At 71.2% G+C, this 227,313-nt stretch carries 201 protein-coding genes, 3 tRNA genes, 1 pseudogene and 1 riboswitch (2 of these 206 running past the window's edge); of the genes and pseudogenes, 119 read left to right on the forward strand and 86 right to left on the reverse strand.

The window, feature by feature from the left end; translation table 11 throughout:
• Positions 1-2,400: the 5' portion of a nitrate reductase subunit alpha gene (locus QIT00_RS00265; protein WP_282532941.1), read on the reverse strand. 1,260 nt of this gene lie to the left of the window's left edge; only the first 2,400 of its 3,660 coding nucleotides appear in the window; it begins with the start codon at positions 2,398-2,400; its stop codon lies off the left edge, out of view.
• Positions 2,401-2,638: 238 nt separating this feature from the next.
• On the opposite strand from QIT00_RS00265, the gene QIT00_RS00270 reads away from it, so the two are divergent.
• Positions 2,639-3,388 carry a YwiC-like family protein gene (locus tag QIT00_RS00270; RefSeq protein WP_282532942.1) on the forward strand — a complete coding sequence of 250 codons (750 nt, stop codon included), beginning with the start codon at positions 2,639-2,641 and terminating at the stop codon, positions 3,386-3,388.
• Positions 3,389-3,430: 42 nt separating this feature from the next.
• On the opposite strand, the gene QIT00_RS00275 is transcribed toward QIT00_RS00270, so the two are convergent.
• On the reverse strand, positions 3,431-6,199 hold the full coding sequence (locus tag QIT00_RS00275) for a lysylphosphatidylglycerol synthase transmembrane domain-containing protein (RefSeq protein ID WP_282532943.1): 2,769 nt from the start codon (positions 6,197-6,199) through the stop codon (positions 3,431-3,433).
• A gap of 191 nt (positions 6,200-6,390) precedes the next feature.
• Between QIT00_RS00275 and QIT00_RS00280 the strand changes: the two genes are divergently transcribed.
• From QIT00_RS00280 to QIT00_RS00310, 7 genes are all read left to right on the forward strand, one after another.
• Positions 6,391-6,768, forward strand: coding sequence for an MGMT family protein (locus tag QIT00_RS00280; protein WP_282532944.1), 378 nt, complete (start codon positions 6,391-6,393; stop codon positions 6,766-6,768).
• Between the two features lie 546 nt (positions 6,769-7,314).
• The gene (locus tag QIT00_RS00285) at positions 7,315-10,851 is read left to right on the forward strand and encodes an ATP-dependent helicase (protein WP_408909681.1); all 3,537 of its coding nucleotides are present in this window, start codon (positions 7,315-7,317) and stop codon (positions 10,849-10,851) included.
• A 132-nt stretch (positions 10,852-10,983) separates the two neighbouring features.
• Complete coding sequence (locus tag QIT00_RS00290; RefSeq protein ID WP_282532946.1) at positions 10,984-11,682, forward strand: hypothetical protein; 699 nt, start codon at positions 10,984-10,986, stop codon at positions 11,680-11,682.
• A gap of 126 nt (positions 11,683-11,808) precedes the next feature.
• A complete protein-coding gene (locus QIT00_RS00295; protein WP_282532947.1) occupies positions 11,809-15,450 on the forward strand; it encodes an ATP-dependent DNA helicase in 3,642 nt (1,213 codons plus the stop codon).
• A gap of 10 nt (positions 15,451-15,460) precedes the next feature.
• Complete coding sequence (locus QIT00_RS00300; protein ID WP_282532948.1) at positions 15,461-16,897, forward strand: dipeptidase; 1,437 nt, start codon at positions 15,461-15,463, stop codon at positions 16,895-16,897.
• 103 nt (positions 16,898-17,000) lie between these two features.
• On the forward strand, positions 17,001-17,942 hold the full coding sequence (gene nudC, locus QIT00_RS00305; protein ID WP_282532949.1) for an NAD(+) diphosphatase: 942 nt from the start codon (positions 17,001-17,003) through the stop codon (positions 17,940-17,942).
• A 26-nt stretch (positions 17,943-17,968) separates the two neighbouring features.
• Positions 17,969-18,424 carry an OsmC family protein gene (locus QIT00_RS00310; protein WP_282532950.1) on the forward strand — a complete coding sequence of 152 codons (456 nt, stop codon included), beginning with the start codon at positions 17,969-17,971 and terminating at the stop codon, positions 18,422-18,424.
• Between the two features lie 159 nt (positions 18,425-18,583).
• Here the strand turns inward: QIT00_RS00310 and QIT00_RS00315 are convergent, their stop codons facing one another.
• Entirely contained in the window at positions 18,584-18,826 is a 243-nt protein-coding gene (locus QIT00_RS00315) for a mycoredoxin (RefSeq protein WP_282532951.1), read from the reverse strand.
• A 91-nt stretch (positions 18,827-18,917) separates the two neighbouring features.
• Here QIT00_RS00315 and QIT00_RS00320 point away from each other — a divergent pair, with 91 nt between their 5' ends.
• The 4 genes from QIT00_RS00320 to QIT00_RS00335 all read left to right on the forward strand — a co-directional run bounded on the left by QIT00_RS00320 (position 18,918) and on the right by QIT00_RS00335 (position 22,555).
• Positions 18,918-21,194 (forward strand): ATP-dependent DNA helicase UvrD2, encoded by a 2,277-nt coding sequence (locus QIT00_RS00320; RefSeq protein WP_282532952.1) that lies wholly within the window; start codon positions 18,918-18,920, stop codon positions 21,192-21,194.
• Positions 21,195-21,363: 169 nt separating this feature from the next.
• Positions 21,364-21,693 carry a hypothetical protein gene (locus QIT00_RS00325; RefSeq protein WP_282532953.1) on the forward strand — a complete coding sequence of 110 codons (330 nt, stop codon included), beginning with the start codon at positions 21,364-21,366 and terminating at the stop codon, positions 21,691-21,693.
• Positions 21,694-21,866: 173 nt separating this feature from the next.
• The gene (locus tag QIT00_RS00330; protein ID WP_161696083.1) at positions 21,867-22,232 is read left to right on the forward strand and encodes a WhiB family transcriptional regulator; all 366 of its coding nucleotides are present in this window, start codon (positions 21,867-21,869) and stop codon (positions 22,230-22,232) included.
• Positions 22,229-22,555 (forward strand): hypothetical protein, encoded by a 327-nt coding sequence (locus tag QIT00_RS00335; protein ID WP_282532954.1) that lies wholly within the window; start codon positions 22,229-22,231, stop codon positions 22,553-22,555. The genes QIT00_RS00330 and QIT00_RS00335 overlap by 4 nt, the downstream gene beginning before the upstream one ends.
• 492 nt (positions 22,556-23,047) lie before the next feature.
• On the opposite strand, the gene QIT00_RS00345 is transcribed toward QIT00_RS00335, so the two are convergent.
• Together QIT00_RS00345 and QIT00_RS00350 are read right to left on the reverse strand one after the other, a co-directional pair.
• Positions 23,048-24,496, reverse strand: coding sequence for an ABC1 kinase family protein (locus QIT00_RS00345; RefSeq protein WP_282532956.1), 1,449 nt, complete (start codon positions 24,494-24,496; stop codon positions 23,048-23,050).
• Between the two features lie 41 nt (positions 24,497-24,537).
• Positions 24,538-25,791 carry a ThiF family adenylyltransferase gene (locus QIT00_RS00350; RefSeq protein WP_282532957.1) on the reverse strand — a complete coding sequence of 418 codons (1,254 nt, stop codon included), beginning with the start codon at positions 25,789-25,791 and terminating at the stop codon, positions 24,538-24,540.
• 325 nt (positions 25,792-26,116) lie between these two features.
• On the opposite strand from QIT00_RS00350, the gene QIT00_RS00355 reads away from it, so the two are divergent.
• The 4 genes from QIT00_RS00355 (at position 26,117) to QIT00_RS00370 (ending at position 30,224) form a co-directional block, all read left to right on the forward strand.
• Entirely contained in the window at positions 26,117-26,734 is a 618-nt protein-coding gene (locus QIT00_RS00355; RefSeq protein WP_282532958.1) for a M48 metallopeptidase family protein, read from the forward strand.
• Positions 26,735-27,032: 298 nt separating this feature from the next.
• Positions 27,033-28,757, forward strand: coding sequence for a TerD family protein (locus QIT00_RS00360; protein ID WP_282532959.1), 1,725 nt, complete (start codon positions 27,033-27,035; stop codon positions 28,755-28,757).
• Between the two features lie 14 nt (positions 28,758-28,771).
• Entirely contained in the window at positions 28,772-29,452 is a 681-nt protein-coding gene (locus tag QIT00_RS00365) for an AIM24 family protein (RefSeq protein WP_282532960.1), read from the forward strand.
• Positions 29,453-29,468: 16 nt separating this feature from the next.
• Positions 29,469-30,224: an AIM24 family protein gene (locus QIT00_RS00370; RefSeq protein ID WP_282532961.1), complete on the forward strand. Its 756-nt coding sequence runs from the start codon at positions 29,469-29,471 to the stop codon at positions 30,222-30,224.
• 92 nt (positions 30,225-30,316) lie between these two features.
• Here the strand turns inward: QIT00_RS00370 and QIT00_RS00375 are convergent, their stop codons facing one another.
• Positions 30,317-30,847 (reverse strand): NUDIX hydrolase, encoded by a 531-nt coding sequence (locus tag QIT00_RS00375; RefSeq protein ID WP_282532962.1) that lies wholly within the window; start codon positions 30,845-30,847, stop codon positions 30,317-30,319.
• Complete coding sequence (locus QIT00_RS00380; protein WP_282532963.1) at positions 30,844-32,307, reverse strand: zinc-dependent metalloprotease; 1,464 nt, start codon at positions 32,305-32,307, stop codon at positions 30,844-30,846. Before QIT00_RS00380 ends, QIT00_RS00375 begins: the two co-directional genes overlap by 4 nt.
• 191 nt (positions 32,308-32,498) lie before the next feature.
• Here QIT00_RS00380 and QIT00_RS00385 point away from each other — a divergent pair, with 191 nt between their 5' ends.
• From QIT00_RS00385 to QIT00_RS00400, 4 genes are all read left to right on the forward strand, one after another.
• Positions 32,499-33,608 (forward strand): SDR family oxidoreductase, encoded by a 1,110-nt coding sequence (locus QIT00_RS00385; RefSeq protein WP_282532964.1) that lies wholly within the window; start codon positions 32,499-32,501, stop codon positions 33,606-33,608.
• A gap of 234 nt (positions 33,609-33,842) precedes the next feature.
• A complete protein-coding gene (locus QIT00_RS00390) occupies positions 33,843-34,319 on the forward strand; it encodes a molybdenum cofactor biosynthesis protein MoaE (protein WP_282532965.1) in 477 nt (158 codons plus the stop codon).
• A 250-nt stretch (positions 34,320-34,569) separates the two neighbouring features.
• Complete coding sequence (locus tag QIT00_RS00395; RefSeq protein ID WP_282532966.1) at positions 34,570-34,815, forward strand: hypothetical protein; 246 nt, start codon at positions 34,570-34,572, stop codon at positions 34,813-34,815.
• Positions 34,816-34,896: 81 nt separating this feature from the next.
• Positions 34,897-35,997, forward strand: coding sequence for a YlbL family protein (locus tag QIT00_RS00400; protein WP_282532967.1), 1,101 nt, complete (start codon positions 34,897-34,899; stop codon positions 35,995-35,997).
• Positions 35,998-36,152: 155 nt separating this feature from the next.
• Here the strand turns inward: QIT00_RS00400 and QIT00_RS00405 are convergent, their stop codons facing one another.
• Positions 36,153-36,710, reverse strand: coding sequence for a PPA1309 family protein (locus tag QIT00_RS00405; RefSeq protein WP_282532968.1), 558 nt, complete (start codon positions 36,708-36,710; stop codon positions 36,153-36,155).
• Positions 36,711-36,890: 180 nt separating this feature from the next.
• Here QIT00_RS00405 and QIT00_RS00410 point away from each other — a divergent pair, with 180 nt between their 5' ends.
• The 4 genes from QIT00_RS00410 (at position 36,891) to QIT00_RS00425 (ending at position 42,567) form a co-directional block, all read left to right on the forward strand.
• Complete coding sequence (locus QIT00_RS00410; protein ID WP_282533216.1) at positions 36,891-39,860, forward strand: UPF0182 family membrane protein; 2,970 nt, start codon at positions 36,891-36,893, stop codon at positions 39,858-39,860.
• A gap of 160 nt (positions 39,861-40,020) precedes the next feature.
• A tRNA-Met gene (locus QIT00_RS00415) sits at positions 40,021-40,094 on the forward strand.
• A 264-nt stretch (positions 40,095-40,358) separates the two neighbouring features.
• A complete protein-coding gene (locus QIT00_RS00420; protein WP_282532969.1) occupies positions 40,359-42,392 on the forward strand; it encodes a tetratricopeptide repeat protein in 2,034 nt (677 codons plus the stop codon).
• A gap of 101 nt (positions 42,393-42,493) precedes the next feature.
• Positions 42,494-42,567 (forward strand) — tRNA-Met (locus QIT00_RS00425).
• 58 nt (positions 42,568-42,625) lie between these two features.
• On the opposite strand, the gene QIT00_RS00430 is transcribed toward QIT00_RS00425, so the two are convergent.
• The 4 genes from QIT00_RS00430 to QIT00_RS00445 form a co-directional block, all read right to left on the reverse strand.
• Positions 42,626-43,837 (reverse strand): ABC transporter substrate-binding protein, encoded by a 1,212-nt coding sequence (locus QIT00_RS00430; protein WP_282532970.1) that lies wholly within the window; start codon positions 43,835-43,837, stop codon positions 42,626-42,628.
• 26 nt (positions 43,838-43,863) lie between these two features.
• Positions 43,864-44,727 (reverse strand): ABC transporter permease, encoded by an 864-nt coding sequence (locus tag QIT00_RS00435; RefSeq protein WP_282532971.1) that lies wholly within the window; start codon positions 44,725-44,727, stop codon positions 43,864-43,866.
• Positions 44,724-45,518, reverse strand: coding sequence for an ABC transporter ATP-binding protein (locus QIT00_RS00440; protein ID WP_282532972.1), 795 nt, complete (start codon positions 45,516-45,518; stop codon positions 44,724-44,726). The genes QIT00_RS00435 and QIT00_RS00440 overlap by 4 nt, the downstream gene beginning before the upstream one ends.
• Before the next feature lie 243 nt (positions 45,519-45,761).
• Complete coding sequence (locus QIT00_RS00445) at positions 45,762-46,178, reverse strand: Fur family transcriptional regulator (RefSeq protein ID WP_282532973.1); 417 nt, start codon at positions 46,176-46,178, stop codon at positions 45,762-45,764.
• Positions 46,179-46,305: 127 nt separating this feature from the next.
• On the opposite strand from QIT00_RS00445, the gene QIT00_RS00450 reads away from it, so the two are divergent.
• Positions 46,306-47,775: a catalase gene (locus QIT00_RS00450; RefSeq protein ID WP_282533217.1), complete on the forward strand. Its 1,470-nt coding sequence runs from the start codon at positions 46,306-46,308 to the stop codon at positions 47,773-47,775.
• Positions 47,776-47,873: 98 nt separating this feature from the next.
• Here the strand turns inward: QIT00_RS00450 and QIT00_RS00455 are convergent, their stop codons facing one another.
• On the reverse strand, positions 47,874-48,275 hold the full coding sequence (locus tag QIT00_RS00455; RefSeq protein WP_282532974.1) for a CBS domain-containing protein: 402 nt from the start codon (positions 48,273-48,275) through the stop codon (positions 47,874-47,876).
• Positions 48,276-48,579: 304 nt separating this feature from the next.
• The gene (gene hisN / locus QIT00_RS00460) at positions 48,580-49,380 is read right to left on the reverse strand and encodes a histidinol-phosphatase (protein WP_282532975.1); all 801 of its coding nucleotides are present in this window, start codon (positions 49,378-49,380) and stop codon (positions 48,580-48,582) included.
• A gap of 227 nt (positions 49,381-49,607) precedes the next feature.
• Between hisN and QIT00_RS00465 the strand changes: the two genes are divergently transcribed.
• Complete coding sequence (locus QIT00_RS00465; RefSeq protein ID WP_282532976.1) at positions 49,608-50,210, forward strand: TetR/AcrR family transcriptional regulator; 603 nt, start codon at positions 49,608-49,610, stop codon at positions 50,208-50,210.
• 79 nt (positions 50,211-50,289) lie between these two features.
• Here QIT00_RS00465 and QIT00_RS00470 read toward each other — a convergent pair whose 3' ends face one another.
• From QIT00_RS00470 to QIT00_RS00500, 7 genes are all read right to left on the reverse strand, one after another.
• Entirely contained in the window at positions 50,290-50,613 is a 324-nt protein-coding gene (locus QIT00_RS00470; RefSeq protein ID WP_282532977.1) for a DMT family transporter, read from the reverse strand.
• 158 nt (positions 50,614-50,771) lie between these two features.
• A complete protein-coding gene (gene rsgA / locus QIT00_RS00475; protein ID WP_282532978.1) occupies positions 50,772-51,782 on the reverse strand; it encodes a ribosome small subunit-dependent GTPase A in 1,011 nt (336 codons plus the stop codon).
• 9 nt (positions 51,783-51,791) lie between these two features.
• Positions 51,792-53,123, reverse strand: coding sequence for a 3-phosphoshikimate 1-carboxyvinyltransferase (aroA, locus tag QIT00_RS00480; RefSeq protein WP_282532979.1), 1,332 nt, complete (start codon positions 53,121-53,123; stop codon positions 51,792-51,794).
• Positions 53,124-53,234: 111 nt separating this feature from the next.
• Positions 53,235-53,957 carry a M50 family metallopeptidase gene (locus QIT00_RS00485; RefSeq protein WP_282532980.1) on the reverse strand — a complete coding sequence of 241 codons (723 nt, stop codon included), beginning with the start codon at positions 53,955-53,957 and terminating at the stop codon, positions 53,235-53,237.
• 123 nt (positions 53,958-54,080) lie between these two features.
• Positions 54,081-54,944 (reverse strand): DUF4436 family protein, encoded by an 864-nt coding sequence (locus QIT00_RS00490; RefSeq protein ID WP_282532981.1) that lies wholly within the window; start codon positions 54,942-54,944, stop codon positions 54,081-54,083.
• Positions 54,945-54,973: 29 nt separating this feature from the next.
• Positions 54,974-56,134 carry an agmatine deiminase family protein gene (locus QIT00_RS00495; protein ID WP_282532982.1) on the reverse strand — a complete coding sequence of 387 codons (1,161 nt, stop codon included), beginning with the start codon at positions 56,132-56,134 and terminating at the stop codon, positions 54,974-54,976.
• A gap of 200 nt (positions 56,135-56,334) precedes the next feature.
• Positions 56,335-56,952 (reverse strand): TetR/AcrR family transcriptional regulator, encoded by a 618-nt coding sequence (locus tag QIT00_RS00500; RefSeq protein ID WP_282532983.1) that lies wholly within the window; start codon positions 56,950-56,952, stop codon positions 56,335-56,337.
• Between the two features lie 217 nt (positions 56,953-57,169).
• Between QIT00_RS00500 and QIT00_RS00505 the strand changes: the two genes are divergently transcribed.
• The 17 genes from QIT00_RS00505 (at position 57,170) to def (ending at position 75,540) form a co-directional block, all read left to right on the forward strand.
• Positions 57,170-58,879 (forward strand): serine/threonine-protein kinase, encoded by a 1,710-nt coding sequence (locus QIT00_RS00505; RefSeq protein WP_282532984.1) that lies wholly within the window; start codon positions 57,170-57,172, stop codon positions 58,877-58,879.
• 292 nt (positions 58,880-59,171) lie between these two features.
• A complete protein-coding gene (locus tag QIT00_RS00510) occupies positions 59,172-59,753 on the forward strand; it encodes a TetR/AcrR family transcriptional regulator (RefSeq protein WP_282532985.1) in 582 nt (193 codons plus the stop codon).
• A 292-nt stretch (positions 59,754-60,045) separates the two neighbouring features.
• Positions 60,046-61,059, forward strand: coding sequence for an agmatine deiminase family protein (locus tag QIT00_RS00515; RefSeq protein ID WP_282532986.1), 1,014 nt, complete (start codon positions 60,046-60,048; stop codon positions 61,057-61,059).
• Between the two features lie 19 nt (positions 61,060-61,078).
• On the forward strand, positions 61,079-62,734 hold the full coding sequence (locus tag QIT00_RS00520) for an ABC transporter substrate-binding protein (RefSeq protein ID WP_282532987.1): 1,656 nt from the start codon (positions 61,079-61,081) through the stop codon (positions 62,732-62,734).
• The gene (locus QIT00_RS00525) at positions 62,731-63,690 is read left to right on the forward strand and encodes an ABC transporter permease (RefSeq protein ID WP_282532988.1); all 960 of its coding nucleotides are present in this window, start codon (positions 62,731-62,733) and stop codon (positions 63,688-63,690) included. Before QIT00_RS00520 ends, QIT00_RS00525 begins: the two co-directional genes overlap by 4 nt.
• Positions 63,687-64,529 carry an ABC transporter permease gene (locus tag QIT00_RS00530; RefSeq protein ID WP_282532989.1) on the forward strand — a complete coding sequence of 281 codons (843 nt, stop codon included), beginning with the start codon at positions 63,687-63,689 and terminating at the stop codon, positions 64,527-64,529. The genes QIT00_RS00525 and QIT00_RS00530 overlap by 4 nt, the downstream gene beginning before the upstream one ends.
• Complete coding sequence (locus QIT00_RS00535; protein ID WP_282532990.1) at positions 64,526-65,533, forward strand: ABC transporter ATP-binding protein; 1,008 nt, start codon at positions 64,526-64,528, stop codon at positions 65,531-65,533. Before QIT00_RS00530 ends, QIT00_RS00535 begins: the two co-directional genes overlap by 4 nt.
• Positions 65,526-66,323 (forward strand): ABC transporter ATP-binding protein, encoded by a 798-nt coding sequence (locus tag QIT00_RS00540; RefSeq protein ID WP_282532991.1) that lies wholly within the window; start codon positions 65,526-65,528, stop codon positions 66,321-66,323. Before QIT00_RS00535 ends, QIT00_RS00540 begins: the two co-directional genes overlap by 8 nt.
• Positions 66,324-66,474: 151 nt before the next feature.
• On the forward strand, positions 66,475-67,632 hold the full coding sequence (locus QIT00_RS00545; protein WP_282532992.1) for an agmatine deiminase family protein: 1,158 nt from the start codon (positions 66,475-66,477) through the stop codon (positions 67,630-67,632).
• 116 nt (positions 67,633-67,748) lie between these two features.
• Positions 67,749-68,564, forward strand: coding sequence for an SOS response-associated peptidase (locus QIT00_RS00550; protein ID WP_282532993.1), 816 nt, complete (start codon positions 67,749-67,751; stop codon positions 68,562-68,564).
• Positions 68,565-68,705: 141 nt separating this feature from the next.
• The gene (locus tag QIT00_RS00555) at positions 68,706-69,326 is read left to right on the forward strand and encodes an alpha/beta hydrolase family protein (RefSeq protein ID WP_282533218.1); all 621 of its coding nucleotides are present in this window, start codon (positions 68,706-68,708) and stop codon (positions 69,324-69,326) included.
• A 247-nt stretch (positions 69,327-69,573) separates the two neighbouring features.
• Positions 69,574-70,242 (forward strand): sigma-70 family RNA polymerase sigma factor, encoded by a 669-nt coding sequence (locus QIT00_RS00560; RefSeq protein WP_408909682.1) that lies wholly within the window; start codon positions 69,574-69,576, stop codon positions 70,240-70,242.
• Positions 70,239-70,595, forward strand: coding sequence for a mycothiol system anti-sigma-R factor (rsrA, locus tag QIT00_RS00565; RefSeq protein ID WP_282532995.1), 357 nt, complete (start codon positions 70,239-70,241; stop codon positions 70,593-70,595). The genes QIT00_RS00560 and rsrA overlap by 4 nt, the downstream gene beginning before the upstream one ends.
• Positions 70,596-70,832: 237 nt before the next feature.
• Complete coding sequence (locus tag QIT00_RS00570) at positions 70,833-72,221, forward strand: HD-GYP domain-containing protein (RefSeq protein WP_282532996.1); 1,389 nt, start codon at positions 70,833-70,835, stop codon at positions 72,219-72,221.
• Positions 72,218-73,504 carry an HD-GYP domain-containing protein gene (locus QIT00_RS00575; RefSeq protein WP_282532997.1) on the forward strand — a complete coding sequence of 429 codons (1,287 nt, stop codon included), beginning with the start codon at positions 72,218-72,220 and terminating at the stop codon, positions 73,502-73,504. Before QIT00_RS00570 ends, QIT00_RS00575 begins: the two co-directional genes overlap by 4 nt.
• A 319-nt stretch (positions 73,505-73,823) precedes the next feature.
• Complete coding sequence (locus QIT00_RS00580) at positions 73,824-74,804, forward strand: tetratricopeptide repeat protein (RefSeq protein WP_282532998.1); 981 nt, start codon at positions 73,824-73,826, stop codon at positions 74,802-74,804.
• A 76-nt stretch (positions 74,805-74,880) separates the two neighbouring features.
• Positions 74,881-75,540: a peptide deformylase gene (gene def, locus QIT00_RS00585; protein WP_282532999.1), complete on the forward strand. Its 660-nt coding sequence runs from the start codon at positions 74,881-74,883 to the stop codon at positions 75,538-75,540.
• A 57-nt stretch (positions 75,541-75,597) separates the two neighbouring features.
• Here the strand turns inward: def and QIT00_RS00590 are convergent, their stop codons facing one another.
• The 5 genes from QIT00_RS00590 to QIT00_RS00610 form a co-directional block, all read right to left on the reverse strand.
• Positions 75,598-76,617, reverse strand: coding sequence for a ribonucleotide-diphosphate reductase subunit beta (locus QIT00_RS00590; protein ID WP_282533000.1), 1,020 nt, complete (start codon positions 76,615-76,617; stop codon positions 75,598-75,600).
• Positions 76,617-78,989: a ribonucleoside-diphosphate reductase subunit alpha gene (locus QIT00_RS00595; protein WP_282533001.1), complete on the reverse strand. Its 2,373-nt coding sequence runs from the start codon at positions 78,987-78,989 to the stop codon at positions 76,617-76,619. The genes QIT00_RS00590 and QIT00_RS00595 overlap by 1 nt, the downstream gene beginning before the upstream one ends.
• Before the next feature lie 135 nt (positions 78,990-79,124).
• A riboswitch (cobalamin riboswitch) is annotated at positions 79,125-79,254 on the reverse strand.
• 158 nt (positions 79,255-79,412) lie between these two features.
• Positions 79,413-81,023, reverse strand: coding sequence for a monocarboxylate uptake permease MctP (gene mctP / locus QIT00_RS00600; protein ID WP_282533002.1), 1,611 nt, complete (start codon positions 81,021-81,023; stop codon positions 79,413-79,415).
• A complete protein-coding gene (locus QIT00_RS00605) occupies positions 81,020-81,277 on the reverse strand; it encodes a DUF3311 domain-containing protein (protein ID WP_282533003.1) in 258 nt (85 codons plus the stop codon). The genes mctP and QIT00_RS00605 overlap by 4 nt, the downstream gene beginning before the upstream one ends.
• A 147-nt stretch (positions 81,278-81,424) precedes the next feature.
• Complete coding sequence (locus QIT00_RS00610) at positions 81,425-82,201, reverse strand: GntR family transcriptional regulator (RefSeq protein ID WP_282533004.1); 777 nt, start codon at positions 82,199-82,201, stop codon at positions 81,425-81,427.
• Between the two features lie 349 nt (positions 82,202-82,550).
• Between QIT00_RS00610 and QIT00_RS00615 the strand changes: the two genes are divergently transcribed.
• The 4 genes from QIT00_RS00615 (at position 82,551) to QIT00_RS00630 (ending at position 87,229) form a co-directional block, all read left to right on the forward strand.
• Positions 82,551-83,819 (forward strand): extracellular solute-binding protein, encoded by a 1,269-nt coding sequence (locus QIT00_RS00615; protein WP_282533005.1) that lies wholly within the window; start codon positions 82,551-82,553, stop codon positions 83,817-83,819.
• A gap of 94 nt (positions 83,820-83,913) precedes the next feature.
• Positions 83,914-84,903, forward strand: a complete 990-nt coding sequence (locus tag QIT00_RS00620) for a carbohydrate ABC transporter permease (protein ID WP_282533006.1) — start codon at positions 83,914-83,916, stop codon at positions 84,901-84,903.
• Complete coding sequence (locus QIT00_RS00625; protein WP_282533007.1) at positions 84,900-85,736, forward strand: carbohydrate ABC transporter permease; 837 nt, start codon at positions 84,900-84,902, stop codon at positions 85,734-85,736. Before QIT00_RS00620 ends, QIT00_RS00625 begins: the two co-directional genes overlap by 4 nt.
• Before the next feature lie 8 nt (positions 85,737-85,744).
• The gene (locus QIT00_RS00630; RefSeq protein WP_282533008.1) at positions 85,745-87,229 is read left to right on the forward strand and encodes a glycoside hydrolase family 3 protein; all 1,485 of its coding nucleotides are present in this window, start codon (positions 85,745-85,747) and stop codon (positions 87,227-87,229) included.
• Positions 87,230-87,525: 296 nt separating this feature from the next.
• Here the strand turns inward: QIT00_RS00630 and nagB are convergent, their stop codons facing one another.
• Entirely contained in the window at positions 87,526-88,308 is a 783-nt protein-coding gene (gene nagB / locus QIT00_RS00635) for a glucosamine-6-phosphate deaminase (protein WP_282533009.1), read from the reverse strand.
• 253 nt (positions 88,309-88,561) lie between these two features.
• On the opposite strand from nagB, the gene QIT00_RS00640 reads away from it, so the two are divergent.
• Both QIT00_RS00640 and QIT00_RS00645 read left to right on the forward strand, forming a co-directional pair.
• On the forward strand, positions 88,562-89,218 hold the full coding sequence (locus QIT00_RS00640; protein WP_282533219.1) for a TetR/AcrR family transcriptional regulator: 657 nt from the start codon (positions 88,562-88,564) through the stop codon (positions 89,216-89,218).
• Positions 89,219-89,586: 368 nt separating this feature from the next.
• Positions 89,587-91,053 (forward strand): sensor histidine kinase, encoded by a 1,467-nt coding sequence (locus QIT00_RS00645; protein ID WP_282533220.1) that lies wholly within the window; start codon positions 89,587-89,589, stop codon positions 91,051-91,053.
• A 225-nt stretch (positions 91,054-91,278) separates the two neighbouring features.
• Here the strand turns inward: QIT00_RS00645 and QIT00_RS00650 are convergent, their stop codons facing one another.
• Together QIT00_RS00650 and QIT00_RS00655 are read right to left on the reverse strand one after the other, a co-directional pair.
• Positions 91,279-91,536: a WhiB family transcriptional regulator gene (locus QIT00_RS00650; RefSeq protein ID WP_040248489.1), complete on the reverse strand. Its 258-nt coding sequence runs from the start codon at positions 91,534-91,536 to the stop codon at positions 91,279-91,281.
• Between the two features lie 318 nt (positions 91,537-91,854).
• Entirely contained in the window at positions 91,855-92,820 is a 966-nt protein-coding gene (locus QIT00_RS00655) for a diacylglycerol/lipid kinase family protein (RefSeq protein WP_282533010.1), read from the reverse strand.
• Between the two features lie 178 nt (positions 92,821-92,998).
• On the opposite strand from QIT00_RS00655, the gene QIT00_RS00660 reads away from it, so the two are divergent.
• Positions 92,999-93,424 (forward strand): hypothetical protein, encoded by a 426-nt coding sequence (locus QIT00_RS00660; RefSeq protein ID WP_349017150.1) that lies wholly within the window; start codon positions 92,999-93,001, stop codon positions 93,422-93,424.
• A gap of 137 nt (positions 93,425-93,561) precedes the next feature.
• Here QIT00_RS00660 and QIT00_RS00665 read toward each other — a convergent pair whose 3' ends face one another.
• The 3 genes from QIT00_RS00665 to QIT00_RS00675 form a co-directional block, all read right to left on the reverse strand.
• The gene (locus QIT00_RS00665; RefSeq protein WP_282533011.1) at positions 93,562-94,593 is read right to left on the reverse strand and encodes an RNA polymerase sigma factor SigF; all 1,032 of its coding nucleotides are present in this window, start codon (positions 94,591-94,593) and stop codon (positions 93,562-93,564) included.
• Positions 94,590-95,003 (reverse strand): ATP-binding protein, encoded by a 414-nt coding sequence (locus tag QIT00_RS00670; RefSeq protein WP_282511513.1) that lies wholly within the window; start codon positions 95,001-95,003, stop codon positions 94,590-94,592. Before QIT00_RS00670 ends, QIT00_RS00665 begins: the two co-directional genes overlap by 4 nt.
• 301 nt (positions 95,004-95,304) lie before the next feature.
• Positions 95,305-95,565, reverse strand: a complete 261-nt coding sequence (locus tag QIT00_RS00675) for a UBP-type zinc finger domain-containing protein (RefSeq protein WP_282533012.1) — start codon at positions 95,563-95,565, stop codon at positions 95,305-95,307.
• A gap of 62 nt (positions 95,566-95,627) precedes the next feature.
• Here QIT00_RS00675 and QIT00_RS00680 point away from each other — a divergent pair, with 62 nt between their 5' ends.
• A complete protein-coding gene (locus QIT00_RS00680) occupies positions 95,628-97,223 on the forward strand; it encodes a Na+/H+ antiporter (RefSeq protein WP_282533013.1) in 1,596 nt (531 codons plus the stop codon).
• Here the strand turns inward: QIT00_RS00680 and QIT00_RS00685 are convergent.
• The 3 genes from QIT00_RS00685 to QIT00_RS00695 form a co-directional block, all read right to left on the reverse strand.
• Positions 97,202-98,161: a 1-aminocyclopropane-1-carboxylate deaminase/D-cysteine desulfhydrase gene (locus QIT00_RS00685; protein ID WP_282533222.1), complete on the reverse strand. Its 960-nt coding sequence runs from the start codon at positions 98,159-98,161 to the stop codon at positions 97,202-97,204. The genes QIT00_RS00680 and QIT00_RS00685 overlap by 22 nt on opposite strands.
• A gap of 196 nt (positions 98,162-98,357) precedes the next feature.
• Positions 98,358-98,948 carry an N-acetylmuramoyl-L-alanine amidase gene (locus tag QIT00_RS00690; RefSeq protein WP_282533014.1) on the reverse strand — a complete coding sequence of 197 codons (591 nt, stop codon included), beginning with the start codon at positions 98,946-98,948 and terminating at the stop codon, positions 98,358-98,360.
• A gap of 266 nt (positions 98,949-99,214) precedes the next feature.
• Positions 99,215-99,448: a hypothetical protein gene (locus QIT00_RS00695; protein WP_282533015.1), complete on the reverse strand. Its 234-nt coding sequence runs from the start codon at positions 99,446-99,448 to the stop codon at positions 99,215-99,217.
• Positions 99,449-99,763: 315 nt separating this feature from the next.
• Between QIT00_RS00695 and QIT00_RS00700 the strand changes: the two genes are divergently transcribed.
• The 7 genes from QIT00_RS00700 (at position 99,764) to QIT00_RS00730 (ending at position 106,424) form a co-directional block, all read left to right on the forward strand.
• On the forward strand, positions 99,764-101,170 hold the full coding sequence (locus tag QIT00_RS00700; protein WP_282533016.1) for a family 2B encapsulin nanocompartment shell protein: 1,407 nt from the start codon (positions 99,764-99,766) through the stop codon (positions 101,168-101,170).
• 8 nt (positions 101,171-101,178) lie between these two features.
• The gene (locus tag QIT00_RS00705) at positions 101,179-102,309 is read left to right on the forward strand and encodes a family 2 encapsulin nanocompartment cargo protein polyprenyl transferase (RefSeq protein ID WP_408909694.1); all 1,131 of its coding nucleotides are present in this window, start codon (positions 101,179-101,181) and stop codon (positions 102,307-102,309) included.
• Positions 102,310-102,719: 410 nt separating this feature from the next.
• Positions 102,720-103,319 (forward strand): GNAT family N-acetyltransferase, encoded by a 600-nt coding sequence (locus tag QIT00_RS00710; protein ID WP_282533018.1) that lies wholly within the window; start codon positions 102,720-102,722, stop codon positions 103,317-103,319.
• Between the two features lie 139 nt (positions 103,320-103,458).
• On the forward strand, positions 103,459-104,040 hold the full coding sequence (locus QIT00_RS00715) for a dihydrofolate reductase family protein (RefSeq protein WP_282533019.1): 582 nt from the start codon (positions 103,459-103,461) through the stop codon (positions 104,038-104,040).
• Positions 104,041-104,102: 62 nt separating this feature from the next.
• Positions 104,103-104,360: a hypothetical protein gene (locus tag QIT00_RS00720; RefSeq protein WP_282533020.1), complete on the forward strand. Its 258-nt coding sequence runs from the start codon at positions 104,103-104,105 to the stop codon at positions 104,358-104,360.
• Between the two features lie 265 nt (positions 104,361-104,625).
• Entirely contained in the window at positions 104,626-105,033 is a 408-nt protein-coding gene (locus QIT00_RS00725) for a YciI family protein (protein ID WP_282533021.1), read from the forward strand.
• 137 nt (positions 105,034-105,170) lie between these two features.
• Positions 105,171-106,424 (forward strand): RNA polymerase sigma factor, encoded by a 1,254-nt coding sequence (locus QIT00_RS00730; RefSeq protein WP_282533022.1) that lies wholly within the window; start codon positions 105,171-105,173, stop codon positions 106,422-106,424.
• Here the strand turns inward: QIT00_RS00730 and QIT00_RS00735 are convergent, their stop codons facing one another.
• Both QIT00_RS00735 and QIT00_RS00740 read right to left on the reverse strand, forming a co-directional pair.
• A complete protein-coding gene (locus tag QIT00_RS00735) occupies positions 106,425-107,294 on the reverse strand; it encodes an ATP-grasp domain-containing protein (protein WP_282533023.1) in 870 nt (289 codons plus the stop codon).
• 85 nt (positions 107,295-107,379) lie between these two features.
• Complete coding sequence (locus QIT00_RS00740; protein WP_408909683.1) at positions 107,380-107,901, reverse strand: MarR family winged helix-turn-helix transcriptional regulator; 522 nt, start codon at positions 107,899-107,901, stop codon at positions 107,380-107,382.
• 23 nt (positions 107,902-107,924) lie between these two features.
• On the opposite strand from QIT00_RS00740, the gene QIT00_RS00745 reads away from it, so the two are divergent.
• Entirely contained in the window at positions 107,925-108,449 is a 525-nt protein-coding gene (locus tag QIT00_RS00745) for a carboxymuconolactone decarboxylase family protein (RefSeq protein ID WP_282533024.1), read from the forward strand.
• A 350-nt stretch (positions 108,450-108,799) separates the two neighbouring features.
• Here the strand turns inward: QIT00_RS00745 and QIT00_RS00750 are convergent, their stop codons facing one another.
• From QIT00_RS00750 to QIT00_RS00780, 7 genes and pseudogenes are all read right to left on the reverse strand, one after another.
• Entirely contained in the window at positions 108,800-108,964 is a 165-nt protein-coding gene (locus QIT00_RS00750) for a hypothetical protein (RefSeq protein WP_282533025.1), read from the reverse strand.
• 1,289 nt (positions 108,965-110,253) lie between these two features.
• Positions 110,254-111,357 (reverse strand): ComEC/Rec2 family competence protein, encoded by a 1,104-nt coding sequence (locus QIT00_RS00755; protein WP_282533026.1) that lies wholly within the window; start codon positions 111,355-111,357, stop codon positions 110,254-110,256.
• Positions 111,354-112,070, reverse strand: coding sequence for a DNA-binding transcriptional response regulator (locus QIT00_RS00760; RefSeq protein WP_282533027.1), 717 nt, complete (start codon positions 112,068-112,070; stop codon positions 111,354-111,356). The genes QIT00_RS00755 and QIT00_RS00760 overlap by 4 nt, the downstream gene beginning before the upstream one ends.
• Positions 112,067-114,244 (reverse strand): sensor histidine kinase, encoded by a 2,178-nt coding sequence (locus tag QIT00_RS00765; RefSeq protein WP_282533028.1) that lies wholly within the window; start codon positions 114,242-114,244, stop codon positions 112,067-112,069. The genes QIT00_RS00760 and QIT00_RS00765 overlap by 4 nt, the downstream gene beginning before the upstream one ends.
• 183 nt (positions 114,245-114,427) lie before the next feature.
• Entirely contained in the window at positions 114,428-114,784 is a 357-nt protein-coding gene (locus tag QIT00_RS00770) for an ASCH domain-containing protein (protein ID WP_282533029.1), read from the reverse strand.
• A complete protein-coding gene (locus QIT00_RS00775; RefSeq protein WP_282533030.1) occupies positions 114,781-115,899 on the reverse strand; it encodes a hypothetical protein in 1,119 nt (372 codons plus the stop codon). The genes QIT00_RS00770 and QIT00_RS00775 overlap by 4 nt, the downstream gene beginning before the upstream one ends.
• Before the next feature lie 28 nt (positions 115,900-115,927).
• Positions 115,928-116,299 (reverse strand): annotated as a pseudogene (locus tag QIT00_RS00780) (ATP-binding protein); the annotation flags it as partial.
• Between the two features lie 181 nt (positions 116,300-116,480).
• Here QIT00_RS00780 and QIT00_RS00785 point away from each other — a divergent pair.
• Entirely contained in the window at positions 116,481-117,074 is a 594-nt protein-coding gene (locus tag QIT00_RS00785; RefSeq protein ID WP_282533031.1) for a hypothetical protein, read from the forward strand.
• The gene (locus QIT00_RS00790) at positions 117,071-117,892 is read left to right on the forward strand and encodes a class I SAM-dependent methyltransferase (RefSeq protein WP_282533032.1); all 822 of its coding nucleotides are present in this window, start codon (positions 117,071-117,073) and stop codon (positions 117,890-117,892) included. Before QIT00_RS00785 ends, QIT00_RS00790 begins: the two co-directional genes overlap by 4 nt.
• A gap of 425 nt (positions 117,893-118,317) precedes the next feature.
• Here QIT00_RS00790 and sodN read toward each other — a convergent pair whose 3' ends face one another.
• Complete coding sequence (gene sodN / locus QIT00_RS00795) at positions 118,318-118,713, reverse strand: superoxide dismutase, Ni (RefSeq protein ID WP_190081992.1); 396 nt, start codon at positions 118,711-118,713, stop codon at positions 118,318-118,320.
• Between the two features lie 243 nt (positions 118,714-118,956).
• On the opposite strand from sodN, the gene sodX reads away from it, so the two are divergent.
• On the forward strand, positions 118,957-119,394 hold the full coding sequence (gene sodX, locus QIT00_RS00800) for a nickel-type superoxide dismutase maturation protease (protein ID WP_282533033.1): 438 nt from the start codon (positions 118,957-118,959) through the stop codon (positions 119,392-119,394).
• On the opposite strand, the gene QIT00_RS00805 is transcribed toward sodX, so the two are convergent.
• Positions 119,298-119,927 (reverse strand): CGNR zinc finger domain-containing protein, encoded by a 630-nt coding sequence (locus QIT00_RS00805; RefSeq protein WP_282533034.1) that lies wholly within the window; start codon positions 119,925-119,927, stop codon positions 119,298-119,300. The two genes, sodX and QIT00_RS00805, sit on opposite strands and share 97 nt — an antisense overlap.
• A gap of 103 nt (positions 119,928-120,030) precedes the next feature.
• Here QIT00_RS00805 and QIT00_RS00810 point away from each other — a divergent pair, with 103 nt between their 5' ends.
• Positions 120,031-120,807: a class I SAM-dependent methyltransferase gene (locus tag QIT00_RS00810; RefSeq protein WP_282533035.1), complete on the forward strand. Its 777-nt coding sequence runs from the start codon at positions 120,031-120,033 to the stop codon at positions 120,805-120,807.
• Between the two features lie 70 nt (positions 120,808-120,877).
• On the opposite strand, the gene QIT00_RS00815 is transcribed toward QIT00_RS00810, so the two are convergent.
• From QIT00_RS00815 to QIT00_RS00825, 3 genes are read right to left on the reverse strand one after another with little or no spacing between them, the layout of a single operon-like run.
• Positions 120,878-121,639: an amino acid ABC transporter ATP-binding protein gene (locus QIT00_RS00815; protein ID WP_282533036.1), complete on the reverse strand. Its 762-nt coding sequence runs from the start codon at positions 121,637-121,639 to the stop codon at positions 120,878-120,880.
• Positions 121,636-122,568: an amino acid ABC transporter permease gene (locus tag QIT00_RS00820; protein WP_282533037.1), complete on the reverse strand. Its 933-nt coding sequence runs from the start codon at positions 122,566-122,568 to the stop codon at positions 121,636-121,638. Before QIT00_RS00820 ends, QIT00_RS00815 begins: the two co-directional genes overlap by 4 nt.
• 42 nt (positions 122,569-122,610) lie before the next feature.
• On the reverse strand, positions 122,611-123,561 hold the full coding sequence (locus QIT00_RS00825) for an ABC transporter substrate-binding protein (protein WP_282533038.1): 951 nt from the start codon (positions 123,559-123,561) through the stop codon (positions 122,611-122,613).
• A gap of 698 nt (positions 123,562-124,259) precedes the next feature.
• Between QIT00_RS00825 and QIT00_RS00830 the strand changes: the two genes are divergently transcribed.
• From QIT00_RS00830 to QIT00_RS00855, 6 genes are all read left to right on the forward strand, one after another.
• Positions 124,260-125,468: an NAD(P)-dependent malic enzyme gene (locus QIT00_RS00830; RefSeq protein WP_282533039.1), complete on the forward strand. Its 1,209-nt coding sequence runs from the start codon at positions 124,260-124,262 to the stop codon at positions 125,466-125,468.
• Between the two features lie 204 nt (positions 125,469-125,672).
• Positions 125,673-126,251: a phosphoesterase gene (locus QIT00_RS00835; RefSeq protein ID WP_282533040.1), complete on the forward strand. Its 579-nt coding sequence runs from the start codon at positions 125,673-125,675 to the stop codon at positions 126,249-126,251.
• Positions 126,248-127,816 (forward strand): alkaline phosphatase D family protein, encoded by a 1,569-nt coding sequence (locus QIT00_RS00840; RefSeq protein ID WP_282533041.1) that lies wholly within the window; start codon positions 126,248-126,250, stop codon positions 127,814-127,816. Before QIT00_RS00835 ends, QIT00_RS00840 begins: the two co-directional genes overlap by 4 nt.
• 72 nt (positions 127,817-127,888) lie before the next feature.
• The gene (locus QIT00_RS00845) at positions 127,889-128,851 is read left to right on the forward strand and encodes a zinc-binding dehydrogenase (RefSeq protein WP_282533042.1); all 963 of its coding nucleotides are present in this window, start codon (positions 127,889-127,891) and stop codon (positions 128,849-128,851) included.
• 114 nt (positions 128,852-128,965) lie between these two features.
• On the forward strand, positions 128,966-129,175 hold the full coding sequence (locus tag QIT00_RS00850; RefSeq protein ID WP_282533043.1) for a helix-turn-helix domain-containing protein: 210 nt from the start codon (positions 128,966-128,968) through the stop codon (positions 129,173-129,175).
• Positions 129,175-129,720 (forward strand): Clp protease N-terminal domain-containing protein, encoded by a 546-nt coding sequence (locus QIT00_RS00855; protein ID WP_282533044.1) that lies wholly within the window; start codon positions 129,175-129,177, stop codon positions 129,718-129,720. The genes QIT00_RS00850 and QIT00_RS00855 overlap by 1 nt, the downstream gene beginning before the upstream one ends.
• A 226-nt stretch (positions 129,721-129,946) precedes the next feature.
• Here QIT00_RS00855 and QIT00_RS00860 read toward each other — a convergent pair whose 3' ends face one another.
• A complete protein-coding gene (locus QIT00_RS00860; RefSeq protein ID WP_282533045.1) occupies positions 129,947-130,918 on the reverse strand; it encodes a PadR family transcriptional regulator in 972 nt (323 codons plus the stop codon).
• Between the two features lies 1 nt (position 130,919).
• On the reverse strand, positions 130,920-131,867 hold the full coding sequence (locus QIT00_RS00865) for a DUF4097 family beta strand repeat-containing protein (protein WP_282533046.1): 948 nt from the start codon (positions 131,865-131,867) through the stop codon (positions 130,920-130,922).
• A gap of 153 nt (positions 131,868-132,020) precedes the next feature.
• On the opposite strand from QIT00_RS00865, the gene QIT00_RS00870 reads away from it, so the two are divergent.
• Complete coding sequence (locus QIT00_RS00870; protein WP_282533047.1) at positions 132,021-132,845, forward strand: hypothetical protein; 825 nt, start codon at positions 132,021-132,023, stop codon at positions 132,843-132,845.
• A 126-nt stretch (positions 132,846-132,971) separates the two neighbouring features.
• Here QIT00_RS00870 and QIT00_RS00875 read toward each other — a convergent pair whose 3' ends face one another.
• The gene (locus tag QIT00_RS00875) at positions 132,972-133,151 is read right to left on the reverse strand and encodes a DUF6104 family protein (RefSeq protein ID WP_128557595.1); all 180 of its coding nucleotides are present in this window, start codon (positions 133,149-133,151) and stop codon (positions 132,972-132,974) included.
• Positions 133,152-133,387: 236 nt separating this feature from the next.
• Between QIT00_RS00875 and QIT00_RS00880 the strand changes: the two genes are divergently transcribed.
• From QIT00_RS00880 to fxsT, 7 genes are all read left to right on the forward strand, one after another.
• Complete coding sequence (locus QIT00_RS00880) at positions 133,388-133,864, forward strand: CU044_2847 family protein (protein ID WP_282533048.1); 477 nt, start codon at positions 133,388-133,390, stop codon at positions 133,862-133,864.
• Positions 133,857-135,932: a VMAP-C domain-containing protein gene (locus QIT00_RS00885; protein ID WP_282533049.1), complete on the forward strand. Its 2,076-nt coding sequence runs from the start codon at positions 133,857-133,859 to the stop codon at positions 135,930-135,932. The genes QIT00_RS00880 and QIT00_RS00885 overlap by 8 nt, the downstream gene beginning before the upstream one ends.
• A 172-nt stretch (positions 135,933-136,104) precedes the next feature.
• Positions 136,105-137,199, forward strand: a complete 1,095-nt coding sequence (locus tag QIT00_RS00890) for an AAA family ATPase (protein WP_282533050.1) — start codon at positions 136,105-136,107, stop codon at positions 137,197-137,199.
• Between the two features lie 5 nt (positions 137,200-137,204).
• On the forward strand, positions 137,205-140,753 hold the full coding sequence (locus QIT00_RS00895; RefSeq protein WP_282533051.1) for an SAV_2336 N-terminal domain-related protein: 3,549 nt from the start codon (positions 137,205-137,207) through the stop codon (positions 140,751-140,753).
• A complete protein-coding gene (locus QIT00_RS00900) occupies positions 140,750-140,932 on the forward strand; it encodes a hypothetical protein (RefSeq protein ID WP_282533052.1) in 183 nt (60 codons plus the stop codon). Before QIT00_RS00895 ends, QIT00_RS00900 begins: the two co-directional genes overlap by 4 nt.
• Complete coding sequence (locus QIT00_RS00905) at positions 140,929-142,218, forward strand: FxsB family cyclophane-forming radical SAM/SPASM peptide maturase (RefSeq protein WP_282533053.1); 1,290 nt, start codon at positions 140,929-140,931, stop codon at positions 142,216-142,218. Before QIT00_RS00900 ends, QIT00_RS00905 begins: the two co-directional genes overlap by 4 nt.
• A gap of 70 nt (positions 142,219-142,288) precedes the next feature.
• Complete coding sequence (gene fxsT / locus QIT00_RS00910; RefSeq protein WP_282533054.1) at positions 142,289-145,258, forward strand: FxSxx-COOH system tetratricopeptide repeat protein; 2,970 nt, start codon at positions 142,289-142,291, stop codon at positions 145,256-145,258.
• Positions 145,259-145,341: 83 nt separating this feature from the next.
• Here fxsT and QIT00_RS00915 read toward each other — a convergent pair whose 3' ends face one another.
• The 5 genes from QIT00_RS00915 to QIT00_RS00935 form a co-directional block, all read right to left on the reverse strand.
• Positions 145,342-149,154, reverse strand: a complete 3,813-nt coding sequence (locus QIT00_RS00915) for a multifunctional oxoglutarate decarboxylase/oxoglutarate dehydrogenase thiamine pyrophosphate-binding subunit/dihydrolipoyllysine-residue succinyltransferase subunit (protein WP_282533055.1) — start codon at positions 149,152-149,154, stop codon at positions 145,342-145,344.
• Between the two features lie 324 nt (positions 149,155-149,478).
• On the reverse strand, positions 149,479-150,534 hold the full coding sequence (locus QIT00_RS00920; protein ID WP_408909695.1) for a HAMP domain-containing sensor histidine kinase: 1,056 nt from the start codon (positions 150,532-150,534) through the stop codon (positions 149,479-149,481).
• Between the two features lie 229 nt (positions 150,535-150,763).
• Positions 150,764-151,501 carry a response regulator transcription factor gene (locus QIT00_RS00925; RefSeq protein WP_282533056.1) on the reverse strand — a complete coding sequence of 246 codons (738 nt, stop codon included), beginning with the start codon at positions 151,499-151,501 and terminating at the stop codon, positions 150,764-150,766.
• Positions 151,502-151,602: 101 nt separating this feature from the next.
• A complete protein-coding gene (locus tag QIT00_RS00930; protein ID WP_282533057.1) occupies positions 151,603-152,310 on the reverse strand; it encodes a spermidine synthase family protein in 708 nt (235 codons plus the stop codon).
• A 63-nt stretch (positions 152,311-152,373) separates the two neighbouring features.
• The gene (locus QIT00_RS00935) at positions 152,374-153,156 is read right to left on the reverse strand and encodes an SAM-dependent methyltransferase (RefSeq protein ID WP_282533058.1); all 783 of its coding nucleotides are present in this window, start codon (positions 153,154-153,156) and stop codon (positions 152,374-152,376) included.
• Positions 153,157-153,485: 329 nt separating this feature from the next.
• Between QIT00_RS00935 and lon the strand changes: the two genes are divergently transcribed.
• On the forward strand, positions 153,486-155,888 hold the full coding sequence (lon, locus tag QIT00_RS00940) for an endopeptidase La (protein WP_282533059.1): 2,403 nt from the start codon (positions 153,486-153,488) through the stop codon (positions 155,886-155,888).
• A gap of 103 nt (positions 155,889-155,991) precedes the next feature.
• Here lon and QIT00_RS00945 read toward each other — a convergent pair whose 3' ends face one another.
• A complete protein-coding gene (locus QIT00_RS00945; protein WP_282533060.1) occupies positions 155,992-156,852 on the reverse strand; it encodes a lysozyme in 861 nt (286 codons plus the stop codon).
• Positions 156,853-157,074: 222 nt separating this feature from the next.
• Between QIT00_RS00945 and QIT00_RS00950 the strand changes: the two genes are divergently transcribed.
• Entirely contained in the window at positions 157,075-157,569 is a 495-nt protein-coding gene (locus tag QIT00_RS00950) for a MarR family winged helix-turn-helix transcriptional regulator (protein ID WP_282533061.1), read from the forward strand.
• A gap of 42 nt (positions 157,570-157,611) precedes the next feature.
• On the opposite strand, the gene QIT00_RS00955 is transcribed toward QIT00_RS00950, so the two are convergent.
• Positions 157,612-158,457, reverse strand: a complete 846-nt coding sequence (locus QIT00_RS00955) for a hypothetical protein (protein WP_282533062.1) — start codon at positions 158,455-158,457, stop codon at positions 157,612-157,614.
• Positions 158,458-158,794: 337 nt separating this feature from the next.
• On the opposite strand from QIT00_RS00955, the gene QIT00_RS38710 reads away from it, so the two are divergent.
• The 5 genes from QIT00_RS38710 to QIT00_RS00980 are packed head-to-tail and all read left to right on the forward strand — an operon-like array spanning position 158,795 to position 165,751.
• Positions 158,795-162,922 (forward strand): nitrate- and nitrite sensing domain-containing protein, encoded by a 4,128-nt coding sequence (locus QIT00_RS38710; protein ID WP_349017151.1) that lies wholly within the window; start codon positions 158,795-158,797, stop codon positions 162,920-162,922.
• Positions 162,919-163,410, forward strand: coding sequence for a roadblock/LC7 domain-containing protein (locus tag QIT00_RS00965; RefSeq protein ID WP_282533063.1), 492 nt, complete (start codon positions 162,919-162,921; stop codon positions 163,408-163,410). Before QIT00_RS38710 ends, QIT00_RS00965 begins: the two co-directional genes overlap by 4 nt.
• A complete protein-coding gene (locus QIT00_RS00970; RefSeq protein ID WP_282533064.1) occupies positions 163,407-163,814 on the forward strand; it encodes a DUF742 domain-containing protein in 408 nt (135 codons plus the stop codon). The genes QIT00_RS00965 and QIT00_RS00970 overlap by 4 nt, the downstream gene beginning before the upstream one ends.
• Positions 163,795-164,439, forward strand: coding sequence for a GTP-binding protein (locus QIT00_RS00975; RefSeq protein WP_408909684.1), 645 nt, complete (start codon positions 163,795-163,797; stop codon positions 164,437-164,439). The genes QIT00_RS00970 and QIT00_RS00975 overlap by 20 nt, the downstream gene beginning before the upstream one ends.
• Before the next feature lie 55 nt (positions 164,440-164,494).
• Positions 164,495-165,751 carry a styrene monooxygenase/indole monooxygenase family protein gene (locus tag QIT00_RS00980; RefSeq protein WP_282533065.1) on the forward strand — a complete coding sequence of 419 codons (1,257 nt, stop codon included), beginning with the start codon at positions 164,495-164,497 and terminating at the stop codon, positions 165,749-165,751.
• A 26-nt stretch (positions 165,752-165,777) separates the two neighbouring features.
• On the opposite strand, the gene QIT00_RS00985 is transcribed toward QIT00_RS00980, so the two are convergent.
• The 4 genes from QIT00_RS00985 to QIT00_RS01000 form a co-directional block, all read right to left on the reverse strand.
• The gene (locus QIT00_RS00985; protein ID WP_282533066.1) at positions 165,778-166,938 is read right to left on the reverse strand and encodes a C40 family peptidase; all 1,161 of its coding nucleotides are present in this window, start codon (positions 166,936-166,938) and stop codon (positions 165,778-165,780) included.
• Positions 166,939-167,141: 203 nt separating this feature from the next.
• Entirely contained in the window at positions 167,142-167,408 is a 267-nt protein-coding gene (locus tag QIT00_RS00990; RefSeq protein WP_282533067.1) for a hypothetical protein, read from the reverse strand.
• Positions 167,409-167,418: 10 nt separating this feature from the next.
• Entirely contained in the window at positions 167,419-168,156 is a 738-nt protein-coding gene (locus QIT00_RS00995; protein WP_282533068.1) for a TetR/AcrR family transcriptional regulator, read from the reverse strand.
• A 137-nt stretch (positions 168,157-168,293) separates the two neighbouring features.
• Entirely contained in the window at positions 168,294-169,244 is a 951-nt protein-coding gene (locus QIT00_RS01000) for an AurF N-oxygenase family protein (RefSeq protein ID WP_282533069.1), read from the reverse strand.
• Between the two features lie 160 nt (positions 169,245-169,404).
• On the opposite strand from QIT00_RS01000, the gene QIT00_RS01005 reads away from it, so the two are divergent.
• The gene (locus QIT00_RS01005) at positions 169,405-170,526 is read left to right on the forward strand and encodes a ferritin-like domain-containing protein (RefSeq protein WP_282533070.1); all 1,122 of its coding nucleotides are present in this window, start codon (positions 169,405-169,407) and stop codon (positions 170,524-170,526) included.
• A 38-nt stretch (positions 170,527-170,564) separates the two neighbouring features.
• The gene (locus tag QIT00_RS01010) at positions 170,565-171,416 is read left to right on the forward strand and encodes a hypothetical protein (RefSeq protein ID WP_282533071.1); all 852 of its coding nucleotides are present in this window, start codon (positions 170,565-170,567) and stop codon (positions 171,414-171,416) included.
• Here QIT00_RS01010 and QIT00_RS01015 read toward each other — a convergent pair.
• The 7 genes from QIT00_RS01015 to QIT00_RS01045 form a co-directional block, all read right to left on the reverse strand.
• Positions 171,409-171,912, reverse strand: coding sequence for a DUF3291 domain-containing protein (locus QIT00_RS01015; protein WP_282533072.1), 504 nt, complete (start codon positions 171,910-171,912; stop codon positions 171,409-171,411). The two genes, QIT00_RS01010 and QIT00_RS01015, sit on opposite strands and share 8 nt — an antisense overlap.
• 43 nt (positions 171,913-171,955) lie before the next feature.
• Positions 171,956-173,413 (reverse strand): peptidoglycan D,D-transpeptidase FtsI family protein, encoded by a 1,458-nt coding sequence (locus tag QIT00_RS01020; protein ID WP_282533073.1) that lies wholly within the window; start codon positions 173,411-173,413, stop codon positions 171,956-171,958.
• A 45-nt stretch (positions 173,414-173,458) separates the two neighbouring features.
• On the reverse strand, positions 173,459-174,838 hold the full coding sequence (locus QIT00_RS01025) for an FtsW/RodA/SpoVE family cell cycle protein (RefSeq protein ID WP_282533074.1): 1,380 nt from the start codon (positions 174,836-174,838) through the stop codon (positions 173,459-173,461).
• 63 nt (positions 174,839-174,901) lie between these two features.
• Positions 174,902-176,173: a sensor histidine kinase gene (locus tag QIT00_RS01030; protein WP_282533075.1), complete on the reverse strand. Its 1,272-nt coding sequence runs from the start codon at positions 176,171-176,173 to the stop codon at positions 174,902-174,904.
• Positions 176,170-176,922 carry a hypothetical protein gene (locus QIT00_RS01035; protein WP_282533076.1) on the reverse strand — a complete coding sequence of 251 codons (753 nt, stop codon included), beginning with the start codon at positions 176,920-176,922 and terminating at the stop codon, positions 176,170-176,172. Before QIT00_RS01035 ends, QIT00_RS01030 begins: the two co-directional genes overlap by 4 nt.
• Positions 176,923-176,951: 29 nt before the next feature.
• On the reverse strand, positions 176,952-177,575 hold the full coding sequence (locus tag QIT00_RS01040) for a sortase domain-containing protein (RefSeq protein WP_282533077.1): 624 nt from the start codon (positions 177,573-177,575) through the stop codon (positions 176,952-176,954).
• 44 nt (positions 177,576-177,619) lie between these two features.
• Positions 177,620-177,940: a hypothetical protein gene (locus tag QIT00_RS01045; protein WP_282533078.1), complete on the reverse strand. Its 321-nt coding sequence runs from the start codon at positions 177,938-177,940 to the stop codon at positions 177,620-177,622.
• A gap of 318 nt (positions 177,941-178,258) precedes the next feature.
• Between QIT00_RS01045 and QIT00_RS01050 the strand changes: the two genes are divergently transcribed.
• Entirely contained in the window at positions 178,259-179,062 is an 804-nt protein-coding gene (locus QIT00_RS01050) for a nuclease-related domain-containing protein (RefSeq protein WP_282533079.1), read from the forward strand.
• A 32-nt stretch (positions 179,063-179,094) separates the two neighbouring features.
• On the opposite strand, the gene QIT00_RS01055 is transcribed toward QIT00_RS01050, so the two are convergent.
• From QIT00_RS01055 to ligD, 3 genes are all read right to left on the reverse strand, one after another.
• Entirely contained in the window at positions 179,095-179,523 is a 429-nt protein-coding gene (locus tag QIT00_RS01055; RefSeq protein WP_282533080.1) for a DUF4440 domain-containing protein, read from the reverse strand.
• Between the two features lie 212 nt (positions 179,524-179,735).
• Entirely contained in the window at positions 179,736-180,653 is a 918-nt protein-coding gene (locus tag QIT00_RS01060) for an ATP-dependent DNA ligase (RefSeq protein WP_282533081.1), read from the reverse strand.
• Complete coding sequence (gene ligD, locus QIT00_RS01065; protein WP_282533082.1) at positions 180,650-181,549, reverse strand: non-homologous end-joining DNA ligase; 900 nt, start codon at positions 181,547-181,549, stop codon at positions 180,650-180,652. The genes QIT00_RS01060 and ligD overlap by 4 nt, the downstream gene beginning before the upstream one ends.
• Positions 181,550-181,658: 109 nt before the next feature.
• Between ligD and ku the strand changes: the two genes are divergently transcribed.
• A complete protein-coding gene (gene ku / locus QIT00_RS01070; protein WP_282533083.1) occupies positions 181,659-182,735 on the forward strand; it encodes a non-homologous end joining protein Ku in 1,077 nt (358 codons plus the stop codon).
• An 11-nt stretch (positions 182,736-182,746) separates the two neighbouring features.
• On the opposite strand, the gene QIT00_RS01075 is transcribed toward ku, so the two are convergent.
• The 4 genes from QIT00_RS01075 to QIT00_RS01090 all read right to left on the reverse strand — a co-directional run bounded on the left by QIT00_RS01075 (position 182,747) and on the right by QIT00_RS01090 (position 185,159).
• Complete coding sequence (locus QIT00_RS01075; RefSeq protein ID WP_408909685.1) at positions 182,747-183,568, reverse strand: putative protein N(5)-glutamine methyltransferase; 822 nt, start codon at positions 183,566-183,568, stop codon at positions 182,747-182,749.
• 161 nt (positions 183,569-183,729) lie between these two features.
• Positions 183,730-184,107 carry a hypothetical protein gene (locus QIT00_RS01080; protein ID WP_282533085.1) on the reverse strand — a complete coding sequence of 126 codons (378 nt, stop codon included), beginning with the start codon at positions 184,105-184,107 and terminating at the stop codon, positions 183,730-183,732.
• Between the two features lie 57 nt (positions 184,108-184,164).
• Positions 184,165-184,797: a YceI family protein gene (locus QIT00_RS01085; RefSeq protein ID WP_282533086.1), complete on the reverse strand. Its 633-nt coding sequence runs from the start codon at positions 184,795-184,797 to the stop codon at positions 184,165-184,167.
• Positions 184,798-185,087: 290 nt separating this feature from the next.
• Positions 185,088-185,159 (reverse strand) — tRNA-Arg (locus QIT00_RS01090).
• Between the two features lie 210 nt (positions 185,160-185,369).
• On the opposite strand from QIT00_RS01090, the gene QIT00_RS01095 reads away from it, so the two are divergent.
• The 25 genes from QIT00_RS01095 (at position 185,370) to QIT00_RS01215 (ending at position 211,496) form a co-directional block, all read left to right on the forward strand.
• Positions 185,370-185,774, forward strand: a complete 405-nt coding sequence (locus QIT00_RS01095) for a response regulator (RefSeq protein WP_408909686.1) — start codon at positions 185,370-185,372, stop codon at positions 185,772-185,774.
• A 98-nt stretch (positions 185,775-185,872) separates the two neighbouring features.
• Positions 185,873-186,874, forward strand: a complete 1,002-nt coding sequence (gene nrtL, locus QIT00_RS01100) for an ArgS-related anticodon-binding protein NrtL (RefSeq protein ID WP_282533088.1) — start codon at positions 185,873-185,875, stop codon at positions 186,872-186,874.
• Between the two features lie 13 nt (positions 186,875-186,887).
• Entirely contained in the window at positions 186,888-188,279 is a 1,392-nt protein-coding gene (gene lysA / locus QIT00_RS01105) for a diaminopimelate decarboxylase (RefSeq protein ID WP_282533089.1), read from the forward strand.
• Positions 188,280-188,407: 128 nt separating this feature from the next.
• Positions 188,408-189,700: a homoserine dehydrogenase gene (locus tag QIT00_RS01110; protein ID WP_282533090.1), complete on the forward strand. Its 1,293-nt coding sequence runs from the start codon at positions 188,408-188,410 to the stop codon at positions 189,698-189,700.
• 13 nt (positions 189,701-189,713) lie between these two features.
• Positions 189,714-190,793 (forward strand): threonine synthase, encoded by a 1,080-nt coding sequence (gene thrC / locus QIT00_RS01115; RefSeq protein ID WP_282533091.1) that lies wholly within the window; start codon positions 189,714-189,716, stop codon positions 190,791-190,793.
• Positions 190,794-191,079: 286 nt separating this feature from the next.
• The gene (gene thrB, locus QIT00_RS01120) at positions 191,080-191,997 is read left to right on the forward strand and encodes a homoserine kinase (protein ID WP_282533092.1); all 918 of its coding nucleotides are present in this window, start codon (positions 191,080-191,082) and stop codon (positions 191,995-191,997) included.
• A gap of 385 nt (positions 191,998-192,382) precedes the next feature.
• Positions 192,383-194,395: a transcription termination factor Rho gene (rho, locus tag QIT00_RS01125; protein WP_282533093.1), complete on the forward strand. Its 2,013-nt coding sequence runs from the start codon at positions 192,383-192,385 to the stop codon at positions 194,393-194,395.
• A gap of 372 nt (positions 194,396-194,767) precedes the next feature.
• Complete coding sequence (locus tag QIT00_RS01130; RefSeq protein WP_282533094.1) at positions 194,768-195,886, forward strand: LCP family protein; 1,119 nt, start codon at positions 194,768-194,770, stop codon at positions 195,884-195,886.
• Between the two features lie 208 nt (positions 195,887-196,094).
• Positions 196,095-196,319: a 50S ribosomal protein L31 gene (gene rpmE / locus QIT00_RS01135; protein ID WP_282533095.1), complete on the forward strand. Its 225-nt coding sequence runs from the start codon at positions 196,095-196,097 to the stop codon at positions 196,317-196,319.
• Between the two features lie 97 nt (positions 196,320-196,416).
• On the forward strand, positions 196,417-197,493 hold the full coding sequence (prfA, locus tag QIT00_RS01140) for a peptide chain release factor 1 (protein ID WP_282533096.1): 1,077 nt from the start codon (positions 196,417-196,419) through the stop codon (positions 197,491-197,493).
• A 61-nt stretch (positions 197,494-197,554) separates the two neighbouring features.
• A complete protein-coding gene (gene prmC / locus QIT00_RS01145) occupies positions 197,555-198,436 on the forward strand; it encodes a peptide chain release factor N(5)-glutamine methyltransferase (protein WP_282533097.1) in 882 nt (293 codons plus the stop codon).
• Between the two features lie 53 nt (positions 198,437-198,489).
• Positions 198,490-199,137: an L-threonylcarbamoyladenylate synthase gene (locus tag QIT00_RS01150; protein ID WP_282533098.1), complete on the forward strand. Its 648-nt coding sequence runs from the start codon at positions 198,490-198,492 to the stop codon at positions 199,135-199,137.
• Positions 199,134-199,817, forward strand: coding sequence for an arsenate reductase/protein-tyrosine-phosphatase family protein (locus tag QIT00_RS01155; RefSeq protein ID WP_408909687.1), 684 nt, complete (start codon positions 199,134-199,136; stop codon positions 199,815-199,817). Before QIT00_RS01150 ends, QIT00_RS01155 begins: the two co-directional genes overlap by 4 nt.
• A gap of 197 nt (positions 199,818-200,014) precedes the next feature.
• A complete protein-coding gene (locus QIT00_RS01160; protein ID WP_282533227.1) occupies positions 200,015-201,292 on the forward strand; it encodes a serine hydroxymethyltransferase in 1,278 nt (425 codons plus the stop codon).
• Between the two features lie 199 nt (positions 201,293-201,491).
• Positions 201,492-202,841 (forward strand): MraY family glycosyltransferase, encoded by a 1,350-nt coding sequence (locus QIT00_RS01165; protein WP_282533099.1) that lies wholly within the window; start codon positions 201,492-201,494, stop codon positions 202,839-202,841.
• Positions 202,842-203,103: 262 nt separating this feature from the next.
• A complete protein-coding gene (locus QIT00_RS01170) occupies positions 203,104-203,541 on the forward strand; it encodes a hypothetical protein (RefSeq protein ID WP_282533100.1) in 438 nt (145 codons plus the stop codon).
• Between the two features lie 273 nt (positions 203,542-203,814).
• Positions 203,815-204,585, forward strand: a complete 771-nt coding sequence (gene atpB / locus QIT00_RS01175; RefSeq protein WP_282533228.1) for a F0F1 ATP synthase subunit A — start codon at positions 203,815-203,817, stop codon at positions 204,583-204,585.
• Between the two features lie 78 nt (positions 204,586-204,663).
• Complete coding sequence (atpE, locus tag QIT00_RS01180) at positions 204,664-204,900, forward strand: ATP synthase F0 subunit C (RefSeq protein WP_282533101.1); 237 nt, start codon at positions 204,664-204,666, stop codon at positions 204,898-204,900.
• Between the two features lie 53 nt (positions 204,901-204,953).
• Positions 204,954-205,490 carry a F0F1 ATP synthase subunit B gene (locus QIT00_RS01185; protein ID WP_408909696.1) on the forward strand — a complete coding sequence of 179 codons (537 nt, stop codon included), beginning with the start codon at positions 204,954-204,956 and terminating at the stop codon, positions 205,488-205,490.
• Positions 205,487-206,302, forward strand: coding sequence for a F0F1 ATP synthase subunit delta (locus QIT00_RS01190; RefSeq protein WP_282533103.1), 816 nt, complete (start codon positions 205,487-205,489; stop codon positions 206,300-206,302). The genes QIT00_RS01185 and QIT00_RS01190 overlap by 4 nt, the downstream gene beginning before the upstream one ends.
• Before the next feature lie 151 nt (positions 206,303-206,453).
• Entirely contained in the window at positions 206,454-208,052 is a 1,599-nt protein-coding gene (gene atpA / locus QIT00_RS01195) for a F0F1 ATP synthase subunit alpha (RefSeq protein ID WP_282533104.1), read from the forward strand.
• Between the two features lie 20 nt (positions 208,053-208,072).
• Positions 208,073-208,990: a F0F1 ATP synthase subunit gamma gene (locus tag QIT00_RS01200; RefSeq protein ID WP_282533105.1), complete on the forward strand. Its 918-nt coding sequence runs from the start codon at positions 208,073-208,075 to the stop codon at positions 208,988-208,990.
• Positions 208,990-210,432 (forward strand): F0F1 ATP synthase subunit beta, encoded by a 1,443-nt coding sequence (atpD, locus tag QIT00_RS01205; RefSeq protein ID WP_282533106.1) that lies wholly within the window; start codon positions 208,990-208,992, stop codon positions 210,430-210,432. The genes QIT00_RS01200 and atpD overlap by 1 nt, the downstream gene beginning before the upstream one ends.
• Positions 210,433-210,543: 111 nt before the next feature.
• A complete protein-coding gene (locus tag QIT00_RS01210) occupies positions 210,544-210,921 on the forward strand; it encodes a F0F1 ATP synthase subunit epsilon (RefSeq protein WP_282533107.1) in 378 nt (125 codons plus the stop codon).
• A 128-nt stretch (positions 210,922-211,049) separates the two neighbouring features.
• The gene (locus QIT00_RS01215) at positions 211,050-211,496 is read left to right on the forward strand and encodes a DUF2550 domain-containing protein (protein WP_282511660.1); all 447 of its coding nucleotides are present in this window, start codon (positions 211,050-211,052) and stop codon (positions 211,494-211,496) included.
• Between the two features lie 224 nt (positions 211,497-211,720).
• Here the strand turns inward: QIT00_RS01215 and QIT00_RS01220 are convergent, their stop codons facing one another.
• The 3 genes from QIT00_RS01220 to QIT00_RS01230 form a co-directional block, all read right to left on the reverse strand.
• Positions 211,721-213,586 carry a glycoside hydrolase family 18 chitinase gene (locus QIT00_RS01220; protein ID WP_282533108.1) on the reverse strand — a complete coding sequence of 622 codons (1,866 nt, stop codon included), beginning with the start codon at positions 213,584-213,586 and terminating at the stop codon, positions 211,721-211,723.
• Between the two features lie 240 nt (positions 213,587-213,826).
• Complete coding sequence (locus QIT00_RS01225) at positions 213,827-214,480, reverse strand: response regulator (RefSeq protein ID WP_282533109.1); 654 nt, start codon at positions 214,478-214,480, stop codon at positions 213,827-213,829.
• Entirely contained in the window at positions 214,477-215,745 is a 1,269-nt protein-coding gene (locus QIT00_RS01230; protein WP_408909688.1) for a sensor histidine kinase, read from the reverse strand. The genes QIT00_RS01225 and QIT00_RS01230 overlap by 4 nt, the downstream gene beginning before the upstream one ends.
• 153 nt (positions 215,746-215,898) lie before the next feature.
• On the opposite strand from QIT00_RS01230, the gene QIT00_RS01235 reads away from it, so the two are divergent.
• Positions 215,899-216,474, forward strand: coding sequence for a hypothetical protein (locus tag QIT00_RS01235; RefSeq protein ID WP_282533110.1), 576 nt, complete (start codon positions 215,899-215,901; stop codon positions 216,472-216,474).
• A 3-nt stretch (positions 216,475-216,477) separates the two neighbouring features.
• Here the strand turns inward: QIT00_RS01235 and QIT00_RS01240 are convergent, their stop codons facing one another.
• Complete coding sequence (locus tag QIT00_RS01240) at positions 216,478-217,050, reverse strand: cob(I)yrinic acid a,c-diamide adenosyltransferase (protein ID WP_282533111.1); 573 nt, start codon at positions 217,048-217,050, stop codon at positions 216,478-216,480.
• A 231-nt stretch (positions 217,051-217,281) separates the two neighbouring features.
• Between QIT00_RS01240 and QIT00_RS01245 the strand changes: the two genes are divergently transcribed.
• From QIT00_RS01245 to QIT00_RS01255, 3 genes are all read left to right on the forward strand, one after another.
• Complete coding sequence (locus QIT00_RS01245; RefSeq protein WP_282533112.1) at positions 217,282-218,130, forward strand: 3-hydroxyacyl-CoA dehydrogenase family protein; 849 nt, start codon at positions 217,282-217,284, stop codon at positions 218,128-218,130.
• A gap of 195 nt (positions 218,131-218,325) precedes the next feature.
• Positions 218,326-218,640 (forward strand): STAS domain-containing protein, encoded by a 315-nt coding sequence (locus tag QIT00_RS01250; RefSeq protein WP_282533113.1) that lies wholly within the window; start codon positions 218,326-218,328, stop codon positions 218,638-218,640.
• A gap of 229 nt (positions 218,641-218,869) precedes the next feature.
• Entirely contained in the window at positions 218,870-221,281 is a 2,412-nt protein-coding gene (locus QIT00_RS01255; protein ID WP_282533114.1) for a P-loop NTPase family protein, read from the forward strand.
• Between the two features lie 326 nt (positions 221,282-221,607).
• Here the strand turns inward: QIT00_RS01255 and nucS are convergent, their stop codons facing one another.
• A complete protein-coding gene (gene nucS / locus QIT00_RS01260) occupies positions 221,608-222,279 on the reverse strand; it encodes an endonuclease NucS (RefSeq protein WP_282533115.1) in 672 nt (223 codons plus the stop codon).
• Positions 222,280-222,545: 266 nt separating this feature from the next.
• Here nucS and QIT00_RS01265 point away from each other — a divergent pair, with 266 nt between their 5' ends.
• A complete protein-coding gene (locus QIT00_RS01265) occupies positions 222,546-222,938 on the forward strand; it encodes an SCO5389 family protein (RefSeq protein WP_282533116.1) in 393 nt (130 codons plus the stop codon).
• A gap of 71 nt (positions 222,939-223,009) precedes the next feature.
• Here QIT00_RS01265 and QIT00_RS01270 read toward each other — a convergent pair whose 3' ends face one another.
• The gene (locus QIT00_RS01270; protein ID WP_282533117.1) at positions 223,010-224,038 is read right to left on the reverse strand and encodes an LLM class flavin-dependent oxidoreductase; all 1,029 of its coding nucleotides are present in this window, start codon (positions 224,036-224,038) and stop codon (positions 223,010-223,012) included.
• 211 nt (positions 224,039-224,249) lie between these two features.
• Here QIT00_RS01270 and QIT00_RS01275 point away from each other — a divergent pair, with 211 nt between their 5' ends.
• Positions 224,250-224,582 (forward strand): ATP/GTP-binding protein, encoded by a 333-nt coding sequence (locus QIT00_RS01275; RefSeq protein ID WP_282533118.1) that lies wholly within the window; start codon positions 224,250-224,252, stop codon positions 224,580-224,582.
• Positions 224,583-224,599: 17 nt separating this feature from the next.
• Here QIT00_RS01275 and QIT00_RS01280 read toward each other — a convergent pair whose 3' ends face one another.
• The 3 genes from QIT00_RS01280 to QIT00_RS01290 form a co-directional block, all read right to left on the reverse strand.
• A complete protein-coding gene (locus QIT00_RS01280) occupies positions 224,600-225,523 on the reverse strand; it encodes an ABC transporter permease subunit (RefSeq protein WP_408909697.1) in 924 nt (307 codons plus the stop codon).
• A gap of 170 nt (positions 225,524-225,693) precedes the next feature.
• Positions 225,694-227,007, reverse strand: coding sequence for an ABC transporter ATP-binding protein (locus QIT00_RS01285; RefSeq protein ID WP_282533119.1), 1,314 nt, complete (start codon positions 227,005-227,007; stop codon positions 225,694-225,696).
• Positions 227,008-227,027: 20 nt separating this feature from the next.
• Positions 227,028-227,313: the final stretch of a hypothetical protein gene (locus QIT00_RS01290; protein ID WP_282533120.1), read on the reverse strand. The gene runs 533 nt beyond the window's last position; 286 of the gene's 819 nt are visible here — the last part of the coding sequence; the start codon falls outside the window, past its right edge; it ends in the stop codon at positions 227,028-227,030.

A 227,313-nucleotide genomic window follows, 5' to 3' on the forward strand; every position in this document is an offset into this window, starting at 1 on the left:
GGGCGGGTCGACGGCCGGTGTGAAGGCGTGCAGGAACGGGTGCATGTCGGTGGACGACAGGTCGTGCTTCTCGTACCAGGTCGCCGCGGGCAGCACGACATCGCTGAGCAGCGTCGTCGAGGTCATCCGGAAGTCCAGGGCGAGCAGCAGGTCGAGCTTGCCCTCCACGTCCTCGGCGCGCCATGTCACATCGCGCGGCGTGCAGCGCGGCCCGTCCTCGGGCAGGTTGGAGTGCGTGCCGAGCAGGTGCTTCAGGAAGTACTCGTTGCCCTTGGAGCTGGATCCGAGGAGGTTGGCCCGCCAGACGTTGAGCACGCGCGGCCAGTTCTCCGGCGCGTCCGGGTCCTCGCCCGCGAAGCCGAGTTCGCCGTCCTTGAGCATCTGGACGGTGTGCGCGACCGGGTCCTCGTGCGCGCCGAGCTCCAGCGGATTGCGGTCGAACGTCGGGTACGAGGGCATCCACCCCATGCGCGCGGCCGCGGCCAGGCAGTCGGCGCCGGTCATGCCGGTGAAGCGGCCCTCGGCGAGCGGGGAGGCGAGCGCGTCGGCGGGCAGCGTGTCGTAGCGCCACTGGCCGGTGTGCAGGTAGAACCAGCCCGCGCCGATCATGTGCCGGGGCGGGCGCGACCAGTCGCTCGCGCTCGCCAGGGTGGCCCAGCCGGTCACCGGGCGGCACTTCTCCTGGCCGACGTAGTGGCCCCAGCCGCCGCCGTTGCGGCCCTGGCAGCCGGTGAGGGTGAGCAGGGCGAGGAACGCGCGGTAGGTGGTCTCGGAGTGGAACCAGTGGTTGGTCCCGGCGCCCATCAGGATCATGCAGCGGCCCTGTGACTCCTCGGCGGTCCGGGCGAACTCCTGTGCCACACGGGTCACTTGGGCCGTGGGAACGGAGGTGAGGGCCTCCTGCCAGGCCGGGGTGCCGGGCGTCGAGGCGTCCTCGTACGAGGACGGCCAGTCGCCGGGCAGGCCGTCGCGGGCCACGCCGTACTGGGCGAGCAGCAGGTCGAAGACCGTGGTGACGAGCCGGTCGCCGACCCGGCGGACGGGCACTCCCCGGCGTACGACGCCCTCCTCGTCGAAGCGGGGCAGAGCGACCGTCACCGTGTCGTCGGCGTGGTCGAGGAGGCTGAGCCGGGGCACGGTGCCGCCGAGGTCGAGGTTCCACTCGGGGGTCTCGTTCTTGCCCCAGCGGTGGCCGAGGGTGCCGTTCGGGACGGTGAGTTCACCGCTCTCGTCGTCCACGAGCACGGTCTTCCACGCGGCGTTCTCGGTCTGCTGCCCGAGGTCCTCGGCGGTGAGGAACTTGCCGGGCACGAGGCCCTGTTCGCTTTCGGCGAGGCCGACCAGGAAAGGCAGATCCGTGTACTGCCGTACGTAATTCTCGAAGAACTCCGTCTTCTTCTCGACGAAGAACTCCTTGAGGATCACGTGCCCCATCGAGAGGGCGAGCGCGCCGTCCGTGCCGGGGTGCGGATGCATCCACTCGTCGGCGAACTTCGTGTTGTCCGCGAAGTCCGGTGAAACGGTGACGACTTTCTGGCCGCGATACCGTGCCTCCGTCATCCAGTGCGCGTCCGGCGTGCGCGTGACGGGCACGTTGGAGCCCCACATCATCAGATACGCGGCGTCCCACCAGTCCCCGGACTCCGGTACGTCGGTCTGGTCGCCGAAGACCTGCGGCGAGGCCACGGGGAGGTCCGCGTACCAGTCGTAGAACGACAGCATCGGCGCGCCGATCAGCGAGTGGAAGCGGGCGCCCGCCGCGTGCGAGGCCATCGACATCGCGGGGATCGGCGAGAACCCGGCGACGCGGTCCGGGCCGTGCTCCTTGATGGTGTGCACATGCGCCGCGGCGGCGATCTCCACGGCCTCGTCCCAGCTCGCCCTGACCAACCCGCCCTTGCCGCGCGCCCGTTGGTAGCGGCGCCGCCGCTCGGGGTCCCGCTGGATGTCCGCCCAGGCGAGCACCGGGTCCTTCAGGCGGCGCTTCGCCTCCCGGTACATCTCCAGGAGCACGCCGCGCACGTGCGGATGGCGCACACGCGTCGGCGAGTACGTGTACCAGGAGAACGCGGCGCCGCGCGGGCAGCCGCGCGGCTCGTACTCGGGACGGTCAGGACCCACCGACGGATAGTCCGTGGCCTGCGTCTCCCAGGTGATGACGCCGTCCTTGACGTACACCTTCCAACGGCAGGAACCCGTGCAGTTCACGCCGTGCGTGGAGTGCACGACCTTGTCGTGGCTCCACCGGTCCCGGTAGAAGGCCTCGCCCGCGCGCCCGCCGGTGTGGTGCACCGTGCGCAGGTCCCCGGAGACCTCGGCCCGCCGGAAGAAGCTGCCCGCCCTGACCAGCCGTTCCGCAGCGCCCTGCTCCTGCTCCGGCGGCGACTTCTGCTGCTGCAACGCGACCTCCCGGCCGTACGGAATTCGTCCTGTTCCCGACCCTAGGGGCGCCCACAGGACGAATCCGACGACAATGGTCCCGGTCGTACGGGACCTCGTTCCCGAATTTCGGGGGCTCGCTGATGCGATGCTTGAAGGCGGGTCAAGTGGCGGTAAAGGGAAGGGAATTCCGGGAGTGGCAGAAAGGGGGAGTGCCGCCGGGAGGAGTGACCGAAAGGGCAGCGGGAAGGGCGGCGGAATGGGCCGCGGGAAGGGCAGGCGGAAGAGTGTCTGGCTGCCTGATCAGCACGGCGCCTGGGCGATGCTCGCCGTCCCCTTCCTCGCGGGCACCTTCCTGGGCACTCCGCGCCCGGCCCACCTGCCGCTGTTCGCGGCCTGGCTGCTCGGCTACGCCGCGGTGCACCACGCCCAGCAGTGGCTGCGTCTGCGCCGCGCGTCCCGCAACCCGCGGGCGCCGCGCCGCCACGTCCGCCCCGCCCTCGTCTTCGGTACGGCCTGCGCCGTGCTCGGTGTGCCGCTGGCCCTCGCCTACCCGTGGCTGCTGCTCGCGGCGGCCTGCGCGGCCCCGATCGTCGCCGTCAACACCCTCTACGCCCGGCGTAACCGGGAACGCGCCCTCCTCAACGGCCTGGCCGCCGTGGTCCCGGCCTGCGGCATGCTCCTCGTCGCCCACCGCCTTGGGGAGGGCGGTTGGGGTGCCGCCGGGCCGGCGCTCGCGTGCCTGCTCTACTTCGCCGGGACCGTGCCGTACGTGAAGACGATGATCAGGGAGCGCAACTCGCGGGCGTACTACCGGGGTTCGGTCGCGTACCACGCCGTGGCGGTGGGCGCCGCGGCGCTGCTGAGCCCCTGGCTCGCCGTCCCCTTCGCGGGCTACCTCGCGCGGGCCGTGCTGCTGCCGGGACGCGGGCTGAAGCCGGCGGTCGTGGGGGCCGTGGAGGTGGTGGGGTCGCTGATGCTCCTCACCGCGCTGCTGCTGGTGTACTGAACCGCACTGCCGCTGGTGTACTGAGCGGCCACTGAGACGGCCTCAGAGCGCGCCCTTGCGCGTCAGATGGTTGAAGCACAACCAGCCCGGCAGAACCGGCAGCCACAGAGTGAGCAGCCGGTACAGCAGCACCGCGGGCGCCGCGACCTCCTTCGGCAGGCCGATCGCCACCAGACCGAACGTCAGCGTCGCCTCGACCGCACCCACACCGCCGGGCGTCGGTGCCGCCGAGCCGAGCGCGTTGCCCGCGAGGAAGACCACGGCGACACCGGCCAAGCTCAGCGAGACGGTCTCGTCGGTGGAGAAGGCCCGTACCGACGCGTCCAGGCAGAGCACGAACATCGCGGTGAGCAGCAGCATGCCGCCGATGCCGGTGATCAGCTTCTGCGGCCGCTGCAGCACGTCCAGCATGCGCGGCACGACCCCCGCGAACAGCGACCGCAGCCGCGTCGCCACGAACTGCCGCAGGAACGGGATCGCCGTCACCACGAGCACGAGCACCGCGACGGTCAGCAGGCCCGCGATGACCGTACGGGACGGGGTCAGCTCCGGAGTCTTCTCCGTACCCGTCAGATAACCCATCGTCAGCAGCAGCAGGATGTGCGAGCCGAGGCCGAAGAGCTGGGACGCGCCCACCGACGCCACCGCGAGCCCCGAGCGGACCCCGGCCCGCTGCAGGAACCGGGTGTTGAGCGCCACTCCGCCGACCGCCGCGGGCGCCACGATCTTCACGAACGACCCGGCGACCTGCGCCGCCACCGTCCGTACGAACGGCACCCGCTCCGGCACGAAGCCGAGCAGCGCCATCGCCGCCGCCACGTAGCTGAGCGCGGAGAACCCCACCGCGGCGAGCACCCAGCCCCACTTGGCCTCTTCGAAGAGCTTCACGAAGTCGACGCCGGTGAGCTGCGAGAGCAGGAAGTACGCGCCGATCGCCCCGGCGAGGAAGCTGATCAGGGTGCGCGGCTTGATCCGCTCCAGCTGCGCGGGCTCGACCGGCGCCTGCGGCCTGATCTTCAGCACCTCGTGCCGGATCTGGGTGAGCAGATCCTCCTCGCGGGCCACGTCGAGCGCCTCGTCAAGGGCCCGCTTCTCGGCCTGCTTGTGGCCCTTCGCCGCCTTGCGTTCCGATGCGGCGGACTCGGTTCCGCTCTCCTCGCGCGCCTGCTTGGACTTACGGGACGCCTCCAGGACCGCCTCGCGCTCGCGCTGGGACCGCTCCCGGCCGAGCTTGCGCAGCGTCGACCGGGTCGACCGGGTCAGCGCGATCGGCTGCAGCAGCGGCAGACAGTCCGCGACCGCGTCGGGACCGAGCACGCCGACCGCCGCGTCCACCGCGCGCTCGGCACCGGTGCGCAGGCCGAACGTGGTGAGCAGCTGCGCGATGTCCATCCGCAGGACCAGGTCACCGGCGGCGATCTCGCCGCCCCGCAGATCCGTGATGATCACCTTGCCGGAACGATCCACCAGAATCGAGTCGCCCGCGAGGCGCCGGTGCGCGATCCGCCGCGACTGCAGCGCCTGCACCTGCAGCCAGGTGTCCCGCATCAGGCCGTCGGTGATCTCCTCGTCGGACAGCGCGTCCAGGGAGCGCCCGCCCAGGTGCTCGTAGACGAGCATCACCGCGTCGGGCCCGAGCTCGGACGTGGCGATCAGCTTCGGCGCGTTGGCCCCGGCCGCGATCGCCGCGTACGAGAGGAGCGCCTCCTGCTCCAGGGCCTGGCGCAGCGACTGCAGGCTGCGGCGGGTGGTGATGCCGCGCAGCGTGAGCCGGCGCCACACGCGGTAAAAGAAGCCCTGCGCCTGCTGCTCCCGGTCGACGACCGTGACGTCCAGCGGCGGGCCGTCCTCCAGGGTGACGAAGTAGCGGCGGCCGCGGTCGCCCGCTTCGGTGGACTCCGCCGCGTCCTCCGCGCGCGCGGCGCTGACCGGCCGGAACCCGACGTGCCGCAGCCCGGCGAGCAGCGTCTGCCCGGTGGGCCGGACGTTGGGGGAGCCGACCGCGTAGAGCGTTCCGTACGCGACGGTCCAGCCGATCAGGACCGTCAGGATGATCGAGAACGGGGTGGTGAACCCGGCGACGAGCATCGAGAGCGCGTCGAGCAGCAGCACCGTCCACAGCACCACGCGCCAGCGCGGTCTTCGGGACATCCCGACGGCCGTCATGTACGCGATGACCGGCGCGAGGTAGCCGTGCACCGGGTCGGTCAGCGCGCCCGGGTCCTCCACGAGCGGCCGGGTCAGCGCGTCCTGGATCGAGTCGGGCGCGGCCTTCGCCACCCACAGGTCGGTGGCGAGCGTCACACCGTGGGCGAGCACGGCGGCGAGCACGCCGTCGGCGATGCGCAGCCCGTCGCGCTTGATGAGCCGCTCGATCGCGAAGGCCACCGGTACGAGCAGCACCGCGATGGAGGCGCTCAGTCCGGCGAACTTGATCAGCAGGTCGGGCGCCTGGTCGGTGCCCTTGTTGATGTCCTGTTCGAGGCCGGACGTGGTGCCGTGCGCGAACGCCGCGATCGACAGCACGAGCACGACGGCCAGGATCCCGACCAGCATGCGCATGAGGTCGGACGGCCGGTGCACCCGCGCGGGCAGGAGCGGTTCGTCCCCCTCGACCTCGTCGCCGGCGCCGGCGCCGGTGGCCGTGGAGGCGGTGGCGCCGTGCGGTACGGGGGCTTCGGGGTGCGCGGCCGGGCTCCGCCCGCGTGCTGCGTCGTCCGTCTCGCGTGCTGCGTCGTCCGTCTCGCGCGGGCCGTCGGTGTCCGGGCGCGACGGCGTGTCAGGGGTGCGCTCGTCCTTGGGGGGCTGCACTCCCTGATCCTTCTCCGTCCCGTTTTCCTCGCGTATCACCAGTCACCGTCCGGATGATGGTGGCACGACCCGCTGACAACAGGGGGCATCAGGGTGCATTCAGCCGTCGGACTGTGTCCCTGATACGCACACCCGGGGTTCACAGAACCATGCTCCCTCGCCCGCCCGGATTGTCGGTGGGGTGCGGCAATATGGGCCGGATGAGCGAGGAGAGCCTGCCGGAACTTCCGGACTACGCGGAGCGGGTGCTCCAGGTCGCGGAGCGCATCCCGCCCGGCCGCGTGCTGACGTACGGGGACATCGCGGAGTGGCTGGGCGAGGGCGGCCCGCGCCAGGTCGGCCGCGTGATGGCGCTGTACGGCGGGGCGGTGCCCTGGTGGCGCGTGGTCCGGGCCGACGGCCTCCTGCTGCCGGGGCACGAGCGGCGCGCCCTGGAGCGCTACCGCGTCGAGGCCACCCCGCTGCGCAGCACGGGCGCCGGTGAACAGCGCCTCGACATGAGGCGGGCGCGCTGGGACGGCGGGGATGGAGGGGATGGAGGTGATGGAGGGGGCGGAGGGGGCGGCTGAGACGGCGGGGACGGCTGAGCGGGGCGTCACAAGGGACAGCTTCCGGTATGCGGCGCCACCGCGGGTGCCTGCTGGACCGTACGGGCGACACGCCTCCGGCCTGTGGCGACGCGCCTCCGGCCTGTGGCGACGCGCCTCCGGCCTGTGGCGACGCGCCTCCGGCCTGTGGCGACGCGCCTCCGGCCTGTGGCGACGCGCCTCCGGCCTGTGGCGACGCGCCTCCGGCCGGAGGCGAGAGGCTCCCGGCTTGCGGCGAGAGGCTTCCGGCCTGTGGCGACGGGCTTCCGGTCGGGGGTGAGAGGCTTCCGGCCTGTGGCGACGGGCTTCCGGTCGGGGGCGAGAGGCTTCCGGCCTGCGGCGGGGCGGACGAAGCCGGGGAAGCGGCGCGTTCCGGTCGGCGACTGGCGTAGCGTCGAGCGCGGCAGTCACCGGACCGCCGCCGCGAACCGCCGCCACCGCTCGCGCGGCACGCGGCGGCCGTCCGACGACCACCGGGGCCCACGGCCCCTTCTCCACCCAGCACACCCACCAGGACCGGCGATCCACGTGAGCTCCTCTACTTCCGAACGGCGCGCTCCCGACGCATCCGTGCGTCAGGGGGGCACCCGTGCGTACCGACTGGTGCGTACTCCGCCGGTCAGAGTGGATCCCCCTCGTCTTGACGCACCACAGCGCGCGGTGGTTGACCATGCGGGCGGACCGCTGCTCGTGCTCGCCGGTCCGGGCACCGGAAAATCCACCACTCTTGTGGAGGCGGTCGCCGCCCGGATCGCCAAGGGCACCGATCCCGAGCGGATCCTGGTGCTCACGTTCAGCCGCAAGGCGGCGGTGGAGCTGCGCGATCGTATGGCGATGCGCATCGGCGGCGTCTCCGCCCCGCGGGCCACCACGTTCCACTCGTTCTGCTACGCCCTGGTCCGCGCCCACCAGGACGCCGAACTGTTCGTCGAACCGCTGCGGCTGCTGTCGGGACCCGAGCAGGACGTCGTCGTACGCGAGCTCCTCGAAGGCGAGATCGACCTCGAGAACAGCGGCCACGCGCGCGTGCGGTGGCCTGACGAGCTGCGCGCCTGCCTGACGACGCGCGGCTTCGCCGACGAGGTGCGCGCGGTCCTCGCCCGCAGCCGTGAGCTCGGCCTCGGCCCCTCCGCCCTCGGGGACTTCGCGCGCCGCACCGGCCGCCCCGACTGGGGTGCGGCGGCCGCGTTCCTCGCCGAGTACCTGGACGTCCTGGACGCGCAGGGGGTCCTCGACTACGCCGAACTCGTGCACCGCGCGGTGCTGCTCGCCCGCCAGGACGACGTCGCCGACCAGCTGGCCGCGCGCTACGACGCGGTCTTCGTCGACGAGTACCAGGACACGGACCCCGCGCAGGTACGGCTCCTCCAGGCGCTGTCCGGCGGGAGGCATACCTTGGTCGCGTTCGGTGACCCGGACCAGTCGATCTACGCGTTCCGCGGCGCCGACGTGAACGGCATCCTCGACTTCCCCGACACCTTCCGCCGGGCCGACGGCCGCCCGGCCCCGGTCGAGGTGCTCACGACGTCGCGCCGCTCCGGCTCCGCCCTCCTGGAGGCCACCCGCCGGATCACCCAGCGGATGCCGCTGCCGCGCCTGCCCGCCGAGCAGGTACGGCGCCACCGCGCGCTGCGTGCGGTCGACGAGGGCGGCCGACTCGACGTGTTCACGTACCCGACGCCGGGTGCGGAGCTGGAGAACGTCGCGGACATCCTGCGCCGCGCCCACCTGGAGGACGGCGTCGCCTGGTCCGACATGGCCGTGCTCGTCCGCGCGGGCGTCCGCATCCCGGCGGTCCGCCGGGCCCTGACGTCGGCGGGCGTCCCGGTGGAGGTCGACGGCAACGACGTGGCCCTGCGCGAGGAGCCCGCGGTGGCCCCGCTCCTGGAGGCCCTGCGCGCGGCGGCGGAGGCGGTCACGGCGACGGCTTCCGAAACCGGCACTACAGGGTCGCCCGACACAGAGAGGGAGTCCGGGGCCGGCACTACAGAGGAAGCGCCGGAAACCGGCACTACAGAGGGGGAGCCCGAAACCGGTACCACAAGGGGAGCGCCGGAGACCGGCACCACAGAGAAGCAGCCCGGAGGTTCCTCCGCCGACCCGGCCGCCGACCCGGACGGCGACCCGGCCGCCGACCCGGCCGCCGCCCCGGCCGCCGCCCCGGACGGCGGCACAACCGTCCCCTGGCTCAGCACCGAGCGCGCCCTCGCCCTGCTCTCCTCACCGCTCGGCGGCACCGACGCCGCCGATCTGCGGCGCCTCGGGCGGGCCCTGCGGGACGAGGAGCGCGCCGGGGGCAACCGCGTGCCGCCCCCGTCGGACGTCCTGCTCGCGCGCGCCCTGGCCGAGCCGGAGAGGCTCGTCGCGCACGATCCGTCGTACGCGGGCGGCGCCCGGCGCCTCGCGGAACTGCTGCGCCGTACGCGGCTGTTGCTCGCCGGCGGCGGCACCGCCGAGGAGGCCCTGTGGGAGTTGTGGAGCGGCACGCCCTGGCCGACCCGCCTCGAGCGCACCGCGCGGCGCGGCGGCGCCTCGGGCCGCAACGCCGACCGTGATCTGGACGCCGTCTGCGCCCTGTTCGCGACCGCGGCCCGTGCGGAGGAGCGCAGCGGCGGACGCGGCGCCCTGAACTTCCTCGGCGAGGTCGAGGCCCAGGACATCGCCGCCGACACCCTCACCAGGAGGGCGGTGCGCCCCGACGCCGTACGCCTGATGACCGCGCACCGCTCCAAGGGGCTGCAGTGGCGCCTCGTGGTCGTCGCGGGCGTGCAGGAGGGGCTGTGGCCCGATCTGCGCCGCCGCGGCTCCCTCCTGGAGGCGGACCGCATCGGCCGCGACGGCCTCGCCGAACCCCTCACGCCGGGCGCCCTGTTGGCGGAGGAGCGCCGCCTGTACTACGTCGCCGCCACGCGCGCGTGCGAGCGGCTCGTCGTCACGGCGGTGAAGGCAGCGGCGGACGACGGCGACCAGCCCTCCCGCTTCCTGACGGAACTCGGCGTCGAACCGCAGAACGTCACCGGTCGCCCGCGTCGCCCGCTGTCCGTCGCCGCGCTCGTCGCCGAGCTGCGCGCCACGACCGTCGACCCGCGCGTCTCGGACACCCTGCGCGAGGCGGCGGCCGAGCGCCTGGCCCGGCTCGCCGCGCTGCGCGACGAGGACGGCAGGCCGCTCGTGCCGACCGCGCACCCGTCCCGCTGGTGGGGCATGTACGAGCCCACGCACAGCGCGGTGCCCCTGCGGGAGCGCGACCAGCCGGTCGTCCTCTCCGGAAGCGCCCTCGACCAGCTCGCCAACACCTGCTCCCTGCAGTGGTTCCTGGGCCGCGAGGTGAAGGCCGACGCTCCCGCGACCGCCGCACAGGGCTTCGGCAACGTCGTGCACGTCCTGGCCGACGAGGTCGCCTCCGGGCGTACCCCGGCCGACCTCTCGGTGCTGATGGAGCGGCTCGACTCGGTGTGGGACGCGCTCGCGTTCGACGCCCCCTGGAAGTCGGCCCAGGAGAAGGAGCACGCGCGCGTGGCGCTCGAACGCTTCCTGCGCTGGCACGTCGACACCAACGGCACCCGTCCCGGGCGTACGCCGGTCGCCACTGAGCACGATTTCGACGTCACGCTGGAAGCGGGCTCCTATGAGGTGCGGATCCGCGGCTCGATGGACCGGGTGGAGGCGGACGCCGAAGGGCGCGCCTATGTGGTCGATTTCAAGACGGGCAAACAGGCGCCCACGGCGGCCGAGGTGGACCGCCATCCCCAACTCGCCGTCTATCAGCTGGCGGTGCGCGAAGGCGCCGTCGACGACGTCTTCGACGGGCAGAGACCCGAGCCGGGCGGCGCGGAACTGGTGCAGCTGCGTCAGCCCGCCGCCAAGAGGGACGGCGGCGAGGCGCTCCCCAAGGTGCAGACCCAGGACGGTCTGACCGGGCAGTGGGTGGGCGACCTGCTGGCCACCGCGGCCGGCAAGGTGCTCGACGAACGGTTCTCGCCGAGCACCGGCCAGCACTGCACGCACTGTTCGTTCCGGGCCTCGTGCAGCGCGCGGGCCGAGGGGCGGCACGTAGTGGAGTGAGCTTTCTCGCGGACCCGGGATGTTGCCGGGCGTGATCCATCCCACGCCCGGAGTGACCGGTTCCGCCTCATCGCCGACGTAAAGTCCACGTAAAGCACACCGCGACATCGGTACCCAGGAGGGGACATACACATGGCAGCCAATCGGAAGGTCCTGGCGACGGCAGTGGCCTGCGCGGCCGCACTCGTCAGCGTCACCGGCTGCTTCGGCGACAAGGACCCCTTCGAGGGCATGAGCGCCGACAAGATCGCCGACAAGGCGTCCAAGGCGACCAGCGGCGTCGACTCCGTGAAGCTCTCGGCCGAGGGCAAGCAGAGCGGCAAGGCCACCTCGATCGAATTCCAGATCGCCAAGGGCGGTGCCTGCAACGGCGAGATGAAGTCCGCCGACATGGGCAAGGTCGACATCCGCGTGATCGACAAGAACAGCTACATGAAGGGCGACACCGCCTACTGGAAGGGCACCCTCGGCGACGAGGCCACCGCCAAGAAGGTCGGCGACCGCTGGGTGAAGGTGCCCTCCGGCCAGAACGACGACATGTGCGACCTGAAGTCCCTCTTCAAGGAGGGCGACCTCAAGGGCGTCAAGCGCGGCGAGGACTCCGAGGTCGACGGCCAGAAGGCGGCCACCCTCACCAAGAAGAAGTCCGGCGGCGAGACCGTCACCTTCTACGTCGCGGCCGAGGGTGAGCCCTACTTCCTGCGCGCCGTCACCAAGGGCGGCGACGACCCCAACACCATGAACTTCACCGACTTCAACGACAAGGTCGAGGTCGAGGCCCCGCCGGCCTCCGAGATCGCCGACATGAAGGACCTCATGGCGGGTTCCTGACCCCGTGCTCGCGGGTTCCTGACCCCTGTGCTCACGGGTTCCTGACCCCCCGTGCGCTGAGCGATGCGGCGGCCGCCGGCTCCCGGGATGCCCGGGTTGTCAGTGGCCGCCGTTAGCCTCTCTGGAGTGTCCTCGCGTATCACTGATCCCGAGCAGCTCAAGGAGCTCCTCGGCATCCCGTTCACACCGGAGCAGACGGCCTGCATCGTGGCGCCGCCCGCCCCGCAGGTGATCGTGGCCGGAGCCGGCTCCGGCAAGACGACGGTGATGGCGGCCCGGGTGGTCTGGCTGGTCGGCACCGGCCAGGTCGCCCCCGAGCAGGTCCTCGGCCTCACGTTCACGAACAAAGCGGCGGGCGAACTCGCCGAGCGCGTGCGCACCGCGCTCATCAAGGCCGGAGTGATGGATCCGGACACGATCGATCCGGACGCCCCACCGGGCGAGCCGGTGATCTCCACGTACCACGCGTTCGCCGGGCGGCTGCTCACCGACCACGGCCTGCGCATCGGCCTCGAACCCAGCGTGCGGCTGCTCGTCGACGCCACCCGCTTCCAGCTCGCCGCGCGCGTGCTGCGCGAAGCCCCCGGCCCCTATCCGGCGCTCACCCGCTCCTTCCCCGACCTCGTCAGCGACCTCCTCGCCCTGGACGCCGAGCTCGCCGAGCACCTCGTACGACCGTCCCGGCTCCGCACGTACGACACCGAGCTGCTGCGCGTGCTCGACGGTGTGAAGCTCTCCAACGCGGAGCTGCGGAAGGTCCCCGAGACGGCCGCCGCGCGCCAGGAGCTCACCGAGCTCGTCGAGCGGTACCGCGCGGCCAAGCGCTCCGCCGACCTCCTCGACTTCGGGGACCAGATCGCCCTCTCCGCCACCCTCGCGGACACCCGCCCCGAGGTCGGCCGCATCCTGCGCGACGAGTTCCGCGTCGTCCTGCTCGACGAGTACCAGGACACCTCCGTCGCCCAACGCATCCTGCTCTCCGGCCTGTTCGGCTCCGGCACGGGGCACGCGGTGACCGCCGTCGGCGACCCCTGCCAGGCGATCTACGGCTGGCGCGGTGCCTCCGTCGCCAACCTCGACGACTTCCCCGAGCACTTCGCGCACGCCGACGGCAGCCCCGCCACGCGGTACGCGCTCAGCGAGAACCGCCGCAGCGGCGGCCGCCTCCTCGACCTCGCCAACGGCATGGCGGCCCCGCTGCGCGCCCTGCACGCGGGCGTGGAGGCGCTCCGGCCCGCGCCCGACGCGGTCGGCGCGGGCACGGTGCGGTGCGCGCTGCTCCCCACCCACGCCGAGGAGATCGAGTGGCTCGCCGACTCCATCGCGCACCTCGTCGCCATCGACAAGGAGCCCGGCGACATCGCGGTCCTGTGCCGTACGGCGAACGACTTCGCGCAGATCCAGGGCGCGCTCGTGGCCCGTGACATCCCCGTCGAGGTCGTCGGCCTCTCCGGGCTTCTGCACCTCCCCGAGGTGGCCGATCTCGTCGCCGTCTGCGAGGTGCTGCAGGACCCGGGGGCCAACGCCGCGCTCGTGCGCCTGCTCACCGGGCCGCGCTGGCGCATCGGCCCCCGCGACCTGGCGCTGCTCGGCCGCAGGGCCCGCCTCCTCGTGCAGCACACGCGCGTGGAGGACGATTCCGCCGACGCCGACCGGCGCCTCGCCGAGGCCGTCGAGGGCGTCGACCCGGCGGAGGTGATCTCCCTCGCGGACGCGCTCGACACGTTCCTCGAGGCGGACGGGCCGCAGGACCGGCTGCCGTTCTCCGCCGACGCGCGCGTGCGCTTCGCCCGCCTCGCCGCCGAGCTGCGCGACCTGCGCCGCTCCCTCGCCGACCCGCTCATGGACGTACTGCACCGCGTCCTCGCCACCACCGGACTCGACGTCGAGCTGTCGGCGTCCCCGCACGCGCTCGCGGCCCGCCGCCGCGAGACCCTCGCCAACTTCCTCGACGTCGCCGCCTCCTTCGCGGCGAACGACCCGTCCGCGTCCCTCCTCGCCTTCCTCGGCTTCCTGCGCACGGCCGAGCAGTACGAGAAGGGCCTGGACAACGCGCTGCCCGGCGGCGAGAACACCGTCAAGGTGCTCACCGCGCACAAGTCGAAGGGCCTGGAGTGGGACGTCGTCGCGGTGCCGGGACTCGTCACCGGAACGTTCCCCTCCACCCAGGGCCGCGAGAAGTGGACCGCCCGCTCCAAGGTGCTGCCGCACGAGCTGCGCGGTGACGCGGCGACGCTGCCCGACGTCGAGGCCTGGGACAGCAAGGGCATGAAGGCCTTCCACGAGGAGATGAAGGACCACCAGCGTACGGAGGAACTCCGCCTCGGATACGTCACGTTCACCCGCCCCCGCTCCCTCCTGCTCGGCTCAGGACACTGGTGGGGCCCGGCCCAGAAGCGCCCCCGCGGCCCCTCCGACTTCCTGCTCGCCCTGCACGACCACTGCGCCGCGGGCCACGGCGAGATCGAGGCGTGGGCGGACGCGCCTGAGCCGGACGAGGAGAACCCCGCCCTGCGCGAGGAGACCGCTGACGTCGCCTGGCCCCTGCCCCTGGACACCGCCGCGGCGGCCCGCCGCCACGCCGCCGCCGAGACCGTCCTGGCCCACCTGGACGCCCTGACGGCACACGACCCGTCCACGGCCGCCCCCGGCCCCCTCCCCGAGGACGACGCCTACGACCCGGAGTGGCCCCCGCCCCCGGACGAGGAGGACCCGTACTCCGAGGACCCGTACTCCGAGGACCTCCACTCGGAGGTCCCGTACGAAGAACTCCCCCCGGAAGAGCCCGATTTCGGCCCTGCGGAGGAGGACGATCCGGCTGCCTGGGACACCTGGACGCACACCCGCCCGGAGATCCCCCACCAGCACGGCGAAACCACCCCGCACGCGCGCGCTGTGCCGCAGCGGCGGGCGCCCGCGTCGCCGTCCGGCCTCACGCCGGAGGAGGAGCGCGCCGTCGCCTCCTGGGACAAGGACCTGGCGTCCCTGACGGCCGAGCTGCAACGCGCGCGTGCGGGCGTGCGGGACGTGCCCGTTCCGCTTTCGCTCACTGCCTCCGAGGTGATGCGGATGGCCGCCGACCCGGACGCCTTCGCGCAGGAGCTGGCGCGCCCGATGCCCCGCCCGCCGCAGCCCGCGGCCCGCAGGGGCACCCGGTTCCACGCCTGGATCGAGTCCCGCTTCGAGGCCCTCGAACTGCCGATGCTCGACCCGGACGAGCTCCCCGGCGCGGACGCCGAGATCGCCGACGAGCGCGACCTGGAGACCCTCAAGGAGGCCTTCGAGCACACCCCGTACGCGTACCGCACCCCGTACCGCGTGGAGGCGCCCTTCCAACTGGCCATCGCCGGGCGGGTGATCAGGGGCCGCATCGACGCGGTGTACCGCGCGGACGGCTCCGGTCCCGGCGACGGCGCCGCCACCTCGTACGAGATCGTCGACTGGAAGACGGGCCACGGCGGTGCCGCCGACCCGTTGCAGCTGGCCATCTACCGCCTGGCCTGGGCCGAGCAGCACGGCCTGCCGGTGGAGGCGGTGAGGGCCGCGTTCGTCTTCGTCCGCACCGGAAAGACCACCTACCCGGAGCGGCTGCCAGGCCGCGCGGAGCTGGAGCGCCTGCTCGCCGGACCGGACGCCGCGGAGGCCGACGACCGGGCCACCGCGCAGCACGGCGAAAACCGGCACCACGCGCGCGAGGCGGGCGGCCGCGGCCGGCCGGGCCGAGGCCCGAGGGGGGACGCCGACCGGACGAGCTCGGCGTCCGGCTAGGCTCAAGAGCATGAGCTGCACCCCGGACAGCGCCGTCCGCGCGTACATCGAAGAGCACCGCGCCGCCTTCCTCGACGACCTCGCGGAGTGGCTGCGCATCCCGTCCGTCTCGGCCCAGCCCGAGCACGCCGACGACGTACGCCGCAGCGCGCACTGGCTGGCCGACAAGCTCAAGCACACCGGCTTCCCGACCACCGAGGTCTGGGAGACGGCAGGCGCCCCCGCCGTCTTCGCCGAGTGGCCCGCCGCCGAACCGGACGCCCCGACCGTCCTGGTCTACGGCCACCACGACGTCCAGCCCGCCGCCCGCGAGGACGGCTGGCATACCGACCCCTTCGAGCCGGTGATCGACGGAAACCGGCTGCACGCGCGCGGTGCCGCCGACGACAAGGGCCAGGTCTTCTTCCACACCCTGGGCGTCCGCGCCCACCTCGCCGCCACCGGGCGCAGCACCCCGGCCGTGCACCTGAAGCTGCTGATCGAGGGCGAGGAGGAGTCCGGTTCGCCGCACTTCCGCGCGCTGGTCGAGGAGCGGGCCGAACGCCTCGCGGCCGACGCTGTGATCGTCTCCGACACCGGCATGTGGTCCGAGACCACCCCCACGGTGTGCACGGGCATGCGGGGCCTCGTCGAGTGCGAGGTCGCCCTCACGGGCCCCGACCAGGACATCCACTCCGGCTCGTTCGGCGGCGCGGTGCCCAACCCGGCGACAGCCGCCGCGCGCCTGGCCGCCGCCCTTCACGACGAGCACGCGCGCGTGGCGATCCCCGGCTTCTACGACGGGATCGTGCCGCTCACCGACCGCGAGCGCGAACTCTTCGCCGAGCTGCCCTTCGACGAGCAGGAGTGGCTGCGTACGGCCAAGTCGCACGCGGCGCACGGCGAGGACGGCTACTCGACGCTCGAGCGGATCTGGGCCCGCCCCACCGCCGAGGTCAACGGCATGGGCGGCGGCTACCAGGGCGCGGGCGGCAAGACGATCGTGCCCGCCTCGGCCTTCCTGAAGCTCTCATTCCGGCTGGTGGCCGGGCAGCGCCCCGACCAGGTCGAGCAAGCCGTACGCGCGTGGGTGGCCGGTCAGGTCCCCGCCGGGATCGGGCACGGCATCACGTTCTCCGGCGCCACGCGCCCGTGCCTGACGCCGCTCGACCACCCCGCTCTGCAGTCCGTGTCCCGCGCCATGGGGCGCGCTTTCGAGCAGCCGATCCGCTTCACGCGCGAGGGCGGATCCGGCCCCGCGGCCGACCTCCAGGACGTCCTGGAGGCGCCGGTGCTGTTCCTCGGCATCTCCGTGCCGTCCGACGGCTGGCATGCCCCCAACGAGAAGGTCGAGCTCGACCTGCTCCTGAAGGGCGTCGAAACCACCGCCTATCTGTGGGGCGATCTCGCCGCGACCTGGCCCGCGCAGTCGGTGCCCACGACCCCCGAGGGGCCCGCCCCGGACTGATCCCGCCGCCCGTGACGCGCGGGCCCATGCCCCACGCCCGCCGTCACCGCCGTACCCGTACTGTGCCGAACAGCCCGTTCCACCGGGGGAGTTGGAAACACCTGTGACCACCTGGACCGACCGCACCGCTGACCGGCCCCTGTCGCTGGCAGCGCCCAGCGGCATCGACCGCGCCGCCCACCACCGCCTCGACGAGGCGTGGCTGGCCGCCGCCTGGAGCCACCCGACGACCCGCGTCTTCGTCGTCTCGGGCGGACAGGTGCTGATCGACGACACCCCCGACGGCCGCACCGAGCTCGTCACGACGCCCGCCTTCGAGGCGCCCGTCACCGAGACCCACCGCTACTTCCTGGGCACCGACGACGAGGGCGTGAGCTACTTCGCGCTCCAGAAGGACTCCCTGCCCGGCCGCATGGACCAGTCGGCGCGGCCCGCGGGCCTGCGGGAGGCCGGGCTGCTCCTGTCGCCGCGGGACGCGGGCCTCATGGTGCACGCCGTGGCCCTGGAGAACTGGCAGCGCCTGCACCGCTTCTGCTCGCGCTGCGGCGAGCGCACCGTCATCGCCGCCGCGGGCCATATCCGCCGCTGCCCCGCCTGTGGCGCCGAGCACTACCCGCGCACCGACCCGGCCGTCATCATGGCCGTCACCGACAAGGACGACCGCATCCTGCTCGGCCGCCAGGTGCACTGGCCCGAGGGGCGCTTCTCGACGCTCGCGGGCTTCGTGGAGCCGGGGGAGTCCATCGAGCAGTCGGTCCGCCGCGAGGTCTTCGAGGAGGCCGGCGTCACCGTCGGGGACGTCGAGTACGTGGCGAGCCAGCCCTGGCCGTTCCCGTCCAGCCTGATGCTGGGCTTCGTCGCGCGTGCCACCTCCTCGGAGATCGACGTGGACGGCGAGGAGATCGAGGAGGCCCGCTGGTTCTCCCGGGACGACCTCGCCGCCGCCTTCGAGTCCGGCGAAGTCCTGCCGCCGTACGGCATCTCGATCGCCGCCCGCCTCATCGAGCTCTGGTACGGCAGGCCGCTGCCCCGGCCCGTACCCTGATCAAGGTCGCAGAGAAGGGCGCCGCCATGGCCGACTACCGCATCGAGACCGTCCGCACCGGCTACCGCCAGTGGACCGCGCGCAACGACCGCGGCGCCGAGGTGCGCATGGCGGTCGCCGACGACGAGGCGGGCCAGCCGTCGTTCACACCGGTGGAGCTGCTGCTCGCCGCGCTCGGCGGCTGCGGCGGCCTGGTCACGGACCGCACCGCGCGCGCGGTGGACCACGAAGACCTGCGCATCGTCGTGGAATCCGTCTCCACCCCTGAGGACGACGGCCGCATCGGCAAGGTCCGCGTCAGCTACGAACTGGACATCCCCGCCGAAGCCAACGGCGGCCGCGCCGCCGAGGTCTTCGCCCGCGGCGTCCGACTCACCCACGAGAAGCACTGCACGGTCAGCCGCACCGTCGAGCACGGCGCGCGCGTGGAGGCGATCATGCCGGACGGCTCGGTGGGCTTCGCCGCGGGCGGCGAGGACTGACCTCAGGACACCTCGGGACACCTCGGGACGCCTCGGGGCATCCGGGTGGCCTCAGGGCCCAGGCCCGGGGCGTACAGGAAGACCCCCGCTCCCCGAAGGGAAGGCGGGGGTCTCCGAGAAGCCGGAGCGCCGGGTCGGGCCTGCCAGGCGGCACGGACCTCAGACGCCGACCTTCTGCTTGACCTGGGCCAGCGACGGGTTGGTCAGCGTCGAGCCGTCCTCGAACAGCACGGTCGGAACCGTCTGGTTTCCGCCGTTGGCCTTCTCGACGAACGCCGCGGAATCCGGGTCGTGCTCGATGTTGATCTCCTTGTAGGCGATGCCCTCGCGGTCCATCTGGCCCTTGAGCCGACGGCAGTAGCCGCACCAGGTGGTGCTGTACATCGTCACAGTGCCCGGCATGTCTCCAGCGCTCCTCATTACTCGTCCGATGCGTGGTCGCACCAGACCGAACGTACGCGAAGCAGCCACCATTCCCGTATTAGTACGACCAATGCTTCACGCCTGTGGACAACCGGCTCGCCCGCCTCCGCGAACCTGGCAGCATGGCGGGGTGACAGCAGCAACGCACTCCACTCTCTTCTCGCAGGCACCGGGCGCCGGCCAGTACGCCCCGGTGCCGCCGGACGCGGACGCCGTGCTCGAAGGGCTCGACCCCGAGCAGCGCGCGGTCGCGACCGCCCTGCACGGCCCGGTGTGCGTGCTGGCCGGAGCCGGTACGGGCAAGACGCGTGCGATCACCCACCGGATCGCGTACGGAGTGCGGGCCGGCATCCTGCGGCCCGACAGCGTCCTGGCGGTCACGTTCACCAACCGCGCCGCGGGCGAGATGCGCGGCCGCCTCCGCCAGCTCGGAGTGAGCGGCGTTCAGGCGCGTACGTTCCACTCCGCCGCCCTGCGACAGCTCCAGTACTTCTGGCCGAAAGCCGTCGGTGGCGAGCTGCCCCGCCTCCTGGAGCGGAAGGTGCAGCTGGTCGCCGACGCTGCCGCCCGCTGCCGCATCCGCCTCGACCGCAACGAACTGCGGGACGTCACCGGCGAGATCGAGTGGTCCAAGGTCACCCAGACCGTCCCCGGCGACTACGCGGCCGCCGCGGTCAAGTCCGGCCGCGAGGTCCCCCGCGACCCCGCCGAGATCTCCCAGGTCTACGCGACGTACGAAGAGCTGAAGCGCGACCGCGGCGTCATCGACTTCGAGGACGTGTTGCTCCTCACCGTCGGCGTCCTCCAGGACCGGTACGACATCGCGGAACAGGTCCGCGCCCAGTACCAGCACTTCGTGGTGGACGAGTACCAGGACGTCAGCCCGCTCCAGCAGCGCCTCCTGGAGCTGTGGCTCGGCGAGCGGGACAGCCTGTGCGTGGTCGGCGACGCCAGCCAGACGATCTACTCCTTCACCGGCGCCACCCCCGACCACCTCCTGGACTTCCGCAACCGCCACCCCCAGGCCACGCTGGTCAAGCTGATCCGCGACTACCGCTCGACGCCCCAGGTCGTCCACCTCGCCAACAGCGTCCTCGCCCAGGCCCACGGCCGTGCCGCCGAGCACCGCCTGGAGCTGGTCTCCCAGCGCGAAGCGGGCCCGGACCCGAGCTACACGGAGTACGGCGACGAGCCCTCGGAGGCCGAAGGCACCGCCCGCCGCATCCGCAAGCTCCTCGACTCCGGCGTCCCCGCCAGCGAGATCGCGGTCCTCTTCCGTACGAACGGCCAGTCCGAGCTCTACGAACAGGCGCTGGCTGACGCGGGCATCCCGTACCAACTCCGAGGCGCCGAGCGGTTCTTCGAGCGCACCGAGGTGCGGGAGGCGGGCGCGGCCCTGCGCGGCGCGGCCCGCTTCGGCGGCAACGACGCCCTGCTCGACGACGCGGTGGACGTGCCGTCCCAGGTCCGCGCCGTGCTGTCCACGAAGGGCTGGACGAACCAGCCCCCGGCGGGGTCCGGTGCCGTGCGGGACCGCTGGGAGTCCCTGGCCGCCCTCGTGCGCCTCGCGGAGGACTTCGCCCGCGCCCGGCCGCAGGCGACGCTCGCGGACCTCGTCGCCGAGCTGGACGAGCGGGCGGGTGCCCAGCACGCCCCGACCGTCGAAGGCGTCACCCTGGCCTCGCTGCACGCCGCGAAGGGCCTCGAATGGGATGCCGTCTTCCTCGTCGGCCTGACCGAGGGCATGCTCCCCATCGCCTACGCCAAGACCGACGAGCAGATCGAGGAGGAGCGCCGCCTGCTCTACGTCGGCATCACCCGTGCCCGCGCGCACCTCTGCCTGTCGTGGGCGCTGGCCCGCTCGCCGGGCGGCCGTGCCTCCCGGCGCCCGAGCCGCTTCCTCAACGGCCTGCGCACGGGCTCGGCCGCCGCGGCAGCTCCGCGCACGTCCTCGGTGGCCGGCGGTGTCGAGCGCGCTCCGGCCCGCAACCGCAAGCCCCGCGGCCCGGTCCTGTGCCGCGTCTGCGGCCGCACGCTCAGCACCGCGGGCGAGATGAAGCTGATGCGCTGCGAGGACTGCCCCTCGGACATGGACGAGGGGGTGTACGACCGCCTGCACACCTGGCGCGCCCACGAGGCGGCCGAGCTCGGCCAGCCCGCGTTCTGCGTCTTCACGGACAAGACCTTGATCGCCATCGCCGAGCAGGTTCCCGAGTCCGAGGCCGAGCTGTCCCGCATCCCCGGCGTCGGAGCCCGCAAGCTGAGCCGCTTCGGAGCCGATGTTCTGGCCATCTGCGCAGGTGAGGAGCGTCCGCTCGAACTTGGAGGAGCAGACGACGCTGACTGATGCAAACTCGTCGAAAAAATAGTTTGCGTACGCCGCAGCAATCCCCATAGGTTCTTAACCACGGAAACAGCGGCTTCTCCGAAGCCCTGGTTCCGTGCTGTACTTAAACCTTGTACGCCAGCGGACCGGTTCGCGCCGGTTCCCGAGACGCCGAGAGGAGGCGATTCCAGTGATCAGCATCAACACCAGCTTCAACAGCACCGTCGTCAAAATGACCGATCGCTCGGTCGTCGCCACCTGCCCGCTCGGTATCTCGCACCAGGGCACCGGTCTGCCCGTCGGCCTCTCCGCCGCGCGTCCGGTCTCCCTGTCCCACGCGTTCCTTTCCCTGAGCGAGCGCAATGAGCGACCGACCAAGGCACCGGAAGCAGCAGTAGCAGCGGCACAGGCGCAGGCCTATGCCTTTGCGGCAGCCGGTGCCGGACTCCGGAAGCAGACGACGACGCATCAGCACATGTGGGCCTTCCGCGGGCTCGAACCCTGGAGTGATCCAGCCTGATCGACGATCAGGCCGGCGCCTTCAGGGCCGCGGAACCCCACCCGGGATCCGCGGCCCTTCTGTTTTCCCCGAACGGGGAGAGCGGGACGAAGGGGCCGACGGACAGCAGCACCTGGTACCAAGCCGCCACCCGGCCGACCGGCCGGAACGACCAGACGAGGAAGACACCGACCGTGCAGACCGAAACGCACGCCCCGTCCGTACCGCCTTCAGAGACGCTCCCCCCGCCCGGCCTTCAGGAGAACACCTTGACTCCGCTCACTGCGCTCACCGCGCTCGACGACGCCATCGAGAACCTCGGCGTACCCGTCCCCTGCCGTAGCTACGACCCGGAGGTCTTCTTCGCCGAGTCGCCGGCCGACGTCGAGTACGCCAAGTCGCTCTGCCGCACCTGCCCGCTGATGGAGGCCTGCCTCGCCGGCGCCAAGGAGCGGCGTGAGCCGTGGGGTGTCTGGGGCGGCGAGCTCTTCGTCCAGGGCGTGGTCGTTGCCCGCAAGCGGCCGCGTGGTCGCCCGCGCAAGAACCCGGTCGCCGCATGAACGCCTCCGGAACCATCGACCGCCCCCTGACGCACGACCCCATGAAGCAGGCCCCGATGAAGCCCTTCGCCAGCGAGCCCGCCGGCTCCGCGATCCCAGAGACCACCACAGAATCCGGCGCGATCTCCTCGCGTCAGAACAGGACCCGTGAGATGCAACTCCAACCCGAAGCCCTGGCACGCGCGCATATGCATGAGCGCATGCGCGAGGCGGACGCCGACCGCCAGGCGGTGCGGCTGATCAGTGCCCGTCGGATGCAGCGTCGCGCCGAGCGCGCCTCGCTGCGCGCGCGCCGCGCGCTGGCCATGGCCGTCATGAACTGACGAGCGACGACGACACGTGTCGTGAGGCGTCACGTGAGACGTCACGTGAGACGTGCGTGACGTCAGGCGTGATGTGAGGTGAAGCAGGCGGGCGCCGGGCAGCCCGGCCCGGCCTGCGATGCCGACTCCCCGCGGGGACCGTTCCGAACGGAGCGGTCCCCGCGGTGCGTTGTGCTCACGGACCTCCGGACGCGCAGGTACCGTCGCGCCATGGACCGTCGAACTCATCGAACTCATCACTCAGCTGAGCTGCAGCCGGGTGCCGAGAGCGTGGTGTGTTCCCGCTGCGGCGCTCGCGCGGAGGGCGAGCAGGTCACGACCTGGGCGTGCTCCGTGGAGGACGGAACGCGCCGCTACTTCTGCGACGACTGCGCCCGGACCCACCTCAGGGCCATCGAGGGCCGCCTGGACTCTTCCTGGTGGTGAGTACGGCCCCTACGAGTACGGCCCTACCAGTACGGCCCCTATGAGTACGGTCGGCACGGCTCCGCCTCAGGCCTGAGCGGCCGTACCGTCCGCGACCGGCTCGCACTCCTCGGGTGCCTCGGTCGTCCCGTCCGCAGTCCCCTCCGCAGTCCCCTCCGCAGTCCCCTCCGCCGTCTCGCTCTCGGCCAGGAACCCCGGCAGCCAGGACTCGAGTTCGTCGCGCAGCCGGACCGTGGCCCCCAGCTGGCACAGGACGCCGATCGTGCTGAGCGTCACGCGGTGTATCAGCAGATACGAGGGCGGCAGGTTCAGCTGCTTGCCCAACTGGTGTGCCGGAGAACGCGGATCCGCTATCCGCGCGGCCTGACTGCGGATCCAGTCCCGAGTGAACGTGAACGCGTCGACCTCGGCCGGCTCGATGATCGGCAGCAGGTACTCGAGGACCGCGTCGGGGTCGAGCTCGATGTCCTCCTTGACGAAGCCTTCGCCGCACAACAGCCCGTAGATCGCCTCGGCCTCGCCCTCCAGGGTCATCCGCAGGGAGCGGCCGATGGTCGGGGGCAGCCCGCCGGGCAGGCGGTCGACCGTGCCGAAGTCGAGGACGCCGAGCTTCCACTCGCCGCCTTCGTCACCCTCGTCGGCGGGCAGCAGCCGGAAGTTTCCCGGGTGCGGGTCGGCGTGCAGGAGTCCGGTGCGGGCCGGGCCGGAGAAGAGGAAACGGGCGAGGAGTTGGCCTGCCCGGTCCCGCTGTTCCTCGGTGCCGTCGGCTATCACCTCGGAGAGCGGGATGCCGTCGATCCACTCGGTCACCAGCACCTTCTCGCTCTGGTGCAGCACCTCGGGGACGAACACATCGGGATCGTCCGCGAACTCCCGGGCGTGCTCCTGCTGAGCCTGGGACTCCAACTCGTAGTCCAGCTCCTCCGCGACGCGGTCGCGCAGCTCCGTGATCAAGGGCTTGATGTCCATGCCCGGGATGAGCGGTCCAAGAAGCTTGGCGAACCTGCTCAGTTGGGTCAGGTCCGAGAGCAGAGCCTCGCCCGCTCCGGGGTACTGCACCTTGACCGCGACCTCCCGGCCGTCGTGCCACACCGCCCGGTGCACCTGGCCGATCGACGCGGCCGCGGCCGGTTTGTCCTCGAACTCCAGGAAATACTCGCGCCAGTCGTCCCCGAGCCGCTCCTCGAGCACCGAGTGCACCGTGGCCGTCGGCATCGGCGGCGCAGCCTCCTGCAACTTCGTGAGCGCCGCCCGATACGGCCCGGCGACCTCCTCGGGCAGCGCCGACTCGAAGACGGACAGCGCCTGCCCGAACTTCATGGCGCCGCCCTTCAGCTCGCCGAGCACCTTGAACAGCTGCTCGGCGGTGCGCTGTTGCAGCTCGCGCCCCACGATCTCGGCGGACTTCCCGCCGATCCGCTTGCCGAGGCCCCAGGTGGCCCGACCCGCGATGCCGAGGGGCAGCGCGGCCAGCTTGGCGGTACGGGTAACCGCCTTCCGGGGAAGATCAGACATGCGCCCCTCCAAAACCCAGACTGCCACGCCGCATTCGACGCTCACCCGGCCATTGTCTCGTGCGCTGCGCCTTCTATGGAGGTGTCATCCCTCTCATCCATCACACGCTCCCACTCGCCCAGCGGGTTCCTCCGCCGGGCGGCGCCGCAGGGGCATTCGCGATGCGGGCCCACCGGCTGCGGCCGCCAGTCCAGCTCCGGGAGCGGGAGCTCCCAGCGCGTGCCCGCACTGGCGGGCAGGCCGCCGTCGAGGAACGCCAGCGCGTGGGTGGCGGCAAGCCCCGCGACCGTGGTCGCCAGCCCCAGGTCGCAGGCCTGCACCGGACGGGACCGCCCCGACCGCCACTGCGCCAGCATCCGAGGCCACGCCAGGTCCCGCTCCGCGCGGCCGAGGTCGAGGCAGCCCGCGCAGGCCGACGCCCCCGGCAGCACCAGCGGGCCCACCACGCCAGTGCCCTCGATGACTCCCGCGTAGAGATGCGGCGTGCCCGACTCCATGAAGGGGGTGGAGAGCCGAGGGTCGGGAGCGTAGGCGGCGAGGCCGTCCCGCGGGGCGACGACGACCAGCGAGAGCCCGGGATCCGCGTACGGTTCTCCACCGCCCGCCGTATCGGCGGCCGCACCTGCCCCCTGGGCCGTCGACGGCAGCTCCGCGAAAGGCGAGCGGGTCGTGCGGAAAGGTCGGGCCCGGCGTGGTGCGCGCTGGGGTGCGCATCGACGTACGAGACGTCGCGCGGACTCGTCCCTGCGCTCCCCGATCGCCTCGGCGGGAAAACCTCCGGGTGCGACGTCGGACGCCTCGACGCGGCCGCCGTCCAGGACGTCGACCCGGCCGACGCCCGCGCCCGACAGCACGGCGGCGATCGTCGCGCCCACCCGGCCCGCTCCGCGCACCTGTACGCGCATCCCGCGCCTCGCCGTCAACCTGCTTATGCCGCCTGTCGGTTCGCGGTCGGTCAGGCTGAGCGAGGCGAGGTCGGGGCGCAGCCGGTCGAGGACTTCCGTGCGTCGGCGCAGGGCGTCGGCCGGCTCGCCGCCGCCGGTCGCATCGTCCAGGAGGCCCGCTTCGGTGAGGCGGGAGAGGAGCTGGTCGACGTGGCTGTGCGGCAGGCCCAGGCGCTCTCCCTCCTCTCGGAGCATGTCAGGCCCTCGGGTGCCGTCGATCAGGTCGAGGAGGCCGGCCGTCGCCGGATCCATCGGGCCGAGGACCACGGCGTGGGCGCGGGCCACGCCGAACTGCACCGTCGTCAAGTCCCGCCAGCCGCGCCGTAGTGCGGGCTTCACCCTCGGATGCATGACCGTCCCCCGTTCTGGTCCGTGTGACCCAAGCGATAAACCTGAAATGCCGTGAATGTCTGGACTGTTCGGTCGCGTCGGCTGCTCTCCCGTGACAGCCGACGCGACCGGGCGGCCCGATGGCGCAGCCGAGCGCGACCGATGCGAGATCGGCCGCGCTCGTCCCCCGAGCCGCTGCCAGCATGCCCGTCCCGCCGACACGGTGCCGCGAGTTGTCCACAGGCACGGGGGATTAGTCGTACAAATCTCGGCCGGGGTGTCCGGATCGGCCGGGAACCCTGCCGGAGTCGGGACTTCCCCTGGCGCCAGCGGGTAACGTCGGGGCGTGCCCGCCGACGTACCGCAGCGCGCCGAGAGCTCTGAGCGCAGCACGCAAAGCCAGCCGCCACGCGGCTCGGCGGTGAGCGCGGTCGAGGTGAGACGCAGCGCGAGGAGGCGCCGAACGGTCTCGGCGTACCGCGAGGGCGACCGCACCATCGTGCTCATCCCCGCGCGGATGTCCGAGGCGGAGGAGCAGCGCTGGGTCGGCGTGATGCTCGACAAGCTCGCCGCGCAGGAGAGCAAGCGCCTCCTCGGCGACGCGGAGCTGGCCGAGCGCGCCGGGCTGCTGTCCGAGCAGTTCTTCCAGGGGAGGGCCCGCCCGAGCTCGGTCCGCTGGGTCACCAACCAGAACACGCGCTGGGGTTCGTGCACTCCCGCCGAGGGCAGCATCCGCCTCTCGCACCGGCTGCAGGGGATGCCCGAATACGTCATCGACTACGTCCTGTTGCACGAGCTGGCGCATCTGCTGGTGCCCGGTCACGGGCCGAGCTTCTGGCGACTCCTCGAGGCGTATCCGCGTACCGAACGGGCCCGTGGCTACCTGGAAGGGGTCGTCGCGGCCGAACGGCTTCCGCATCTTCCGGCGGCGCGCGGCGAACAGCCGGGCACGCGCGAGGTGTGACGCCTGCGCAGGGCAGCGCGTCCATCCGGTCTCGGCTTCTCGCGGATGCCGAGCGGATGCCGAGCGGATGCAGAGGAGATACAGAGGGAGACGCAGAGGAGACGCAGAGCAGACCCAGAGGGATGCCGAGCGTCGGGAAAACGCCCTGCACGCGCGCGTTGTGTAACACCTGTGAGCGGGCTGTGACGCCGCAGGCAGCGATTGTGTACCGGGTCCGTCCCGGCTTGGCTCGATGTCAGCGTTAGCGGTTAGCCTGGCGCGACGCATTCACATTCGGGATGGGGGACGGTCGTTACGCATGGCCAGGGAATTCCAACGCGGCCACAAGGCCAAGATCAGTGACCTGACCTCGGGCACCGATCTGTACGTAGGCGTGCAGATCAACGCCCCGGGGCTGACGTTCGACATCAGCTGCTTCGGCCTCGACGCCAGCGAACAGCTCTCGGACGACCGTTATTTCGTGTTCTTCAACCAGCCGAAGTCGCCGGAGGAGTCCATTCAGCTCCTCGGCGCCCAGGCCGGGGACACGGAGTCCTTCCGCGTCACCCTCGACCGGATTCCGCCGCAGATCCAGAAGCTGTCCTTCACCGCGACGATCGACGGCGCCGGCCAGATGTCGCAGGTCGCGCCCGGATATGTCCGCATTGTCGCGGGCGGCGAAGAGGTCGCGCGGTACGCCTTCGACGGCTCGGAGTTCAGCACCGAACGCGCGGTGATGCTGGGCGACTTCTACCTCAAGGACGTGTGGCGGTTCGCCGCCGTGGGCCAGGGGTTCGACGGCGGGCTCGACGCCCTGCTGAAGAACTTCGGCGGCGAGGTCGCCGAGGAGGAGCCGGCCGCCGCGCCCCAGCCGCAGGGCGGCGCCGCACCCGGCTTCGCCCCGCCGCCCGGCGGAGCGGCACCCGCCCCGTCGTTCGGCGCCCCGGCCGAGCCCGCGCCCGCCCCGTCCTTCGGCGCGCCCCAGGGCGCGCCCGTCCCGGCCCCGGCCCCCGAGCCCGCCCCGCAGGCGCCCCAAGCACCGCAGCCCGCCCAGGGGTTCACGCCGCCCCCCGCGCCCGCTCAGCCGGATGTGCACGCGCAGCCGACCATCGCCGCGCCCCTCGCACCCGCGCCGGGTCAGACCCCGCCCATGCCCCCCGGGTACGGGCAGCCGGGCCAGCCCGCCCCCGCGCCGCAGGCGCCCCAGCAGCCGCAGTACGGCCAGGTCCCGGGCCAGATGCCGCCCGGCCAGGCCCCGCCGCCGCCCGGCTACGGCCAGCAGCCCCCCGCCGGATTCCCCGGCCAGCAGCCCCCCGGCGCCCCCTCCCCGTACGGCCAGCCCCAAGGCGCCCCCCAGGGCGTCCCGCAGGGCGGCGGTCCCGGCGGCGTGGCCGTCGCGCTGCAGAAGTACCGCGAGGTGCCCACCGGGCAGCGCTGGACGCAGCAGAACGAGCAGCTGGTCCGCGTCGACCTCGGTGCCGACGGCCAGCCGGTCCTCGCGCGCCAGGGCAGTATGGTGCTGTACCAGGGCAAGGTCGACTTCAGTTACAAGGGCGCCGGTTTCGCCGGCCGCATCGTCGGCAACGCCACCGGCCAGGAGATGCAGCTGATGCGCTGCACCGGCCGCGGCCAGGTCTTCCTCGCGGAGAACGAGGCGCACCTCCACCCGATCGAGCTCCAGGGCGACGCGATCTGCGTCTCCGCGGAGAACGTTCTGGCGTACGACGAGGCGCTGCAGCACGAGGTCCGCAGGATCGAGGGACACGGCATCCCCGGCGGCGCGCTGTTCACGATGCAGTTCCAGGGCACCGGCACGGTGATCGTGAAGACCAAGGGCACCCCCGTGGTGCTGCCGGTCACGCCGACCACGTTCGTGGACGCCAACTCCGTCGTGGCCTGGTCCGCCACCGCGCAGGTGATCATCTCCAGCCAGGTACGGCTGCGCCGCCAGGCCTTCCCGGGCCACAGCGGGGAGACCGTGAACCTCCAGTTCCGCGGTGCGCCCGGCAGTAACTTCGTCGTCGTCCAGCCCTACGAGATCTAAGGGGAGCGAAGTCAATGAACCAGCAGCTCGCGGGCTTCGCCCCGACCCCCGTCGCGGCCCGGATGGAGAACCACGGCCGCAGCATGGTGAAGATCGCCATGCAGAGCGGACAGGACCTCTTCGCGCGTACCGGCTCGATGGTCGCGTACGAGGGCTTCGTCCAGTACGAGCCGAACCCGCCGGCCGTGCGGCAGATCGCCGGGCAATGGATCACCGGTGAGGGCACGCCGCTGATGAAGGCCAGCGGCGACGGCATGCTCTACCTCGCCGACTACGGCGCGGACGTCGTCGTCATCAACCTCAACGGCGAAGCGCTCTCCGTGAACGGCACCAACCTGCTGGCCTTCGACGCGAGCCTCCAGTGGGGCGTCGAACGCGTCAAGGGCCTCGCCAAGTTCGCCGGACAGGGCCTGTGGAACGTCAAGCTCGGCGGCCAGGGCTGGGTCGCGCTGACCTCGCGCGGCGCCCCGATCGTCGTCGACTGCGGCAGCGGCGAGGACGAGACGTACGTCGACCCGGACGCGCTGGTCGCCTGGTCCCCGAACCTCAAGGTGAAGGGCAAGCGCAGCTTCAAGGCCTCCTCGATGATCGGCCGGGGCAGCGGCGAGGCGTACCAGATGGCCTTCTCGGGCCAGGGCATCGTCGTCGTACAGCCCAGTGAGGACAGCAGCGACCGTCTCCGGATCCGGGGCTAGGGGGAGCGAACACATCATGCAGAGCCCGCTTTTCGCTCACTCTGAGCAGCAGACCCAGGAGCGCTACGCGATCCAGAACCCGCAGATGCTGCGGGTCGCCCTCGAAGGCCACGACGACATCCTCGCCCGCAAGGGCGCCATGGTGGCCTACCAGGGCCTCATGGAGTTCGACGGCGAGTACCAGTCGCAGGGGCAGCGGCGCGCCCGCGCCAACACCGGTGAGGGCCTCGACCTGATGCGCTGCTCCGGGCAGGGCACGGTCTACCTCGCCAACCTCGCGCAGTACATCCACATCGTCGACATCGACCAGCAGGGCCTGACCGTGGACAGCAGCTATGTCCTCGCGCTCGACTCCCAGCTGCACACCGAAGTCATCGCCGTGGACAGCCAGTTCGGCATCTCCGGCTCCGGCAAGTACCAGCTGAACATCACGGGCAGCGGCAAGGTCGCCCTGATGACCTCGGGCCAGCCGCTGATGCTGCAGGTCACGCCGGAGAAGTACGTCAACGCCGACGCGGACGCGATCGTCGCCTGGTCCAACTCCCTGCGGGTGCAGATGCAGGCGCAGACGCACTCCTCGGGTGTGCGCCGCCGCCGCGGCAACACCGGCGAGGGCTGGGAGCTCAGCTTCATGGGCAACGGCTTCGCGCTCGTCCAGCCCAGCGAGCTGCTCCCGCCGCAGAACGCCGTGATCGGCGGCGGCGTGGCCGCGCAGTACGGCATGGGCCAGCAGGGCGCCCGCGGACAGAACCGCGGCAACGCCTGGGAGTGACCCTCCCGCAGCGCATGGGTAAGGGGCGGTCACCATGGCGACCGCCCCTTACCCGTTCATCGCGTCACAGCGCCGTGCGCGCCTTCATCGCGTCACAGCGCCGCGCGCGTCGCCTCAAGCAGGCGCACGACCGACGCGTCGGCCACGCCCGCCACCTCGTCGTACGCGAACCAGCGCACGTCGAGCGACTCGTCGCTGATCGCCTCCACCGCGCCGGGCGGGGCCAGCGCGGCGTACTGCACGTCGAGATGCCAGTTGCAGGGCGCCGGGATCGGGTGCCGGTCCAGGGTGACGGGTCCGCCCGGGAGGAGCGTCAGGCCCTCGATACCGGACTCCTCCGTCGCCTCGCGCAGGGCGGCCGCGGCGAGCGTGGCGTCGCCCGGCTCGCAGTGCCCGCCCATCTGCAGCCACATCCGCAGCTTCTTGTGCAGCGTCAGCAGCACCCGGCCGCGCGACGGGTCCACGACGAGCGCGCTCGCCGTGATGTGCCCCGCCTCGCAGGCCTTCCACATGCCGTCCGGATGCGCCGCCAGGTGATCGAGGTAGGCGGTGCGCAACTCGCCCTGCTCGCCGTCCCGTTCGTACGCCTTGAGTACGAGGATCGCGTCGTCGTGGAGGCTCACTTGCTGCTGTCGTCCCCGTCGTTCTCGTCGGCCCGGTCGTCGCTCTCGGTGTCCTTCTTGAGGTCGGGCTTGGCGCCGGAGGAGCCGCCCGCGGCCTCGCCGAGCATCTTGTCCAGCTCGGAGAAGTCCAGCTGCTCGCGGTGCACGAAGCCGTCCGGGTCGTCCAGGTCCTCCGCCGTCGGCAGCATGTCCGGGTGCTCCCACAGGCCGTCGCGGCCGTCCACCCCGCGCGCGTCGGTGAGCGACGCCCACAGGCGTGAGGCGTCCCGCAGCCGGCGCGGACGCAGCTCCAGGCCGATCAGCGTGGCGAAGGTCTGCTCGGCGGGGCCGCCCGAGGCACGGCGACGGCGCAGCGTCTCGCGCAGCGCGGCGGCCGACGACAGGCGGTCCTTGGCGGCCTCGTGGACCACGGCGTCGACCCAGCCCTCGACGAGCGCGAGCGCCGTCTCCAGACGGGCGAGGGCGGCCTTCTGCTCCGGGGTGTCCTCGGGCTGGAACATGCCCTGCTGGAGCGCCTGCTGGATCTCCTCGGGGTTCTGCGGGTCGAACTGGCCGACCACGTCCTCCAGCTTCGAGGTGTCGACCTTGATGCCGCGCGCATACCCCTCGACGGCGCCGAACAGATGCGAGCGCAGCCACGGCACGTGCGCGAAGAGGCGCTGGTGGGCGGCCTCGCGCAGGGCGAGGTAGAGCCGCACCTCGTTCAGGTCGACGCTCAGGTCCTTGCCGAACACCTCGACGTTCACCGGAAGCAGCGCGGCCTTGCCGGCCGGGCCGAGCGGAAGGCCGACGTCGCTGGAGCCGACGACCTCGCCCGCGAGCGCGCCGACGGCCTGCCCGATCTGCTGCCCGAACATGGCGCCGCCCATGGAGCGCATCATGCCGATCAGCGGGCCCGCCATGGCCTGCATCTCCTCGGGCAGGACGTCACCCATGGCCGAGCCGACCCGCTCGGCGACCGGGTCGACCAGCTCCTGCCACACCGGAAGGGTCGCCTCGACCCACTCCGCGCGGGACCACGCGACGGCGGATCCGGCGCCGGACGGCAGCGACGTCACGCCGTCCAGCCACAGGTCGGCCAGGCGCACGGCCTCCTCGACGGCGCTGCGGTCGGCGGGGCCGACGCTCGCGTCCTTCGTGCCGTCCGCGGTGCCCTGGGACACCACCTGGCGGGCGATCTGCTTGGCCATGTCCCAGTTCACCGGGCCGCCCTCGTACGACAGCATCTGGCCGAGCTGCTGGAAGGCCGCACCCAGGTCGTTCGGGTTCATGTTCCCGAACATGGCGGCGAAGGGGTTGTCGCCGCCGCCGGGGGCGCCGGCGCCGGGGAAGCCGCCGAAGCCGAACGGGTTCGCCGGGCCGTCCTGGCCACCACCGCCCTGCTGGTCCTTCTTCTTGCCCTCGTCGCCGTTCTCCGGCTCCTCCGGCGGAAGGCCGAATCCGAATGGGGTGTCACTCACGGGAATCCTCGGCTCGTTGGGCCGCCGGCTTCGTGCCGACGGCGTCTGCCCGACTTTGTCATCCAGCGTAGACACCGACACCGCTTCCGGGCTCGGTGCTCCGCCGGCTTCCGGGCTGCGGCAGGATGGATGCCACCTGGTACGCACGCGTCGACCGCGCACGTACTGAAGACAACCGCTGGAGACGCCTGGTGAGTTCCCCAGATCCGCAGGTTCGCGCAGCGCGAAACCGCTCAACCCCGCCCGCCGCCCGCGGCCCCGTCGTCGCCGTGACCGGCGCCGCGTCGGGCATCGGCGCGCTGCTCGCCGAGCGCCTCGCGGCCTCGGCCGAGGTCAAGCAGGTCGTGGCCATAGACGAGCGGCGCGGCGACTGCGCGGAGGCGCAGTGGCACATCCTCGACGTACGGGACCCGTCCATCGCGGAGAAGCTGCGCGGCGCGGACGTCGTCGTGCACCTGGCGCTCGACCTCGACCTGGAGACGGACGCCGCGGCCCGTACCGCGTACAACGTGCGCGGTACGCAGACGGTGCTCACCGCGGCTGCCGCGGCCGGCGTGCACCGGGTCGTGCTGTGCACGTCGGCGATGGTCTACGGCGCCCTCGAGGACAACGAGCTGCCGCTGTCGGAGGACGCCGAGCTGCGTGCCACCGCCGAGGCGACGGGGGTCGGCGACCTCCTGGAGATCGAGCGCCTCGCGCGCCGTGCGCCGCGCGCCCACCCCGGCCTCAATGTGACGGTTCTGCGCCCGGCCGTCCTGGTGGGCGGTACGGACACGGCCCTGACGCGCTACTTCGAATCGCCCCGTCTCCTTGTAGTGGCGGGTTCGCGTCCTGTCTGGCAGTTCTGTCACGTCGAGGATCTGTGCAGTGCGCTGGAGTACGCCGTACTGGAAAAGGTCGACGGCGAGCTTGCCGTCGGCTGTGACGGGTGGCTGGAGCAGGAGGAGGTCGAGGAGCTGAGCGGGATCCGCCGCATGGAACTGCCCTCCACGGTCGCCCTCGGCGCGGCCGCGCGGCTGCACCGCATCGGCCTGACGCCGTCCCCCGCGGGCGACCTCGCGTACACGATGTACCCGTGGGTGGTCAGCGGCACCGGCCTGCACGAGGCGGGCTGGCGCCCGCAGTGGACGAACGAGGAGGTGCTCGCCGAGCTCCTGGAGGAGGTCTCCGGGCGGCACACCGTGGCGGGCCGCCGCCTCGGCCGCAAGGACGCGACGGCCGCGGGTGCGGCGGGCGCGACGGTGGCCCTGCTCGGCGCGGCAGCGGTGGTCCGCAGGGCTCGGCGGAGGCGCGGGATCTGAGGAGGGCGGCTCCGGCGGGGCGAGGCACTTGTTCTGGGGCACTTGTTCGGAGGCATTTGTTCGGAGGCACTTCTTCTGTAGTGCCTGATGGTGCGGCCGAAGCGGTGCTCGACTGTGTGCTGCTTGCGGGGCTCCCGTCGGGCCTCCTCCCTGTATCTCTCTCCTAGAGCGGCCTCGTACGACCGGTCGAAACCGCTATTCCGCCTGTCGGTGGCGTACGGCACCATGGACGGTATGGCAGCACGGAACGATCAGACGCCCGATCTCGACGCCTCGGCGGAGCAGCACGCGGACCCGATCCGTCTGCTCGCGGTCCGGGACACCCCGCTCTCGCTCGACGAGGTCTTCGCGGCCGTGGGCGACCCCACCGCGGGCGGCACGGCCCTGTTCGTGGGCACCGTGCGCAATCACGACGGCGGGGCGGACGTGGACGCGCTCGGGTACTCCTGCCACCCCACGGCCGAGGCCGAGATGCACCGCGTGGCCGACAAGGTCCTCGCCGACTTCCCGGTGCGCGCGCTGGCCGCGGTGCACCGCGTGGGCGACCTGGCGGTGGGCGACCTCGCCGTGGTCGTCGCCGTCTCCTGCCCGCACCGCGCGGAGGCGTTCGCGGCCTGCCGCAAGCTGATCGACGACCTCAAGCACGAGGTCCCGATCTGGAAGCACCAGCGCTTCTCGGACGGTACGGAGGAGTGGGTCGGCGCCTGCTGATCCGCCCCCGCGCACCCCCGCGTCGCCCGAACGGCCCTCTTTCCGCTCGCCCGGATCGGTGAGTTGTCCGTGGTCCACGGCGCGGAACCTTGCGCACGCAGGTCCGGAGTGTGTGGCTCCGGTTGCGTAACCGCACCCCTGAGGCGAGCGTTGACCGTGCAGATGGTTAATCTGCTGATCAGTCGGTTGAGGTCGCTCATGAGGTCGGGAGGTCGGCATGGCGGCGCTTGCGTGGTTGCTGATTCCGCTTATGGCTGCGATCTGTGCGGGAATGTGGGGCAGTTGGGCTGCCCGCAACCGCAGAACCGGCGATGTCTCGGAGCTCGCCGGGTACGCGAAGTTCCGCGCGGCCATGGAGAAGGCGGAGGACAGCGAAGCCGCCGAGCCCGACGAGGACAGGACCGCGGGCCGGACCGCTCTGTCGGAAGCGGCCGCCTCGGAGTCGTCCCGGGTGCAGCGGACAGGTTCCGGTTCCGACCCCGCCCGAGCCTCCTGAGCTGCGCCGTCACCCGGGGCCCCGGCTCGTACGGACCGGCCCCGGCGGTGCACTGACAGACCTGTCCCGTACTGTCGTTCCATGCCACGCCGCACCGCGACGATGCTCGCCTCCACCCTGATGCTGATCGCGCTTCTGTGTGCGGGAGTCCTCATCAAGGTCCCGTACTCGGAGATGACTCCGGGACCGACGGTGAACACGCTCGGGGAGCACGGCGGCGAACCGGTTCTGCAGGTCAGCGGCCACAAGACGTACCCGACGACCGGTCACCTGAACATGACGACGGTCCGCGTCACCAGCGCGGACTACAACATGAACCTGTTCCAGGCGGTCTACGGATGGCTGGCCCACGACAACATCGTCGTACCGCACGACACGCTCTACCCGGACGGCAAGACCGAGGAGCAGTCCAGCCAGGAGAACGCCGAGGAGTTCAGCCAGTCCCAGGAGAGCGCCAAGGTCGCCGCCCTGAAGCAGCTGGACATCCCGGTGCAGACCCGCGTCGTCGTCTCCACCGTCGTGAAGGCCAAGCCCGCTCAGGGCAAGCTGCACGCGGGCGATGTGATCAAGGCGGTCGACGGCACCTCGGTGAAGCAGCCGTCCGACGTCGCGAAGCTCGTCACGAAGCACCAGGCGGGCGAGAAGGTCGTCTTCACTGTCGTCCCCGCCAAGGAGGCGGCCGCCGCCGAGAAGGCCGGCAAGGAGCCGACGGGCACCGAGCAGGTGGCCGTCACCACCGAGGAGGCCGACCCGAAGAAGGGCGACAAGCACGCCATCGTCGGCATCCAGGCGGGCACCGACCACACGTTCCCGTTCAACATCGACATCAAGCTGGCCGACGTCGGCGGCCCCAGCGCGGGCCTGATGTTCGCGCTCGGCCTGGTGGACAAGCTGACCCCGGACGACCTCGCTGGCGGCAAGTTCGTCGCGGGTACGGGCACGATCACCGAGGACGGGAAGGTCGGGCCCATCGGCGGGATCGAGATGAAGACGGTCGGGGCGCGCGACCGGGGCGCCGAGTACTTCCTGACGCCCGCCGAGAACTGCGCCTCCGCCGCGAAGGACATCCCCGACGGCCTCACGCTCGTGAAGGTCAAGACGATCGACGACGCGGTGAAGTCCCTGAAGGACCTCCGCGCCGGCAAGACCGGCAGCCTGCCGAGCTGCACGGCCGCGAAGTAGCCGAAGCGAAGCAGTCGGAGCGAAGAGGCCGAAGCGAATAGGCCGAAGCGAAGTGGGGGCGCCCCGACGAAGAGGGCGCCCCCACTGACGTAAAACCGACAGCCGCAGCCGCAGCCGCAGCCGCAGCCGCAGCCGCAGCTACAGCTGAGCTGCGCCTAGTCCGCGAACGTCGCCGACAGCGCGTCCGCGAGACCCGGCACGAGGTCCGAGCCCGTGCGGACCTCGGTCGGCGAGTCCTTCGCACGCAGCCGCAGCGCCGATTCACGCGCACCGTCCCGCAGCACGGCCACCGTCATCCGGACCTCCTGACGGTCCGGGTGCTCGGCCACCCACTTGGTCAACTCGGCCTCGCTCAGGCCCTTCGGGACCGCGGTCTCCGCCGACGGCGGCAGCATCAGCCGCTCCACGGACAGCGCGCAGCCGACCACCGCGTCGGGCCAGGCGATGGTGCCGAGGAACTCGTCGAGCGGGCTGCCCGCGGGCAGTTCCTCCTGCTCGATGGGGGTGAGGGTGCCGGCGGGCTGCTCGTCGCCGAGGCCGAGGCGGTCGGCGAGGCCGGGTTCCTGACTGCGCAGCTGAGCGGTGTCGACAAGGGCGAAGAGACGGGCGGGCTGGTCCCAGCCGATGCCTGCGACGTAGTCGTCGATCTCGAGCACGGCGCGGGTCAGCGGGCTCGCAGCCATCGGGGGGCCGGAGGGGGTCTGGTTGGGCATGAGCAATATCCTGCCTGGTTCATGCCCGAGATCGGGAACTGAGTAAAGCTTCAGTAAGTTGCATCAGTGGGGCTCTACGATCGCTGAGCCCGAACGACAGCAGTTCAACAGCAGTTTCAACAGCAGTTTCAACAGCAGCGACCAACAGCGAACTTCGAGGTGCGCACCTTGGCTTTCCAGATGCCGGACCGCGGCGGAGGCCCATCGGGGCCACGGATGAGAGTGGGCCGACCCTCCCGGCGTGTCCGCACCCTGCTTCTGACGCTGGGCGTCCTGGCCGTGCTGGCCATGCTCTTCGTCATGTTCGCGGGGTTCTGGACGGACTGGCTCTGGTATCGGTCGGTCAAGTACTCCTCCGTCTTCACCACCACCCTGTGGAGCAAGATCGGACTGTTTGCGGTCTTCGGTCTGCTCATGGCGGTGGCGGTCGGCGTGAACATCTGGCTGGCGCACCGTCTGCGCCCGCCGCTCAGCGCCATGTCGATGGAGCAGCAGAACCTCGACCGGTACCGCATGGGGATCGCTCCGTACAAGAAGTGGATCCTCCTCGGCATCACGGCCCTGGTCGGCCTCATCGCCGGCGCCTCGGCCGCGGGCCAGTGGCGCACGTGGCTGATGTGGGTGAACGGCGTCCCGTTCGGTCAGAAGGACCCGCAGTTCAACCTGGACGTGGCGTTCTACGCCTTCGATCTGCCCTGGTACCGCTTCCTGTTGGGCTTCGGCTTCGCGGCCGCGGTCCTCGGCCTGATCGCCGCCGCCCTCACGCACTACTTGTACGGCGGCCTCCGCGTCACCAGCCCCGGCGCGCGTGCCACGGCCGCGGCGACCGGCCATCTGTCGGTGCTGCTCGGCATCTTCGTCGCGCTCAAGGCCGTGGCGTACTGGCTCGACCGGTACGGACTCGCGGTCAAGTCCAGCGAGTTCAAGGCCGCGGGCAACTGGACGGGCCTCAGATACGTCGACGCGAACGCGTACCTGCCGGCCAAGACCATCCTCTTCTGCATCGCCGCGATCTGCGCCGTGCTGTTCTTCGCGACGCTCTGGCGGCGCACCTGGCAACTGCCCGTCATCGGCTTCGGCCTGATGGTGCTCTCGGCGATCCTGATCGGCGGCCTCTACCCGGCCATCGTCCAGAAGTTCCAGGTCGAGCCGAACGAGCAGAAGAAGGAGTCGCCGTACATCAAGGAGAACATCGAGGCGACCCGCAAGGCGTACGGCATCCAGGACGCCAAGGTCACCGACTACTCCGGCAAGGGCAAGACCGGTGAGCAGGTGCCCAAGGAGCAGCTGCGCAAGGACGCGGACGCGCAGGCGAGTTACCGCGTGATCGACCCGAACGTCGTCGGGCCGACCTTCGATCAGCTGCAGCGCCAGCGGAAGTACTACCAGTTCCCGACCACGCTCGACGTCGACCGCTACAAGGACGCGAACGGCAAGGAGCAGGACACCGTCATCGGTCTGCGCGAGCTCGACCTCGACGGCATCCCGAAGCGGAACTGGATCAACGACCACTTCACCTACACCCACGGCTACGGCGCGATCACGGCCAAGGGCACCGGCACCGACCCGAAGGCCGACCCGGCCGGCTCCCCGGACTTCACCGAGTCCGGACTGCCGACCAAGGGCATGCTCGGTGAGTACCAGCAGCGGATCTACTACGGCGAGAAGACCCAGCAGTACTCGATCGTGGGCGGCCCGCAGAAGGAGCTGGACTACGAGGCCGACGGCGAGAAGACCACCAGCTACGAGGGCAACAGCGGGGTCAACCTCGCCAACCCGGTGAACAGGGCGGCGTACGCGGTCGCGTTCAGCGAGCCGCAGATCCTGTACTCGGGCGCGATCGGCGAGGGTTCGCGGATCCTCTACAACCGCACGCCCAAGGAGCGCGTCGAGGCGGTGGCCCCCTGGCTCACCATCGACGGCGACGCCTACCCGGCGGTGGTCGACGGCAAGATCCAGTGGATCGTCGACGCGTACACGACGAGCAACGGCTATCCGTACGCCTCGCGAACCACGCTCGGCGACACCACGGCCGACTCTCTGACCGCCGCCAACAACCAGCGCGCGGTGGTGGCCCAGGAGAACCAGGTCAACTACATCCGCAACTCGGTCAAGGCGACGGTCGACGCGTACGACGGCTCGGTCAAGCTCTACCAGTGGGACGAGAAGGACCCGGTCCTGAAGACGTGGATGAACGCCTTCCCGGACACGGTCAAGAAGAAGAGCGAGATCTCACCGGAGCTGCGTGAGCACATGCGCTACCCGCAGGACCTGTTCAAGGTCCAGCGCGAGCTCATGACGCGCTACCACGTGCAGAGCCCCTCGCAGTTCTACAGTGGCTCCGACGTCTGGCAGGTCCCCAACGACCCGACCAACAACGAGAAGAACGCGGTTCCGCCGTACTACCTGAGCCTGAAGATGCCCGGGGACAAGGAACAGAAGTTCTCGCTGACGACGACGTTCACGCCCAACGGACGCCCCAACCTGGGCGCGTTCATGGCGGTGGACGCCGACGCCAACAGCGACACCTACGGCTCGATAAGCGTGCTGAACGTGAAGTCGGAGGTCCCCGGCCCACAGCAGGTGCAGAGTGAGCTCAACGGTGACCCGGAAGTCGCCGAGTTCGTCCGGAACCTGAGAGGCACGGACTCGGACATCGTGTACGGCAACCTGCTCACGGTGCCGATGAACGACGGCTTCCTCTATATCGAGCCGGTGTACGTGAAGGGTGGCAGCGCGAACTATCCGCTGCTGAAGAAGGTCGGCGTTCAGTACAACCGCAACACCGTCTTCAAGAACACCCTCGGCGAGGCCTTCGACGAGATCTTCGGCGCGCAGGGTGACAGTCCGGATCAGCCACCCACTGACCCGGACCAGCCGCCGTCCACCGACCCAACGGTCCAGCAGGCGCTGGAGGACGCGCAGAACGCCCTCGAACGCGGCGAGGAAGCCCTCAAGAAGCAGGACTGGCAGGCGTACGGCGAGGCGCAGCAGGATCTCGAAGAGGCCCTGAAGCGCGCGACGGACGCCGAGGCCAAGGCCCGCGAGGAGGAAACCGGCAACAAGAGCGGAGCCAAGGCCGGAGACAAGGCCGGAGAGAAGGCCGAAGACAAGAGCGGAGACAAGGCCGGCGACAAGAACGGCGGCTAGGGCCGGCGTCGCCGGGAGCGGGCCTCCGCTCCCGGCGACCGGCTCCGACCGGCTCCGACCGGCTCCGACCGGCTCCGACCGATCCTGACCGGGCTCTGGCCAGCTCCGACCGCCTGGTCCAGCACCCCTCCCGCACCGTGGTACGGTTGCCACACAACGACGCGGGGTGGAGCAGCTCGGTAGCTCGCTGGGCTCATAACCCAGAGGTCGCAGGTTCAAATCCTGTCCCCGCTACTGAATGACGAAGGCCCGGATCCTGAATCAGGATCCGGGCCTTCGTCGTGCGTGCCCACAACCCCGCGTCATGCGTGCCCACACCCCTTTTGGCGTAGGGGTGCACCCCGCTGACCGGGGGTGTTGAAGTCATCCGTGCGGCGGGCGGGGCGAGTTGAGAGATCTGTGTTTGACTTATCTCTCTGTGGGCATGTCGACAAAACGTTGTAGTGACCTCACTGGCATGGGTATACCAGGTGTACCCGGGTTGCGGGTGGTGCGACGATGGGCGTTATGGGGGACAAGGCAACTCTGTTGGAAACAGGGCGACTTATGCAGTCGGCCGATGACCGGGACGATCCCGGTGCGGTCGCGGAGGAGGCACGTCATCGGCTCGCCGCCGAGGCCGGTGACGTCGCCTCGATGAGCGTGCTCGGTGCCCTGTTGCTTCGCCGGGGCGACTTCGACGGCGCCGAGCCCTATCTGCGCGGCGCGACCGCCGAGGGCGACCGCGCAGCGGCCAACAACCTCGGAGTCCTGCTGCACCAGCGCGGGTACGCCGACGAGGCCGCCGGCTGGTGGCGGATCGCCGCAGTCGCCGGATCCGCCCCCGCCGCCCACGCCCTCGGCCGGCACCACCGCGAGCGCGGCGACGAGCCGGCCGCCGAGTACTGGCTGCGCCAGTCCGCCGAGCAGGGCCATGTCCTCGGGGCGTACGCACTCGCCGACCTCCTGGAGCACCGCAGCGACGTCGGCGCCGAGCGCTGGATGCGTGCCGCCGCCGAGCGCGGCCACCGCGAAGCGGCGTACCGCCTCGCCCGTGCCCTGGAGCGCCGCGCCGCCGAGGAACTCCCGCCCGGAAGCGGCCCCTCCACGGGCACCCGGCACCGCGTCCTCGCCGGCGGCCCGCACACCGGACGGCACACCGTGCGCGCGGCCGAGCGCGCGGCCGAGGGCGGCGAGGGGCGGCCGGTCGTGTTCGGCGCCGGACTGCTGCGCTCCGCGTCCGTGGTGATCGGCATCGACGAGCCCGCGCTCGACGGACCGGCGGCCGCCGACGAGACCGGACAGCCGGCCGAGGACCTCGCCACCGGGGCTCAGCTGACGCTCGCCGAGGAGATCGAGCAGTGGTACCGGCAGGCGGCCGCGCGCGGGCACCGCAGGGCCGCGCTCCAGCTCGGCGCGATCCTGGAGCAGCGCGGCGAGCTGAAGGAGGCGGGCCGCTGGTACCTCATGTCCGCGAAGGACGGCGAGCCGCGCGCCGCCTGCGCGCTCGGCTTCCTGCTGCGCGACGCGGGCGACGAGGAGAACGCCTCGGTGTGGTGGCTCAAGGCCGCCCAGGACGGCGACGGCAACGCCGCCAACGCGCTCGGTGCCCTGCACGCGGAGCGCGGCGAGACGCAGACCGCCGAGCGCTGGTACCGCGCGGCGATGGACGCGGGGGACGTGAACGGCGCGTACAACCTGGGACTGCTCTGCGCCGAGCAGGAGCGTACGACGCAGGCCGAGCAGTGGTACCGCCGCGCCGCGTACGCCGGCCACCGCGAGGCCGCCAACGCGCTCGCCGTGCTGCTGCTGCAGGTCGGCGACACCGCGGGCGCGGAGCCGTGGTTCTCCAAGGCCGCCGAGGCGGGCAGTGTGGACGCCGCGTTCAACCTCGGCATCCTGCACGCCGGTCGGGACGACGAGGAGGCCGCGCTGCGCTGGTACGAGCGCGCCGCCAAGGCCGGGCACACCGAGGCGGCGCTCCAGGTCGGCATCGCCAAGATCCGCGAGGGCGACCCGCGGGCGGCCGAGCGCCATCTGCGGTGCGCGGCGGGCGGCGGCAGCGCGGAGGGCGCGTACCGCCTGGGGACGCTGCTCGACCGGAGCGAGACGCGGGCGCCCGCCGGCACCGTGCTCGGCGAGGCGGTCAGCGAGAAGAGCGAGTGCGAGGAGTGGTACGAGCGGGCGGCCGAGCAGGGCCACCGGCGCGCCCAGGTGCGCGTCGGCACGCTCGCGGCGGCCCGGGGCGACGTGGTCGAGGCCGCGCGCTGGTACCGCGAGGCGGCGGAAGCGGGCAGCCTCGGCGGCGCGTTCAACCTCGGCCTGCTGCTCGCGCGGGAGGGCAGCGAGCCGGAGGCGCTGCTGTGGTGGACGCGTGCCGCCGACGCCGGTCATGGCCGGGCGGCGCTGCGGCTCGCCCTGCTCTACGCGCGTCGGGGCGATCTTGCCGAGGGGCAGAAGTGGTGCGCCCAGGCGGTGCGGCTCGGTCCGGCGGAGGTCGCCGAGCGGGCGGGCCGGCTGCGGGACGCGCTCCAGCAGGAGCTGACCGCGTAGCCCGTCCGGGTCGCTCCGACCGGCGCCGCACAGGCCCCCTGAGGCCTCGTACCAAGGAATTTGCGCTGGTCGAAAGCCTCGCGTACTGTTGTGTTCACCGACGCGGGGTGGAGCAGCTCGGTAGCTCGCTGGGCTCATAACCCAGAGGTCGCAGGTTCAAATCCTGTCCCCGCTACTGAAACCGAAGGCCCGGATCCGATGGAGGATCCGGGCCTTCGGCATGTGCTGCCCGGTCAGGGCCGATGGCCCACGGCCTCCGCGTACAGCTTCCGGTCCACCGCCTCGTTCTCCGGGACGGCCTTCCCCTCGGCGACGCCCGCCTCGCGGTAGGCGGCCTGCAGCCGGTCCGTGGTGCCCGAGCGGATCTCCCAGTCCATCCGGAGCGAGGGCGTCGACCTGAGGACCGCCTCCTCGATCTTCAGCAGCTTGGCCAGCTCGGCGACGAAACCGGGGTCCTTCTTGTAGTCGCCCGCGAAGTACGTGTTCACGGTCCTGATGTACGCGCGCAGGAAGGCGACGCCCGCGTCCGGGTCCTTGTGCAGCAGGTTCGGGCCGAACAGCACTCCGCCCAGGGGTTCGCCGAGCGGCTGGCCGCCGAGGAACGCGTACTCCTTGTCACCGTCGACCTTGCGCCAGACCGGGTCGAGCAGCCAGGCGGAGTCGACGCCTCCGTTCTGCAGGGCGGTCAGGACGTCGGCGGAGCCGAGCCGGCGGAAGTCGACCTTGTCGAGACCGCCGCCGTGCTTCTTCAGGGCCTTGCTCATCGGGTACGCGATGACCGAGCCCTTGCCGATCATCGTGCCGAGGGTGCGGCCGGCCATCGGCACGTGCCGAGCGGACTGGCCGCTCCCCAGGCGGACCCACAGGCCGCTGCGGGACTTCGGGTCGGGGGAGTAGTTCGCGGCGACCCACTTGATGGTGAAGCCGCCGTTGATGCCGTTCATCACGGCGGCCTCCGGGGCGGCCCACTGGGCGTCGATGTCGCCCTTGGCGAGCAGCGGCAGGGCGTCCGGCGTGGGCAGCACCTTGACGTCCACGTCCAGGCCCTCCTTCGCGAACTCGCCCTTCTCGACGGCCATTTGGAGCGGAGCGACGTATTCGGCGCTGACGGTTCCGGTGGCGACGGTGAGCTTGCGCTTCTTCTTCAGCTTCTGCGGGGCGGGCGCGCCCTTGTCGCAGCGGGCGGGTGCGCGGTCGGGGTCGAGGTCCTCCGGGTCGGTCCAGCCGCGGGCGGTGCAGCCCTCGACCGCCTCGATCGTGCGGGGCTTCGCGGCGCCGCCGGCCGGCTCGGGGTCGTCCTCCTTCGCGCACCCCGCCGAGGCCGTGGCGAGCAGGGCCGCGGCGAGGAGTGCGGCGGGCCAGGTCCTTTTCGTACGGATGGGAGTACGGATGCGAGTACGGATGCCAGTACGGGTACGGGTGCGGGTGCGGGTACGCGTGCGCATGTGGGCCTCCGTCGGGCGTTGAGGGTTCAGGACTGGCCGCGGCCGTGGTCGCGCGGGGCCCAGGGGGTGAGCAACCGGCCGACGAGGCGCACCAGTTCGGAGAAGAGGACTCCGAGGACGGCGACGCAGACGATGCCGACGAACATGATGTCGTTCTGGAACAGCGCCCTGGAGTCGAAGATCAGGTGCCCCAGGCCCTCGTCGGCGGCGATGGACTCCGAGGCGACGATCACCAGGACGGCGACGCCCGCCGCGATCCGCGCGCCCACCAGGACCGCGGGCAGCGAGGCGGGCAGGAGCACATGCCGGAACATCTGCCAGGGGGTGGCGCCGAAGACCTGGCCGGCGTCGCGGTGGCCGGCCGGGACGGCGAGCACGGCCGCCATGGTGGAGATCCACACGAAGAAGAAGACGGTCGCCGCGACCAGGGCGATCTGCGGGCCCTCGCCGAGGCCGAACATGTTGAGGAAGATCGGCAGGAGAGCGAGTTTCGGTACGACGTAGAGGGCGTCGAGCAGCGGTTCGAGGGCTGCTCGGACCAGGGAGAGCGAGCCCATGAGCAGGCCGAGGGCATAGCCGCTGACGGTACCCACGGCGTACCCGGCGAGCACGCGCTTCAGGGTCGCCCGGACGTCAGGCCACAGCTCGCCGTCGGCCGCGCGCTCGATGCCGTCCTCCAGGATGGTCTGCGGCGCCGGATAGATACGGTCGTCGATCCAGCCCTGAACGGCGGCGAGTTGCCACAGCAGGAGGAGGGCCACGGGCACGGCGACCGCGAGGGACAGTTCGAGGGTGCGCCGACGGCGGTGGGTGCGGACGGGGTCGAGCTCCTGCGGGCCCGGCTCTCGGACAAGCAGGTCGGGCCGGGGCGTCTTGGCCGTCGTACTCATACGGGCACCGCCTCCGGACGTACTTCGCCGCGCAGGAGTTCCCACAACTCGCCCTTGAGCGCGGTGAATTCGGGGGAGTCGCGGATGCCGCCGGTGCGCGGGCGGGCGAACGGCGGGCGGCGTTCGGCGATGATGCGGCCGGGGCGCGAGGACATCACCAGGACCCGGTCGCCGAGGACGATCGCCTCTTCGAGGCTGTGGGTGATGAACAGGGTGGTGGTGCGGGTGGCTTGGGTGAGTTCGAGCAGTTCGTCCTGGAGGATCGTGCGGAGCTGCGCGTCGAGGGCGGCGAACGGCTCGTCCATCAGCAGGATCTCGGGTTCCACGGCGAGCGCGCGGGCGAGGGCGACGCGCTGCCGCATGCCGCCGGAGAGCGCGCTCGGGTAGGCCTGCGCGAAGTCGGCGAGGCCGATGCGGGCGAGCAGGGCGTGCGCGCGGGCGTCGGCCTCCTTGCGGGGGACGCGCTGCACGTCGAGGCCGAAGCGGACGTTGGCGAGGACCGTCTTCCAGTCGTAGATGCCGTAGTCCTGGAAGATCATCGCGGCCGGGCGGGCGGAGTCCGTACGGATCTGGAGCCTGCCGGAGCTGGGCCGGAGCAGGCCTGCGGCGATCCGCAGGAGCGTGGACTTCCCGCAGCCGGACGGGCCGACGATGCAGGTGAACTCGCCTGGCGCGACATCGAGTTCGACCGGGCCGAGCGCGTCGACCCGCCCGCTGCCGCGGCCGAAGGTGCGGGTGAGGGCGGTGGCGTGGAGTTTGGGGGGTGGGGTCGGGTGCGGATCGTCTCCCACGGGTGCTCCCTGCGGTGCGTACGGGGTAGTGGCGCCGCAGACGATATGACGGGCCGTCAGATACGGGAAGAGGGGCGGTAGGAACTGGCCCGCCTGTCGTCTGCCGCCTGCCGCCTGTCGTCTGCCGCCTGCCGCCCACCCGCCCGTCATCTGCCGCCTGCCGACGCCCGGCCGACCGTCACCCGCAGCGCGAAGGCCCCCGGCGCCAGTCAGGTGCCGGGGGCCTTCGCGGAGTCGTGGGGGTCAGGCCGCCGCGCAGTGGGGGCAGACGCCGCGGTAGGTGACCTCGACGCCCGAGACCGTGAAGCCGAAGCGCTCGGAGTCGGGGAGGTCGGAGAGCGGGTCGCCCGCCGGGTGCACGTCCCGGATCGCGCCGCACTGGGCGCAGACCAGGTGGTGGTGGGGGCGGTGGGCGTTCGGGTCGTACCGCTTCGCCCTGCGGTCGGTGGAGACCTCAAGCACCTCGCCGAGGCTGACCAGCTCACCCAGCGTGTTGTAGACCGTCGCCCGGGAGATCTCGGGGAGCTTCGTCACGGCGCGGGCGTGCACCTCGTCGGCCGTCAGGTGTACGTGGTCCCCGTCGAGGACCTCGGCCACGACGCGCCGCTGGGCGGTCAGGCGCCAGCCGCGTCCGCGAAGTCTTTCCAACAGGTCACTCATGGGGGCCAGCCTAACAGTCAAGAGACCTAAGTCCCGATCTGGTGTGAGTCTGGATGCTTGCTTGACTTAGACAATGTCTATCGTAGGATCGAGTACGGCAATAGCCAAGGGACAGGACTGGTACGGAATGACGCAGGAGGCGCACGTGACGCAGGGACCGCTGACCACGGAAGCCGGTGCTCCGGTGGCCGACAATCAGAACAGCGAGACGGCCGGCGTCGGCGGGCCCGTGCTCGTCCAGGACCAGCTGCTCCTGGAGAAGCTGGCGCACTTCAACCGCGAGCGCATCCCGGAGCGCGTCGTGCACGCCCGCGGCGCGGGTGCGTACGGCACGTTCACGGTGACCGCCGACGTGACGAAGTACACGCGGGCCAAGTTCCTCTCCGAGGTCGGCAAGCGGACTGAGACGTTCCTGCGGTTCTCGACCGTGGCGGGCAACCTTGGTGCGGCCGACGCGGTGCGCGACCCGCGCGGCTGGGCGCTGAAGTTCTACACCGAGGAGGGCAACTACGACCTCGTCGGCAACAACACCCCGGTGTTCTTCATCAAGGACGCCATCAAGTTCCCGGACTTCATCCACACCCAGAAGCGCGACCCGTACAGCGGCTCGCAGGAGGCGGACAACGTCTGGGACTTCTGGGGCCTCTCGCCCGAGTCCACGCACCAGGTGACCTGGCTCTTCGGTGACCGCGGCATCCCCGCCTCGTACCGCCACATGAACGGGTACGGCTCGCACACCTTCCAGTGGAACAACGAGGCCGGCGAGGTCTTCTGGGTCAAGTACCACTTCAAGACCGACCAGGGGATCAAGAACCTGACCTCCGAGGAGGCGGAGCTCCTCGCGGGCAAGGACCCCGACTCGCACCAGCGGGACCTGCGTGAGTCCATCGAGCGCGGCGAGTTCCCGACCTGGACCGTGCAGGTGCAGATCATGCCCGCGGCGGACGCGGCGAACTACCGCTTCAACCCCTTCGACCTCACCAAGGTGTGGCCGCACGAGGACTACCCGCCGATCGAGATCGGCAAGCTGGAGCTCAACCGCAACCCGGAGAACATCTTCGCCGAGGTCGAGCAGTCGATCTTCAGCCCCGCCCACTTCGTGCCGGGCATCGGTCCGTCCCCGGACAAGATGCTGCAGGGCCGCCTCTTCGCGTACGGCGACGCCCACCGGTACCGCGTCGGCATCAACGCCGACCACCTGCCGGTGAACCGCCCGCATGCCACCGAGGCGCGTACGAACTCGCGTGACGGCTTCCTGTACGACGGCCGCCACAAGGGCGCCAAGAACTACGAGCCGAACTCCTTCGGCGGGCCGCACCAGACCGACCGCCCGCTGTGGGCGCCGAGCGCGGTGGCCGGCGGCACCGGCAACCACGCGGCCGCCACGCACGCCGAGGACGACGACTTCGTGCAGGCGGGCAACCTCTACCGGCTGATGTCCGAGGACGAGAAGGGCCGCCTGGTCGACAACCTGGCGGGCTTCATCGCCCAGGTCTCGCGGGACGAGATCGCCGAGCGCGCGATCGGGAACTTCCGTCGCGCGGACGGAGACTTCGGCAAGCGTCTGGACACCGCGGTCCAGGCCCTGCGCGGCTGACCGGGCCGTTTGCCGTAGGCCGGAGGGCCGGACTCCCGTGGGGGGAGTCCGGCCCTCTGTGCGTTCGTATGCGTTCGTACGCCGAGGGGGTGGCTCCGTCAGGCCTGCAGCGCCCCCGCGTGGCGGTGCCGCGGGGCCCAGCAGCGGATGATGTCGCGCACCGAGACGATGCCCGCCGGCTCGTGGCCGTCGAGCACGATCAGATGCCGGAAGCCGCCGTGCGTCATGGCGTCGGCCGCCTCCTCCAGGGTCCACGACGGCGCGGCGAAGACGACGTCGGTCGTGGTGTGGGTGCCCGCGGTCTCCTTGTCCGGGTCCTGGTTCGCGGCGAGCGAGTTGAGGATGTCGCGCTCGGTGAGGATGCCGAGGCCGTTCGCGTCGGTGTCGAGGACGACCGCTGCACCGACCCGGCGGGCGGACATCAGCCGGGCGGCCTGGCGGAGAGTGTGGTCGGGTCCGATCGTGAGGACCAACGTGCTCATGGCGTCGCGGACGAGCATGGGCTGAAGCCACCTCCTGAGGGATGCGAAAGTGATTCGCCGTTCAAAGAGAAGCGATTCACAAGTTCACAAGTGGGGGGACTTTCAGGGTGGCAGGTCAAGGGAGGGGCAACAAGAGGGAGCGCGAGAGCTGTCGGATCGGTACCGCTGATCGAGGTACCCGGGGCGCTACCGCTGATCGAGGTACCCGGGGCGCTACCGCTGATCGAGGTACCTGGGGCGCTACCGCTGATCGAGGTACCTGGGGCGCTACCGCTGATCGAGGTACCTGGGGCGCTACCGCTGATCGAGGTACCCGAGCGGGTCAGTACCGCTGGTTGAGGTACCCGAGCAGCTCGTCGTGCAGGTGCCCGTTGGACGCCGCCGCGTTGCCGCTGTGCGGGCCGGGCGTGCCGTCGAGCCCGGTGAAGCCGCCGCCCGCCTCGGTCACCACGATCGCGGTGGCCGCCATGTCCCACAGCGACAGCTCCGGCTCCGCGCAGATGTCGACCGAACCCTCGGCGACCATCATGTACGGCCAGAAGTCGCCGTACCCGCGCGTGCGCCAGCAGGCCCGCGTCAGGTCCAGGAAGCCGTCGAGGCGGCCCTGCTCCTCCCAGCCGCTCAGCGAGGAGTACGCGAAGGAGGCGTCGGAGACGCGGGACACGTTCGAGACCCGCAGCTTCGTGGCGGAGGTCAGGCTGCGACCGGTGTACGCGCCCGAGCCCTTCGCCGCCCACCAGCGCCGGCCGAGCGCGGGGGCGGAGACGACGCCGACCACCGGCTGGTAGCCGCCCTCGCCCGCCTCCATCAGGGAGATCAGGGTGGCCCACACGGGCACCCCGCGTACGTAGTTCTTCGTGCCGTCGATCGGGTCGATCACCCAGCGGCGCGGGCCCGTGCCCTCGATGCCGTACTCCTCGCCGAGGATCGCGTCGCGCGGGCGGGCGCGCTGGAGCTGGCTGCGGATGAGCTCCTCGGCCGCCTTGTCCGCCTCGCTGACCGGCGTCATGTCCGGCTTGGTCTCGACCTTCAGGTCGAGGGCCTTGAACCGGTCCATGGTCGCGCGGTCCGCCGCGTCGGCGAGGACATGGGCGAGACGCAGATCATCGAGATAGTCGGGCATGAGCGAACAGTATCGATCGCGCCCGAGCTGGACCACATGGCCCTCGCTCCCTCCCGGCGAGCGGGACGCGCCACCTCGTACCCGCCGTGCGTGAACTGTCGGTGCGCCGCGCTCCGTGCCCTCCCTCCGGACCTGCCCGCGAACCCTTGACAGCGCGTGAGGCCGCGTCAACTCTGCAGAGGAAGCCGCAACCTACGCCGGGGCGCCGCCCCGCCGGGGAGGCAACGATGCCGGCAGCGCGGGAGTCCCTGCTCGACGCGGCCCGCACGTCCCTTGCGCGACGTCCGTGGTCGACGGTGCGCATGGTCGACGTCGCCGCGCTCGCCGGGGTGTCCCGGCAGACCCTCTACAACGAGTTCGGCGGCAAGGACGGACTGGCCCGGTCGCTGGTGCGCCGCGAGACCGACCGGTATCTGGCCGGTGCCGAACGGGCCCTCGCCGAGGGCGGGTTGCCCGCCGCCGCCGACTGGACCGTGACCAGGGCACGCGAGAACGCGCTGCTCAGAGCCGTGCTCACCGGATGCTGGACGGAAGGACTGCCCGCTCCTGCGCCCACCGCGGCCCCCTCCACCTCACCGGTCCCGGCCCAGCGCCGTGCCGACGGGCCGCTGCCCACACCCGCCGAGGTCATCGCCCTCGTACGGGACCGCGCGGTCGCCGTGCTCGCCCCCGCGACGTCCACCGCCGGAGCCCGCGCCACGCTGGCCAGGGACTGCGAGGTCGCCCTCCGCCTGGCCCTGTCGTGCCTGCTCGCGCCCGCGGGGGACGGCGGCACGGCAGGACTCGTACGGGAAGCGGTCGCGCCGATTCCGTACGGGGCGGGGCGGTGAGGGTCGGTGGGACGGCGTGCGGTGAGACGGGTTGCGGCGAGACGGGTCGCGGTGAGAGGCGGGGCGGTGAGCCGCTCGCTCAGTGGGCTCCGCCGGAGAGCTGGAGCCCGATGACGCCCACGATGACCAGGGTGATCGAGACCAGCTTCAGCGTGGAGACCACATCCCCGAGGAAGACCATGCCGTAGATCGCCGTGCCCGCCGCGCCGATGCCGGTCCACACCGCGTATGCCGGGCCCACGTCGAGCCGCTTGAGCGCGAGCGTCAGCAGGCCGAAGCTGCTCAGCGCGAACGCGGCGAAGGAGACGGTGGGCCAGAGCCGGGTGAACCCGTGCGAGAGCTTGAGGCAGACGGCGAAGCCGGTCTCCAGGATTCCGGCGACGATGACCAGCAGCCACGCCATGGTTGAGAGCCTCCTGCGCCTTGGTGTCCCGGTGAACCGGTGAACCGTGTTCCGCGAACCATGGCCCGGTGTCCGGTTGGTCCGGTCACGGGCCGGGGTGTCCGGCTCGGTGTGATTATGCCTGCACCGTTCGGCCCACGGGGCGCACCACGGCGAGGTCAGTCGCCCTCGCGCCGCTCCCGGGTGGCGAGCAGCCGGCGCAGCGAGTACAGCCTGGCCGGGTCGGCGTGCCCCTCCGCCACCCAGGCATCGAGCGCGCAGTCCTGCTCGTCGTGGCTGCAGGCGCGCGGGCACTCGGCCGTGCCCGGCTCCAGGTCGGGGAAGGCGTGGATGACACGGGACGGGTCGACGTGGTGCAGCCCGAAGGAGCGCACGCCCGGGGTGTCGATCACCCAGCCCTCGGCGTCCGTCAGGGGCAGCGCGAGCGCCGATGTCGTCGTGTGCCGGCCGCGTCCCGTGACGGCGTTGACATGGCCCGTCGTACGCCGACGGTCCTTCGGCACCAGGGCGTTGACGAGCGTCGTCTTGCCCACGCCCGAGTGACCGACGAACGCCGTGACGTGCCCGTCGAGCAACTCCCGCACCCGGTCGGCCGCTTCGCCGTCGGCCAGCTCCTCACGGCTGGTCACGACGTACGGGAAGTCCAGGGCGCCGTAGGCCTCCAGGAGTTCGTCGGCCGGGGCGAGGTCGGACTTGGTGAGGACGAGGAGGGGTTCGAGCCCCGCGTCGTACGCCGCGACCAGGCAGCGGTCGATCAGGCGGGGGCGCGGCTCGGGGTCGGCGAGGGCGGTGACGATGGCGAGCTGGTCGGCGTTGGCGACGACGACGCGTTCGTACGGGTCGTCGTCGTCCGCCGTGCGGCGCAGGACCGAGCTGCGCTTCTCGATGCGCACGACGCGGGCCAGTGTGTCCTTCCTGCCGGACAGGTCCCCGACGACCGCGACCCGGTCACCCACGACCGCCGCTTTGCGGCCCAGCTCGCGGGCCTTCATGGCCATCACGATCCGGTCCTCGACGAGGCAGGTCAGGCGCCCCCGGTCCACGGTGAGGACCATGCCCTCGGCGGCGTCCTCGTGCTTGGGCCTGATGTGGGTGCGGGGGCGGTTCCCCTTGCGGTTGGGGCGGACCCGGATGTCGTCCTCGTCGGGGTTCTTGCCGTAGCGGCGCATCGCGGTGCCTTATCCCTGCTGGTTCCCGAGCTTCTCCAACATGCCCGTCCACATGTCGGGGAAGTCCGGCAGGGTCTTCGCCGTCGTCGCGACGTTCTCGATCTGCACGCCCTCGACCGCGAGCCCGATCACCGAGCCCGCCGTCGCCATGCGGTGGTCGTCGTACGTGTGGAAGGTGCCGCCGTGCAGTGCGCGGGGGCGGATGTGCAGGCCGTCGGCGGTCTCCGTGACGTCACCGCCCAGGCCGTTGATCTCCTGGGTGAGGGCGGCAAGGCGGTCCGTCTCGTGCAGCCGCAGGTGGGCCACGCCGCGCAGCGTCGACGGGCCGTCGGCCAGGGCGGCGACGGCGGCGATCACCGGGGTGAGCTCGCCGACCTCGCTCAGGTCCACGTCGATACCGTGGATCTTGCCGGAGCCGGTGAACTCCAGGCCCCTCTCGGTCAGTTCGCAGCTGCCGCCCATCTCCGTGAAGATCTCGCGCAGCTGGTCGCCGGGCTGGGTGGTGCGCTCCGGCCAGTCGGGGATCGTGACGCGGCCGCCGGTGACCAGGGCCGCCGCGAGGAACGGCTGGGCGTTGGACAGGTCCGGCTCGATCGTCAGATCGCGGCCGCGCAGCGGGCCCGGGGCGACCTTCCACACGTCCTTCTCGCCGCCCGACTCCGGCTCCTCCACCTGGGCGCCGACCTCACGCAGCATGTCGACCGTCATCCGGATGTGCGCCATGGACGGCAGGCTGCTGCCGACGTGGCGCACCTCCACGCCGTCCTCGAAGCGCGGCGCCGACAGCAGCAGCGCGCTGACGAACTGGGAGGACGAGGACGCGTCGATCTCGACCCGGCCGCCCTTCAGGGCACCGGTGCCGTGCACGGTCAGGGGGAGGGCGCCGCGCCCTTCGTCGTCGATCTCCGCGCCGAGTGCGCGCAGGGCGTCGATCACGCCGTGCAGCGGGCGCTCGTACGACCTCGGGTCGCCGTCGAAGCGCACCGGGCCGTCGGCGAGCGCCGCGACCGGGGGCATGAAGCGCATGACCGTGCCCGCGTTGCCGACGTCCACCGTGGCCGGGGCGCGCAGGGCGGCGGGCAGCACGCGCCAGGCCTCGGCGCCGTCCGGACCCGTCTTTTCCTCGATGCCGACGCCGAGGGCGCGCAGCGCGGCGGCCATCAGGAGGGTGTCGCGGGAGCGCAGCGGGCGGCGCAGGACGCCCTGCTCGGCGGCGAGGGCGGCCAGCACGAGGGCGCGGTTGGTGACCGATTTGGAACCGGGCACGTGGACCGTCGCGTCGACGGCTCCGCTCGCGGTCGGGGCGGGCCAGAGGGCGGTGTGCGCGGGATTCTCGGTCATGCCCACACTTTAATCGCTGCGCCCGCGCCCGGATTTTGCCTGTGGATAACTGTGGATGACTCTCGCTCGCTCGCCGTGGGCCGTAACGCCCTTGGGGCGTCGGGGCGGGTCTCACAGCCCGAGCAGCCACCGTCCGCCGCCGAGCAGCGAGCACACCGAGACCGCGTGGAACAGGAACAGCCACAGTCCGGCCGGTACATGCGTGAGCCGCGAGAGCTGATCGGCGTCCGAGTCCGGCGCCCCGCCGTGGCGCCGCTTGCCCTGCAGCTCGAAGGCCGGGCGTACGCCGCCGAGCAGCAGGAACCAGACCACCACGTACGCGAACAGCGCCTGCACATCGGGCGCGGCCAGCCAGGAGATCAGCACGAACGCGCCACCGGTGAGGATCACCGTGAGGGCCCCGTAGGCGTTGCGGATCATCACGAGGAGGGCGAGGAGCAGGGCCGTCGCCAGCCAGAGCAGCAGCGTGATGTGGTTCGCGGCGAGCAGCCAGGCGCCGCCGAGCCCGAGCAGCGGCGGGGCGGTGTAGCCCGCGGCCGCGGTCAGGATCATGCCGATGCCGGTGGGCTTGCCGCGGCTGACGGTCAGGCCCGAGGTGTCGCTGTGCAGCCGGATGCCGTCGAGTTTGCGGCCGGTGAGCAGCGCGACCAGACCGTGCCCGCCCTCGTGCGCGATGGTGATGGCGTTCCGGCTGAGCCGCCAGAGGCCGTGCGGGACGACCGCGGCGAGTGCGACCACCGCGGTGGCGATCACCAGCCACAGGTCCGGGTCCGGCTGGCTGCCGAAGACGCGGTCCCACAGGTCCGCCACGGCAGTGGCTGAGGTGATGTGCATGCGCGGAACAGGCTCCCGTCTCCGTACGACGATCTGGCAGTGTGGCACGTATGTGCGGACGCTGTCTGAGACGCCTGCGGAGCAGCTGCCGTTCCTGACAGCGGGCATCCAGGTCGACGTGGTTCAGGGCGCCGGCGGCTCCGAGGCGACGGCCTCTGCCCGCATACCCATCACGACCACGGTGACGACACAGAACGCGATGAGCGTCTCCGCCCAGAGGAAGGCGATGTAGTCGAGCAGGGAGCCGATGGGCGGAGTGCCGGGAGCCGTGTTGCGGAAGGCGGCCAACGCGAAGAGCGTGGCGGCCATCCAGCCGAGGGCGGGCCAGGTCAGGCCCTTGCCGCGGCTGACGAGGAACCAGGTGCCGATGAGCACGGCGAGGGCGAGTGCCCACATCGCGGCCATCATGAACACGGCGAAGACGAGAACGCTGCTGGAGCGGGCCAGGTCGACGGAGAACACCGCGACGTCGTCCGCCTCGGACGCCTCGACCAGGGCCGAGAACAGCGCGTCGTTGTTGGACAGCGTCATGTGGACGGGGACGGCCTCGCCGCCCTGTACGGCACCGAACTCGAGGACCGCCGCGTAGGCGTCGAACGGGTAGTCCGTGATCGATCCGCCGGTCAGCGTGACGGGTACGTCCACGGTCGCGATCCGGCTGTGCGCGGGGAAGGTGAGATCGGTGCGGATCGAGGGCGAGGTCTGCAGCGTGAGGGTCCGTGCGGGCGAGATGCCGCCCGCCTCCCCCAGGCTTCCGCGCGGGGTGACCATGACCCGCAGGACCAGCTCCCTGCCCGCGGCGTCGACGCGCTGGACCGATGCGTCGACGTCCACCCGGTCGGGAGCCGAACTGCCCGCGCGGTACCGGGTGTCCAGGTCCTGCCGCTCACCGAACTGCAGCCAGACCCCGACGGTCGCCGCCGCCGCCACGGCCAGCAGGACCAGCCCCGCGAGCAGCAGGCCGCGGGGCCGGTGGAGGAGTCGCATCGCGACCACGGTCCTTCGCCGGGAGCGGGTCAGTCGACCGGCTTGCCGGGCTGATCGTGGGTGGCGCAGTGGATGCCGCCACCGCCGGAGGCGATCGTGTCGATCTGGATCTGCACGATGTCGCGGTCGGGGAAGTGCTCCTGAAGGATGCTGCGGGCGCGCTTGTCGCCCTTCCGGTCACCGAACTTGGGCAGGAACACGGAGTCGTTGGCGACGTAGAAGTTGGCGTACGTCGAGACGAAGTCGTCGCCCTCGCCGGTGATCTCGTACAGGTCGGGCTGCGGCAGGTCGATCACCTCGAAGGGGCGTCCCTTGGCGTCGGTCGCCTTGCCCAGTACGGCGTTCGCCTGGTCCGCCGAGCGTGACCAGGAGTCGGCGGGCGTGTCGGGGTGCGCCCTGTCCAGGAGGACCACGCCGGGTGCGACGAAACGTACGAGGCTGTCCACGTGGGCGTCGGTGATGTCCTGACCGCGCACGCCCGCCAGCCAGATGACCTTCTGCATGCCCAGGGTCTTCTTGAGCTCGGCCTCGATCTGGTCCCGGCTCTTTCCGCGGTTGCGGTTGTCGTTGACGATCGAGCTCTCGGTGATGAGCAGGGTGCCTTCGCCGTCGGTCTCGAAGGAGCCGCCCTCGGAGACCAGGGGCGCCTTGCGGCGCGGGATGCCGTACTCGGCCAGGAGGGTGCGGCCCACCCGGGCGTCGTTGGTGTGCTCCTGCTTGTTGCCCCAGCCGTTGAAGTTGAAGTCGACGCCGACGATCTCGCCGCCGTCCTCCACGAACACCGGCACGGTGTCGCGGGCCCACAGGTCGTCGACGGCCAGCGGGATCACCTCGACGTCGCGCCCGCACGCCTTCTGGGCGGCCTTCTGCTGGTCGGGCCTGGCCATCATCACGACGTATTCGTACTCCGCGATGGCGCGGGCGATCCGCGCGATGTCCTCGCGTACGTACGGGAGGTCCTCCGCCCACACCGAGTCCAGGGCGGGCCACGACATGAAGGTGCGTGCGTGGCTCTCCCACTCGGCTCCCATGCGCAGTCCCTCGGCCGACGTGTTCTCTTCGCCGGTCGCGGCGCCCGCGAGATCGTCGCCGGGTCCGCAGGCCGAGGCGCCCAGGATCACCGCGCCGATGCCTGCGATGGCCCGAAGCGCCGAGCGGCGGGAGGGGAGGTAGGGGTGGGGGAGGGACACGAGTGAACTCCGATCATCGTGATGGGGATCAAGCTATCCGTCGGCATGGCCGGACGCCCGGTGAGAGCGGGGGCGCGGACGGGCGTGACACGTGAAGGGCGAGACGCGGGCAGAGCCGCTCGCTGCGTCGACTGTGACACGAACTGAAAATTCAGTCAAAGAGTGGTGCGTCTTAGGCGGTGCGTCTCAGGCTGCGTGTCTCAGGTTGCGTGTCTCAGGTGCGCCAGTTCCACCGCGACGGCCTCGCGCAGGAGCTCGCGGGCGTGCGGCAGGGGCAGGATCCCGCCGAGCCACCGGGTGCTGAGGCCCTCCAGGGTCGCGGTGAGGCGCTCCGCGGCTGCCGTCAGGGCGGTCGGCGGTGCGTTTCCGTGGCTGCGGCCGAGCGTCTCGACGAGTGCGTCGATCCAGCACAGCCGCGCGTCCGACAGCGCGGTGCGCAGCTCCGGGTCGAAGACCGCGGTGGCGCACAACTCGCCCCAGGCCGTGCTGTTCTCGCGCACTTCGGCGCGGTCCTGGAGCTCAAGGAGGAGCGCGCGCTCCAGCTCTCGCCGGGGGCTGCGGGGTGGCCTGGCGGCCCGTACGCGACCGGTGGCGACCTCCGTCCGGGCCTGGTCGGCGGTGTAGCGCTGGGCTCGGTCGCTGATGAGCTCCAGGGTCCGGCGCAGGATGTCCGCACGGCCCTTGAAGTGGTAGTAGACGAGCGCCGTGGACACGCCCGCGTCGGCGGCGATGTCCGCCACGCGAAGCCCGCGGACCCCGCGCCGGGCGATGACGCCGGCCGCCGCTTCCAGGATGGCCGCCCTTCGGTCGGTCCCCATGTTGTTTCCCGTTCCCCCGCTCCGGAATGGCCGTGCGCCCGGCTCCGTCTCCGGTGACGGTACGGCACGGCATTGACTGAATTTTCAGTTAGCGTACTATCGCTGCGGGGGCCCGCAGCCCTCGCGTGCGGGTGCGGGTGCGGGTGCGGAACCCGACCTCCCCGTGACCGGCCCCTCGCACCGAAACCCGGCACCCTCTCGCCGAAAGAGCCCTCGCATGTCCACTCAGCCTTCCGGGGCGCAGCCCGCCCACGCCCTTCTGTCGGCCGACGATCCACGCGAGATCGGTGGCTACCCGCTGCACGCCCGCCTTGGCGCGGGCGGCATGGGGATCGTCTACCTGGCCCATACGCCGGGCGGGCGGCCGATCGCACTCAAGGTGGTCCGGGACGCGTTCGCCGCCGACCCCGAGTTCCGTCGGCGCTTCGCCGACGAAGTGGCCAGCGCTCGAAGCATCCACGGCCTGTTCACCGCTCAGGTGGTGGACTCCGGCGCGGACGCACCCACACCGTGGCTGGCCACCGCCTACGTCCCCGGCCCCTCCCTGCAGCAAGTGGTGGAGCGCCACGGCCCGTTGCCGGTGCGCACGGCGCTCCTGCTCGTGGCGGGCATCGCCGAAGCGCTGCAGGCCATCCATGGGGCAGGGGTGGTGCACCGCGACCTCAAGCCGGCGAACGTGCTGCTCGCCGGGGACGGGCCCCGCGTCATCGACTTCGGCATCGCCCGCGCGGCCGACCCCACCGGCCTGACCGGTACGGAGCTGAGAATCGGCACCGCCGCCTATATGGCGCCCGAGCAGGCGGTGGGCTGGACCGTGACCCCGGCGACCGATGTCTTCGCACTCGGCGCGCTCGCCGCCTACGTGGCCGGGGGAGTGCTCCCGTTCGGGGGCGGGCCGGAGTCCGCCGTGCTCTACCGGGTGGCCCACGAGGAGCCCGACCTGTCCCGGGTTCCGGCGGAGCTGTACGACCTGGTGCGGCGCTGCCTGGCCAAGCGTCCCGAGGACCGTCCCGCGCCGGGCGAGCTGGTCGAAGCCGTACGCGCCCACCCCGTCGTCGCCGGGCGGCCGGAGTTCACCGACGGCTGGCTGCCGCGTGGCGTCAGCAACGAGATCGCGGACCACGGCGCGGCACCGGCACCGCACGACGGCCCGGCACCGCACGACGGCCCGGCACCGCACGACGGCCCGGCGGCCCACCTGAACGCGCAGCCTCCCGGGCCGCAGCACGTCCACGCCCAGCCCACGCTCACCGACCTTGCCCCCGCCACGCTCGCCCAGGCCGCCCCCGACGGCGGCGGACCGGAAGGGCCCGCTCCACGCAGGGCCCGCAGGCGTCGTCGGCGCCGGGTCGTCGCCGCTCTGGTGGCCGCGTTCCTGCTGGCCGCCGGAGGTGCCGCGTACTACGGGCTGGAGTACCGAAAAGGCGCGGAACGCGACTCGGCGGACTCGGCGGACTCGGCGGACCCGGGCGGCTCGGAAGGCCGGTCGCCCACGCCGCCGTCCGGGCCGCCCACGCCATCGCCGCGCCCGTCCTCCTCCGCGCCCGATCCGGTGTACGTGCCGGAGTACGCGGACGCCGAACTCACCTCCCCCGACCCCGACTACGAGTTCGATCTCTCGGCGGGGAAGGTCGTGCCCGTCGAGTCCGCTCAGTGGTATCTGGAGCGGGCTGAGGGCGAGTTCGTCCTTCCCGAGGGCAGTGACGCCTTCGTGGCCGCCGGATACGTCCTGAGTCCCGACGACTGCGTACGGGGCATCGAGCGGGAACCGGTGACCACGCTCGCGTACGACGAGTTGGCCGACGAGCGCCCCTTCTGCGTCCGGAGCCCGGACGGGAAGAGCATCGTCGTCGTGCGGCTGATCGAGGCCGTTCCGGGGGAGGGGCCCGTCACGGTGGTCCTGAGCGGGTACCGGGAGGACGGCTGACGGGCGCCTCGGCCCGGATCGGGCTCCCTTCGGTTCGGATCGGGCTCCCTTCGTCGGATCGGACGCGCTCCGGCCCGGATTGGGCGCCCTGAGTCCTCGATGGGACGCGCTCCGGCCCGGATCGGGCGCCCTGAGTCCTCGATGGGACGCGCTTCGGCCGGATCGGGCTTCCTTCCGCCTCGATGGGACGCGCTTCGGCCGGATCGGGCTCCCTTCGGCCGGGTGCCGCCCCGTCCGGCCACCGGTCGGCCGAGATCACCGGGCCGCTGAGGGCCCGGTAAGGTTCGGATCCATGGCGACTCGCACGACACAGATCCTTGAAGCGGCCGCACGGCTCATCGCCCGCCGTGGCGTCCGCGGTCTGCGCGTCGAAGAACTCGCCACCGAGGCAGGCGTCTCGACCGGCCTGATCTACTACCACTTCAAGGACCGCACCGGAATCCTGCGCCACACGCTGGAGTTCATCAACGATCGCGCCGAGCGCTACACGACGGGCCGCGCGGCGGACGCCGAACCGCTCGCACCGCGTGCGGAGCTGGAGGAGATCCTCCTCCTCGAACTGCAGGACACCCCCGAGGTCCGAGAGAACAGCGCGGCCTGGGGCGAACTGCGGGCGAGCGCCGTGTTCGACCAGGTGCTTCGCGAGGACCTCGCGAGGGCGACGCTGGTGTGGGGGCAGGAGGTGGCCGCCCTCCTCGGGCACGTACAGCCGATGGCCCCGGCGCCCGCTCTGGCGGCGGCCGGTGAGCGGCTTACCGCCCTCCTCGAAGGCCTCAGCATGCGCTGGCTCAGCGGCGGCCTCGACCTCGGCCACGCGCGCGATCTGACGCGGGGCGCGATCGACGCCGAACTGGCCCGGTTGCAGGGGAAGTAGCAGCGCCGGTACTGCCGCGCAGCACCGTTCCGCATTCCCCAGCCCAGCCCATCCCATCCCAGCCCCATCCCAGCCCGGCTTGTCGCTTGCCCGAGCTCTTGACTGAAAATTCAGTCAGTGCCACAGTGAGGCCATCGGCAGCCTCCGAGCATCGAGGCCCCCGGAACTACCTGCGCTCCGAGCCTGCGCAGGAAGTCTCGCTGAGTCCGAACCGGCGATGCAGTGACTCCCGTCAGCTGACTGAATGTTCAGTCACCGCCGTATTCCGTTCTTCGCACGAAGAGAGATCCTCATGACCGCGTTCCGTATGCCCGCCGAGTGGTCCGAGCACGAGGGCTGCCTGATGGCCTGGCCCACCCGGGTCGACCTGTGGGACAGCGTGCTCGACCAGGTGCAGGACGAGTACGCCCAAGTCGCCCGCGCCATAGCGGAGTTCGAGCCGGTCACCATGGTCGCGCCGCCCGGCCACGGGGCCGCCGCACGGACACGCTGCGGCGACGGCGTCCAGGTGATCGAACTGCCCCTTGACGACTCGTGGTTCCGCGACAGCGCCCCGCTCTTCGTGCTCGACGGGGACGGCCGCCGCGCCGGGGTCGACTTCCGCTTCAACGCCTGGGGCGGCAAGCACCACCCGTACGACGCCGACGACCGGATCAGCGGCCTGCTGCTCGAACACCTCGGCATCGAGCGCGTCCCCTCCGCCATGATCCTGGAGGGCGGGTCCGTCACCGTCGACGGCGAGGGCACGCTGATCACCACTGAGCAGTGCCTCCTCCACCCCAACCGCAACCCGGGGATGAGCCGGGGCCGGATCGAGGAGGAGCTGAAGGAACGGCTCGGCGTCACCAAGGTCATCTGGCTGCCGTACGGCGGCCTGCTCGACACCGAGACGGACGGGCACGTCGACGGGGTGTGCGCCTTCGCCGCCCCCGGCAAGGTCGTCGTCTCCCTGCCCGACGACCCGGCCCACCCCGACTACGCCCGGATGCGCGCCAACCGGGCCGTACTGGAGGTCAGCACCGACGCCCGGGGCAGCAGCCTGGAGATCGTCGACGTACCGCAGACCGTCTTCACCGAGGTGGCCGGGTGCGAGGTCGAGGTGTCGTACCTCAACCACTACGTCGCCAACGGCGGTGTCGTCGTCCCGGTGGCCGGGCAGCCGCAGGACGAGGACGCCCTCGCCGTGATCGCCGCGGCGTACCCCGGCCGCAAGGTCGTCGGCGTGCGGGCCGCGGCCATCGCGTACGGCGGTGGGGGAGTCCACTGCATCACCCAGCAGATTCCCCGCGTACGCCGCACCGCGTGACGTGCGGGTGAGCTCGCCCATGACCATGACCATGACCACGTCACCCCGGTACCGCGCCGCGCGAGCCGGCGGGCTGCGCCGGCTCGCCGCGACGGCCGCCGCCCTGGCCTCGCTCGCGGCCTGCGCGGGCCCGCCGAGGAACGCCTCCGGCATCGACTTCGAACTGTCGGCGAGGACGCCCCGGGCCGCGGGCGGCCTCGACTCCTTCACCTGGGCCCTCTACGCCGAACCGCCCACGCTGGACTACACCGTGGCGTTCGACTACCCGCAGAACATGGTCCTCTCCAACGTGTGCGAGAGCCTGATGCGCTGGACGCCGAACCTCACCACCGAGCCGGGCCTGGCCCGCCGGGCCTCGCATCCGAACCCCACCACCTGGGTCTACGACCTGCGCGAAGGCGTGCGCTTCCACAACGGCGGGACGATGACCGCCGACGACGTGGTCCACAGCCTCGACCGGCAGCGCGACCCGGACAACGCCGCCGCCTGGGCGCAGGTGTTCCAGAACGTCACCGACGTGCGGAAGACCGGAGCGCTCCAGGTCACCGTCAAGCTCAAGAAGCCCGACTCGCAGTTCCCGCAGTACATGGCGAGCGCCGCCGGAGTGGTGGCCTCCAAGGCCGGTCTGCAGGCGGCGGGCAAGGACTACGGCACCTCCGGCGGGCTCGCCTGCACCGGCCCGTACTCCCTGGGGGCCTGGCACAAGGGGCAGTCCCTCGAACTCGACCGGTTCGACGGCTACTGGGGCCGGCGGGCCAAGTCCGCCAAGGTGGTCTTCCGGTTCCTGCCCGACGCCTCGGCCAGGACCAACGCCCTGCTCAGCGGGGAGGCCGACGGCAGCTATCTCATCCCGACCGAGAGCTACGCCCGGCTGCGCGGCAGCGACGTGGGCACGCTGTACTTCGGTGAGGGCCTGAGCACGGTCAACGTCGGCATCACGAACATGCGGGGCGCGCTCGGTGACCTCCGCGTCAGGCGGGCGCTGTCCCTGGCACTCGACCGCTCCGGTTTCGTGCAGGTCGGCCTCGGCGGCGCAGGCACCCCCACCGGCGCCCCCACCACCCGCGCCGCCTGGGCGGCCGCGTCGGAGCGGACCAGGAAGCGGGCGTTCGAAGGGCTGCGGCCCGGCGCCCCCGACATCGCGCGCGCCAAAGCACTGGTCAAGGAGGCGGGCGCCACCGGGAAGACCCTGACCGTCGCCACCAGTTCCATCGGCCAGGACGTGTCGCTCCTCGCCACCGCCGTGCAGGACGCGGGCACCCGGATCGGTCTCGACATCCGGCTCAGGTCCATCGCGCCCAACGCGTTCACCGCACTGTTCACCGACCCCGGGGCACGCAAGGGCATCGACATGTTCCCGCTCACGTACTACAACTCGATCACCGATCCGCTGGACCTGCTGACGAACTTCAAGACCGGCGCCTATCTGAACTTCGCCGGGCACAGCGACAAGAAGTACGACGCGCTGGTCGACCGGGCCACCGCGCTCGACGACCCGCGCCGGCGACTGGCGACCGCGGCCGAAGCTCAGCAGCGCGCCGCACGGCAGCTGCCGTGGATCCCCGTCGCGGAGTGGCCCACCGCCGTGTTCCTCAACCGGAGGATCACCGGAGCCCCCACCACCATCTCGTACATGTACTACCCCTGGGCCGCCGACGTGGGGGCCGCGAGATGACCTTCGTCAGATTCGCGGTGCGGCGCGCGGCCGAGATGGCCGTCACCCTGCTCGCCGCCTCGTTCGTGGTGTTCGGCGCGATGTACCTGGCGCCGGGCAGCCCGGCCAGCTTCCTGCTCACCGGCCGCTCGGCCTCACCGGAAGCACTCGCGGCGATCAACTCCCAGTACCACCTGGACGATCCGTTCGCCGTCCGCTATTTCGCCTGGCTCGGCAACGTCCTCCAGGGCGACTTCGGGCGGTCCATCACCTACCGCACCGACGTGTCCCGCCTCCTCGCCGACCGGCTCCCCACCACCCTGCTGCTGATCACGATGGCGCTGTTCGTCGTCGTCCTCGTCGGCCTGCTCCTGGGCCGGGTGGCCGCCGTGCGCGGCGGGCGCACCGACTCCGCGGTCCTGCTCGCCACGACCTTCGCCGTCGGTACGCCCGCCTTCGTCGCGGCCGTACTCCTTCAAGGGCTCTTCGCCGTACGACTCGGCTGGTTCCCCAGCGGCGGGGCGGGCGACGGCCTCGTCGACATGGTCTGGCATCTGACGCTGCCCGCGGTCGCGCTCGCCCTCTACCTGATCGGCATGCTCGCCCGTGTCACCCGCTCGGCGATGCTCGACGCGCTCGGCAGCGAACACGTCACGGTGGCCCGCAGCCGAGGGGTGCCCGAACGGCAGGTCATCCGGCGCCATGTGTTCCGCAACTCCCTGGGCACCGTCCTGACCACCGGCGGCCTCGTCGTCTCCACGCTCCTGGTCTGCACGATCCTCGTGGAGACCGCCTTCAGCGTCGGCGGCATCGGCCAGCTCCTCGAACTGTCCACGTCCACCAAGGACTTCCCGACCGTGCAGGCCATCTCGCTGATCGTCGTCGCCCTGTTCATGGCCGTGAACCTGGTCGTCGACCTGCTGCTTCCGCTGGTCGACCCGCGGCTCACGCTCGGATCGAGGGGGTCCGCCGGATGACCGCCGTCTTCACCCGCCGCCCCGGCCTGCGCGGAATCCGCGCCGGTGGATCGCCGCTGCACCTGGTCTGCCTCGGCCTCGTCGCCCTGATCGTCACCGCGGCCCTGCTCGCACCCTGGCTGGTGCCCCACGACCCCAACGCCGTCGACCTCGGCGGCGCGCTGGCCGGGCCCTCCCCGGACCATCCGCTCGGCGTGGACGCGGCCGGCCGCGACACCCTCTCCCGCCTGCTCCTCGGCGCCCGCACCTCGCTGCTCGGTCCCCTCGGAGTGGTCGTCTTCTCCACCCTCGCCGGGGTGGCCGTCGGCACGGCCGCGGCCTGGCGGGGCGGCTGGCTCGACTCCGTGCTCTCCCGCAGCACGGAACTGGTCTTCGCCTTCCCCGGCCTGCTCCTCGCGATCCTCATCATCGCGGTGTACGGCGAGGGGCTGCTCGCCCCGGTCGTCGCCCTCGCGGTCGCCTACCTGCCCTACGTCAGCCGCCTCACCCGCTCACTGGTCCTCGCCGAACGCGCACGCCCCTACGTCAGCGCCTACCAGGTCCAGGGCCACTCGGGGCTCCAGATCTGCCTGCGCCACGTCCTGCCCAACATCGCCCCGGTCGTCCTCGCCCAGGCCACCGTCAACTTCGGCTACGCGCTCATGGATCTCGCCGGCCTCTCGTTCCTCGGGCTCGGCGTACCCGCGCTCACCCCCGACTGGGGCCGCATGGTCTTCGACGGCCAGACCGCCATCCAGCACGGCTATCCGCTGTCCGCGGTCCTGCCGTGCGTCCTCATCGTCGCGTTCAACGTGGTCGGCGAGCGGTGGGCCGACCGTGTCGCCAGGAGGACCCCGTGAGCACGACGCCCCCAACTGACAGCGAGAAGTACGCACTTCAGGTCCAGGGGCTGCGGATCACCCTCCCCGGCACCGCGAGGAACGTGCTCGACGGTGTCGACCTGACCGTCGCCGCGGGCGAGACCGTGGCCCTCGTCGGCGAGTCCGGCTCCGGCAAGACCCTCACCTCACGCAGCGCCCTCGGCCTGCTCCCGCCCGGCGCACTCACCGAGGGCCGCGTCGACGTCGTGGGCGAGGACGTCCTGGACATTAGCGCCGAACGGCTGCGCGCCCTGCGTACCGGGACCGTCGCCATGATCTTCCAGGACCCGCGAGCGGCCATCAATCCGCTGCGCCGCATCGGCGACTTCCTCGTCGAGGGCGTCACGCTGACCGGCTCGGTGAACCAGGCCGACGCGACCGCCCGCGCGGGCGAACTCCTCCAGGACGTCGGGGTCGACCCGTCCGTACTGCGGAAGTACCCGAGCCAGGTGTCCGGCGGAATGCTCCAGCGCGTCATGATCGCGGCCGCGCTGATGGGCGACCCGTCGCTGCTGCTCGCCGACGAGCCGACCACGGCCCTCGACGTCACCACGCAGGCCGAGGTCGTCGCCCTGCTGATCCGGCTCCAACAGTGCTTCGCCACCGGCCTGTTGTTCGTCACCCACGACCTCGACCTGGCCGCGACGATCAGCGACCGGGTGTACGTCATGTACGCCGGACGGATCGCCGAGAGCGGCCCCGCGGACGAGCTGTTCGCCCGTCCACGCCACCCCTACACGGCCGCGCTGCTCGCCTCCACTCCCCGCCCGGACGCGCCCGCGGGCCGGCTCGCCGCCATCGACGGCCGGCCCCCCGACCTGCGTACGACCCTGACCGGCTGCGCGTTCGCGGCGCGCTGCCCGCTGGCCACGGAGGTGTGCGAGCAGCGGCAGCCCGACCTTCGACCGGCCCCGGACCGGCCGGGGCACCGTGCCGCCTGCCACCACACCGAACAGCTGACGAGGAGCTCCGCCGATGCCTGAGTACGCCCTCCAGGCCGTCGGCCTGACCCGGTCCTACGGAGCCGTACGCGCCGTGGACGGCGTGTCCTTCGCCCTGCCGAAGGGAGGATCACTCGGCATCGTGGGCGAGTCCGGCTCGGGCAAGACCACCACCGCCCGCATCGTCGTGGGGCTCGAACAGGCCGACGCCGGCGAGGTGTTGGTGGGCGGAGCGCGCAGGGCCTCGGCGGTGCGCGGGCGGGCGCGCCGCCTTGCCCGCGCCCGCGAGGTGCAGATGGTCTTCCAGGACCCGCTGCAGTCGCTCGACCCGCGGACGAGCGTCGAGTCGGTCCTGCGCGAGACCCTGGGCCTGCACTTTCCCGGCCGGGACCACACGCCCCGGGTGCGCGAGCTCCTCGACCAGGTGGGGCTCGGCCCGCGGGCCGCCGACGCGCGGCCGGGCGGGCTGTCGGGCGGGCAGCGCCAGCGGGTCGCCATCGCGCGCGCCCTCGCCGTGGAGCCTGCCGTGCTGGTCCTGGACGAGGCGGTGGCCGCCCTGGATGTGTCCGTCCAGGCGCAGATCCTCAACCTGCTCGCCGACATCCGCGAGCAGACCGCGGTCGGCTACCTCTTCATCACCCACGACCTCGGTGCGGTCCGCTGTGTCACCGACGACGTCATCGTCATGCGGCAGGGCCGGGTCGTCGAGGCGGGCTCCACCTCCGAAGTGCTCGGCAGTCCCCGCCACCCCTACACACGACTCCTCATGGACTCCGTGCCGCGGCCCGGCTGGGACCCGGCACGGATCGCGGAGGCGCGACGGACCCTGTGACGCCTCGTCACCGGACTCCACCGCCGCACCCGCACCCCTGCATCGCGCACCCCTGCGCCCTGCACCCCGCACCCCGCACCCCGCACCTGGAGAAGACCACCACAGCCGCCGTCCGAGGAGCTTCCACGGACGGCAGAACAGGAGGCACCAAGTGAACGCGAACACCGTCGGCTCGCACGCGGCACCGGGCCCGAACAGGCGCACGTTCCTGGCGGCGGCGGGGCTGACCGCCGCCGGAGCGGCCCTGGCCGTGGCCCAAGGGAGGGCCGGTGCCGAGCCGCACGCCGACCATCGCCGCGCCGCCTTCCGCGTCCCGGCCGAGGACGTGCGGCACACCCGCACCTGGATGGCCTGGCCCGACTCCGCCGAGATCTGGGGCAGCGGGCGCCTGGACGGAATCCAGGCCGACATCGCCCTGATCGCCCGTACCGTCGCCGCGTACGAACCGGTCGTCCTGTGCGCCAACCCGGAGAGTGCCCGGAAGGCCAGGTCGATGTGCGGTTCCTCGGTCACCGTCATCGACTCGGTCCCCGTCGACGACTGCTGGGCGCGGGACACCGGCCCGGTCTTCCGCACCGACGGCGCGGGCGGCCTGGACGCGGTCGGCCTCAACTTCAACGGCTGGGGCGGCAAGCAGACGCACGGCAAGGACGCGCTCGTCGCCGAACGGATCGCCGCGTACGTCGGAGTGCCCTTCACCCGGGCCGAGTTCGTGGGCGAGGGCGGCGCCGTCGAGCAGGACGGAGCGGGCACCCTGATGGCGACCCGCAGCAGCCTGCTCAACTCCAACCGCAACCCCGGTATGCCGGAGAGCGGATTGCAGACCGCGATGTGCGACGCGTACGGCGCGTCCAAGGTCATCTGGTTCGACGGCGTGTACGGCCAGGACATCACCGACGACCACGTCGACGCCACCTCACGCTTCCCGGCCCCCGGCGAGGCACTGGTCCAGATGCCCCTGGCCTCGGACGACGACGCCTACGCCGAGGACGCCCGCCGGCAGTACCGCATCCTGACCGAGTCGACGACCGCCGACGGAGGACCGATGGAGGTGCGCCGACTGCAAGGTCCGGACTACGGCAAGATCCGCTCCACCGACCCCGGCTTCCTGGCCTCCTACGCCAACTACTACCTCTGCAACGACGCGGTCATCTGCGCCCACTTCGGCGACACCGCCGCCGACGAGGCCGCGAAGGACGCCCTGGCCCGCCGCTACCCCGACCGCACCGTCGAGCAGCTGGACATCGACCGCCTCGGCACCGGAGGCGGCGGCATCCACTGTGTGACGCAGCAGCAGCCCGTTCCGTAGGCGACCGGGCACGGACCACCTGGCGCCCTCCTCCAGCACCTCTGGACGGAGGCGGCCGGGTGGTCCGTTACGGTGGTCGCCGCAGGCTTGCAACACTGGTACCGGGGTGGTCATCGATGTGCGGACGGTATTCATCCAGTCGTGGGCCCGAGGACCTCGCAGGCGTCTTCGAGGTCGAGAAGTGGGAGCCGAAGGAGGCGCTCGCCGCCGACTACAACGTGGCCCCGACCAAAGACGTGTACGCGGTCCTCGACCGCCCCCTCAAGGACGCGTCGGACCGCACTCCCGTCCGCCAGCTGCGCACCCTGAAGTGGGGCCTCGTGCCGTCCTGGGCGAAGTCGCCGGAGGGCGCGGCCCGGATGATCAACGCGCGCGCGGAGACGGTGCACGAGAAGCCCGCGTACCGCCGCGCCTTCGCCGCCCGCCGCTGCATCCTGCCCGCCGACGGCTATTTCGAGTGGGTGACCGGCTCCGCCGAGCGAGACCTGGAGGTCGAGGGCAAGAAGAAGCGCCCGCGCAAGCAGCCCTACTTCGTCACCCCGGCGGACGGTTCGGTCTTCGCGATGGCCGGGCTCTACGAGTTCTGGCGCGACCGCACGCTCCCCGACGACCACCCGCAGGCCTGGTGGGTGACGTGCTCGGTGATCACCACGGAGGCGGAGACGGGCCCCCTCGGCGTCGCCCCGGCCGAGGGCCCGCAGTCGCTCGCCGACATCCACCCGCGGATGCCGCTGATGCTGACCTCGGACCGCTGGGACGCCTGGCTCGACCCGCGCCACACCGACGTGGAGGACCTGCGCTCCCTGCTCGCCCCGCCGCCGGAGGGCCTGATGCGGGCCTACCCGGTGTCGACGGCGGTCAGCAACGTCCGCAACAACGGGCCCGAGCTGCTCAAGGAGCTGGAGGGCCCGGAGGAGGGCACGCTGTTCTGACCGCGCGGTGCGCCGACCGGCCGCACGCGCGGGGGGCACGATGGGCACGTGACCAAGACGCAGCCAGACAAGACGCAGCCAAGCAAGACGCAGCCAAGCAAGACGCAGCCAAGCAAGACGCAGTCGAGCAGCACGCAGACCGTGGACACCCCGGCAGGCCCGGCCAGGATCACCTGGCACCCCGGCAGGAAGGCACGCCTTGTCCTCGCCGTCAGCCACGGCGCGGGCGGCGGCATCGAGGCCCGCGACCTGCGGGCGCTCGCTGCCACACTGCCCGCGCGGGGCGTGACCGTGGCCCTCGTCGAGCAGCCCTGGCGGGTCGCCGGGAAGAAGGTCGCGCCCGCCCCGAAGACCCTGGACACCGGCTGGCGCGCGCTCTGGCCCGCGCTGCTTGAGCCGGGGCTGCCGGTGATCGCCGGGGGCCGCAGCGCCGGGGCGCGCGTGGCCTGCCGTACGGCGAAGGAACTCGGCGCGCACGCCGTGCTCGCGCTGAGCTTCCCGCTGCACCCGCCGGGCAGGCCGGAGAAGTCACGGGCCGACGAGCTGCTCGGCAGCGGGGTGCCGACGCTGGTCGTCCAGGGCGGCAACGACCCCTTCGGCAAGCCCGCCGAGTTCCCGTCCGGCGGCGCGTACGAGCTCGTGGAGGTGCCGTACGGCGATCACGGGTTCGCCGTGCCGAAGCGGGCGGAGATCGGGCAGGAGGAAGCTGTGGCGATGATCACAGGCGCGGTCTCCACCTGGATGGAGGGACTTCTGGAATGAGGGGACCTCGGGAATGTTGAGGCCCTGACCGCTGTTGTGGCGGACGTCAGTCGAGAACGCACAGAGTGAGGGAGTCCGCCGCATGGGTTCGATCGCCTGCCCGAGCCGCGCCAGCGCCGCCGACCTGGGAAGGTCGATGCTGGCTGCGGCCAAGACCGCCCCTATTCGGGCGGCGGGCGGACCGGATCGTCGTCTATCCTCCGATTCGAGCGGGGTCGGCCTTGATCCCGCCCCGTCGCTGGAGGAGGTGGGTCAGGTCACTGGGACCGACGAGGGCCGTGCGCAGGATGCGGCGGAGGAGACCTCTGCCGAGCGCAACGCCCGCTTCGAGCGCGACGCGCTCGAGTTCCTCGACCAGATGTACTCGGCCGCGCTGCGGATGACGCGCAACCCCGCCGACGCCGAGGACCTGGTGCAGGAGACGTACGCGAAGGCGTACGCGTCCTTCCACCAGTTCCGTGAGGGCACCAACCTAAAGGCGTGGCTCTACCGCATCCTCACCAACACGTTCATCAACTCGTACCGCAAGAAGCAGCGTGAACCCCAGCGCAGCGCCGCCGAGGAGATCGAGGACTGGCAGCTGGCACGCGCCGAGTCGCACATGTCGACCGGCCTGCGCTCCGCCGAGTCGCAGGCGCTCGACCGGCTGCCCGACTCGGATGTGAAGGACGCCCTGCAGGCGATCCCCGAGGAGTTCCGCATCGCCGTCTATCTGGCGGATGTCGAGGGCTTTGCCTACAAGGAGATCGCGGACATCATGGGAACGCCCATCGGTACGGTGATGTCCCGGCTGCACCGCGGCCGGCGGCAGCTGCGCGGCATGCTCGAGGACTACGCGAAGGACCGCGGCCTCGTTCCCGCGGGCGCCGCGACCGGTGCCACGGAGTCGAACGGAACGAAAGGCTCGGGCTCATGAGCTGCGGAGAGCACCACGAGACGGAGTGCTCTGAGGTCCTGGACCATCTCTATGAGTTCCTGGACCACGAGATGCCCGACAGTGACTGCACCAAGTTCGAGACGCACTTCGAGGAGTGCTCCCCGTGCCTGGAGAAGTACGGCCTCGAACAGGCCGTGAAGAAGCTGGTCAAGCGCTGCTGCGGACACGATGACGTGCCGACGGACCTGCGCGCCAAGGTGATGGGCCGGATCGACCTGATCCGCGCCGGTGAGGCCGTGCCCGACCACGACCTGACCGAGCCTCCGCCCGAGCCGCAGCAGCCCGCCGCGCCGCGCCGCTCCGCGCCTTCCCCCTCGCCCCAGGAATCCTGACGCCCACCAGCGGCGTGCCTTCGGGCTACCGTCCAGGAATCCTGAACTCCGTTTCTGTGACGGAGAGTTGAGGCTCTGCGGGGCGCATCGCGATCCCGTGTGCGGCCCCGTCACCCGATGGTGCGAATCCGCAGTCGCATAAGCCGCGGAATCACCCGATCCTCTCTCGCCGCCCACGCAGCCGTCCTATTCTCCGGAATCTGAACGGCACGGCGGTCGCAGGGGGAGGAGAGCGGGATGCGGTCTGTTCCCCTCTGGGCCGTCGTCTACATCGGCCTGACCGCGGTCGGCGCCGCCCTCTGCGCGGCGCCCGCCCTCGACCCTTCCGCCCGCACCCCGTGGAGCGCGGTCGCCCTGCTCGCCGTGCTGTACGCCGGGTGCGAGCAGATCACCCGCCTCCGGCGCGTCGGGCAACGGGCGCCACGCGGCATGGCCGGCTTCTTCCCCGTGCTGCTCGCCGGGGTGTTCCTGGTGCCGCCCGCCGCGGCCGCCCTCGTCGCCGTGCCCGGCGCCGCCCTCGCCCGGGTCGAGCTCCGCCCCGCGCCGCTCCGCCGGATCTGGCGCCCCGCGCGGTACGCCCTCGCCTGCTGGGCCGCCGCCACCGTCCATGTCGCCCTCGGCGGGCGGGAGTTGCTCGCCGCGGGCAGGCCCGCCGCGCCCGACTTCCCCCTCGCGCTCGCGCCCGCCGCTGCCGCCGCGCTCGTCTTCGCCCTCGTCGTGGCGGCGCTCGACGGCGGCATCCTGGCGACGGCCGAGCGGGTCCCGGTGCGCTCCGCCTGGCGCGGGCTCTTCCCGCGCTCCCTCGCGCCCGTCCTCGTGCACGGCTTCGCGGGCCTGATGATGGCGGTGCTCTGGCGCAGCCCGTACGGACCTCCGGCGGCGCTGCTCGTGCTGCTGCCGATGTACATCTCCTGGTGGGTGCTCGCGCAGTACCACCGCGAGCGGTCCGCCCATCAGGCCACGATCCGGGCCCTGGTGCAGGCCGTCGACATCAAGGACGAGTACACCCGCGGGCACAGCGAGCGCGTCGGTGAGGCCTCCGTCCTGATCGCGCGCGAACTCGGCATGGAGGACGAGCGCGTCGAGGTCCTGCGGTTCGCCGGAATCCTGCACGACGTCGGCAAGCTCGGCGTTCCCACCCGGCTGCTGCGCAAGGACGGCCCGCTCACCCCGGAGGAGCGGCGCGTCATCGAACTGCACCCCGAGTACGGGCACGAGATGGTGCGCGGCATCGGCTTCCTCGGCGAGGCCCGCTCGGCGATCCTGCACCATCACGAACGGCTCGACGGCAGCGGCTACCCGTACGGCCTGACGGGACGTCAAATCCCGGAGTTTGCCCGGGTGGTGGCCGTCGCCGACGCCTTCGACGCCATGACCTCGACCCGGTCCTACCGGCGCGGGCGGCCCGTCGCCGACGCGCTCACCGAACTGAAGCGGTGCGCGGGGCGGCAGTTCGACCCGCAGATGGTCCGCGCCCTCGTGCGCGCCCTCGACCGGCACGGCTGGCGCCCCGCCGTCACCTCCGACGAACCCGAGCCGCAGCGGACGGCGGCCGCGGTTGGCGCCGCGCACGTGCCGGGGCCGCGCGGCAGCCGTGCTCCCCTCGCCGGGGACCGCCCGCGATGACCCGCAAGGCGGCCGTACGACAGATCCGTGTCCCCCTCATGGTGCGGGCCGCGCACGCCGCGGCCGGGCTGCTCGCGGTGACCGCGCTCGCCCACGTCCTGTGGTCGGGGCTCGAGCAGCGCGGGGTCGCCCTCGCCTTCGGGGCGCTGGTCGTCGTCGGCGAGCTGGCCCGCAAGGGGGGTACCGCGCGGGAGGGCGCCGCCGAGGAGCGCGAGCCCGCACCGCTCGGCGCCGCCGGGGCGCTCGCGTACGCCCTGCTCGGCGAGAACGCCGGGCACCCCACGCACCACGGCGTGCTGCAGGTGGTCGCCGTGACCGTCGCCGCGCTCCTCGTCGGGTCCGTGCCGCACCTCGCGCGCGGCCGGGCGCCCACGCCCGACCACCTGGCGCGCCGCGTCCTGACCGTCGCCTTCGCCGCCGTCCTCTTCCAACCCCTCTACAACTCCGGCCAGTTGGCCGAGCTGATCGGACACGGCCCGGTCTACGCGCTGTGGCTGGTCGCGCTCGTCGCGCTCACCGGGCTGTGCGACGCCGTGCTCGCCGCCGCGCTCGTCCGCGCCCGCACCCGCTGGCCGTACGGGCCGCTGCTCCGCGACGAGCTGCGGGCCAAGCGCGGCATCGGCTCGGCGGTGGGGGCGAGCGGCGCGGTGATGGCGCTCGCGGTGGCCGTCGCCGGGCTGTGGGCGCTGCCGCTGTTCAGCCTGCCGCTGCTGCTCACCCAGCTCTCCTTCAGCCGGTACGCGGCCGTGCGTACGACCTATCGGCAGACCATCACGTCCCTGGCGCGGGCCACCGAGATCGCCGGGTACACCCCGCAGGGCCACGCCCGCCGCGTCGCCGCCCTGAGCCGCGCCGTCGGCCGTGACCTCGGTCTCTCCGGGTTCGACCTGGTCGTACTCGAGTACGCGGCCCTGATGCACGACATCGGGCAGCTCTCCCTGGTCGACCCGGTGCGGGACGGCGCCACGGCCGCGCTGCCCGCCGTGGAGCAGCGCCGGATCGCTCTGCTCGGCGGGGCCGTGGTGCGCCAGACCGGGGTGCCCTCCGACGTCGCGGTGGTGGTCGAGCGGCAGGCCGATCCGTACCGTGACCAACCCCTCACGGCGCGGATCGTGCGGGCCGCGAACGCATACGACGAGATGGCGCGGGGAGAAGGCCCGGGAGGGCCGCTCGCCGCCCTGGAGCGACTGCGCCTCGCCACCGGCCGCGACTACCAGCCGGAGGTCGTCGAGTCCCTGGCCAGAGTGCTCTCCCGGGGCGGTCTGGCCCCGGCCGGCGGATGAGCGCCACGGGCCGCGCGAAGGGCGGGGCGGGGGCCCGGATGGCGGGCGGGACGAAGGGCCGGGCGAAGGGCGGGGCGAGGGGCCGGGCGAAGGGCGGGGCGAGGGGCCGGGCGAAGGGCGGGGCGAGGGGCCGGACGAAGGCGTCCGGAACGCGTCGTGGATCGGCGGTCCCGGGCAGGGATTCCCCGGTCCTGCCTGGGTAACCCATGGGTAATGAGCGGGCGTCCGACCGGGCATGGTTGGATGCGAAGTGCAGGGTGTCCGGGGGCAAAGGCCCGATGCTGCACTGAGAGTGGAACGACCTGGGCAGGCGGGAATCGTGAGGATCTTCGGCAAGGGACGGCACCGGCCCTCCGCCTCCTGGCGGCAGGCCACCGACCGGGCGTTCACGCTCATCGGAGACGGCCGGTACGAGGACGCGGGGGCGCTCCTGACCCGCGCGGCCGACCTCGAACCGTGGCTGTCCGAGTCCTGGTTCAACCTCGCCCTGCTGCACAAGTTCCGGCACGACTGGGAGCAGGCGCGCGCCGCGGGCCTGCGGGCCGTCGCCCTGCTCGACCGCGAAGCGGGCGCCCCGGACTGGTGGAACGTCGGCATCGCCGCGACCGCCCTCCAGGACTGGCCGCTGGCCCGCCGCGCCTGGCAGGCGTACGGACTCAAGGTCCCCGGCGGAGCCGTCGGCGGTGAGCCGCCGCTGGGCATGGAGCTCGGCAGCGCGGCCGTGCGGCTCTCCCCGGAGGGCGAGGCCGAGGTGGTCTGGGGTCGGCGGCTCGACCCGGCCCGGATCGAGGTGCTGTCCATCCCGCTGCCGTCGTCCGGCCGCCGCTGGGGCGAGGTCGTGCTGCACGACGGCGTCCCGCACGGCGAGCGGACCACGGGCGCGGGCCCCTCGTACCCGGTCTTCGACGAGATCGAGCTGTGGGCCCCGTCACCCGTGCCGACCTGGGTGGTGCTGCTCGAAGCGGCGGGCGAGGCCGACCGGGACGCCCTGGAGCGGCTCGCGGCGGACGCCGGTTTCGCCGCCGAGGACTGGTCGTCCTCGGTGCGGCTGCTCTGCCGGATGTGCTCGGAGTCCCGGATGCCCAGCGACGAGGGCGACGGCGAGCACCTCGACCCGCACGACCACAGCGAGCCCGGCCACCCCGGACCGCTCGGACACCGCAGCCCCGGCGCCCTGTGGGTCCCGGAGCGGGAGTGCGGCATCGCGGCGCCCGCGGGCCTGGTGCGCGGGCTGCTCGACGGCTGGGTGGCGGACAGCCCGGACACCCGTGACTGGCGGGACCTGGAAGAAGTCTGCTGACCCGAGGCAGGGCCCTGACCCGTCCCCGTAGGCTGTACTTCCACACTTGGCATGTTGAGGAAGGCGTACGTCGGACATGGCGCAGCAGGACACCGATCAGCAGACGGCGGCGAAGGCGGGCGTGCTCCCCGTCGACGACGAGGGCTTCGTCATCGACACGGAGAACGCCGAGGAGCGCGAGGCCGCCTACCGCGAGCGCGGTACGTCCCGGCCGGTCACCGTCGTGGGCAACCCGGTCCTGCACAAGGAGTGCAAGGACGTCACGGAGTTCGGTGACGAGCTCGCGCGGCTCGTGGACGACATGTTCGCCAGCCAGCGCACCGCCGAGGGCGTCGGCCTCGCCGCGAACCAGATCGGCGTCGACAAGAAGGTCTTCGTCTACGACTGCCCCGACGACGACGGCAAGCGGCACGTCGGCGTGGTCTGCAACCCCGTACTGCAGGACCTGCCCGCCGAGCAGCGCCGCCTCGACGACGGCAACGAGGGCTGCCTCTCGGTGCCGACCGCGTACGCCGAGCTCGCCCGGCCCGACTACGCGGTGGTGACCGGCCAGGACGAGAAGGGCAACCCGATCACCGTGCGCGGCACCGGCTTCTTCGCCCGCTGCCTGCAGCACGAGACGGACCACCTGTACGGCTACCTCTACATCGACCGCCTCTCCAAGCGCGACCGCAAGGACGCCCTGCGGCAGATGGCGGAGGGCACGCCGCGCTACGAGGTCGTGCCCAACGACTGAGCGCCGCAAGCGAGTTCAGGGGTCGGTCCGTCGAGTGGGCCGACCCCTGAAACGTACTCAGAACTCGTCGTCGAAGGAGACCGAGCCCTCCACCGCGACCTGATACGCGGACGGCCTGCGCTCGAAGAAGTTGGTCAGCTCCTGGACGCCCTGCAGCTCCATGAAGGAGAACGGGTTCTCGGAGCCGTAGACCGGGGCGAAGCCGAGGCGGGTCAGGCGCTGGTCGGCGACGCACTCCAGGTACTGCCGCATCGACTCGGTGTTCATGCCCGGCAGACCCTCGCCGCACAGGTCACGCCCGAACTGCAGCTCGGCCTCGACGGCCTCGCGCAGCATGTCGGTGAACTGCTCCCGCAGCTTGTCGTCGAAGAGCTCGGGCTCCTCCTTGCGGACCGTGTCGACGACCTCGAAGGCGAAGTTCATGTGCATCGTCTCGTCCCGGAACACCCAGTTGGTGCCGGTGGCCAGGCCGTGCAGCAGGCCGCGGGAGCGGAACCAGTACACGTACGCGAAAGCGCCGTAGAAGAACAGGCCCTCGATGCAGGCGGCGAAGCAGATCAGGTTGAGCAGGAAGCGGCGGCGGTCGGTCTGCGTCTCCAGGCGGTCGATCTGCTCGACCGAGTCCATCCACTTGAAGCAGAACTCGGCCTTCTCGCGGATCGACGGGATGTTCTCCACCGCGGCGAAGGCGGCGGCGCGGTCCTCCGGGTCGGGCAGATAGGTGTCGAGCAGCGTCAGATAGAACTGGACGTGCACGGCCTCCTCGAAGAGCTGACGGCTCAAGTAGAGCCGCGCCTCGGGGGAGTTGATGTGCTTGTAGAGGGTGAGGACGAGGTTGTTCGCGACGATCGAGTCACCCGTCGCGAAGAACGCGACCAGACGGCCGATCATGTGCTGCTCGCCGGGCGAGAGCTTGGCGAGGTCGGTGACGTCCGAGTGGAGGTCGACCTCCTCGACGGTCCAGGTGTTCTTGATGGCGTCCCGGTAGCGCTCGTAGAAGTCCGGGTAGCGCATGGGGCGGAGAGTCAGCTCGAAGCCTGGGTCGAGCAGGTTCTTTTCTGCAGCAGGAGTGTTCATTACTGGCAGGCCTCGCAGGACTCGGGGTTTTCCAGGGAGCAGGCGACGGCGTCTTCCGGGGCCGCCTGCACGGGGACGGTGGGTGCGCTCGAACCGGCCGCGCGGGCGATCCGGGTCGCGGGACGGGACCGCAGGTAGTACGTGGTCTTCAGACCCGACTTCCAGGCGTACGCGTACATCGACGAGAGCTTGCCGATGGTCGGCGTCTCCAGGAACAGGTTCAGGGACTGCGCCTGGTCCAGGAACGGGGTGCGGGCGGCGGCCATGTCGATGAGGCCGCGCTGCGGGATCTCCCAGGCCGTGCGGTACAGCGCCCGCACCTCCTCGGGCACCCAGCCGAAGCCCTGCACCGAGCCGTTGGACTCGCGCAGCGCCTCCCGGGTCTGCGCGTCCCAGACGCCGAGCCGCTTGAGCTCCTCCACCAGGTAGGCGTTGACCTGGAGGAACTCACCGCTGAGCGTCTCGCGCTTGAACAGGTTGGAGACCTGCGGCTCGATGCACTCGTACACACCGGCGATGGACGCGATGGTCGCGGTCGGCGCGATGGCGAGGAGCAGCGAGTTGCGCATGCCGGTGGTGGCGATCCGCGCGCGCAGGGCGTCCCAGCGCTCCGGCCAGTTCAGCTCGACGCCGTAGTGATCCGGGTGCAGCACACCGCGCGCGGTACGGGTCTTCTCCCAGGCGGGCAACGGGCCGTTGCGCTCGGCGAGTTCGGCGGAGGCCTCGTACGCGGCGAGCATGACGCGCTCGGCGATCTTCGTGGACAGGGCCCGGGCCTCGGCCGAGTCGAAGGGCAGCCGCAGCTTGAAGAACACGTCCTGCAGACCCATCGCGCCCAGGCCCACCGGGCGCCACTTGGCGTTGGAGCGGCCGGCCTGCTCAGTCGGGTAGAAGTTGATGTCGACGACGCGGTCGAGGAAGGTGACGGCGGTACGAACCGTCTCGTCCAGCCGGTCCCAGTCGATGGAACCCTCGCTCACGAACGCGCCGAGGTTCACGGACCCCAGGTTGCAGACGGCCGTCTCCCCGTCGTCCGTGACCTCCAGGATCTCCGTGCACAGATTCGAGGAGTGCACGGTGTGGCCGGGCTCTGCGGTCTGGTTGGCGGTGCGGTTGGCGGCGTCCTTGAACGTCATCCAGCCGTTGCCGGTCTGGGCGAGGGTGCGCATCATCCGGCCGTACAACTCCCGCGCGGGGAGCGTCTTACGGGCCTTCCGCTCGGCCTCGGCCTTCCGGTACGCGGCGTCGAACTCCTCGCCCCACAGGTCGACCAGCTCGGGCACGTCGGCGGGGGAGAACAGAGACCAGTCGGCGTCGGCCGCGACCCGGCGCATGAACTCGTCCGGGATCCAGTGCGCGAGGTTGAGGTTGTGCGTGCGGCGGGCGTCCTCGCCGGTGTTGTCCCGCAGCTCAAGGAACTCCTCGATGTCGGAGTGCCAGGTCTCCAGGTACACCGCGGCCGCGCCCTTGCGCCGGCCGCCCTGGTTGACGGCGGCCACGGAGGCGTCGAGCGTCTTGAGGAACGGCACGATCCCGTTGGAGTGCCCGTTGGTCCCGCGGATCAGCGAACCCCGGCTGCGGATACGGGAGTACGAGAGGCCGATGCCGCCGGCGTGCTTGGAGAGGCGGGCGACCTGGTGGTAGCGGTCGTAGATGGAGTCCAGCTCGTCCAGCGGGGAGTCGAGCAGGTAGCAGGACGACATCTGCGGGTGCCGCGTACCGGAGTTGAAGAGCGTCGGCGAGGACGGCAGGTAGTCGAGGCGGCTCATCAGGCCGTAGAGCGCGGCGACTTCGCCGAGGGCGCGCTCGCTCTCGTCCTCGGCCAGGCCGGCGGCGACGCGGAGCAGGAAGTGCTGCGGGGTCTCGACGGCCTTGCGGGTGATCGGGTGGCGAAGGAGGTAGCGGCTGTGCAGGGTGCGCAGGCCGAAGTAGCCGAAGCGGTCGTCGGCGGCGGTGTCGATCAGGGCGTCGAGCCGGGCGGCGTGGCGGCGGACGAACGCGGCGGTGCGGTCCGCGATCAGGCCCTCGCGGTGGCCGACGGCGACGGACCCGGTGAAGCACGTGACACCCTGCGAGGCGGCCTCGTCGGCGATGGCGCGGGTGAGCAGCCGGGCGGCGAGCCGGGAGTAGGCCGGGTCCTCGGAGATGAGGCCCGCGGCGGCGTCCGTGGCGAGGTCGCGCAGCTCCGCCGCGTCCGAACCCGCGTGCCGGCCGCGCAGCGCGGCGGCGGCGACGCGGCCCGGGTCGGTGTCGGGCAGGTCGGCGGTCAGCTCGGTCAACGTACGCAGGAGCGCTGTTCCGGGGGCGTCTTCGACTGCCATGGCCTGTTCGGCCTGGACTGCTGAGACGGGATCGGCTGGCGCGATGGTCACGTGGGGGCACTCCCTCGCTCGGCTCGGGGCCTGCTGCGGGCGGGAGTGGGCGCACGGCACCGCGGGACGGCACACCGTGACGCGTCCACCGGCCCATTCCGCGAGGCCCGGACGACATGGGCACCCGGGCCGGGCGGCACGGGTGCGCCGTCGGCAGGTCCTCGGACTTGACGGGTACGCAAAAGCGCACCCATACACCGTTGCGGGACAGTTCCGGATTCGCACCGGATTCCCCTGCGGCGACAGCGAGGACGAGCATACATGTGGTGGGCGGCGCTCGCCGCTGCCCCCATATGTTGTGTCGTACGGGGGGACAGTGCGGGGCCGTACGGATACGACGACGGGCCGCCGGAGCGATCCGGCGGCCCGTCGTCGTACGGGAGTTAAGTGACTTCAGGCGGGACTTCAGGCGGGACCTCAGGCTCAGTGCGAGGAGCCCGCCGTGGCCGGCGGCAGGTCCGCCTTGACGCCCGGGTCGCCCGCGTCCGCCGTGTAGTCGCCCGGCTGGGTCTGGTCGACGCCGTCGGGCGCCTTGACGGCCCGCAGGACGAAGGTCAGGACCACGGTGACCGCGACGTTCAGGACGAACGCGGTGAGGCCGATGTAGCCGATCTCGCCGATGCCGGGGATCTCGGCGGAGGACCCACCGAAGTGCTTCTGCGTCGGCGAGGCGACCCCGTACGCGGCGGCCGTGCCGTAGACCATGCCGACCGCCCAGCCGCCGAGCAGCGCCCAGCGGTGGAACCAGCGGGTGAACAGGCCGCCGACGAGGGCCGGGAAGGTCTGCAGGATCCAGATGCCGCCGAGCAGCTGGAAGTTGATCGCGACCGTCTTGTCCATGCCGAGGACGAAGACCAGCGCGCCCACCTTCACCAGGAGCGACACCAGCTTGGAGACCTTGGTCTCCTGCGCCGGGGTGGCGTCCGGCCTGATGAAGTCCTTGTAGATGTTGCGGGTGAAGAGGTTCGCGGCGGCGATCGACATGATGGCGGCCGGGACCAGGGCGCCGATGCCGATCGCCGCGAAGGCGATGCCGGCGAACCAGTCCGGGAACATGTTCTCGAACAGCTGCGGGATGGCCAGCTGCCCGTTCTTCACCGTGACCCCGGCCGCGATCGCCATGAAGCCGAGGAGGGCGAGGAAGCCCAGCATCAGCGAGTACAGCGGCAGGATCGTGGTGTTGCGGCGGATCACGTCACGGCTGCGCGAGGACAGCGTCGCGGTGATCGAGTGCGGGTACATGAACAGCGCGAGCGCCGAGCCCACGGCCAGCGTGGCGTAACCCCAGTGCCCGGCGTCGTCCGGCACCAGACCGCCCTTGCCCTGCTCCGCGAACTTGTCGCTCGCCGAGGCGAAGATGTCGGCGAACCCGCCCAGCTTGATCGGGATGTAGATGATGGCCACGGCGATCACGATGTAGATCAGCGTGTCCTTGACGAACGCGATCAGCGCGGGGGCGCGCAGCCCCGACGAGTACGTGTACGCGGCGAGCACGCCGAACGCGATCAGCAGCGGCAGGTCCTTGATGAACCAGTTGGTGTCCTCGCCGCCGCCGACGCCCATCACGTCGAGCACGGCCTGGATGCCCACCAGCTGGAGCGCGATGTACGGCATCGTGGCGAGGATGCCCGTCACGGCGACCGCCAGCGACAGCCCCTTCGAGCCGAACCGCCCGCGCACGAAGTCCGAGGTCGTCACGTACCCGTGCTTGTGCGAGACCGACCAGAGGCGGGGCAGGAACGTGAAGATCAGCGGGTAGACCAGGATCGTGTACGGCACCGCGAAGAAGCCCGCCGCGCCCGCCGCGTAGATCGCCGCCGGGACGGCCACGAAGGTGTACGCGGTGTACAGGTCGCCGCCGAGCAGGAACCAGGTGACCCAGGTGCCGAACGAGCGGCCGCCGAGGCCCCATTCGTCGAGGCTGTTCTCGTTCTCGGCCTTGCGCCAGCGGGCCGCCATGAAGCCCATGGCGGTGACCAGGACGAAGAAGAAGATGAAGACGGCGAGTGCGACGCCGTTCACGCCGTCGTTCACTTGGCTCCGCCTTCCCGGCGGGCGCGCTGGTCACGCTGCCACAGCTGGTACGCGATCACCGTGAGCACGGTGGAGATGAGCACCCACGCCATCTGGTACCAGTAGAAGAACGGGATGCCGATGAAGGACGGATCGGTCTTCGCGTACGAACCGACCCACAGCATGGCGATGAACGGTGCGACGAGACAGAGGCCGATGATGATGCGCACCGGTGTCACTACCGGTGGTCTGTTCTCTTCTGAAGCTTGTGACATGCGGTGGCTCCGTCCCCCTCGCTGGTGACCTCGTGCGGTGCGCACGAAATCTAGGTGACGGTGTCAAGACAGCGGAAGACCTTGTCCGCATATCGGTCCCCAACCGCAATCTCACGGCCTGATGTGCGCGGATTCGCGCCCCGGTCGCTACTCCTGCGGGCGCTGCAGACGGGCCACGAACTTGTACCGGTCCCCGCGGTACACCGAGCGCACCCACTCCACCGGCTTGCCCGAGGCGTCGAGCGAGTGCCGCGACAGCATCAGCATCGGCAGGCCCACGTCGGTGCCGAGCAGCGCGGCCTCGGTCGGGGTGGCGAGCGAGGTCTCGATGGTCTCCTCGGCCTCGGCGAGGTGGACGCCGTAGACCTCGCCGAGCGCGGTGTAGAGCGAGGTGTACTTGACCAGCGAACGGCGCAGCGCGGGAAAGCGCTTGGCGGACAGATGCGTGGTCTCGATGGCCATCGGCTCGCCGTTCGCGAGGCGAAGGCGCTGGATGCGCAGGACGCGTCCGCCGGCCGTGATGTCGAGCAGCTCGGCGAGCCGGTCGTCCGCCGTGACGTACCCGATGTCAAGGAGCTGCGAGGCCGGTTCGAGACCCTGCGCCCTCATGTCCTCGGTGTACGAGGTGAGTTGGAGCGACTGGGAGACCTTCGGCTTCGCGACGAACGTGCCCTTGCCCTGGATCCGCTCCAGGCGCCCCTCGACGACGAGCTCCTGCAGCGCCTGGCGCACGGTGGTCCGCGACGTGTCGAACTCGGCGGCGAGCGTGCGCTCGGGCGGTACGGGCGTGCCGGGCGGCAGTGTCTCCGTCATGTCGAGCAAGTGCTTCTTGAGGCGGTAGTACTTGGGCACGCGCGCGGTGCGGGCCGGCCCCTGCGGCTCGGTCCCCGTCGCGCTCTGCGTGCTGCCCGCCTCGGTCGCCATCCCTCGCCCACCCGTCTCCCGGCCGCCACTTCTCCGAGACGCCTTCCGCGCGGCGCCCTGCTGCGGCTCCTGTGCTGCTGCCGTCACCGGCTCCTCCGTCTGTCGCGGCTCACATCGTGGCACGCCCCGGCCGCGACCGGTCGCTCTCCCTTGGCGACAGGGCGCAGGTGTCGGTCAGGTAACGGGATGTGGGACCCCTCTTATACACCCTTGACACCCCTAAAGGTCTAGGCCAAGCTCCCCGTACTGGTCTACACCATTAAAGACCAGGTCCCAGCCCCACGAACAGTGCACTGCCATATGTCACCGAAGTGGGTGGGGGGTTGCTGGCATCCCTGAGGAGGGTGACGTGAAGCGCAAGCTCATAGCCGCGATCGGTGCAGCGGGCATGTTGGTGTCTGTCGCTGCCTGCGGTTCGGACGACGGCAAGGGCTCGGGGGCGGACGGCTTCAAGGGCCAGACCCTGACCGTGTGGGCCATGGACGGCTCGACTCCGGACACCTGGACCAAGGATGTGACGGCGGCCTTCGAGAAGAAGACCGGCGCCAAGGTCGAGTTCGAGGTCCAGCAGTGGAACGGCATTCAGCAGCGGCTGACCACCGCACTCTCCGAGGAGAACCCGCCGGACGTCTTCGAGATCGGCAACACCCAGACCCCGGCGTACGCGCAGACCGGCGGCCTCGCCGAGCTGGAGGACCTGAAGAAGTCCATCGGCGCCGACTGGACCGAGACGCTCAACGAGGCGTCCGTCTTCGACGGCAAGCAGTACGCCGCCCCCTGGTTCGCCGCCAACCGCGTCGTCGTCTACAACAAGAAGGTCTTCAAGGAGGCCGGCGTCACCGGGATTCCGAAAACCCGCGCCGAACTCTTCGAGGCCTTCGACAAGATCAAGGCCAAGGGCAAGGCCGAGCCGGTCTACATGCCCGGCCAGAACTGGTACTTCTTCGACGGCCTCACCATCGGCACCGGCGCCGACCTCGTGAAGAAGGACGGCGACAAGTGGGTCTCCAACCTCGCGGACCCCAAGGTCGGCGAGGCCATGGAGATCTACAAGAAGTACGCCTCGTACTCCACCGCCCCCAAGGACAAGGACGAGGCCACGCCGCAGCAGGCCGAGGTCTTCGCCAAGGGCAAGACCGGCGCCTTCATCGGCATGGGCTGGGAGGCCGCCACCGCGATCAAGGCCAACCCGAAGATCGAGAAGGACATCGGCTACTTCACGATCCCCGGTGAGACCGCGGACAAGCCCGAGGGCGTCTTCCTCGGCGGCTCCAACCTCGCGATCGCCGCGGGCAGCGAGAAGCAGGAACTCGCCAAGGAATTCCTGAAGATCGCCCTCTCCGACAAGTTCGAGGGCCAGCTCTCCAAGGAACTCGGCGTCATCCCCAACAAGGAGTCGCTGCAGGAGAACCTGAAGGGCCAGCCCGCCGGCGAGGCCGCCGCGCCCGCCGTCGCCTCCGGCGGCACCACCCCGCTGATCCCCGAGTGGGCCGCCGTGGAGAACCCGCCGAACCCGATCAAGACGTACATGACCGCCGTCCTGAACGGTAAGTCGCACGCGGCCGCCGCCCAGCAGGTCGAGGGCGAGTTCAACAAGCGCCTGGCGCAGAAGCAGTGACCCGCGTGCCGGGGGCGGGAACCGGCCTCCCCGCCCCCGCCCCCGGCACGTAACTGCCGCACAGAGACGCATCCGTACGAAGGACATGGTGAGCATGACCGTGCAGACCGAACGCCAGGACTCCCGCCCGGCGGAGGTCCGGGGGGTGGACGGTGGGGGAGGGCGACCGCAGCGCCGAGCGGCCTCGCGGGCCCGCACCACCGCACTCGCGCCCTATCTGCTGCTGCTTCCCGCCCTCGCGGCGACCCTGCTGCTGCTCGGCTGGCCCCTGGTCAAGAACGGGCTCCTGTCGTTCCAGAACCTCAACATGAGGCAGCTGATCCAGCGGCTCACCGAGTGGAACGGCCTCGACAACTACGCCGAGGTGCTGAGCAGTTCGGACTTCTGGCGGGTCACCGTCAGATCCGTCCTGTTCACCGGCGCCAACGTCGTACTGATCATGATCCTCGGCACCCTCGTCGGCCTGCTGCTCGCGCGGCTCGGCAAGCGGATGCGGCTCACCCTGCTTATCGGGCTCGTCCTGGCCTGGGCGATGCCGCCGATCGCGGCCGTCACCGTCTACAAGTGGCTGTTCGCCCAGCGCTTCGGCGTCGTCAACTGGGTGCTCGACCAGCTCGGCTTCCACTCCATGGCCGACCACAACTGGCTCGCCACGCAGTTCTCCACCTTCGCCGTGGTCACCCTGCTCATCGTCTGGCAGTCCATCCCGTTCGTGGCGATCAACCTGTACGCGGCGACGACCACCATCCCCAAGGAGCTCTACGAGGCCGCCTCGCTCGACGGCGCCGGTGCCTGGAAGAGCTTCACCTCGGTCACCATGCCGTTCCTGCGGCCCTTCCTCTACGCGACCACGTTCCTGGAGATCATCTGGGTCTTCAAGGCCTTCACCCAGGTCTTCGCGATCAACGAGGGCGGCCCGAACCGGCTCACCGAGATCCTGCCCGTGTACGCGTACATCGAGGGCTTCGGCAACCAGCACTTCGGCATGGGCTCCGCGATCGCGCTGCTCACCATCGTGATCCTGCTCGCCCTGACCGCGTACTACCTTCGCATCGTGCTCAAGCAAGAGGAGGACGAGCTGTGAGCCGCCCCCGATCGACCCTCGGCCGTGTGTGGCCCAACGCCCTGGCCCTCGTCCTCCTCGTCGGGTTCGTCTTCCCCGTCTACTGGATGTTCGCCACGGCCTTCAAACCGACCGGCGACATCATCAGCGAGAACCCCGTCTGGTTCCCCGTCGACTTCACCTTCGAGCACTTCACCACCGCCGTCACCGCGGACAACTTCTGGACGCTGGTACGGAATTCGGTGACCGTCACGGTCCTCGCGGTGCTCTTCTCCCTGGTGATCGCTCTGCTCGCCTCGTTCGCGCTGGCCCGGATGCGGTTCAGGGGGCGCCGCGGCTTCATCGTCGGGTTCATGCTCGCGCAGATGGCGCCCTGGGAAGTCATGGTCATCGCGATCTACCTGATCGTGCGCGACGCCGACATGCTCAACAGCCTGATCCCGCTCACCGTCTTCTACATGATGATGGTGCTGCCCTTCACGCTGCTCACGCTGCGCGGCTTCGTCGGGGCGATACCCAAGGACCTGGAGGAGTCGGCCATGGTCGACGGCTGCAGCCGTCCGCAGGCCTTCGTCAAGGTGATCCTGCCGCTGCTCGCGCCCGGCCTGATGTCGACCTCCCTGTTCGGCTTCATCACCGCCTGGAACGAGTTCCCGATGGTGCTGATCCTCAACAAGCAGGCCGAGGCACAGACCCTGCCGCTGTGGATCTCCAAGTTCCAGACCGTCTTCGGCGACGACTGGGGCGCCACCATGGCCGCCTCCTCGCTCTTCGCCATCCCGATCCTGCTCCTCTTCCTCTTCCTGCAGCGCAAGGCCGTCAGCGGCCTCACCGCAGGCGCCGTGAAGGGATAACCCGCCGTATGACGACTTACGCCCGCCCCGCGGACACTCTGACCAGGGACGCCCTGGCCGTGCTCCAGCCCGGCTTCGCCGGCACCAGCGCACCGGACTGGCTGCTCCGCCGCATCGGCGAGGGCCTGCACTCGGTCGGACTGTTCGGCCGCAACATCGCCTCCCCCGAGCAACTCGCCGCGCTCACCGCCCAGTTGCGGGCCGAGCGGGACGACGTGCTGGTCGCCATCGACGAGGAAGGCGGCGACGTCACCCGCCTGGAGGTCCGCACCGGCTCCTCCTTCCCCGGCAACCACGCCCTCGGCGCCGTGGACGACCCGCGCCTGACCCGCGACGTCGCCGCCGAACTCGCCCGCCGCCTCGCCGCCTGCGGGGTCAACCTCAACTGGGCCCCGTCGGCCGACGTCAACTCCAACCCCGACAACCCGGTCATCGGCGTACGGTCCTTCGGCGCCGACCCGGCCCTCGTCGCCCGGCACACCGCCGCGTACGTCGAGGGCGTGCAGTCCGCCGCAGTCGCCGCCTGCACCAAGCACTTCCCCGGCCACGGCGACACGGCCGTCGACTCGCACCACTCCATGCCGCGCATCGACGCGTCCCTGGAGATGCTGCGCGCACGGGAGTTGGTCCCCTTCCGCGCCGCGATCGCCGCCGGCACCAAGGCCGTCATGAGCGCCCACATCCTGCTCCCGGCCCTCGACCCGGACCGCCCGGCGACGCTCTCCCGCCGCATCCTCACCGGACTGCTCCGCGAGGAACTCGACTTCGACGGCCTGATCGTCACCGACGGCATGGAGATGCAGGCCATCTCCGCCACGTACGGCATCGAACGCGGCAGCGTCCTCGCCGTCGCCGCGGGCGCCGACGCGATCTGCGTGGGCGGCGGCCTCGCCGACGAGGAGACCGTCCTGCGCCTGCGCGACGCCCTCGTCACGGCCGTACGCGACGGCGAACTCCCCGAGGACCGCCTCGCCGACGCCGCCGCCCGGGTGCGCGCCCTGGGGGAGTGGTCCGCGTCGGCCGTACGTGTGGAGAGCGGCGTCGGCCGCGACATCGGCCGGACCGCGGCCCGCCGCGCCCTCACGGTCACGGTCGACGGCGAGCACCCGCGGCTCACTTCACCCGCGTACGTGGCCGCGCTGACGCCGATGGCCAACATCGCCGTCGGCGACGAGACGCCCTGGGGTGTGGCCGCCGAACTCGCCCGCCTGCTCCCCGGCACGGAGACCGGCAGCTTCACGGCCGGGTCCGACCCGGCGGAGATCCTCGCCGCGTCCGGCGACCGCCGCATCGTGGCAGTGGTCCGCGACGCCCACCGCCACGCCTGGATGTCGGACACGGTGGACGCCCTCCTGACGGCCCGCCCCGACACGGTGGTCGTGGAGATGGGCGTCCCCCAGTCCCCACCCCGAGGCTCGATCCACATCGCGACCTACGGCGCGGCGAGGGTGTGCGGGGTGGCGGCGGCGGAGGCGCTGGTCAACGGGATCTGACTGCTCGCACGCATGAATCAGCCCCTCCGGAATCAGCCCCTCCGGCGCTTGAGATGGGGGTCCCCCCTGCTCGAGCGCAGCCGAGAGCTTGGGGGAGGGGGTCCGGGGGCGGAGCCCCCCGAAGCCGACGGCACCGCAATCAGCCCCTCCGGCGCTTGAGGAGCGGGGTCCGGGGGCGGAGCCCCCGAAGCCGACGGCAGTCTTTCGGGAAGGGGCGGGGAGGGGAAACAAAGGCGCCGGGCCCAAACGGACCCGGCGCCAAAAGTAGAGAAGGGGGGAACCCTGGAAGGGCCCCCTCAAATCCCCTGCCAGGACGGCTTGTTGTCGAACGCGTGCCGAAAGTAATCCGCAAGCTTCAACTTGGACGCAGCAGCCTCATCCACCACAACCGTCGCATGCGGATGCAACTGCAACGCAGACGCGGGCACCAGCGAGGCCACCGGCCCCTCCACGGTCTGCGCCACGGCCTCAGCCTTCCCCTCACCCGTCGCCAGCAGCACCAGATGACGAGCGTCCAGAATCGTCCCGATGCCCTGCGTGATGACGTGGTGCGGCACCTGCTCGATGTCGTTGTCGAAGAACCGCGCGTTGTCGATCCGGGTCTGCTCGATCAGCGTCTTGATCCGCGTACGCGAGGCGAGCGAGGAGCACGGCTCGTTGAACCCGATGTGCCCGTCCGTGCCGATCCCGAGGATCTGCAGGTCCACCCCACCGGCCTCGGCCAGCGCCTTGTCGTACGCCTCGCACGCGCCCTGCACGTCCTCGGCGCTGCCGTCCGGCCCCATGAACTGCTCGGCGGGCAGCCCGAGCGGCTCGACCACCTGGCGCAGCACCGTCGCACGGTACGACTCCGGGTGCCCGGCCGGCAGGCCCACGTACTCGTCGAGCTGGCAGATCCGCGCCCTGGAGGCGTCCAGGCCGCCGCGCACCTTGGCGATCAGCGCGTCGTAGATGGGCAGCGGGGTCGAGCCGGTGGCCACGCCGAGCAGCGCGTCGGGCTTGCGGGCCAGCAGGTCCGCGATGGCCCCCGCGATGAGCTCTCCGCCCGCCTTGGCGTCCTTGACGATGACAACTTCCACGCTGGGCCTGCCGATCTGAGGTAGTGGATGTGCACGCGCTTGCTCGTGTGAATAGTGGTATAGACCAATCTAACAGAGCTACGCGGCCCGCGTCCCGTGAACCGCACACTCTCTCCGTCCCGTGAACCGCACACTCTCCACCACTCCACACCCCATGCACCGCACCGGCGACTCGGGCGATCCGGAGTCCACGCCCGGAGAAATCCACAGCCCGGCATCCCGTTTCTCTAGTGTCCGCTATATAATTCTCTCCATGGTGGCGAACCCGGCAGCGCAGAGACGTGAAGGCCGCCCGTCGGAGCAGCCGGCGGGCGCCGCGAGGCAGCGCGGCCGCCCCCGCTCCTTCGACCGCGAGGAGGCCCTGCGCCAGGCGATCTGGACGTTCTGGGAGCGGGGTTACGAAGCCACGTCCGTCTCCGACCTCACCCGGGCCATGGGCATCAGCCCCCCGAGCCTGTACGCCGCCTTCGGCGACAAGCGCACGCTCTTCGAAGAGGTCCTCACGGAGTACGTGGAGAGATACGGCGCCTTCGGAACGCGCGCCCTCGACGAGGAGCCGACGGCCCGCGCCGGTTTCGGCCGGTTGCTGCGCGAGGCCGCCGCCGAGTTCGCCGCCCCCGGCCGCCCGCACGGCTGCCTCGTCATCCACGCGGCCACCAACTGCACGACACCGGAGGTCGAGGAGGCCCTGCGCGAGCGCCGCAACGCCAACATCGCCGACTTCGCCTCCCGCATCCGCGCGGACATCGCCTCCCGCAACCTCCCCGAGGATTGCGACGCCGCCGCCCTCGCGCGGTACACCGCCGCCGTCTTCCAGGGCATGTCGCAGCAGGCCAGGGACGGCGCGAGCCAGGAAGAGCTGGAGCGCGTGGCCGACCTGGCGATGGCCGCATGGCCCCCGGCGCCATGAAACCGGTCCATGAGACCGTTGACCCGGACGTCCTCGGAGAAAGAAACAAGAACAAACCTCTGCCGACGCATGGACATCGGATAATGGTCTAGTCCACAATGCACAGGTAAAGCTTCAAAGCTGCAAAGCTTCCGCTCTTCCCGCACAGAAGAGCGGATTGAGGCGCCCGACGCTCTCTGCCCTGACCGCGTCGGAGCCTCCCCGGTCGCACGGGACCGCACACCCGACGGCCGGATCAGCTCCGGGCTGCGGTGCCGGCGAGGGTTGAGGGTCCCTCTCGGGCGCCGCGGCCCGCGGGTGTTTCCGGGGGCCGTACGACCACGTACGCGCTGTCCGAGCCGAAAGGTACGCTCGCACACGTGCCCTCCATGAACGAACTCGTACGCCAGCACACGGCCCTCGGCGACACTGACCTCGAGTGGCTGCACCTGCTGGTCTCGGAGTGGCAGCTGCTCTCCGACCTCTCCTTCGCCGACCTGGTCCTGTGGGTCCCCACGCGCGACGGCACCCGCTACGTCTCCGTCGCCCAGATGCGCCCCAACACCGGCCCGACGTCGTACCAGGACGACATGGTCGGCCACCTCGTCCCCCGAGGCCGCCGCCCCCTGCTCGACGCCGCGCTCGACGAGGGCCGGATCGTGCGCGAGGGCGACCCGGAGTGGCGCGAGGAGGTCCCGGTCCGCGTCGAGTCCATCCCGGTGCGCCGTGAGGGCCGCGTCCTCGGCGTCATCGCCCGCAACACCAACCTCCTCACGGTCCGGACGCCGAGCCGCCTGGAGCTCACGTACCTCCAGAGCGCCTCCGACCTCGCCCAGATGATCGCCGCCGGCTCCTTCCCGTTCCCTGGCCAGCAGGTCGACATGGACGCGTCCCCGCGCGTGGGCGACGGCCTGATCCGCCTCGACGCCGACGGCATCGTGCAGTACGCCTCACCGAACGCCCTCTCCGCGTACCACCGCCTGGGCCTCGCCGCCGACCTCGTCGGCCACCACCTCGGCCGGACCACCGCCGAACTCGCCCCGTCCCGAGGCCCCGTGGACGAAGCCCTGGTCAAGCTGGCCAGTGGCTGGGCCCCGCGCGAGACGGAGGTCGAGGGGGACGACGGGGTGATCCAGCTCCGCGCCATCCCCCTCAAGCCCAAGGGCACCCGCATCGGCTCCCTCGTCCTGCTGCGTGACGTCACCGAACTCCGCCGTCGCGAGCGCGAGTTGATCACCAAGGACGCCACCATCCGGGAGATCCACCACCGGGTGAAGAACAACCTGCAGACCGTCGCGGCCCTGCTGCGCCTGCAGGCCCGCCGCATCGAGTCCGACCGCGGCCGCGAGGCACTCGAAGAGGCCGTGCGCCGGGTGGGCTCGATCGCGATCGTGCACGAGACGCTCTCGCAGAACCTCGACGAACGCGTCGAGTTCGACGAGATCGCCGACCGCGTCCTCGCGATGGTCGCCGAGATCTCCCCGGGCAAGGTGACCGGCCGCCGCAGCGGACGCTTCGGCATCCTGGACGCCGAGGTCGCCACCCCGCTCTCGATGGTCCTCACCGAGGTCCTGCAGAACGCCCTGGAGCACGGCTTCCGCGAGGGCGACACCGGCACGGTCGAGGTCTCCGCGGTCCGCGGCGGCACGCGCAAGGACGCCCGCCTGCTCATCACCGTCCAGGACGACGGCGTGGGCCTGCCCGCCGACTTCGACCCGACCCGCGCCGGCAACCTCGGCCTGCAGATCGTACGGACGCTGGTGGAGGGCGAGTTGGGCGGAACGTTCGACATGGTCCCGGCACCCGAGAAGGGCACGCGGGTGATCCTCGACATCCCGGTGCACGGCGAGAAGTAACACGGATCACACCGGCTCGGCGGGGGAGACCGACCTCAACTCGGCGCTCCCGTAAGGCGGTTGTGCGATACCCGAACAGCAGTAAGCCCCGGACTCTGGTGGGTCCGGGGCTTACTGCTCACGTTGCTGAGCGCATCGGGGGGTACTGCGCGCTGCGGCTCGGGGGCGGGAGATGCGTACTCGCCGTACGCGCCGCCGGGCTCAGGCTCGTTCGGGGCGGGGGTGTCAGGCGCTGGCCTGGCGGGCCCGGTTGCGGGCGGCGCGGCGCTTCATTGCGCGACGCTCGTCCTCGCTGAGGCCACCCCAGACGCCGGAGTCCTGGCCGGACTCGAGCGCCCACTGCAGGCACTGCTCCACGACGGGGCAGCGGCGGCAAACGGCCTTGGCTTCCTCGATCTGCAGCAGCGCAGGACCGGTGTTGCCGATGGGGAAGAACAGCTCGGGGTCTTCCTCGCGGCAAACGGCGTTGTGACGCCAGTCCATGGCTGCTACCTCTCCTTGGTATTACGTGCAGGGTTGCTTGTGAATGTGAACGCTTTCACGAATCCCCTCGCAAGTGAAGGGCCAACCACCAGTTGCCTGGTGCAGGTCCTGTGTGAGAGAGGGGGTTCGGGCTCTCTGTGGGGCCGGTGTTGCGGGCCGTCCTGAGCGCCAAGAAGAGATTCGCAAACCTCGGCGGCGGATACAACCCCTTCCGGAAAGTTTTTTTTGATTCCTCGGTGTCGGCTAGGTCACAGCCGTCATTCTATGGGGTGGATCCTGGTCTAAACGTTCGAGTGCAAGGACTTTAGCGTCTTCCGCTCACACAATCACACGCAGTGCACGGCGTACGCCTGTGAACGTCACGCTCGTGCGCAGTCCCAGGTGGTCACCGTCCATCTGCAAGGGCAGCGGGGCCTTTGATTGCAAGGTGAAGTCCGTCAGGTCGTGCAGTGTCGCGGCGTGCTTGCCGTGCGGTCCGCGCTCCGGGCTTGAAGTGAGCAGCTGGGTCGCGTAACGGGCCATCGCGGGGGTCGACAGCTTGCTCAGCCCGAGCACGTCGAGCCCGGTGTCGAAGCTCGCCTGCGGGGACGCGTACACCGGGCGATTGCCCAGGTAGGTCCAGGGCGAGGTGTTGCAGACTATGGCGAGCACAAGATCGCTGACCGGGTCCTCGCCGGTCTGCTCCAGGGTGATCGTGCCGTTCCTGCGGTTCTGCTCGTCGAGGAACTGGCGCACCATCTGTCGTACGTAGAGCGCATGCGTCGAACGTCTGCCGCGCTCCCGCTCCTTTTCGACCCGGCCGATCACGCCGGCGTCGAATCCGAGGCCGGCGCAGAACGTGAACCAGCGCTCCGGCACGCCCTCGTCCTCGGTGCCCGGGGTTCCCGCCGCCAGGCCGAGCCCGACCGTGCGCTCGCTGCCGGTGCGCAAGGCGTCGAGCAGGGCGCCGGTGGCCTCGACCGGGTCGTTGGGCAGGCCGAGGGCGCGGGCGAAGACGTTGGTGGAGCCGCCGGGGACGACCGCGAGGCCGGGCAGGGAGGGGCGCGGGCCGTTGTGCAGCAGGCCGTTCACGACCTCGTTGACCGTGCCGTCGCCGCCGAGGGCCACAACCAGCTCGATGTCCTTGCTCTCCGCCGCCTGCCGGCCCAGGTCGCGGGCGTGCCCGCGGTACTCCGTGGTGACCGCCTCCAGCTTCATCTCGCTGGCGAGCGCGTGGATCAGTACGTCCCTCGTGCGGGCACTGGTGGTGGTTGCCGCCGGGTTGACCACGAGAAGTGCACGCATGCGCAGCAGCGTACCCATCGCTCTTTACGTGGCCCAGACCGAGGTCCGCCCGCGGCCCGCACCCGACCCGCACACCACCCGCACTCGGCTCCGCACACCACCCGCACCCGCCCCGCGCACCGTCCGCGCCCGGCCCCTGGCCCCGGGGGCGGCCGTGGGGCGGGGCTACCCTGCAGGGGTGAGCAGTGCTGAGCAGAACCCGAAGTCCGAAGGCCCGCGCCCGCCGCGCCTGACCGCCGCCGCGGCGCTGGCCGCGCTCGAAGGCCTGGTGCTCGTCGCCGTGGGCGGCTATCTCGTGGTGCAGGGGCTGAGCGGTGCGGGGGACGAGCGGACCGCCGTGACCGGGGGGCTGACGATGATCGGGCTCGCGCTGCTGCCGCTGATCGCCGCGCGCGGGCTGTTCCGGCTGCGCAGCTGGAGCCGCGGTCCGGCGATCATCACGCAGATCATGGCGCTGCCGGTGGCCTGGCAGCTGCTGCAGACGAACAGCGTCGCGATCCCCGCAGGGATCGCGCTCGCCGTGGTGGCGGTGACCTCGCTGGTGCTGCTGGTCAACCCGGAGACGACGCAGGCACTGGGCATCGGCCGACGCGACGCCGCCTAGCCGCCGCTCGTCGTAGGAGGCCGACGGCCGGGCGGTCACGGTCCTGATCGCCGCCCCCCGTGATCGGCGTGCGCGGGTGATGGCGCGGGTCCGGGTGGGCCCGAGGGGTGGTGGGTGGCCCGCGCGGTGGTGGGTGGTTACTCCTCGACCAGCAGGCGCTCGCGCAGCTGCGCGAGCGTGCGGGCGAGGAGCCGGGAGACGTGCATCTGCGAGATGCCGACCTCCTGGGCGATCTGCGACTGCGTCATGTTCCCGAAGAACCGCAGCAGCAGGATGCGCTTCTCGCGCGGCGGCAGGTCCTCCAGGAGCGGCTTCAGGGACTCGCGGTACTCGACGCCCTCCAGGGCCTCGTCCTCCGCGCCCAGAGTGTCCGCCACGGCCGGTGATTCGTCGTCCGTGTCCGGGACGTCCAGGGACAGCGTGGAGTAGGCGTTCGCCGACTCCAGGCCCTCCAGGACCTCCTCCTCGGAGATGCTCAGCCGCTCGGCCAGCTCGTGCACCGTGGGGGAGCGGCCGTGCTGCTGGGAGAGCTCGGCGGTCGCGGTGGTGAGGGACAGGCGCAGCTCCTGCAGCCGACGCGGTACGCGCACCGCCCAGCCCTTGTCGCGGAAGTGGCGCTTGATCTCGCCGACGACGGTGGGCGTCGCGTACGTCGAGAACTCGACGCCGCGCTCCGGGTCGAAGCGGTCCACCGACTTGATCAGGCCGATCGTCGCGACCTGCGTCAGGTCGTCGAGCGGCTCGCCGCGGTTGCGGAAGCGGCGGGCCAGGTGCTCGACCAGGGGCAGATGCATGCGGACCAGCTGGTTCCGCAGCTGCGCGTACTCCGGGCTGCCGTCGGGCAGCTTGCGCAGTTCGATGAACATCGCCCGCGCGCCGCTGCGGTCCTGCGGATCGTGGTGGTGCCCGTGCTCTGTCATGTGTCCCGCCCTCCCCCAGCTTCCGCCGGGAGGCGCTCCAAGACCGCCGCCGACCTGGTGCTCGCTCCTGCCATCGCGCTGTGCCCGCTCCGTCGTGCCCGGTTCCTCCGGGTGCGGCCTGGCCTGTTGCTCGGGGATGTCCGGGGCGCGCCGCGCCCTGGGCACTCCGTCGCTGCCGTCGGTGTTCTCGGCGGGCAGACTCCTTGCGCTGCGCTCTTCGTCACGCACCGGCCCGTCCCCGTTCGTCACGCCGGCCCGGGTCCCGCGCCGCGCTGTTTGTACAGGCTGATCGAGACGGTCTTGTCGTCGGCGACATGGGAGTCGACCTTGCCAGCGAGGGCCGACAGGACAGTCCAAGCGAAGGTGTCGCGCTCGGGGGCGCGGCCGTCGGTCGTGGGCGCCGAGACCGTGACCTCGAGTGAGTCGTCGACGAGTCGGAAGACGCAGCTGAGCACGGAGCCCGGCACGGCCTGCTGGAGCAGGATCGCGCAGGCCTCGTCGACCGCGATGCGCAGGTCCTCGATCTCGTCCAGGGTGAAGTCAAGACGCGCCGCGAGGCCGGCCGTGGCCGTCCGCAGCACCGACAGGTAGGCACCCGCAGCCGGCAGCCGGACTTCCACGAAGTCCTGAGTCCCGGGCTCGCCTGCGATCTGGGACACCCTCACCTCCAAGGTGGTACAAGCACGTTCGGGGTTCGGCCCGCCGCTCGCGGCGGTCCGGCACAGCGTCGCACGGGTGATGCGCTGTGTGTTCAGCAGGTGACGCTATCGCGCTCCCCCGCTCCCTGTCCCGGCGGACCCCGGACCCGCCTGTTCACTCATAGTAAGCCTACGGGTACGGACAGTGGCTAGGGGTTTCGCGGTCCCAATTGGAAAGAGCGCGCGCCGGGTTGACGTACCCAGGTGGCGGGCGGTCGAACCGTCCGGCGTCGTCTCGCGGGGCCGTCACTGTCCGTCGCCGTCAGACGATCGCGTCGTCCGCGAAGCACCAGCGCCAGCTCTGGCCAGGCTCGAAGCTGCGCATCACCGGGTGGCCGGTGTCTTTGAAGTGGGCCGTGGCATGCCGGAACGGGGAGGAGTCGCAGCAGCCCACATGCCCGCACGTCAGACAGAGGCGCAGCTGCACCGGGTGGCTGCCGGTCGCCTCGCACTCGGGGCAGGTGGCGGTCCGCGGCGCGGGCTCGGGGTGCGGCAGCAGAGGGACGTGCGAGCACTCGTTCATGATGGCCAGGTTACGACGCACCTGTGACAAGAGGACTTGCCGAAGGGGACGGGCCCGGAGCCATGCATGTCTTGCCGTTGCTGTTGTTGGTCGCCGGCAGCGCCGCGGTCGCCGGAGCGGCCCGGCGCACGCCGGTTCCCGCGCCCCTGCTGCTTGTCGCCGTCGGCCTCGCGGTCTCGTCCGTCCCCGGGGTGCCGCCGTACGAACTCGACCCGCACGTGGTCCTGCCGCTGCTGTTGCCGCCCCTGCTCTACACCGCGGGGGTGGAGAGCTCGTACCTCGATCTGCGGGCCAACTGGCGTCCGGTGGCGCTGCTTTCGGTGGGTTATGTGCTGTTCGCGACGCTCGTGGTGGGTTATGCGGTGCATCTGCTCGTGCCTGATCTGCCGCTGACCGCCGCGCTCGTGCTCGGTGCGGTGATCGCGCCACCGGACGCGGTCGCGGCGACGGCCATCGCGCGCCGGGTCGGCCTGCCCTCGCGGATCACGACGATCCTCCAGGGCGAGTCCCTGGTGAACGACGCCACCGCGATCACCGCCTACAAGGTGGCGCTCGCCGCGGCCGTCGGCGAGGGCGCGAGCTGGGCGGGCGGCATCGCGGAGTTCGCGGTCGCGGCGCTCGGCGGCGTGGGGGTCGGCCTGGTCCTGATGGTGCCGCTGCACTGGCTGCGTACGCACCTCAAAGAGGCGCTGCTGCAGAACACGTTGTCGCTGCTCATCCCGTTCGTCGCCTACGCGGCCGCCGAAGAGGTGCACGCCTCCGGGGTGCTCGCGGTCGTGGTCGTCGCGCTCTATCTGGGGCACCGGTCCTGGCAGGTCGACTTCGCGACCAGACTCCAGGAAGCGGCGGTCTGGAAGATGGTGGCGTTCATCCTGGAATCCACCGTCTTCGCCCTCATCGGCCTTCAACTGCCCGTCGTGCTCAGGGATCTCGGCGAGTACGAGGGCTCGCAGGCGCTCTGGTACGCGATGGCCGTGTTCCTCGTGGTCGTCGCGGCGCGGTTCGTGTGGGTCTATCCGGCCACGTTCCTGCCGCGGCTCTCGCGGCGGATCAGGGAGCGGGAGACCAACCCGACCTGGACCGGGCCGCTCATCGTGGGCTGGGCCGGCATGCGCGGTGTGGTGTCCCTCGCGATCGCGTTCTCCATCCCGCTCACGCTGGACGACGGGGAGCCGTTCCCCGGCCGCAATCTGGTGCTGTTTCTGACCTTCACCACGGTCATCGGGACGCTGGTCGTGCAGGGCCTGACGCTGCCCGGGCTTATCCGGGTCCTGCGGGTGCCGGGCCGGGACGAGCAGGCCGCGACGCTCGCCGAGGCGCAGGCGCAGAGCGAGGCCTCGCGGGCGGCCGAGGAACGCCTGGAGGAACTGCTCGCCGACGAGCGCAACGCCCTGCCGCAGCCGCTCGCCGACCGCCTGCGCACGGTCCTGGAGCGCCGCCGCAACGCTGTGTGGGAGCGCCTCGGCACCACCAACCCGGTCACCGGAGAGTCCGCAGACGACACGTACCGCAGGCTCTCCCGCGAGACCCTCGCCGCCGAGCGCGCCGTCTTCGTACAGCTACGGGACCAGCGGCGGATCGACGACGAGATGCTGCGGACGCTGCTGCGCCGGCTCGACCTCGAAGAAGCGGCGGCCTATCGGGAAGAGGCGGGCTGAGCCGCTTCCCAGGGGCGCCCGGTGATCACCGCGACCAGCCGGGTGCCGGGCGGAAAGGTGCCCTCTTCTGTGAGGGTGACCAGGGCGTAAAGCAACTTGGCGACATAGTGACGTTCGAGCGGCAGGCCGTGGCGCCGCTCGAAGTCCTCGGCGAAGGCGTCGAGTTCGGGGGTCGTACGCGCGTATCCACCGCAGTGGAAGCGGTCCTCCAGGTGCCACTCGCCGGTGCGCTCGCCGAACGCCTCGCGCTGCAGCCGCTCCACCTCGGCGGTGAGGAAGCCGCCCTTCAGTACGGGTACGCCGATCGCCCGCTGAGCAGGGGCGAGTCCGGCCGCGAGCCCGGCGAGGGTGCCGCCGGTGCCGCAGGCGACGGCCACCACGTCGGCCACCTCGCGCAGCTCGGCGCCGAGCTCGGTGCAGCCTTGTACGGCAAGGGAGTTGGAGCCGCCCTCGGGGACGACGTGGACCTGCCGCGGGTCCACGCCGGCCGTGGTCAGGAGGGGGGCGAGGACGTGCGGCTCGCTCTTGTGGCGATACGTCGACCTGTCGATGAAGTGCAGCCGCATCCCGTCGGCCACGCACCGCGCGAGGGACGGATTGAGGGGGCGGTGGGCCAGTTCGTCGCCGCGAACCACGCCGATGGTGTCGAAGCCGAGGAGGCGGCCCGCGGCGGCGGTGGCCCGCAGATGGTTGGAGTAGGCGCCGCCGAAGGTCAGGACGGGGCGTCCGGCGGCGGCCCGCAGGTTCGGGGCGAGCTTGCGCCACTTGTTGCCGGGCAGGTCGGGGTGGATCAGGTCGTCGCGCTTGAGGAGCAGGCGGACGCCGTGGCGGGTGAAGCGCTCGTCGTCGAGCCCGTGCAGCGGCGAGGGGAGCCTGGGCCGCAGTCGGGTCAGGTTGGGCTGGTCGGGCTGGTCGGGCTGGTCGGGCCGAGCGGTCAGGTCGGCCCGGTCGGACTGGTCGGCCCGGTCGGGCTGGTCGTCGGGGCGGTCGGGAGCGTTCACGCCGTCATTGTCGCCGCGTAGGCCGCACGCGCGCGTGCGGGGCGGTGGGCGGCGCGTGCCGCCCGGGCGGGTCGTACGTACGCGAGCGTGCCGGGGGAGGAGCCGTGTGGCGGGTCGTACGCGCGCGTGCCGGTTACTTGAGGCGTTCGGCGATGCGCTGCCGCATGGTGTCCATGGCGAAGCCGCACGGATCGATCTTGCCCGGCTGCCACTCCAGGTGCCCGATCACGGACCGCTCGTTCCAGCCGTAGTGACGGCAGATCGCCGCGGTCGCCTTCTCGATGGCCTCCAGCTGGGCCGCGGGCCAGGGGTCCTCGCCGTCGCCGCGGTTCTCGCACTCGAAGCCGTAGAAGTAGCGGTTGCCGTCGGTGTTCGCCTCGTTGTCGTGCGGCAGGCGGCGTTCGGCGATGACGGCGCGCAGCACGTCGTCGTCACCGAGGCCGGCGTGGTTGGCGCGGCCGTTGCCCACCAGGTGGACTCTGCCGTCCTTGGTGATCACGCCGTGGCAGAGCGGACCGGGGAGCGAGGCGTGGCCGTCGTAGCAGAGGCGGACGGTCTCGGCGCTGCCGGTGGTCGCCGTGTGATGGATCATCACGCCGTGGACCGGGCCCCACGGCCCCTTGTGGTTGCGGTTGTGCGTGCGCCACTCGCGCACTTCGACGACCGTGAGCCCTTCGTCCTTGAGGGCGTCGAGAAAGCTTCCCGCGGACATGGGGTCGGACATGACTCCTCCGTCATGGACCGCGGCGGCGGCCGAATGCGCACCGCCTCTTGTCCTGCTTGTACCGGAACGTCGGTACGGGGGCCAGTAGTTCGGGCGCTTTCGACGCGGTGTGCGACTCGATCCGGACACGGACGTGGCTGGTCGCGTCTCCGGTCGCGTCGCCAGTCACGTGGCTGGTCGGAACGGAGTGGGTCGGAACCGGGCAGGTCGGAACGGAGCGGCGCGGGTCGCCGAGGGAGTTCAGTCGCAGCCGTCGGCCGCGGAGTTCAGCCGCGGAGGATGCCGTCGCCGTGTGCCGCGATGTGGGCCTCCACCGCTTGGAGCGCCTGCAGCGTCGCCCGCGGGTCGCCGCTGCCGTTCCGCTCCGCGTAGTACGCGGCGCCCAGCTTCTTCAGGAGGTCTGCGCCCGCGCGCTGTGCCTGGGCCTCGTCGAGCTTCTGCTTGCCCTGCGTGATGCCGCGCTGCGCCTGCTCCTTGGCGCGGTCCAGGAAGCCTGCCATGGCTCGTCTCCTGTCGTGGTGCCGATGGTGCGGTGGGTTCTGTGGAGTTGAACGGACGGCTCGATCTTCGAGTTCCTGCTGTCGGTGGTTCGAGGGTCGCGGGCCGAGAGTCGAGGGCCGAGGGCCAAGGGCCAAGGGCTCGAGCGCCGGGCGCCGAAGCGGAACTGGGGATTTCGTGCACGTGCCCCGTCAATGAGTGATCCATTCCCGCTCGTTTGTGTGATGGCGTGACAACTCTGCGTGCTGGAAGGCTGGTTGAGTGCACCGGACGACATCTGCCCGGCGCAGGTCAAGACTGATGGAGAGGGCACATACATGTCGGTAGGCGAAGAGATCCGCACGGAGCAGGCCCAGGCTCAGCAGAGCCTGGCGACCGGCGCTGCGCGGAATCTGGCCACCACCACGAAGTCCACGCCCCAGATGCAGGAGATCAGCTCGCGCTGGCTCCTCAGGCGCTTGCCCTGGGTGCAGGTACAGGGCGGTACGTACCGCGTGAACCGACGGTTGAGCTACTCGGTCGGCGACGGCCGTGTCACCTTCGTCAAGACCGGGGGCCAGGTGCAGGTGATCCCCGCCGAGCTGGGCGAGCTGCCCGCCCTGCGTGCGTACGAGGACCTGGAGGTTCTCGGCGAGCTCGCCCGGCGGTGCGAGCAGCTGGAGTTCGCGCCGGGCGAGACCCTCGCCTCGTTCGGCAGCCAGGTGGACGGCGTCTTCCTGCTCGCCCACGGCCGCGCGGAGAAGGTCGGCACGGGTCCCTACGGCGACGACTCGGTGCTCGGCGTCCTGGCCGACGGTTCGTATTTCGGGGACGCCTGCGTCATCGACCCGGAGGCCATCTGGGAGTACACGACACGGGCCGTGACGCGCTGCACCGTGCTCGTCCTGCCCCGGCGGGAGGTCGAACTGGTCGCGGAGCGGGCGGAGTCGCTGCGCACCCACCTCGCGCAGGTGCAGGCCATCCCGCAGCAGCGCACCAACAAGTACGGCGAGAAGGAAATCGACCTCTCGGCCGGCCACGTCGGCGAACCGGCCATCCCGACCACGTTCGTGGACTACGAACCGGCCCCGCGCGAGTACGAACTGAGCGTCACCCAGACCGTGTTGCGCATCCACACGCGTGTGGCGGACCTCTACAACCAGCCGATGAACCAGACCGAGCAGCAGCTGCGGCTCACCGTGGAGGCGCTCAAGGAGCGCCAGGAGCACGAGCTGGTCAACAACAGGGAGTTCGGCCTCCTCAACAACTGCGAGTACGACCAGCGCCTGCAGCCCCACGACGGGGCGCCGAGCCCCGACGACATGGACGAGCTGCTCAGCCGCCGCCGAGGGTCCAAGCTGTTCCTCGCCCACCCGCGTGCCATCGCCGCCTTCGGCCGTGAGTGCAACAAGCGCGGCCTGTACCCGGAGAGCGTCGAGGTGGACGGTCGGCGGGTGCCGTCCTGGCGGGGCGTGCCGATCTTCCCGTGCGACAAGATCCCGATCAGCGAGGCCCGTACGACGTCGATCATCTGTATGCGTACGGGCGAGGAGGACGCGGGCGTCATCGGGCTGCGGCAGTCCGGCATCCCGGACGAGATCGAGCCGAGCCTGTCGGTGCGCTTCATGGGTATCAACGAGCAGGCGATCATGTCCTATCTCGTGACGGCCTACTACTCGGCGGCCGTCCTGGTGCCCGACGCGCTGGGCATCCTGGAGAACGTCGAGATCGGGCGCCGGCCGTGAGCGAGCGGATGCTGGCGGTGGGCGAGGCGCCCCGCACCGCCGGCGAGGTACGAGGCGTTGTTCCCCCGGCGCGAGCGGGTGTCCACGACGAGCGGGCCGGGGGCGCCGCCGGGGACTCGGGCGCCGACGGGCAGGAAGCTGCGGTACTCCTCGACCGCACCCGGGAGGCCGTCGAGCCCGAGCTGCGCAGGGCGGTCGACTCGCTGCCCGGGACGATGCGGCGGGTCGTGACGTACCACTTCGGGTGGGAGCACGCGGACGGCAGGCCCGCGGCGGGGCGGAGCGGCAAGGCGATCCGTCCGGGGCTCGTGCTGGCTGCGGCGCGTGCCCTCGGCGGCTCGCCGACGGCGGTCGTGAAGGCGGCCGCGGCAGTGGAGTTGGTCCACAACTTCACGCTGCTGCACGACGACGTCATCGACCGCGACAGCACCCGCAGACACCGCCCCACCGCGTGGACGGTGTTCGGTGACGCCGACGCGATCCTCGCCGGTGACGCCCTGCAGGCGCTCGCCCTGCGGGTGCTCGCCGACGACCAGCACCCCGCAGCGGGGGCGGCGGCCGCACGCCTTGCCGCGTGCGTCGTCGAGCTCTGCGAGGGCCAGCACGTCGACACGGCCCTGGAGGAGCGGCCCTGCGACCAGGTCACGCTGGACGAGTGCCTGGGCGTGGCGGAGGCGAAGACGGGTGCGCTGCTGGGGTGCGCCTGTGCGGTCGGGGCGCTGTACGCGGGTGCGGGCCAGGATGAGGTGGAGGCGATGGACGCCTTCGGCAGGCAGGCGGGCCTCGCCTTCCAGTTGATCGACGACGTCATCGGCATCTGGGGCGACCCGGCCCGCACCGGCAAGCCCGTGGGCGCGGATCTGCTGGCCGGGAAGAAGTCGCTGCCGGTGGTGGCGGCTCTGACCTCGGACACGGCGGCCGGGGCGGAACTGGCGGAGCTGTACCCGGGGTTGGGCCCGGCCGACGTCGGCCGCGCGGCGGATGCGATCGACCGCGCCGGCGGCCGCGACTGGGCCCAGGCCCAGGCCGCCGAGCGGATGTCCCAGGCGGTCGGCCAGCTCTCCCGAGCGGTCCCGGACCCGGATTTGGCGGGAGGTCTGCTGGCACTCGCGGAGTTCGTGACCCGCCGGTCGTCGTGAGCCGCGTCGCCGGACCACAGAGAGACCACAGAGAGCCCACAGAGAGGCCAGTGAGAAACCGGTGAGAGGAGGGATGCCAGGAACTTGAGGGAGGTCAGGCTCGCCCCGGCCGGGAGGGAGGCCCGGCGGGGGCGGGGCCGTGGCGGACGGCGGCAAGGTGGCGGACGGTGGCAAAGCGGCGGACGGCGCCAGAGCGGAGGAGGTGAGGCCCACGGGACTGTCGTGGACCCGCGGTTAAGGGCCAGGGGACGGGCGTGGGCCCGGTCGAGGTGTACGGAGCAGAACCGGGACTGGCGGCGGCCCGGGGTGGCCGGTTCGCGTCAGAGTGGTCGCCGCTCCCCCCACCGCCAGGGAGACGCATCTACGCTGCAACTGCTCGACAGACACCGGCGGTTGGGGGAGTAGACCAGATGGGCGTGGAGATCCGCAGGGCGGGCGAGGACGACAGGGAGCGCCTGGTGCGGTTGCTCGACGAAGCGTTCCAGTACGACCCGGTGAGCAGTTGGGTCTTCCCCGACGAGACGCACCGCGGCAAAGTGCACGGCACGTTCATGGGGGTCTTCCTCGACGTGGCCCTGAGCGAGGGCTGGGTCGACGTCACGGAGGACGGAGCCGCGGCCGCGCTCTGGCTCCCTGTGCCGGCCGGGGAGCCGGAGGAAGAGGACGACACCCCCGCCCGTATGCGGGAGATCGCCGACCCGGAGAACGAACGGGCCGAGCTGGTCGGGCGGTTGACCGGTGCCGTGCATCCGCACGACCGGGCGCACGACTACCTGCTCCTGATCGCGGCGACTCCGGAAAGGCAGGGGGAGGGGCTCGGCACGGCACTGATCACGTCGGTCCTGGAGCGCTGCGACCGTACGGGCAGGCCCGCGTATCTGGAGGCGAGCAGCGAGCGCAGCCGAGGGCTGTACGAGCGGCTGGGCTTCGCCTTCATGGGCACGGCGGTCCAACTCCCGGACGGGCCACGGATGTTCCCGATGTGGCGGGAGCCGAGGGGCGAAGGGTGAGGGATGAAAGGTGAGGGATGAAAGGTGAGGGATGAAAGGTGAGGGGCGAAGGGTGAGGGGCTAGGAGCGGAAGGCTTGCTTAACCACTGCAAGTGAAGCAGTATAGGTGCAGTGCTGCGACGGGAATCAAGGGGGCACCATGCGCAAGCTCACGTACCTGATCGCCACGTCGATCGACGGATTCATCGGCGACGAGAGCGGCGAGGCGGAGTTCTTCACGAAATACGTGGATGAGGAGTATCTGGCGTACGGATTCGAGGAGCTGCCCGAGATGATGCCCACGTTCGCGCGGCAGCACTTCGGGATCGACGACCGGCCGAACCAGCGGTTCGACGCGGTCCTGATGGGGCGCGGCACCTATGACGTGGGGCTGCCGCAGGGGGTGACGAGCCCGTACGGGCATCTGAAGCAGTACGTCGTCTCGCGCAGCATGGAGAAGGCGCCCGCGCCGGAGGTGGAGTTGGTCTCCGGTGACATGGTCGCGAAGGTGCGGGAGCTCAAGCGGCAGGACGGGCTCGGCATCTGGCTCTGTGGAGGTGCCGATCTGGCGGGTCAACTCGTCGACGAGATCGACGAGTTGGTGATCAAGACGTATCCCTGCCTCCTGGGGTCGGGCATGCCGCTGGCCACGGCCGGGTTCGCGATCAGGGAGTTCGCCCTGGAGTCGGTGAAGTCCTTCAGCGGCGGGAACGTGATCACCACGTACAGCAGGCAGAGGTAGGGCGTTCGCGCGGCGTCGGCGAACGGCTGGTCGGGGGTGACGAACGGGCATAACCTGGACGTATGGCCAAGGAACAGGACCAGGCCGCACCGCGCCGCGCCGAGCATGTCTGCCCGGCGTGCAAGCAGCCGGTGGAGACGGTCGTCAAGCGCCGCAAGGTGCTCGGGGCGTATGTCCCGAGCTGGGGTCCGGGCCCGTGCCACCACGAGGGATGCGCCGCGTGCGTGGACCAGGGCGGCGGTGGGGACGCGAAGTCCACGTCGCACGGGAAGCCGAGCCGCAGCGAGCCCCTCGACAGAGCGAGCCCCTCGACAGGCTGAGCCATTCGTGAGCCCGACGGCACCGGCGGGCCGGGCGGTGACTCGGCCGCCATGTCCTGCCCGGAGCCAAGCGGCTGACTCGGCCGCCACGTCCTGCCCGGAGCCAAGCGGAACGTACGCCGCTCGGGGCCGCGGAACAACGTACGCCGCTCAGGACCGCGAAAACTCGGACGACAAACTTCGGCGGAAGCTGTCGAGAACGGCCGGGACGCTCCGACGTCCCCTGTGACAGTCGCCCCACAGGGGCCCGAGCAAGGAGTGGACCATGAAGTACCTGGTGATGGTGCAGGGATCGCAGGCCGACTACCAGGCCATGAGCGGCAAGCCGAACGAGCACAGCCCGGCCTGGAGCGAGAAGGACCTGCAGGCAATGTTCTCGTTCATGGAGAACCTCAACAACGACCTCGCCGAGTCCGGCGAGATGGTCGACGGGCAGGGGCTCACGGAACCGGCGCAGACGCGGTACGTCGGCAGGGACAAGGACGGCCGTCCGGTCGTCACCGACGGTCCGTACGGGGAGACGAAGGAGGTGCTCGCCGGGTACTGGGTGCTCGACTGCGAGAGCCTGGAGCGGGTCACCGAGATCGCCAACCGGATCATGGAGTGCCCCCAGCCGGAGGGCGCCCCGGAGTACCCCGTGGTCATCAGGCCGATCCAGGGCGCCGAGGGCTGAGCCGCCCTCCGCCCGAGCGGCCCCTCAACGGCCAGTCGCAGAACGGCCAGTCGCAGACGGCCAGTCGCAGAACGGCCGCAGAACGGCCAGTCGCAGAACGGCCGCAGAACGGCCAGTCGCAGAACGGGGAGCCGCGCATGCCGGGCCTGCCGTCGAACGCAACCGTCGAGGACCTGCTGCGTGGACACACGCCGCAGGTCCTCGGCGCGCTCGTACGGCGGTACGGGCACTTCGACCTCGCCGAGGAGGCCGTACAGGAAGCGCTGCTCGCCGCCGCCGAGCAGTGGCCGCGACAGGGGGCGCCCGACAACCCGCGCGGCTGGCTGATCCGGGTCGCGTCCCGGCGCCTCACGGACCTGTTGCGCAGCGAGGAGGCGCGCCGCCGCCGGGAGGAGACCGCCGCCGCGCTCACGCCCCGCGACGCCTTCACCGCGCCGGCGCCCGGTGAGAGCCGCGCGCCGTCCGAGGACGACACGCTCACCCTGCTCTTCCTCTGCTGCCACCCCGAACTCACCCCGCCCGCACAGGTCGCGCTGACCCTGCGGGCCGTCGGCGGGCTCACCACGGCCGAGATCGCCCGCGCGCATCTGGTGCCCGAGGCGACCATGGCTCAGCGCATCAGCCGGGCGAAGCAGAAGGTCAGGGGCGTACGGTTCCGGCAGCCGAGCGGCGCGGACCGGGACGAGCGGCTCGCGGCCGTGCTGCAGGTGCTCTACCTGATCTTCAACGAGGGCTACACGGCCACCTCGGGCGCCGACCTGCACCGCGCGGACCTCGCGCGCGAGGCGATCCGGCTGACCAGGGCGGTGCGTCGGCTGCTGCCCACGGACGGCGCGGTGACCGGGCTGCTCGCGCTGATGCTGCTCACGGAAGCGCGCACACCGGCGCGCACCGGGCCGCACGGAGAGCTGGTCCCGCTGGACGAGCAGGACCGTACGCGCTGGGATCGTGCGGCGATCGCCGAAGGCCTGCGCCTTGTCGAGGAGGCCCTGGCCCAACCGCCGGTCGGGGCCTACCAGTTGCAGGCCGCGATCGCCGCGTTGCACGACGAGGCGGAGCGCGCCGACGCCACGGACTGGCCGCAGATCCTCGCCCTCTACGAACTCCTCGTGCGGCGCGCCCCGGAGCCGATGGCCCGGCTCGGCCGCACGGTCGCCGTCGCGATGGTGCACGGCCCGGACGCGGGGCTGCGGGAACTCGACGCGCTGGCGGGCGCGTTGCGCGACCACCACCGGCTGCACGCCGTGCGCGCCCACCTCCTGGAGCGCGCGGGCGACCGGGAGGGCGCGCGCGACGCCTTCGCGCTCGCGGCCCGCCGCACGCTCAGCGCCCCCGAGATGCGCTACCTACGCGCGCGTGCGGCGCGACTGGGGGAGCGGGACGCGGACTGATCAGCGTGTGCCGGCCGCCCCGGCCGCCGCCAGACACTCCCGCAGCGACCGCGCCATCCGCGCCACGAACGCCTCCCGCACCTTGGGCGCCGCCAGATCGAGCGAGAGATACGGATTGAGGTCCTCCAGCTCCACGAGCAGCAGCTCGCCGCCGGGAGCACGGCAGGCGTCGACGCGCTGGATGCCGTGGTCGAGGGTGTTCCACGCGATGAACCGCCGCGCGAACTCCAGGTCGGCGGAGGTGGGTTCGTACGACCGAAGCTGCCAGCGCTCGCCGCTGTCGGGGGTGCGCAGGGCGTACTGGATCTCGTCGTCGACGAAGTAGAAGGACACCTCGTACGAGAACGGGATCCGCGGCTGGACGAGCAGCCCCGAGCCGCTGTCGTTGAGGGCCCGGGAGAGCTCGGCGCGCGGGACGACCCGCAGGCCGATGGAGTCCGCCCCGAGCGCGGGCTTCACGACGTACTCGGCCGCGGCGGGCAGCCGGTCGAGGTGCGCGGCCCGGTCGACGGTCGGGATCACCGGGAACCCGGCGGCGGTGAGGTCGAGCAGGTACTGCTTGCCCGCCATGTCGCCCCGGCCGGTCAGCGGGTTGTGGACGACGGCCCCGGAGGCGAGCGCGCTCCTCCTGAACTCCTCATACGCGTCGGCGTAGTTGAGGACGGGCCCGCTGTTGCGTACGACCACGAGATCGAAGGAGCCCATGAGCGCGGCGGCGTCCACGGGATGGCAGAGCGCCACCTCGAACCCGAAGCCGGCACGCAGCCGCGAACTCAGAAAGATGTCCTCGTCGCAGTACCGCCGCCCCCGCGCCTCGTACGCGAGATCGGTGACGTAGAGGAGGCGGGGGCGGGGGTCGCGGGGGCTCATCGTTCTCCTGCAAGGTGCGGGCAGCGGACGGGCCACGATATCTGCATGGCACACGTACATCCCGCGCCGCCCGGAACCACTCCGCCTACCCGCGCAGCCAGGCCGAGGCGTCCAAGCCGAAGGAGTCGGCCGGGGTGACCTGGCGCAGAGCGCCCTCCAGTTCGCCGAGGCGGCGCTCGCCGAGGGTCGCGGCCCAGTCCGCGCGCAGCTCGTCGAAGATCGCCGCGGAGCGGGCCAGGGCATCGCGGCCGCGCGAGGTGAGGCGGACCAGCTTGCGGCGTGCGTCGGCGGGGTCGTCGGCGCGTTCCGCGTAGCCGAGTTCGACCAGTCGGTCGACGGTCTTGCCGGCTGCCTGCTTGCTCACGCCGAGGCGCCGGCCGACCTCGCTGGTGCTCGCCGCGTCCGGCCCGAGCCCGATGGCCTGCAGGGCGAAGCCGTGAGCGGGACGGATGCCGGGGTGGCCCTGGCGGGCGAGTTCGGCGTGCAGCTTGTCTATGAGCGTGCGGAAGCCGGCGAAGAGCAGCAGCGGCAGCTCGAACCCCGGGGGCCCGCCTCCGTCGCGCTTGCCAGGATCGACAACCTGTTTTACTTTATTTTCGTCAACCACGTTGTCGATTCTAGGGGGAAGTCATGGAATTCGCGTCACCTGACGTCGCGTTCGTGGAGCACACCATCGAGTCCGCGCCGGTCGGCTCCCGGCGGGCCCTGCACCGGATCGAGCGCAACCTCGGACACGTCCCGCCCGTGGCGCGCCGCCTCGCCGAGTCACCCCAACTCCTCGACGGATTCCGTCGGTTGAGCAGCGCGTTCGAGCAGTCCACGCTCGACCCGAAGGCCCGGGAGACTGTCATCATGGCCGTCGCCGTACGCAACGACTGTCAGGTCTGCGTGGCCATGCACACCGCGAAGCTGGCCGCGCTCGGCGCCCCGCAGGGGATGGTCGACGCCCTGTGCGGGCAGCGCCCGCTCGACGACGAACGCCTCGAATCCGTACGCCGGTTCACTCTCGCCGTACTGGCCTCGGCCGGCGCGGTCTCCGAGGCGGAGCTCTCGGACTTCCTCGCCCACGGCCACACTCGCCGCAACGCCCTGGAGGTCGTCCTCGGCATCGGCACGTACACGATGTCGACGTTCGCCAACCGCCTGGTGGGTTGACGGCGGACCGCAGGGTCCGGACAACGCAGAACACCCGGCTCCGCGCGGATGCCGGGTGTTCTGTGTGACGCGATGCGTGACGAAACGCGAAGGTCAGGCCTTCTTCGTCTCCAAGTAATGGGCTGGGTCGGTGACCAGCAGGGATCTTCCTTGTGGGTCGCTGACCTGGCCTTTTGGCGATTGGTGGCGATGGGGTGCGACGGTCTTGAGTGCGCGTCTTGCGGACTGTGCGCGGACTGATGTTGGCCTGGAGTGATCTCCGTGATCACGGCCCTGTCATCGCTGTCGTCTCCCATTCACGGCGTCCCCGATCATCCGGTCCGGCCTGGTTGTCTTTCACCCTGCGCAGGTCAGCCCCAAGGGAGTGACCGGACGACGGTGACGGTCAGGTGGCGGCAGCGAATCCGTTCATCGAGCCAGTGGACGACCTTCGGTCCGTCCAACACCTCCAGCAGCTCCCGACAGCGTCCCACGCCGCCTGTCAGCGGCTCCGCCACGATCAGGTGGTTGTCCACGGCGACTGGCCGATCGCCTTGAATGAGTACCCCTGTTCCACGGGCGCCTCCTTTGGCTCCTTGCCCTGGCCGGGACGTACGGCGCATGACTACGAAGGGGGGATCAAGCAAACGTCCACCGAAGCGGCGCCTGCGAGATGGAAGCCCCGTCTCGCCTTGGCCCGGCAGCTCCTTCGCCGTGAGATAGGGAACCTCTGGTCCGTAGTGAGGGTCTCGGTTGTCCACGACAGGGCCGACTCCAACACGGAAATGGTCACCTATGGCGCTGTCCGTGGTGATGGCCGACGGCGGCCACCAGGCGACAGCGCCGGGGTGGCCGCCTGACCTGCGTATGGCGGAGAGTAGGAAGACATCTACGTCGGTGTGATCGTCGAAGAGGCCATGCGGGCGTATCTCCGTCAATTCCAGCCGCTCGGAGAGCTGGTCTCGCCAGGCCCGGTAGCGGCTTCCGCTGCGAAGTACGTCGGGCAGTACGGCGAAGAGCCTGCCGCCCGGAGCCATCGCGGCAGACGCCTGAGCGGTGAACGTCGCAGCCAAGGATGTCCTGCCCGTCGACCACGTACAGCCGGAGAGTGCCGCATCCATGCCGTAGGGGGGATTCAGAAGCAGTCGGCCTCCAAAGCCACGGCCTCCGGATGCTTCGCGCAACGCCTGTAGACCGTCGCCAACCTGTACCTGCGGGAAGGCGGTGCGCCACCGGTGTTCCAAGAGCGGGGCATCGGACCCAACAGCCCGATGACGTTCCAGCACGGCCAGGACCAGCCGCATGCGCGCCACCGTCACAAAGGGATCGTGAAGGTCGTGGCCTCTCACCCGGCGATTCCAAAGGGTGAGCGTCTCCGCTGGTGTTGCCCCCAGCGGGAACTGTGCCGTGCCGGTGATGAGTAGGTCTCCGCCGCCGCAGGTTGGGTCCCAGATCACTGGTGTCCGTCCGGATGGCGTGCTGCGCGTAAGCAGTCCCGCGTACGATTGCCGGACTCTGCCGGTCGTGAAGAAGGATCCGGTGGCACGGCGGTCGGCTCGTGGAACTATGCGTCGTAGTTCCGTCGACGCCTGACCGTTGAGGGCGTGGGCCACGTCGTCCCCCACGCGGCGCCAATGACCTGAGGCCACATCAGTCACCAAGGTCTCAAGCTGACGTGCGTACTTGTTGTAGGCCGCAATGCTCATGTGTTCCCCTCCTGCTGATCCGGAAGGGATTACGTCCTGGATCACGTGTCTGTATGGCTGCGGTGTCATTCTGCAGCAGGGTCAAGGGCCTTGGGATCGGATCACCAAATGCCGTCGTGCTATGTCCCGTCAGCCGCTTCCCCCAGGCCGACGTTGCTGGAAGCCTTACGCGGACCGGGGATGGGGAGCCGGCACAGCGGGTTGGCCACGGTGCCGCCGTCGACGAACGACCGATGGGTCTCCAGCGGCGGGTCAAAGCGCAGTCCTGCCTCGACGTGTGTCACAGTCACGCTGCCCGCACAGGACCGGCCGGATTTGCGACCCGCTGCTGGGAGGACTGCCAGGTGTCGGTCGGTTACGAGTCGCTTCTCCTCGTGGCAGTGGACAGACAGCTGCGTGCATGCGATGTGTGCGTCCGGAGCCGCCAGGCGCACGCCCGCCATGATCTCCCGATTCGGATTGGCCGGGCGCAGTCCACCCCGGATGGAGAAGATGACCAACCGAGGGGCCACGAGTTCCGTCAGGTCTTTGGCGAAGGACTGCGGATCGGCCTTACCTGGGAGCCCTCCGTGGTGAGGGAAGACGAGGACAGGCGCTGACAACTGATGGCCGTTTTCCTGAATGTGCCTGAGCGCCACCGCGTCCATGTCGGCCGCGAGGAGGACGGCGGGATCTTCCTGCAGGTGCACGCGGACCACGATAGAGACGGTGTTGGTGTCCAGTTTGCCGAAGGTCGGGGAGGTCTCTGTCGGGCCGGTGCCGGCCATCAGGAAGCTGGGGTGGCAGACTTCGAGCCTCGCCCGACCGCAGTGCAGCGTCTGAGTAGTCTCAGTGTGCAACATCTGGTGACCGCCGAAGCCACCGCGCCTGTAACGGGTGTGAACGGCTCGGATCAATCGTTCCCAGATTCGGCTGTTCTTCTTCGCGTCTGGGTTGAACCAGGCAGTTCCCACCGTGCGCAGTGGATCGAGCAGGATCTGCGGGCCGCCACCGGCGTGGTCCTGGTCCGAATGCGAGATGATTAGGTGCTCGATGTGTTCGCATCCGACACGATCCAGTTCGCGCTGGACGATGTCGCCGGGGGCCGCGTCGACGACTGCACAGGTCGAACCATCCCGCACAACAGCGGAGTTGCCGTGCCCAACGTCCAGGACCGTGACACCTAACTCTGCTTCTGCTTGCTGGCCGAGCGGCAGTTCGGTGGGATTGGTCGGGTCGGTCATGTGGTGAGCCACTCCTGCGGCAGATCGGGAGCGAGGATGATGTTGCGATAGAAGAGGTCGGAGGCTTCCTTCGCATAGCAGTTCACCTCGGCCTCAAGCCATCGGCCAGGCAGCTCTTCCGGCCGGAGACCCGTGGACTCCTCGATGGGGCGCAACGGCATCCAGACGGAGGAGTCGATCTTCCAGCCGACCACGACCACCTTCGCCTGTGGCTCCTCTCCCTCGGACCGAACGGCGAGGACTTCGATCGGAGTCGCAAAGGCACGCCGTTCTCGCGCGAGGTTTCCCGCCAGCTCATCCAGCGTGTATCGGAGCGCGTCGACCACTGCGTCGGAGGCGTCACTCTTGTCGACAACGCTCGGGATGCCCTCACGCCAGCGCAGAATCGCCCCGTTCTGATCGGTGTTGACGTGGCTGCTGATGAGGACTGCAGGTAACGGCCTGCCCGCTCTTCGGTTGGCTTTGCATACCAGCTCCGCGCCTGTGAAGCGGGCGTTGCTGCGCCCTCCAAGGATGTGGTCGCAGACCACGGCGTCGTACCGATCGCCCAGAGAGGCGAGAAACGCGTCGGCGTCCTGGCCCGATGTGAACTCGGTGATCATCTCTGTACGGAAGCCCGCGTCCTGGAGTGGGTGGGTGATGCTGCTCGCGTCCATGACGTCGTCGTCGATGACTGCAACCGACGATCCCTCTGTCAACGTGCGTACGCTCACTTGACCCCCAGCTCATGCCCCTTGGCCCCGACGAGTTGAGCCGGAAGCCAGACCATGATACTTGCGCCACCCAACTCGCCATACTCACGGGCCTCTTGGGTGCCTCCGAGGTCGGCGACGATGTCCCGGACGATCGTGAGGCCCAGGCCGGTCCCGTTGTCGCGTGTCGTCTTGCCTGGCAACCAGATCGCGCTCAGCGAGATGTCCTTGATTCCGGGGCCCGAGTCATCGACGCAGAGGCACAGGCGAGTTGTGTCTCCTTCGACGGCCAAGCGCGTTCTGACGCGGATCGCGCGCTCGGGCCGGATGGCATCCGTGCGTGTGAAGGCATGTGCGGCGTTCACGATCAGATTGGACAGGATCGACTCGATGTCGGCGACGGTGCTGCGGACGATCGCGCCTTCCGCGCCAAGGTCGTATTCGACTTGGATTCCGCGCTCATCGAGGTAGCGGGAGAAAAGCCGGACGACCGCCGGGCACTCCCGATCGAAGTCGATTTCGGTGATTTGCCGCTTGTTCTTTGTCAGAAGGGTCAACGGGAGACGGGCGAAGGTCTCCAGGGTCTTGGCGCTGTCGATCGAGTTCTCGACCGACGAGTGGAACCTTTCTTTGTATTCGTCCTCCGAGACCCGCTGCTTGACCCGGCGGCTGACTGTCTTGACCTCGTTAATGATGCGGGCTGCAGGCTTCATCGCCTCGTGCGCGAAGACTGCGGTGCTGGTGCCGACCGTGGCCAGGGTCCGGTACAAGAGGAGGTCTTCGCGGAGCGCTTCAATTTCCTGACGTTGAGAGTCGAATACCTCGGAGGCTCCGGCTGTGAAGGACTCCAATACCGCGGAATCGGCGGCTCCGTCCAGAGTCGGCGTTTCGGGGTCCTTCGGGCTGATGGCATCCAACAGGTTGCGGAACTGCTTCTCGGCTTCCTTTACCCGGTCTCGCGCCTTAGGTGTAGCGCCAATGCGACGCTGCTCCCGCAATTCAAGCCGCTGCTCCGCCGACCAGTCCAGGGCGCGCTTTGCAAATTCCTGCAGTTCGAGGAACTGGACGTTGTCGACGAAGCCGCTACGGTCCGTCTTGGGCTGGAGGAGCTCGTCAGGGTCCTCCACCTGAATACGGCCAACGGAGTTGTTCGTGGAGGCGCGACCCTCGGGGCTCGCTGCACGCCTTAGGTTGATGACCAGCCAGTCGTTCCCCATGTCTCCGTAGGGCTGTACGCGGAGCTCCCGATGGTAGAGATGAACCCCTCCCACCTGCTTGAGCCACTCCTTGATCTCCGCTGTGGGCTGCTGCGCGAACCGAACCTCTTTGGAAGCCCCTGGGTTGAGATTGAACATCCACATCTCGAACGCGGCTGGCGGCGCGGAAAACGTCAGAGGTGCGTCGCGGTTGCCGCGCCCTTGGCGCTTCCGCGCCACGTCGTCGTGCCCCGCCGACTTGATGACTTCACCACGCCAGTTGTAAAGGGTCGCGGAAGCCTTTCCGTACTTGTCCACCTCGGCCACGAGGCGAAACTCGACCCACTGGAGCAGATCTGCAGTGATCACCCTGGATAGGTTCTCGAACTCTGGGGAATCACAGGTCACTCGGAACGCCGAGCCATCAGCGAAGGGGCCCGTGAGCATGAGCACCGACCGTGCCAGACGGTCGGCGTCCTGTTGGGCGATTCCCTGGCGGAGCCCTGTCATCTCGATGGTCGTGCCGGTCTCCCCCTTGCGCTTTTTGCTCCTGATTGCCAGAGGGACGTCTTCTACCGCCTCAGACGCGTCGATTCGATTCCAGTCAATGGTCAGCGAATGCTCGGTGTCAGGGTCTTCTTTGGAGCGCGTGCGCACGGTGACGTTGGTGCCGAGGCGTAGGGCGGCAATTCTTCCCAATCCCTTCTCGCCCACCTTTCGCCGACCGGTACGGGTGTGGGTGTCCGAAGACTTTCCGGACTTTCCTATGAGGAGAAATCCACTGGCGAGCTGCTCCGCAGTCATTCCATCGCCGTCGTCCGAAACGATGAGTGTGCCGCCGGGCTGCTCGGCTTCGCTCATCCGTAGTCGGCAAATCGTGGCGTCCGCGTCGTAAGCGTTACGGACGAGTTCCATGATGCCCAAGTCCGCATGTGGGACCAGTTCTTCACCGAGCCGGGCGAGGATCTGTGGGGCGAAGCGGAGGTGGTGCTGCGTCAAGGCGGTCCTCCCGTGCGGCGCGGCCGAGGCACCGCCGCTCGGTCGATCAGGCGGGCCATCGGGAAATCGTAGCGGCCTCCCCCCTCAACGAACATGACTCCGCCCTGCGCACCCACTCCGGAACAGCCCGCCGGTAGTCCGGACGAAGCTGGAGGACGACAGCGGGCTACAAGTCAGGTCGCATCATGTAGCAGAGAGTTGGATCTCGATGGCCAGCACACCAAGGGCTTCCTTCTCGGGTGGGTAGATGGCGCGAATGTTGTCGAGCTGCTGCCGCCTCGTGGCGCTCGGGTTGACGTTTGCTGCGCCTTCGTCGTCGAGCAGGGCTTCGAAGTCGTGGTACTCGGCAACCCGCTTGACCTCGACGTCGCAGGTCTCCTCGGTGCCCTTGATGCGGAAGCGGATGGTGTCGCCGGCGGCTAGGTCTTCGAGGTGTGGGTACTTGACCCGCACCTCGATGGTCTTGATGCCCGCCGCTACGAGGTCGAAGTACTTGCGGTAGAGGTGGAGTTCGCGGATTCGGGCGGTGGTGTCGGTCATGGTGCGGGGAGGCTCCTGGTTGCTGGGGCGGTCATCATGCGGCCGATCTCCGCGGCCGAGTATGAACGGAAGAAGTGGCGCGGGTCGGCGAGAAGGGTCTCGGTCAGGGCGAGCAGTCGGTTGGCATACTCGGGAAACGAGCCGGGCCACTGCCGGGTGTCGAGCATCCAGTCGGCTGCGCCGTCCGGCAAGGGTGCCAAGCCCTCGCGGATCAGAGATTTGGACAGTTTGGCCCCGGTGTCCGTGACGACCTGAGGGCAGAAGAGGCGGGCCGGGAGCTGGGTGCGGGTGAGGCCGACGGCCTGGTGGGCCTCGTCGACGAGGTGCGAGCCGAAGACCCAGTCGCCGCCTTTGATCATGATGTGCAGTGCGTTGTGCGGTGGGCCGACGAGTGCGAGTTCCTTGACGAGGTTGCGGTACAGGGTGGCTAGGTCGACGTAGGCGCCTTCAGCCGGGGTAACGCGGGCCTCGTACGGGCCGTGGTGGAGGCAGACGGCCTTGACCACCGCCGATTCGGGGGCGGTGAGACGGACCTGCGTGCGCTCGGCGTGCTTCTCCGCCCAGCCGCATCCGGGGCTCGGGCAGGGCACGCGCACGTGAGGTGTCCCCGTGGACGGGGCGAGCCACCACCGGGCCGCGTCGATGCGAGGGAGGAGCCGTAACCAGGTGCGGCGGAAGTGCTCGCCGGCCTGCTGCTCGGTGTACGTCTCGACGCGGAACGGGATGCCCGTGCGGCTCGACAGCATCGCGAGCAGAGGTCCGTAGAGCCCGTCGACCAAGGCGGCCAGGGCCTGCTCGCCGAGGGCCTGAGAGTAGGCGCGCTGGTAGCGGTTGCCGGTTGCCGGGTCCGTGGTCAGGTCGTAGGGCGCGTTGTCGAGGGCGCCGAAGAGGACTTCCGCTGGCAGGCCGAAGCGGTTCCGGAGGCGGGCTGCCACTGCGAAGGCTAGGGACTGCACGAGTGAGGTGCCGATGTGCGGGGCACCGTTGATCTGAGTCCCGACGACCAGCACCAGCTTCTCGGGCGGGGCGGCCAGGATGCGTGGGGCGAGAACGTCTTCGGCATGAGTGAGAGCGTTGGCCAGCACGGTGTTCGGCGAGACGGGCATGAAGGTCATGAGGAACTCCCGGGCTTCGGATGGGACTTCATTCGGCTAGGGCGCGGTCACTGATGCTGTGCTGGAACGTCGCCCAGACGCGTTTGCCAGGTCCACGCCGGGCTGTTACTCCCCAGTCGTCGGCCAGGGCGTCTACGAGGAGGAGGCCGCGGCCGCCGTCGTCGGCCTCTTGGGAAGGGCGTGGCGCCGGGGCGCCGTCTCCGCCGTCCTGTACGTCAAGCAGCACGTGCGAGCTGTGGAGTTCGAGGCGTACGAGGATCAGCCCGTCCGCGACCGGCGCGTGCAACAGCGCATTGGTCACCAACTCGGATACGCACAGGCGGACGTCGTCGAGGCGTTGCACGTGGTCCCACCGGGTTAGAGCCTCCGCGGCGAACCTTCGGGCCGCGGGCACATTGGCCTTGCGTCGGGTGAAGTGCCTGGAGCTTTCGACGGCAGCGCTTTACGATTCGGCGGCCACTCATGCCCGGACGGCTCGGGCGTGTGCCGAGGCTGCTGGGCATGAGGGGCTGCTCGCGTGGGTGCGGGCCGTAGAGTCGTTGATCGCTTACTGGACCGGTCGGTACGAACAGGCGGCACACATGGCGCAAGCCGGTCGCCAGCACCGGGCGGGCGGCAGCATCGGAGCGCGCCTGGCCAGCTTGGAGGCAAGAGCGCTCGCCATCGCGGGTGATGGACAAGGGGCGGGTGCTGCACTGGCTGATGCGGAGCGGGCCCGCGAGCGGCAGCAGGTAGCAGACGAGGCTCCGGGGGTGTTCGCCTTCCCGATGGCCAAGCAGTTCGCCTACGCAGGGACGACGCACCTCGCCATCGGCGGACGTGAGCACATTCAGCAGGCAATCGCCAGTGCTGACAAGGCAGTTCGCCTCTACCGGAATGCGGAGACCGACGACCAGTCGGTGGGCGACCTCTTCGCCGCGCACGTCGACCTGGCACGGGGGCACCTGCTCCTGGCCGACGTTGACGGCGCCGAGGCCATGCTCGGGTTCGTCCTCGATGCACCGCCGGAACGGTTCTCGGCCAGCATCGTCCGGAGACTTGTTGATCTCAGCCGCGAGCTGAACAGGCCGCAGTACGGTGGAGCGGCGCAGGCCACCCGACTGCGCGAGCGACTCCAGCACATGGCCGTTCTCGCCGCCTCGCCCTCTGCCCGTCCACCGGAGCTGCCGAAGTGACCGACCTCTCCGCCACCCACGACGCCGCCGTGACTGACCGCGACCGCCTCGCGGGGAGCGCCTACAACAGTGACCGGGACCTTGCCGCCCGTCAGTCCCTCTACCAGTGGCAGCGGCCCCGCCACGACCTGCCCGGCATGGTCTCGGAGCACCTGAGTGCTGCGCACGGACGGGTCGTCGATGTCGGCTGCGGGAACGGCAAGTTCATCAAGCGTCTGCACCGAGACCGACCTGATCTGGAACTCCTGGGCCTGGACATCGCGCCCGGCATCCTCGCCGACGTGCCTGGCGCGGTCGCGGTCGCCGATGTGGCGAGGCTCCCGTTGACATCGGCTGGCGTCGACGCCGCTCTCGCGATGCACATGCTCTACCACGCCCTGGACATCCCGCAGGCCGTACGCGAGTTGTCCCGCGTAGTGACTGACGGCGGCCTCCTGATTGCCTCCACCAACAGCGACCGCGACAAGGCCGAGCTGGACGAGCTGTGGGTACGGGCGGCCGGTGATGTACTCGGGACCGACCGAGGGCCGGCTCGGATCTCGCTCAGTGCCCGCTTCTCCCTGGAAAAAGCGCCAGCCTTCCTCGGCGAGGAGTTCGACCGCGTCGAGACGACCGAGCTACCCGGCACCATCACGGTCACCGATCCCGAACCCGTGGTCGCACACATGGCCTCGTACCAGGCATGGGCGGACCAGCACGACGTGCCCTTCGAGGCCACCATCGCGCGGGCCCGCACCATCCTGGAGGAACACATCGCCCGGCACGGGGCGTTCGAGATCCACTGTCTTGGCGGCATTCTCGTGTGCCGTCGCCACTGAGAGGCCGGGCCGGTCAGGCCGTCTCCATCGCACCCGCGACCTGGAGGCCAGTCGCTGTGGGTCGCCCAGACCTCGACGTACGGGCCCGGCCCACACTGTCGACCGCGAACCCCGCACCAGCCACCGCGGCGGCGAACTCATCCAGTCCCACACCGTGTACCACCGTCGGCCGTCGGGTTCGTCGAGCCAGCCCGTGCTGCCAGTGGCCTTGAGGCGCACGTACATCGGCCCCCCCGGGGCGCAGGAGTTCGGCGAACTGGCCGAGCACGTCCGCTGCGTCCGCCGTGTCGAGGCGGACGAGTGACGCGGAGGCCCAGATCCCATCGGAGACAGCCCGTCGGCCAATCCCCCCACAACGCAGAACACCCGGCTCCGCGCGGATGCCGGGTGTTCTGTGTGACGCGATGCGTGACGAAACGCGAAGGTCAGGCCTTCTTCGTCTCCCAGAAGATCTTGTCGATCTGGGCGATGTAGTCCAGCGCCTTCTGGCCCGTGGCCGGGTCCGACGAGCCCTTGGCGGCCGAGAGGGCCTTGAGGGTGTCGTTGACCAGCTGGTGCAGCTCCGGGTACTTCTCGAAGTGCGGGGGCTTGAAGTAGTCGCTCCAGAGCACCGACACGTGGTGCTTGGCGAGCTCCGCGCGCTGCTCCTTGATGCCGATGGCGCGCGTCTGGAACTGCGCGTCGTCGTTGCCGGCCATCTTCTCCTGGACGGCCTTGACCGACTCCGCCTCGATGCGGGCCTGGGCCGGGTCGTACACACCGCAGGGCAGGTCGCAGTGAGCGCTGACCTTCACCTTGGGGGCAAACAGGCGGGAGAGCATTGAGCTGTCCTTCCTCGTGATCGTCTTCTCAGGGGCGACATTACTCCGTGAGGAAGGGGATTTCGCGAGGGGCCCAGGGGCTGGGACAAAAGTCCCGGGTGGAACCGGGACCCGGGACGGATGCGAACGGCAGACTGGTGGCATCCGTTGACGGGCGTGCGAACGACGGGCGTGCGAACGACGGGCGTGCGAACGACAGGCGTGAGAACGGCAGGCGTGAGAACGACGGGCGAGAGGTGCGGAATGCGGGAGCAGGGCAGCGAGCCGGGGCGGGCCGGTCAGGCGCGGGCGCCGTTCGGTGTGGCCGAGGTGCACGGGCCGTCGATGGTGCCCACCCTGCGCCCCGGCGACCAGCTGCTCGTCCGGTACGGGGCGCGGGTCCGGCCGGGTGACGTCGTCGTCCTGCGCCACCCGTTCCAGCAGGACCTGCTGGTCGTGAAGCGGGCCGTCGAGCGCCGTGAGGCCGGCTGGTGGGTGCTCGGCGACAACTCCTTTGCGGGCGGGGACAGTACGGACTACGGGACCGTGCCCGAGGAGCTGGTCCTCGCCCGTGTCGTGGGCCGGTTCAGGCCGCGCTCGGAGGGTCAGCGCTCGCCGTTGCGCGCGGCGCTCTGGGCGCTGTCCGCCGTACGTCCGGTGCTGTGCGACCGGTCGGCCTCCTCGCGCTTGCGGGCCCGGTAGGCGGCGACGTTGGCGCGGGTCGCGCAGCGGTCCGAGCAGTAGCGCCGGGAGCGGTTGGTGGACGTGTCCAGGTAGGCGTTGCGGCAGGGCGTCGCCTCGCAGATGCCGAGGCGCTCCACCCCGTGCTCGGTGAGGTGGAAGGCGAGGCCCATGGAGGCGATGGCGGCGTAGCCCGCGGTCGCGTTCGACGGGTGGTCGGCCAGGTGCATGTGCCACAGCGGCCGGTTGTCCTCGTCGCGGTGGTCGTGCCCGGAGATCTGCGGGCTGACCGGGAATTCGAGCAGCAGCGAGTTGAGCAGGTCGACGGCGAGGGTCTCGTCGCCGCCGTCCGCCGCCTCGAAGACCGCGCGAAGCCGGGCCCGTACGGACCGGAACCGGGTCACGTCGGCGTCGGTGGCGCGGCGGGCCGCCGTGGAGCTCGGCCCGAACAGCTCGCGGACCGCCTCGACGGAGGTGAGGGAGTCCTTGTTCCGGGCCGGCTCCTCACTGTTGACCAGGCGCACGGCGTAGTCCGAGTAATAGGCCAGTTCCACTTGTAGTCCTTACCGGGGCGGGCTATCGTCGACCTCAGCTGAGGTAATGGGCGCTGCTGCGTCCAGGGTATTACGTACTGGTGATTTCGTACGGGAGGGTTCCATGACCGAGACCAGCACCGGCACCACCGCGGGCGCAGCCGACTGGCAAGCCTGGCAGACGAGCTGGGACCGGCAGCAGGAGTGGTACATGCCGGACCGCGAGGAGCGGTTCCGCGTCATGCTCGACATGGTGGAGGCCCTCGTCGGCCCGCGGCCGCGCGTGCTCGACCTCGCCTGCGGCACGGGCAGCATCACGGACCGGCTGTTCCAGCGGTTCCCGGACGCGGTCAGCACGGGCGTCGACCTCGACCCGGCGCTGCTCGCCATCGCCGAGGGCACCTTCGCCGGGGACGACCGCGTCACCTTCGTCACCGCCGACCTCAAGGACCCCGACTGGCGCGCGAAGCTGCCGTACGACGCGTACGACGCGGTCCTCACCGCCACCGCGCTGCACTGGCTGCACAGCGAACCGCTCGCCGTGCTCTACGGCCAGGTCGCCGAACTCGTCCGGGACGGCGGGGTGTTCATGAACGCCGACCACATGCCCGACCCCTCGACCCCGCGCATCAACGCCGCCGACCGCACGCAGCGGCACGCGCGCCAGGACCGGGCCAAGTCCGCGGGCGCCCTGGACTGGGCGGACTGGTGGCAGCTCGCGGCCAAGGACCCGGTGCTCGCCGAGCCGACCGCGCGGCGGTTCGAGATCTACGGCGAGCACGCCGACGGCGACACCCCGCCCGCCGAGTGGCACGCGCGCGTGCTGCGCGAGAAGGGCTTCGCCGAGGCCCGTACGGTCTGGGCCTCACCGTCGGACGCCCTGGTGCTCGCCGTGAAGTAGCCCGAGCATGGGAGGAGGGCGGTACGGAACCTTCCCGTACCGCCCTCCTCGTCTTCAACTGCCGTGCCGGTTACAGCACCTTGGACAGGAACGACTTCGTCCGCTCGTGCTGCGGATCCGTCAGGACGTCCCTGGGGTTGCCGGACTCGACGACGACGCCGCCGTCCATGAAGACCAGGCTGTCGCCCACCTCGCGGGCGAAGCCCATCTCGTGCGTGACGACGATCATCGTCATGCCGGACTCTGCGAGGTCACGCATGACGTCGAGGACGTCGCCGACCAGTTCGGGGTCGAGCGCCGAGGTCGGCTCGTCGAAGAGCATCAGCTTCGGTTCCATGGCGAGCGCGCGGGCGATCGCCACGCGCTGCTGCTGGCCGCCGGAGAGCTGCGAGGGGTAGTTGCCCGCCTTGTCGGCGAGGCCCACGCGCTCCAGGAGCGACCCGGCGCGTTCGCGGGCCGCGGCCTTCGACTCGCCCTTGACCTGGACCGGCGCCTCCATGACGTTCTCCAGGGCCGTCATGTGCGGGAACAGGTTGAAGCGCTGGAAGACCATGCCGATGTCCCGGCGCTTCAGGGCGACCTCGGTGTCCTTGAGCTCGTAGAGCTTGTCGCCCTTCTGCCGGTAGCCGACCAGCTCGCCGTCCACGTAGAGCCGTCCGGCGTTGACCTTCTCCAGGTGGTTGATGCAGCGCAGGAACGTCGACTTGCCGGAGCCGGACGGGCCGATCAGGCAGAACACCTCGCCCTGCTCGACCTCCAGGTCGATGCCCTTGAGGACCTCGACGTGCCCGAAGGACTTGTGCACGTTCTCGGCCTTGACCATGGCGTTCATCGGGCGACCTCCGGACGGCGCAGCGACAGCATGTTGGCCTTGACCTTCTGCCAGGGCGTCGGCGGGAGTTGCCGGGAGGAGCCGCGGGCGTAGTAGCGCTCCAGGTAGTACTGCCCGACGCTCAGGATCGAGGTCATGATCAGATACCAGGTTGCGGCGAGGAACAGCACTTCGACCGTGGCGCCCGAACTCTGGCCGATGTCCGTCGCGTTCTTCAGGAGCTCGTAGTACTGGACGGCGGCGACCAGCGACGTCGTCTTCAGCATGTTGATGACTTCGTTGCCGGTCGGCGGGACGATCACGCGCATCGCCTGCGGCAGCACCACGCGGCGCAGCGTCTTGGAGTGGCTCATGCCGAGCGCGTGCGCCGCCTCGGTCTGGCCCTCGTCGACGGCGAGCAGACCGGCGCGGCAGATCTCCGCCATGTACGCGGCCTCGTTGAGGCCGAGTCCGAGCAGCGCCGTCAGGAACGGCGTCATGAAGTCGGACCACTCGTCCTTGTAGACCGGGCCGAGGTTGATGTACTCGAAGACGAAGCCCAGGTTGAACCAGACGAACAGCTGCACCAGGACCGGGGTGCCGCGGAAGAACCAGATGTAGAACCAGGCGATCGACGACGTCACCGGGTTCTTCGACAGCCGCATGACGGCGAGCAGGATGCCGCCCACGACGCCGATCAGCATCGCGCACACGGTCAGGAGCAAGGTCTCCCGTACGCCGCCGAGGATGCGCGAGTCGAAGAAGTACTCAGGGATCGCGTCCCAGTTGATCTCACCCTGCGCGAACGCGAAGACGATCGCGCCGAGCGCCGCGAGGGCGATGAATGCCGAGAGATAGCGGCCGTAGTGCCGCACCGGCACGGCCTTGATGGCCTGCGGGGCCTGCGGAGGGGTGTCCTCCGGGCCCTTCTTGTCGATGTCCACAGTCACGAGATGCCTTTCACCGATGCCCTTACCGACGACCCGGGGTCGTCACTTGCCGCCGTTGACCTTGGCCTCGGTGACGGCGCCGGCCTCGACGCCCCACTTCGAGATGATCTTTTCGTACTCGCCGTTCTTGATGATGGCGTCGAGCGCGGCCTTGATGGCGTCCCGCAGTTCGGGGTTGTTCTTCGGTACGGCGATGCCGTACGGAGCGGCCTCGACCTGCTCGCCGACCAGCTCGAAGTCCTTGCCGCCGCCGGAGGTCTTCACGGCGAACGCGGCGACGGGGAAGTCGGAGGAGCCGGCGTCGGCGCCACCGGAGCGCAGCCGGGTCTGGGCCTGCTGGTCGTTGTCGAAGGCCTCGATGGCGATCGTCTTGCCGCCCTCGCACTTCTTGGCCTCGGCCTTGGCCAGGTCGTGCGAGACGGTGCCGCGCTGCAGGACGACCTTCTTGCCGCACAGGTCGTCCCAGGTCTTGATGCCCTGGGTCTCGCCCTTGTTGGTGTAGATCGAGACGCCCGCGTTGAAGTAGTCGACGAAGTCGACGCCCTCGCCGACCTTCTTGCCGGTGTCCGAGTCGATGCCGTTCTGGCGGTCCTTGGTGTCCGTCATGGCGGACATGGCGATGTTGTACCGCTTGGAGCGCAGACCGCCCAGGAGGGTGTCGAAGGTGCCGTTCTCGAAGCTGAACTCGACGCCGAGCTGCTCACCGAGCGCCTCGGCGATGTCCAGGTCGATGCCGACGACCTTGCCGTTCTTGTCCTTGTACTCCACCGGCGGGTACGCGATGTCGGAGCCGACCTTGACGACGCCGGCGTCCTTGATGCTCTGCGGGAGCTTGTCGGCGAGCGGGGCGTTCTCGCTGTTCCGGGCGCGCTGGGCCGCGTCGGTCTGGTCGCCGCAGCCGGCCAGGAGCAGGGTGCCCGCGACCGCGATGGCGCCGACCGCGAGTATTCGTGACCTGCCTGCGGCCGTGCGACAAGTGGTGCTTGCGGTCATGTGTGGTTCCTCCGGCGGATGAGGGAGCTGCCGTGCGACGAGGCCGTTCCGCACGCGGCTTTCGAGTGCCTCGACCTCGGGTGATTGACGCATCTTGCCATTCGGACGCACGGCTTCAGGGGGTCGGCGATGTCAAAATCGGATAACGGGTGCCGGATAGCGGGCGGTCGGGGTGTGCGATCCGTGTAATGCGGGGAACAGGGCGTAATCGCCAACCAAGGCGGTGAACAGTCGCTAACCGCACCATCTCCGGCGAATCTCGCCATGTGGACAGTTGTTTCCGGATCATCAGTGTGCGCCTTGTGGGCTTCTGGGGCGACTTGGGCCTGCCGGGTGAGCGGGCCCAGGCGCCTCGTCCGTACGGCGCCGGGGGTGCGGGGAACGCCGCAGGTGGGAAGCGTGCGGGGCAATGTCAGGTGGCCGCGCGATGAACGATGATCGTTCGTTTGGCGGGTGGGCAAACGGGCCTTACCGGGCAGTGACCAACGCCGCTCGCCGGGCCGTGCGGTCTTCAGGTAAAAAGGGCTGTTACACCCCTCATCCGGGGCTCAGGGCGCGTGTGCGGCGCGCCCGCGCGTGCGTACCTCCCCTCGCGGAGGCGGGCCAACCGCCGAAGCGAGTCACGGACGCGGTGCCCGCCCACCCCTGAACCAGGAGTGGTCACCCTCAACGAATAAGACTTAAGGGGTCAGACAAAAGTGGCAGCGGAGATCGTCAACCCTCGCAGCGACGCCGGTGCGGAGGGCGCGGAAGAGCCCTTCGATCCCGCGTTCGCGCTGCACCGTGGCGGCAAGATGGCCGTCCAGGCCACCGTGCCGGTGCGTGACAAGGACGACCTGTCCCTCGCGTACACGCCCGGCGTGGCCAAGGTGTGCAGCGCCATCGCCGAGCAGCCCGAGCTCGTGAACGACTACACGTGGAAGTCCAACGTCGTCGCCGTCGTCACCGACGGCACGGCCGTGCTCGGACTCGGCGACATCGGTCCGGAAGCCTCCCTCCCCGTGATGGAGGGCAAGGCCATTCTGTTCAAGCAGTTCGGCGGCGTGGACGCCGTCCCGATCGCCCTCCAGACCACCAGCGTCGACGAGATCGTCGACACCGTGGTCCGGCTCGCCCCGTCCTTCGGCGGAGTGAACCTGGAGGACATCTCGGCGCCGCGCTGCTTCGAGATCGAGGACCGCCTCAAGGAGGCCCTCGACATTCCCGTCTTCCATGACGACCAGCACGGCACGGCGGTCGTCACCCTCGCCGCGCTGCGCAACGCCGCGAAGCTCACGAACCGGACCCTCGGCGACCTGCGCGCCGTGATCTCCGGTGCGGGCGCGGCCGGCGTCGCCATCGCCAAGTTCCTCCTGGAGGCGGGCATCGGCGACGTGGCGGTGGCCGACCGCAAGGGCGTCGTCAGCAAGGACCGGGAGGACCTCACCCCGGTCAAGCGCGAGCTCGCGGAGATCACCAACAAGGCGGGCCTGTCCGGCACCCTGGAGTCGGCGCTCGAGGGCGCGGACGTCTTCATCGGCGTCTCGGGCGGTACGGTCCCGGAGCCCGCGGTGGCGTCCATGGCGGAGAACTCCTTCGTGTTCGCCATGGCCAACCCGAACCCCGAGGTGCACCCCGACATCGCGCACAAGTACGCGGCGGTCGTGGCCACCGGGCGCTCGGACTACCCGAACCAGATCAACAACGTGCTCGCGTTCCCCGGCATCTTCGCCGGCGCGCTGCAGGTGCGCGCCTCGCAGATCACCGAGGCCATGAAGATCGCGGCGGCCGACGCGCTCGCCGAGGTCGTCGGTGACGAGCTGTCCGCGGAGTACGTGATCCCGTCGCCCTTCGACGAGCGGGTGGCCCCGGCGGTCACGGCGGCGGTCGCGGCGGCGGCTCGCGCGGAGGGTGTCGCGCGTCGCTGAACCCGGCGCACGAGCCCTGACGGGCTGAACTGTTGAAAGGGCCCCGCCTGCAGGCGGGGCCCTTTCACGTGCCCTCAAAACGGCCGTCCGCCCCGCAAGTTGTCCATACAAGTCCAACAGAAAGATTCGCGGAAGCTCTTCCCGCGGTTCACGTACGACTGATGTGATTCCGGCGCCAACTCCCCCTATTACCAGGAGGCGCGCGTGAATCTGGTCGTCAACGGCGACGCCGAGGCCGGTCCCGGCGGCACCGCTGAACCTGTGCCCACCGTCACCGGCTGGAAGGTCGTCCAGGGCGCCCCCGCGCTCATCGACTACAGCCTGGGCGGCGGCTATCCCACCCCGGCCGACCCCGGCCCCGAGCGGCGCGGCAGCCGCTTCTTCTCCGGCGGAGACTCACCCCGTACCGCCCTGCTCCAGGACGTCGCACTGCCCGCGCGCGGCGCCACCGGGCGGGCCGCCGTGGACGCGGGCCGAGTGCGGTACGCCGTGACCGGATGGCTCGGCGGCTACGCGGCGCAGGAGGACGGCGTACGCCTCTCCGTGGAGTTCCGCGACAGCCGGGGCACCCCGATCGCCCTGAGCGTCCTCGGACCGGTCACCGCCGCCGAACGCGGCGGGAAGACCGGCCTGGTCGAGCGGACCGCCGAGGCCGCGGTGCCGCCCGGTGCGCGCACCGCACGAGTCCTGCTCGTCTTCACCCGCACCGGAAGCGGAACCTCCAACGACGGTTACGCGGACGCCCTTTCCCTCACCCTGAGCGCCACCGGAGGCCGCCGATGACCGTCAACCGCCGTGACCTCCTCAAGGCCGCCGGAGTCGCGGGCGCGCTCGGCGCGGTCTGGCCGCTGAGCGTCGGCCTCACCCCGGCCCAGGCCCGCGAGGCCGCCGAGCAGCTGGGCGCCCGGTACGACCCGGCGCCGTTCACGCTCGGCGTGGCCTCCGGGGATCCGCAGCCGTCGAGCGTGGTGCTGTGGACCAGACTCGCGCCCGAGCCGTTCGCCGCCGAGCAGCCGCTGCCCGAGGTGGTCGAGGTCGAGTGGACCGTCGCCGCCGACCCGGAGCTGAGACGCGTGGTCGCCCGGGGCAAGGCACCGGCGTCGGCGACGCTCGGGCACAGCGTCCACATACCCGTGACGGGCCTGGAGGCGGGCCGGCACTACTGGTACGCGTTCAAGGCCCTGGGCAGGACGAGCCGCGTCGGCCGCACCCGTACCGCTCCGCTCGGAAACGTCTCCAAGGTCCGGTTCGCGGCCCTCAACTGCCAGGCGTTCCACGACGGTTACTACGCGGCGCACCGCGCGGTCGCCCGCGAGGACGTCGACTTCGTGGTCCACCTCGGCGACTACATCTACGAGCACGGCCAGGTCGGCGGCGTCCCCGAGGAGCACGTCCGCGACCACGACGGCCCCGAGGTCCTCACCCTCGCCGACTATCGCAAACGCCACGCCCTCTACAAGGGCGACCCGTCCCTGCGCGAGGCGCACGCCGCCCACCCGTGGTTCCTCACCTGGGACGATCACGAGGTCGTCAACGACTACAGCGGTACGGGCGGCGGGGCGCCGTTCATGCAGCGGCGGGCGGCCGCGTACCAGGCGTGGTTCGAGCACATGCCGCACCGCGACAGCTTCGGCGGCTCCGCGCTTCCCGACCCGGAGATCCACCGCGTACGCAAGTGGGGCGACCTGCTCGAACTCACGGTGCTCGACCTGCGCTCGTACCGCTCCGCGCAGAACCTGTCCGACGGGACGATCCTCGGCGCCGAACAGAAGTCCTGGCTCAAGCAGGGCATCGACAAGGCGCCGGACGCCTGGCATGTCTGGGCCAACTCGATCATGCTGAGCCAGCTGCGCGGCCGGCCCGGCGGCTCGTACATGTTCACCGACCAGTGGGACGGCTTCCTGGCCGAGCGCAAGGAGGTGCTCGGGCACGTCCACGCGAGCGGTCTGGAGGACCTGGTCGTGATCACCGGCGACTGGCACTCGGCGTTCGTGGACGACGTCCGCGTGGACTTCGACGACACCGAATCGCCGCTGGTGGGTACGGAGTTCACGGCGCACTCGGTGACGTCGGGCGCGTACTCCGCCGACTGGAACGAGACCAACGGCCCCCTGATGGGCAAGGCCAACCCGCACCTCAAGTACTTCGAGGGCAACCGCTACGGATACGACGTGTACGAGGTGACGCCGGAGCGCTTCTCCGCCCATATGCGGGTGATCGGCGACCGCCGCGACCCGAAGTCGCCGGTGACGACCCTGACCACCTTCCACGTGGACCGGGGCGAGGCCGGCTCGTACGAGGACGAGGGGACGAAGGGGTCGCCTGCGCAGTACCGGCGAGACGCGTAATCGGTCGCGGGTGCGGGGTGTCACATCCGGCTACGGTTCCGTGGCACCCGTACCCGCAATAGCCTCGGCGCCATGTTCGCTGCATACGCCGCCCGTATCGACCGTGACCAGCCCCTCAGTGGCCTTGAGTTGGGGGAGCGTCCGGCCCCCGAGGCGCGCCCCGGCTGGACGACCGTCAACGTCAGGGCCGCCTCCCTCAACCACCACGACCTCTGGTCCCTGCGGGGCGTCGGCCTCGGGGAGGACAAGCTCCCGATGATCCTCGGCTGTGACGCCGCCGGGGTCGACGCCGAGGGCAACGAGGTCGTGCTGCACTCCGTCATCGGCCAGTCCGGGCACGGCGTCGGCCCGGACGAGCCCCGCTCGATCCTGACCGAGCGCTACCAGGGCACCTTCGCCGAGCAGGTCTCCGTACCGACCTGGAACGTCCTGCCCAAGCCCAAGGAGCTGAGCTTCGCCGAGGCCGCCTGTCTGCCGACGGCCTGGCTCACCGCGTACCGCATGCTGTTCACCAACGCCGGGGTGCGGCCCGGGGATTCGGTGCTGGTGCAGGGCGCGGGCGGCGGTGTCGCGACGGCCGCGATCGTCCTCGGCAAGGCGGCCGGCCTGAAGGTCTTCGCCACCAGCCGCGACGAGGCGAAGCGCAAGCGCGCCCTGGAGCTCGGTGCGGTGGAGGCCGTGGAGTCGGGCGCCCGGCTGCCGCAGCGCGTGGACGCGGTGATCGAGACGGTCGGCGCGGCCACCTGGTCGCACTCCGTGAAGTCCCTGAAGCCCGGCGGCACGCTGGTGATCTCCGGCGCGACCAGCGGCGACCGGCCCTCGCACGCCGAGCTGACCCGGATCTTCTTCCTGGAGCTGAAGGTCGTCGGCTCCACGATGGGCTCCAAGGACGAGCTGGAGGATCTGCTCGCGTTCTGCGCCAACACCGGGATCCGGCCGGTCATCGACGAGGAACTTCCCCTGGACCGGGCCCGCGAGGGCTTCGAGCGGCTGGCGGAGGGCGGGCAGTTCGGCAAGATCGTGCTGACGGTCTGAGCCTTCCCTGGGCCCGGTCGGCGCGCGCGTGCCCGCGCGCCGACCGGGCCTTTCTCGTACGTGACGTGTCAATCAAGGTTGACAGTGGAGGTCCTGTCAACGTAAGTTGACATCATGACCGAGGCAACGGATCTCGCCGAGCGAGCCGGAGATCGTGACCCACGCATCGGGCTGCGGGCGGTCGCCGCACTGCGGCGGCTGCTCGAACGGCTCGAGTCCGTCCAGGTGCGCAGCGCCCGGAACCAGGGCTGGTCGTGGCAGGAGATCGCCGCCGAGCTGGGCGTCAGCAGGCAGGCCGTGCACAAGAAGTACGGGAGGCAGTGATGTTCGAGCGGTTCACCCGAGGCGCACGGGACGTGGTGGAGGGGGCGGTCGGCCATGCCGAGCGGGCCGGTGACGCCGACGTCACCCCCGAGCATCTGCTCCTCGCCCTCCTCGACGCCGAGGGCACCAAGGCCGCGTACGCCTGCGCCGCGCTCGGCGTGACGGACCGGCGCGACGCGGTCACCGCCGCGCTCGCCGAGGCGCGGCGGCGCGGGGGAGTGTCCGAGGCCGACGAGGGGGCCCTGGCCGGGCTCGGCATCGATGTCGGGGCGATCGTGTCGCGCGTCGAAGAGGCTCATGGGGAGGGGGCGCTGGAGCGTACGCGTACGAAGCGCCGCCGCTTCACCGGGCACCGCTCGTTCGCCCGGGAGTCCAAGGAGGTCCTTGAGCAGTCGCTGCGGGTCGCGATCGGCCGCGGGGACCGGTCCATCGGCGATGAGCATCTCCTGCTCGCGCTGACCGTCCGGCCCGGTGTCGTACGGGATGTGCTGGCGGCGCACGGGGCTTCTTACGACGAGGTGGTGCGGGTGCTGGGGACGAGCTGATCTCTCCCCTCCCCGCCCCTTCCCGAAAGCTTGCAGCAGCTTCGGGGGCTCCGCCCCCGGACCCCCGCTCCTCAAACGCCGGAGGGGCTGGATTTTGCGGGCGGGCCGGATTTTCAGGGGCGCGGGGAACTGCGCGACCAGCCACGACGGCGCGGCAGCCGAACGACAAGCGCCGCAGGCTTTCGGGAAGGGGCGGGGAGGGGGAAAGATCCCGCCCCCGGCGGACTCAGCCCCCGTCCGCCCCCCGCAGCACCGCCCCGATCTGCGCCGCGGCAGCGGACAAGTGGCGGCGTGCGTCGCGGAGTTGGGGATCGGTCACCCCGTGGTCGCGGGCCGCGTCGCGGATGTCGTCGCGGAAGCGGTCGAGCAGGCGGTCCAGGTCGCGGGCCGGGTCGCCCGTGGACTCCTCGCGTACCCACTCCGGCTCGGCGGGTTCCGATGGCGCGGCGGAGCCCGCCGCGGCGCCCGGCCTGCCGAAGCGGCCGAACTCCTTGGTGATCTCGGCCAGGCCCTCCCGCAGCCCCGTGGGCCAGTCCCCGCGCGCGAAGTGGTCCTGCACCTGGTCCTGTACGCGCTTCGCGATCCGCTGGACCTCGTCGCGCGCCTCGTCCTCGGCCTCCTTGGCCTGGCGGCGGGCGCGCTGGGCCTCGTCGCGGGCGCGGCGCGACTCGTCCTTGGCGCGGCGGGCCTGCTCCTTCCACTCCTGCTTGGCCCGGCGCAGCTCCTCCTTCGCCGCCCGCCAGGCCTCGCTGTCGCCGAACGAGCCCTCCCAGCCGGCCTTGCCGCCCGCCCCGCCGGACGCCGTTTCGCGCCGGGTCTCGCTCGCCGCCGCCCGCATCTCACGCCGCAGGTCCCCGGCGGCGCCGCGGACGTCGTCCCGGATCTCGGCGGCGAGCTCGGCGACGGAGGCGCGGATCTCCAGCTCAAGGTCGGCCAACTCGCCGCTGCGGTCGGCCAGTTCGGCCCGGCCCGCGTCGGTGATCGAGTAGACCTTGCGGCCGCCCTCCGTGGTGTGCGTGACCAGGCCCTCGGCCTCCAGCTTGGCCAGGCGCGGGTAGACGGTGCCCGCCGAGGGCGCGTACAGGCCCTGGAAGCGCTCCTCCAGGAGCCGGATCACCTCGTAGCCGTGGCGCGGCGCCTCGTCCAGGAGCTTGAGGAGGTAGAGGCGCAGGCGGCCGTGGGCGAAGACGGGGGGCATGTCAGAGCACCTTCCCGGTCGTGCTGTCACCGGCCGGCGGGCTGTCCGCCGGGGGTGTGTCCGTAGGAGGATTGTTCCCGTCCGCTTGTGGGTCCGGTGCGTCGGGGGTGGGGCCCTCGCCGTGTGTCCCGTACGCCTCCGGCTGCGGGCGGCGCAGCAGGGCGATGGCGCCGGAGACCGTGGTGGCCCTGAGCGTGCCCGTGCCGGCGCCGAGACGGCCGGTGATCTTCTTCGTGCCCCACGCGCCGCCGACCCGCAGGTCCTCGAACGCGTTGGAGACCGTGCCGCTCGTCGTGTCCGCCTCCACGACCGCGTCCGCCGGGTGCGGGAGCCGGATCGCGATCTCGCCGGAGACGCTCGACAGCCGTACGTCGGGGGCGCGGTCCGAGCCGTCCAGGTCCACGATCATGTCGCCGCTGACGGACTCCGCCCGTACGGACGCGCCCGCCGCGACGACCGTCAGGTCGCCGGAGACCGAGCTGAACTTCAAGTCGCCGGTCACGCCCTGCACTTCCACCGTGCCGCTCACCGTCTCCGCCCGCACGTCGCCGGACAGGCCGGACAGGGTGGTCTCGCCGTTGACGCCCCGGACGGCGGTGCGGCCCTCGACGCCGGAGACCATGGCGCTCGCGCCGACCGTGCCGACCTCGACGTCCGTGCCCGACGGCACCGCGAGCGAGACCACCGCGTGCCGTCGCCGGCCCTTGGGGTCCAGCCACTTGAGGAAGCCCTTCCAGGGCAGGTCGTCGTACGCGACGGTGAGCGTCGTGCCCTCCCGTGTCAGCCGCAGCGGCGGTCCGTCGATCTCCGAGACCTCCAGGTGGGCCGCGCCCTCCTCGGTGCCGACCACGTTCACCGCGCCGCCCGCGATGCGTACGCGCACCGAGCTCACCGGTTCGTCGAAGCTGAACTTCCGCGGCTCGGCGATCTCCCAGCTGGACTCCGCCATGGTTGCCTCCCTCGGCCGGTGCGCATGACGCGCCATATCGCGTTCTCTCCTAACGACACGATATATCGCGGATGCGTCACGTCAAGAGCGGCGGGCTCGGGCGCCGCACGGCATACCAGAGCCAACACGGACAAATTGGCCTAGCGTGGATCTGTGCTGACCCCGCCCGACCCCGGCTCCGAGGCCGGACGTGAATCCCCTTCGCCCGCCGCCGGTGCGCTGCTGTTCTGCCGCGCCGCACCCGCCGACGTCCGCCCCGTCGCCGGTCTGCTGCGCGCACGCCTCCACCTCGCCCCGGCCGGACCGGAGTGGAGCGTCCTGGTGCCCGACGGCACCCCGTGGACCCGGGCGGGTGAGCCCGTCGACCGCGTCCTCGCGGGCTGGGCGACCGCCCTCGCAGTCGGCGCACCCTGGCCGGTGCTCGCGCTCTGGTGGGACCCGGACCACAGCGGCTACCTCCTCGCCTCGGGCTTCCACCGCGGTGTCGGCTACGTGTGGCTGGCCGACGGCACCCCGGTCGGCGAGGACGAGGCGATGCGGACCTTCGCCGCCCGGCTCGGCCTCGACCCCGTCCTCGACGTGCGGTCCCTCGAACCGCTCACCCGGGCCGACCCGGCGGCCGACGCCGACGACCGGCTGCGCGTCCTGCTCGCGATCCTCACCCGCGCCGGACTCACCGCGCCCAGGGGCCTCACCCCCGGTGCGAGCGCGGCGTCCCTGAGCGCGGCGGCCCGCGCGCTCCCGGACGCCGAGACCGTGGAGTGGCCCGGCCGGAGCGTAGCCGTACGTGCCGAAGTCGCCCCCGAGGGCGGCAGCCTGGCGGCCCGCGTCCTGGCCGCGGCCCACCTCGCGGCGGGCCTCCCGCTCACCCTCTGGGGTCTACGGCGCCGCAGCGCGGGCTTGACGGCCGCCGGTGCGGTGCTCCTCGTCCACGGCGCGCTCGGTCTCGTACGGGAACTCCGGCGCCCGCTCGACTGACCGGGCGCTGTTCGTCCTACTCGCCCTGGTCCTGGCCTGGTTCTGGTCCTGGTCCTGGTCCCGGTCCAGGGTCTGGTTCTGGTCCTAGCCCTAGCCCTAGCCCTAGCCCTAGCCCTAGCCCTAGCCCTAGTCCTCGTCCTCGTCGTCCAGGCGGGCCAGCCAGGTGGCGAGGCGCTCGACCGGCACCTCGAAGTCCGGGTTCAGATCGACGAACGTCCGCAGCTGCTCGGCGAGCCACTCGAAGGTGACTTCCTCCTCGCCGCGCCGCTTCTCCAGTTCCTCGATGCCTCGGTCGGTGAAGTACATGTGCCCAGGATATGGGTGCCGCGGACCGGGGCCGCCGTGCCCTGGGCCCCTGTGAGTACCTCCGCGCCGATCAGATCGAGCCAGCCCGCGACCCTGTGGACAGACTTATCCACAGGGGTCGCCCGCAACCAGTCCGGTGGCTAATCTCGTCGTAGATCAAAAGCCCGCGCTGCCAGGGGAGTTGAGGGGCGCGCGGGCCGTCGGCGGTGCGGATGAAGTGTACGGACGGGGGCGTTATGGCGGGCGGTTCGTGGACGGACGAGCGGACGGACGAGCGGACGGGCGGGACGGGCCGGGAGGGCGAGGCGCGCGAGACGGCGGAGGAGCGGGGCCGGGAGCCGGTAGCGGCTGAAGGCACCCCCGAGGAGTTCCCCGCCGACGAGCTGCCGCACGGCGTGTGGCCCATCACCCTGCCCGGCGGTGCGGGCCGGATCATGGCCCGCGTCACGCCCACGGACCGGTACGAGGACCAGGACATCGGGGTCCTCGACTCCGCGGGCGCCAGGCTGGAGCAACTCGGTGAGCTGATCCAGGGCGTCGGCACCTCCGTGCTCGACGCGGCGCGTGCGGTGCGGCCGGACGAGGCCGCGATCACCTTCGGCGTCGAGCTCAGCACGAAGTCGGGCCGGGCGTTCGCGATCCTCGCCGAGGGGGAGGCGAAGGCGTCCGTCCAGGTCACCCTCACCTGGCGCCTCGGCGACGCCGATGCCTGACCTGTCGGAGCGCCTCGGGCGGCTGGTCAGCGCAGCCACCGTCCAGATCCACGCACCCAAGACCGACACCACGGAGCGGACCCGCCTGTGGGGGACGGGGTTCTTCGTCGCGCCGGGCTGGATCCTCACCTGCGCGCACGTGGTCCGGACCCACCTGGACGCCTCGCGCAAGGGCCGCTTCGGCGTGACCGGCGCGGCGGTCGGCGCGAGCAGCCCGGCGGAGGCGAGGCTGGAGCAGATGCTCTGGCGGGGCGGAGAAGGGGAGATTCCGTTCGAGCAGGACCTCGCCCTGCTGCGCCTCGCGGACGACGAATCGGCCGAGCAGCACCCCTGCGTCTGGTTCGCGGACTGGGCGGGGCGCACACTCGGCGACGAACGCTTCGTGCACGGCTACTACCTCGACGAATCCCGTCGCGTGCGGACGCGCGATGCGCTGGCCAAGGTCAGCGTGGCGGACGGTGCGGCGCGGCGCTTCGAACCCACGGTGCAGTTCAAGAGCGGCCTGTCGGGGTCCCCGGTCGTCGCCCCGGACTCCGGAGCCGTCGTCGGAGTGATGAAGACACGCCAGGAGGGGTACGGCGGCGCGGCCATCGACATCACGGCCCTGCGCGGCTTCGGCGAGCTGTACGCGGAGATCGCCGCCGCCCACGACCTGTGGCACCACGCCCGCCTCGGCCGGTCGGACAGCTGGGTGGCGCTGCAGGACGAGGCCGCGGGCGGCCCCGGCGGCAGCATCGCCACCGACGCCTGGACACCAGGGGACCGCGCCGAGGCCCTGCGCCACCTCGCCCTGCTGCGCCGAGCCATTCCCAGCAGCGCGGAGAGCGAGAAGCCCGGCGACATCGGTGTGCTGGTGCGCATCGCCATGGGGCGACGCTGGCTCTCCGACAGCCGGCCGGTGCCGCGGAGTTGGCGCGACGGCCACGGCGAGCTGTACGACGGCGCCAAGCCCCTGGAGGCCGAGGTCTTCCTCCGCTACCTGCGCCGGGTGATCGAGTACGCGGAGTCCGACGGCCTGGACACCGGCCCGCTGGCGGCCTGGCTGGACGAACGGGAGGAGCTGCTCCCCGGCAGGCAGCGGGCCGCGGGCCCCTGGAACACCGAACCGCCCGCGCACCTTCACGGCGTCGGGAACGGCGCCCCGTTCGGGGAGCCCGGACCCGCGCGCCCCGACCCCGACACCCATCCGGTGCACGCGCGGGCCGCGGAGACCGAAGAGCCGGTGGCGTACCCGCACCCCGGCAGCGAGCGCTCCGTCGTCGTCCTCGAAATAGAAGAGGTGTCCGGCGAGGACCACCGCTTCTACTGGACGGTGCGCCTGGACCACGTCGGTGAGGACGAAGAGATGCTCGCCGGCCGGGAGGACGGCCCGGGCGTGCCCTACCGCGACCTGGTGCACGAGGTGGGCGAAGCCCTGAACCACGCCTTCGAACGGGTCGACCTCGGCGGCTCGCCCGCGCCGCTCGAAGTCGCCCTGCCGTACGAGCACTTCGACGAGCCGGTGCACCAGTGGCAGCTCAACCACACGGTTCCGCTGCACCAGGACCCGGCCAAGGAGCCGCTCGGGGTGCACCGCCCGGTGGTGGTGCGCAGCCTGGCGCGGCTGCGGGAACCGGACCCGGAGCGGGACGCCCGCCACGCCGCTCGCTGGCGCGACCTGCACGCCGCCGAACGCATCAGCTCCCTTCGGCTGCCGCCCGCGGGCAGATCGCTGCGGGGCGCGATCGAGCGGACGGCGCCCGGCGAGGTGCCCGCGATGTGCCGCTCGGCCGGTGAGAAGACCGGAGAGGACGTGCTGGCCGAGGTCCTCGGGCAGGGCCACGGCGCCGCCCTGTGGCACGGCACGGGGCATGCCGGCAGCCAGTGCGGCGAGGCCTGCGCCGCACTGCACGAAGAGATCGACGGCGTCTTCCGGGCCGGCCGCCGGGCCGACCGACTCGCCTATTCCGTATGGCAGTTGCGGCGGGACATCGCGCACCACGACAACGGCCCGCACCCGGTCTCCGGCCTCGTGCTGCTGTACGACCGGCCCCTCGATGCCACGGATGTATTGGACGCGCCCGCATGAACGCCCGAAGCGCAGGGCCGGAGTTCGGCCAAAGGTACGCACATCAGGGATGGCTGGAAAGGGTCGTTCGGCATGGTGGCTCTGGGTACATTTTCAGGGGCCCGTTGTGGGCGGGGGCCACCCTCGTCGGCCAGCGCGCGGCAAGCCATCGAACGCTGACGAGGAGCGAGCCATGAGCGACTGGCTGATCTTCCAGGGAACGGGAGAGCCCGCCCGGAACCGCATCGCGGACCTGCCCGAAGCGCCCCACTGGCGGCGCTTCGACGGTACGCCACCCCCCGAGGACGAGGACCGGGCTCCCGAGATCGACCACTCCTCGCTGCGCCGCCTCGGCGACAATCCGATCCTCCGCATCCAGGAGGAGCGCACCCTCCAACTGATCAACGCCGCGCTCTACTTGAGGCGCCCGCTCCTGGTCACCGGGGCCCCCGGAGCGGGCAAGAGCACACTCGCGCACGCGGTCGCCCACGAGCTGGGCCTCGGCCGGGTACTGCAGTGGCCGGTGGTGAGCCGCACCGAACTCAAGGACGGCCTGTACGCCTACGACGCGATCGGCCGCCTCCAGGACACCCAGCTCGACGCCCACCGGGCAGGCAGGTCCCGGTCCGGTGCCGCTCGTGTCCGCGGCACAGGACGCCCCAGGCCCGGGAGCAGCCCCGCGGCGGCCAGGGGCAGGAGCGACATCGGCCGTTACATCAGGCTCGGGCCGCTGGGCACCGCACTGCTGCCGAGCAGGAAGCCGCGTGTCCTGCTCATCGACGAGCTGGACAAGAGCGACATCGACCTGCCGGGCGACCTCCTCAACGTCATGGAGGAAGGCGAGTTCGCCATCCCCGAGCTCGAACGCATCGCGGGCCGCGACGGCCGCGACCAAGTGGTCGTGCTCAGCGACGACGGCAGGCCGGTCGTCGTGTCCGGCGGGAGAGTGCGCTGCCGTGCCTTCCCGTTCATCGTGATGACCAGCAACGGCGAGCGGGAGTTTCCGCCCGCCCTGCTGCGCCGCTGCATCCACCTCAACCTCGAACCGCCTCGGGGTGAACGCCTCGCGGCCATGGTCCAGGCCCACTTCGGCGAGCTGGCGGACGAGACGCACAGCGACATCTTCAGCCTGTTCACCCAGGACGCCGGCGGGGTCCACCGCCCCACCGACCAGCTCCTGAACGCCATCTTCCTCACCCAGCACGCCGCCCAGCAGGAGGACCCGGCCCGCCGCGCGGAGATCGCCCGGCTGCTCATCAACGCCCCCGATCAAGACCTCAGGCGCTAGCCGTCATGCCCGTCCAGCCTCCGCCCGTCGAGCCGCTGCCCACGGAGCCCCTCACCCTGCTCGTGTCGCGGCTGCGCGATGTGGGCGTGGAGCCGGACCCGGAAGAGCTCGCCGACGCCCTGTGGCTCGCCCGGTGGGTCCCGCCCGATGGCGCCGCCGACACCCGCCCGGGCGCCACCGATGACCCGTCGTACCCGGCGGAACCCGTACGGCCCCTCCGGCGCGGCCAGGAGACGCACGCCGCGCGGCAGGAGCCCGGGCCGGCCGGCGACCGGGATCAGCGCAGGCCGGCCGGGACCGTCGAGCTGACGGTGCCGGGCGCGGACGGCGATCGCCTCCGTGAGGGCGCGAGCCCGGTCTGGGTGCCCACCGCGGTCACCTTCCCCGACCCCCAGTCGCTGCAGCGCGCCCTGCGCCCCTTGCGCAGGTTCCGTACCGGCGGCGCGGGCGCGCACAGCGTGCTCGACGAGCGGGCCACCGCGGAGCGCACCGCCGACACCGGGCTCGTCCTTCCGGTTCTGCGCCGCTCCCGGCGCCGCGAGGCCCGACTGCGCCTGGTCATGGACGTCTCGACGTCCATGGTCGTCTGGGAGGAGGCCTTCGCGGAACTGCGGGAGATCTGCGAGCGGTCCGGCGCCTTCCGCGAGGTGCGTCCGCACTTCCTCCGGGAAGGCCCGCAAGGTGCCCCCGCCGTCACCGCGTCCATGACCGGCGGCGGCCCTCTCCACCCTGCCGCGCAGCTGCGCGACCCCACCGGCCACCAGGTGATCCTCGTCTTCAGCGACTGCGTGGGGCCGATGTGGCGCGACGGCGGTATGCAGCGGCTGCTGCACAGCTGGGCGCAGCACACCCCGGTCGCGGTCGTCCAGCCACTGCCGCAGCGGCACTGGCGCCGCACCCATCTGCCCGCGCACGACGGAGAGTTACGCCGCCACGAGGGAACCGCCGGGCGCATGGACTTCCGGCCCGCACGGGGTGCGGCGCCGCCACCGCACGGGGCGCTCCCGGTGCCGGTCATCGCGCCCCGGCCCGGACCCCTCGGCTCCTGGGCGCGGCTGGTGTGCGGCGGCACCGAACAGCGGCTGCGCGCCGCAGCGGGCTGGGTGCGGGCGGACCACCCGCGGTCCGCGGCCCTGCGGGGCTCGGACCGGGTCGTGTCCCCGCGCGAGAGGCTGCGGTCCTTCATCCGCACGGCCTCGCCCGCGGCGGTCCGCCTCGTCGGGCATCTCTCGGCCGCGCCCCTGGTGCTGCCGGTGATGCGGCTGGTGCAGCGGGCGATGCTCTCGGGCAGCGGGCCCGACGTACTCGCCGAGGTGCTGGTCGGCGGACTGGTGCGGCGCGCACGGGACACCGAGGGGCTGCACACGTACGAATTCGCCGAGGGGGTGCGGGCCGAGCTGCTGCGACGCAGCGAGCAGAGCGACCTGCACCTGGTCCTGAAGCACTGCTCGAAGTACGTGGAGCACCGGTACGGCAGGTCGGTGCGGAACTTCCCGGCGCTGGCGGCGGCCCACATCGAGGGGCACGGACCCGTCGGCGGAACCCCGTTGCTCGGGCCGGACGGAGTGCCGGACGACCCGGTGCTCCGGGCGTTCGCGCGGGTCTCCGCCGAGGTGATCGGACGGTTCGGCGGTGACGTCGCCGTCCCGTTTGTCCGGGGTGCGACCGGAACGGACGGAAGAGCCGCCGGATCCGGTGAACTGCTCGTCCAGGCACGGGAGTTGATGCGGATCTTCGAAGGGGGCGGCGCGGCTCAGGACCTCGACGACGCCGAGGAATTGCTCCGCCACCTCGGCGCCGACCACACCTTCGCGGATGCCGAGACGGCCCGGATCGAGCTGGGCGACGTACTGCTGCGACGCTGGCGGGCGAGCAGCCGCCCCGGCGATCTCCTGGAGGCGTACGACACCGTCAGGGCGTACGCCGGGCAGCACCCTGTGGCGGCCCTGACGTACGCGCGGGTCCTTGACGCCATGGCGGAGGAAGAACTGCGTTCGGGGCCGGGCTCGGCGGTGCTGCCGGACCGGGTGCGCGGCGAAGTCGCCCAACTCGTCTCCGGCGACCCGGAGTTCGCGCGCCGCGACGGCCTGCGCAGGGCCTGGGCCGTACTGATGCTGCTCCAGGACGAGGACGAGACGCTGGCCGCCGCCTTCGACCGCCTCGACCGCCTCGACCGCAGCGACGCACCGCAAGCCGAGCCGCTGCTGCGCACCCTCGGCGTGCTGCGGGCCGGGGAGCTGCGCCGGGCCGCGCGGCTGGCCGCCGCGGTCGCCCGACTGGCCGGGCAGGGTGACGAGGCCGCAGGAGAGGTCTTCGGCCACGCCGTGGACCGGCTGGCCGACTGGACGGACCACCTGGTGCGCAGGCTGGAACCTCGCAGTGGATTCCAGTCCGAGCTGCGCCTGCTGCGCGGCCTCGCCCAGCTGGACCTGGCCCGCCGGCACGCGGGACGCGGCCCGGAACCGCTTCCCCCGGAATGGCGGGATCCGCAGGCCCGACGCCTGTGGGCGGATGCGGCCGTCCTGGACCTTGACGGCGCGCTGAGCGCTCCGGACGGTGAGCGGCGCCTGCGCGGCACAGGCGAGCTGAGCGAGCGCTGGCTGGACCTGGCCGAGGCGTACGAACTCTGCGACGAGCCGGCGGATCCGTCGCCCGAAAAGCAGGCCCTGATCCGGGCGGCACTCGACCGGGCGACCCTGGCGGCCGAGACCTCCCCGCAGCTGGCCAGGGCCCTGACCAGCAGGGCGCTGCACCACATCCGGTCCGACCGCGACCCCGGCGGCGCCACGGACCACCGCGCCAGAGCGGTCGCCGACCTGACCCGGGCCCTCGAACTCGGCTCCGAGGACGCCGAGCTGTACGCCCTGCACGGCCGGCTCCTGATCGGCGCGGAGGAAGCCCCGGGCACGTACGGCTACGAGGTCCGGTACGAGGTCTCCGACCAGCAACTGGAGGAAGGCGTGCGGTCCGTGCGGACGGCCCTCGACCTGACCGTCGGCAGCGATCGACCGGCCGTGCGCCGCCATCTGCTGTTCGCCGTGGCGCTCCGCACCCGGTTCAGCCGCGGGGCGGCGCTGTCCGACCTGCACGAGGCGGACTGGGCGCTCGGCGTGGCCGCACGGGAAGGGCAGGACGATGTCGTCGCGTACGCCGCGTTTCACCGAGGCCAGGTCTCCGAGGCGCTCGCTCGTCGTACGGGTGCGCACAAGTACCGGGTGACGGCCGCCGACCACTTCCGCAGATGCGCGACGCTGGCCGAGCAACTCGGCTATCCGACGCTGGCCGCGCAGGCGCGCGCCGAACGTGCCGGGGCCCTGCTGGCCACGGCGGGGCCGGGCGCGGCCAGGGCAGAGCTGCTCCGGGCCTTCGCCCTGCTGCGCGGCGACTCCGAAGGGGACGAAGGGGACGAAGGCGACGGAGAGAGCGCGGCCGATGCCTCCGACCGTGGCCACGAGGAGCTCCGTGGGCGCATCCGGCGCGAGCTGGACGCCTTGTCCGCGCCGTCGGCCGTGTCCGAGGAACGGCCCCACCGATCCCCGGACTCCCGCCCATGAGCCCTCCCACTCGGGGGGCCTCCCCCTCCGCGGACCTGCCCCTGCCCGCATTCCCGCGCCCCGCCTTCGACTCGGTCCGCCACCCGGTGCTGGCCGCAGTCCTGGCGGAGATCGACGAGCGCGAGGCGTCCGGCGAGGCGGGCTCGGCCTACTACTCGGACGCGGCGGACCCCAGGTGACCCGGCCCTACAGGCACGCGGGGGCGGCGCGCGAGGGACTCCAGGACGGCCGGGCAGGGGCGCGGGACGGCCGGGCAGGGGCGCGGGACGACCCGGCAGGGGCGCGGGACGGGTTCCGCCAGTTCGTCCTCAAGGTCCACAGCCGCTGCAACCTCGCCTGCACCTACTGCTACATCTACACCGGCCCGGACGGGAGTTGGCGTGAGCGGCCCCGCCGCGTACCCGACACCACGGTCCGCCAGGTCGCCCACGGCATCGCCGAGCACACGGCCAGGCACCGCCTCGCCCGGATCCGGATCGATCTGCACGGCGGCGAGCCGCTGCTCTCCGGCGCCGGATTCCTCATCTCCTATGCCGACACGGTGCGTTCGGCGGTCCGGAAGGCGGCACCGGCGACACGTGTCGACGTCACCGTGCAGACCAACGGCACCTTGCTCACGGAAGCCGCCCTGGACCGCCTCGCCGCCGCCGGGATCCGCGTCGGCCTCAGCCTCGACGGCGGCACGGCCGCACTGAACGCCCGCCGGGTCGACCACGCGGGCCGCTCGTCCTGGCGGGCCGTCCGCCGGGCGGCCGAACTCCTGGCGTCCCGCCCGGAGGCGTACGCGGGCATGCTCAGCACCATCGACCTGGCCACCGACCCGCGTGAGGTATACCGCTCGCTGCGCCGCCTCGGCCCGCCCTCCCTCGACTTTCTGCTCCCGCACGCGAACTGGGCGGGCAGAGCCCCCGGCCGTCACCGGCCGAGCCCCACGCCGTACGCGGACTGGCTGGTCCCCGCGTTCGAGCTGTGGTGGGCCGACCGGGAGGAAGGCCGGCCCCGACTGCGGCTGTTCAGCGAGATCCTGGCCATGCTGCTCGGCGCCGAGAGCGCCACCGAGGCCGTGGGGCTGTCCCCGCTGGCCGTGGTCGTCATCGACACGGACGGCACCATCGAGCAGGTCGACGCGCTCAAGTCCGCCTACGACGGGGCGCCCGCCACCGGGCTCGACGTCTTCCGCAACTCCTTCGACGAGGCGCTCCGCCACCCCGGGATCGCCGCCCGCAGACAGGGGCTGCGGGCGCTGGCCGACGAGTGCCTGGCCTGCCCCGTGGTGCGGGTCTGCGGGGGCGGCAACTACGCCCACCGCTACGCCGCCCGCACCGGAGGCTTCCGGCACCCCAGCGTGTACTGCGCCGACCTGGAACGACTGATCCGGCATCTGGCCGACCGGCTCGCCACGGAACTGGACCACGGCCCCCAGGAGGCGTTCCTGGCCAATCGAGGAACAGACTGTTGCAACTGACTTATCTTTAACGGTAGTTGACGAACAGCGACGTAACCTCCCGAAAGAGAGAAGGAGGAGGCCCACCCGCATGACCGCTCCAGACCAGCCACAGCACCTCGCCCTCGTCCACGCAGGCCAGTCCGCCCACTGGGCCGCCTGGATGAGCGAGCGGCTGTCCAGGCTGGGCGCCGAGACCAGTCCGGTGCTGTGGGACCCGCTGCGACGGCGGCCGAACGCCGAGGACCTCGCCGGGATAACCGCCCGGCCGGGGCCGATCGTGCTCGTCCTCGACGACTGGTTCCTGCGCGTGGAACACCGCCGCCCCGAGGCCTGGGGCGACCTCGTCCGGGAGCTGGCGCCGGACGTCCGCGAGCGCCTCGTCATGGTCTCCGTGACCGCGTCGCCGGTGCCGGAGGGCCTCGCCCGACTGGGACCGGTCCTTGAACTCCGGGGTTTCAGGGCCGAGGTCGTCGAGGCCAGGCTGCTCGACGCGATCGGTCTGACTCCGGCGTCGGACCGGCCCGTCGACCTCACCCGCGGCCGCTTCCCCGACACCACCTGGAAGGCGCGGAACACCCCCCGCCGCAACAGCCGCTTCACCGGCCGCGAGCAGGTGCTCGCCGAGCTGCACGCCCGGTTCACCTCCGGCGGTGACGGCGCGCGCGTGGCGCTGCGCGGCGTCCCCGGAGTCGGCAAGAGGCACACCGCCATCGAGTACGCGCACCGGCACGCCGCCGAGTACGACACGGTGTGGTGGGTCAACTGCGCCAAACGCGCCACCGCACGCGCGGACTTCGCGCGGCTCGCCGACCAGCTCCGCCTGCCGGTGGACAACGCGGACACCCTGCACGGCCGCATCGAAACGGTCAAGCGGGCGCTGGCGGGACGCAGCGGCTGGCTGATCGTCCTGGACGGGGCCGAGGACCCCGAAGAGCTCGCCGCCGTCCTGCCCGAGGGCCGCGGCCACCTGCTGATCACCACCACCAGTGTGAACTGGAGCGGCAGCGGAGCCGAGCTCGTGGAGCTGGCGCCCTTCGAGCGGGACGAGTCCGTCACCTTCGCCTGCCTGCGGACCAGAAGGCTCACCCGGGACGCGGCAGCCGAACTCGCCGACGCCGTCGAGGACATGCCCCTGCTGCTCGCGCAGACGGCGGCCTGGCTCGACAGCAACGACACGGCCGACGTCGCCGGTTACGTACGGGAGCTCCGCGAGGGAGACCCGCACAGGACGGACGTCGCGACCGACGGTGACGACCGTACGTTCCAGATGGTCTGGTCCATCACCCTCAACACGCTGCGCGACGAGCACCCGCACGCGTACGAACTCCTCCGCCTGCTGGTGTTCTTCTCGCCGCACGCCATCCCCGTACGTCTGCTGCGCACCGCGCGGGCGGCCGATCTGCCCGACCATCTGGCCGCCCTCGTGGCCGAACCGAGCAGCTGGAACGCGACCCTGCGCAAGCTGTCCGAGGCCACCTCGATGCGTCTGGAGTACGACGAGGGGCCGTACCTGGACACCAAGGTCGTGTCGGCGCTGCAGATGCACCGCCTGTTCCACCGCTTCGTCCGGCTGCAACTCAGCGCGGAACAGCAGGCGGAAGCCTCCGCGATCGCCTGCCAGGTGCTGGTCGCCGCCGACCCGAGGGACCCTGGCGACGCGGGCACCTGGGCGCGGTACGCCGAGCTGATCCCGCACCTGGAGGACACCGGCGCCGTCACCTCCCCCTCGCCCGATGTGCGCACGCTCGTCCTCAACTGCATCGAGTACCTGCGGGTGCGAGGCGAGTACAGGGAGGGCGTCCGGCTCTGCCGGGCCACTGTGGACGCCTGGACGCCGATGTCCGGGGCCACCGACCCGAAGGTGCTCGTCGCCACTCACCAACTCATGGTCATGGAAAGGCGGTTGGGGGAATACGCCGCGGCGGAGCGGCTCGGCCGCCAGGTCCTGGACGCGGTGACCTCCGTGCCGGAGCCCGGGCCGGTCCAGGTGGTGCGGGCCAAGAACGGCCTTGCCGGCACCCTGATGGCCCTCGGGAACTACGAAGAGGCCCGCACCCTCCTCGCGGAGGCGGCGGCCCAGTCCGCCAGCGCGCTCGGCGACGAGGGGGTGCCGCGCACGCTGGCCACACGCAGCAACCTCGCCATCGCCCTGGGCCTGAGCGGCCGCTACCAGGAGTCGTACGAGCTGCACCGCTCGGTCCTGCGGTCCAGCATCGAACTCCTCGGTGGCAGGAGCCAGTCCACCCTGCACTCGGGTCTGCACACCGCCTGGATGCTCCGTCTGCTCGGGCGGTACGGCGAGGCCCTGGACCTCCAGGAGCAGAACAGCCAGCTGCATTCCCAGGTCTTCGACAAGAACCACAGCCAGAGCCTGCTCTCGCAGCACAACCTCGCGCTGTGCCGGCGCCGCGTGAACGAGATCGGCTTCGCCCGGCTGATGATGCGCTCGGTCCTGGACCGACTCTCCCGCCGCCGGGGTGCCAGCCATCCGGAGACCCTGCTGGTGAGTTCGGACTACGCGATGCTGCTGCGTGAGCAGGGCAACCTCGAAGAGGCGCGGGAGCTGGCCGAGGACACCCTCAGCCGCTACCGACTGCTGCTCGGGGAGCACCACCCCTATGCGGCAGGCGTGTTGGACAACTGCGCACTGATCCAGCGCTGCCAGGGTGATCACGACGGCGCCCGGGCGCGTGCCGAGGAGGCCCGGCAGCGGATGGAGCGAGCCCTTGGCCGACACCACGTCTGGGCCATCGGCTGCGCCCTCAACACGGCCTCCGCACGGGCGGCCACCGGAGATCTGGCCGGGGCGGTGGAGCTGGGCCGGGACGCACTGGACCGGGCCCGCGCCGAGATCGGCGTGTGGCACACCCTGCCCATGAACCTGGCGGCGGGGCTGGCCCAGGACCTGCACGCGAACGGCGAAGCCGAGGAGGCCCTGCAGGTCCGCGCCACGTCGCTCGCCCTCCTGGAGGCCGACGGCTACGACGAGCACCGCCAGGTGCGCGCCATGTTCGAGGGCAGGCGCCCGTACTGGGACTTCGAGCCGCAGACGATCTGACGGCGCCTCCTGCGCGGCAAAGGCGAACGGGCCGCACCCCGAACGTGGGGTGCGGCCCGATTCACCGTACGGCTAGCGCAGGGTCACGCGTCGAAGACCTCCGCGACCAGCGCCTCCTGCTCCGCCTGGTGGCGCTTGGCGGAGCCGACCGCCGGGGAGGAGCCGTGCGGCCGCGAGATGCGGCGCAGGCGCTCACCGTGCGGGACGTCGGCGCCGACGGCCAGGTCCAGGTGGTCGATCAGGTTGAGCGCGATGAACGGCCAGGCACCCTGGTTCGCCGGCTCCTCCTGGACCCACAGGTATTTCTCGGCGTTCGGGAACTTGGCGATCTCCTCCTGGAGCTCGGCACCCGGCAGCGGGTACAGACGCTCGATGCGGATGATCGCCGTGTCGTTCGCGCCGCGCTTCTGCCGCTCGGCCTCCAGGTCGTAGTAGACCTTGCCCGCGCAGAAGACGACCTTGCGGACCGCGGCCGGGTCGGCCGAGGCGTCGCCGATGACGGGACGGAAGCCGCCCGTGGTGAACTCCTCCGCCTTGGACGCCGCGGCCTTCAGACGCAGCATCGACTTCGGGGTGAAGACGATCAGCGGCTTGTGGTGCGGGTTGTGCACCTGCCACCGCAGGAGGTGGAAGTAGTTCGACGGGAGCGTCGGCATGGCGACCGTCATGTTGTTCTGCGCGCACAGCTGCAGGAACCGCTCCGGGCGGGCGGACGAGTGGTCCGGGCCCTGGCCCTCGTAGCCGTGCGGGAGCAGCAGGGTCACACCGGAGTGCTGGCCCCACTTCTGCTCCGCGGACGAGATGAACTCGTCCACCACCGTCTGCGCGCCGTTGACGAAGTCACCGAACTGCGCCTCCCACATCACGAGCGCCTCGGGACGGGCCAGCGAGTAGCCGTACTCGAAGCCCATCGCCGCGTACTCGGAGAGCAGCGAGTCGTAGACGTTGTAGCGGGCCTGGTCCTCGGAGAGGTAGAGCAGCGGCGTGAAGTCGTCGCCCGTCTCCCGGTCGATGAGGACCGCGTGGCGCTGGCCGAAGGTGCCGCGGCGGGAGTCCTGGCCCGCGAGGCGGACCGGGGTGCCCTCCAGGAGCAGCGAGCCGATGGCCAGGGTCTCGCCCATGCCCCAGTCGATGGTGTCGTCCTCGACCATGGCCGCGCGGCGCTGCAGCTGGGGCAGCAGACGCGGGTGCACGGTGACGCGGTCGGGGATGTTGACCTGGGACTCGGCGATCCGCTTGACGACCTCCTGCGAGACGGCCGTCTTGACCGCGACCGGGAACTCGGCCTCGGCGCCCGGGACTTCGCCCGGAGCGGACTGCTGGGTGGCCTCGCGGACCTCCGTGAAGACCTTCTCCAGCTGGCCCTGGTAGTCCTGCAGCGCCTGCTCGGCCTCTTCGAGGGTGATGTCGCCGCGACCGATGAGGGACTCGGTGTAGAGCTTGCGCACCGAGCGCTTCTTGTCGATCAGGTCGTACATCAGCGGCTGCGTGAACGCCGGGTTGTCCGACTCGTTGTGCCCGCGGCGGCGGTAGCAGATGAGGTCGATGACCACGTCCTTGTTGAACGCCTGCCGGAACTCGAAGGCCAGGCGGGCGACGCGGACGACGGCCTCGGGGTCGTCGCCGTTGACGTGGAAGATCGGGGCCTCGATCATCCGGGCCACGTCGGTCGAGTACATGGAGGAGCGCGAGGACTCGGGCGCCGCCGTGAAGCCGACCTGGTTGTTGATGACGACGTGCACGGTGCCGCCGGTGCGGTAGCCGCGCAGCTGCGACATGTTGAGGGTCTCGGCCACGACGCCCTGGCCCGCGAAGGCCGCGTCGCCGTGGATCGCGACCGGCAGGACCGTGAAGTCCGTGCCGCCCTTGTTGATGATGTCCTGCTTGGCGCGGGCGATGCCCTCCAGGACCGGGTCGACCGCCTCCAGGTGCGAGGGGTTCGCGGCGAGCGAGACCTTGATCTGCTCGCCGTCGAGACCGGTGAAGGTGCCCTCGGCGCCCAGGTGGTACTTCACGTCGCCGGAGCCGTGCATCGACTTCGGGTCGAGGTTGCCCTCGAACTCGCGGAAGATCTGCGCGTACGACTTGCCGACGATGTTGGCGAGGACGTTCAGGCGGCCGCGGTGGGCCATGCCGATGACGACCTCGTCCAGGCGCGACTCGGCGGCCGAGTCGATGACCGCGTCGAGCAGCGGAATGACGGACTCGCCGCCCTCCAGGGAGAACCGCTTCTGGCCGACGTACTTGGTCTGCAGGAACGTCTCGAAGGCCTCGGCGGCGTTCAGCCGGCGCAGGATGCGCAGCTGCTCCTCGCGCTCCGGCTTGTTGCGCGGGCGCTCGATGCGGTCCTGGAGCCACTTGCGCTGCTTCGGGTCCTGGATGTGCATGAACTCGACGCCGGTGGTGCGGCAGTACGACTCACGCAGGACGCCGAGGATGTCGCGCAGCTTCATCATCGACTGACCGGCGAAGCCGCCGACCGCGAACTCCCGCTCCAGGTCCCACAGGGTGAGGCCGTGCTCGGTGATGTCCAGGTCGGGGTGCTTGCGCTGGCGGTACTCCAGCGGGTCGGTGTCGGCCATGACGTGGCCGCGGACCCGGTAGGAGTGGATCAGCTCGAAGACGCGGGCGGCCTTCGTGACGTCGTCGTCGTGGCTGGCGTCGATGTCCTTGAGCCAGCGGACCGGCTCGTAGGGGATGCGCAGCGACTTGAAGATGTCGTCGTAGAAGCCCTCCTCGCCGAGGAGGAAGTTGGCGACGATCCGCAGGAACTCGCCGGAGGCGGCGCCCTGGATGACCCGGTGGTCGTAGGTCGACGTGAGCGTCATGACCTTCGAGATGCCGAGCTTGTTCAGGGTGTCCTGGGAGGTGCCCTGGAACTCCGCCGGGTAGTCCATGGAGCCGACGCCCATGATCACCGACTGGCCGGGCATCAGGCGCGGCACGGAGTGGACGGTGCCGAGGCCGCCGGGGTTGGTCAGGGAGACCGTGACGCCGGTGAAGTCGTCCATGCCGAGCTTGCCGTTGCGGGCGCGGCGGACGATGTCCTCGTAGGCCTGCCAGAACTCGAAGAAGTTCAGGGTCTCGGCCTTCTTGATGCCCGCGACCACGAGCTGGCGGTCGCCGTTGGGCTTGACCAGGTCGATGGCGAGGCCGAAGTTGACGTGCTCAGGCTTGACCAGGGTCGGCTTGCCGTCCTTCTCCGCGAAGGAGTAGTTCATCGACGGCATGGCCTTGATGGCCTGCACCATCGCGTACCCGATGAGGTGCGTGAAGGAGATCTTCCCGCCACGGGCGCGCTTCAGGTGGTTGTTGATGACGATGCGGTTGTCGAAGAGCAGCTTCACCGGGACCGCGCGCACGGACGTGGCCGTGGGGACCTCGATCGAGGCGTTCATGTTCTTCGCGACGGCCGCGGCGGGGCCGCGCAGCGTCACCAGCTCGGGGCCCTCGGGGGCCTCCTTCGCAGGCTCGGCCTTCGCGGCGGGCTTCGCCGGGGCGGCGGCCGGCTTCGCGGCGGGCGCGGCCTGGGCCGCGGGCTTCGCCGGAGCGGCTACGGGGGCCGGCGCGTCGGCCGCGGGCTTGGCCGGGGCCGGGGTCTGCGTCGATACGCCTGCGGGAGCGCTCGGCTTGGTGGGGGTCCCCGCAGCCCCCGCGGCTGCGGTACCGGTGGCGGGAGCCTGCGTCGGCTGGGCCGGGGTGGCGGTGGCGCCCCCCGGCTTGTAGTCGGCGAAGAAGTCCCACCAGGCTCGGTCAACCGAGTTCGGGTCCTGGAGGTACTGCTGGTAGATCTCGTCGACGAGCCACTCGTTGGGACCGAACGCGGCGGCAGGGTTCTTGCCCTGCCCCTCTTGGTCGGTCGTGGTGCTCGAGTTACTGGGGGACTGTGGCGACACGGCGGTAACCGCCCTCTTCCGCTTCACAAGGTGATGGACAGCGGGAATAAAGGCTACGCCTCTGTGGCCGAGAGGTGCAGGCCGGGCGGGACTTTGGTCGCGTAAGTCACATTGGATCGCGTGTTTCGGGGCCGTAAATGGCGGGAAACAAGCGAGGTTCCGCTGCGGCCGGGCAGCGTCGCCCGCGACTGCGGCCCCTGGTCGGCCCGCACCCTTGGCACGGAAGACGTCGTTCCTCGTGAACACCCCGCTGCTTCGTTCGCGGCGAGCCGAAGATTCGAAGATCTTGTGCTTCCGTCTCGAACCCTACGTCAACCCGCGGTGTCAGGGGATTCCCGGAAGGGTGACCTGGATCCGGGCGCCACGGGTGGATTCGGCCACTCCGATCCGCCCGCCGTGCAGGTCGACCGCCCAGCGGGCGATGGCGAGGCCGAGTCCGGTGCCGCCGTCGTTGTCCGGGCCGTGCTTGCCCGCGGCCGTGCCCCGGTTGAACCGCTCGAAGACCTTGTGCCACTCGGACTCGGGGATGCCGGGGCCCTCGTCGAGCACTTCCAGGTCGAGCGACTCGGGCGTCGGCCCGCGCCTGGCCCGTACGGTGACCCGGCCGTGCGCCGGGGAGTGCTTCACCGCGTTGTCGATGAGGTTCGCCACGACCTGGTGCAGGCGTTCCGCGTCGGCGTGCGCGGTCAGCTCCGGCGGCGATACGTCGAGGTGCAGATGGACGTCCGTACGCGTGTGCCGGCCCGAGCCGGACGGCATGCCCTGGCGCTGCGCGGCGGCGGCACCGGACAGCTGGGCCTCCTTCAGGACGCCCGAGAGGTACGGCCAGACCTCGAAGCGGCGGGCCCGCAGCGGTACGACGCCGTTGTCCAGACGGGACAGGTCGAGCAGCGTCTCCACCAGGCGGCCGAGCCGCTCGGTCTGCTTCAGGGCGGTGCGCATGGTCTCCGGGTCGGCCTCGGAGACGCCGTCGACGACGTTCTCCAGGACCGCGCGCAGCGCCGCGATCGGGGTGCGCAGCTCGTGCGAGACGTTCGCCACCAGCTCCTTGCGGTGCTGGTCCTGGGCCTCCAGGTCGTCGGCCATGCGGTTGATGGTGCAGGCCAGGTCGCCGAGTTCGTCGCGGCGGCCCGCGCCGCGGACCCGGCGGGTGTAGTCGCCGTGCGATATGGACCGGGCGACGGTGTTCATCTCGTCCAGCGGCGCGGTCAGCGAGTGCGCGACGAACTGGGTGATCAGCAAGGTGGCGATGACCGAGAAGACCGTGATGAAGCGCAGCTCGGTCTCGGTGCGCACGGCGATCATCAGCAGGCCGGTGGTGATGAAGACCGAGACGACGACGAGCGTGCCGAGCTTCGTCTTGATCGAGAACGGGCGCAGATCGTGCAGCGCGCCCGGCTGCCGCAGCAGTCCCGCGAAGAGCTTCTTCGGCCGCCGCACCACCGAGAGCAGCCGCTTCGGCCGCAGCGCGGCGGGCAGGTCGCGCCCGCCCGTCCGCGTCCGCGCCGACGGCCGCAGCCGCCGCAGCCGTGCCGTGAGCGGCCGCGCCGCTCCGCCCCGCCGCGCCAGGGCGGAGGCCCGGCTCCGCAGCCCGTTCATGCCCGTCCCCTCACGGAGTGGGGGTCTCCAGGGCGTACCCCACCCCGTGCACCGTACGGATCCGCTCCGCGCCGATCTTCCGGCGGAGCGCCTTGATGTGGCTGTCGACGGTGCGGGTGCCGGAGGCGTCCGCCCAGTCCCAGACCTCGGCGAGCAGCTGCTCGCGGGAGAGCACCGCGCGCGGGGTGTTGGCCAGGCAGACGAGCAGGTCGAACTCGGTCGGCGTGAGGTGCACGTCCTCGGAGCGGACCCGTACGCGGCGCTGCGCGTGGTCGATCTCCAGCTCGCCGAGGCGCAGTATGCCGCTGCGCGGCGTCGCTGCGGCGAGCGCGGCACGCTCCACCCGGCGAAGGAGCACATGCACCCGGGCCGCCAGTTCCCGCATGGAGAAAGGCTTCGTCATGTAGTCGTCGGCGCCGACGCCGAGGCCGACCAGCATGTCCGTCTCGTCGTCACGCGCCGTCAGCATCAGCACCGGCACCGGGCGCTGCGCCTGGACCCGGCGGCAGACCTCCAGGCCGTCGAAGCCGGGCAGCATGATGTCGAGGATCAGCAGGTCGGGCTGCCAGGCCTCGGCGGTGTCCACGGCGGACGGGCCGTCGACCGCGGTCTGGACGAGGAAGCCCTCCGCGCGCAGCCGGGCGGCGATGGCGTCGACGATGGTCGGATCGTCCTCGATCACGAGAACCCGGCGCTGGGCACCCGGCGTGGGCGCCGTGCCGTTGTGGGAGGTGTGTGTCTGCTCCATGGCCCCGCCCCTGAAGATGCGCCTTGAATGCCTGCGGTGGATCTGCAGTAAAGATCCCGCGTGTGTCGGGTCAGAGCGTACGGGGAGTTACGGGCCCTCGGCTACGCAGCCCTGATGCCGAGGTGGACCACGTCCGGTACGCCCCGGGCAACGGCTACCTCTTCCGTACGTACCGCGTCGAAACCGGCATTGCGCAGAGCCTTCTCGAATCCGGCGGAGGGCCGGGCGGACCAGACGGCGAGCACTCCGCCGGGGTGCAGCCGGGCCGCGCAGGCGGCGAGTCCGGCGGGGGAGTAGAGGCTGTCGTTGTCCTCGGTGACGGTCCAGTCGGGCCCGTTGTCGATGTCGAGGCAGAGCGCGTCGTACCCCGGATGCCCGGCCGGGGCCGGGGCGTGGAGGTGGGCGACGAGGTCGGCCTCGACGATCCGGGTGCGCGGGTCCGCGAACGCCTCGGCGGTGTACGGGGCGAGGGGGCCGGTGCGGTGCCAGTCGACGATGGCCGCCTCGCGCTCGACGACGGTGATGCGGCCCCAGCGCGGGTCGGCGGCGGCGTGCGCGAGGGAGAAGCCGACGCCGAGCCCGCCGATCAGGACGGAGGGCGCGGGCCTGTCGTCCAGGGGGCCGAGGGCATCCCGGGCGGCGTCCACGAGCAGCCGCTCGGAACGCCCGTCCGACGTGTCCATCAGGAACGTGCCGTTGGCGATGATCTGCAACAGCCCGCCGTGCCTGCGCAACACCACCTCACCGTGCGGGCCGGTGCGGCGGTCGAGGACGACGGGCTGCTGCTCGGTGTCGTACGGGGCGTGCATGCGGCCCATCCTGCAGTAGCCGCGGGCCGGCGCGACACCGGGTTTCGGCCGTACCCGCCGGGCTCAGTGCCGGAACAGGGTGTGCTGGGGTTCCGGGCGGGCCGCCTGGCGGAGGAGCATCGTCAGGAAGCCGAGCGTGCCGCGGTAGCCGCGCAGCCACTCCTCGCGGTGCTGGGCGGCGGCACGCAGGGCCTCGGCGCTGTCCGGGTCGTCGGCGTGGTCGAGGGCCCAGCGCGAGAGGGTGCCGGTCCACGCCCACTCGTACTCGTCCCACTCGGCGAGCGTGCTGATGTGGCCGTGGACCGGGATCCACTGGTCGAGCAGGACCTGGTCGACCGTGTTCGGCAGCGACATGAACTCGTCCTCGGCGAAGCCGGCCTGGAGCGTCTCGGGGCCCGGCGCCTTCTCCCAGAAGCCGTCGCCGACGATCAGGGTGCCGCCGGGCGCGAGGTGCTTGCGGGCCGCTTCGAGGGTGGGCAGCAGACCGCCGAAGGCGTGCGTCGCGCCGACGCAGAGGACGGCGTCGTACTGGTGCGGGGCGCTGTACGCGGTGGCGTCCTCCTGGTGCAGCGCGACGCGGTCGGCGAGGCCTGCGGCGGCGATCCGTTCGCGCCCCAGGCCGAGCGCGGACTCGCTCACGTCGACGCCGTCGGCCCGCACGCCGGGGCGTTCGGCGGCGGCCCGCAGCAGCCAGGCGCCCTCGCCGCAGCCGAGGTCGAGGACGCGCTCGTCGCCGTGCGGCAGGGCGAGGTCGAGGAGGTGTCGCACCGTCGACTCGTGCAGGGGGGCGGCGATGGGGTGATCGCCGTGCGCGATCGTACTGAGCTTCTGTCGCAGTCGGTCCATGGGCGCATCATGCCTGCGCCGGGTGTCGGCTGTCGCGGGGGTGTCTTCTTCCCCTCCCCGCCCCTTCCCGAAAGCCTGCGGCGCTTCGGGGGCCAGCCCCCGGACCCCCGCTCCTCAATCGCCGGAGGGGCTCAACTTTGAGCCCCTCCGGCGATTGAGGAGGCCCGTCCGGCAGGCCACGCGGCGCCAGCCGCATATCGGACACAGTCGGGAAGGGGCGGGGAGGGGAAGAAGAGCGTGATCGCTCACAGCGAACGGTGCCGGGGAAGATTCGAGCCCTACGCAGCATTGAGCCCACATAGCTCAACTTGACTGCCGAAGGGGAGATCATGGCATCGACGTCCGCACCGCTCACCCTGCCCGTCCTGCCGCTCGACGACGAGGTCGTGCTGCCCGGCATGGTGGTGCCCCTGGACCTCAACGATCCCGACGTACGAGCCGCGGTGGAGGCCGCGCAGGCCGCCGCGCGCGGACAGACGGGGAAGCCACAAGTCCTGCTCGTCCCGCGCATCGACGGCACGTACGCGGGCACCGGCGTCCTCGGCACCGTCGAGCAGGTCGGCCGCCTCGCCGACGGCGACCCCGGCGCCCTGATCAAGGGCCGCGGGCGCGTGCAGATCGGCGCGGGCACGACCGGACCCGGCGCCGCCCTGTGGGTGGAGGGCATCGAGGTCGACGAGGCCGTGCCCGAACCGCTGCCGGGTGCGGTGACCGAGCTGGCCAAGGAGTACAAGGCCCTCGCGACCAGCTGGCTGAAGAAGCGCGGCGCCTGGCAGGTCGTGGACCGGGTCCAGCAGATTGACGACATCTCGGCGCTCGCCGACAACTCCGGCTACTCGCCCTTCCTGACCACCGCGCAGAAGGTCGAACTCCTGGAGACCACCGACCCGGTGGAGCGCCTCAAGCTCGCCGCGAAGCTGCTCAGCGACCACCTCGCCGAGCAGGACGTGGCGGAGTCCATCGCGAAGGACGTCCAGGAGGGCGTCGACAAGCAGCAGCGCGAGTTCCTGCTCCGCCGCCAGCTCGAAGCCGTACGCAAGGAGCTGCGCGAGCTGAACGGCGAGTCGGAGGGTGAGGAGTCCGACGGCTACCGGGCCCGGGTCGAGGCCGCCGACCTGCCCGAGCACGTCCGTGAGGCCGCGCTCAAGGAGGTCGACAAGCTGGAGCGGTCCAGCGACCAGTCCCCCGAGGGGTCGTGGATCCGCACCTGGCTGGACACCGTGCTCGAACTCCCGTGGAGCGAGAGGACGGAGGACGCGTACGACATCCAGGGCGCCCAGGCCGTCCTCGACGCCGAGCACGCGGGCCTGGAGGACGTGAAGGAGCGCATCACCGAGTACCTGGCGGTGCGCAAGCGCCGCACGGACCGGGGGCTCGGCGTCGTCGGCGGCCGTCGCGGAGGCGCCGTGCTCGCGCTCGTCGGCCCGCCCGGCGTCGGCAAGACCTCGCTCGGCGAGTCCGTCGCGCACGCCATGGGCCGTAAGTTCGTCCGCGTCGCCCTCGGCGGTGTCCGCGACGAGGCGGAGATCCGCGGCCACCGTCGTACGTACGTGGGGGCGCTGCCCGGACGGATCGTGCGAGCGGTCAAGGAGGCGGGCTCGATGAACCCGGTCGTCCTGCTCGACGAGATCGACAAGGTCGGCTCCGACTTCCGCGGCGACCCGGCCGCCGCCCTGCTCGAAGTCCTCGACCCGGCACAGAACCACACGTTCCGCGACCACTACCTGGAGGTCGAACTCGACCTGAGCGACGTCGTCTTCCTGGCCACCGCCAACGTCCTGGAGGCCATCCCGGAGGCGCTGCTCGACCGTATGGAACTGGTCCGGCTCGACGGCTACACGGAGGACGAGAAGGTCGTCATCGCCCGCGACCACCTGCTCCCGCGCCAGCTGGAGCGGGCGGGCCTGGCCCCGGACGAGGTGGCCCTCGACGAGTCCGCGCTGCGCAAGCTGGCCGGCGAGTACACGCGCGAGGCCGGCGTCCGCAACCTGGAGCGCTCGGTCGGCCGGCTCCTCCGCAAGGTCGCCGCGCAGAGCGAGCTCGGCGAGCGGGAGCTGCCGTTCACCGTCACCGCCGACGACCTGCGCGGCCTGATCGGACGGCCGCACCACGTGCCCGAGTCCGCCCAGGACCCGGCCGAGCGGCGCACCGCGGTGCCCGGCGTGGCCACCGGCCTCGCGGTCACCGGCGCGGGCGGCGACGTGCTGTACGTGGAGGCGTCCCTGGCCGACCCGGAGACGGGCGCGGCGGGTCTGACCCTGACCGGTCAGCTCGGCGACGTGATGAAGGAGTCCGCGCAGATCGCGCTCTCCTTCCTCCGCTCGCACGGGGCCGAACTGGAGCTTCCCGTAGGCGACTTGAAGGACCGGGGCGCGCACATCCACTTCCCGGCGGGCGCGGTCCCGAAGGACGGGCCGAGCGCGGGCATCACGATGACGACGGCGCTCGCGTCGCTGCTCTCGGGCAGGCTCGTCCGTACGGATGTGGCGATGACGGGTGAGGTGTCCCTGACCGGGCGCGTGCTGCCGATCGGCGGCGTCAAGCAGAAGCTGCTCGCCGCGCACCGGGCGGGGGTCACCACGGTGATCATCCCGAAGCGGAATGAGGCGGACTTGGACGATGTCCCGGCGGAGGTACTCGACGGCCTTGAGGTACACCCGGTGACGGATGTCCGCCAGGTCCTCGAACTGGCCCTCGCCCCGGCGGAGGTGGGGGTTCCGGTGGCGGCGTAGGGCACCCCCAGGGGGCTCCGCCCCCGGACCCCGCTCCTCAATCGCCGGAGGGGCTGAATTTTCAGCCCCTCCGGCGATTGAGGAGGCCCGTCCGGCAGGACGGCTAACCGTTCGCCAGCGCCTGCAAGCGGTCGTACGCGCCGTTGAACTTGTTGTGATCGCCCACGATCGGGCCGGAGGACGTGTACTGCCACATCGTGTAGTAGCCCCAGCCCGCCGGAAGCTCACCCGGCGTGGAGTTGTACCGGGCGATCCACAGCGGATGGTTCGCCGCGAAGCCGCTGTAGTTGCCCGTGCAGGTCTTCCACCAGCTGGTCGCCGTGTAGATCACCGGATAGCGGCCGGTGCGCGTCTTGTAGCGGTTGACGAAGTCCCAGATCCAGCTGACCATCCCGGCCTGCGACTTGCCGTAGCACTGGTTCCCGTACGGATTCCACTCGATGTCGAGCGCCCCCGGCAGCGTCTTGCCGTCCCGCGACCAGCCACCGCCGTTGTTGACGAAGTAGTCCGCCTGCGCGGCGCCGCTCGTCGTGTCCGGAGTGGCGAAGTGGTACGCGCCCCGGATCATCCCGACGTTGTACGAGCCGTTGTACTGCTGCGCGAAGTACGGGTTCTTGTAGTACGTGCCCTCGGTCGCCTTCACGTAGGCCCACTTGACGCCACTGCTCCAGAGCGACGCCCAATTGACGTTGCCCTGGTGGCTGGAGACGTCCACGCCCTCCGTCTGTACGGCGGCGCGCGGGGAGTCGGGCGGCAGCGGGCCCTCGCCGTCGTGCTCGACGACGCCCATGCCCATGTGGGCGGAGCCGCGCGGCGGGACGTCCTCGGCGGCCTGCGCCGTGGCGGGGAAGGCGAGGAGGAGGGAGAGGACGGTGAGCAGGACCGCGATCACCGGCTTGCGGGAGCGGCGCGGAGCCGCGGAGCGGTGCGGTCTGGTGGGGGATCCGGGTCTGTGCACAGGCATGGAGCGCCTCCGAAGGCGTCAAGGGTGCGGTGGGGGGACCTGGAACGAACCGGGGGAGCCGAATGAAACAGGCGTGTGCATGTCATACCCGACGCTACGCACGTAGAACCCCGCCGGGAAGAGGGTCCGAGGGCTGCCGAAGGTCTACTCCTGCGGAATACTGGCCGAGCTGCGGCGATAGGGCGTCGCGGGAAGAAACTTTCAGGAACGGGAAAGCGATTCATGGCTGCTGACGTGCACCAGAGCGGCGGAGTGAGCGGAGACGCGCCGCGCCCCGAGAGTGGTGTGGACCACGAATTCCTCGCCCTGGAACGCGAGTTGACCGTCTTCCTGCGCCGCGCCCGCGCCTCCTCCGGCGAGATGGCCCGCGCCGTCCACCCCGACCTGGAGCCCGCCGCGTACGGGCTGCTCGTCCGCCTTGAGGAGGGCGGGCCGCAGCGCGCCACCGAACTCGCCGCGTACATCGGCGTCGGCAAGGCCACGATGAGCCGTCAGCTGCGGGCTCTGGAGGAGCTGGGGCTCGTCGCCCGCGACCCGGACCCCGTCGACGGACGGGCCTCCCTGATGCGCCTCACCGAGGAGGGCCGGGCCCGTTTCCGCACGGTCCGGGACGCGCGCCGCGCCAAGTACGTGCAGCGCCTGGCCGGGTGGGACCGGCACGAGGTGGCCGAACTGGCCCGGCTGCTCGGCCAGTTGAACGACAGCTCGGAGAGCTAGGGCCAGCCCGTCTCTACGGCTCTACGGCCCGGCTCCGGACGCCTACAGCTCCGCGAACACCGCCGCCGCGTCGTCGTGCACCTTGCCGCGCGGGGTCGACGGGCCGGGCCCCGTTCCGGACTCCAGCGCCCGGACGCGGTCGATCAGCTCCTGCGGGCCGGCCTTGCGCAGCAGCGCCACGCACTCCGTCCACGTGCCCGCGCCGAACCGCTCCACCCAGCGCGCCGCCCCGTCCGTCAGGGCCGCCACACTGCGCACTTCGGCGCGCGGCCGGGTCCCGCACACCGCGCGCCGCGCCACGTCCGGGTCGGCCGCCGCCGTGAAGAACCCGCCCTCCGCGTTCCGCAGCGCCTCGACCCCGGCGACGTACTCCCGTGCCGCGGCGGCCCGTTCGAGCGAGCCGTCCGGCAGGGCGCGTACGGCCGCGCGCAGCCGGTCGATCTGAGGGGGCAGGGTGGCGAGGCGCTCGTCGAGGACCGCGCGGACCGTGCCGTCGGCCGCTTCCATGAGCAACGCCGAGTCGGACAGGACGAGATGCTCGACCCGCTCCTCGTCCCACCGCACGAGCACCACCGTCGCCTGAGGCGTACGGGAGTGAGAAAGGTCACAGGTTGGCCGGTGCGCTTCGGCGGTACGCGCGATGGCCTCGGCCAGGACCTCCCGCAAGCCCAGATCTCGCCGCGAACCGGACAGTTCACCGAGGACGCCGCCGAGCCGGGCCGTGAACCAGGGGACGGAATGCAGACAGCCGTAGTCGTCGGCGGGCGGGGTGACCCCGTCGAGCAGCACCAGCGTGCCGCCCTTGCCGGACGCGGGGAGCGCGACCGACGCGTAGTCCTCGTTGGGGCGCCCCGGGTCGCCGGGCTCCGTGGCCAGTTCGATGCGCATGCGGCCAGTCTGCACGAGCTCCGCACACACCGGGACTTGGGCCGATACGGCGGCCCCGCCGCCGGGTTTTCGCCGGATTGATAGCCTCCGGGAAGCGAGCGGCGGGGCATCTTGCCAAAGCGGGCCCGGCCCGTCCAACCGGCGCTCCGCGTGCGGTCGATGCGCGTGCCCGAGGAACTTGCCGGGCCACTCCGGTCGATGTTCACTCCTTCGGGTGGCCCGGCGAAGGATGGGCGACCACTGCTCAACCGCACTGGAATGGTCATGAGCCGTACCAGAGGGGCCTGTGTTGACCCGTCGTCACTTGTGCCCCCGGTGAGGAACGAGAACTTCAAGAATGCGAGCACCGGTGCAGATGAAGCGGCCTCGGGGCAAGGGCGACAAGGCCGCGGAGCGGCCCGTGAACGCCGAGGGCGCGACCTCCGAGGCGCGCGCCGACACTCCTGAGGGCACCGCCACGGGGGCAGGCACCGCCACCGAGCGGCCGCTGCCCGACGCCGCCCCCGCGGGCGGCCGCAAGCGGGTGCGCAACCGCCTGGTCGTGGCCGTCGCCGTGGTCGCCGCCACCGTCGCGGGCGCGGGCGCCCCCGGCATCACCGCCTCCTCCGCGCAGCTCGCCGAGTCCCAGGAACTCGTCACGCTCGCCGAACTCACCAAGAGCGCGGTCACCCTGGCGCACGCCCTCGCCGACGAACGCGACAAGGTCACCACCCACATCGCCGCCGGCCGCCCCGACGACCCCGCCGCGCGCAGCGCCCTCACCGAGGGCCGCGGCGGCGTCGACCGCCGCATCAGGGAAGTCCGCGCCGAGGCACCCGCCGCACTCCGCAAGGACCTCGACGCCCTCGAAGCGGTCCGCCGCTCCGCCACCGAAGGCCGGGGCACCGCCCTCGACGCGCACGACGCCTACAGCGAGGCCATCGGCGAACTGCACGCCCTCGTCGAGGACCTGGCCGAGAAGATGCCGCCCCGGGCCGGCTCCGGCGCCCGCGCGCTCGCCGACCTCGACCGCGCCGTCGAGCAGGCCGGCGCCACCCGCGGCCTGCTGCTCGCCGCCCTCGCCACGCCCCGCGACCCGGCCGCCGGCATCGACCCGGTCACCGGCCGCCCGCAGACCGCCGCGAGTACCAACTCCCGCAACCGCAACGCCCTCGTGGCCGCCGCACAGCAGGCCCGGGTCAGCGAGCAGGCCGCCCGTACCGACTTCGAGCGCGCCGCACCCGACGCCGACCGGGCCAAGCTCGGCTCCACCGTCACCGGGCCGGACGTCGCCACCGCCGAGCGGTACCTGGCCCGGCTCACCGACCAGCCGACGCTCTCCGCCGCCGAACTCCGCTACGACCGGGGGCGGGTGGAGGCCGCGCTCTCCGCCCGTGTCGAGCAGCTGCGCAGCGTCGAGAACACCCTGGGCGCCGACCGCATCGAGAGCCTCTCCACGCTCCGCGACGACGACGTCACCGCGCTCGAAGTACGCATCGCCCTCGTCGGCGTCCTGCTGCTGCTCGCCGTCGGCATCGCCACCGGCGTCGCCCGTACGCTGACCCGCCCGCTCGCCGTCCTCCGGCTCGGCTCCGCCCGGCTCGCCGAGACCCCGGCCACGGACGAGCCGATCCGCTTCACCGGCCGCAACGACGAGTTCGCCGCCGTCGTCCGCTCCGTCAACACCCTGCACACGCACACCCAGCGCCTGCAGGAGCGGCTCACCTTCCTGGAGGGCGACCGCAAGCACCTCGTCGGGCAGCGCGAGAAGCTCGCCGACGAGCGCGAGGAGCTGCGCGAGCAGCTCGACGAGGCGGTGGCGGCGGCCGAGCGCGCGGGCAAGGACGGCGGCGGCACCGTCGTCCAGCTCGCCCTGCGCAACCTCACCCTCGTGGAGCGCCAACTCGGCGTCATCGAGAACCTGGAGGAGCGCGAGCAGGACCCCGACCGCCTCGGCACGCTCTTCAAGCTCGACCACTTCGCCACGGTCATGCGCCGCCACAGCGAGAACCTCCTGGTCCTCGCGGGCGCCGAGCACCGCGACAGCCACCCGGGACCGGTGCCGCTGGTCGACGTGGTGCGGGCCGCCGTCAGCGAGATCGACGCGTACGACCGGGTCCGGATCGCGTCCCTGCCGCCGCACACCCACCTCGCGGGCTCCACAGCCGACGACATCAGCCACCTGGTCGCCGAACTCCTGGAGAACGCCACGTCGTTCTCCCCGCCGGACGCCGCCGTCGAGGCCTCCGGCTGGCTCCTGGAGAGCGGCGACGTGATGCTCTCCGTACGCGACGAGGGCATCGGCCTGCCCGAGGAGCGCCTGCGCGAACTCAACGCCCGCCTCACGGAGTTCGACCCGCGGCAGCCGTACGAGCCGACGACCGCTGAGGTGGAGGCCGCCGGTTCCGAGGGGCTCGGGCTCGGGCTCTACGTCGTGGCCCGGCTCGCCGCCCGGCACGGACTGCGGGTCGAGCTGCGCGAGCAGAAGCAGGGCGGGCTCGCGGCGCTCGTGGTCCTGCCCACGTCGATCCTCGCCGCCGCCCCGGCCGGGGCCTCCCCGCAGCATGCGGCCGCGGTCACGGCGGTGCCGCGGGTGCATCTGCCCGGCGCCGAGGCCGAGGTCAACTCCAATGTCCTGGACCGGCGTTCGGCGGAGGAGCCGGGGGATCCGGACACGGCGGAGGAGCCCGTGGAGCAGGAGGCGGCGGACGACCCGTTCATCCGCGCCGCCGAGCGGGCCTTCGACGAGCTGGCGGCCGCGGCGGAGCCGGGGGCGGACACGGAGCCCGAGGCGGACGAGGAGTCGGAGGCCGAGGCTTCCGATGCCGTCGACTCCGAGCGGGACGTCGAGCGCGACGAGCGCGACGAGCGGGGCTCCGAGCGTGACGAAGAGCCCGAGCTGAACTCCGACTCCGACCGCGAGCCGGACCTCGCACCGGAGCCCGAGCAAAAGCTCGCCGCCGAGCCGGAGCCCGAGTTTGAGCACGCCCCCGAGGCCAAGCCGGGGCACGCCCCCAAGGCCAAGCCGGGATACGCCCCCGACTCCGAGCCGGGGCACGCGCTCGGCCCTGAGCCCGAGCTGAACTCCGACTCCGAGCGCGGGCTGGACCTCGCACCGGAGCCCGGGCAAAAGCTCGCCGCCGAGCCGGAGGCCGAGCTCGAGCACGCCCCCGAGGCCAAGCCGGAGCACGCCGCCGACTCCGAGCCGGGGCACGCGCTCGGCCCTGAGCCCGAGCTGGAGTCCGACTCCGACCGCGAGCTGGACCTCGCACCGGAGCCCGGGCAAAAGCTCGCCGCCGAGCCGAAGCCCGAGCTCGAGCACGCCCCCGAGGCCAAGCCGGAGCACGCCGCCGACCCCGATGACAACGTGGGGCGCACGCTCGACCTCGACCCGGCGTCTGAGCACGCCCCCGAGGCCAAGCCGGAGCACAAGCTCGGCCCCGAGCAGGGGCACACGCTCCCCGACCCCGACCCGGAGCACGCGCTCGACTCCGAGCAGGGGCGCACGCCCGACCCCGAGCAGGCGCTCGACCCCGAGCTGAAGCACGCGCTCGACCCCGAGCCGGAATCTGAGCCGGAGCACGCGCTCGACCCTGAGCAGGGGCGCACGCCCGACCCCGAGCAGGGGCGCACGCCCGACCCCGAGCCGGAGCACGCGTTCGACCCCGAGCCGAAGCACGCGCTCGACCCCGACCCGGAGCCCGCGCTCGACCCCGAGCCGGAACCCGAACCGAAGCACGCGCTCGACCCCCAGCCCGTCTCCGGACGCGCCCCCGAGCCCGCCTCCGAGGCCGAACTCGCCCCCGAGCCCGCCTCCGAGGCCGAACCCGCCCCCGAGCCCGCCTCCGAGGCCGTCCTCGACCCCGAGCCCGCCTCCGAGGCCGAACTCGCCTCCGCGGGCGAACCCGAACCCGACCCCGAGGCCGAACTCGCCTCCGCGGGCGAACCCGACCCCGAACCCGCCCCGGCCCCCCGTACGCTCGCCGACGCGCTCGGTGTCGACGGCCTCTCCCCGGAGGCCGAGGCCGACCGTGAACTCCTCGGCGTAGAGGCCGAGTCGGCCGACGGTGACCCCGCGCCCCTCCCCGCCCCCGCGAGTGACTCCGTGCTCGCGTCCGAGGCGGACGAGCGGCACGAGCGGGCCGCCGACGCCGAAACCGTCCCGCAGCAGGCCAGGCGCGAGGTGCGCGAGGCCCTGCCGCAGCGGGAGCGCACCACCGAGACGGGGCTGCCCGTGCGCACGCCCAAGGCCACCGGGCCCGCCCCCGAGCCCGTGGCCCGCCGCAGCGCCGTCGACCCGGAGGAGCTGCGCCGCAGGCTCGGCAGCTTCCACCGGGGAGCCAACTCCGGCCGCCGAGACGTACAGGCCGAACTCGCCGAGCGGACCACCCGGTCCGAAGCCGGTGACGACGTGACCCCCGGGGAGGTGCCCGACCGGGCGACCCGGACCGATCAGGGGGACCCAGCCGAGGAGGCCCGCAGTTGACCGCTCCCAGTACGTCCCGTGCGTACCGTCTCAGCAGCGAAGCCCAGAACCTGCACTGGCTGCTCGACAACCTGGTCCGGGAGGTCCCCGGACTGCTCTCCGTGGCCGTGGTCTCGTCCGACGGGCTGCTGCTGCTCTCCTCCGACCCGGAGGTGAACGCCGCGGCCCAGACGCCGCGGACCGCCGCCGGGCCGAAGGGGTCGAGCGCCGACCTCGCCACGATCGTCTCCGGCATCGGCAGCCTCACCATCGGGGCCGCGAAGCTGATGGACGGCGGCGGCATCAAGCAGACCGTGGTCGCCATGGACGAGGGCAGCCTCTTCGTCATGTCGATCAGTGACGGCTCGCTGCTCGGGGTGCACGCCGCGCCGGACTGCGACGTCAGCGTCGTCGCGTACCACATGGCCCTCTTCGTGGGCCGCGCCGGACACGTCCTGACCCCCGAACTCCGCAGCGAGCTGCGGCAGTCGATGGAGACCGGACGGTGACCGCCCCGGGCGCCGCCGCGCAGCTGCCGGTGCGCGGCCGGGGACGCAGGCCCGCGCGGGTCCGCCCGTACTCGCTCACCGGCGGCCGTACGCGCTTCGCGCACGTCCTGCTCGTCGAGACCTTCGTCGCCGCGAGCCAGGCGCCGGGGGCCGAGGAGCGGCCGGCCGTGGCGCCGCGCGGGCGGGGTGTGCCCGAGATGCGGGCGATCGTCGACGTGTGCCGCAGGATGCGCACCGTCGCCGAGGTCTCCGCGCTCCTGAAGATGCCGCTCGGCGTGGTCCGCGTCCTCCTCAGCGACCTGGCCGACCAGGGAAGGGTCCGGGTGTACGGCACCGGGCACGGCCCCGGACAGCCCGACCGCGCACTGCTCGAAAGGGTGCTGGGTGGACTCCGCCGCCTCTGACACGCTCACCGCAGCCGAGGAAGCCCCAGAAGCCGAAGCGGGCCTGCAGCCCTGGCAGTCCGACCTCAGCCGCGCACCCATCGCCACGAAGATCGTGGTCGCGGGCGGCTTCGGCGCGGGCAAGACCACCCTCGTCGGGACGGTCTCCGAGATCAGCCCGCTGCGCACCGAGTCCCTGATGACCGAGGCGAGCGCCGGCACCGGGGACGACGACCTGGGCCCGGTCCCGCAGAAGGCCACGACCACGGTCGCCATGGACTTCGGCCGGATCACGCTCGACGACGACCTCGTCCTGTACCTCTTCGGCACCCCCGGCCAGGCCCGGTTCTGGTTCATGTGGGACGACCTGGTGCGCGGCGCGGCCGGCGTGGTCGTGCTCGCCGACACCCGCCGCCTCGACGACTGCTTCCCGGCCCTGGACTACGTGGAGGGCTGCGGACTGCCGTACGTGGTGGCCGTCAACCACTTCGACGGCTCCGACCGGTTCGCGGCCGACGAGGTGCGCGAGGCGCTCGACGTGCCCACCCATGTGCCGGTCCTGGTCATGGACGCGCGCCGCCGGATCAGCGTCGTCGAGACGCTGCTCGCCCTCGTGCGGCACGCCTGCGACACCACCCCGGAGTAGCCGTACCGCTCGCGGCCCGGGAGGCCGCCGCCGCACAGGAGAGCGAGACCACCGCATGCGGAAGATACTCATCGCCGGAGCCGGCCAGTCCGGTCTCCAACTCGCCCTGGGACTCCAGGCGCAGGGCTACGAGGTCACCCTCATGTCCCACCGCACCGCCGACGAGATCCGGGCGGGCCGTGTCATGTCGACCCAGGCCCTCTTCCACACGGCCCTGCGGCACGAGCGGGACCTGAAGCTGAACTTCTGGGAGTCCCCGGCCCCGGACATCGAGGCGCTCGGCGTCACCGTCGCCGCCCCCGACAGCCACGACCCCGGACCCGCCCACCGTGCCGTCGACTGGCTCGGCCCGCTCGACGGCGCCGCGCAGTCCGTCGACCAGCGCGTGAAGATCGCGGGCTGGCTGGACACCTTCGCGCAGCGCGGCGGCCAGCTGGTCATCCACGGCGCCACCGTCGGCGACCTCGACTACTTCTCCCGCCTGTACGACCTGGTCCTGGTCGCCTCGGGCAAGGGCGAGCTCGTCGACCTCTTCGACCGCGACCCGGCCCGCTCCCCGTACACCAGGCCGCAGCGCTCCCTCGCCGCCTCGTACGTGCACGGCCTCGGCCCGCGTCCGGACGGGCCCGACACCGGGCAGGTCAGGCTCACGATGGTGCCGGGCGTCGGCGAGCTCATCGTCATGCCGACGCTGACCACCTCGGGCCGCGCCGACATCCTGTTCTGGGAGGGCGTGCCGGGCGGCCCGGTCGACGCGTTCCGCGGCGTCGCCGACCCGGCCGAGCACCTCGCCCTGACGCTGTCCCTGATGGAGCGCCACACGCCCTGGGAGTACGCGCGCGCCACCAAGGCCGAACTCACGGACAGCGGCGGCACGTTGGCGGGCCGCTACCCGCCCGTCGTACGCAACCCCGTCGCCATGCTGCCCTCCGGCGGCCTGGTCCTGGGCGTCGGCGACGCCGTGGTCACCAACGACCCGCTCACCGGCCAGGGCGCCAACTCGGCCGCCAAGTGCGCCGCCACGTATCTCGCCTCGATCCTGGAACACGGCGACAAGCCGTTCGACGAGGCCTGGATGCGCACGACGTTCGCCCGCTACTGGGAGCCCGTGGGCCGGCCCACCACGCGCTGGACCAACACGATGCTGGCCCCGCTGCCGGCCCACACGATCTCCCTCCTCGCCACGGCCGCGGACCACCCCGAAGTGGCCCACCGCATCGCCAACGGCTTCGACGACCCGTCGGACTTCGAGGACTACTTCTACGACCCGGAGGACACGGAACGGTACTTGGCGTCGCAGACCGGCTTTTAGGGGCGGGGCGGGGAGCAAGTCCGACGCTATCCCTCTCCGGGCCCCCTCACCGACCCGTATCCCAGATCCGACCCCTCCGTCGCACCTTCCGGCAGCCGGGGCGGGCGGTACTCGGACAAGGGGCGCCCACCCGGATCCGGGCGTACCGCTCCGAGCAGCGGGTTCGCCGCGATCGGGGAGACCTTGACGCGGGAGCCGGGGCGCGGGGCCTGCACGACCCTGCCCTCGCCCAGGTAGAGGGCGACATGCGTGGCCTCGGGGAAGTACACGACCAGATCGCCGGGCCGCAGCCGATGCAGCGGGACCCGCTCCAACTGCTCCCACTGCTCCTGCGAGGTGCGCGGGATGTCCCGGCCCGCGCGCTGCCAGGCCCGCGAGGTGAGCCCCGAGCAGTCGAAGGACTTCGGCCCCTCGGCGCCCCACACGTACGGCTTGCCGATCTGCTTCACCGCGTACCGGATCGCGGCGGCGCCCGCCTTCGAGGGGGCGCGGGTGCGTGCCGGTGCGCCGGGCGGGCCGCCGAGTGCGCCGGAGCCGAGGAAGTCGCGCTGGGCGTCGGCGGTGCCCCGCTCCTCCAGGCGGCGCAGCGCGTCCAGCTCGTCGGCGGTGAGGTCGGCGAGCATCTCCTCGACGTCCTTGAGGCGCCGCGTCACCTCGTCCCGGTCCTGCTTCTGCCGTACGGCCAGGGCGACTTGGGCGTCCAGGGCCTTCCGGGAGCGGGCGGCGAGCGCGTCGGCCTTCTTCTCCCGGTCGACGAGCCGCTCGACCGTCTCGACGCGTTCGGCCGCCAGGCGTCGCACCACGTGACCCTGGTCGAGGGCGCGGCGCGGGTCGCGGGCGAGCAGCAGCTTCAGATACGGGGACAGCTCGCTCTCGCCCTGGTACTGCCGGCGCGCGAGGCGGCCGGCGGCGGCGCGGCTGTCGTGCAGGGCGGTACGCGACTTCGTCAGCTCCGCGCCCAGCTTCTTCACCTCCGCGCGCTGCTTCTTGAGCTTCTCCGCGGTGGCGTTGTACGTCTCGGTGGCCTGCTCCGTCTTGCGGTACAGCTCCTGGAGGTCCGCGAGGAGCCCCGCGACGGAACCTTCCTCGGGGCCGGGTCCCGGGGCGGCCGTGGCCTGGGGCCCACTCACCAGGCCCGCCACCGCCGCCGCGGCGCAGACGGCCCTGCCGATGCACTTGGCTGACACACCATCACCTCCGCGGTGAGCATGCGGTGGTGGTGCTCGGTGCACCTGGCGGGTGGGGCTTGGTGGCGGTATCGGGTCACCCGTCCCGGGTGTGTCTTCCCCTCCCCGCCCCTTCCCGAAATCCTGCGGAGCTTCGGGGCTCCGCCCCAGACCCCGCTCCTCAAACGCCGGAGGGGCTGAAATTCAGCCCCTCCGGCGAACGTTCAGCCGCGCTTGGACCACGGCCACTTGAGCCCGCCGGAACCCCGCCCCTCCGGGTCGTACACGTACTTCCAGCCCCGCGGAACACCGAGCCGCCGGCTGAACCCCGCGGCCTCGCGCCGGTACACCAGCACCGTCGGGGGCCCACCCCCCGCCTCCGGCACCGGAACCTCGTACAGCTTCGGCGGCTGGCCGGTCGGACCGAGCAGGATGGGAAGGGTCCGGCCGTCCAGGGGGCCGCCCTCGAAGGGGATGTCCTCGCTTCTCACGCGACCAGTCTCACAGCAGGCGTGCCGCGTCGCTCACCACGGGCAGCACCCGCCCGGCCAGCGAGGCGGCGACACCGTCGGGCTCCTCCAGTTCCAGCGCGGCGCGCAGCACCTCCGCGGTCTGCGGATCGGAGGCGGCCGTGGCGGTCGTCACGGCGAGGAAGTGGTCGAGCAGCCAGTCCCGCAGCTCCTCCATCGGCGGCTGCTTGCCCTCGTCCAGCCAGATCAGGGAGGCGGCCTCGACGGCGGAGATCCAGGTACGCACCATCAGATGCAGCCGCGGCCCGGGCTCCGTGACCGGCAGATGGGCCAGGATCCGCGCGGCCGCGACCGCCCTGACCTCGTCCACGATGGCGCTCGTGCGCGACGTGGAGACGACACTGCCGCCCTGAAGCAGCGCGCTGAACCCGGTGTCGTGCTCGTTCACGAACGCGAGGTACCGGGTCAGGGCGCGGGCGAGCCGGGCGGTGAGCGGTCCGTGCGTGGGCTCGTCGAAGCACTGCTCCAGGGCGTCGGCGGCGGTGCGCAGGGCGGCCTCGTACAACTGCTGCTTGCCGCCCGGGAAGTACCGGTAGACCAGCGGCCTGGACACGCCCGCCGCCTCGGCGACGTCGTCCAGGGAGACCTCCTCCGGCGCGCTGTGCGCGAAGAGGGACAGCGCGGCGTCGAGGAGCTGGCTGCGCCGCTCCTCCACGCTGAGCCGTCGGTAGGCGGGGGTCGTTGCGCGCGGGGTGGCTGCCGGGGACATGCCCGCAGGGTATCCGCTCCGCTGGGTGGGCCCGCGAGTTGTTCTTGCCGTCGTCCTGCGCACTGTCGATCGCCCTGCGGGCTCGTCCTCAAACTCCCCCAGCCTTCGGCCGGGAGGTGCCCCAGACGGGCTGGATTTCACGCCAGCAGCCCCGAGCTTCGCCACAGCCTCCGCCCCACCCCCCGGAGTACGCCGATGTCGTCCAGGAAGTCCGTCAGCCGCCGCGCGCCCGTGCGCATCACCTCGCGGCGGTGGGCGCTGGCCCTGACCTGGGCGAGGGCCTCGCGCCGGTTCAGGCCGACGTTCTCGTACACCTGCGGGTTGACCAGCGCCAGCGAGAAGACGCGGGCCGCCTCGCCGGAGGAGATCCGGGTGAACTCCCGCTCCCACAGCGGTGCGGTGATCATCTGGCGGCGCAACTCCTCGCGGGCGTACCGCACATGACGCGCCTCCTCGACCACATGGATGCGGGTCACGCCGCGTACCAGGGGCTGGACGCGCTCGTCCGGGAAGGTCAGGCGCTGCATCCAGTCCAGGATCTCCTCGCCGAGCAGGGTCGCCGTGAACGAACCCGGGGTCGTGGAGACGGTCTTGAGGACGCGGGCCAGATTGTGCTGGAACCACGTGACCTGGTACATCGGCGCGCCACCCCGCTTGATCATGCGGGCGAACATCATGGAGTGCCGGCACTCGTCCGCGATCTCGGTGAGCGCGTACCGCACATGGCTGCTGCCGAGGGGCTTGTCGTAGATGTGCCGGACGAGCAGCTGCATCAGGATGATCTCGAACCAGACGCCGATCGAGGCGAGCGCGGCCGCCTCGTGCCGGGCCAGGTCCATCCGCTGCTCCTCCGGCATCCGGTGCCACAGCGGGGTGTCGTAGAGGGAGACCAGCTCCGGCGGCCAGAACCACTTGTCCGGCGCGAGCGGGGCGTCCCAGTCGAGTTCGGTGTCGGGGTCGTACGAGTGCTTGGCCGAGGACTCCAGGAGGCGTTCGGCCACCTGCTCGCGGCCCTTGAGCAGGCCGAGGGCGTCCCGCATCCGCCGCAGCGCGAGATCCTCGGCGGTTTCGGTGGTGGTCGTGGTCATCGCTTCCCTCCCTGGCCGGGTTGCCCTCCGGCTATGAGACTGCTTGTCAGTAAGGCAGTCAATCCCTCCCGCGCGACTTGTTGACCCCATGTCTCATACGTGTGAGCCTGCCAACGACCCTGTCCCGTACGGCAGTTCGCTAGGCGATGGAGGCGTAGGGGTGTCGACGCAGGAGCTCTACAGCAAGGACCCGGGCGAGCCGCTCTGGCAGGTCCCGGCGACCGGATCGGCCCGCTTCAGCTGGGAGGCCATGTTTGTCGGCCAGAAGAATGGCAACGGCCGCGAACGTCTCCTCGCCCTCTACCAGAAGGGCAAGGACAAGCAGTGGGACGGCGCCAAGCGGATCGACTGGGACCTGGAGGTCGACCCGCACAACCCGCTCGGCACCCCCGACGAGGCGCTCACGCTCTACGGCACCCGGCACTGGTCGAAGATGACCGACAAGGACAAGGGCGAGTTGCGCCGGCACTACGCGTCCTGGCAGTTCAGCCAGTTCCTGCACGGCGAGCAGGGCGCGATGGTGTGCGCGGCCCGCATCGTCGAGTCCGTGCCCGACCTGGACGCCAAGTTCTACTCGGCGACCCAGACGATGGACGAGGCCCGGCACGCGGAGATCTTCGGACGGTTCCTGCACGAGAAGGTCGGGATGCTCTACCCGATCAACGACAACCTGCAGTCGCTGCTCGGCGACACCCTGCGCGACTCCCGCTGGGACATGCCGTACCTCGGCATGCAGGTCCTCATCGAGGGACTGGCGCTCGCCGCGTTCGGCATGATCCGCGACACCACGGACAAGCCGCTGCCGAAGCAGATCCTGGCGTACGTGATGCAGGACGAGGCCCGGCACGTGGCGTTCGGGCGGATGGCGCTTCGCGACTACTACAAACAGCTCACCGAGGCCGAACTGCGCGAGCGCGAGGAGTTCGTCATCGAGGGCTGCTACCTGATGCGCGACCGGCTGCGCGGCGTGGAGGTCCTGGAGAACCTGGGCATCCCCAAGCAGGAGGCCGACGAGTACAGCGAGAACTCCGAATACCTCGCGCTCTTCCGCCAGTTGCTGTTCTCCCGCATCGTCCCGTGCGTACGCGACATCGGCCTGTGGGGCAAACGGCTGCAGGAGGCGTACGTCGACATGGGCGTCTTCGAGATGGGCAACGCCAACCTCGACCAACTGATGGCCCAGGACGAGGAGATCGCCGAGAAACTGGACGCGGAACGCTTCGCGGCGGAGGAGGCGGAACGGGTCGCGGAGGTGGAGGAGGCGATCGAGGCGGGGGCCTGACCGTCGGCGTCACGGCGCGGCCACGTACTGTGCCGGTCATGTCAACGCCGCAGCCACCACAGGCCGGGGGATACGGTCAGGCAGGCCCTTACGGTCAACAGCCGCCGCCCCCGCAGCACTACGCCCAGCCGTACCCGCAGCAGTACCCGCCGCACCAGCCCCCACCCGGCCCGTACGGCCAAGGCCCCTACCCGCCTCCGGGCCCCGGCGGCTGGGGCGGGCCGCCGCCGCCTCCGCCGCGGAAGAACGCCGCGGCCACGGTCTGGGGCGGGCTCGGCATCGCCTTCGCGATCGTCGTGGGCCTCGTGCTGTTCTCGATGTGGGGCAACCGGGACTCGGGCGGCTCGTCCACGAGTTCGGACTCCTTCCCGCCGGCCGAGTACAAGCTGACCCTCCCGAAGTCCCTGCTCGACGGTGAGTACGAGCTGGCCTCCGACCTCTCCCACAAGGGGCCGCAGGACGACGGCTCTTGGGACGAGTCGTACGCCAAGGACTTCACGCCCGTGGTCGGGCAGTACGCAGGTGCGGACGGTGCCGCCTCGGGCAAGGCGCTGATCGTCTCCGGCTCGTATGCGCGCATCAATGACCACGACCGCCTCCGCAGGAGCCTGATGGAGGGTGCGGCCGAGGGGGAGGGCGTGACGGTCGCCGTCCCCGCCGAGGACGTCGTGACCGACGGTGAGATCCTGCGCTGTCAGGTCCTCACGACGGACCAGGCCGGGACCACGACCGCCATGCCCACCTGCGCCTGGGCGGACGACAACACAGGCGCCGTCGTCGGTATCGTCGACCCGGCCACCGCCACCCAGGACCCCGAGTCGATCGACCTGAAGGAGGCGGCCGCCACCACCCTGAAGATCCGCGAGGAGATGCGCGAACCTCTCAACTGACCTGTTGGGAAGCCGCGTTCTCCGAGGTCTCAGGCGGGAACGCCGTACGCAGAGTGAACGCGTACGGCGTAGGCCCCTCCGCGCGGAGGCGGAGCAGTCGCTCCTCCGCCTCCGCGACCGTCGGACGGTGGCCCGCCGGGACCCACCACAGGGTCGTCATCGCCTCGGCGACCCGCTCGAACCACTCGAAGCGCCGGGAGAGCAGTTCGCGGTGCTGCCCCTGGTACATGAAGGCCGTGAGCGCGTTCGTGTCCCGCCACACCGACATGTTCACGATCAGCCAGGAGTCCCCGAACACCGGCACGTCCGTCGCGTTGCCCGACTCGCTCCGCAGCCGCCACACGAACCCGTCCGCCGCGTCCGCGACCGCGTTCACCGGGTCGAGCGCGTCTACGAAGTCCTTCAACTCCGGTGCGTCCAGCGGGTACTTGAGACGGGCGATGTTGACCTGGGCGAGTTCGTACGCGGTCTCGGGTGCGAAGGAATCCTTGGGCATGGGCGCACCTTAGGCACGACGGGCGGGCGCGCCCAGACCCGTCTCACAACGCGAGCGCCGCCTTCATCACGGCCCGCGCGATCGGTGCCGCGCTGCCGCCGCCGCTGATGTCGTCCCGGTCCGCCGCCGCCTCCTCCACGACCACCGCGACCGCGACCCCGGGCTGCGGCTCGCCCTCGGCCTGGGCCCAGGAGATGAACCAGGCGTACGGCAGGCCCGCATTGCCGATGCCGTGCTGGGCGGTGCCGGTCTTCCCGCCGACCGTGGCCCCCTTGATCGCCGCGTTCGACCCGGTGCCCTCCTCGACCACGCCCACCATCAGCTCGCGAAGGAGCGAGGCCGTGCCCGGGTTGAAGGTCTGGCGCAGCGAGGTGGGGTGCGTGCTGGACAGGACGCGGCCATGGGCGTCGGTCGTACGGTCCACCAGGTGCGGCGCCTTGAGGTCCCCGTTGTTGGCCACCGCCCCGGCCACCATCGCCATCTGCAGCGGCGTCGCCGTCGTGTCGTACTGCCCGATCGCGGAGAGCGCGACGCTCGACGGCTCCATCTCCCGGTTGACGTTGCTCTTCGCGACCCGCGCCGGGATCCGCAGGTCGGCGTCGTTGAAGCCGAACCGCTCGGCCGTCCCGACCAGGCCGTCCAGGCCGACCCGCGCGCCCAGGTTGGCGAAGACCGTGTTGCAGGACCACTCGAAGGCATGGCGGAGCGAGGCGTTCTTGCAGCCCTCGACCTCGTTGGTCAGCTTCGTGGACGTGCCGGGCAGCGTGTACGGGTCGGGGGAGCGGGTCTTCGCGTCCAGGTCCGTGACGACGCCCGCGTCCAGGGCGGCCGCCGCGGTCACCACCTTGAACGCCGAACCGGGCGGATAGGTCTGCCGGATGGCCCGGTTGAGCATCGGCCTGCTCGCCGCGTTGTTCAGGGTCGTCCAGTGCCGCGCCTCCGAGACCCCGTTCCCCGACAGCAGTTCCGGGTCGTACGAGGGGGTGGAGACCAGGGCGAGGATCCGCCCGGTCGTCGGGTCGAGCGCCGCCACCGCGCCCTGCTGGTCGCCGAGCGCGGAGTAGGCGGCCTTCTGTACGGACGGCGCGATCGTGGTGTGCACGGCCCCGCCCGCGCGCCGCGCCCGTGTCACGTCGTCCACGATCGGGAACGGCGCGAGCTGCGGATCGGTGCCGGAGAGCAGCGGGTCGGCGGCGCCCTCCAGGAGGGTCGTGCCGTAGGTCTGCGAGGCATACCCGGTCACCGGCGCGTACAACGGGCCGTTCTTGTAGGTCCGTTCGTACCGCAGCTGCTCGCCCGTGTCGACGGAGCCGGTGATCGGCCGCCCGTCCACGTAGATGTCGCCGCGCTCCTGGCCGTAGCGGGCGATGGTCTGGCGGCGGTTGGCCGGGTTGGCGTCGTACGACTCGGCCTCGAAGACCTGGATGCGGGTGGCGTTCAGGGCCAGGGCGAGCATCAGGAGCATGCAGAAGGCGGCGGCGCGGCGGATGTGACGGGTCAAGCCTCGGTCCTCTCCGGGCAGTTGTTAGTCCTCTTCGGGCAGTTGTCAGTCCTCTTCGGACAGGAAGTCGTACGCGTCCGGCGGCTGCGAGCGGGCGTAGGAGCTGACCCGGACGAGCAGCGCGACGATGATCCAGTTGGTGACGACCGACGAGCCGCCCTGGGCGAGGAACGGCATCGCCATACCGGTGAGCGGGATGAGCCCGGTGACCCCGCCCGCGATCACGAAGACCTGCAGCGCCAGGATCGAGGCGAGCCCGATCGCGAGCAGCCGCCCGAACGGGTCGCGCAGGGCGAGCCCGGCCTTGCAGCCCCGGGCGACGAGCATCGCGTAGAGCAGGAAGATCGCGCAGAGTCCGGTCAGGCCGAGCTCCTCGCCCGCGGTGGCCAGGATGAAGTCGGACTTCGCGGCGAAGCCGATCAGGGTGGAGTGGCCCTGGCCGAGCCCCGTGCCGAGCAGCCCCCCGGCCGCGAACGCGAAGAGGGACTGGGCGAGTTGGGTCGGCCCGCGGCCCTCCTCGATGGTGGCGAAGGGGTGCAGCCAGTCCTGGACCCGGCTGTGCACATGCGGTTCGAGCGAGCCGACAGCGAACGCCCCGACGCAGGCGAGCAGCAGCCCCACCGCGATCCACCCGGTGCGCCCGGTGGCCACGTAGAGCAGCACCACGAAGATCCCGAAGAACAGCAGCGAGGTGCCGAGATCCCGCTCCAGGACCAGGACGCCCACGCTGAGCAGCCAGATCGCCACGATCGGCCCGAGCACGCGCCCGGTCGGGAACTGCAGCTTCCACACCCGCCGTCCGGCGTACGCGAGCGCCGTGCGGTTGGCCGCCAGGTACGCCGCGAAGAACACCGCGAGCAGGATCTTCGCGAACTCGGCGGGCTGCAGCGAGAATCCGGCGATCCGCACCCAGATCCGGGCGCCGTTGACGGCCGGGAAGAACACCGGCGAGACGAGCAGCGCGAGCGCGGCGGCGACGAACAGATACGCGTACCGCTGCAGCACCCGGTGGTCCCGCAGGACCAGGACGACCACGATGAACAGGGCCACCCCGGCCGTGGACCAGGTGAGTTGGGCGAGCGCGGCCGGGTCGTCGGGGGTCTCCTGGTCGAGCCGGTAGATGAGGACCAGGCCGAGCCCGTTGAGCAGCACCGCGATCGGAAGGAGCAGCGGATCGGCGTACGGGGCGCGCCACCGCACCGCCAGGTGGGCGAGCAGGGCCAGCGCGCCGAGCCCGCAGCCGTAGTCGGTGACGTTGCCCGGAACAGTCCCGTACCGCGCGAGCCCGACGTTCAGATAGCCGAGCACACACAGGCCCACCGCGAGGACGAGCAGGGCGAGTTCGGTGCCACGGCGCCGGTGGACCGGAACCACCGGAACGGATGTTTCCGTCCTGTCTGTCACATCAACGGTTCTTCCGGTCATGTCGGGCAACGTAGCCCGAAGTCCCGCCGGACGGGCCCCCTCAAACGCCGGAGGGCCGCAAAATTACTCAGCCGCCCCGCACCCCGGTTCCTCCGGAACGTACGGCAGCGTCAACGTGGCCACCGCCCCGCCCTCCGCCGCGTTGCCGAACTCCAGCCGCGCCCCCAGAACCCGCGCCTGCCCGAGCGCGATGGTCAGGCCGAGGCCGTGGCCGTGCGCGCCGCCCTCCGTGCGGAACCGCTGCGGGCCGTGCTCCACCAGATACGCCGGGAAGCCGTCGCCGTGGTCGCGGACCGAGAGGACCGGGCCGTCGACGGTGAGCAGCACCGGCGTACGACCGTGCTTGTGGGCGTTGGCGACGAGGTTGCCGAGCACCCGCTCCAGGCGCCGCCGGTCGGTCTCCACGCACACCTCCCGCACGATCCGCACCTCGGTGTCCGTGCCCGTGGCCCGTACCGCGCGCTCGGCGAGCGGGCCGAGCGGATGGCAGTCGAGGTCGACCTGCTCGCGCCGGGCGTCGAGCCGGGAGATCTCCAGGAGGTCCTCGGTGAGCACCCGCATCGTCTGCACCCGGTCCCGTACGAGCTCCGCCGGGCGCCCCGGAGGCAGGAGTTCGGCGGCCGCGTGCAGGCCGGTCAGCGGGGTGCGCAGCTCGTGCGCCACATCGGCGGTGAACCGCTGCTCGCTCTCCAGCTTGGCCTGCAGCGTCGCGGCCATGGTGTCGAGTGCCCCGGCCACGGTCGCCACCTCGTCCTGGGCGCGCGAGGGGTCCTTCGTCCGCGGGTCGCCGACGCGGGCGTCCAGGTCACCGGCGCCGATCCGGCGGGCCACGGTCGCCGTCTGGTGCAGCCGCCGCGTCACCCGGGTCACCGCGAACGCCCCGACGAGCAGCGTCGCGCCGATGGCGAGCACGGCCGACCCGGCGATGGCCCGGTCCAGGCCGTCGATGGTCCGGGCGCCCTGGCTGTAGTCGATCTCGGCGGCGATGGCCCGGCCGCCGTCGGCGGGGCCCGCGGCCCACATGGTCGGACGGCCGTGGTGGTCGGCGACGAGCGTGCCGCGCCGGCCCTCGGCGGCCAGCGCGCGCAGCGACGCGGGCAGGCCCGGAGGGTCGAGGCCCGCGCCCGGCGGGAGCCGGTCCCCGGCTTCGTACAGGCGGGTGACGTCGCCGAGTTTCGTGAGCGCCTTCTCGCGGGCGTTGTCGACGGTCTGCCGGGTGACCGCGACATGCACGAGCACGCCGAGCAGGGTGGCGAGCGCACAGCACATCACCGTGATGAACAGTGCGGCCTTCCAGGTGAGCGTCGCCGTCCAGGCGGGCGGGCGCAGCCTCACGGCCGGTCCGCCGCACCGGAGGGCGTGGCCGAGCCGGAGGGGGGCTCGTCGGGCTGCGGGCTGCCGTCGCGGCCGACGCGGACGATCTCGATCCGGGCGGGCAGCATGGCGCGCTGCCGCGCGTCCCAGGACCAGGCGTAGCGGAACTCGTAGCCTGGGCTCTGCGCGGGCTCGTAGACGATCAGGTCACGGCCGGCCAGTTCGACGCGGGTGACCTCCTCGGCGGTCGACACGATCCGGATGAGCCGGCCCTGGTCGAGGCTGTACACGCGGATGCCGAGGGCGCCCTGGGAGAACCGGATGCCGACGATCAGCTCGTCCTTGCCGCTGCCGGTCAGGTCCCGGTAGTACGCCTGCAGCACCGGGCAGCCGCCTACCGCCTGGTCGGGCTTCTTGTCCGCGGGGCAGCGACCGATGGCCGCTGCGGTGTCGGCGGGCATCCCGTCGGGCCCGCTGTCCGTGCGCGGGTGCGCGGCCAGGTCGGCCCTGACGACGGCCAGCGGGTCGACCTTGCGCAGATCGCGGCCGGGTACGTCGATGCCCTCCACGACCTCGACCACGGCCTCGCCGTCGTCCGGGTACTCGCTCTTCGTGGGCGGCAGTTGGGGCCAGAGCCGGGCCGGGCCGACCGCCTGTGGCGTGGGGCCCGCGCTCTCCAGGCTGCCCGCGCTGCCACAGCCCGCGAGCAGCAGTCCGAGGGCGGGGAGCAGCAGGACGGCGTGGCCACGCCCCCGGCGGCTTCGGAACACGGCACTCCAGACTGCTGCTGCGGATTCCGTTACGGGACGAGGTCGGCGGAGACGATGACGTTGTCCGTACGGTGGCCGTCCTTGATCTGACCGCCACAGGTCAGAATACGAAGTTCGGCGGGCTTCTTCGCTTCGGTGTACGTCTCGTCCGGCACCTTGCCCTTGTTCAGCTGCTTGATCTCGTACACCTTGAACCGGGCCGTCGAGCCGTCCTCGCGCGGCACCTCGACCATGTCGCCGACCTTGAGCCGCCCCACGTCCTTCATCAGGGCGGGTCCGTTCGCGGTGTCGTAGTGCGCGACGACGATCGCGACGCCCTTCTCGCCGGGCGCGGGGCCGTCCGCCCACCAGCCGGGCTCGTTCGCGCGGTCGACGGGCGGCACACCGAGTTCTCGGGTCTTCGGGTCCACCGCCAGGTCGAGCATCGACTTCGCGTCGACGCCGATCGCGGGGATGCGCAGGCCCGTCGGCACCGAGCGCTCCAGCGGCTGCGCCGCGTTCGCGGCCTGCGCGGTGGCGGTGCTCCGCACGGTCAGGTCGGGGGCCGGGCTGCCGGAGGCCGTGCCGCAGGCGGCGAGACCACCGCCCACGGCGAGTACGAGCGCGGACGCGGCGGCGTACCGGGCACGGCGGGAGGCGACGGGTGTGCTCATGAGGACTCCGGGAGGGGAGGGGGACGGGAGGGGGCGAGGGGAGGTCAGCCGTCGGTGCGGCCGCGCCGCGACAGCGCGAAGCCGAGCCCGGCGGCACCGGCGGCCGCCACACCGCCACCGGCGGCGACGAGCGCCGGGTGACGGGCGGGCGCGGCGTCATCGGGGTCGGGGTCCGCCGCCGCCGTGGACGTCGCAGCGGCCGACGTCGCCGCGGCGGACTCCTGCGCACCGGAGTCCGCGATCGCGGCCGCGGCCGGCAGCAGCAGGGCACCGCTCACGGCGGCGGTCACGGCGACGGTACGGACGAGGGCGCGGCGACGGCTGCGCACCGCGTGCACCACGGGCACGACGGGCACCACGGGCACGACGGGCGCTCCTGGCTCTACGGGCACGAGGGACCCCTTCCGGCTCGGACTTGCAGGTCAGGCCGCCGGATCGCGGCGACTGCAATCAAGCTAGGTGTCCGCTATTGCGGCGATTCGGCGGCTTTGTAACAGCGGGCCGTAGCTGTGCAGGCGGTGCGGTTACCGCGGTTACCGCGGTACGGGCCGGGCTCCGCGCGCGGCCCAGGGCGCCGCATCGCGCTCGTCCCAGGGCGCCGCCCCCCAACTTCCCCTCTTCACCGGCCCGTTGTTGCCCGCCCGCCCCGCAGCTGTTCCCATGGTCATTGGGGGTGAGGCGACATGTCCGCACTGCGCGTCGTGCCGGCCCGGCGGCACGGCAGGGAGCTCTACCACGTGCTGCTGCCGGACGGCAGGAACGTCGCCAGCTACGAGCGCGGGACGGGCCGGGTCAGCCTGCTGCGGGAGGAGCACCGGCAGAGCGTCCTGGACGCGCTCGCGCCCTTCCTCACCGGCCCCGTCACGGTCGGCCCGCCGCCCCTGCCCACCGCCGCCGAGCTGGCCGGTCTCGCCCTGCTCCCGGACGACGACCTCGCCCCGAACCGCCCCGGCGAGGCCCTCCTCGTCGACCTCGACCGGGCGCCGGGCCCGCCCCGCCGGCTCCGCGCCGACCCGCGCCGCCCGGCACTCGCCGCCGAGCAGGCCGTGGGCGACGCCCTGGACCGGCTCGACGGCGCGGGCTGGCGCGCCCTGCACTCCGTACCCCTGCCGGGCGGCGCCCGCCTGCACCACCTGCTGATCGGGCCCGGCGGCGTGTACTGCCTGCGCAGCCTGTACGCCCGCAAGCGCCGGGTGCGGATCGAGGCGCCGTACGTCGCGGTGGGCCGGGCGGAACCGGAGCCACTCCTTCGGGGTCTCGCGTACGACGCGGAGCGGGCGTCTCTCGCGCTGACGGTCGAGGTGCGCCCGGTCCTGGCCGTGGTCGAGGCCGCCCGGATCGAGCGGGCCCGTCCCTCCCGCGAGGTCCGCGTCGTACCGTCGGCCGAGCTCGCCTCCCTGGCGGCGAGCGGCGGCCTCCTCAAGCCCGCCGATATCGACGCCCTGTACGCCCAGGCCCGCGACCGGCACACCTGGTCGCGGGTCTGAGCGGCGGACGGGTCGGGGCTGTACGGGTCGGGCTAGAGGTTGTCGCCCCAGCCGCCCTGCAGCATCGTCTGGAACGCCCACTTCCCGTCGCGCCTGATCAGGATGTCGGCGTACCTGAGCTGCTGCGTCCGCCCCTCCGCCGTCATGGTCGAGTCGGTGAACACCACGGCCATGGCGCCGGACAGGAACACCGGTGTCCGGACGGACTCGAACGTGATGTCCTCGCCGCCTTCGCCCATGACGTGGGTCATGGTCTCCACGAACTGCTTGCGGTCCCACTGCGCCGACCGGCCGTCGCCCGCGGAGTTGTCGCTCACCAGGTTGAGCGGGAACACCGCCAGGTCGGCCATGCGCTCGATGTCCCGCCGCGCGCTCGCTGCGTCGTACTCGGCGAACCAGGCGTCCAGGCTCGCCCGCTCCTCGGCGGTGGGGGTGTATCCGGTGTCGGGCAGAACGGTCATGCAGGCTCCTCCGGCAGGTTCGGCTCAGCGATCGGACTGATTGGTCAAGCTTGACTACTTGAGGAAAGGTATGCCGCGTACGGGCATTAGTCAAACTTGATTAATGGTGATCCGGCTCACGCTCGCAGGGTCCGGCTCACAGAGGTCCGGCTCACAGGGGTCCGGCTCGCAGGGGTCCGGCTCGCAGGGGTCCGGCTCGCAGGGGTCGGCGATCACTCCGCCCCACCGCCCCGGAACCGCACCACCGCCGCCGTCCGGTGCCGCGTCGCCTGCTGCCGGACCTCGACTGTGAGCTCCGCCGGCACGGTCCGGTACGTGATGTCGCCGAACCCGATCGCGTTCATCCCGGCCTCCCCGTCCGACGCGGGCAGCAACTCGGCGGCCCGCGCCCGGACCGCCGGGGCCAGTGGGCTTGAGAGCAGCGGGTCGTCGTCCCCCGGCAGCACCAGGACCAGCGCCTGCGGCCGGGCCCGGCTGCCGGTGAAGCCGACGACGACCGCGTCCCGGGTGTCGCTGTGCCGCAGCTTCAGCCAGGCCCGGCGCCCGCTCGGGTACGTCTGGTCGAGCCGCTTGATCACCAGGCCCTCGACGCCGGTCGCGCGCAGCGACTCGTACCAGACGGCCGCGAGCTCCGGATCCGTCGTCATCGGCACCGGCTGCAGCGGCGGCCCGAGCGGCGCAAGCAGCGCGACGAGCCGCTCACGCCGCTCGCCGTACGCCCGCCCGCGCAGGTCCGCGCCCGCCTCGGCGAGCAGGTCGAACGCGGCGTACGAGGCGGGCAGCGTGCGCGCGAGCTCCGGCGCGCGCCCCGGCGTGGCCGCCGCCCGCCGCTGCACGGCCGCGAAGTCGATCCGCCCCTGGGTCCACACCACCACTTCGCCGTCGACCACCGTCCCCTGCGGCAGCGCCCGCGCCGCCTCGGCCAGGTCGGGGAAGGCCGCCGTCACCGTCCGCCCGGACCGCGCCTGCAGCAGCACCTCGCGCGGGCCCGCGCCCCGGAAGAGCACGAGCCGGTGCCCGTCGAACTTCGGCTCGTACGCCCACGGCCCCTCCGTCGGCAGCTCCGCCACGGACTCCGCGAGCGCGACCCGGACCGGCGGCAGCGGCGGCTGTGCGGGAGGCGGCGTCACCGGAAGCCCCGGGGCAGCTTCCGGGCCCGGTTGAGGTTGATCAGCGGGCCGAGCAGATCCCCGTACTCGGCGAGCCGGGGCGCGATGTCCGTGGCGAGGAAGGACAGCTCGCCCGGCTCCTCGCAGCCCTCGATCTCGTCCCAGGTCACGGGCGCGGACACGGTCGGCTCGGCGCGGGCCCGCAGGGTGTACGGGGTCGCGGTGGTCTTGGCGGCCGCGTTCTGGCTGAAGTCGACGAAGACCTTGCCGGGCCTCAGGCTCCGCGTCATCCGGTGCAGCGCGAGCCCCGGCAGCTCCCGTTCGGCCTCGACGGCCAGCTGTTTCGCGTACGCGGTGACCTTCTCGGACGGTGTCGGCTCGATCGGCACGAGCACGTGCAGGCCCTTCGAGCCGGAGGTCTTCGCGTAGACGTGCAGCCCGTCCGCCTCCAGGCGCTCGCGCAGCCAGAGCGCGACCGCGCAGCACTCCACGATCGTCGCGGGCGCGCCCGGGTCCAGGTCGAACACCATCCGGTCGGCCGTCCCGGGGGAGTCGGCCTGCCACTGCGGGGTGTGGAACTCGGTCACCAGATTGGCCGCCCAGATCAGGCTCGCCATGTCCTGGACGAGCACGAAGGTCGCGGTGCCCTCCTCGCTGCGGCGCGGGATGTCGGCGGTACGCACCCAGCTGGGCGTACCGGGCGGCACGTTCTTCGTGAAGAACCGCTGGCCGTCCGGCCCGTCCGGGAAGCGCAGGAAGGAGACGGGGCGGTTGTACAGGTGCGCGAGCAGGGCTCCGGCGCAGGTCGCGTAGTAGTGGACGGCCTCGCCCTTGGTGAACCCGGCGGACGGATACAGCACCTTGTCCAGATTGGTGAGCGCCAGGCGCCGCCCCTCCACCTCTGTGATCGGCGTCATACGATGAGGATGACCTGAACGGACATAACGGGCGAATCGCTCGCGTGCCGGGGGCAGTGGTCGATCACGTAAGAGGCATTCACGTAAGAGGCATTAAGGGGTTCTCACTGTGCGATCCATATGGAACGGCGCCATCTCCTTCGGCCTGGTCAGCATCCCGATCAAGCTCGTCAACGCCACCGAGAACCACAACGTCTCCTTCCGTCAGATCCACACCACCGACGGCGGCCGGATCCGCTACCGCAAGGTCTGCGAAGTGGACGAGAAGGAGGTCTCGGCCGCCGAGATCGGCAAGGGGTACGAGGACGCCGACGGCTCGATCATCCCCATCACGGAGGAGGACCTGGCGTCGCTCCCCATCCCGACGGCCAAGACCATCGAGATCGTCGCCTTCGTGCCGCAGGAACGGATCGATCCGCTCCAGATGGACGCCGCGTACTACCTGGCCGCGAACGGCGTCCCGGCCGCCAAGCCGTACACGCTGCTGCGCGAGGCGCTCAAGCGCAGCAAGAAGGTCGCCGTGGCCAAGTTCGCCCTGCGCGGCCGGGAACGCCTCGGCATGCTGCGCGTCGTCGACGAGGCGATCGCCATGCACGGCCTGCTCTGGCCGGACGAGATCCGCGCCCCGCAGGACGTCGCCCCCGACACCCAAGTGACCGTACGGGACGCGGAGTTGGACCTCGCCGACGCCCTGATGGAGACCCTCGGCGAGGTCGACCTGGAGACCCTGCACGACGACTACCGCGAGGCCGTCGAGGAGATGATCTCCGCGAAGGTCGAGGGCACCGAACCCGCGAAGGCGCCCGAGGCGGCCCCCGGCGGCGGCAAGGTGATCGACCTGATGGCCGCCCTGGAGAGCTCGGTCGCGGCGGCCCAGGCGGCCCGCGGCGAGGAGGCGGAACCGGCGAAGGTCACGCCCATCAGCCGTACGCGCAAGAAGGCGCAGGCGACTCCGAAGGCGGGGGCGACCCCGAAGGCCGTGGGCGGAAAGAAGTCCACGGCTTCGGGCGCGAAGAGGTCGGCATCGAAGACGGCATCGAAGACGGCCTCGTCCTCGACGAAGAAGTCCACCTCGACGGCGGCCAAGAAGACCTCGGCGACGAAGAAGACGGCGGCGGCGAAGAAGGCCGGGGCGGCGAAGAAGTCCACCGCGGCCGCCACGTCGCGCAAGAAGACGTCGGCGTAAGGGCCCGCCGCTCAGGTCGCCGCACGGGGCGCCACCCCGATGACCACGGTGGCTCCGAACTCCGCATCGGCCACGACCCGAGCGACAAGCCCTCCGTCCACCATGGCCCGCGCGGTCCGGTCCGCCTGCCGCTCACTGGTCTCGATCAGCAGCCGCCCGCCGGGGGCGAGCCACGCGCCGGCCTCGGCGGCCACCCGCCGCTGCACCTCGACCCCGTCGCCCCCGCCGTCGAGCGCGACGAGCGGCTCGTACTCCCGCGCCTCGGCCGGCAGCAGCCCGATCTCGCCGCTGGGTACGTACGGGGCGTTCACGACGAGCACGTCCACCCGCCCCCGCAGCCGCTCGGGCAACCCCGCGTACAGATCGCTCACGTACACCTGCCCGCCGACCCGGGCGAGATTGCGCCGCGCACAGGCCACGGCGACGGGGTCGATATCGGCGGCGTGCACCTCCCCGACCGGGCGGCCCGCCGCGACGGCGAGGCCGAGCGCGCCGCTCCCGCAGCAGAGATCGAGTACGACCCCCTGCTCGGGCAGCACGTCGAGCGCCTGCCGCACCAGAAACTCCGTACGCCGCCGCGGCACGAACACCCCGGCCTGGACGCCGACCCGCAGCCCGCAGAACTCGGCGAACCCGACCACCTGCTCCAACGGCAGCCCGCGCACCCGCTGTTCGACCATGACGCGGACGTCGCCCTCGTCCCGGGCCACGCAAAAAATGAGCCGAGCCTCGTCCTCGGCGAACACACAACCGGCCCGCCGCAGTTGATCGACGACGGAGGACGAGACAGCGGACGAGACATCGGTGTGAGAGGGAGAAACCATGAAGGACATGCACCTTTACGCGAAGTGAAAGGGCACCCTCAAGGCCGCCGCCACCCGGCGGCCACACCACGACGAGGAAAGAGCACCCGACTTGCTGCAGCGTTGATGGGTCTCACCTCCCGTTGCCTGATCACTGCGTGGACAAGCAACCCTACCGGAGCGGCGCCGTCTCACCCGGACACACAGTCGCGGAGCCGATCCAGCAACTCGCGGGCGACGGGGCTCTCGGCGTCGAAGCCCTGGAACCGCAGCTCCGCGGAGAGGCCGTCCGCCCAGGTGCGGGCGGAGTGGCAACGGAAGCAGAGAGCGACCTCGAAAAGCAGCCCGACACCGCTGTGCGCCCGCAGGCCCCAACCCGGCAGAAAACAGCGGTGGTTGTCGCCGCCCGGCAGCTCACCCACGCGGGTCAGTGCCTGTCGGGCCTGCTCGCCGCCCCAGATGGCCACGTCCTCGCCGACCAGCCGATCCCACCGCAAGGCCCCCGCCGGGTCGCCGATCCGGACGACTTCGAGCAGCTCGGTCTTCTCGTACGCGAGGGGCAGCAGCATGCGCCCAGCGTCGCAGACCGAGCAACATGTTCCCGGTGCCGAACCTCTGGTTCGTACCTAGGCCGCGGACCGCACCGCGGAGATGTCGAACTGCAGCCGCACCTTCTCGCTCACCATCGTGCCGCCCGCGGCGAGCCGCTGGTTGTAGACGAGCCCCCAGTCGGTGCGGTCGATGGTGGTGGTCCCGTCGAATCCCGCCCGCTCGTAGCCGAAGGGGTCAAGGACCGAGCCGAGGTAGTCGAGCTGCAGGTCGACGGGCCGGGTCACGTCGCGGATGGTGAGGTTCCCCGTCATACGGAAGCTCTCCCCGCCCTCGTGCACGGCGGAGGTGGAGCGGAACGCCATCTCCGGGAAGCGGTTCGCGTCGAAGAAGTCCGTACCGACGAGATGCGCGTCCCGCTGATCGACCCCGGTGTCCACACTCGCGACCCGGATGACGAGCTCGGCCCGCGACTCGGAGGGCCGGTCCCCGTCGAAGTACAGGGCGCTGTCGTAGTCACCGAACGCACCCCGCACGGTCGTGACCATCGCGTGCCGCACGGAGAACCCGATCCGGCTGTGCGGCGCGTCGATGCTCCAGTGCCCGGTCAGCGCCCGAAGAGCAGGATCGAGCGCAACACCACCGACCGGGGCCCCCTCGGCCTGCGGCCGCTCGACGGTGGCGGTCTGACGACGGCTGAATATGCCCATGAGGCCGTACTCTCCTTCGAATCTGGTTACGCAGTGTTACACGCCCCGCGCAGACTCTAGGCAGACTCCAGGGAGCGAGATGGGCGCCGACGTCCGTCTTCCATGGCCCGGGCAGCAAAGAAGCACAAGATCGACATGATGTGAACGCACCCTCGGGCGGCGACTGGTCACGCATAGTGAGGGGGCTGGTCCTGTGCCCGGCCGTCACGGGCACAGGCGTCAGGAGATAACGAAAAAGACCCCGCACTCAGCGTTCGCTGATGGCGGGGTCTTCGGCACCTGATCCAAGGTGCCCCCGGCAGGATTCGAACCTGCGCACACGGCTCCGGAGGCCGTTGCTCTATCCCCTGAGCTACGGGGGCGTTCACCGCGGCTGGCGCGGCGACGGGTAGAACCCTACCAGCTTCACGAGGGTGGCCAGGAACGGGTATTTGGGCGGGTGGTCGGGGGCGGTGCGTCAAGGTGGGAGGGGGTGTACCCCCTCCGGGGCGGAAGTAGGGAAAACCCGGACGCGGGGGTGGTCGCGGTCCTACTCTCGAGTTGTGCCAGGGGCGTCCGGCCGGGTGCTTGTTGTGGATGACAACAAGGTGATCCGGCAGCTGATCAGGGTCAATCTCGAACTTGAGGGCTTCGAGGTCGTGACCGCGGCCGACGGTGCCGAGTGCCTGGACGTCGTCAAGCAGGTGCGCCCCGATGTGATCACCCTGGACGTCGTGATGCCCCGGCTCGACGGGCTGCGGACGGCCGCGCTGCTGCGTTCCGAACCGTCGACGCGGGCCGTGCCGGTGGCGATCATCAGCGCCTGTGGGCAGTACGAGGTGGAGAGCGCCCTCGCCGTAGGGGTCGACGCCTTCCTGAGCAAGCCCTTCGAGCCGGCCGAACTCCTCAGGGTCGTACGGCAGTTGAGGCAGCACGGGCGGCGGGGAGAGGCCGACGGGGAGCGGACCGAAGGGGCCGGCGGGCGCACCCGGCGGTGACCGGACGGGCGGAGCGGGGCCGGGCCCGCCGTCCACATCGCAAGAAGACAGCGAAACCGGTTCGCCTACCCACCCCCCTCCTCCCATACGCTTGTCCCGTGACCCCCGCCGACCTCTCCCGTACCGTGCTGCGCGCCGTGCGCCGCGCTGTCGAGGACGAGAAGCTGAGCGTGGTCGTCCCGGCACGCGTCGTGGTCGAGCGGCCGCGGCCCGGCGGGCGCGGGGACTTCGCCTGCAACGTCGCGCTGCAACTCGCGGGGCCTGCCGGACGCCCGCCGCGCGAGGTCGCCGAGCTGCTGAGCACGGCACTCGCGGACGAGCCGGGCATCGCTGACGTCGAGATCACCGGCCCCGGCTTTCTGAACTTCACCCTCGGCGACACCAGCGGCAGCCAGGTCGTACGAGACGTCCTCGCCCGGCGCGAGGCCTACGGGCGCGCTGATCTGCTCGCCGGGCGGGAATTCGGCTTCGCGCCCGTGGACGAGACGCGGGCCGGGATCGTCACCGACGCCGTCGTACGGCTGCTTCGCACGCTCGGCGCGCGCGCCGGGGTCGTCCCCGGAGGAGACCGGACGCCGCGCGTCGCGCCCGTACCGCGCGGCGCGGGAGACGTGTTCGAGCGGTACGGGGCGGACGCCGCCCGGTGGGCGATGCTGAGCGGCCCGGCGCAGGAGACCCCGCGCTTCACGGACGCGCTGCTCGCCCAGACCGAGGACAACCCGCTGTTCCGGGTGCGGTACGCGCACGCGCGGGTGCGGGCCCTGCTCCGCAACGCCGCCGAGCTCGGGTTCGCCCCGGAGCCGACGGAAGCGGAATCGGAGCCGGCGGAAGCGGAAGTGGACGGGCCGCTCCTCGCCTTCCTCGCCGACCACCCCTCCGTACTCGAAGCCGCCGCCCACCACCGCGCCCCCGACCGGCTCGCGCGGCACCTCGTGGGCGGGGCCGATGCCGTACTCGCGTACCAGCACACCGTCCTCCCGCTCGGCGACGAGAAACCCTCGGCCGCCCACCGGGCCCGGCTCGCGCTCGCCGAAGCCGCCGGGACGGTGCTCGCCGGCGGCCTGACCCTGCTCGGAATCAGCGCACCCGAACATCTGTGAGAGAGACCGCATCATGAGCCGTTCCGCACACCCCGCCGGGCCCCGTCACGCCGATGTCCTGCCCGAAGGCCACTGGACCGCGCCGCCCGCCGACCTCAACGCCCTCGACGCGAAGGTCTGGTCGCGCACCGTCGAGCGCGACACCGAGGGCGCCGTCAGCGTCGGCGGCATCGAAGTCGCCCGGCTCGCCGAGGAGTTCGGCACCCCGGCGTACTTCCTCGACGAGGACGACTTCCGCGCCCGCTGCCGCGCCTGGCGGGACGCGTTCGGCACCGAGGCCGACGTCTTCTACGCCGGCAAGGCCTTCCTGTCCCGCGCCATCGTGCGCTGGCTGCAGGAGGAAGGGCTCAACCTCGATGTGTGTTCCGCCGGCGAGCTGACCACCGCGCTCGCCGCGGGCATGCCCGCCGAGCGGATCGCGTACCACGGCAACAACAAGAGCCCCGAGGAGATCGAGCGGGCCGTCGAGGCGGGCGTCGGGCGGATCGTGCTCGACTCCTTCCAGGAGATCGTGCGGGTCGCGCACACCGCCGAGCGGCTCGGCAAGCGCCAGCGCGTGCAGATCCGCGTGACCGTCGGCGTCGAGGCGCACACCCATGAGTTCATCGCCACCGCCCACGAGGACCAGAAGTTCGGCATCGCGCTCGCGGGCGGCCAGGCCGCCGAGGCCGTACGACGGGCGCTCAAGCTGGACGGCCTTGAGCTGATCGGCATCCACTCGCACATCGGCTCGCAGATCTTCGACATGGCCGGCTTCGAGGTCTCCGCGCGCCGCGTCGTGCAGCTGCTCGCCGAGGTGCGGGACGAGCACGGCGTCGAGCTGCCCGAGATCGACCTCGGCGGCGGCCTCGGCATCGCGTACACCTCGGACGACGACCCGCGCGAGCCGCACGAGATCGCCAAGGCGCTCGGCGAGATCGTGACGCGGGAGTGCGAGGCCGCGGGCCTTGCCACGCCCCGCATCTCGGTCGAGCCGGGCCGCGCCATCGTCGGCCCGACCGCCTTCACGCTCTACCGCGTCGGCACGGTGAAGCCGCTGGAAGGCCTGCGGACGTACGTGTCCGTGGACGGCGGCATGTCCGACAACATCCGCACCGCGCTCTACGACGCCGAGTACACCGTGGCCCTCGTGTCGCGCCGCTCCGACGCCGAGCCGATGCTGGTGCGGGTGGTCGGCAAGCACTGCGAGAGCGGTGACATCGTGGTGAAGGACGCGTTCCTGCCCGCGGACCTGGCACCCGGCGACCTGATCGCGGTGCCGGCGACGGGGGCGTACTGCCGCTCCATGGCGAGCAACTACAACCACGCGCTGCGCCCGCCGGTCGTCGCCGTCAAGGACGGTGAGGCCCGAGTGATCGTGCGGCGTGAGACGGAGGAGGATCTCCTGCGTCTGGACGTCGGATGACCGAGGTCCGGCGGGGCGGGACCGACCGCCCCGTGAAATTTCCGTCTCACGATCCGGACCGAGGGTAGAAACCTCGTTCCGGTGGGTGAGACTGGTGCAACCGTAGATGTAATGAGAAGTGAGGTCGGATGATGCGTACGCGTCCGCTGAAGGTCGCGCTGCTTGGCTGCGGGGTTGTCGGCTCCGAGGTGGCGCGCATCATGACGACGCACGCCGACGACCTCGCGGCCCGGATCGGCGCCCCGGTGGAGCTGGCGGGCGTGGCCGTCCGCCGCCCCGACCGGGTGCGCGAGGGCATCGACAAGGAACTCGTCACCACCGACGCCACCGCCCTGGTCAAACGGGGCGACCTGGACGTCGTGGTCGAGATGATCGGCGGCATCGAGCCCGCTCGTGCGCTGATCACCACCGCGTTCGAGCACGGTGCCTCGGTCGTCTCGGCCAACAAGGCGCTGCTCGCCCAGGACGGCGCGGCCCTGCACGCCGCCGCCGAGGAGAACGGCCGGGACCTCTACTTCGAGGCCGCCGTCGCCGGTGCCATCCCGCTGATCCGGCCGCTGCGCGAGTCCCTCGCCGGAGACAAGATCAACCGCGTCATGGGCATCGTCAACGGCACCACGAACTTCATCCTCGACAAGATGGACTCGACCGGCGCCGGCTACCAGGAGGCGCTCGACGAGGCCACCGCCCTCGGATACGCCGAGGCCGACCCGACGGCCGACGTCGAGGGCTTCGACGCCGCCGCGAAGGCCGCGATCCTGGCCGGTATCGCCTTCCACACGCGCGTGCGCCTGGACGACGTGTACCGCGAGGGCATGTCCGAGGTCACCGCCGCCGACTTCGCGTCCGCGAACGAAATGGGCTGCACCATCAAGCTGCTCGCGATCTGCGAGCGCGCCGCCGACGGCGCGTCCGTCACCGCCCGCGTCCACCCCGCGATGATCCCGCTCAGCCACCCGCTGGCCTCGGTCCGCGAGGCGTACAACGCGGTGTTCGTGGAGTCCGACGCGGCCGGGCAGCTGATGTTCTACGGCCCCGGCGCGGGCGGCGCCCCCACCGCCTCCGCGGTCCTCGGCGACCTCGTGGCCGTCTGCCGCAACAAGCTCGCCGGTGCCACCGGGCCCGGCGAATCCGCGTACACCCGCCTGCCGGTGAGCCCGATGGGCGAGGTCGTGACGCGGTACCACATCAGCCTCGACGTGGCCGACAAGCCGGGCGTCCTCGCCCAGGTCGCGACGGTCTTCGCCGAGCACGGCGTATCGATCGATACGGTGCGCCAGCAGGGGAAGGACGGCGAGGCATCGCTCGTCGTCGTCACCCACCGCGCAGCGGACGCCGCCCTCACCGGCACCGTCGACGCTCTGCGGCAGCTCGACACCGTGCGTGGTGTCGCCAGCATCATGCGTGTTGAAGGGGAGTAGAGGAACGATGGGTATGCAGCCCGCCATCCGCACCGGCGCCCACCAGTGGCGCGGGATCATCGAGGAGTACCGCGACCGTCTCCCCGTCACCGAGACGACGCCCGTGGTCACGCTCGGCGAGGGCGGCACTCCGCTCGTCCGCGCAGAGGTCCTGTCCGAGCTCACCGGCTGCGAGGTGCACCTGAAGGTCGAGGGTGCCAACCCCACCGGTTCGTTCAAGGACCGCGGCATGACCATGGCCATCACCAAGGCCAAGGAGGAGGGCGCGAAGGCCGTCATCTGCGCCTCCACCGGCAACACCTCCGCCTCCGCCGCCGCGTACGCGGGCAAGGCCGGCGTGGTCAGCGCCGTCCTCATCCCGCAGGGCAAGATCGCCATGGGCAAGCTGGGCCAGGCCCTGGTGCACGGCGCGAAGATCCTCCAGGTCGACGGCAACTTCGACGACTGCCTGGTGCTCGCCCGCGGCCTGAGCGAGAACTACCCGGTGGCGCTGGTGAATTCGGTCAACCCGGTCCGTATCGAGGGCCAGAAGACCGCCGCGTTCGAGATCGTGGACCGGCTCGGCGACGCCCCCGACATCCACGTCCTGCCGGTCGGCAACGCCGGCAACATCACGGCCTACTGGCGCGGCTACAAGGAGTACGCGGCCGACGGCCTCAGCTCGCACACGCCGCGCATGTGGGGCTTCCAGGCCTCCGGTTCGGCGCCGATCGTGCGCGGCGAGGTCGTCAAGGACCCCTCGACGATCGCCACCGCGATTCGCATCGGCAATCCCGCGTCCTGGTCCTTCGCGGAGGCCGCGCGGGACGAGTCGGGCGGCTTCATCGACGAGGTCACGGACCGTCAGATCCTGCGCGCCTACAAGCTGTTGGCCTCCCGTGAGGGTGTCTTCGTGGAGCCCGCGTCGGCCGCGTCGGTCGCCGGTCTGCTGAAGGCCGCCGAGGACGGCAGGCTCGACAAGGGGCAGCGCATCGTCTGCACGGTCACCGGCAACGGCCTCAAGGACCCGGACTGGGCGGTCGCCGGCGCCCCGCAGCCGGTCACGGTCCCGGTCGACGCCGCGGCCGCGGCTGAGCGCCTCGGCCTGGCGTAACTCCCCGTGCGAGTGGCGCCTGTTGGGGGCATCCCTTCGAGCGGATGCCCCTTCGGGCATAGCCCGCATTCCCGTACAGGGGGTGCACAGGGGGCTTACGACACGCATCGTGCGCCTCCTGTGCGCCCTATGTCGCCACTCAACCTTCCTTCGATAGGCTGTACCGAACCCGCCCCGCCGCATGTGCCGCGGTGCCGCCGGTAGCGGCCTTCGGGTATTTCCGTAACTCTGTCGTTCCCCTTGCGAATCACGAACTCGCAGCTCAACAAGGAGAGTCATCGAGCCGATGGCCGGTCCCGCCTTCCGCGCCGCCGCCGTCCGGGTGCGCGTCCCCGCCACCAGCGCCAACCTCGGCCCGGGCTTCGACGCCCTGGGCCTGTCGCTGGGTCTGTACGACGACGTCGTGGTCAGGGTGGCCGATTCCGGTCTGCACGTCGACATCGCAGGGGAGGGCTCCGACACCCTCCCGCGCGACGAGAAGCATCTGCTCGTACGCTCCCTGCGCACCGCGTTCGACCTGCTCGGCGGGCAGCCCCGCGGCCTCGAAGTGGTCTGCGCCAACCGCATTCCGCACGGCCGCGGTCTCGGCTCCTCGTCCGCCGCCATCTGCGCCGGCATCGTCGCCGCGCGGGCCGTGACCATAGGCGGTGACGCCAAGCTCGACGACACCGCGCTGCTCGAGCTCGCCACCGAGATCGAGGGGCACCCGGACAACGTCGCCGCCTGCCTGCTCGGCGGCTTCACGCTCTCCTGGATGGAGGGCGGATCGGCGCGCGCGATCAGGATGGACCCCGCCGATTCCGTCGTACCGGTGGTTTTCGTACCCGGCAAGCCGGTACTCACCGAGACCGCCCGCGGACTGCTGCCGCGCACCGTCCCGCACGTGGACGCGGCGGCCAACGCCGGCCGGGCCGCCCTGCTCGTCGAGGCGCTCACCCGGCGCCCCGAGCTGCTGCTCGCGGCCACCGAGGACCGGCTGCACCAGGAGTACCGCGCCCCCGCCATGCCTTCGAGCGCCGCCCTGGTGGAGCGGCTGCGCGCGGACGGCGTCCCCGCGGTCATCTCCGGCGCGGGCCCGACGGTCCTGGCGCTGGCCGAGCGCAGTGCGGCCGACAAGGTCGCACTCCTCGCGGGCGAGGGCTGGGCGGCCAACCGCCTCGCCCTCGACGCGACAGGTGCGAGCGTGCTGCCGCTTGCGCCCTGATACGCGAATGCCGGAGCAAGAGAGGGGGAATATTTGTTGGATCCGGTAGTGTTAACCTCAAGTCTGCACCAGACGCCTGCACGGCGTGGTGCCTCGTGTCCCTGTCAGGTAAGCAGGGGACAGACCTTCTTCCGGGAGCCCCCGAACTGCTCGATGCCACGCATCGAGTGGCATTGAGCACGCTCCGGAGCCGGTGTGAAACCGAGCAGAGTGACCCAGCACGACCGGTGTCACGGATTCGGGAAGCGCCGTCACCAATGAATTCTTCCGCCACTTCCGGCGGGACCACCGCCCCGGCAGGTCCGCACCACACAGGCACCCGCCGGACAGCACAACCGGTCGCCGAGCCAGACAGGCCGACGTCCGCTCCAGGGAAGGACCCTTCGTGAGCGACACCACCGATCTGATGGGCGTGACTGCCGACAACGCGGTCGACACCGCCGGCGCGCCCGCCACGGACGCCTCTGCCGCGCCTGCCACCGGTGCTTCGGCCGGCACGCGGCGGCGCCGCGGCACCGGCCTCGAGGGCATGGTGCTGGCCGAGCTTCAGCAGGTCGCATCGGGCCTCGGGATCAGGGGCACCGCGCGTATGCGCAAGAGCCAGCTGATCGACGTCATCAAGGAGGCGCAGGCCGCCGGAGGCTCCGCCCCGGCCAAGTCGACGGGTGACGCCGAGACCAAGCCCAAGCGCCGGGCCACCTCCAAGGCCCGTACCGGCGAGGCCGAGAGCGCCGAGAGCGCGAAGGCCGAGAAGGCCGAGAAGCCCGCCAAGGCGGAGAAGGCCGAGAAGCCGGCCGCCCAGCAGCAGATCGACATCCCGGGCCAGCCGGCCTCCGACGACGCCCCCGCCGGCGAGCGCCGCGGCCGCCGTCGCGCCACCGCCGAGGCCGGTGCCCCGGAGGGCCAGGCCGAGTCGAAGTCCGAGGCGAAGAGCGAGGCTTCGGACTCCCGTGCCGAGGGCGCCGCCGACAGCGCCGAGGGCCGCGGCCGTGACCGCGACCGGGGCGAGCGCGGTGACCGCGGCAACCGCCGCGACCGCGACCGCAACCGCCGCAACAAGGGCGACGACCAGGGTGGCCAGGGCGGCAACCAGGGCCGTAAGGAGCAGGGCGGCGGTGGCGGCCGTCAGGACCGTCAAGACCGCCAGGATGACGACGAGTTCGAGGGTGGCAGGCGCGGTCGCCGCGGCCGCTACCGCGACCGTCGTGGCCGTCGCGGCCGTGACGACGTGGGCGAGCCGCAGCTGTCCGAGGACGACGTCCTGATCCCCGTCGCGGGCATCCTGGACATCCTCGACAACTACGCGTTCATCCGTACGTCGGGCTACCTGCCCGGCCCGAACGACGTGTACGTCTCCCTCGCCCAGGTCCGCAAGAACGGTCTGCGCAAGGGCGATCACGTCACCGGCGCGGTCCGTCAGCCCAAGGACGGCGAGCGGCGCGAGAAGTTCAACGCCCTCGTCCGCCTCGACTCCGTGAACGGCATGGCGCCCGAAACCGGCCGCGGCCGCCCGGAGTTCACCAAGCTGACGCCCCTGTACCCGCAGGAGCGGCTGCGTCTGGAGACCGACCCGGGCATCCTGACCACGCGGATCATCGACCTCGTGTCGCCGATCGGCAAGGGCCAGCGAGGCCTGATCGTGGCGCCGCCGAAGACCGGCAAGACCATGATCATGCAGGCGGTCGCCAACGCGATCACGCACAACAGCCCCGAGTGCCACCTCATGGTCGTCCTCGTCGACGAGCGGCCCGAGGAAGTCACCGACATGCAGCGGTCGGTGAAGGGCGAGGTCATCTCCTCGACCTTCGACCGCCCCGCCGAGGACCACACCACCGTCGCCGAGCTGGCCATCGAGCGCGCCAAGCGTCTCGTGGAGCTGGGTCACGACGTGGTCGTCCTGCTCGACTCGATCACCCGCCTCGGCCGTGCGTACAACCTCGCGGCCCCGGCCTCCGGGCGCATCCTGTCCGGTGGTGTCGACTCGACCGCGCTGTACCCGCCGAAGCGCTTCTTCGGTGCCGCGCGGAACATCGAGGACGGCGGCTCGCTGACCATCCTCGCCACCGCGCTCGTCGAGACCGGCTCGCGCATGGACGAGGTGATCTTCGAGGAGTTCAAGGGCACCGGCAACATGGAGCTCAAGCTCGACCGGAAGCTCTCGGACAAGCGCATCTTCCCGGCCGTCGACGTCGACGCCTCCTCCACCCGCAAGGAGGAGATCCTCCTGAACGGCGAGGAGTTGAACATCGTCTGGAAGCTGCGCCGGGTGCTGCACGCGCTCGACTCGCAGCAGGCGATCGAGCTGCTCCTCGACAAGATGAAGCAGACGAAGTCGAACGCCGAGTTCCTGATGCAGATCGCCAAGACCACGCCCACCCCGGGCAACGGCAACGACTGATCGGGCCCCGCGCTCAAGGTCCCGCCCCCTGCCACGGTTCGTGGCAGGGGGCGGGACCTTTGTCGTACGCCGTGGTGACGAGGAGGTCACGCGAGACCTTTGCCACAGGTCAGCGGCCTCTCAGAAGCGGCTCGCGAGGCCCGCTCCGTACCGTGACCGTGCAGGTGGGAGGGGATGTCCGGCGGCTCGGACGCAGGGCCGCGGCCGGGCGGCTCGGACCCTTCGGCCGTACGGAGCGCTTAACGCCCTGTGCAACCCTTTTTCGGGATTCGACGTCTGACCAGTGGATGCACCAAAGCGTCACGTTCGGTGGCGTCGAGCCGTCAGACCCTGAGAGCAGGGGGTACCCGACGACCGAGGACTGAGGAGCACATGGCCGACGAGAGCGACGATCCCAGTACGGTGCGGCGCCGACGCGACAAGGGCGCCACCGGACGGCGCCGCAAGCCCCGCAAGCGCAGCAAGGCCCTGGTGGTCACCGCCTGGGTCGCGGCTTCCGTGGTCCTCGCCGGAGGCATCGGGCTCGGCGTCGTCTACTTCAAGCTGAACGGCAACATCACGGGCGTCGACATCAACGCCGCACTCGGCACCGACCGGCCCGACGACGTCGACAACGGCTCGATGGACATCCTCGTCCTCGGCTCCGACTCCCGCGACGGCGCGAACTCCAAGTACGGCGGCTCCGGCCAGGAGGGCGAGCGCTCCGACACCGCGATGGTCGTGCACGTCTACGAGGGCCACAAGAAGGCCAGCGTGGTCTCCATACCCCGCGACACCATGGTGACCAGGCCCGAGTGCGAGACCGACGCCGGGACGACCGACCCGGGCGGCCCGCACCACATGTTCAACGAGTCGTACTCGGTGGGCGGCCCGGCCTGTGCCGTGAAGACCGTCGAGAAGATGTCCGGCATCCGCATGGACCACTACCTCGAGGTCGACTTCACCGGCTTCAAGAAGCTCATCAATGAGCTCGGCGGCGTGGACGTCACCACCAAGAAGGACATCTCCGACCCGGACAGCCACCTGAACCTGGCGGCCGGCACCCACACGCTCGACGGCGAGCAGGCCCTCGGCCTGGTCCGTACCCGGCACGCGGTGGGCGACGGCGGAGACCTCGGCCGAATACAGCTCCAGCAGGCCTTCATCAAGGCGCTGCTCGACCAGGTCAAGGACGTCGGCGTCTTCACCAACCCGAAGAAGCTCTACGACCTCGCGGACACGGCGACGCAGACCGTCACCACCGACTCCGAGCTCGACGACGTCAAGAGCCTGATCGGCTTCGCCGACAGCCTCAAGGGCATCGAGTCGAACGACATGAAGATGGTGACGCTCCCCGTCACGTACGACCCGAACGACCCGAACCGCGTCATACCGCTGGAGAAGCACGGCAAGCAGGTCTGGGACGCCCTGCACGACGACAAGCGGATTCCGGCCTCGGCGACGAAGGGTTCTGCGGGTGACCAGGGGGATGCGGGCAGCGTGGTCGAGTAGGCACCGTCACGGGGGCCAGCCCCCAGCCCCCCCAGCCCCCCTGCTCCTCAATCGCCGGAGGGGCTGATTTCGCCCCCGGGAATAGTTCCCACCCCCACCCCGTTTTGGGGGATGCGGCCCAGTCCTGGCAGACTGGTACGTCGGCCCCGGTTCACGCACCCGCATCCCGCGTCTGCGACCCGGCGCCCTCCCGAAACTAGGAGACACCTTGAAGCGCGACATCCACCCCGAGTACTTCGAGACCCAGGTCAGCTGCACCTGCGGCGCGGAGTTCACCACCCGCAGCACGATCTCCAGCGGCACCGTCCGCGCCGAGGTCTGCTCCGAGTGCCACCCGTTCTACACGGGCAAGCAGAAGATCCTCGACACCGGTGGCCGCGTGGCCCGCTTCGAGGCCCGCTTCGGCAAGGCCGCCGGCTCCGCCAAGAAGTAGCGAGCCACAGCGCCGGTCCTCGGTCGCTCCCGCCCAGGGGCGACCAGGACCGGCGTTTTTGGTCGCACCCTTCCCCTTCACGTACAGGAGCCCGGAGATGTTCGAGGCGGTCGAGGAACTGATCGGTGAGCACGCCGATCTCGAGAAGCAGCTCGCCGACCCTTCGGTCCACGCGGACCAGGCCAACGCGCGCAAGCTCAACAAGCGCTACGCCGAGCTGACCCCGATCGTCGCCACGTACCGCTCCTGGAAGCAGACCGGGGACGACATCGGCACGGCCCGTGAACTGGCCGCCGACGACCCGGAGTTCGCCGCCGAGGTCAAGGAGCTAGAGGAGCAGCGCGAGGAGCTCACCGAGAAGCTGCGCCTGCTGCTCGTGCCGCGCGACCCGTCCGACGACAAGGACGTCCTCCTGGAGATCAAGGCGGGCGCGGGCGGTGACGAGTCGGCGCTGTTCGCCGGTGACCTCCTTCGGATGTATCTGCGGTACGCGGAGCGCATCGGCTGGAAGACCGAGATCATCGACTCCACCGAGTCCGAGCTGGGCGGGTACAAGGACGTCCAGGTCGCCGTGAAGACCAAGGGCAACGCCACGCCCGAGCCGGGGAACGGCGTCTGGGCGCGGATGAAGTACGAGGGCGGGGTGCACCGCGTGCAGCGCGTGCCGTCGACCGAGTCGCAGGGCCGCATCCACACCTCCGCCGCCGGTGTGCTCGTCACGCCCGAGGCCGAGGAGGTCGACGTCGAGATCCACGCCAACGACCTGCGGATCGACGTGTACCGCTCGTCCGGGCCCGGCGGCCAGTCCGTCAACACCACGGACTCCGCCGTACGCATCACGCACGTCCCGACCGGTGTGGTCGCCTCCTGCCAGAACGAGAAGTCCCAGCTGCAGAACAAGGAGCAGGCGATGCGTATCCTGCGCTCCAGGCTGCTCGCCGCGGCGCAGGAGGAGGCCGAGAGCAAGGCCGCCGACGCCCGTCGCAGCCAGGTCCGCACGGTCGACCGCTCCGAGAAGATCCGTACGTACAACTTCCCGGAGAACCGGATCTCCGACCACCGGGTGGGCTTCAAGGCGTACAACTTGGACCAGGTGCTCGACGGCGACCTGGACGCGGTCATCCAGGCCTGCGTCGACGCGGACTCCGCGGCGAAGCTCGCGGCCGCGCAGTAACCCTCAGCAAGGCCCAGGCAAAAGCACCCATCGGCACGTACTGCAGCACCGGAGGACCAGCGTGCAGCGACATTCTGGGGAGCGACCCCCGAGCCCCCGCAGCGTGCTGCTCGCGGAAGTGGCTCAGGCCACGCAGCGGCTTGCGGACGCCGGCGTGCCCTCGCCGCGCTTCGACGCCGAGGAGCTCGCCGCGTTCGTGCACGGCGTCAAGCGGGGCGAACTGCACCACGTGAAGGACGCCGACTTCGACGCCCGCTACTGGGAGGCCGTCTCCCGCCGCGAGGCCCGCGAGCCGCTCCAGCACATCACCGGGCGGGCCTTTTTCCGCTACCTCGAACTCCAGGTGGGGCCCGGCGTGTTCGTGCCCCGGCCGGAGACCGAGTCGGTGGTCGGCTGGGCGATAGACGCCGTGCGCGCCATGGACGTGGTCGAACCCCTGATCGTCGACCTGTGCACGGGCTCCGGGGCCATCGCGCTCGCCATGGCCCAGGAGGTGCCGCGCTCCCGGGTGCACGCCGTGGAGCTGTCCGAGGACGCGCTGCGGTGGACCCGTAAGAACGTCGAGGGGACGCGGGTCCGGCTGCACCGCGGGGACGCGCTGGCCGCGCTGCCCGACCTGGACGGCCAGGTCGACCTGGTCATCTCGAACCCGCCGTACATCCCGCTCACCGAGTGGGAGTACGTCGCGCCCGAGGCCCGCGACCACGACCCGGAGCTCGCCCTGTTCTCCGGCGAGGACGGGCTCGACACCATCCGCGGCCTGGAGCGCACCGCGCACCGGCTGCTCCGGCCCGGCGGCGTCGTCGTCATCGAGCACGCCGACACCCAGGGCGGCCAGGTGCCGTGGATCTTCACCGAGGAACGGGGCTGGGCCGACGCAGCCGACCACCCCGACCTGAACAACCGGCCGCGGTTCGCGACCGCCCGCAAGGCGCTGCCGTGACCGAACGACCGCAGATCACCGAGAAGTTGTACGCGTACGAGGAGGCTCGCTAAATGGCACGGCGATACGACACGAACGACGCGACCGACCGCGTGACCGGTCTGCGCGAGGCCGCGTCCGCCGTCCGCCGAGGCGAGCTGGTCGTGCTGCCCACGGACACGGTCTACGGGATCGGCGCCGACGCCTTCTCGGCCGAGGCCGTGGCGGACGTCCTCGCCGCCAAGGGCCGGGGCCGCAACATGCCCACGCCCGTGCTGATCGGCTCCCCGAACACGCTGCACGGCCTCGTCACGGACTTCTCCGAGATGGCCTGGGAGCTCGTCGACGCGTTCTGGCCGGGCGCCCTCACGCTAGTCGCCAAGCACCAGCCCTCGCTGCAGTGGGACCTCGGGGACACCCGTGGCACCGTCGCGATCCGGATGCCGCTGCACCCGGTCGCCATCGAGCTGCTCACCGAGGTCGGCCCGATGGCGGTGACGTCGGCGAACCTCACCGGGCACCCGGCGCCGGAGGACTGCGACGCCGCGCAGGAGATGCTGGGCGACTCCGTCTCCGTGTACCTGGACGGCGGGCCGACGCCCGGCATCGTGCCCTCCTCCATCGTGGACGTCACCGGCAAGGTGCCCGTACTCCTTCGCGCGGGCGCGCTCGACGCCGACGAGCTCCGCAAGGTGGTACCCGACCTCGAGGTGGCCAATTGACGGCCCCCGAGGGGCGTGGCATAGCGAGCTTCCCCGAAACGTTTCCCGGCGCTCTCGCCGGGCCCACGGACAGCTTCCGCATCCTCCACGTCAGCACCGGCAACGTCTGCCGCTCGCCGATCACCGAGCGGCTGACCCGTCATGCCCTGGCGCACCGCCTCGGCGACCTCGACACCCGCGGCCTGATCGTGGAGAGCGCGGGCACCTGGGGGCACGAGGGCGCCGCCATGGAGACCAACGCGGCGACGGTCCTCTCCGACTTCGGGGCGGACTCGACCGGCTTCATCGGCCGTGAGCTGCTCGACGAGCACGTCATCCGCGCCGACCTGGTCCTCACGGCGACCCGCGACCACCGGGCGCAGGTCGTCTCGATGGGCCACAGCGCGGGCCTGCGGACGTTCACGCTGAAGGAGTTCACGCGGCTCGTCCGCGCCATAGATCCGGCGACCCTGCCGGACCCGCTGGACGACGGCGTCCTGGAGCGCGCCCGAGCGCTCGTACGGGCCGCGGCCGCGCTGCGCGGCTGGCTGCTCGCCCCGAGCGCGGAGGCGGACGAGGTGCACGATCCGTACGGCGCTCCGCTGCCGTTCTTCCGCTCCATCGGCGACGAGATCAACCAGGCGTTGGACCCGGTCGTGACGGCCCTCACGGGGGTTCCGGCGGCGGAGTTGCCAGCGTAGGGGTGCCACGATAGGGGCGCGGGGAACTGCGCGACCAGCCACGACGGCGCCGCAGCCGAACGACGAAGCCGACGGCAGTCCTTCGGGAAGGGGCGGGGCGGGGAGAAGGAGCCCGCAGGGCGAGAGGCGACGCCGCGCGGGGCGTGGGACGGCGGCCTACATTGGACCCAGGATCCCTCTCCCCGCCGGAGTCGATGATGCCGGTCACCTCCGCGGCCCCGGCCGCCGCCGCACCCGTACGCCCCTTCGGGCCCGATGTCGACGCGCTGCGCCGGCAGGACCCCGAGCTGGCGGAGATCCTCGTCGCCGAACTGGAACGCCAGTCGGACGGCCTGCAGTTGATCGCCGCCGAGAACTTCACCTCGACCGCGGTCCTCACCGCGCTCGGCTCACCGCTCGCGAACAAGTATGCCGAGGGCTACCCCGGCTCCCGCCACCACGGCGGCTGCGAGTTCGTCGACGTGGCCGAGCGCATCGCCGTGGACCGCGCCACGGCCCTGTTCGGCGCCGAGCACGCCAACGTGCAGCCGCACTCCGGCTCCTCTGCGGTGCTCGCCGCGTACGCCGCGCTCCTTCGCCCCGGCGACACGGTGCTCGCGATGGGCCTGCCGCACGGCGGCCACCTCACGCACGGCTCGCCCGCGAACTTCTCCGGCCGCTGGTTCGAGTTCGTCGGCTACGGCGTGGACGCCGAGAGCGGCCTGATCGACTACGAGCAGATCCTCGCCCTCGCCCGCACGCACCGGCCGAAGGCCGTGGTCTGCGGCTCGATCTCGTACCCGCGGCACATCGACTACTCCGCGTTCCGGGACATCGCCGACGACGTGGGCGCCTATCTGATCGCCGACGCCGCCCACCCCATGGGCCTGGTCGCCGGGGGAGCGGCGCCCAGCCCGGTGCCGTACGCGGATGTGGTGTGCGCCACCACACACAAGGTGCTGCGCGGGCCGCGCGGCGGGATGCTGCTGTGCGGCGGCGACCTCGCCGAGCGTATCGACCGCGCCGTGTTCCCTTTCACACAGGGCGGCGCCCAGATGCACACGATCGCCGCGAAGGCGGTCGCGTTCGGCGAGGCGGCCACCCCGGCGTTCACGACGTACGCGCACAAGGTGGTCGCCAACGCCCGTGCCCTGGCAGCAGAGTTGACGGCGCGCGGCCTGGTGATCACCACCGGCGGCACCGACACCCACCTGCTCACCGCCGACACCGGCCGCTACGGACTCGACGCCCGCACCGCCCGCGGCCGCCTCGCCGCCGCAGGCCTGGTCCTCGACACCTGCGCCCTGCCGCACGGCGACGTCCGCGGCCTGCGCCTGGGCACGGCGGCCGTCACCACGCAGGGCATGGGTACGGAGGAGATGACGCGGATCGCGGAGCTGTTCGCCGCGGCCCTGCGCTCGGACGCGGAACCGAACCGGCTGCGGGGTGAGGTGCGGGAGCTCGTACGACGGTTCCCGCCGTATCCGAGCCGTTAGCCGCTAGCCGCTGCCGCTAGCCGCTGGCGGGCGTCGTGGACCGGCGCATCGTGGGCGGTATCCGTGGGGATCCGGGGTAGGCGCAGCGAGGTGGACAGGGACTCGTGCAACCATCGTCGCTACCCGGAAGTCCTCAACCGTATGCGCGCGAAGCTAGGGTGTGGGGCTGAGATGGCCAGCGATACCTGTGGGGAAGCCCGTGCGTGAATATCTGCTGACGCTCTGCGTCACGGCAGCGGTCACCTATCTGCTGACCGGGCCGGTGCGGAAGTTCGCCATCGTCGCCGGTGCGATGCCGGAGATCCGTGCGCGTGACGTGCACCGGGAACCGACCCCGCGGCTCGGCGGCATCGCGATGTTCTTCGGCCTGTGCGCGGGCCTGCTCGTCGCGGACCATCTGCAGAACCTCAACGAGGTCTTCGAGAACTCCAACGAACCGAGAGCACTGCTCTCCGGGGCCGCCGTCATCTGGCTGATCGGTGTCCTGGACGACAAGTTCGAGATCGATGCCCTGATCAAGCTGGGCGGCCAGATGATCGCCGCCGGCGTGATGGTCATGCAGGGTCTGACGATCCTGTGGCTGCCGGTGCCGGGTGTGGGATCGGTCTCCCTGAGCGACCAGCAGGGCACGCTCCTGACGGTCGCCCTGGTCCTGATCACCATCAACGCCGTGAACTTCGTGGACGGCCTCGACGGCCTGGCCGCGGGCATGGTCTGCATCGCGGCGGCGGCGTTCTTCCTGTACGCGTACCGCATCTGGTTCAGCTACGGCATCGAGTCGGCCGCCCCGGCCACACTGTTCGCGGCGATCCTGATGGGCATGTGCCTGGGCTTCCTGCCGCACAACATGCACCCCGCCCGGATCTTCATGGGCGACTCGGGCTCGATGCTGATCGGCCTCGTGCTCGCGGCCGGCGCGATCTCCATCACGGGTCAGGTCGACCCGGACGCGATGAACCTCTTCGCCGGCTCCGAGCGCTCCGCCGTGCACCAGACAGTGCCGGTCTACATTCCGCTGCTGCTGCCCCTGACGATCATCGCGGTGCCCGCCGCGGACCTGATCCTCGCGGTCGTACGCCGCACCTGGCGCGGCCAGTCGCCGTTCGCCGCCGACCGGGGCCACCTGCACCACCGGCTCCTGGAGATCGGCCACTCGCACAGCCGGGCCGTCCTGATCATGTACTTCTGGTCGGCGCTGATCGCCTTCGGCGCCCTGGCGTACTCGGTGCACTCGGCGTCGATGTGGATCGTCCTGGTGGTCGTGGTGCTGAGCTTCGTGGGCCTGGTCCTGCTGCTGCTGCCGCGCTTCACGCCGCGTACGCCACGCTGGATGGAGGCGTTCGTGCCGCCTCGGTACCGACGGGGGCGGGGGGCCGCGGAGGCGGCGGAGTCCGCCGAAGCCGCCGAGCCGTCCGGGGACGCCGGTGAACCGGCCTCGGATGCGGCCGCCGCACGGCGGCCTGCGGTACGCGGCGGGGGCTCCACGGCGATCGGCGGCCGCTCCCGTTACGCGGAAGAAACATCCGCGCCGGACCACTCCCGCGTCTAGCCGCCGCCAAACAGTGCCAATACCAGACAACTCGGGCGCATGCGCGCGCAGACGCGCGCATTAACTCTCATGTGTGACGGCTGGCACACTAGGTGGGTAAAGACCTCATCAAATAGTTTGTGATACCGTTCACGAGATCCCGGGGTAGGGCCGAAGGACCGTAGTGCGACGGTCGGTTGGCCATCAGGAGCTCTCCGTTCCCGGGCTTACGCTCGTCCATGACGACAACTCGTCCCCTTCTTCAGTAAGTGGAGCTGCCGCCATGCAGTCCAATGACGCCCGAACTCTCGTGCCCATTGTCGTGCCCACCGTCGCCGTCGGCGTGATCGCCGCCGTCGTCAGTGCAATCGTCGCGGGCGGCAAGGGAGCGCTCGGTGCTGTCGTCGCGACGGCGGTGGTGTGCCTCTTCATGGGGCTCGGGATTCTCGGCCTCCAGTTCACGGCCAAGCACTTTCCGCATCTGTTCCAGGCGATGGGCCTCGTGCTCTACGTCGTGCAGTTGCTGGTGTTGTTCGCGTTCGTCGCCGTCTTCAAGGACACCACTCTCTTCGACCCCAAGACATTCGCCGTGACGATCATCGTCACTGCCGTCGCATGGGTTGCCGCTCAGGCTCGCGCCCACCTCAAGGCGAAGATTTTCTACGTCGACCCCGACTCTTCGGACGCCACGAAGAACCAGAAGTCGGGGTCCTCGTCATGAGGGGTAGGGCCGGGATAAAGAGCCGTAAGAACTCCTGCTATCGTCCGGTGCCAACTGCGGCACTGCGGGCGCGGGCACATGAGCTGACGCCTGCTTCATCGCGAGGCTCAACGCCTGACTGCCGCCCCCATATCCGAAACACCAGACCGGTGCCGACTCGCGGCTGCACGCCGCGCCGACACAACGAGGTTGCCGTACTTATGCGTCACGCCGAAGGAGCCCGCGGTGAGTGCTGACCAGACCCAGCTCGCCTTTGACTGGAGCTGCCGCATCATGTCCGACAACGGATGTGGCTTCCCGGCGCCGGGCCTGCACTCATTCCTCTTCAAGCCGATGTTCACCGTCGGTGGCTTCGAGTTCAACAAGGTGATGCTGCTCGCGCTCGTCACCACGCTGCTCGTGGTCACGTTCTTCACCCTTGCGTTCGGCAAGGCGAAGGTTGTTCCGGGCAAGCTGCAGATGATGGGCGAGGCGGGCTACGACTTCGTACGCCGCGGAATCGTCTACGAGACCATGGGCAAGAAGGACGGCGAGAAGTACGTCCCGCTCATGGTGTCGCTGTTCTTCTTCATCTGGATCATGAATGTCTGGTCCGTGATCCCACTGGCCCAGTTCCCGGTCTCGTCGATCATCGCGTACCCCGCGGTGCTCTCCGCGATCGTCTACGTCACCTGGGTCTCCGTGACCTTCAAGCGCCACGGCTTCGTCGGCGGCTGGAAGAACGTCACCGGGTTCGACAACTCGCTCGGCCCGGTCAAGTGGCTCGTGTCCGCCATCGAGCTCTTCTCGAACCTCCTCGTGCGCCCCTTCACGCACGCGGTCCGGCTCTTCGCCAACATGTTCGCCGGTCACCTGATGCTGGTGATGTTCACCGTCGCCTCCTGGTACCTGCTGAACAGCTGGATGATCCCGGCGGCCGGCGTGTCCTTCGCCATGACGATGGCCATGATCGTCTTCGAACTTTTCGTGCAGGCCGTCCAGGCGTACGTCTTCGTGCTCCTCGCCTGCTCGTACCTTCAGGGCGCGCTCGCCGAGCACCACTGAGCCAATCCGCCCGCACAACCCCCCAGATCGCCCGGTGGCCAACCCCCACCGGTCCTTGAAAGAGAAGGAAGTAACGGCATGTCCGCGACCATCGAACTCGCCGCCGTCACCGGATCCCTCGGCTCCATCGGCTACGGCCTCGCCGCCATCGGCCCCGGCATCGGCGTCGGCATCGTGTTCGGTAACGGCACGCAGGCCCTGGCCCGTCAGCCCGAGGCCGCCGGCCTGATCCGCGCCAACCAGATCCTCGGCTTCGCGTTCTGTGAGGCGCTCGCCCTCATCGGCATCGTTCTGCCGTTCGTCTACGGCACGTGAGCTGAGCCCTCACTGACCACGTTTCGACGAAAGGCACTGACGTGATCGACAGCATGATTCAGCTGGCGGCCGGGGAAGAGCAGAGCCCGCTCATCCCGCCGGGCCCCGAGCTGCTCGTCGGCACCATCGCCTTCGCTATCGTCTTCTTCTTCTTCTGGAAGAAGCTCCTCCCGAACATCAACAAGGTTCTGGAGCAGCGCCGGGAAGCGATCGAAGGCGGCATTGAGAAGGCCGAGGCCGCCCAGACCGAGGCCCAGAGCGTGCTCGAGCAGTACAAGGCTCAGCTCGCCGAGGCTCGGCACGAGGCCGCGCGACTGCGCCAGGAGGCGCAGGAGCAGGGTGCTCAGCTCATCGCCGAGATGCGCTCCGAGGGCCAGCGGCAGCGTGAGGAGATCATCGCTGCCGGCCACGCGCAGATCGCGGCGGACCGCAAGGCCGCTTCGCAGTCGCTGCGCCAGGACGTCGGCCAGCTGGCCACCACCCTGGCCGGCAAGCTCGTCGGCGAGTCCCTCGAGGACCACGCCCGGCAGAGCCGCACCATCGACCGCTTCCTCGACGAGCTCGAGGAGAAGGCCGAGGCCGCGCGATGAACGGAGCGAGCCGCGAGGCACTGGCTGCCGCACGAGAGCGTCTCGACGCGCTGACCGACAACACGTCGGTGGACGCGACCGCGCTCGCGGACGAGCTGGCCGCCGTCACCGCGCTGCTCGACCGCGAGGTGTCGCTGCGTCGGGTCCTGACCGACCCGGCGCAGGCCGCTGAGGCGAAGGCCGAGCTCGTGGGCCGGGTGCTCGGTGGGCAGGTCTCCGCCGAGACCGCCGACCTGGTGGCAGGCGTCGTCCGCTCCCGCTGGTCGCAGTCGCGTGACGTGGTGGACGCCCTCGAGGAACTGGCGAACGTGGCGGACCTCACCGCCGCCCAGCGCGCCGGCAAGCTCGACGACGTCGAGGACGAGCTGTTCCGCTTCGGGCGGATCGTCTCCTCCAGCACCGAGCTGCGGGCCGCGCTGACCAGCCGTACTGCCGCCCGGTCGGCCAAGGGCGAGCTGCTGCGCAGCCTGCTCGGCGGCCGCGCGGAGGCGGCCACGGAGCGGCTGATCGTGCGCCTTGTGACCCTGCCGCGTGGACGTAGCCTGGAAGCGGGACTCGAGTCCCTGTCCAAGCTCGCCGCGGACCGCCGGGACCGCACGGTCGCGATCGTCACCTCGGCCGTGCCGCTGTCCGACGGGCAGAAGCAGAAGCTGGCGGGTTCGCTGGCCAAGCTGTACGGCCGGCAGATGCACCTCAACCTCGACGTGGACCCCGAGGTCCTCGGCGGGATCAGGGTGCAGGTGGGCGACGAGGTCATCAACGGCTCCATCGCGGACCGGCTCGAGGACGCGAGCCGCCGGATGGCCGGCTGACGACCACGCGGTCGACCCGGGCGTACTGCTCGGCGAATCAACTCAACAAGCATGACTACGGCCCGAGTTGGGCCGTGCAGAGGATTCCTGGGGGCTGACCCCAGACCCCCCAAGAAAACTTCGGGCCCAACAAGGAGAGCAGGGAACCCAGATGGCGGAGCTCACGATCCGGCCGGAGGAGATCCGGGACGCGCTGGAGAACTTTGTCCAGGCGTACAAGCCGGACGCGGCCTCGCGCGAGGAGGTCGGTACGGTCACCCTGGCCGGCGATGGCATCGCGAAGGTCGAGGGCCTGCCCTCGGCCATGGCCAACGAGCTGCTGAAGTTCGAGGACGGCACCCTCGGTCTCGCTCTGAACCTCGAAGAGCGCGAGATCGGTTCGATCGTCCTCGGCGAGTTCAGCGGAATTGAAGAGGGCCAGTCGGTCTCCCGTACCGGCGAGGTCCTGTCGGTCGCCGTGGGCGAGGGCTACCTCGGCCGCGTCGTCGACCCGCTCGGCAACCCGATCGACGGCCTCGGCGAGATCGAGACCACCGGCCGCCGCGCCCTCGAGCTGCAGGCCCCCACGGTCATGGACCGCAAGTCGGTCCACGAGCCGATGGAGACCGGCTACAAGGCCGTCGACGCGATGACCCCGATCGGCCGCGGTCAGCGTCAGCTGATCATCGGTGACCGCCAGACCGGCAAGACCGCCCTGGCCGTCGACACGATCATCAACCAGCGCGACAACTGGCGCTCCGGTGACGTGAACAAGCAGGTCCGCTGCATCTACGTCGCCATCGGTCAGAAGGGCTCGACCATCGCCTCCGTGCGTGGTGCCCTCGAAGAGGCCGGCGCCCTCGAGTACACGACGATCGTCGCCGCCCCGGCGTCCGACCCGGCGGGCTTCAAGTACCTGGCCCCCTACACCGGTTCGGCCATCGGCCAGCAGTGGATGTACGAGGGCAAGCACGTCCTCATCATCTTCGACGACCTCTCGAAGCAGGCCGACGCCTACCGCGCCGTGTCCCTGCTGCTCCGTCGTCCGCCGGGCCGTGAGGCCTACCCGGGTGACGTCTTCTACCTGCACTCCCGCCTCCTCGAGCGCTGCGCCAAGCTCTCGGACGAGATGGGCAAGGGCTCGATGACCGGTCTGCCGATCGTCGAGACCAAGGCGAACGACGTGTCGGCGTTCATTCCGACCAACGTCATCTCCATCACCGACGGCCAGTGCTTCCTGGAGTCGGACCTCTTCAACGCCGGTCAGCGCCCCGCGCTGAACGTCGGTATCTCCGTCTCCCGAGTCGGTGGTTCCGCGCAGCACAAGGCGATGAAGCAGGTCTCCGGCCGCCTCCGCGTGGACCTCGCCCAGTTCCGTGAGCTGGAGGCGTTCGCCGCCTTCGGTTCCGACCTGGACGCCGCGTCGAAGGCCCAGCTGGAGCGCGGTCAGCGCATGGTCGAGCTGCTCAAGCAGGCTCAGTACCAGCCGATGCCGACCGAGGACCAGGTCGTCTCCGTCTGGGCCGGCACCACCGGCAAGATGGACGACGTGCCGGTCGCCGACATCCGCCGCTTCGAGCGCGAGCTCCTGGACCACCTGCACCGCAAGGAGCAGGGCCTGATGACCTCCATCAAGGAGGGCGGCAAGATGTCCGACGACACCCTCACGGCTGTCGCGGACGCCATCGCGGAGTTCAAGAAGCAGTTCGAGACCTCCGACGGCAAGCTGATCGGCGAGGACGCTCCGGCAGCCGTCGACGTCTCCAAGTGACGACGGAAGGGACCTGACTCATGGGAGCCCAGCTCCGGGTCTACAAGCGTCGCATCCGGTCCGTCACCGCGACGAAGAAGATCACGAAGGCGATGGAGATGATCGCCGCCTCGCGTGTCGTCAAGGCACAGCGCAAGGTGGCGGCCTCCACGCCGTACGCGACCGAGCTCACGCGCGCGGTCACCGCGGTGTCGACGGGTGCGAACGACAAGCACCCGCTGACCACCGAGGTGGAGAACCCGACCCGGGCCGCGGTCCTGCTCCTCACGAGCGACCGTGGTCTGGCCGGCGCCTTCAACTCCAACGCGATCAAGTCGGCGGAGCAGCTCACCGAGAAGCTCCAGGCCGAGGGCAAGCAGGTCGACAGCTACATCGTCGGCCGCCGTGGCATCGCCCACTACAACTTCCGCGAGCGCAAGATCGCGGGGGAGTGGACCGGCTTCACGGACGAGCCCTCGTACGCGGACGCCAAGGCGGTCGCCGGGCCGCTGATCGAGGCCATCGAGAAGGACACGGCCGAGGGCGGCGTGGATGAACTCCACATCGTCTACACCGAGTTCGTCTCGATGATGACGCAGAACGCGGTCGAGTCCCGACTGCTTCCGCTCAGCCTCGACGAGGTTGCGGAGGAAGCGGGCACCAAGGACGAGATCCGCCCGCTGTACGACTTCGAGCCGTCGGGTCAGGACGTCCTGGACGCCCTGCTTCCGCGGTACGTCGAGAGCCGTATCTACAACGCGCTGCTGCAGTCGGCTGCCTCCAAGCACGCCGCGACCCGCCGCGCGATGAAGTCGGCGACCGACAACGCCGGAGAGCTGATCAACAACCTCTCCCGGCTTGCCAACGCGGCCCGCCAGGCCGAAATCACCCAGGAAATCAGCGAGATCGTCGGCGGCTCCGCAGCTCTGTCCGACGCGACCGCGGGGAGTGACAAGTAATGACGACCACTGTTGATACGGCCGTTGCCACGGGCCGCGTCGCCCGGGTGATCGGCCCGGTCGTCGACGTGGAGTTCCCCGTCGACGCGATGCCGGACATCTACAACGCCCTGCACGTCCAGGTGGCCGACCCGGCCAAGGACGGCGAGCTGAAGACGCTGACGCTCGAGGTCGCCCAGCACCTCGGCGACGGCATCGTCCGCGCGATCTCCATGCAGCCCACCGACGGCCTGGTCCGCCAGGCCCCGGTGACCGACACGGGCGACGGCATCACCGTTCCCGTCGGCGACTTCACCAAGGGCAAGGTGTTCAACACCCTCGGCGAGGTGCTGAACGTCCCCGAGGAGAACGCCAACGTCGGTGAGCGCTGGTCCATCCACCGCAAGGCGCCGAACTTCGACGAGCTCGAGTCGAAGACCGAGATGTTCGAGACCGGCGTCAAGGTCATCGACCTTCTCACCCCGTACGTCAAGGGTGGAAAGATCGGTCTGTTCGGCGGTGCCGGCGTCGGCAAGACGGTGCTCATCCAGGAGATGATCTACCGCGTCGCCAACAACCACGACGGTGTCTCCGTGTTCGCCGGTGTCGGTGAGCGCACCCGTGAGGGCAACGACCTCATCGACGAGATGTCCGAGTCGGGCGTCATCGACAAGACCGCGCTTGTCTTCGGTCAGATGGACGAGCCGCCGGGCACCCGTCTCCGTGTGGCCCTCGCCGGTCTGACCATGGCGGAGTACTTCCGCGACGTCCAGAAGCAGGATGTTCTCTTCTTCATCGACAACATCTTCCGCTTCACGCAGGCCGGTTCCGAGGTGTCGACCCTGCTCGGCCGTATGCCCTCCGCGGTGGGCTACCAGCCGAACCTGGCCGACGAGATGGGTCTCCTCCAGGAGCGCATCACCTCGACCCGTGGTCACTCGATCACGTCCATGCAGGCGATCTACGTCCCTGCGGACGACCTGACCGACCCGGCCCCGGCCACCACGTTCGCCCACCTCGACGCGACGACGGTTCTCTCCCGTCCGATCTCCGAGAAGGGCATCTACCCGGCCGTGGACCCGCTGGACTCCACGTCCCGCATCCTGGACCCGCGGTACATCGCGCAGGACCACTACGACGCCGCCATGCGCGTCAAGACGATCCTGCAGAAGTACAAGGACCTCCAGGACATCATCGCGATCCTCGGTATCGACGAGCTCGGCGAGGAGGACAAGCTCGTCGTCCACCGTGCCCGTCGCGTGGAGCGCTTCCTGTCGCAGAACACCCACGTCGCCAAGCAGTTCACCGGCGTCGACGGTTCGGACGTGTCCCTCGAGGAGTCGATCGCGGCCTTCAACGCGATCTGCGACGGCGAGTACGACCACTTCCCCGAGCAGGCGTTCTTCATGTGCGGTGGCATTGAGGACCTCAAGGCCAACGCCAAGGAGCTCGGCGTCTCCTGAGTCCCCTGACTCACGGGAGGGGTGGGCGCGTCCCGCCCCTCCCGGTACGCCCACTAGAATTTGACCCAACACCCGGCAGAACCCGCCGGGTGGTGACCCGAGGAGCCACCCTTGGCTGCTGAGCTGCACGTCGAGCTGGTCGCCGCCGACCGCCAGGTCTGGTCCGGCGAGGCCACCCTGGTCGTGGCGCGCACCACGTCCGGCGACATCGGCGTCATGCCCGGTCACCAGCCGCTGCTCGGTGTGCTGGAGTCGGGCCCTGTGACGATCCGTACGACCTCCGAGGTCGGCACGATCGTCGCCGCGGTGCACGGCGGTTTCATCTCGTTCGCGGACAACAAGCTGTCGCTGTTGGCCGAGACCGTGGAAATGGCCGACGAGATCGATGTTCAGCGTGCGGAGCGGGCGCTGGAGCGTGCGAAGTCGGAGGCCGACGCGGCCGCCGAGCGTCGCGCGGACGTCCGCCTTCGTGCGGTGGCGGCGCGCTGACGACGGCGCGACGCGGAGTGTGACTCAGCCGCGGCCAGGACCGGAGCGATCCGGACCGGGCCGCGGCTGAGGCGATGCAGGTGCATGGTCGGTTTGCGTGACTGGACGGAGCGAGGAGGTCGGTGCCGATGATCCTCGCTGTGGTTGTGTGCGCGCTGGTGGTCGTGCTCGTGTTGGTGGGGCTCTTCGTCTTCGGGCTGCGCAGGCGCCTGATCCAGCGGTCCGGCGGCACTTTCGACTGTTCCCTGCGGTGGAACGCGCCCGAGCCCGGGGACACGTCCGGCAAGGGCTGGAGCTATGGAGTGGCCCGGTACAACGGCGACCGCATCGCCTGGTTCCGGGTCTTCTCGTACGCGCCGCGGCCGCGGCGGGTGCTTGAGCGGTCCGCGATCGAGGTCGTGGACCGGCGTGCGCCCGACGGCGAGGAGGAGCTGGCGTTGCTCTCCGATGCGGTGGTGCTTGGTTGTACGCATGACGGGACGCGGATCGAGCTTGCGATGAGTGAGGATGCGTTGACCGGGTTCCTTGCGTGGCTGGAGGCGGCGCCTCCGGGGCAGCGCGTCAACGTGGCTTAGGTCTGTTCTTTCCCCTCCCCGCCCCTTCCCGAAAGTCCTGCGGACAGCCACGGGGGCCAGCCCCCGGACCCCCGCTCCTCAAACGCCGGAGGGGCTGATTTTTCAGCCCCTCCGGCGATTGAGGAGGCCTGTCCGGCGAGGACTTCGGGAAGGGGCGGGGAGGGGAAGAAGAAGGCCGGGCCGACGAGGGGCATACCCGTCGACCCGGCCTCCGTTCAAGTGGCCTAGCCCAAACCAGCGTTGATCGCCGACACCAGCTCACCGTCCGCCGTGTCCCCGCTGAACTCCCAGAAGAACGCGCCGCCGAGCGACTGGTTCTTCGCCCAGCTCATCTTGGACTTGATCGTCGCCGGGGTGTCGTACGACCACCAGTCCGAGCCGCAGTGGGCGTACGCCGTGCCCGCGACGACCCCATTGGCCGGGCACTTGGACTTGAGGACCTTGTAGTCCTCGATGCCCGCCTCGTACGTGCCGGCCGCCGCGCCCGTCGCCGTGCCGCCCGGTTCCTTCTGGGTGACGCCGGTCCAGCCGCGGCCGTAGAAGCCGATGCCGAGCAGCAGCTTCGAGGACGGGACTCCCTTGGCCTTCAACTTGGCGATCGCCGCAGCGGAGTTGAAGCCCTCCTGCGGGATGCCCGCGTACGAGGTGAGCGGGGAGTGCGGGGCCGTGGGGCCGGTCTTGGCCCAGGCGCCGAAGAAATCGTACGTCATCACGTTGTACCAGTCGGCGTACTGGGACGCGCCGCCGTAGTCCGCGGCGTCGATCTTGCCGCCGGACGAGGCGTCGGCCGTGATCGCGGCCGTGACCAGGGCGTCCTGGCCGAACTCGGCGCGGAAAGCCTGCATCATGTCCTTCATCACGGCCGGGCCGCTGGTGTCGCAGCTGAGGCCGCAGGCGTTGGGGTACTCCCAGTCGAGGTCGATGCCGTCGAAGACATCGGCCCAGCGCGGGTCCTCCACCAGGTCGTGGCAGGACTTGGCGAACGCGGCCGGGTTCTTCATCGCGTCCGGGAAGCCGCCGGACCAGGTCCAGCCGCCGAACGACCAGAGCACCTTGATGTGCGGGTACTCGGCCTTCAGCTTGCGCAGCTGGTTGAAGTTGCCGCGAAGGGGCTGGTCCCAGGTGTCGGCCACGCCGTCCACGGACTGGTCGGCGGTGTAGGCCTTGTCGTAGTCGGCGTACGCGTCACCGATCGTGCACTTGCCGCCTTGGACGTTGCCGAAGGCGTAGTTGATGTGCGTGATCTTGGCCGCGGAGCCTGAGGTGACCAGGTTCTTCACGTGGTAATTGCGGCCGTACACACCCCAGTTGGTGAAGTAGCCGAGCTTGACCTGGTCGCCGGGGCCGGGGCCCGGGTCGGTGCCGCCGCCGGTGGTGCGCACCGCGCGGGCGCCGCTGACCGGTCCGGTCTGGTCGGCGGTGTCCCGGGCCTGGACGCTGTACGAGTAGTCGGTGCCGGCGGTGAGCCCGCTGTCGGCGTACGACGTGCCGGTGACCGTCGCGACCTTGGCGCCGTCGCGCAGCACGTCGTAATTCTTGACGCCTTTGTCGTCGGTGGCTGCGCTCCAGCTGAGCTTGACCGAGGTGTCGGTGATGTCCGCGGCCGTGGGGGTGCCGGGGGCGGAGGGCGGGTTGTCGCCGGGGACGCTGCCGCCGTCGCAACTGCCTCCGTTGAGCGCGCAGTTGGCGGGGGCGCCGGTGCCCGTACCGTTGAAGCCGAAGCTGACGGAGGCGCCGGGGGCGAGTGTGCCGTTCCAGGACTTGTTCTTGGCGGTCCAGCGGTTGCCGGAGTTCGTGACGTCGGCGTCCCAGGCCGAGGTGACCTCGGTGCCGGTGGGGAAGTCCCACTGGACGGTCCAGGAGGCCAGGGCGGCGGTGCCGGTGTTCTTCACCGTCCACTTGCCCTCGAAGCCGTTCCCCCAGTCCTGGGTCTTGGTGTACGTGGCGGTAGCCTCCGAGACTGCCCCGGCGGCCGGGGCGGCCGGGGCGGCCTGGGTGGGTCCTGCGAGTGCGACGAGCGAGCCGAACGGCAGCAGCAGGGTCGCGAGTCCTGCCGTGAGTCTGTGCCGTGATCTGAACCTGAAGCGCATGGTGCGCCTCCTCGGGATGAGGTCCGGACGTATGGGGTGGGGGGACCCTGCGACGCCCGTGAGCACGTCGTCGACGTGTGCTGTGCTCACCGCAGTGCCGTGAGAGTAGAAAGGTCTGGACCTTACGTCAATAGGTCTGGACCACTGAATCCCGCCATCCCCGGCCCGCCATCCCCGGCCCGCCATCCCCGGCCCGCCATCCCCGGACCGGCGGCCCCGGACCGGCGGCCCGGAGCGCGCTCAGACGTTCAACTCCTGTGCCAGTACGGCCGCTTGGACCCTGCTGCGCAGCTCCAGCTTCCCCAGCAGCCGGCTCACATGGGTCTTCACGGTGGCCTCCGCCATGTCCAGACGTACCGCGATCTCCGCGTTGGACAGGCCCTGGCCGAGGCAGCGGAGGACCTCGCGCTCGCGGCGGGTCAGGGCGTCCGCGGCCTTCAGGACAGCGGCGTCGGGGGCGCTCCGCGCGCGGGCGGGCTTCGCGGCGAACTCGGCGATCAGGCGGCGGGTCACGGCGGGCGCGATCAGGCCCTCGCCGCGCGCCACCGTGCGGACCGCGTCGAGCAGGTCCTTGGCGTCGGTGTTCTTCAGCAGGAACCCGGAGGCGCCCGCGCGCAGCGCCCCGAAGACGTACTCGTCCAGGTCGAAGGTGGTCAGGACCAGCACGTCGGCGAGCTGCTCGGCCACCACCCGGCGGGTGGCCGCGACGCCGTCGAGGCGGGGCATCTGGACGTCCATCAGGACCAGATCGGGGCGCAGTTCGCGGGCGCGGGCCACCGCCTCCTCGCCGTCCGCGGCCTCGCCGACGACCTCGATGTCCGGGGCACTGCCCAGGATCAGGACGAGGCCCGCGCGTACGGCCGACTGGTCCTCGGCGACCAGGACCCGGATCATGCGCTTCCTCCTTCGTGGGCCTTCACGGTGGCTTCCCCGGCGGGCAGCGCGGCCCCTACGTACCAGATCTCGCCCTCGGCGCTGTCGCGCGGGCCCGCCTCGAACTCCCCGCCGAGCAGCGAGGCCCGCTCCCGCATGCCGACGAGCCCGGCCCCCGAGCCCGGTGCGCGCGGCCCCGACGGATCGCCGAAGGGGCTGGTCACCGTCACCGCCAGGGTCCGCTCGGCGAGGCTCAGGGCGACGTGGACGGGGCCGGGTGCGGCGTGCTTGAGGGCGTTGGTGAGGGACTCCTGGACGATCCGGTACGCGGCCAGCTCGACCGGGGCCGGGAGGCGGGCGGAGTCGGTGCGGCGGTCGTCGAGAGTGACGTCCAGGCCGTTGGTGCGGGCCTGTTCGGCGAGGGCGGCGAGGCTGTCGAGGGTGGGTGCCGCCGCCGGTTCGTGGTCGTCGCTGCCGTCCCGGAGCAGACCGATGAGGCGGCGCATCTCGGCCAGTCCGTCGACGCTGTTCTCGCGGATCACGCCGAGGGCGTCGCGGGTGGTGCGGGGGTCGTCCAGGGAGAGCGCGGCGGTGGAGTGGATGGCGATGGCGGACAGGTGGTTGGCGACCATGTCGTGCAGCTCGCGGGCCATCCGGGCGCGTTCGGCGGTGACGGCCTGGGTGCGGTCCATCTCGGCGAGCAGCGCGGTCTGCTGGGCCCGCAGCCGGGCGGCCTCGGCGGCGTCCCGGTGGTTGCGGACGATGGCGCCCGTGGTGGCGGGGGTGAAGGTGATGAGGCCGACCATGAGGCCGAGCAGTACCGCCTCGGGCTGCTGGTACCAGGCCAGGAAACCGAGCGTGGCGGCGACCGTGGCGAGCCCGGTGGCCCACGGAAGACGCCGGGCGGCGGCGGGCGAGCCGTACAGGACGGCGGCGTACGCGAGGTCCGCGAAGAGGATGATGGTCACGAGGTTGCCGGGCGTGAACTGGTCGGCCACCAGCGCGAGCGTGCCGAGGGCGAGCGCGGTCTGCGGCAGCGTGCGGCGCAGCAGCTCCAGGCCGGACATGAGGGCCAGCGGTACGAGGAGCCAGGCGTCCGGGAGCGAGGGGACGGGCGCGGTGCGTATGCCGAGGCCGATGCCCCAGAGGACGAGCCCGCCGAGCAGGCCGGAGAGGGCGATCAGGACGTCGACGCGGTGCGGCCGGGGCAGGCTCGCGACTCCCGCGCGTCGGCGCGGCGGGCGGTCGGCCTCGCGGGGTCGGCTCTCGGAAGTCACGCTCCCCATCCAACACGGCGGGCGGCGCCGTGGCCTCCGTACGCGGATCGAGGTGGGGCGGTGCGGGACTGCATCCTTCGATGTACTCGCGGTTCGTCAGCGCAGACGACGAAGGGGCGGGGTACGGACGGGACGCTGGAGGGACCGTGAGAGGAGAGTCCCGTGATCGTCACGCTCATCATCATCTGCGAGGTCGGCTTCTGGGTGCTGCTCGCCCTGGCCCTCGCCCTGCGGTACGGGGCGAAGATGCCGCGCGCGAGCGTCGCCGTCCTGCTCTGTGAGCCGCTGCTCGAAGTGGTCCTGTTCGTGGCCACGGCGATCGATCTGCGCGGCGGCGCGGAGCCGGACTGGAAGCACGGCCTCGCGGCGGCCTACATCGGCTACTCGATCGCGCTCGGCCACTACACGGTCAAGTGGGTCGACGTCCGCGTCGCGCACCGCTTCTTCGGCGGCCCGCCGCCCACCACCCCGAAGTACGGCATGGCCCGCGCGCTGCACGAGTGGAAGCTGGCGGCCCGCTGGGTGCTCGCCTCGGCGATCGCGCTCGGGCTGCTGCAGTGCGCGATCTGGTACGTCGAGGGCTCGGGGGACGTCAGCTCGCTGGAGGCGTGGCAGCAGCGGATGCTGTTCGTGGTCGGGATCAACGTGGTGATCGCCGGCGCGTACACCCTGTTCCCGAAGAAGGCCCCGGCCGGTGTCGGCGACGGGGCCTCCGCGAAGGAACTCAGCAGGCGCTGAGGGTCACCGCTCGCCGCCGGGAACCCACAGCACGTCACCGACCTCCTTGTTGGCGACGCGGGCCAGGATGAACAGGAGGTCGGACAGGCGGTTGAGATACGTCGCCGTCAGCGCGTTCATCGTCTCGCCGTGTGTTTCGAGCGCCGCCCAGGTGGACCGCTCGGCGCGCCGGACGACCGTGCACGCCTGGTGCAGCAGGGCCGCGCCGGGCGTGCCGCCGGGCAGGATGAACGAACGGAGCTTCTCCAGCTGCTCGTTGAAGTGGTCGCAGTCCGCCTCCAGCTTGTCGACGTAAGTCTGCTCGACGCGCAGCGGCGGGTATTCGGGGTTCTCGACGACCGGCGTGGAGAGGTCGGCGCCCACGTCGAACAGGTCGTTCTGGACCCGCGTGAGGACGCCCACGACCTCCTCGTCGAGGCCGCCGAGGGCGATCGCGGTGCCGAGCACGGCGTTGGCCTCGTTGGCGTCGGCGTACGCCGCGATCCGCAGATCGGTCTTGGGGGCGCGGCTCATGTCGCCCAGAGCGGTGGTGCCGGTGTCCCCGGTGCGGGTGTAGATGCGCGACAGAATGACCATGGGGCCGAGGTTACTCCCGACCTCCGCCGCGCGGACGCCGACCTTTCCGCCGGAAAACGCCCCAACTACGCGGTGCGGACAAGTGGATCGAGCCACTGCGTGTGATGTCCGTCAGATGAGACGTGACGCGTATCTCGTACTGCCCCAAGGGGGCCTCACGCCCGCTAGTCTCCGCCGGAGAGTTCGTTGTTAACCACGGGTAAGACCGCAACTGTCAAAGGGGATCGCACAGTGGCACGGAAGCTCGCCGTCGTCGGAGCCGGACTCATGGGGTCCGGTATCGCTCAGGTCTCCGCCCAGGCGGGCTGGGACGTGGTCCTTCGCGATGTCACCGACGCGGCCCTGACCCGTGGCACCGACGGCATCAAGGCCTCGTACGAGAAGTTCGTGAGCAAGGGCAAGCTCAGCGCCGAGGACGCCGAGGCAGCGCTGGCCCGGATCACCACGACCACCGATCTGGACGGCGCCGCCGACGCGGACGTCGTACTAGAGGCCGTCTTCGAAAAGCTTGAGGTCAAGCACGAGATCTTCCGTACGCTCGACAAGCTCGTGCGCCCCGAGACCGTGCTCGCCTCCAACACCTCCGCCATCCCGATCACCAAGATCGCGGCCGTGACGGAGCGTCCGGAGCGGGTCGTCGGAGCGCACTTCTTCTCGCCGGTGCCGATGATGCAGCTCTGCGAGCTGGTCCGCGGCTACAAGACCAGCGACGAAACCCTCGCCACCGCAAGGGAGTTCGCCGAGTCGGTCGGCAAGACCTGCATCGTCGTGAACCGCGACGTCGCGGGCTTCGTCACCACTAGGCTGATCTCCGCCCTCGTGGTGGAGGCCGCCAAGCTCTACGAGTCGGGCGTCGCCACCGCCGAGGACATCGACATCGCCTGCAAGCTGGGCTTCGGCCACGCGATGGGCCCTCTGGCCACCGCCGACCTGACCGGGGTCGACATCCTGCTGCACGCGACGAGCAACATCTACACGGAATCCCAGGACGAGAAGTTCGCTCCGCCGGAGCTGATGCGCCGCATGGTCGACGCCGGCGACATCGGCCGCAAGAGCGGGCAGGGGTTCTACCAGCACTGAACCGCCGTACCCCGGCCGGACATCCGTACGCGACCCGTACGGGCACCGGCCGGGTCCCCCTCAGGGGTGAATTGCGTATCGGTTCGCTCACGGACGACAACTTCCTCGTCCGTGGGCCCGTCAGTTCAGTGAGACCACAGTTGGGACGTACGTGACGACGGTGGCGACGACGCCACAGCACTCTCGGGAGCGCATATGCACATCAGGGGCGACCACGCCGAGCTGACCGTCGGGGGCAGCCTCGACGTCCGAAGCGCGGCGGACGCCCGGACTGTCCTGCACTCGGCCCTGGACGAGGGTGTGGGCGACCTCGTCCTCGACCTCTCGGACCTCGCCGCCCTCGACGCCACCGGACTCGGCGTCATCATGGGCGCCCACCGCCAGGCCGGCCGCTGCGGCCGCCGCCTGGTGCTGCGCAACGTACCGCCGCAGATGCAGCGACTGCTCGTGGCCACCCGGCTGCACCGCATCCTCGCGATCGAGGGCGGAATCGGGGCGCACCCCCTGTAGTCCCGCGTGGCCGTGCAGCCCTGTGGCCCTGGAACAGGGCCGCCGCGACAAATCCGGTGAGACCCTGACGTCTCGGACGTCACGCCACCCCAGGTGTTCCCCGACACCGCGCCACGGTCTAGGGTTCGGTCGCTCACCCCTATCCCGTGAGTGCCGGACCAGAAGCGACAGAGCCGTATGCGAAAGGCCGGGGAAGCCAAGGCATACGAAGCTTTTGGGGGCTTTGACCATGGACCCGACGAGCCGGGGACCCGAGGAGCACGGTCAGCACGGCCGCGGCCCCGACGACCCCGCGACGCCCGCGCACCCCGCGGGCCCGCACCGCGACTCCTCCCCGAACTCCGCGAGCCGGGGCTACCCGAGCGCCCCGGAGTTCTCAACTGCCGCGCCCGTACGGACAGTTCAGCTGACCTCCGGGGACTATCTGCTGACCGTCAACCCCGTCGACGGCAGCGAGATCGAGCCATGCCCGCCCGGCGAGCAGCCCGCGCATCCGCAGCGGTACGACGCGGACGAGCGCGCCGCCCGCCGCAGCGCCGCCCTGCCGCCCCCACCGCCCGGCCCCGCCCGGGTCCGGCCGCCGCTCCTGGAACGCCAGGAGGTACGCGAACGGCTCACCCGGCTGCTCGCCCGCGGCCGCTCCGTACGCCTCACCGGGCCCGCGGGCTCCGGGCGCACCTCGCTGCTCGACGCCCTCGCCGAGGACTGCGCCGACCTCGCGCCCGACGGCGTCGTCCGGCTCTCCGGCCACCGCCGCACCCCGGCCGAACTCCTCCACGAGCTGTACGCCGCCGTGTACGCCTCGCCCGGACACCGGCCCGACGAGGCCGAGCTCCGCGCCTGCGTCCACGACATCGGCGCCGTCGTCGTCCTCGACGACCTGGAGTTCGGCGGCGCCGCCCTGCAGGACTTCCTCGACGCCACCCCCGAGTGCGCCTACCTGCTCGCGGCCACCCCGGACGTCGCCGCGCCCTCCGCCGAGTCGCACCTCGAAGAGGTCTTCCTCGGCGGCCTCGACCGGGCCGCGGGCCTGAAGCTCCTCGAACTCGCCACCGGCCGCCCGCTCAGCGACGAGGAGGAGGCCCTCGCCGGCGACCTGTGGTTCGAGTCCGAAGGGCTCCCGCTGCGCTTCATGCAGGCCGGTGCGCTGCTGCGGCAGCGGGACCGGCTCCTCGCCGAGCGCGTCGAACAGGGGGACGCCGAGGCCGACCCCGACCCCGACCTCGTACCGCTGCCGTCCCTCGCCGAGGCCGCGGCGCCCGCCGCGCTGCTCGCGTCCCGGCTCAGCGAATCCGCCCGCGCCACCCTGGAGTTCGCGGTCGCGCTCGGCGGCGAGGTGCCGCACCAGGCGCATCTGCCCGCCCTCGTCGGGGACACCCACGCGGACGCCGCGCTCGGCGAGCTCGCCGCCACCGGGCTCGTCGGCCCCACCGGCGCGCGCCACCGGCTCGCCGCCGGCGTCCTCACCCAGCTGGAAGCCGCCGGGTACGGGGACACCGCGCCCGCCCGCGCGCACGCCGCCGCCCAGCACTACGCCTGGTGGGCCGGCCACCCCTCCGTCACCGCTGAACGCGCCACCGCCGAGTCGGACGCGCTGATCGCCGCGCTCGGCGTGCTCGTGCCCGGCACCGAGTCCGGGCACCTCGGCTCGGCCGTCCTGCTCGCCCGCACCGCCGCACCCGCGCTCGCGGCGGGGCTCGCCTGGGGCGCCTGGGAGCGGGTCCTGCGGATCGGCCAGGAGGCGGCCAGGCTCGCCGGTGAGGTGGCCGAAGAGGCGTACTTCCACCACGAGTTGGGCGTCCTCGCGCTCCTCGGCGGCCAGCTGGAGCGAGCCCGTACGGAGCTGGAGGCGTCCATCGGGATGCGCGGCGCGCTCGCCGACAAGCGGGGCACCGTCGCGGGCCGCAGGGCCCTCGCCCTGGTCTCCGACCGCGACGGCACCACACCGCCCGCGGGCCTTCCGGTGAGCCGGCGGGAGGACGGGGCGCCGTGTGCGGTGTCCGCCGCGCCGCCGCACCCCGGCTTCGCGCCGGACGAGGTCCAGACGGTGGTGAGCCGGGCGGCCGCCGAGTCGCAGGAGGACGGCCCGCGCAAGGCGGCCGTCGCCGGTACGCGACGCAACCTCGCCGCGGCCGGGGCGGGTGCGCTGCTCGCGGTCGTCCTCGGCACCGTGGTGACGCTCGGCGCGATCTCCGACGACGAGACACCGCCCGACACGGTCAGGCCCGACCGTACGAGCGGGCAGCAGGACGACGACCTGCCCGCGGACCTGCCGGAGGACGAGCGGAGCAGCGGCCCGGCCGCGCCGTGGACGCCGGGCACCTCGGGCTCGCCCGGCAGCGGCTCGCCCTCGGACAGCCCGAGCGGCGGCGAGTCCCCGAGCCCGAGCGGTTCGCCCTCGGACGACCCGACGACCACGAAGCCGCCGAGCTCCTCCAAGCCTCCTACGACGACGAAGCCGCCGTCCTCGTCGAAGCCTCCGACGACCACGAAGCCGCCGACGTCCTCACCGCCGCCGTCCTCCCCGGACCCGGAGCCGGACCCTTCGGACACGGACCCCGGCTCCAGCGAACCGGCGAGCAGCAGCGCGGCGGCGCCGTCGGGCAGCGGGGCGCCTTCGGGGGTGGAGAGTTCGGCTTGAGGGCGGCGTGCTTTTCCCCTACCCGCCCCTTCCCGAAAGTCCTGCGGACAGCTCTGGGGGCTGCGCCCCCAGGCCCCTGCCCGGGGCTGCGCCCCTGGACCCCGCTTCGGGGGCCAGCCCCCGGACCCCCGCTCCTCAAACGCCGGAGGGGCTGAATTTGCCGGTGGGGCGGGTTTTTTAGGGGCGCGGGGAACTGCGCGACCAGCCACGACGGCGCGGCAGCCGAACGACGGCAGCTTCAGCCCGTCCGGCGCTTGAGGACGAGCCCGGAGGGCGATCGACGGCGACCGAGTCGACGGTGCGGAACGGTCCGCGGTATACGACCCTCAGAACAACCGCAACTTGTCGTCCTCGATGCCGCGCAACGCGTCATAGTCCAGGACCGCGCAGTCGATGCCGCGATCCGTCGCGAGGACGCGCGCCTGGGGCTTGATCTCCTGCGCGGCGAAGACACCCTTCACCGGAGCCAGGTGCGGGTCGCGGTTCAACAGGTCCAGGTAGCGCGTGAGTTGCTCCACGCCGTCGATCTCGCCCCGGCGCTTGATCTCCACGGCCACCGTCGCGCCGTCGGAGTCCCGGCACAGGATGTCGACCGGGCCGATCGCCGTCGGGTACTCGCGGCGGATCAGGGTGTATCCCTCGCCAAGAGTCTCGATCCGGTCGGCGAGCAGCTCCTGGAGGTGCGCTTCCACGCCGTCCTTGATGAGGCCCGGGTCGACGCCCAGTTCGTGCGAGGAGTCGTGCAGGATCTGCTCCATCGTGATGATGAGCTTCTCGCCCGCCTTGTTCACGACCGTCCAGACGCCCGCGTCGTCCCCCGAACCCTCCTTCAGGGTGCACGGCGGCGACATCCAGTTCAGGGGCTTGTAGGCCCGGTCGTCCGCGTGGATCGAGACACTGCCGTCCGCCTTCACGAGGATGAGGCGGGGCGCGAGGGGGAGGTGGGCGGTGAGCCGGCCCGCGTAGTCGACGGAGCAGCGGGCGATGACGAGACGCATGGTCGGCAACGCTACTGGACACCCCCCGCTCCGCGCGAAACGCCCTCGTACGACGAACCGCAGGGGCGGAACAGGGCTGCGCGATCCGCCCCATATTCCGGGAAGGACACTGTTCGCCCATGGCCGGTTGTGCGCGCATTCTCCTGGTGCGGGCAGGACAGGTTGCATACCGTGGAAGCGGGTGGTCGTCACGCGTGCACGCTGCGTATGCGTCGCCCTTGCCTGTCCGTCAGCCCCCGCTCCCCGGGGGTGCGAGAGGAGAACCCATGTCGCTCGACGTCTCACCGGCACTGTTGGAACAGGCCGAGCGAGGCGAGGTCGACGAAGCCGCATTCGTCGACTGCGTCCGGACCTCCCTGCCTTACGCATGGGAGATGATCAGCTCTCTGGTGGCTCAGCTGAAGGTGGACGGTGGCGAGTTCGCCGACAACCAGACGCCGCCGCCGGACGAGCAGGCGCGTGGTCAGCTGCTGCGTGCACTCGCGAGTGACGCGATACGAGGGGCGCTGCAGCGCCACTTCGGAGTGCGTCTCGCGTTCCAGAACTGCCACCGCGTCGCGGTCTTTCCGCTCGACTCCGAGGTCGACGACCGGCTGGCCAAGTTCACTTCCATACGGGGCCAGTTGCTGAACCAGTCGCCGGAACTCAGGGACTGCTGAAGCCTGTCGCTGCCGTCCCGTACGCGGGAGGTGTCACTAGTCCGGGGCGGCAGCCCACTCGTGCGCGGTTCTCAGCCGAGCTGCGGCAGCACCTCCGCGCCGAGCCGGCGTACGTTCTCCTCCGTCGCCGCCAGGTCTCCGGAGCCCTCCATCAGCAGTGCGAAGCGGGTGACGCCGGTGCGCTCCGCGGTCGCCGCGAGCCGGTCCGCGCACAGCCGGGGCGTGCCCACCGGGTGGATCCCGCAGAGCATCTCGGTGTACGCCAGCGGGTCCCGCATCCGCCGCTCCCGGCCGTCGACCGTGACATGGGCGTCCAGGCCCTGCTTCAGCCAGCCCGGCATCGCCTTCAGGAGCGTCTCCGCCGCCTGCGCACCGCGGTCCGCGACCTGCGCCACTCCGGCCGAGACATGACCGGCCGACCGCACGGCGTCCGGCGTGTGCCCCGCGGCCAGTGCGCTCGACCGCCAGAGCGCCACCATCTCGGCCTTCTCCTCGTCCCCGACGTGCATTCCGAGCAGCATCGGCAGGCCGCGCTCCGCCGCGAGCCTGACGCTCGCGGGCGAGGTGCAGGCCAGCACGACCTCCGGACCGGCGGGCCCGGACAGCGCCTCGTCGGGGCGCGGAACGACCGCCACCTCACGGAAGTTGAACTGCTCCCCGGACGTGCCGACCCGAGACTTGCGCAGCCACTCCAGGAGCAGGTCGAGGGATTCGGGGAAGCCGCTCTCGTACGCCCCGATGTCCTTGCCGAAGACCTCCAGGTCCACCCACGGTCCCCCGCGGCCCACGCCGAGCGTGAAGCGGCCGCCGCTGGTGAGGTGGAGCAGCGCGGCCTGCTCGCCAAGGGCCACCGGATGCTGGGTGGGCAGCACGCTCACGGCGGTGCCGACGCGGATGCGGTGGGTGCGGCCGAGCAGAAACGCCGCGAACGTCGCCGCGGACGGGCACACTCCGTACGGGACGAAGTGGTGCTCGGCCAGCCAGACCGAGTCGAGCCCGGACTCCTCGGCGACCTCGCCGATCCGCAGGGCGCGGTGCAGCGCCTCGCCCTGGCCCTGGCCCGGGAACTGCGCGGCCAGTACAAAACTTCCTACACGCATCGCACTCCTGCCTCTCGGCGCCGACGCGGCCTCCCCTAGGGCAACAACGCACAGCACGTGCCAAGGGCACGGCCTGGCATACAGGTTGGCCCATTTTCATACGGGAGAGTGCCCCGGAAGAGCGGTCCCTCCGCCGAGGCTCGGGTACCCAGGGTCGCGGCGCGTAGGCTGGAGCGGTCCCATCGGCTTCCGTACGCACGTGAGGTGTTCCGTGTCTCCGCGCCGCAACCGCCCCAAGGGCGCAGGCTCCAACGGCAGGGGAGCGGACGACGAGCGTCCGCGTTACGGCGGCCATCAGTACACCGAGTCGTGGCAGGGCGAGGAGTTCACCGTCCGGCAGGTCGCGGGTTCCGGCGGGCCCGGCAAGACGTACCGCTGCCCCGGCTGCGACCAGGAGATCCGCTCGTCCGTGCCGCACGTGGTGGCCTGGCCGGAGCACGGCGCGGGCGTCGACGACCGCAGGCACTGGCACAAGGCGTGCTGGAACGCGCGGGACCGCCGCACCACGCGGGTGCGGCGGTCCCGTGACGCGCCGAGGTTCTGAGGGTTCCGTCCTCCCGGTCAGACGTCCCTGGTCTCGGTGGTGAGGAACGCGGCGCCGAAGGCGACGGCCGTCAGGCCCAGCATGATCCACAGCGGCTCCCAGCCCGTGGGGCCCGTGCCGCCGGCGACCGAGTCGCCGTAGAAGGCGATCAGCTGGCTGGGGACGGCGTACTGCAGCAGGAACAGCTGCAGGTCCTCCAGGGACTTCGAGAACATGAACATGGCCAGGACCAGCGGCAGCAGCACCAGGCCGATCATGATCGTGATCGCTCCGGCGGAGTGCCGCACCAGGGCACCCACCGCGAGCGAGAGCAGCCCGAGCGTCGCGACGAAGAGGCCCACGCCGACCGTGCCGCGCAGCCACTCCTCGCCGGTCGCGCTCGCCCCGTCGACCATGCCGGTCTGCACCACGGCCACCAGCGCGGCGGCCACCGTGGTGACGACGAAGACCAGGGCGAAGAAGACGATCGCCTTGGCGGCCAGGATCCGGCTGCGGGACGGGCAGGCCGTCGTCGTCGTACGGATCATTCCGGTGCCGTACTCGGAGCCGATGGTCAGCACGCCGAGCGTCATCACGCACAGCATGCCGAGCAGGATGCCGAAGGAGCCGAGGCCGATGGCCGACTGGCCGCCGAGCTCCATGTCGGCCGATGCGGCGATGACGCCGATCAGCGTGCCGATGCCGAGGACCAGGACGAGCATCACGCCGAGCGTCCAGATCGTCGAGCGCACGCTGCGGATCTTCGTCCACTCCGAGGCGAGCGCGTGCCCGAGGTGCGTCTTCGTGATCGGGATCGGCGAGACGTACGTCTCCACGGGCGGGCCCGACTGCCACTGCTGCTGGGCCTGCTGGGCCTGCTGGGCCTGCTGGGCCTGTGGGGCCTGGTGCGGTGCGGGCTGCTGCTGGCCCTGCTGGTGCGGGGCGGGCAGGGTGCGCAGCATCGCGGTGTGCTCCTGCGGAGGCTGCTGACCGGCGGGCGCCTGCGGCTGCGGGACCGGCTGCCCCTGGGGCGCCTGCGGAGGCTGCTGCGGCTGCTGCGGGGGAGCGGGCGGCATGGACGGGGGCTGCTGGGGCTGCTGCGGCTGCGGCACGGAGGGCGTGGGCGGAGTGCTCATCGGGTGGCGTCCTCGTTGTCGCTGGTGGCGCTCTTGGTCGGTTCGGCGGCGGGCGGCTGCTCCTGGGGCAGCGGCTGCGCCTGCGCCTCGGCCTGCGGCTGCGGAGGCTGCTGCGGCTCCGGGAGCTTGCGCAGCATCGCCGTCTGCTGCTCCTGCTGCGGGGCGGGCAGGGTGCGCAGCATCGCCGTGTGCTCCGGCGGCGTCGCGCCCTGCGGCTGAGCCGGGGCCTGCGGGGCGGCGGCCTGGCCCGCGTACGGGTTCGGCTGTCCGCCCTGCTGCGGGGCGGGCGGCGGGTACCAGCCCGGCTGGTCCTGGCCCGGCACCGGCACCGGCGGCGCAATGCCCGGGGCGAGGCCCGGCGGCTGCGGCTGTTGGAAGCCGCCCAGCTGGTCGGCCGTGGAGCGGTAGTCCACGGCGCCCTGGGTGAGCCGCATGTACGCCTCTTCCAGGGAGGCCTGGTGCGGCGAGAGCTCCCACAGGCGTACGTCCGCGTCGTGCGCGAGGTCGCTGATGCGGGGCAGCGGCAGGCCCGTGACGCGCAGTGCGCCGTCCTGCTCGGGCAGCACCTGGCCGCCCGCCTCGGTCAGCGCCGACGTCAGCTTCTCGCGCTGCTGCGGCTCGGTCTCCGGCGTACGGACGCGCGCGAAGCCCGCCGAGTTGGCCGCGATGAACTCACGGACGCTCATGTCGGCGAGCAGCTGGCCGCGGCCGATCACGATCAAGTGCTCGGCGGTGAGGGCCATTTCGGACATCAGGTGCGAGGAGACGAAGACCGTACGGCCCTCGGCGGCGAGCGACTTCATCAGGTTCCTGACCCAGAGGATGCCCTCGGGGTCGAGGCCGTTGACCGGCTCGTCGAAGAGCAGCACCTGCGGGTCGCCAAGGAGCGCGGCGGCGATGCCGAGCCGCTGGCCCATGCCGAGCGAGAAGCCCTTGGACCGCTTCTTCGCGACCTCCGTGAGGCCCACGACCCCGAGCACCTCGTCGACCCGGGAGGCCGGGATGCCGGACAGCTGGGCGAGCGAGAGCAGGTGGTTGCGGGCGTGCCGGCCGCCGTGCACCGCCTTGGCGTCGAGCAGCGCGCCGACCTGGCGGGGCGCGTTCGGCAGCCTGCGGTAGGGGTAGCCCGCGATCGTGACACGTCCCGCGGTCGGGTTGTCGAGCCCGAGGATCATCCGCATCGTCGTGGACTTGCCCGATCCGTTCGGCCCGAGGAAGCCGGTGACGGTACCCGGCCGGACCTGGAAGGAAAGGTTGTACACGGCCGTCTTCGCGCCGTAGCGCTTGGTCAGGCCGACTGCCTCGATCATTCTCCGCACCCATCGAGAGGTCAGGACGTCGGGGCAGTGCTCACGCCCCCGTAAGGATTAGGAGGATATCCACGCCTTGACGGTTCCGGCCAAGTCGGGTGAAGGACCCGGCTCTCGGCTGCGAAGAGCCGCGCGGCCTCGTCGCGCACGGCCGCGTCGGCCCGCGCCGCCCGCACCCAGGACCGCGCGTCGGGCCCGAGCAGCGCGCGCAGCGCCGCCGATCCCGCGAGCAGCCCGGTGAGCAGCGCCCCCTGCTCGCCCCCGGCCAGCGGCCGCCCGTCGGGACCGGCGAGCACGCCCCGCTCC

This window comes from Streptomyces luteolus (assembly GCF_029968015.1).
GTDB lineage: Bacteria > Actinomycetota > Actinomycetes > Streptomycetales > Streptomycetaceae > Streptomyces > Streptomyces luteolus.

What these genes read in the sequence shown, in the direction of transcription:
- QIT00_RS00575 (WP_282532997.1), top strand. Translation starts at nt 72,218, where the DNA reads ATGACCCGCAAGGCGGCCGTACGACAGATCCGTGTCCCCCTCATGGTG.
- QIT00_RS00715 (WP_282533019.1), top strand. Translation starts at nt 103,459, where the DNA reads ATGCGCAAGCTCACGTACCTGATCGCCACGTCGATCGACGGATTCATC.
- QIT00_RS00605 (WP_282533003.1), bottom strand. Translation starts at nt 81,277, where the DNA reads ATGTCACAAGCTTCAGAAGAGAACAGACCACCGGTAGTGACACCGGTG.
- QIT00_RS00810 (WP_282533035.1), top strand. Translation starts at nt 120,031, where the DNA reads ATGACCGAGACCAGCACCGGCACCACCGCGGGCGCAGCCGACTGGCAA.
- QIT00_RS00640 (WP_282533219.1), top strand. Translation starts at nt 88,562, where the DNA reads ATGGTGGCGAACCCGGCAGCGCAGAGACGTGAAGGCCGCCCGTCGGAG.
- QIT00_RS00725 (WP_282533021.1), top strand. Translation starts at nt 104,626, where the DNA reads ATGAAGTACCTGGTGATGGTGCAGGGATCGCAGGCCGACTACCAGGCC.
- QIT00_RS01200 (WP_282533105.1), top strand. Translation starts at nt 208,073, where the DNA reads ATGGGAGCCCAGCTCCGGGTCTACAAGCGTCGCATCCGGTCCGTCACC.
- QIT00_RS00465 (WP_282532976.1), top strand. Translation starts at nt 49,608, where the DNA reads ATGCCGGCAGCGCGGGAGTCCCTGCTCGACGCGGCCCGCACGTCCCTT.
- QIT00_RS00730 (WP_282533022.1), top strand. Translation starts at nt 105,171, where the DNA reads ATGCCGGGCCTGCCGTCGAACGCAACCGTCGAGGACCTGCTGCGTGGA.
- QIT00_RS01230 (WP_408909688.1), bottom strand. Translation starts at nt 215,745, where the DNA reads ATGGGGAGCGTGACTTCCGAGAGCCGACCCCGCGAGGCCGACCGCCCG.
- sodX (WP_282533033.1), top strand. Translation starts at nt 118,957, where the DNA reads ATGCGGGAGCAGGGCAGCGAGCCGGGGCGGGCCGGTCAGGCGCGGGCG.
- QIT00_RS01080 (WP_282533085.1), bottom strand. Translation starts at nt 184,107, where the DNA reads ATGCTGCTGCCCCTCGCGTACGAGAAGACCGAGCTGCTCGAAGTCGTC.
- QIT00_RS00945 (WP_282533060.1), bottom strand. Translation starts at nt 156,852, where the DNA reads ATGCCTGTGCACAGACCCGGATCCCCCACCAGACCGCACCGCTCCGCG.
- fxsT (WP_282533054.1), top strand. Translation starts at nt 142,289, where the DNA reads ATGACCGCTCCAGACCAGCCACAGCACCTCGCCCTCGTCCACGCAGGC.
- QIT00_RS00900 (WP_282533052.1), top strand. Translation starts at nt 140,750, where the DNA reads ATGAGCCCTCCCACTCGGGGGGCCTCCCCCTCCGCGGACCTGCCCCTG.
- atpD (WP_282533106.1), top strand. Translation starts at nt 208,990, where the DNA reads ATGACGACCACTGTTGATACGGCCGTTGCCACGGGCCGCGTCGCCCGG.
- QIT00_RS00735 (WP_282533023.1), bottom strand. Translation starts at nt 107,294, where the DNA reads ATGAGCCCCCGCGACCCCCGCCCCCGCCTCCTCTACGTCACCGATCTC.
- QIT00_RS01050 (WP_282533079.1), top strand. Translation starts at nt 178,259, where the DNA reads ATGTCCGCACTGCGCGTCGTGCCGGCCCGGCGGCACGGCAGGGAGCTC.
- QIT00_RS00280 (WP_282532944.1), top strand. Translation starts at nt 6,391, where the DNA reads ATGGGCCGGATGAGCGAGGAGAGCCTGCCGGAACTTCCGGACTACGCG.
- atpA (WP_282533104.1), top strand. Translation starts at nt 206,454, where the DNA reads ATGGCGGAGCTCACGATCCGGCCGGAGGAGATCCGGGACGCGCTGGAG.
- QIT00_RS01010 (WP_282533071.1), top strand. Translation starts at nt 170,565, where the DNA reads ATGTCAACGCCGCAGCCACCACAGGCCGGGGGATACGGTCAGGCAGGC.
- QIT00_RS00680 (WP_282533013.1), top strand. Translation starts at nt 95,628, where the DNA reads ATGCATGTCTTGCCGTTGCTGTTGTTGGTCGCCGGCAGCGCCGCGGTC.
- QIT00_RS00410 (WP_282533216.1), top strand. Translation starts at nt 36,891, where the DNA reads ATGCCGGACCGCGGCGGAGGCCCATCGGGGCCACGGATGAGAGTGGGC.
- QIT00_RS01190 (WP_282533103.1), top strand. Translation starts at nt 205,487, where the DNA reads ATGAACGGAGCGAGCCGCGAGGCACTGGCTGCCGCACGAGAGCGTCTC.
- QIT00_RS00995 (WP_282533068.1), bottom strand. Translation starts at nt 168,156, where the DNA reads ATGTCCCCGGCAGCCACCCCGCGCGCAACGACCCCCGCCTACCGACGG.
- QIT00_RS00550 (WP_282532993.1), top strand. Translation starts at nt 67,749, where the DNA reads ATGTGCGGACGGTATTCATCCAGTCGTGGGCCCGAGGACCTCGCAGGC.
- QIT00_RS00370 (WP_282532961.1), top strand. Translation starts at nt 29,469, where the DNA reads ATGCAGAGCCCGCTTTTCGCTCACTCTGAGCAGCAGACCCAGGAGCGC.
- QIT00_RS00430 (WP_282532970.1), bottom strand. Translation starts at nt 43,837, where the DNA reads ATGCGCACGCGTACCCGCACCCGCACCCGTACCCGTACTGGCATCCGT.
- QIT00_RS00675 (WP_282533012.1), bottom strand. Translation starts at nt 95,565, where the DNA reads ATGAACGAGTGCTCGCACGTCCCTCTGCTGCCGCACCCCGAGCCCGCG.
- ligD (WP_282533082.1), bottom strand. Translation starts at nt 181,549, where the DNA reads ATGACGCCGATCACAGAGGTGGAGGGGCGGCGCCTGGCGCTCACCAAT.
- QIT00_RS01055 (WP_282533080.1), bottom strand. Translation starts at nt 179,523, where the DNA reads ATGACCGTTCTGCCCGACACCGGATACACCCCCACCGCCGAGGAGCGG.
- thrC (WP_282533091.1), top strand. Translation starts at nt 189,714, where the DNA reads ATGCAGCCCGCCATCCGCACCGGCGCCCACCAGTGGCGCGGGATCATC.
- QIT00_RS00400 (WP_282532967.1), top strand. Translation starts at nt 34,897, where the DNA reads ATGCCACGCCGCACCGCGACGATGCTCGCCTCCACCCTGATGCTGATC.
- QIT00_RS00710 (WP_282533018.1), top strand. Translation starts at nt 102,720, where the DNA reads ATGGGCGTGGAGATCCGCAGGGCGGGCGAGGACGACAGGGAGCGCCTG.
- QIT00_RS00450 (WP_282533217.1), top strand. Translation starts at nt 46,306, where the DNA reads ATGACGCAGGAGGCGCACGTGACGCAGGGACCGCTGACCACGGAAGCC.
- QIT00_RS00785 (WP_282533031.1), top strand. Translation starts at nt 116,481, where the DNA reads ATGGCGCAAGCCGGTCGCCAGCACCGGGCGGGCGGCAGCATCGGAGCG.
- thrB (WP_282533092.1), top strand. Translation starts at nt 191,080, where the DNA reads ATGGCCGGTCCCGCCTTCCGCGCCGCCGCCGTCCGGGTGCGCGTCCCC.
- QIT00_RS01250 (WP_282533113.1), top strand. Translation starts at nt 218,326, where the DNA reads ATGCACATCAGGGGCGACCACGCCGAGCTGACCGTCGGGGGCAGCCTC.
- QIT00_RS00950 (WP_282533061.1), top strand. Translation starts at nt 157,075, where the DNA reads ATGGCTGCTGACGTGCACCAGAGCGGCGGAGTGAGCGGAGACGCGCCG.
- QIT00_RS00300 (WP_282532948.1), top strand. Translation starts at nt 15,461, where the DNA reads ATGAGCTGCACCCCGGACAGCGCCGTCCGCGCGTACATCGAAGAGCAC.
- QIT00_RS00655 (WP_282533010.1), bottom strand. Translation starts at nt 92,820, where the DNA reads ATGCGTGCACTTCTCGTGGTCAACCCGGCGGCAACCACCACCAGTGCC.
- QIT00_RS00590 (WP_282533000.1), bottom strand. Translation starts at nt 76,617, where the DNA reads ATGAACACTCCTGCTGCAGAAAAGAACCTGCTCGACCCAGGCTTCGAG.
- QIT00_RS01225 (WP_282533109.1), bottom strand. Translation starts at nt 214,480, where the DNA reads ATGATCCGGGTCCTGGTCGCCGAGGACCAGTCGGCCGTACGCGCGGGC.
- QIT00_RS00570 (WP_282532996.1), top strand. Translation starts at nt 70,833, where the DNA reads ATGCGGTCTGTTCCCCTCTGGGCCGTCGTCTACATCGGCCTGACCGCG.
- QIT00_RS01215 (WP_282511660.1), top strand. Translation starts at nt 211,050, where the DNA reads ATGATCCTCGCTGTGGTTGTGTGCGCGCTGGTGGTCGTGCTCGTGTTG.
- QIT00_RS01150 (WP_282533098.1), top strand. Translation starts at nt 198,490, where the DNA reads ATGGCACGGCGATACGACACGAACGACGCGACCGACCGCGTGACCGGT.
- QIT00_RS00865 (WP_282533046.1), bottom strand. Translation starts at nt 131,867, where the DNA reads ATGGCGGAGTCCAGCTGGGAGATCGCCGAGCCGCGGAAGTTCAGCTTC.
- QIT00_RS00270 (WP_282532942.1), top strand. Translation starts at nt 2,639, where the DNA reads ATGGGCCGCGGGAAGGGCAGGCGGAAGAGTGTCTGGCTGCCTGATCAG.
- QIT00_RS00690 (WP_282533014.1), bottom strand. Translation starts at nt 98,948, where the DNA reads ATGTCCGACCCCATGTCCGCGGGAAGCTTTCTCGACGCCCTCAAGGAC.
- def (WP_282532999.1), top strand. Translation starts at nt 74,881, where the DNA reads ATGGCGCAGCAGGACACCGATCAGCAGACGGCGGCGAAGGCGGGCGTG.
- QIT00_RS00650 (WP_040248489.1), bottom strand. Translation starts at nt 91,536, where the DNA reads ATGGACTGGCGTCACAACGCCGTTTGCCGCGAGGAAGACCCCGAGCTG.
- QIT00_RS00420 (WP_282532969.1), top strand. Translation starts at nt 40,359, where the DNA reads ATGGGCGTTATGGGGGACAAGGCAACTCTGTTGGAAACAGGGCGACTT.
- QIT00_RS00645 (WP_282533220.1), top strand. Translation starts at nt 89,587, where the DNA reads ATGAACGAACTCGTACGCCAGCACACGGCCCTCGGCGACACTGACCTC.
- QIT00_RS00755 (WP_282533026.1), bottom strand. Translation starts at nt 111,357, where the DNA reads ATGACCGACCCGACCAATCCCACCGAACTGCCGCTCGGCCAGCAAGCA.
- QIT00_RS00845 (WP_282533042.1), top strand. Translation starts at nt 127,889, where the DNA reads ATGTTCGCTGCATACGCCGCCCGTATCGACCGTGACCAGCCCCTCAGT.
- atpB (WP_282533228.1), top strand. Translation starts at nt 203,815, where the DNA reads ATGTCCGACAACGGATGTGGCTTCCCGGCGCCGGGCCTGCACTCATTC.
- QIT00_RS01040 (WP_282533077.1), bottom strand. Translation starts at nt 177,575, where the DNA reads ATGAGCACACCCGTCGCCTCCCGCCGTGCCCGGTACGCCGCCGCGTCC.
- QIT00_RS00825 (WP_282533038.1), bottom strand. Translation starts at nt 123,561, where the DNA reads ATGACCGCAAGCACCACTTGTCGCACGGCCGCAGGCAGGTCACGAATA.
- QIT00_RS01220 (WP_282533108.1), bottom strand. Translation starts at nt 213,586, where the DNA reads ATGCGCTTCAGGTTCAGATCACGGCACAGACTCACGGCAGGACTCGCG.
- QIT00_RS00850 (WP_282533043.1), top strand. Translation starts at nt 128,966, where the DNA reads ATGACCGAGGCAACGGATCTCGCCGAGCGAGCCGGAGATCGTGACCCA.
- QIT00_RS00505 (WP_282532984.1), top strand. Translation starts at nt 57,170, where the DNA reads ATGTCCACTCAGCCTTCCGGGGCGCAGCCCGCCCACGCCCTTCTGTCG.
- QIT00_RS00855 (WP_282533044.1), top strand. Translation starts at nt 129,175, where the DNA reads ATGTTCGAGCGGTTCACCCGAGGCGCACGGGACGTGGTGGAGGGGGCG.
- QIT00_RS00445 (WP_282532973.1), bottom strand. Translation starts at nt 46,178, where the DNA reads ATGAGTGACCTGTTGGAAAGACTTCGCGGACGCGGCTGGCGCCTGACC.
- QIT00_RS00315 (WP_282532951.1), bottom strand. Translation starts at nt 18,826, where the DNA reads ATGCCGGGCACTGTGACGATGTACAGCACCACCTGGTGCGGCTACTGC.
- QIT00_RS00345 (WP_282532956.1), bottom strand. Translation starts at nt 24,496, where the DNA reads ATGTCTGATCTTCCCCGGAAGGCGGTTACCCGTACCGCCAAGCTGGCC.
- QIT00_RS00610 (WP_282533004.1), bottom strand. Translation starts at nt 82,201, where the DNA reads ATGGCGACCGAGGCGGGCAGCACGCAGAGCGCGACGGGGACCGAGCCG.
- QIT00_RS00885 (WP_282533049.1), top strand. Translation starts at nt 133,857, where the DNA reads ATGCCTGACCTGTCGGAGCGCCTCGGGCGGCTGGTCAGCGCAGCCACC.
- QIT00_RS00770 (WP_282533029.1), bottom strand. Translation starts at nt 114,784, where the DNA reads ATGACCGACACCACCGCCCGAATCCGCGAACTCCACCTCTACCGCAAG.
- QIT00_RS00525 (WP_282532988.1), top strand. Translation starts at nt 62,731, where the DNA reads ATGACCTTCGTCAGATTCGCGGTGCGGCGCGCGGCCGAGATGGCCGTC.
- QIT00_RS00360 (WP_282532959.1), top strand. Translation starts at nt 27,033, where the DNA reads ATGGCCAGGGAATTCCAACGCGGCCACAAGGCCAAGATCAGTGACCTG.
- QIT00_RS01270 (WP_282533117.1), bottom strand. Translation starts at nt 224,038, where the DNA reads ATGCGTGTAGGAAGTTTTGTACTGGCCGCGCAGTTCCCGGGCCAGGGC.
- QIT00_RS01265 (WP_282533116.1), top strand. Translation starts at nt 222,546, where the DNA reads ATGTCGCTCGACGTCTCACCGGCACTGTTGGAACAGGCCGAGCGAGGC.
- nucS (WP_282533115.1), bottom strand. Translation starts at nt 222,279, where the DNA reads ATGCGTCTCGTCATCGCCCGCTGCTCCGTCGACTACGCGGGCCGGCTC.
- QIT00_RS00695 (WP_282533015.1), bottom strand. Translation starts at nt 99,448, where the DNA reads ATGGCAGGCTTCCTGGACCGCGCCAAGGAGCAGGCGCAGCGCGGCATC.
- QIT00_RS00620 (WP_282533006.1), top strand. Translation starts at nt 83,914, where the DNA reads ATGACCGTGCAGACCGAACGCCAGGACTCCCGCCCGGCGGAGGTCCGG.
- QIT00_RS00860 (WP_282533045.1), bottom strand. Translation starts at nt 130,918, where the DNA reads ATGCCCCCCGTCTTCGCCCACGGCCGCCTGCGCCTCTACCTCCTCAAG.
- QIT00_RS00980 (WP_282533065.1), top strand. Translation starts at nt 164,495, where the DNA reads ATGCGGAAGATACTCATCGCCGGAGCCGGCCAGTCCGGTCTCCAACTC.
- QIT00_RS00310 (WP_282532950.1), top strand. Translation starts at nt 17,969, where the DNA reads ATGGCCGACTACCGCATCGAGACCGTCCGCACCGGCTACCGCCAGTGG.
- QIT00_RS00705 (WP_408909694.1), top strand. Translation starts at nt 101,179, where the DNA reads ATGCTGGCGGTGGGCGAGGCGCCCCGCACCGCCGGCGAGGTACGAGGC.
- hisN (WP_282532975.1), bottom strand. Translation starts at nt 49,380, where the DNA reads ATGCCCGACTATCTCGATGATCTGCGTCTCGCCCATGTCCTCGCCGAC.
- QIT00_RS00510 (WP_282532985.1), top strand. Translation starts at nt 59,172, where the DNA reads ATGGCGACTCGCACGACACAGATCCTTGAAGCGGCCGCACGGCTCATC.
- QIT00_RS00745 (WP_282533024.1), top strand. Translation starts at nt 107,925, where the DNA reads ATGGAATTCGCGTCACCTGACGTCGCGTTCGTGGAGCACACCATCGAG.
- QIT00_RS00320 (WP_282532952.1), top strand. Translation starts at nt 18,918, where the DNA reads ATGCTTCACGCCTGTGGACAACCGGCTCGCCCGCCTCCGCGAACCTGG.
- sodN (WP_190081992.1), bottom strand. Translation starts at nt 118,713, where the DNA reads ATGCTCTCCCGCCTGTTTGCCCCCAAGGTGAAGGTCAGCGCTCACTGC.
- QIT00_RS00700 (WP_282533016.1), top strand. Translation starts at nt 99,764, where the DNA reads ATGTCGGTAGGCGAAGAGATCCGCACGGAGCAGGCCCAGGCTCAGCAG.
- QIT00_RS01075 (WP_408909685.1), bottom strand. Translation starts at nt 183,568, where the DNA reads ATGTCCTTCATGGTTTCTCCCTCTCACACCGATGTCTCGTCCGCTGTC.
- QIT00_RS01025 (WP_282533074.1), bottom strand. Translation starts at nt 174,838, where the DNA reads ATGACCGGAAGAACCGTTGATGTGACAGACAGGACGGAAACATCCGTT.
- QIT00_RS00515 (WP_282532986.1), top strand. Translation starts at nt 60,046, where the DNA reads ATGACCGCGTTCCGTATGCCCGCCGAGTGGTCCGAGCACGAGGGCTGC.
- QIT00_RS01160 (WP_282533227.1), top strand. Translation starts at nt 200,015, where the DNA reads ATGCCGGTCACCTCCGCGGCCCCGGCCGCCGCCGCACCCGTACGCCCC.
- QIT00_RS00880 (WP_282533048.1), top strand. Translation starts at nt 133,388, where the DNA reads ATGGCGGGCGGTTCGTGGACGGACGAGCGGACGGACGAGCGGACGGGC.
- QIT00_RS00485 (WP_282532980.1), bottom strand. Translation starts at nt 53,957, where the DNA reads ATGCACATCACCTCAGCCACTGCCGTGGCGGACCTGTGGGACCGCGTC.
- QIT00_RS00775 (WP_282533030.1), bottom strand. Translation starts at nt 115,899, where the DNA reads ATGACCTTCATGCCCGTCTCGCCGAACACCGTGCTGGCCAACGCTCTC.
- QIT00_RS00290 (WP_282532946.1), top strand. Translation starts at nt 10,984, where the DNA reads ATGGCAGCCAATCGGAAGGTCCTGGCGACGGCAGTGGCCTGCGCGGCC.
- QIT00_RS01285 (WP_282533119.1), bottom strand. Translation starts at nt 227,007, where the DNA reads ATGATCGAGGCAGTCGGCCTGACCAAGCGCTACGGCGCGAAGACGGCC.
- atpE (WP_282533101.1), top strand. Translation starts at nt 204,664, where the DNA reads ATGTCCGCGACCATCGAACTCGCCGCCGTCACCGGATCCCTCGGCTCC.
- QIT00_RS00925 (WP_282533056.1), bottom strand. Translation starts at nt 151,501, where the DNA reads ATGGAGCAGACACACACCTCCCACAACGGCACGGCGCCCACGCCGGGT.
- QIT00_RS00500 (WP_282532983.1), bottom strand. Translation starts at nt 56,952, where the DNA reads ATGGGGACCGACCGAAGGGCGGCCATCCTGGAAGCGGCGGCCGGCGTC.
- QIT00_RS38710 (WP_349017151.1), top strand. Translation starts at nt 158,795, where the DNA reads ATGCGAGCACCGGTGCAGATGAAGCGGCCTCGGGGCAAGGGCGACAAG.
- QIT00_RS01255 (WP_282533114.1), top strand. Translation starts at nt 218,870, where the DNA reads ATGGACCCGACGAGCCGGGGACCCGAGGAGCACGGTCAGCACGGCCGC.
- QIT00_RS00890 (WP_282533050.1), top strand. Translation starts at nt 136,105, where the DNA reads ATGAGCGACTGGCTGATCTTCCAGGGAACGGGAGAGCCCGCCCGGAAC.
- QIT00_RS01110 (WP_282533090.1), top strand. Translation starts at nt 188,408, where the DNA reads ATGATGCGTACGCGTCCGCTGAAGGTCGCGCTGCTTGGCTGCGGGGTT.
- QIT00_RS01000 (WP_282533069.1), bottom strand. Translation starts at nt 169,244, where the DNA reads ATGACCACGACCACCACCGAAACCGCCGAGGATCTCGCGCTGCGGCGG.
- QIT00_RS00455 (WP_282532974.1), bottom strand. Translation starts at nt 48,275, where the DNA reads ATGCTCGTCCGCGACGCCATGAGCACGTTGGTCCTCACGATCGGACCC.
- QIT00_RS00395 (WP_282532966.1), top strand. Translation starts at nt 34,570, where the DNA reads ATGGCTGCGATCTGTGCGGGAATGTGGGGCAGTTGGGCTGCCCGCAAC.
- QIT00_RS01280 (WP_408909697.1), bottom strand. Translation starts at nt 225,523, where the DNA reads ATGCTGCGCACCCTGCCCGCCCCGCACCAGCAGGGCCAGCAGCAGCCC.
- QIT00_RS00350 (WP_282532957.1), bottom strand. Translation starts at nt 25,791, where the DNA reads ATGCATCCGAGGGTGAAGCCCGCACTACGGCGCGGCTGGCGGGACTTG.
- QIT00_RS00365 (WP_282532960.1), top strand. Translation starts at nt 28,772, where the DNA reads ATGAACCAGCAGCTCGCGGGCTTCGCCCCGACCCCCGTCGCGGCCCGG.
- QIT00_RS00530 (WP_282532989.1), top strand. Translation starts at nt 63,687, where the DNA reads ATGACCGCCGTCTTCACCCGCCGCCCCGGCCTGCGCGGAATCCGCGCC.
- QIT00_RS00930 (WP_282533057.1), bottom strand. Translation starts at nt 152,310, where the DNA reads ATGCACGCCCCGTACGACACCGAGCAGCAGCCCGTCGTCCTCGACCGC.
- QIT00_RS01130 (WP_282533094.1), top strand. Translation starts at nt 194,768, where the DNA reads ATGGCCGACGAGAGCGACGATCCCAGTACGGTGCGGCGCCGACGCGAC.
- QIT00_RS00840 (WP_282533041.1), top strand. Translation starts at nt 126,248, where the DNA reads ATGACCGTCAACCGCCGTGACCTCCTCAAGGCCGCCGGAGTCGCGGGC.
- QIT00_RS00720 (WP_282533020.1), top strand. Translation starts at nt 104,103, where the DNA reads ATGGCCAAGGAACAGGACCAGGCCGCACCGCGCCGCGCCGAGCATGTC.
- rsrA (WP_282532995.1), top strand. Translation starts at nt 70,239, where the DNA reads ATGAGCTGCGGAGAGCACCACGAGACGGAGTGCTCTGAGGTCCTGGAC.
- aroA (WP_282532979.1), bottom strand. Translation starts at nt 53,123, where the DNA reads ATGACCGAGAATCCCGCGCACACCGCCCTCTGGCCCGCCCCGACCGCG.
- QIT00_RS00935 (WP_282533058.1), bottom strand. Translation starts at nt 153,156, where the DNA reads ATGGACCGACTGCGACAGAAGCTCAGTACGATCGCGCACGGCGATCAC.
- QIT00_RS00435 (WP_282532971.1), bottom strand. Translation starts at nt 44,727, where the DNA reads ATGAGTACGACGGCCAAGACGCCCCGGCCCGACCTGCTTGTCCGAGAG.
- QIT00_RS00630 (WP_282533008.1), top strand. Translation starts at nt 85,745, where the DNA reads ATGACGACTTACGCCCGCCCCGCGGACACTCTGACCAGGGACGCCCTG.
- QIT00_RS01170 (WP_282533100.1), top strand. Translation starts at nt 203,104, where the DNA reads ATGCAGTCCAATGACGCCCGAACTCTCGTGCCCATTGTCGTGCCCACC.
- rsgA (WP_282532978.1), bottom strand. Translation starts at nt 51,782, where the DNA reads ATGCGCCGCTACGGCAAGAACCCCGACGAGGACGACATCCGGGTCCGC.
- QIT00_RS00875 (WP_128557595.1), bottom strand. Translation starts at nt 133,151, where the DNA reads ATGTACTTCACCGACCGAGGCATCGAGGAACTGGAGAAGCGGCGCGGC.
- QIT00_RS00490 (WP_282532981.1), bottom strand. Translation starts at nt 54,944, where the DNA reads ATGCGACTCCTCCACCGGCCCCGCGGCCTGCTGCTCGCGGGGCTGGTC.
- lysA (WP_282533089.1), top strand. Translation starts at nt 186,888, where the DNA reads ATGAGCCGTTCCGCACACCCCGCCGGGCCCCGTCACGCCGATGTCCTG.
- QIT00_RS01015 (WP_282533072.1), bottom strand. Translation starts at nt 171,912, where the DNA reads ATGCCCAAGGATTCCTTCGCACCCGAGACCGCGTACGAACTCGCCCAG.
- prfA (WP_282533096.1), top strand. Translation starts at nt 196,417, where the DNA reads ATGTTCGAGGCGGTCGAGGAACTGATCGGTGAGCACGCCGATCTCGAG.
- QIT00_RS00815 (WP_282533036.1), bottom strand. Translation starts at nt 121,639, where the DNA reads ATGAACGCCATGGTCAAGGCCGAGAACGTGCACAAGTCCTTCGGGCAC.
- QIT00_RS00955 (WP_282533062.1), bottom strand. Translation starts at nt 158,457, where the DNA reads ATGCGCATCGAACTGGCCACGGAGCCCGGCGACCCGGGGCGCCCCAAC.
- QIT00_RS00895 (WP_282533051.1), top strand. Translation starts at nt 137,205, where the DNA reads ATGCCCGTCCAGCCTCCGCCCGTCGAGCCGCTGCCCACGGAGCCCCTC.
- QIT00_RS00470 (WP_282532977.1), bottom strand. Translation starts at nt 50,613, where the DNA reads ATGGCGTGGCTGCTGGTCATCGTCGCCGGAATCCTGGAGACCGGCTTC.
- QIT00_RS01185 (WP_408909696.1), top strand. Translation starts at nt 204,954, where the DNA reads ATGATTCAGCTGGCGGCCGGGGAAGAGCAGAGCCCGCTCATCCCGCCG.
- QIT00_RS00520 (WP_282532987.1), top strand. Translation starts at nt 61,079, where the DNA reads ATGACCATGACCATGACCACGTCACCCCGGTACCGCGCCGCGCGAGCC.
- QIT00_RS00540 (WP_282532991.1), top strand. Translation starts at nt 65,526, where the DNA reads ATGCCTGAGTACGCCCTCCAGGCCGTCGGCCTGACCCGGTCCTACGGA.
- QIT00_RS00405 (WP_282532968.1), bottom strand. Translation starts at nt 36,710, where the DNA reads ATGCCCAACCAGACCCCCTCCGGCCCCCCGATGGCTGCGAGCCCGCTG.
- lon (WP_282533059.1), top strand. Translation starts at nt 153,486, where the DNA reads ATGGCATCGACGTCCGCACCGCTCACCCTGCCCGTCCTGCCGCTCGAC.
- QIT00_RS01240 (WP_282533111.1), bottom strand. Translation starts at nt 217,050, where the DNA reads ATGGTCATTCTGTCGCGCATCTACACCCGCACCGGGGACACCGGCACC.
- QIT00_RS00335 (WP_282532954.1), top strand. Translation starts at nt 22,229, where the DNA reads ATGAACGCCTCCGGAACCATCGACCGCCCCCTGACGCACGACCCCATG.
- QIT00_RS01085 (WP_282533086.1), bottom strand. Translation starts at nt 184,797, where the DNA reads ATGGGCATATTCAGCCGTCGTCAGACCGCCACCGTCGAGCGGCCGCAG.
- QIT00_RS00390 (WP_282532965.1), top strand. Translation starts at nt 33,843, where the DNA reads ATGGCAGCACGGAACGATCAGACGCCCGATCTCGACGCCTCGGCGGAG.